This is a genomic window from Actinomadura pelletieri DSM 43383, from assembly GCF_003634705.1.
Classification (GTDB): domain Bacteria; phylum Actinomycetota; class Actinomycetes; order Streptosporangiales; family Streptosporangiaceae; genus Spirillospora; species Spirillospora pelletieri.
Window position 1 is genome coordinate 282863 of the sequence record NZ_RBWU01000002.1, and the last position, 230221, is coordinate 513083.

218 protein-coding genes and 1 other RNA gene (2 of these 219 cut by a window edge) are annotated in these 230221 nt (G+C 69.8%); 124 read left to right on the forward strand and 95 right to left on the reverse strand.

The features are described from left to right. From BZB76_RS08080 to BZB76_RS08090, 3 genes are all read left to right on the forward strand, one after another. Positions 1-1419 carry the 3' portion of a permease gene (locus BZB76_RS08080; protein ID WP_121433686.1) on the forward strand. The gene continues 741 nt to the left of window position 1, outside the view, so 1419 of the gene's 2160 nt are visible here — the last part of the coding sequence; the start codon falls outside the window, past its left edge; its stop codon occupies positions 1417-1419. Between the two features lie 681 nt (positions 1420-2100). Then, on the forward strand, positions 2101-2961 hold the full coding sequence (locus tag BZB76_RS08085) for a biotin--[acetyl-CoA-carboxylase] ligase (protein ID WP_211342901.1): 861 nt from the start codon (positions 2101-2103) through the stop codon (positions 2959-2961). Positions 2962-3082: 121 nt separating this feature from the next. Continuing rightward, positions 3083-4090 carry an adenylate/guanylate cyclase domain-containing protein gene (locus BZB76_RS08090; RefSeq protein ID WP_121434558.1) on the forward strand — a complete coding sequence of 336 codons (1008 nt, stop codon included), beginning with the start codon at positions 3083-3085 and terminating at the stop codon, positions 4088-4090. Here the strand turns inward: BZB76_RS08090 and BZB76_RS08095 are convergent. From BZB76_RS08095 to BZB76_RS08110, 4 genes are all read right to left on the reverse strand, one after another. Continuing rightward, positions 4054-5514 carry an MFS transporter gene (locus BZB76_RS08095; protein WP_121433688.1) on the reverse strand — a complete coding sequence of 487 codons (1461 nt, stop codon included), beginning with the start codon at positions 5512-5514 and terminating at the stop codon, positions 4054-4056. The two genes, BZB76_RS08090 and BZB76_RS08095, sit on opposite strands and share 37 nt — an antisense overlap. 123 nt (positions 5515-5637) lie before the next feature. After that, the gene (locus BZB76_RS08100; protein ID WP_121434559.1) at positions 5638-6522 is read right to left on the reverse strand and encodes a helix-turn-helix domain-containing protein; all 885 of its coding nucleotides are present in this window, start codon (positions 6520-6522) and stop codon (positions 5638-5640) included. A gap of 442 nt (positions 6523-6964) precedes the next feature. Beyond that, the gene (bfr, locus tag BZB76_RS08105; RefSeq protein ID WP_117398641.1) at positions 6965-7462 is read right to left on the reverse strand and encodes a bacterioferritin; all 498 of its coding nucleotides are present in this window, start codon (positions 7460-7462) and stop codon (positions 6965-6967) included. Between the two features lie 99 nt (positions 7463-7561). Next, the gene (locus BZB76_RS08110; RefSeq protein WP_121433689.1) at positions 7562-7852 is read right to left on the reverse strand and encodes a (2Fe-2S)-binding protein; all 291 of its coding nucleotides are present in this window, start codon (positions 7850-7852) and stop codon (positions 7562-7564) included. Positions 7853-8018: 166 nt separating this feature from the next. Between BZB76_RS08110 and treY the strand changes: the two genes are divergently transcribed. The 4 genes from treY to BZB76_RS08130 all read left to right on the forward strand — a co-directional run bounded on the left by treY (position 8019) and on the right by BZB76_RS08130 (position 14383). After that, the gene (gene treY, locus BZB76_RS08115) at positions 8019-10364 is read left to right on the forward strand and encodes a malto-oligosyltrehalose synthase (RefSeq protein WP_121433690.1); all 2346 of its coding nucleotides are present in this window, start codon (positions 8019-8021) and stop codon (positions 10362-10364) included. Beyond that, entirely contained in the window at positions 10361-12178 is a 1818-nt protein-coding gene (gene treZ / locus BZB76_RS08120; RefSeq protein WP_121433691.1) for a malto-oligosyltrehalose trehalohydrolase, read from the forward strand. The genes treY and treZ overlap by 4 nt, the downstream gene beginning before the upstream one ends. Before the next feature lie 160 nt (positions 12179-12338). Continuing rightward, complete coding sequence (locus BZB76_RS08125; protein WP_019629095.1) at positions 12339-13010, forward strand: response regulator transcription factor; 672 nt, start codon at positions 12339-12341, stop codon at positions 13008-13010. A gap of 101 nt (positions 13011-13111) precedes the next feature. Continuing rightward, positions 13112-14383 (forward strand): ATP-binding protein, encoded by a 1272-nt coding sequence (locus BZB76_RS08130; RefSeq protein ID WP_121433692.1) that lies wholly within the window; start codon positions 13112-13114, stop codon positions 14381-14383. On the opposite strand, the gene BZB76_RS08135 is transcribed toward BZB76_RS08130, so the two are convergent. Next, the gene (locus BZB76_RS08135; RefSeq protein WP_170180547.1) at positions 14380-14958 is read right to left on the reverse strand and encodes a GtrA family protein; all 579 of its coding nucleotides are present in this window, start codon (positions 14956-14958) and stop codon (positions 14380-14382) included. The genes BZB76_RS08130 and BZB76_RS08135 overlap by 4 nt on opposite strands. Before the next feature lie 295 nt (positions 14959-15253). Between BZB76_RS08135 and BZB76_RS08140 the strand changes: the two genes are divergently transcribed. After that, entirely contained in the window at positions 15254-16426 is a 1173-nt protein-coding gene (locus BZB76_RS08140; RefSeq protein WP_121433693.1) for a 5-(carboxyamino)imidazole ribonucleotide synthase, read from the forward strand. After that, positions 16423-16923: a 5-(carboxyamino)imidazole ribonucleotide mutase gene (gene purE / locus BZB76_RS08145; RefSeq protein WP_121433694.1), complete on the forward strand. Its 501-nt coding sequence runs from the start codon at positions 16423-16425 to the stop codon at positions 16921-16923. The genes BZB76_RS08140 and purE overlap by 4 nt, the downstream gene beginning before the upstream one ends. Before the next feature lie 568 nt (positions 16924-17491). Here the strand turns inward: purE and BZB76_RS08150 are convergent. Next, positions 17492-17908, reverse strand: a complete 417-nt coding sequence (locus BZB76_RS08150; protein ID WP_121434561.1) for a CoA-binding protein — start codon at positions 17906-17908, stop codon at positions 17492-17494. Positions 17909-17950: 42 nt separating this feature from the next. Further along, positions 17951-19285 carry a UDP-glucose dehydrogenase family protein gene (locus BZB76_RS08155; RefSeq protein WP_121433695.1) on the reverse strand — a complete coding sequence of 445 codons (1335 nt, stop codon included), beginning with the start codon at positions 19283-19285 and terminating at the stop codon, positions 17951-17953. Positions 19286-19711: 426 nt separating this feature from the next. On the opposite strand from BZB76_RS08155, the gene BZB76_RS08160 reads away from it, so the two are divergent. From BZB76_RS08160 to BZB76_RS08170, 3 genes are all read left to right on the forward strand, one after another. Further along, complete coding sequence (locus BZB76_RS08160) at positions 19712-20071, forward strand: hypothetical protein (protein ID WP_121433696.1); 360 nt, start codon at positions 19712-19714, stop codon at positions 20069-20071. Between the two features lie 93 nt (positions 20072-20164). After that, positions 20165-20827, forward strand: coding sequence for an ABC transporter ATP-binding protein (locus tag BZB76_RS08165; RefSeq protein WP_211342902.1), 663 nt, complete (start codon positions 20165-20167; stop codon positions 20825-20827). Then, a complete protein-coding gene (locus tag BZB76_RS08170) occupies positions 20824-23025 on the forward strand; it encodes an FtsX-like permease family protein (RefSeq protein WP_121433698.1) in 2202 nt (733 codons plus the stop codon). The genes BZB76_RS08165 and BZB76_RS08170 overlap by 4 nt, the downstream gene beginning before the upstream one ends. A gap of 57 nt (positions 23026-23082) precedes the next feature. Here BZB76_RS08170 and BZB76_RS08175 read toward each other — a convergent pair whose 3' ends face one another. Both BZB76_RS08175 and BZB76_RS08180 read right to left on the reverse strand, forming a co-directional pair. Continuing rightward, entirely contained in the window at positions 23083-23661 is a 579-nt protein-coding gene (locus tag BZB76_RS08175; protein WP_147449370.1) for a hypothetical protein, read from the reverse strand. 107 nt (positions 23662-23768) lie between these two features. Next, positions 23769-25436 (reverse strand): LCP family protein, encoded by a 1668-nt coding sequence (locus tag BZB76_RS08180; RefSeq protein ID WP_121433700.1) that lies wholly within the window; start codon positions 25434-25436, stop codon positions 23769-23771. A gap of 237 nt (positions 25437-25673) precedes the next feature. On the opposite strand from BZB76_RS08180, the gene BZB76_RS08185 reads away from it, so the two are divergent. Together BZB76_RS08185 and BZB76_RS08190 are read left to right on the forward strand one after the other, a co-directional pair. Further along, a complete protein-coding gene (locus BZB76_RS08185) occupies positions 25674-26756 on the forward strand; it encodes a glycosyltransferase family 2 protein (protein ID WP_121433701.1) in 1083 nt (360 codons plus the stop codon). A gap of 125 nt (positions 26757-26881) precedes the next feature. Then, positions 26882-27634 (forward strand): hypothetical protein, encoded by a 753-nt coding sequence (locus BZB76_RS08190; protein ID WP_121433702.1) that lies wholly within the window; start codon positions 26882-26884, stop codon positions 27632-27634. Positions 27635-27638: 4 nt separating this feature from the next. Here the strand turns inward: BZB76_RS08190 and BZB76_RS08195 are convergent, their stop codons facing one another. Further along, entirely contained in the window at positions 27639-28388 is a 750-nt protein-coding gene (locus tag BZB76_RS08195) for a glycerophosphodiester phosphodiesterase (RefSeq protein WP_121433703.1), read from the reverse strand. Beyond that, positions 28385-29098: a 2-C-methyl-D-erythritol 4-phosphate cytidylyltransferase gene (ispD, locus tag BZB76_RS08200; RefSeq protein ID WP_121433704.1), complete on the reverse strand. Its 714-nt coding sequence runs from the start codon at positions 29096-29098 to the stop codon at positions 28385-28387. The genes BZB76_RS08195 and ispD overlap by 4 nt, the downstream gene beginning before the upstream one ends. Positions 29099-29509: 411 nt before the next feature. On the opposite strand from ispD, the gene BZB76_RS08205 reads away from it, so the two are divergent. The 4 genes from BZB76_RS08205 to BZB76_RS08220 are packed head-to-tail and all read left to right on the forward strand — an operon-like array spanning position 29510 to position 33074. Next, positions 29510-30253, forward strand: coding sequence for a phosphocholine cytidylyltransferase family protein (locus tag BZB76_RS08205; protein WP_121433705.1), 744 nt, complete (start codon positions 29510-29512; stop codon positions 30251-30253). 46 nt (positions 30254-30299) lie between these two features. Next, positions 30300-31355, forward strand: a complete 1056-nt coding sequence (locus BZB76_RS08210) for an iron-containing alcohol dehydrogenase family protein (RefSeq protein ID WP_170180619.1) — start codon at positions 30300-30302, stop codon at positions 31353-31355. Next, the gene (locus tag BZB76_RS08215; RefSeq protein WP_121433707.1) at positions 31345-32196 is read left to right on the forward strand and encodes a CDP-alcohol phosphatidyltransferase family protein; all 852 of its coding nucleotides are present in this window, start codon (positions 31345-31347) and stop codon (positions 32194-32196) included. Before BZB76_RS08210 ends, BZB76_RS08215 begins: the two co-directional genes overlap by 11 nt. Positions 32197-32198: 2 nt before the next feature. Next, the gene (locus tag BZB76_RS08220; RefSeq protein ID WP_121433708.1) at positions 32199-33074 is read left to right on the forward strand and encodes a glycosyltransferase family 2 protein; all 876 of its coding nucleotides are present in this window, start codon (positions 32199-32201) and stop codon (positions 33072-33074) included. A 432-nt stretch (positions 33075-33506) separates the two neighbouring features. Here BZB76_RS08220 and BZB76_RS08225 read toward each other — a convergent pair whose 3' ends face one another. From BZB76_RS08225 to BZB76_RS08240, 4 genes are all read right to left on the reverse strand, one after another. After that, a complete protein-coding gene (locus tag BZB76_RS08225) occupies positions 33507-34118 on the reverse strand; it encodes a TetR/AcrR family transcriptional regulator (RefSeq protein ID WP_121433709.1) in 612 nt (203 codons plus the stop codon). Positions 34119-34157: 39 nt separating this feature from the next. Then, a complete protein-coding gene (locus BZB76_RS08230) occupies positions 34158-36575 on the reverse strand; it encodes a HelD family protein (protein ID WP_246006822.1) in 2418 nt (805 codons plus the stop codon). A gap of 89 nt (positions 36576-36664) precedes the next feature. Beyond that, entirely contained in the window at positions 36665-37162 is a 498-nt protein-coding gene (locus BZB76_RS08235; protein WP_121433710.1) for an SRPBCC family protein, read from the reverse strand. Between the two features lie 16 nt (positions 37163-37178). Further along, on the reverse strand, positions 37179-37769 hold the full coding sequence (locus BZB76_RS08240) for an HD domain-containing protein (protein ID WP_121433711.1): 591 nt from the start codon (positions 37767-37769) through the stop codon (positions 37179-37181). Positions 37770-37861: 92 nt separating this feature from the next. Between BZB76_RS08240 and BZB76_RS08245 the strand changes: the two genes are divergently transcribed. Next, positions 37862-39787 (forward strand): outer membrane protein assembly factor BamB family protein, encoded by a 1926-nt coding sequence (locus BZB76_RS08245; RefSeq protein WP_121433712.1) that lies wholly within the window; start codon positions 37862-37864, stop codon positions 39785-39787. Between the two features lie 12 nt (positions 39788-39799). Here BZB76_RS08245 and BZB76_RS08250 read toward each other — a convergent pair whose 3' ends face one another. The 3 genes from BZB76_RS08250 to BZB76_RS08260 form a co-directional block, all read right to left on the reverse strand. Beyond that, positions 39800-40945 (reverse strand): glycosyltransferase family 4 protein, encoded by a 1146-nt coding sequence (locus tag BZB76_RS08250; RefSeq protein WP_121433713.1) that lies wholly within the window; start codon positions 40943-40945, stop codon positions 39800-39802. Between the two features lie 128 nt (positions 40946-41073). After that, positions 41074-42357 (reverse strand): nucleotide sugar dehydrogenase, encoded by a 1284-nt coding sequence (locus BZB76_RS08255; protein ID WP_121433714.1) that lies wholly within the window; start codon positions 42355-42357, stop codon positions 41074-41076. After that, positions 42358-43803, reverse strand: coding sequence for a glycosyltransferase family 4 protein (locus tag BZB76_RS08260; RefSeq protein WP_246006824.1), 1446 nt, complete (start codon positions 43801-43803; stop codon positions 42358-42360). Positions 43804-43827: 24 nt separating this feature from the next. Between BZB76_RS08260 and wecB the strand changes: the two genes are divergently transcribed. Genes wecB through BZB76_RS08275 form a run of 3 tightly spaced genes read left to right on the forward strand, consistent with a single transcriptional unit; the run spans position 43828 to position 47835 of the window. Then, complete coding sequence (gene wecB / locus BZB76_RS08265) at positions 43828-44928, forward strand: non-hydrolyzing UDP-N-acetylglucosamine 2-epimerase (RefSeq protein WP_121433715.1); 1101 nt, start codon at positions 43828-43830, stop codon at positions 44926-44928. Then, positions 44921-45619 carry a hypothetical protein gene (locus BZB76_RS08270; protein ID WP_121433716.1) on the forward strand — a complete coding sequence of 233 codons (699 nt, stop codon included), beginning with the start codon at positions 44921-44923 and terminating at the stop codon, positions 45617-45619. The genes wecB and BZB76_RS08270 overlap by 8 nt, the downstream gene beginning before the upstream one ends. A 56-nt stretch (positions 45620-45675) precedes the next feature. Continuing rightward, positions 45676-47835 carry a glycosyltransferase gene (locus BZB76_RS08275; protein WP_121434564.1) on the forward strand — a complete coding sequence of 720 codons (2160 nt, stop codon included), beginning with the start codon at positions 45676-45678 and terminating at the stop codon, positions 47833-47835. Here BZB76_RS08275 and BZB76_RS36650 read toward each other — a convergent pair. Next, complete coding sequence (locus BZB76_RS36650) at positions 47799-48041, reverse strand: excalibur calcium-binding domain-containing protein (RefSeq protein ID WP_420534775.1); 243 nt, start codon at positions 48039-48041, stop codon at positions 47799-47801. The two genes, BZB76_RS08275 and BZB76_RS36650, sit on opposite strands and share 37 nt — an antisense overlap. Here BZB76_RS36650 and BZB76_RS35220 point away from each other — a divergent pair. Next, a complete protein-coding gene (locus BZB76_RS35220; RefSeq protein ID WP_211342905.1) occupies positions 47953-48237 on the forward strand; it encodes a hypothetical protein in 285 nt (94 codons plus the stop codon). The genes BZB76_RS36650 and BZB76_RS35220 overlap by 89 nt on opposite strands. A gap of 105 nt (positions 48238-48342) precedes the next feature. On the opposite strand, the gene BZB76_RS08285 is transcribed toward BZB76_RS35220, so the two are convergent. Continuing rightward, on the reverse strand, positions 48343-49038 hold the full coding sequence (locus BZB76_RS08285) for a winged helix-turn-helix transcriptional regulator (protein WP_121433718.1): 696 nt from the start codon (positions 49036-49038) through the stop codon (positions 48343-48345). 102 nt (positions 49039-49140) lie between these two features. Here BZB76_RS08285 and BZB76_RS08290 point away from each other — a divergent pair, with 102 nt between their 5' ends. After that, positions 49141-49959, forward strand: coding sequence for a class I SAM-dependent methyltransferase (locus BZB76_RS08290; RefSeq protein WP_211342906.1), 819 nt, complete (start codon positions 49141-49143; stop codon positions 49957-49959). An 18-nt stretch (positions 49960-49977) separates the two neighbouring features. On the opposite strand, the gene BZB76_RS08295 is transcribed toward BZB76_RS08290, so the two are convergent. Continuing rightward, positions 49978-50991, reverse strand: a complete 1014-nt coding sequence (locus BZB76_RS08295; protein WP_337959742.1) for a CDP-alcohol phosphatidyltransferase family protein — start codon at positions 50989-50991, stop codon at positions 49978-49980. Between the two features lie 106 nt (positions 50992-51097). Between BZB76_RS08295 and BZB76_RS08300 the strand changes: the two genes are divergently transcribed. Next, positions 51098-52543, forward strand: coding sequence for a hypothetical protein (locus BZB76_RS08300; RefSeq protein ID WP_147449371.1), 1446 nt, complete (start codon positions 51098-51100; stop codon positions 52541-52543). Here the strand turns inward: BZB76_RS08300 and BZB76_RS08305 are convergent. The 6 genes from BZB76_RS08305 to BZB76_RS08330 all read right to left on the reverse strand — a co-directional run bounded on the left by BZB76_RS08305 (position 52453) and on the right by BZB76_RS08330 (position 62962). After that, positions 52453-55854, reverse strand: coding sequence for a bifunctional glycosyltransferase/CDP-glycerol:glycerophosphate glycerophosphotransferase (locus BZB76_RS08305; protein ID WP_170180548.1), 3402 nt, complete (start codon positions 55852-55854; stop codon positions 52453-52455). The genes BZB76_RS08300 and BZB76_RS08305 overlap by 91 nt on opposite strands. A 73-nt stretch (positions 55855-55927) precedes the next feature. Continuing rightward, positions 55928-58159 (reverse strand): bifunctional glycosyltransferase/CDP-glycerol:glycerophosphate glycerophosphotransferase, encoded by a 2232-nt coding sequence (locus BZB76_RS08310; protein WP_211342907.1) that lies wholly within the window; start codon positions 58157-58159, stop codon positions 55928-55930. Between the two features lie 59 nt (positions 58160-58218). Next, the gene (locus BZB76_RS08315) at positions 58219-59340 is read right to left on the reverse strand and encodes an acyltransferase family protein (RefSeq protein WP_121433722.1); all 1122 of its coding nucleotides are present in this window, start codon (positions 59338-59340) and stop codon (positions 58219-58221) included. Between the two features lie 57 nt (positions 59341-59397). Beyond that, positions 59398-60564, reverse strand: coding sequence for an acyltransferase family protein (locus BZB76_RS08320; protein ID WP_246006825.1), 1167 nt, complete (start codon positions 60562-60564; stop codon positions 59398-59400). Positions 60565-60602: 38 nt separating this feature from the next. Then, the gene (locus BZB76_RS08325) at positions 60603-62024 is read right to left on the reverse strand and encodes an LCP family protein (protein WP_121433724.1); all 1422 of its coding nucleotides are present in this window, start codon (positions 62022-62024) and stop codon (positions 60603-60605) included. A gap of 86 nt (positions 62025-62110) precedes the next feature. Further along, positions 62111-62962 (reverse strand): TIGR03089 family protein, encoded by an 852-nt coding sequence (locus tag BZB76_RS08330; protein ID WP_121433725.1) that lies wholly within the window; start codon positions 62960-62962, stop codon positions 62111-62113. A 103-nt stretch (positions 62963-63065) separates the two neighbouring features. Here BZB76_RS08330 and BZB76_RS08335 point away from each other — a divergent pair, with 103 nt between their 5' ends. From BZB76_RS08335 to BZB76_RS08345, 3 genes are read left to right on the forward strand one after another with little or no spacing between them, the layout of a single operon-like run. Continuing rightward, positions 63066-65087: a hypothetical protein gene (locus BZB76_RS08335; RefSeq protein ID WP_121433726.1), complete on the forward strand. Its 2022-nt coding sequence runs from the start codon at positions 63066-63068 to the stop codon at positions 65085-65087. Between the two features lie 39 nt (positions 65088-65126). Continuing rightward, positions 65127-66122 (forward strand): glycosyltransferase family 2 protein, encoded by a 996-nt coding sequence (locus BZB76_RS08340; RefSeq protein ID WP_121433727.1) that lies wholly within the window; start codon positions 65127-65129, stop codon positions 66120-66122. A gap of 4 nt (positions 66123-66126) precedes the next feature. Next, complete coding sequence (locus BZB76_RS08345; protein ID WP_121433728.1) at positions 66127-67239, forward strand: glycosyltransferase family 4 protein; 1113 nt, start codon at positions 66127-66129, stop codon at positions 67237-67239. Here BZB76_RS08345 and trxA read toward each other — a convergent pair. Both trxA and BZB76_RS08355 read right to left on the reverse strand, forming a co-directional pair. Then, positions 67214-67537 (reverse strand): thioredoxin, encoded by a 324-nt coding sequence (gene trxA, locus BZB76_RS08350; protein WP_121433729.1) that lies wholly within the window; start codon positions 67535-67537, stop codon positions 67214-67216. The genes BZB76_RS08345 and trxA overlap by 26 nt on opposite strands. Then, the gene (locus BZB76_RS08355) at positions 67534-68508 is read right to left on the reverse strand and encodes a lysylphosphatidylglycerol synthase transmembrane domain-containing protein (RefSeq protein WP_246006826.1); all 975 of its coding nucleotides are present in this window, start codon (positions 68506-68508) and stop codon (positions 67534-67536) included. The genes trxA and BZB76_RS08355 overlap by 4 nt, the downstream gene beginning before the upstream one ends. Before the next feature lie 72 nt (positions 68509-68580). Here BZB76_RS08355 and BZB76_RS08360 point away from each other — a divergent pair, with 72 nt between their 5' ends. From BZB76_RS08360 to manB, 3 genes are all read left to right on the forward strand, one after another. After that, positions 68581-69288 carry a class I SAM-dependent methyltransferase gene (locus BZB76_RS08360; RefSeq protein ID WP_121433730.1) on the forward strand — a complete coding sequence of 236 codons (708 nt, stop codon included), beginning with the start codon at positions 68581-68583 and terminating at the stop codon, positions 69286-69288. Positions 69289-69411: 123 nt separating this feature from the next. Continuing rightward, complete coding sequence (locus BZB76_RS08365; protein ID WP_121433731.1) at positions 69412-70551, forward strand: glycosyltransferase family 4 protein; 1140 nt, start codon at positions 69412-69414, stop codon at positions 70549-70551. A 28-nt stretch (positions 70552-70579) separates the two neighbouring features. Continuing rightward, positions 70580-71641, forward strand: coding sequence for a mannose-1-phosphate guanylyltransferase (gene manB / locus BZB76_RS08370; protein ID WP_121433732.1), 1062 nt, complete (start codon positions 70580-70582; stop codon positions 71639-71641). A gap of 380 nt (positions 71642-72021) precedes the next feature. Here manB and BZB76_RS08375 read toward each other — a convergent pair whose 3' ends face one another. Continuing rightward, entirely contained in the window at positions 72022-72339 is a 318-nt protein-coding gene (locus BZB76_RS08375; protein WP_147449372.1) for a hypothetical protein, read from the reverse strand. After that, the gene (locus BZB76_RS08380) at positions 72336-73376 is read right to left on the reverse strand and encodes a hypothetical protein (RefSeq protein WP_147449373.1); all 1041 of its coding nucleotides are present in this window, start codon (positions 73374-73376) and stop codon (positions 72336-72338) included. Before BZB76_RS08380 ends, BZB76_RS08375 begins: the two co-directional genes overlap by 4 nt. 374 nt (positions 73377-73750) lie before the next feature. Between BZB76_RS08380 and BZB76_RS08385 the strand changes: the two genes are divergently transcribed. Further along, positions 73751-74674, forward strand: coding sequence for a DNA-3-methyladenine glycosylase family protein (locus BZB76_RS08385; protein ID WP_246006827.1), 924 nt, complete (start codon positions 73751-73753; stop codon positions 74672-74674). 329 nt (positions 74675-75003) lie between these two features. Continuing rightward, the gene (locus tag BZB76_RS08390) at positions 75004-75948 is read left to right on the forward strand and encodes a LysR family transcriptional regulator (RefSeq protein WP_121433735.1); all 945 of its coding nucleotides are present in this window, start codon (positions 75004-75006) and stop codon (positions 75946-75948) included. A 16-nt stretch (positions 75949-75964) separates the two neighbouring features. Here BZB76_RS08390 and BZB76_RS08395 read toward each other — a convergent pair whose 3' ends face one another. Both BZB76_RS08395 and BZB76_RS08400 read right to left on the reverse strand, forming a co-directional pair. Beyond that, the gene (locus tag BZB76_RS08395) at positions 75965-76612 is read right to left on the reverse strand and encodes a response regulator (protein ID WP_121433736.1); all 648 of its coding nucleotides are present in this window, start codon (positions 76610-76612) and stop codon (positions 75965-75967) included. Continuing rightward, positions 76609-77763 (reverse strand): sensor histidine kinase, encoded by a 1155-nt coding sequence (locus tag BZB76_RS08400; protein ID WP_121433737.1) that lies wholly within the window; start codon positions 77761-77763, stop codon positions 76609-76611. The genes BZB76_RS08395 and BZB76_RS08400 overlap by 4 nt, the downstream gene beginning before the upstream one ends. A 161-nt stretch (positions 77764-77924) precedes the next feature. Between BZB76_RS08400 and BZB76_RS08405 the strand changes: the two genes are divergently transcribed. The 3 genes from BZB76_RS08405 to BZB76_RS08415 all read left to right on the forward strand — a co-directional run bounded on the left by BZB76_RS08405 (position 77925) and on the right by BZB76_RS08415 (position 79556). After that, positions 77925-78389 (forward strand): DUF6326 family protein, encoded by a 465-nt coding sequence (locus tag BZB76_RS08405; RefSeq protein ID WP_121433738.1) that lies wholly within the window; start codon positions 77925-77927, stop codon positions 78387-78389. Positions 78390-78814: 425 nt separating this feature from the next. After that, the gene (locus tag BZB76_RS08410; RefSeq protein WP_147449374.1) at positions 78815-79069 is read left to right on the forward strand and encodes a hypothetical protein; all 255 of its coding nucleotides are present in this window, start codon (positions 78815-78817) and stop codon (positions 79067-79069) included. After that, positions 79041-79556 carry a DUF6879 family protein gene (locus BZB76_RS08415; protein ID WP_121433740.1) on the forward strand — a complete coding sequence of 172 codons (516 nt, stop codon included), beginning with the start codon at positions 79041-79043 and terminating at the stop codon, positions 79554-79556. The genes BZB76_RS08410 and BZB76_RS08415 overlap by 29 nt, the downstream gene beginning before the upstream one ends. Before the next feature lie 374 nt (positions 79557-79930). Here the strand turns inward: BZB76_RS08415 and BZB76_RS08420 are convergent, their stop codons facing one another. Continuing rightward, the gene (locus BZB76_RS08420; RefSeq protein ID WP_121433741.1) at positions 79931-80146 is read right to left on the reverse strand and encodes an NUDIX domain-containing protein; all 216 of its coding nucleotides are present in this window, start codon (positions 80144-80146) and stop codon (positions 79931-79933) included. A gap of 26 nt (positions 80147-80172) precedes the next feature. Continuing rightward, positions 80173-80487 carry a hypothetical protein gene (locus tag BZB76_RS08425; protein ID WP_121433742.1) on the reverse strand — a complete coding sequence of 105 codons (315 nt, stop codon included), beginning with the start codon at positions 80485-80487 and terminating at the stop codon, positions 80173-80175. 216 nt (positions 80488-80703) lie between these two features. Here BZB76_RS08425 and BZB76_RS08430 point away from each other — a divergent pair, with 216 nt between their 5' ends. The 6 genes from BZB76_RS08430 to BZB76_RS08455 all read left to right on the forward strand — a co-directional run bounded on the left by BZB76_RS08430 (position 80704) and on the right by BZB76_RS08455 (position 84207). Continuing rightward, positions 80704-80910, forward strand: coding sequence for a hypothetical protein (locus BZB76_RS08430; protein ID WP_121434569.1), 207 nt, complete (start codon positions 80704-80706; stop codon positions 80908-80910). Then, positions 80910-81425 carry a DUF6879 family protein gene (locus tag BZB76_RS08435; RefSeq protein ID WP_121433743.1) on the forward strand — a complete coding sequence of 172 codons (516 nt, stop codon included), beginning with the start codon at positions 80910-80912 and terminating at the stop codon, positions 81423-81425. The genes BZB76_RS08430 and BZB76_RS08435 overlap by 1 nt, the downstream gene beginning before the upstream one ends. A gap of 3 nt (positions 81426-81428) precedes the next feature. Continuing rightward, on the forward strand, positions 81429-82283 hold the full coding sequence (locus BZB76_RS08440) for a helix-turn-helix domain-containing protein (RefSeq protein ID WP_121433744.1): 855 nt from the start codon (positions 81429-81431) through the stop codon (positions 82281-82283). Between the two features lie 34 nt (positions 82284-82317). Further along, entirely contained in the window at positions 82318-82803 is a 486-nt protein-coding gene (locus tag BZB76_RS08445) for a hypothetical protein (protein WP_147449375.1), read from the forward strand. 102 nt (positions 82804-82905) lie between these two features. Beyond that, a complete protein-coding gene (locus BZB76_RS08450) occupies positions 82906-83382 on the forward strand; it encodes a glycine-rich domain-containing protein (RefSeq protein ID WP_121433746.1) in 477 nt (158 codons plus the stop codon). Between the two features lie 12 nt (positions 83383-83394). Further along, the gene (locus BZB76_RS08455; protein WP_121433747.1) at positions 83395-84207 is read left to right on the forward strand and encodes a phosphotransferase; all 813 of its coding nucleotides are present in this window, start codon (positions 83395-83397) and stop codon (positions 84205-84207) included. 100 nt (positions 84208-84307) lie between these two features. Here BZB76_RS08455 and BZB76_RS08460 read toward each other — a convergent pair whose 3' ends face one another. From BZB76_RS08460 to BZB76_RS08485, 6 genes are read right to left on the reverse strand one after another with little or no spacing between them, the layout of a single operon-like run. Further along, the gene (locus BZB76_RS08460; protein ID WP_246006829.1) at positions 84308-84532 is read right to left on the reverse strand and encodes a DUF397 domain-containing protein; all 225 of its coding nucleotides are present in this window, start codon (positions 84530-84532) and stop codon (positions 84308-84310) included. A gap of 13 nt (positions 84533-84545) precedes the next feature. After that, a complete protein-coding gene (locus tag BZB76_RS08465; protein ID WP_337959743.1) occupies positions 84546-84749 on the reverse strand; it encodes a DUF397 domain-containing protein in 204 nt (67 codons plus the stop codon). 11 nt (positions 84750-84760) lie between these two features. Continuing rightward, positions 84761-84967 carry a DUF397 domain-containing protein gene (locus BZB76_RS08470; RefSeq protein WP_121433748.1) on the reverse strand — a complete coding sequence of 69 codons (207 nt, stop codon included), beginning with the start codon at positions 84965-84967 and terminating at the stop codon, positions 84761-84763. 13 nt (positions 84968-84980) lie between these two features. After that, on the reverse strand, positions 84981-85184 hold the full coding sequence (locus BZB76_RS08475; RefSeq protein WP_337959744.1) for a DUF397 domain-containing protein: 204 nt from the start codon (positions 85182-85184) through the stop codon (positions 84981-84983). Between the two features lie 11 nt (positions 85185-85195). Further along, positions 85196-85402, reverse strand: a complete 207-nt coding sequence (locus BZB76_RS08480; RefSeq protein WP_121433749.1) for a DUF397 domain-containing protein — start codon at positions 85400-85402, stop codon at positions 85196-85198. A gap of 14 nt (positions 85403-85416) precedes the next feature. After that, complete coding sequence (locus BZB76_RS08485; RefSeq protein ID WP_147449376.1) at positions 85417-86274, reverse strand: helix-turn-helix domain-containing protein; 858 nt, start codon at positions 86272-86274, stop codon at positions 85417-85419. 533 nt (positions 86275-86807) lie between these two features. On the opposite strand from BZB76_RS08485, the gene BZB76_RS35225 reads away from it, so the two are divergent. Genes BZB76_RS35225 through BZB76_RS08495 form a run of 4 tightly spaced genes read left to right on the forward strand, consistent with a single transcriptional unit; the run spans position 86808 to position 87602 of the window. Next, positions 86808-87101: an ATP-binding protein gene (locus tag BZB76_RS35225; RefSeq protein WP_211342909.1), complete on the forward strand. Its 294-nt coding sequence runs from the start codon at positions 86808-86810 to the stop codon at positions 87099-87101. Continuing rightward, positions 87098-87235 carry a hypothetical protein gene (locus tag BZB76_RS35230; protein WP_211342910.1) on the forward strand — a complete coding sequence of 46 codons (138 nt, stop codon included), beginning with the start codon at positions 87098-87100 and terminating at the stop codon, positions 87233-87235. The genes BZB76_RS35225 and BZB76_RS35230 overlap by 4 nt, the downstream gene beginning before the upstream one ends. Then, a complete protein-coding gene (locus BZB76_RS34645) occupies positions 87232-87375 on the forward strand; it encodes a hypothetical protein (RefSeq protein WP_170180550.1) in 144 nt (47 codons plus the stop codon). Before BZB76_RS35230 ends, BZB76_RS34645 begins: the two co-directional genes overlap by 4 nt. Positions 87376-87395: 20 nt before the next feature. After that, positions 87396-87602: a BldC family transcriptional regulator gene (locus BZB76_RS08495; protein ID WP_121433751.1), complete on the forward strand. Its 207-nt coding sequence runs from the start codon at positions 87396-87398 to the stop codon at positions 87600-87602. Here BZB76_RS08495 and BZB76_RS08500 read toward each other — a convergent pair whose 3' ends face one another. Then, positions 87603-90152 (reverse strand): bifunctional FO biosynthesis protein CofGH, encoded by a 2550-nt coding sequence (locus BZB76_RS08500; protein WP_121433752.1) that lies wholly within the window; start codon positions 90150-90152, stop codon positions 87603-87605. A gap of 330 nt (positions 90153-90482) precedes the next feature. On the opposite strand from BZB76_RS08500, the gene BZB76_RS08505 reads away from it, so the two are divergent. Continuing rightward, a complete protein-coding gene (locus BZB76_RS08505) occupies positions 90483-91631 on the forward strand; it encodes a methyltransferase domain-containing protein (protein WP_121433753.1) in 1149 nt (382 codons plus the stop codon). 10 nt (positions 91632-91641) lie between these two features. Here BZB76_RS08505 and BZB76_RS08510 read toward each other — a convergent pair whose 3' ends face one another. The 5 genes from BZB76_RS08510 to cofD all read right to left on the reverse strand — a co-directional run bounded on the left by BZB76_RS08510 (position 91642) and on the right by cofD (position 97310). Then, on the reverse strand, positions 91642-92136 hold the full coding sequence (locus BZB76_RS08510; RefSeq protein ID WP_147449377.1) for a hypothetical protein: 495 nt from the start codon (positions 92134-92136) through the stop codon (positions 91642-91644). 136 nt (positions 92137-92272) lie between these two features. Continuing rightward, positions 92273-93529, reverse strand: a complete 1257-nt coding sequence (locus BZB76_RS08515; RefSeq protein WP_121433755.1) for an ABC transporter permease — start codon at positions 93527-93529, stop codon at positions 92273-92275. Then, a complete protein-coding gene (locus tag BZB76_RS08520; RefSeq protein WP_121434573.1) occupies positions 93529-94263 on the reverse strand; it encodes an ATP-binding cassette domain-containing protein in 735 nt (244 codons plus the stop codon). Before BZB76_RS08520 ends, BZB76_RS08515 begins: the two co-directional genes overlap by 1 nt. A gap of 819 nt (positions 94264-95082) precedes the next feature. Further along, positions 95083-96369 (reverse strand): coenzyme F420-0:L-glutamate ligase, encoded by a 1287-nt coding sequence (locus BZB76_RS08525; RefSeq protein ID WP_121433756.1) that lies wholly within the window; start codon positions 96367-96369, stop codon positions 95083-95085. Then, on the reverse strand, positions 96366-97310 hold the full coding sequence (gene cofD, locus BZB76_RS08530) for a 2-phospho-L-lactate transferase (RefSeq protein ID WP_121433757.1): 945 nt from the start codon (positions 97308-97310) through the stop codon (positions 96366-96368). The genes BZB76_RS08525 and cofD overlap by 4 nt, the downstream gene beginning before the upstream one ends. A 140-nt stretch (positions 97311-97450) precedes the next feature. Between cofD and BZB76_RS08535 the strand changes: the two genes are divergently transcribed. The 4 genes from BZB76_RS08535 (at position 97451) to BZB76_RS08550 (ending at position 103692) form a co-directional block, all read left to right on the forward strand. Continuing rightward, positions 97451-98350 carry a hypothetical protein gene (locus BZB76_RS08535; protein WP_147449378.1) on the forward strand — a complete coding sequence of 300 codons (900 nt, stop codon included), beginning with the start codon at positions 97451-97453 and terminating at the stop codon, positions 98348-98350. A gap of 240 nt (positions 98351-98590) precedes the next feature. Further along, positions 98591-98806 carry a WhiB family transcriptional regulator gene (locus BZB76_RS08540; protein WP_171064042.1) on the forward strand — a complete coding sequence of 72 codons (216 nt, stop codon included), beginning with the start codon at positions 98591-98593 and terminating at the stop codon, positions 98804-98806. A 144-nt stretch (positions 98807-98950) separates the two neighbouring features. Continuing rightward, complete coding sequence (locus BZB76_RS08545; RefSeq protein WP_121433759.1) at positions 98951-102244, forward strand: glycosyltransferase family 2 protein; 3294 nt, start codon at positions 98951-98953, stop codon at positions 102242-102244. Next, entirely contained in the window at positions 102241-103692 is a 1452-nt protein-coding gene (locus tag BZB76_RS08550) for a DUF5719 family protein (protein ID WP_121433760.1), read from the forward strand. The genes BZB76_RS08545 and BZB76_RS08550 overlap by 4 nt, the downstream gene beginning before the upstream one ends. An 18-nt stretch (positions 103693-103710) precedes the next feature. Here the strand turns inward: BZB76_RS08550 and BZB76_RS08555 are convergent, their stop codons facing one another. After that, positions 103711-104127 (reverse strand): metallopeptidase family protein, encoded by a 417-nt coding sequence (locus tag BZB76_RS08555; RefSeq protein ID WP_121433761.1) that lies wholly within the window; start codon positions 104125-104127, stop codon positions 103711-103713. A gap of 180 nt (positions 104128-104307) precedes the next feature. Between BZB76_RS08555 and BZB76_RS08560 the strand changes: the two genes are divergently transcribed. From BZB76_RS08560 to BZB76_RS08590, 7 genes are all read left to right on the forward strand, one after another. Next, positions 104308-104688, forward strand: a complete 381-nt coding sequence (locus tag BZB76_RS08560) for a DUF3499 domain-containing protein (protein ID WP_117398712.1) — start codon at positions 104308-104310, stop codon at positions 104686-104688. A gap of 138 nt (positions 104689-104826) precedes the next feature. Beyond that, positions 104827-106182, forward strand: a complete 1356-nt coding sequence (locus BZB76_RS08565; protein ID WP_121433762.1) for a phosphomannomutase/phosphoglucomutase — start codon at positions 104827-104829, stop codon at positions 106180-106182. Between the two features lie 24 nt (positions 106183-106206). Next, entirely contained in the window at positions 106207-106389 is a 183-nt protein-coding gene (locus tag BZB76_RS08570) for a Trm112 family protein (RefSeq protein WP_121433763.1), read from the forward strand. Then, positions 106386-107534: a bifunctional phosphoglucose/phosphomannose isomerase gene (locus tag BZB76_RS08575; protein WP_121433764.1), complete on the forward strand. Its 1149-nt coding sequence runs from the start codon at positions 106386-106388 to the stop codon at positions 107532-107534. The genes BZB76_RS08570 and BZB76_RS08575 overlap by 4 nt, the downstream gene beginning before the upstream one ends. After that, on the forward strand, positions 107531-108499 hold the full coding sequence (locus tag BZB76_RS08580) for a cation diffusion facilitator family transporter (RefSeq protein ID WP_121433765.1): 969 nt from the start codon (positions 107531-107533) through the stop codon (positions 108497-108499). Before BZB76_RS08575 ends, BZB76_RS08580 begins: the two co-directional genes overlap by 4 nt. 432 nt (positions 108500-108931) lie before the next feature. Further along, a complete protein-coding gene (locus BZB76_RS35775; RefSeq protein ID WP_246006830.1) occupies positions 108932-110533 on the forward strand; it encodes a sensor histidine kinase in 1602 nt (533 codons plus the stop codon). A 42-nt stretch (positions 110534-110575) separates the two neighbouring features. Continuing rightward, a complete protein-coding gene (locus tag BZB76_RS08590) occupies positions 110576-111250 on the forward strand; it encodes a response regulator transcription factor (protein ID WP_121433766.1) in 675 nt (224 codons plus the stop codon). A gap of 5 nt (positions 111251-111255) precedes the next feature. Here the strand turns inward: BZB76_RS08590 and BZB76_RS08595 are convergent, their stop codons facing one another. Beyond that, positions 111256-111609, reverse strand: coding sequence for a MerR family transcriptional regulator (locus BZB76_RS08595; protein WP_121433767.1), 354 nt, complete (start codon positions 111607-111609; stop codon positions 111256-111258). Between the two features lie 159 nt (positions 111610-111768). Between BZB76_RS08595 and ahcY (BZB76_RS08600) the strand changes: the two genes are divergently transcribed. From ahcY (BZB76_RS08600) to BZB76_RS08610, 3 genes are all read left to right on the forward strand, one after another. Beyond that, positions 111769-113199, forward strand: coding sequence for an adenosylhomocysteinase (gene ahcY / locus BZB76_RS08600; protein WP_121433768.1), 1431 nt, complete (start codon positions 111769-111771; stop codon positions 113197-113199). Between the two features lie 384 nt (positions 113200-113583). Then, a complete protein-coding gene (ahcY, locus tag BZB76_RS08605) occupies positions 113584-114840 on the forward strand; it encodes an adenosylhomocysteinase (RefSeq protein WP_121433769.1) in 1257 nt (418 codons plus the stop codon). 3 nt (positions 114841-114843) lie between these two features. After that, the gene (locus tag BZB76_RS08610) at positions 114844-115422 is read left to right on the forward strand and encodes a hypothetical protein (protein ID WP_121433770.1); all 579 of its coding nucleotides are present in this window, start codon (positions 114844-114846) and stop codon (positions 115420-115422) included. Between the two features lie 25 nt (positions 115423-115447). On the opposite strand, the gene BZB76_RS08615 is transcribed toward BZB76_RS08610, so the two are convergent. The 4 genes from BZB76_RS08615 to BZB76_RS08630 all read right to left on the reverse strand — a co-directional run bounded on the left by BZB76_RS08615 (position 115448) and on the right by BZB76_RS08630 (position 118982). After that, the gene (locus BZB76_RS08615; RefSeq protein ID WP_121433771.1) at positions 115448-116077 is read right to left on the reverse strand and encodes a hypothetical protein; all 630 of its coding nucleotides are present in this window, start codon (positions 116075-116077) and stop codon (positions 115448-115450) included. Beyond that, positions 116074-116766 (reverse strand): putative 2OG-Fe(II) oxygenase, encoded by a 693-nt coding sequence (locus BZB76_RS08620; protein WP_170180551.1) that lies wholly within the window; start codon positions 116764-116766, stop codon positions 116074-116076. Before BZB76_RS08620 ends, BZB76_RS08615 begins: the two co-directional genes overlap by 4 nt. 185 nt (positions 116767-116951) lie before the next feature. Beyond that, positions 116952-117449, reverse strand: a complete 498-nt coding sequence (bfr, locus tag BZB76_RS08625) for a bacterioferritin (RefSeq protein WP_121433773.1) — start codon at positions 117447-117449, stop codon at positions 116952-116954. A gap of 534 nt (positions 117450-117983) precedes the next feature. Further along, entirely contained in the window at positions 117984-118982 is a 999-nt protein-coding gene (locus BZB76_RS08630) for an RDD family protein (protein WP_121433774.1), read from the reverse strand. Between the two features lie 72 nt (positions 118983-119054). On the opposite strand from BZB76_RS08630, the gene BZB76_RS08635 reads away from it, so the two are divergent. Further along, a complete protein-coding gene (locus tag BZB76_RS08635; protein ID WP_121433775.1) occupies positions 119055-120050 on the forward strand; it encodes a stage II sporulation protein M in 996 nt (331 codons plus the stop codon). 2 nt (positions 120051-120052) lie between these two features. Here the strand turns inward: BZB76_RS08635 and BZB76_RS08640 are convergent, their stop codons facing one another. The 6 genes from BZB76_RS08640 to BZB76_RS08665 form a co-directional block, all read right to left on the reverse strand. Beyond that, the gene (locus BZB76_RS08640) at positions 120053-120253 is read right to left on the reverse strand and encodes a hypothetical protein (protein ID WP_121433776.1); all 201 of its coding nucleotides are present in this window, start codon (positions 120251-120253) and stop codon (positions 120053-120055) included. 366 nt (positions 120254-120619) lie between these two features. Beyond that, positions 120620-121912, reverse strand: coding sequence for a DUF58 domain-containing protein (locus BZB76_RS08645; protein ID WP_121433777.1), 1293 nt, complete (start codon positions 121910-121912; stop codon positions 120620-120622). A gap of 13 nt (positions 121913-121925) precedes the next feature. Continuing rightward, positions 121926-122894: an AAA family ATPase gene (locus BZB76_RS08650; RefSeq protein WP_246006918.1), complete on the reverse strand. Its 969-nt coding sequence runs from the start codon at positions 122892-122894 to the stop codon at positions 121926-121928. A 74-nt stretch (positions 122895-122968) separates the two neighbouring features. Then, complete coding sequence (locus tag BZB76_RS08655) at positions 122969-124201, reverse strand: DUF4350 domain-containing protein (protein WP_121433779.1); 1233 nt, start codon at positions 124199-124201, stop codon at positions 122969-122971. Next, positions 124195-124902, reverse strand: coding sequence for a DUF4129 domain-containing protein (locus BZB76_RS08660; protein ID WP_121434575.1), 708 nt, complete (start codon positions 124900-124902; stop codon positions 124195-124197). The genes BZB76_RS08655 and BZB76_RS08660 overlap by 7 nt, the downstream gene beginning before the upstream one ends. Next, complete coding sequence (locus BZB76_RS08665; RefSeq protein WP_121433780.1) at positions 124899-125954, reverse strand: hypothetical protein; 1056 nt, start codon at positions 125952-125954, stop codon at positions 124899-124901. Before BZB76_RS08665 ends, BZB76_RS08660 begins: the two co-directional genes overlap by 4 nt. A 408-nt stretch (positions 125955-126362) precedes the next feature. On the opposite strand from BZB76_RS08665, the gene mtrA reads away from it, so the two are divergent. The 7 genes from mtrA (at position 126363) to BZB76_RS08700 (ending at position 136205) form a co-directional block, all read left to right on the forward strand. Beyond that, on the forward strand, positions 126363-127040 hold the full coding sequence (mtrA, locus tag BZB76_RS08670; protein WP_021598338.1) for an MtrAB system response regulator MtrA: 678 nt from the start codon (positions 126363-126365) through the stop codon (positions 127038-127040). Between the two features lie 240 nt (positions 127041-127280). Beyond that, entirely contained in the window at positions 127281-128918 is a 1638-nt protein-coding gene (gene mtrB / locus BZB76_RS08675; RefSeq protein ID WP_121433781.1) for an MtrAB system histidine kinase MtrB, read from the forward strand. Next, entirely contained in the window at positions 128915-130723 is a 1809-nt protein-coding gene (locus BZB76_RS08680) for an LpqB family beta-propeller domain-containing protein (protein WP_246006831.1), read from the forward strand. The genes mtrB and BZB76_RS08680 overlap by 4 nt, the downstream gene beginning before the upstream one ends. A 62-nt stretch (positions 130724-130785) precedes the next feature. Next, on the forward strand, positions 130786-131505 hold the full coding sequence (locus tag BZB76_RS08685) for a ComF family protein (protein ID WP_121433782.1): 720 nt from the start codon (positions 130786-130788) through the stop codon (positions 131503-131505). A gap of 1680 nt (positions 131506-133185) precedes the next feature. Further along, positions 133186-133830 (forward strand): ribosome hibernation-promoting factor, HPF/YfiA family, encoded by a 645-nt coding sequence (hpf, locus tag BZB76_RS08690; protein WP_121433783.1) that lies wholly within the window; start codon positions 133186-133188, stop codon positions 133828-133830. A 368-nt stretch (positions 133831-134198) separates the two neighbouring features. After that, a complete protein-coding gene (locus tag BZB76_RS08695) occupies positions 134199-134960 on the forward strand; it encodes a response regulator (RefSeq protein ID WP_121433784.1) in 762 nt (253 codons plus the stop codon). Between the two features lie 48 nt (positions 134961-135008). Then, positions 135009-136205, forward strand: a complete 1197-nt coding sequence (locus BZB76_RS08700; protein WP_246006832.1) for a winged helix-turn-helix domain-containing protein — start codon at positions 135009-135011, stop codon at positions 136203-136205. A 654-nt stretch (positions 136206-136859) separates the two neighbouring features. On the opposite strand, the gene BZB76_RS08705 is transcribed toward BZB76_RS08700, so the two are convergent. Beyond that, positions 136860-137213 (reverse strand): HGxxPAAW family protein, encoded by a 354-nt coding sequence (locus tag BZB76_RS08705; protein ID WP_281273856.1) that lies wholly within the window; start codon positions 137211-137213, stop codon positions 136860-136862. Between the two features lie 183 nt (positions 137214-137396). Here BZB76_RS08705 and secA point away from each other — a divergent pair, with 183 nt between their 5' ends. Continuing rightward, the gene (secA, locus tag BZB76_RS08710; protein WP_121433786.1) at positions 137397-140381 is read left to right on the forward strand and encodes a preprotein translocase subunit SecA; all 2985 of its coding nucleotides are present in this window, start codon (positions 137397-137399) and stop codon (positions 140379-140381) included. A gap of 56 nt (positions 140382-140437) precedes the next feature. Here the strand turns inward: secA and BZB76_RS08715 are convergent, their stop codons facing one another. The 3 genes from BZB76_RS08715 to BZB76_RS08725 form a co-directional block, all read right to left on the reverse strand. Continuing rightward, the gene (locus BZB76_RS08715) at positions 140438-140902 is read right to left on the reverse strand and encodes an Rv3235 family protein (RefSeq protein WP_121433787.1); all 465 of its coding nucleotides are present in this window, start codon (positions 140900-140902) and stop codon (positions 140438-140440) included. 626 nt (positions 140903-141528) lie between these two features. Continuing rightward, complete coding sequence (locus BZB76_RS08720) at positions 141529-142881, reverse strand: PTS transporter subunit EIIC (protein ID WP_121433788.1); 1353 nt, start codon at positions 142879-142881, stop codon at positions 141529-141531. A gap of 53 nt (positions 142882-142934) precedes the next feature. After that, positions 142935-143678, reverse strand: a complete 744-nt coding sequence (locus BZB76_RS08725; protein ID WP_117398739.1) for a GntR family transcriptional regulator — start codon at positions 143676-143678, stop codon at positions 142935-142937. A gap of 466 nt (positions 143679-144144) precedes the next feature. Here BZB76_RS08725 and nagA point away from each other — a divergent pair, with 466 nt between their 5' ends. Genes nagA through BZB76_RS34650 form a run of 8 tightly spaced genes read left to right on the forward strand, consistent with a single transcriptional unit; the run spans position 144145 to position 149995 of the window. Next, the gene (gene nagA / locus BZB76_RS08730; protein WP_121433789.1) at positions 144145-145305 is read left to right on the forward strand and encodes an N-acetylglucosamine-6-phosphate deacetylase; all 1161 of its coding nucleotides are present in this window, start codon (positions 144145-144147) and stop codon (positions 145303-145305) included. Further along, positions 145302-146360 (forward strand): SIS domain-containing protein, encoded by a 1059-nt coding sequence (locus tag BZB76_RS08735; protein ID WP_246006834.1) that lies wholly within the window; start codon positions 145302-145304, stop codon positions 146358-146360. The genes nagA and BZB76_RS08735 overlap by 4 nt, the downstream gene beginning before the upstream one ends. Positions 146361-146409: 49 nt before the next feature. Beyond that, entirely contained in the window at positions 146410-146643 is a 234-nt protein-coding gene (locus BZB76_RS08740; protein WP_117398742.1) for a PTS sugar transporter subunit IIB, read from the forward strand. 18 nt (positions 146644-146661) lie between these two features. Continuing rightward, positions 146662-147111: a PTS sugar transporter subunit IIA gene (locus tag BZB76_RS08745; RefSeq protein ID WP_121433791.1), complete on the forward strand. Its 450-nt coding sequence runs from the start codon at positions 146662-146664 to the stop codon at positions 147109-147111. Positions 147112-147115: 4 nt separating this feature from the next. Further along, entirely contained in the window at positions 147116-147796 is a 681-nt protein-coding gene (locus tag BZB76_RS08750; protein ID WP_121433792.1) for an HAD family hydrolase, read from the forward strand. Positions 147797-147846: 50 nt separating this feature from the next. Next, positions 147847-148119, forward strand: a complete 273-nt coding sequence (locus BZB76_RS08755; protein WP_121433793.1) for an HPr family phosphocarrier protein — start codon at positions 147847-147849, stop codon at positions 148117-148119. Further along, on the forward strand, positions 148116-149840 hold the full coding sequence (gene ptsP, locus BZB76_RS08760) for a phosphoenolpyruvate--protein phosphotransferase (RefSeq protein ID WP_420534776.1): 1725 nt from the start codon (positions 148116-148118) through the stop codon (positions 149838-149840). Before BZB76_RS08755 ends, ptsP begins: the two co-directional genes overlap by 4 nt. Then, complete coding sequence (locus tag BZB76_RS34650; protein ID WP_170180552.1) at positions 149837-149995, forward strand: hypothetical protein; 159 nt, start codon at positions 149837-149839, stop codon at positions 149993-149995. Before ptsP ends, BZB76_RS34650 begins: the two co-directional genes overlap by 4 nt. A gap of 5 nt (positions 149996-150000) precedes the next feature. On the opposite strand, the gene BZB76_RS08765 is transcribed toward BZB76_RS34650, so the two are convergent. Both BZB76_RS08765 and BZB76_RS36335 read right to left on the reverse strand, forming a co-directional pair. Then, complete coding sequence (locus BZB76_RS08765) at positions 150001-151638, reverse strand: glycoside hydrolase family 3 protein (protein WP_246006835.1); 1638 nt, start codon at positions 151636-151638, stop codon at positions 150001-150003. Positions 151639-151934: 296 nt separating this feature from the next. Next, positions 151935-153305 (reverse strand): BadF/BadG/BcrA/BcrD ATPase family protein, encoded by a 1371-nt coding sequence (locus tag BZB76_RS36335; RefSeq protein WP_281273857.1) that lies wholly within the window; start codon positions 153303-153305, stop codon positions 151935-151937. A 61-nt stretch (positions 153306-153366) separates the two neighbouring features. Between BZB76_RS36335 and BZB76_RS08780 the strand changes: the two genes are divergently transcribed. The 9 genes from BZB76_RS08780 to BZB76_RS08820 all read left to right on the forward strand — a co-directional run bounded on the left by BZB76_RS08780 (position 153367) and on the right by BZB76_RS08820 (position 168218). Next, a complete protein-coding gene (locus BZB76_RS08780) occupies positions 153367-154377 on the forward strand; it encodes a MurR/RpiR family transcriptional regulator (RefSeq protein WP_246006836.1) in 1011 nt (336 codons plus the stop codon). Further along, complete coding sequence (locus BZB76_RS08785; RefSeq protein WP_121433794.1) at positions 154374-155270, forward strand: N-acetylmuramic acid 6-phosphate etherase; 897 nt, start codon at positions 154374-154376, stop codon at positions 155268-155270. Before BZB76_RS08780 ends, BZB76_RS08785 begins: the two co-directional genes overlap by 4 nt. Positions 155271-155364: 94 nt before the next feature. Beyond that, positions 155365-156030: an HAD family hydrolase gene (locus BZB76_RS08790; RefSeq protein WP_121433795.1), complete on the forward strand. Its 666-nt coding sequence runs from the start codon at positions 155365-155367 to the stop codon at positions 156028-156030. Between the two features lie 23 nt (positions 156031-156053). Next, positions 156054-156560 carry a DUF6912 family protein gene (locus tag BZB76_RS08795; RefSeq protein ID WP_121433796.1) on the forward strand — a complete coding sequence of 169 codons (507 nt, stop codon included), beginning with the start codon at positions 156054-156056 and terminating at the stop codon, positions 156558-156560. A gap of 67 nt (positions 156561-156627) precedes the next feature. Continuing rightward, positions 156628-158259 (forward strand): L-glutamate gamma-semialdehyde dehydrogenase, encoded by a 1632-nt coding sequence (gene pruA, locus BZB76_RS08800; protein ID WP_121433797.1) that lies wholly within the window; start codon positions 156628-156630, stop codon positions 158257-158259. A gap of 135 nt (positions 158260-158394) precedes the next feature. Beyond that, positions 158395-159105: an HAD family hydrolase gene (locus BZB76_RS08805; RefSeq protein ID WP_121433798.1), complete on the forward strand. Its 711-nt coding sequence runs from the start codon at positions 158395-158397 to the stop codon at positions 159103-159105. Positions 159106-159517: 412 nt separating this feature from the next. Next, positions 159518-161476 carry an acetoacetate--CoA ligase gene (locus BZB76_RS08810; protein ID WP_121433799.1) on the forward strand — a complete coding sequence of 653 codons (1959 nt, stop codon included), beginning with the start codon at positions 159518-159520 and terminating at the stop codon, positions 161474-161476. 249 nt (positions 161477-161725) lie between these two features. Continuing rightward, positions 161726-163096: a serine/threonine-protein kinase gene (locus tag BZB76_RS08815; RefSeq protein WP_121433800.1), complete on the forward strand. Its 1371-nt coding sequence runs from the start codon at positions 161726-161728 to the stop codon at positions 163094-163096. A 286-nt stretch (positions 163097-163382) separates the two neighbouring features. Then, positions 163383-168218 (forward strand): NAD-glutamate dehydrogenase, encoded by a 4836-nt coding sequence (locus BZB76_RS08820; protein ID WP_121433801.1) that lies wholly within the window; start codon positions 163383-163385, stop codon positions 168216-168218. A 355-nt stretch (positions 168219-168573) separates the two neighbouring features. Here the strand turns inward: BZB76_RS08820 and BZB76_RS08825 are convergent, their stop codons facing one another. Next, entirely contained in the window at positions 168574-169569 is a 996-nt protein-coding gene (locus tag BZB76_RS08825; protein WP_121433802.1) for a DUF8094 domain-containing protein, read from the reverse strand. A gap of 108 nt (positions 169570-169677) precedes the next feature. Then, positions 169678-170793: a peptide chain release factor 2 gene (gene prfB, locus BZB76_RS08830; protein ID WP_121433803.1), complete on the reverse strand. Its 1116-nt coding sequence runs from the start codon at positions 170791-170793 to the stop codon at positions 169678-169680. A 233-nt stretch (positions 170794-171026) separates the two neighbouring features. On the opposite strand from prfB, the gene BZB76_RS08835 reads away from it, so the two are divergent. Beyond that, entirely contained in the window at positions 171027-172073 is a 1047-nt protein-coding gene (locus BZB76_RS08835; RefSeq protein WP_121433804.1) for a DUF8094 domain-containing protein, read from the forward strand. A 36-nt stretch (positions 172074-172109) separates the two neighbouring features. Here the strand turns inward: BZB76_RS08835 and BZB76_RS08840 are convergent, their stop codons facing one another. After that, positions 172110-172295: a hypothetical protein gene (locus BZB76_RS08840; RefSeq protein ID WP_121433805.1), complete on the reverse strand. Its 186-nt coding sequence runs from the start codon at positions 172293-172295 to the stop codon at positions 172110-172112. Positions 172296-172687: 392 nt separating this feature from the next. On the opposite strand from BZB76_RS08840, the gene ftsE reads away from it, so the two are divergent. The 6 genes from ftsE (at position 172688) to ssrA (ending at position 178914) form a co-directional block, all read left to right on the forward strand. Further along, complete coding sequence (gene ftsE, locus BZB76_RS08845; RefSeq protein ID WP_117398760.1) at positions 172688-173377, forward strand: cell division ATP-binding protein FtsE; 690 nt, start codon at positions 172688-172690, stop codon at positions 173375-173377. A 185-nt stretch (positions 173378-173562) separates the two neighbouring features. Next, positions 173563-174468, forward strand: coding sequence for a permease-like cell division protein FtsX (ftsX, locus tag BZB76_RS08850; protein ID WP_121433806.1), 906 nt, complete (start codon positions 173563-173565; stop codon positions 174466-174468). Between the two features lie 69 nt (positions 174469-174537). After that, on the forward strand, positions 174538-175761 hold the full coding sequence (locus BZB76_RS08855) for a S41 family peptidase (RefSeq protein WP_121433807.1): 1224 nt from the start codon (positions 174538-174540) through the stop codon (positions 175759-175761). Positions 175762-175797: 36 nt separating this feature from the next. Further along, positions 175798-176289, forward strand: coding sequence for an SsrA-binding protein SmpB (gene smpB, locus BZB76_RS08860; protein WP_121433808.1), 492 nt, complete (start codon positions 175798-175800; stop codon positions 176287-176289). Positions 176290-176298: 9 nt separating this feature from the next. Further along, positions 176299-178218 (forward strand): penicillin-binding transpeptidase domain-containing protein, encoded by a 1920-nt coding sequence (locus BZB76_RS08865; protein ID WP_121433809.1) that lies wholly within the window; start codon positions 176299-176301, stop codon positions 178216-178218. A 323-nt stretch (positions 178219-178541) separates the two neighbouring features. Further along, positions 178542-178914: a transfer-messenger RNA gene (gene ssrA, locus BZB76_RS08870) on the forward strand. 70 nt (positions 178915-178984) lie between these two features. On the opposite strand, the gene BZB76_RS08875 is transcribed toward ssrA, so the two are convergent. Then, a complete protein-coding gene (locus BZB76_RS08875; RefSeq protein ID WP_121433810.1) occupies positions 178985-180196 on the reverse strand; it encodes a tyrosine-type recombinase/integrase in 1212 nt (403 codons plus the stop codon). A gap of 2 nt (positions 180197-180198) precedes the next feature. Further along, positions 180199-180684, reverse strand: coding sequence for a helix-turn-helix domain-containing protein (locus BZB76_RS08880; protein ID WP_121433811.1), 486 nt, complete (start codon positions 180682-180684; stop codon positions 180199-180201). Between the two features lie 95 nt (positions 180685-180779). Here BZB76_RS08880 and BZB76_RS08885 point away from each other — a divergent pair, with 95 nt between their 5' ends. Together BZB76_RS08885 and BZB76_RS08890 are read left to right on the forward strand one after the other, a co-directional pair. After that, a complete protein-coding gene (locus BZB76_RS08885; RefSeq protein ID WP_121433812.1) occupies positions 180780-180995 on the forward strand; it encodes a helix-turn-helix transcriptional regulator in 216 nt (71 codons plus the stop codon). 503 nt (positions 180996-181498) lie between these two features. After that, complete coding sequence (locus tag BZB76_RS08890) at positions 181499-181783, forward strand: hypothetical protein (RefSeq protein WP_121433813.1); 285 nt, start codon at positions 181499-181501, stop codon at positions 181781-181783. A gap of 245 nt (positions 181784-182028) precedes the next feature. On the opposite strand, the gene BZB76_RS36340 is transcribed toward BZB76_RS08890, so the two are convergent. Next, entirely contained in the window at positions 182029-182157 is a 129-nt protein-coding gene (locus BZB76_RS36340) for a hypothetical protein (RefSeq protein WP_281273858.1), read from the reverse strand. Between the two features lie 156 nt (positions 182158-182313). Here BZB76_RS36340 and BZB76_RS08895 point away from each other — a divergent pair, with 156 nt between their 5' ends. The 7 genes from BZB76_RS08895 to BZB76_RS35780 all read left to right on the forward strand — a co-directional run bounded on the left by BZB76_RS08895 (position 182314) and on the right by BZB76_RS35780 (position 189707). Beyond that, complete coding sequence (locus BZB76_RS08895; RefSeq protein ID WP_121433814.1) at positions 182314-182682, forward strand: helix-turn-helix domain-containing protein; 369 nt, start codon at positions 182314-182316, stop codon at positions 182680-182682. Between the two features lie 12 nt (positions 182683-182694). Next, positions 182695-183384: a hypothetical protein gene (locus tag BZB76_RS08900; RefSeq protein ID WP_121433815.1), complete on the forward strand. Its 690-nt coding sequence runs from the start codon at positions 182695-182697 to the stop codon at positions 183382-183384. Between the two features lie 13 nt (positions 183385-183397). Then, positions 183398-183592: a hypothetical protein gene (locus tag BZB76_RS08905; RefSeq protein ID WP_121433816.1), complete on the forward strand. Its 195-nt coding sequence runs from the start codon at positions 183398-183400 to the stop codon at positions 183590-183592. 135 nt (positions 183593-183727) lie between these two features. Continuing rightward, the gene (locus tag BZB76_RS08910) at positions 183728-184111 is read left to right on the forward strand and encodes a hypothetical protein (protein WP_121433817.1); all 384 of its coding nucleotides are present in this window, start codon (positions 183728-183730) and stop codon (positions 184109-184111) included. Next, a complete protein-coding gene (locus BZB76_RS08915) occupies positions 184111-184488 on the forward strand; it encodes a DUF7715 family protein (RefSeq protein WP_121433818.1) in 378 nt (125 codons plus the stop codon). The genes BZB76_RS08910 and BZB76_RS08915 overlap by 1 nt, the downstream gene beginning before the upstream one ends. A 668-nt stretch (positions 184489-185156) precedes the next feature. Continuing rightward, the gene (locus BZB76_RS08925) at positions 185157-185615 is read left to right on the forward strand and encodes a bifunctional DNA primase/polymerase (RefSeq protein ID WP_211342912.1); all 459 of its coding nucleotides are present in this window, start codon (positions 185157-185159) and stop codon (positions 185613-185615) included. Positions 185616-185810: 195 nt separating this feature from the next. Next, complete coding sequence (locus tag BZB76_RS35780) at positions 185811-189707, forward strand: NlpC/P60 family protein (RefSeq protein ID WP_121433821.1); 3897 nt, start codon at positions 185811-185813, stop codon at positions 189705-189707. Here the strand turns inward: BZB76_RS35780 and BZB76_RS08935 are convergent. Further along, entirely contained in the window at positions 189652-189897 is a 246-nt protein-coding gene (locus BZB76_RS08935) for a hypothetical protein (protein ID WP_121433822.1), read from the reverse strand. The two genes, BZB76_RS35780 and BZB76_RS08935, sit on opposite strands and share 56 nt — an antisense overlap. Next, the gene (locus tag BZB76_RS08940) at positions 189890-190174 is read right to left on the reverse strand and encodes a hypothetical protein (RefSeq protein WP_121433823.1); all 285 of its coding nucleotides are present in this window, start codon (positions 190172-190174) and stop codon (positions 189890-189892) included. Before BZB76_RS08940 ends, BZB76_RS08935 begins: the two co-directional genes overlap by 8 nt. 83 nt (positions 190175-190257) lie before the next feature. On the opposite strand from BZB76_RS08940, the gene BZB76_RS08945 reads away from it, so the two are divergent. Then, complete coding sequence (locus tag BZB76_RS08945; RefSeq protein WP_121433824.1) at positions 190258-190560, forward strand: GntR family transcriptional regulator; 303 nt, start codon at positions 190258-190260, stop codon at positions 190558-190560. Between the two features lie 612 nt (positions 190561-191172). On the opposite strand, the gene BZB76_RS08950 is transcribed toward BZB76_RS08945, so the two are convergent. From BZB76_RS08950 to BZB76_RS34180, 8 genes are all read right to left on the reverse strand, one after another. Next, on the reverse strand, positions 191173-191400 hold the full coding sequence (locus BZB76_RS08950) for a hypothetical protein (protein ID WP_121433825.1): 228 nt from the start codon (positions 191398-191400) through the stop codon (positions 191173-191175). A 29-nt stretch (positions 191401-191429) separates the two neighbouring features. After that, on the reverse strand, positions 191430-192203 hold the full coding sequence (locus tag BZB76_RS08955; RefSeq protein ID WP_170180553.1) for a DUF2637 domain-containing protein: 774 nt from the start codon (positions 192201-192203) through the stop codon (positions 191430-191432). Continuing rightward, on the reverse strand, positions 192200-192556 hold the full coding sequence (locus BZB76_RS08960; RefSeq protein WP_121433827.1) for a DUF6907 domain-containing protein: 357 nt from the start codon (positions 192554-192556) through the stop codon (positions 192200-192202). Before BZB76_RS08960 ends, BZB76_RS08955 begins: the two co-directional genes overlap by 4 nt. Further along, the gene (locus BZB76_RS08965) at positions 192553-193029 is read right to left on the reverse strand and encodes a hypothetical protein (protein ID WP_121433828.1); all 477 of its coding nucleotides are present in this window, start codon (positions 193027-193029) and stop codon (positions 192553-192555) included. The genes BZB76_RS08960 and BZB76_RS08965 overlap by 4 nt, the downstream gene beginning before the upstream one ends. Beyond that, entirely contained in the window at positions 193026-193361 is a 336-nt protein-coding gene (locus tag BZB76_RS08970) for a hypothetical protein (protein ID WP_121433829.1), read from the reverse strand. The genes BZB76_RS08965 and BZB76_RS08970 overlap by 4 nt, the downstream gene beginning before the upstream one ends. Beyond that, positions 193358-193768 (reverse strand): hypothetical protein, encoded by a 411-nt coding sequence (locus BZB76_RS08975; RefSeq protein WP_121433830.1) that lies wholly within the window; start codon positions 193766-193768, stop codon positions 193358-193360. Before BZB76_RS08975 ends, BZB76_RS08970 begins: the two co-directional genes overlap by 4 nt. An 820-nt stretch (positions 193769-194588) precedes the next feature. Then, positions 194589-194903: a hypothetical protein gene (locus BZB76_RS34175; RefSeq protein ID WP_147449379.1), complete on the reverse strand. Its 315-nt coding sequence runs from the start codon at positions 194901-194903 to the stop codon at positions 194589-194591. Further along, positions 194873-196231 carry an NsdA family TPR-like regulatory protein gene (locus BZB76_RS34180; RefSeq protein ID WP_147449380.1) on the reverse strand — a complete coding sequence of 453 codons (1359 nt, stop codon included), beginning with the start codon at positions 196229-196231 and terminating at the stop codon, positions 194873-194875. Before BZB76_RS34180 ends, BZB76_RS34175 begins: the two co-directional genes overlap by 31 nt. A gap of 135 nt (positions 196232-196366) precedes the next feature. Between BZB76_RS34180 and BZB76_RS08995 the strand changes: the two genes are divergently transcribed. From BZB76_RS08995 to BZB76_RS09005, 3 genes are read left to right on the forward strand one after another with little or no spacing between them, the layout of a single operon-like run. After that, positions 196367-196570, forward strand: coding sequence for a hypothetical protein (locus BZB76_RS08995; protein ID WP_121434581.1), 204 nt, complete (start codon positions 196367-196369; stop codon positions 196568-196570). Then, entirely contained in the window at positions 196567-196791 is a 225-nt protein-coding gene (locus tag BZB76_RS09000) for a hypothetical protein (RefSeq protein ID WP_121433834.1), read from the forward strand. Before BZB76_RS08995 ends, BZB76_RS09000 begins: the two co-directional genes overlap by 4 nt. After that, positions 196788-196994: a hypothetical protein gene (locus tag BZB76_RS09005; protein ID WP_121433835.1), complete on the forward strand. Its 207-nt coding sequence runs from the start codon at positions 196788-196790 to the stop codon at positions 196992-196994. The genes BZB76_RS09000 and BZB76_RS09005 overlap by 4 nt, the downstream gene beginning before the upstream one ends. 167 nt (positions 196995-197161) lie before the next feature. On the opposite strand, the gene BZB76_RS34185 is transcribed toward BZB76_RS09005, so the two are convergent. Then, positions 197162-197686, reverse strand: a complete 525-nt coding sequence (locus BZB76_RS34185; protein WP_147449381.1) for a hypothetical protein — start codon at positions 197684-197686, stop codon at positions 197162-197164. Between the two features lie 843 nt (positions 197687-198529). On the opposite strand from BZB76_RS34185, the gene BZB76_RS09010 reads away from it, so the two are divergent. After that, entirely contained in the window at positions 198530-199522 is a 993-nt protein-coding gene (locus tag BZB76_RS09010) for a hypothetical protein (RefSeq protein ID WP_121433836.1), read from the forward strand. A 104-nt stretch (positions 199523-199626) separates the two neighbouring features. Here BZB76_RS09010 and BZB76_RS09015 read toward each other — a convergent pair whose 3' ends face one another. From BZB76_RS09015 to BZB76_RS09050, 8 genes are read right to left on the reverse strand one after another with little or no spacing between them, the layout of a single operon-like run. Continuing rightward, positions 199627-200736 (reverse strand): FAD-dependent monooxygenase, encoded by a 1110-nt coding sequence (locus BZB76_RS09015; protein WP_121433837.1) that lies wholly within the window; start codon positions 200734-200736, stop codon positions 199627-199629. Positions 200737-200752: 16 nt separating this feature from the next. Continuing rightward, the gene (locus tag BZB76_RS09020; RefSeq protein ID WP_121433838.1) at positions 200753-202246 is read right to left on the reverse strand and encodes an aldehyde dehydrogenase; all 1494 of its coding nucleotides are present in this window, start codon (positions 202244-202246) and stop codon (positions 200753-200755) included. Continuing rightward, positions 202243-203877, reverse strand: a complete 1635-nt coding sequence (locus BZB76_RS09025) for a thiamine pyrophosphate-binding protein (RefSeq protein WP_121433839.1) — start codon at positions 203875-203877, stop codon at positions 202243-202245. The genes BZB76_RS09020 and BZB76_RS09025 overlap by 4 nt, the downstream gene beginning before the upstream one ends. A 25-nt stretch (positions 203878-203902) precedes the next feature. Next, the gene (locus tag BZB76_RS09030) at positions 203903-204691 is read right to left on the reverse strand and encodes an SDR family oxidoreductase (protein WP_121433840.1); all 789 of its coding nucleotides are present in this window, start codon (positions 204689-204691) and stop codon (positions 203903-203905) included. Between the two features lie 8 nt (positions 204692-204699). Beyond that, positions 204700-205206 (reverse strand): cupin domain-containing protein, encoded by a 507-nt coding sequence (locus BZB76_RS09035; protein WP_121433841.1) that lies wholly within the window; start codon positions 205204-205206, stop codon positions 204700-204702. Continuing rightward, entirely contained in the window at positions 205203-206021 is an 819-nt protein-coding gene (locus BZB76_RS09040; RefSeq protein WP_121433842.1) for an alpha/beta fold hydrolase, read from the reverse strand. Before BZB76_RS09040 ends, BZB76_RS09035 begins: the two co-directional genes overlap by 4 nt. Before the next feature lies 1 nt (position 206022). Next, positions 206023-206832: an aspartate dehydrogenase domain-containing protein gene (locus BZB76_RS09045; protein ID WP_121433843.1), complete on the reverse strand. Its 810-nt coding sequence runs from the start codon at positions 206830-206832 to the stop codon at positions 206023-206025. Continuing rightward, positions 206829-207761: a VOC family protein gene (locus tag BZB76_RS09050; RefSeq protein ID WP_121433844.1), complete on the reverse strand. Its 933-nt coding sequence runs from the start codon at positions 207759-207761 to the stop codon at positions 206829-206831. The genes BZB76_RS09045 and BZB76_RS09050 overlap by 4 nt, the downstream gene beginning before the upstream one ends. 295 nt (positions 207762-208056) lie before the next feature. Here BZB76_RS09050 and BZB76_RS09055 point away from each other — a divergent pair, with 295 nt between their 5' ends. The 6 genes from BZB76_RS09055 to BZB76_RS09080 all read left to right on the forward strand — a co-directional run bounded on the left by BZB76_RS09055 (position 208057) and on the right by BZB76_RS09080 (position 215837). Further along, positions 208057-208659 carry a MarR family winged helix-turn-helix transcriptional regulator gene (locus tag BZB76_RS09055; protein WP_121433845.1) on the forward strand — a complete coding sequence of 201 codons (603 nt, stop codon included), beginning with the start codon at positions 208057-208059 and terminating at the stop codon, positions 208657-208659. A gap of 432 nt (positions 208660-209091) precedes the next feature. Next, positions 209092-210375: a M24 family metallopeptidase gene (locus BZB76_RS09060; protein ID WP_170180554.1), complete on the forward strand. Its 1284-nt coding sequence runs from the start codon at positions 209092-209094 to the stop codon at positions 210373-210375. Positions 210376-210531: 156 nt separating this feature from the next. Beyond that, positions 210532-211617 (forward strand): ABC transporter substrate-binding protein, encoded by a 1086-nt coding sequence (locus BZB76_RS09065; protein WP_121433847.1) that lies wholly within the window; start codon positions 210532-210534, stop codon positions 211615-211617. Between the two features lie 62 nt (positions 211618-211679). Further along, a complete protein-coding gene (locus BZB76_RS09070; RefSeq protein WP_121433848.1) occupies positions 211680-213452 on the forward strand; it encodes an ABC transporter permease in 1773 nt (590 codons plus the stop codon). 19 nt (positions 213453-213471) lie between these two features. Next, entirely contained in the window at positions 213472-214605 is a 1134-nt protein-coding gene (locus tag BZB76_RS09075) for an ABC transporter ATP-binding protein (RefSeq protein ID WP_121433849.1), read from the forward strand. Positions 214606-215285: 680 nt separating this feature from the next. Then, entirely contained in the window at positions 215286-215837 is a 552-nt protein-coding gene (locus BZB76_RS09080; protein ID WP_147449382.1) for a hypothetical protein, read from the forward strand. A gap of 271 nt (positions 215838-216108) precedes the next feature. Here the strand turns inward: BZB76_RS09080 and ligA are convergent, their stop codons facing one another. Then, positions 216109-218100 (reverse strand): NAD-dependent DNA ligase LigA, encoded by a 1992-nt coding sequence (gene ligA / locus BZB76_RS09085; protein ID WP_121433851.1) that lies wholly within the window; start codon positions 218098-218100, stop codon positions 216109-216111. Between the two features lie 146 nt (positions 218101-218246). Between ligA and BZB76_RS09090 the strand changes: the two genes are divergently transcribed. The 3 genes from BZB76_RS09090 to BZB76_RS09100 all read left to right on the forward strand — a co-directional run bounded on the left by BZB76_RS09090 (position 218247) and on the right by BZB76_RS09100 (position 220920). Beyond that, positions 218247-218576, forward strand: coding sequence for a helix-turn-helix transcriptional regulator (locus BZB76_RS09090; protein ID WP_246006837.1), 330 nt, complete (start codon positions 218247-218249; stop codon positions 218574-218576). 17 nt (positions 218577-218593) lie between these two features. After that, on the forward strand, positions 218594-218983 hold the full coding sequence (locus BZB76_RS09095; RefSeq protein WP_121433852.1) for an STAS domain-containing protein: 390 nt from the start codon (positions 218594-218596) through the stop codon (positions 218981-218983). 896 nt (positions 218984-219879) lie between these two features. Then, positions 219880-220920, forward strand: a complete 1041-nt coding sequence (locus BZB76_RS09100; protein ID WP_121433853.1) for a Ppx/GppA phosphatase family protein — start codon at positions 219880-219882, stop codon at positions 220918-220920. 12 nt (positions 220921-220932) lie between these two features. Here the strand turns inward: BZB76_RS09100 and BZB76_RS09105 are convergent, their stop codons facing one another. Genes BZB76_RS09105 through BZB76_RS09115 form a run of 3 tightly spaced genes read right to left on the reverse strand, consistent with a single transcriptional unit; the run spans position 220933 to position 223224 of the window. Then, entirely contained in the window at positions 220933-221199 is a 267-nt protein-coding gene (locus tag BZB76_RS09105; RefSeq protein ID WP_121433854.1) for a hypothetical protein, read from the reverse strand. Next, on the reverse strand, positions 221196-222215 hold the full coding sequence (locus BZB76_RS09110) for a hypothetical protein (RefSeq protein ID WP_121433855.1): 1020 nt from the start codon (positions 222213-222215) through the stop codon (positions 221196-221198). The genes BZB76_RS09105 and BZB76_RS09110 overlap by 4 nt, the downstream gene beginning before the upstream one ends. A gap of 58 nt (positions 222216-222273) precedes the next feature. Then, positions 222274-223224, reverse strand: a complete 951-nt coding sequence (locus tag BZB76_RS09115; protein WP_211342913.1) for an SRPBCC family protein — start codon at positions 223222-223224, stop codon at positions 222274-222276. A 224-nt stretch (positions 223225-223448) separates the two neighbouring features. Between BZB76_RS09115 and BZB76_RS09120 the strand changes: the two genes are divergently transcribed. The 7 genes from BZB76_RS09120 to BZB76_RS09150 all read left to right on the forward strand — a co-directional run bounded on the left by BZB76_RS09120 (position 223449) and on the right by BZB76_RS09150 (position 229338). Then, a complete protein-coding gene (locus tag BZB76_RS09120) occupies positions 223449-224054 on the forward strand; it encodes a flavodoxin family protein (protein WP_121433857.1) in 606 nt (201 codons plus the stop codon). A 109-nt stretch (positions 224055-224163) separates the two neighbouring features. Next, entirely contained in the window at positions 224164-225318 is a 1155-nt protein-coding gene (locus BZB76_RS09125; RefSeq protein WP_246006838.1) for a carboxylate-amine ligase, read from the forward strand. A 72-nt stretch (positions 225319-225390) separates the two neighbouring features. Then, entirely contained in the window at positions 225391-226506 is a 1116-nt protein-coding gene (locus tag BZB76_RS09130; RefSeq protein ID WP_121433859.1) for an iron-containing redox enzyme family protein, read from the forward strand. Beyond that, positions 226503-227192, forward strand: coding sequence for a HemK2/MTQ2 family protein methyltransferase (locus tag BZB76_RS09135; protein WP_121433860.1), 690 nt, complete (start codon positions 226503-226505; stop codon positions 227190-227192). The genes BZB76_RS09130 and BZB76_RS09135 overlap by 4 nt, the downstream gene beginning before the upstream one ends. 61 nt (positions 227193-227253) lie before the next feature. Next, positions 227254-227445 (forward strand): CDGSH iron-sulfur domain-containing protein, encoded by a 192-nt coding sequence (locus tag BZB76_RS09140; RefSeq protein WP_246006839.1) that lies wholly within the window; start codon positions 227254-227256, stop codon positions 227443-227445. A gap of 65 nt (positions 227446-227510) precedes the next feature. Then, positions 227511-228038 carry a GNAT family N-acetyltransferase gene (locus BZB76_RS09145; protein ID WP_246006840.1) on the forward strand — a complete coding sequence of 176 codons (528 nt, stop codon included), beginning with the start codon at positions 227511-227513 and terminating at the stop codon, positions 228036-228038. Between the two features lie 67 nt (positions 228039-228105). Next, complete coding sequence (locus BZB76_RS09150) at positions 228106-229338, forward strand: FxsB family cyclophane-forming radical SAM/SPASM peptide maturase (protein WP_246006841.1); 1233 nt, start codon at positions 228106-228108, stop codon at positions 229336-229338. 34 nt (positions 229339-229372) lie between these two features. Here BZB76_RS09150 and fxsT read toward each other — a convergent pair whose 3' ends face one another. After that, positions 229373-230221 carry the 3' portion of an FxSxx-COOH system tetratricopeptide repeat protein gene (gene fxsT, locus BZB76_RS09155; protein ID WP_121433862.1) on the reverse strand. Its footprint extends 1680 nt past the window's final position, so 849 of the gene's 2529 nt are visible here — the last part of the coding sequence; its start codon lies beyond the right edge, outside the window; its stop codon occupies positions 229373-229375.

Sequence of the window (230221 nt, forward strand, 5' to 3'; positions counted from 1 at the left end):
CCCGCGACGGCCGGCGCCTGCCTGGGAGCCGTCCCGATTCTCACAGCGATGATCGTCGACATCCGCATACCGGGGACCGGCTACCTGATCGGCTCCACCGACCTGCGCGCCGTGTGGTGGACGATCCCCGCCGTGGTGCTCGCGACGGTCCTCATCACGCTCACCGCCGTCGTCATGCTGGACCGCGTCGACCGTGCCGGGAAGACCACCAGACCCCGCTCGTTCTCCGGTCCGGTGCCCCGGTGGCGCCTTGTCCTGTGCGCGGTCATGTTCGCCGTCGAGGCCGTCAGCGGCTTCGTGGACGGAGACGTCGGCTTCTACCTCTACCTGACCGGCGCGCTCGGCGTGTTGGCGACCCTGCCCTCCGTCGCCGCCGCTTTGAGCCGCGGGCTCGGCGAGCGCATCGCCGCGTTCGGCCGACGGCGAGGACGCCCCGCTCCCTTGACGGCGGGCCGGTGGATCGTCGCCCACCCCGGTGTGGTGACACGCCTCGCGGTCGCCGTCATCATCGGACTCGGCCTGATCACCCAGGTCCAGGTGTGGCACAGCAGACTGAGCGAACCCGAGAAGGAGGCCGTCGCCACCGAAAAGCGCGTCGGCGGCGGAGTCCTGCTCGTGAGCGCCGAAACGGACCTCACCCCCGCCCAGATCAGCGCATTCGCCGGCCACCTCCCACCCGCCTACACGATCTTGGGCCTGCACACTCCGGAGAACAGCCCAACGACCGCGGTCGCCCCCTGCCCGGCCCTCAGGAGCGTCCACCTCACCTGTCCCACCACGTCCACAGCGCTCAGAACCGGCGAGGGGGACACGAGAGTGCAGGAACTGCACCGCTGGCAGGGCAAACAAAACGGACAGATGATCGTCCGCACCGGATCGATCACCGGCTCGAAGCTGGACGCCCTCGCCGTCCTGTCCGCCCCGGAGACCGGATCCCAGACGACACCGGTGAAGCAGGCCGCCTACGCCACACTCCCGCTACCGAAAGTCGACCAGCTGGGTGCGGACTCGCTCATCTCGGCGAAATCAGACTCCCAGATGGCGAGATGGCTCGTCCTGTTCGGCGTCTGCGGCATGCTGATCCTCATGCTGGCGGCTGCGGTGAGCGCCGCCGCCGAGTTCCTACGCTTCAGCCCGGCCCTCATGCCCCTGACGATCCAGACGGACGGCCACCGCATCTTCATCTCGATCGCCCTGTGGAACCTCGCCGTCCCCCTGACCCTGGCAACGCTCATCGGCACGGCCGTCACAGCCTGGCAGGGCCTCCATTTCATAGCCGTAGTGGACGAAGGCACCTTCTCCTGGGAGACCTTGGCCATCGCCACCACCACCGGCACGCTCCTCGCCTTCGCCATAGCCCTAGCCGGAGGCCTGTCCGCCACCCGCGCCGCCCCCCGCTGGCGACCAACAGGAGACTGACCACCCCTCCGCTGATCACTCAGACCACGACACGCCCGTCCCGCCCTCCCCGGCAACCAGCCGGGGAGGTCAAAGCGCTACCAGCGAACGCACGCCCCCAGCCCACCACCGCCACCGCCACCGCGCAGCGATCTCAGGGTTCGCGATCACGTCCAAAGGCAGGTTCAAGCGAAGCGAGACCCTGATCGCGCAGCGAGCCGCCAGGTGAGTCGAAGCGATGCCGGGTGCACGGCCGCGACCACCTGGACCATCCGTACGAGCTGACCTCAGCCCGCCTCCGCAACCCCGCGACAACCTGGGCCACTGCGATCGCGTCCGAAGGCAGGTTCAAGCGAAGCGAGACCCTGATCGCGCAGCGAGCCGCCAGGTGAGTCGAAGCGATGCCGGGTGCACGGCCGCGACCACCTGGACCATCCGTACGAGCTGACCTCAGCCCGCCTCCGCAACCCCGCGACAACCTGGGCCACTGCGATCGCGTCCGAAGGCAGGTTCAAGCGAAGCGAGACCCTGATCGCGCAGCGAGCCTCTAGGCGAGCCGGAGCGATGCCAGCGATCGCACCGCAGTTCACGACGATGGAGGGCCCCCAGGGCCCGAAGGAGGAGTGCACTGCAATAAACACAGCAGGGCGCGCAGCGCCCGAAGGAGGAGAGAAATACAAAACAACGCGCTTGGATGGGGTGATGAGTGAGTCACCCTTTAGTGATCTTGGTCGGCCGCCGTTGCGGGAGGCGGCGTTGGAGCGGGCGCTTGTGCGGGACGGGGGGTTGTGGCGGGAGGTGCGGGTGGTGGATGAGACGGGGTCCACCAATGCCGATCTCGCCGTGCGGGCCCGGGAGGGGGCGGTGGAGGGCACCGTGCTCGTCGCCGAGTCGCAGACGGCGGGGCGGGGGCGGTTGGGGAGGGCCTGGGCGGCGCCGCCGCGGTCGGGGTTGATGTTCTCGATGTTGGTGCGGCCGCGGGTGCCGGTGCCGATGCTGGGGTGGGCGTCGTTGCTTACGGGTGTCGCCGTGGCGTCCGCGGTGCGGCGGATGACGGCGTGGTCGGAGGCGGGGGAGGGGTTTCTCGGGGACGGCGGGGACGTGGCCGTGGACGTGCGGCTGAAGTGGCCGAACGACCTGCTGGTGGGGGACCGGAAGCTCGCCGGGATACTGGTGGAGAAGGTCGAGGACGGGCTCGTCGTCGGTGTGGGTCTGAACGTCGGGCTGCGGGAGGAGGAGTTGCCCGTGGCGACGGCGACGTCCCTCGCGATCGAGGGGGCGCCGTTGACCGATCGGGCGCCGCTGCTGCGGGCGATCCTGCGCGAGTTCGCGACCTGGTATCAGGAGTGGACGGCGCTGGACGGCGACCCGGAGAGCAGCGGGCTGCGTACGGCCTATAAGAATCTGTGTGTGACGCTCGGCCGGGAGGTCAGGGTGGAGTTGCCCGGCGAGATGCGGGTCGCGGGGACGGCGCGGGACGTGGACGGTGCGGGGCGGCTGGTGGTGTCCGGTCCGGGAGGGGACACCGCGATCAGCGCCGGTGATGTCGTGCATGTCCGATGAAGAGGGAATAGTCGAGGGGGTCGCGAGCCGACAGTGCGGCTGATCTGCACCGATATGTCCGAGAACAGGGTTAGGATGCCGAGGCCACGGCCCATGGCGGCGGCCGACTGAGGGGCGGATGATGGCGGCCGGAATTCCGGATCCCAAGGAGATCGAAGAGCTCCTGCTCGGAGGCGAGCTGCGGTACAACCGCGTCGACGCCGTCCGTCTGGCGGGCGTCTCCCGGGAGTTCTCCGGTCGGGTGTGGCGCGCGTTCGGCTACCCGTCGATGCCGGACGAGGCCGTCGCCTACACCGAGGGCGACATCGCCGCGCTGGACCGCATCCGCCGTCTGATGGACGACGGCGTCCTCGACGAGGAGGGCGTGATCCGGCTGGTCCGGGCGTTCGGGCAGACGATGACGCGGCTCGCGGAGTGGCAGGTCAGCCTGCTGCGCAGCATGCTCACCCAGGAGCCGCACGACTCGCCGTCGGCGGAGGCCGTGCAGACGATCGTGGACGTCGCGGAGAAGCACATCGGCGAGTTCGAGCCGCTGGTCGTGCACGCCTGGCGGCGGCAGCTGGCCGCGGCGGGCACCCGTGCGCTGGCGGCCGCGGCGACGGGCGACAACGGCGACCCGGCGGGACGCACGCCCGTCACGGTCGGGTTCGCGGACATGGTGTCGTTCACGCAGGTCAGCCGTGAGCTTGAGGAGATCGAGCTGGCCCGGATCGTGGAGTGGTTCGAGGAGACCGCCGCCGACATCATCGCCTCCTGCGGCGGCCGCCTGGTGAAGACGCTCGGGGACGAGGTGCTGTTCAGCGCGGAGCAGCCGGAGGTCGGCGCGGAGATCGCGTTGACCGTGGCGGCCGCGATCCAGGACGAGACGGAGGTCCCGGACGTGCGGGTCGGCGTCGCGCACGGGCCCGTCCTGCCGCTGATGGGCGATCTGTTCGGCACGACGGTGAACCTCGCGGCCCGGTTGACGTCGCTGGCCCGGCCCGGGTCCGTCGTGATCGACGGGGAGCTGGCCGCGGCGCTGGAGCCGAACACGGCCTACGAGGTCACCCAGATCGTGCGCCGCCCGGTCCGCGGCCTCGGCATCATCCAGCCCTACGTGCTGCGCCGACGGCCGCCCGGCAAGGCCTGACGGTCCGTCCGCGCGGTCCCGCGCAGCATGACGAGGGCCACCAGCGCCCCCATGAAGGTGATCAGCGCCCCGACGGCCATACCGTCATGGAGCGCGTCCAGCACGTCCGACCTGGCCGGGCCGCGCGTCCTGGTGGAGATGACCGCCGCGAGCGCGGCGACGCCGACGGTCGTGCCGAGGAACTGGGCGGTCTGCGCCAGGCCTCCGGCGACGCCCTGTTCGTCGCCCCGGAGCCCGGAGGTCATCGTGTCGATGAACGAGACGACCGCGATCACATGCCCGAAGCCGAGGCAGCCGGACGTGAGCAGCAGCAGCCCCAGACCACCGCCGAGGGGGAGCGGCACCATCGCCGCCGTGCCGGTGCCCTGGACGACGAGGCCGGCGATCAGGGCGTTGACGGCACCGACCTTCCGGATCAGCCGGGGGGCGAGAACGCCCGCGACGATCGCCGCCGCGCCCTCGGCGACGAATCCGAATCCCGCGGCCAGCGGCGAGTAGGCGAGAACGTCCTGCATGTACAGGCTCAGCAGCATGGTGGTGCCGCCGCACATCCCGAACGTGACGAAACCGGTCAACCCCGCCCAAGCGACCGTACGGCGCTTCAACAGACTCGGTTCGATCAGAGGAACCCGCCGCCTGCGCTCCACGGGGAGGAACACCGCGATGAGGACCGCGCCGACGCCGAGCGCCGTCACCGTCCGCGCGCTGGTCCACCCGTTGGCGCCGCCCGTCGAGAAGCCGTAGACCAGCGCCAGCAGGCCCATGGTGATCAGCACCGCGCCGGGGACGTCCAGCCGGGACGCGCCGCGGTCTTCGGCCGTCGGCGGCAGCGTCACGGCGCCGACCAGGGAGACCGCGCCGATGGCGAACAGGATCAGCATGGTCCAGCGCCAGTTCAGCCCGCTGGTGATCAGCCCGCCTCCGATCGTGCCGAGCACGAAGCCCAGCGACAGCAGCGCCCCGCTGACACCCAGCGCCCTGGTGCGCCGCGGCCCCTCCGGGAACGACGAGGTGAGCAGGGCGAGCGCGGTCGGCCCGACCATCGCGGCGCCGACCCCCTGCCCGGCGCGGGCCGCGATCAGCGTCCAGGGCGCGGTGGCCAGCCCGGCGAGGAGGCAGCACACCGTGAGGACGGCGAGTCCGGCGACGAACAGGCGACGGCGGCCGACCATGTCCGCGACCCGGCCGAACAGCAGCAGCAGGCTCGCGGTCGGCAGCACGCAGGCGGTCATCACCCACTGCAGGTCGCTGGTGGTGGCGAAGTCCAGGTCACGCCCGATCTCGGGCAACGCGACGGTGACGATCGAGAAGTCGAGGCCGACCATGGCCTGTGCGCTGCACAGCGTGATCAGGATCAGCCCGTCCTGGAGGCCGAGCCGGTCCGGCTTCTCCACCGGCCTCCGGATGTCGTCGACGATCTTCATTCTTGCCTTTCCTCGGGGTGGTGCTTCCGGGAAAAGGCTCATCGGCCGGGCCGGGCGTAGCCAGCCACCCGTTGTGTGTACACCCGGGAGGTACAGGCTGGGTGGGGAGCCTCCGCGCGCTGGTCAGCGGGACGCCGGTGGCTTCGTCTCCCGGCGGAGATCCTCGGCGGCCATGTCGGCGAGCAGGCGGAGCGCCTCGGCGGAGGGAGAGCCCTCCTCGGCGTGATAGATCACCACTCGCTGGCCCTGGTCGTCGGGGAGGTGCAGCATCTCGTCGGTGAGCGTCAGCCGTCCCACGAGCGGATGACGGTACTCGCGGGTGTTGTGCGAGCATTCGCGCACCGCGTGCGAGGACCACAGGGCGGCGAAGTCGGGACTCTTGACGGTCAGCTCGCCGATCAGCTCGGTGAGTTCCCGGTCGTCGGGGAACCGTCCGGCGGACCTGCGGAGGAACCCGACGGCGTCCCTCGACTTGCGGTCCCAGTCGGCGTACAACTCGCGCGTTTGGGGGTCGAGGAAGACCAGCCTCGCCAGGTTGGGCCGTCCGTCCGGACGTTCGGGGGCCCGCAGGTCCAAGTGTCCGGCGAGCAGCGCGTGGGCCAGGGGGTTCCAGGCCAGCACGTCGGCCCGGCGTCCGACCGCGAGCGCGGGCACCCCCGAGATCGTTCGGATCATGGAGCGGACTCCGGGACGGAGGCGTTCGGCATGGGCCCGCCGCCGGGCCTTCGGCGCCGGCTTGGCCAGACTGTACAGGTGGGCCCGTTCGCCGTGGTCGAGTCGCAGGACCCGTGCGATGGCGTCGAGGACGGCGTCGGAGGCGTTCTGGCTCAGCCCCTGTTCGAGCCGGGCGTAGTATCCGGCGCTGATCCCCGCGATCTGGGCCAGCTCCTCCCGCCGCAGCCCGGGAACGCGGCGTCTACCGCCGTAGTCGGCGAGCCCGACGTCCCGCGGTTGGAGTCGGGCCCGCCGCGACCGGAGAAACTCCCCAAGATCAGACCGCTGCTCCATGACGCCATTGTCGCCGTTCCCGAACCACCGTTCCTGCACCTGCCAGATACAGGAACCGCACGACCCCGAACGCCCCTGCCGGCTCGCCCGCGATCGGGCCTCCGTGGCGGCATGGCCGAGCCCTCCTGAGACTGCGCCCGGAGGGCGTCAGGCCCGGGACGTACGCGGCCGTGGAACGCCAGGGGACAGGCCGGCATGGTCGTGCCCTCGCCGAGTTGCCCGCGTTCGGACGTTCATGGCGCCGTGGCCGAGCTTTCCGGGGTGCGACCGGAAACGGCGTCCCGAGGCGGCGCGGCCGTGGAGCGCCGGGAGGAGCGCGGTCAGACCGGCTCGGTCGTGTCCTCGTCGGGTTGTCCGCGAGTGGGCGGCCGTGGCGTTGTGGGCGAGGTTCCCCGGGGCTGCGCCCGAAAGGGGCGGCAGGCCCGGGGTGGAGTGGCCGGGGTCAGACCGGTTTGGTCGTGTCCTCGCCGGGGGATTCGGTGAGGCGTTGGAGGTAGTTCTGCTCGCCGAGGGCTTGGACGAGACTGAGTTCGGTCTCCAGGTAGTCGATGTGCTCTTCCTCGTCGGCGAGGATGTCCTCGAAGATCCGGGCGGACGTGACGTCGCCGCGGGAGCGCATCAGGTCGATGCCGGGACGGAGCCGGGCCACGGCCTCCAGCTCGACGGCGAGGTCCGCCTCGAGTTGCTCGACGATGTTCTGCCCGATCCTGAGGGTGCCGATCTTCTGGTAGTTCGGCAGACCCTCCAGGAACAGGATCCGGTCGGTCAGCCGCTCCGCGTGCCGCATCTCGTCGAAGGACTCGTCGCGGGTGTGTTTGGCGATGCGGGTGAAGCCCCAGTTCTGCTGCATCTTGGCGTGCAGGAAGTACTGGTTGATCGCCGTGAGTTCCGCGGTGAGCTGTTCGTTCAGCAGCGCGATGATGTCCTTGTCGCCTTCCATGCCCCCATGCTTGCATGACAGGGGGTTTCTGGACAGCACTGACCCCCGCAAGGTGCTCGTCCTCTCTGCGTGGAGGTCCTTGCGGGGCCCGGGGAAGGCTCAGGCGGCGGTCTGCGGAGCGGTGCCTCCTTCGGCGGCGTCGGGAATGATCTGGTCGGGAACGTCCTGGTCGGGGACCGCCGTCAGCGTGGCCGGTCCGCCGGTGAGCGCGTCCGCGAGTTCGCTGGCCGTGCGGTATTCGCTGACCATCGCGTGGATGCGCCTGGTGCACGTGCCGCACCCGGGTTTGAAGCCGCAGGCGGCCTTGACCTCTTTGGCGGTCCGGCAACCGCTCGCCATACAGCCGTGAACGTCGTCCTCCGTGACGGCGTTGCAGATGCAGACGTACATGCGGGGTGACGGACCTTTCGTGCGGCTGACGTACTGCCTGACCGGGGAGCTTAGGGCACCCTCATTAAGGTTAGGCTCCCCTAAAGTAACCCAGGATCTTCCGATCTGGCCAGCGGGCGCCGGACCGGTGTGATCCACCCCTCACGGGGAAGGGCTCTCCTCTGACATGTACGCCGCCGAACCCGCTCCCGAGGAACCGCTTCCCGGCGACGAACCCCCTGGTGAGGAGACCGTGTCCGAGGACCATCTGGCCGAAGAGGCCCTGACCGAAGTCAGCAGAGGCGTTCCGGCGGACGACGCGGTCGCCCCGCCGTCCGGTACCTACCGGCTCCAGCTCCGTGGCACGCCGCACGAGCGCTTCGGGTTCGCCGAGGCCGCCGCGCTGGCCCCCTACCTGGCGTCGCTCGGCGTCTCGCACGTCTACCTGTCGCCGATCCTGCGGGCCGCGCCCGGCTCGACGCACGGTTATGACGTGATCGACCATTCCCGGCTGGCGGACGAGTTGGGCGGCGCGGAGGCGTTCGGCGCGATGGCCACCCGGTTCCGGGCGCACGGGCTGCGGCTGCTGGTGGACGTCGTCCCGAACCACATGGCGATCCCGGCCCCGCACGAGCTGAACATGCCGTTCGCGGCCGTCGTCGCGGACGGTCCCGAGTCGCCGTACGCGTCGTGGTTCGACATCGACTGGAAGGCGGGCGGCGGCCGGGTCGTCCTGCCCGGGGAGGGCGAGGTCAACTATCGGCGGTTCTTCGACATCGACGGCCTGATCGGGCTGCGCCAGGAAGACCCGGAGGTGTTCGGGCGCACGCACGCGTTGTTGCTCGGGCTCGTCGAGGAGGGCCTGGTGCACGGGCTGCGCATCGACCATCCGGACGGCCTCGCCGACCCGCGCGGATACCTGCGGCGGCTGGCGGAGGCGGCCCCGGGCGCCTGGTTACTGGTCGAGAAGATCACGACGGGGGAGGAGCGGCTGCCGTCCGACTGGCCGTGCGCGGGCACCACCGGCTACGACTCGCTCGGCATGGTCGGCGGGCTGTTCGTCGATCCCGCCGGTGAGAAGCCGCTCACCGACTACTACGTGTCGTTGACGGGCGGGCCGCGCGACTTCGCGGAGGTCGAACGGGAAGCCCGCCTGCACGCGGCGTCGTCCTGCCTCAAGCCGGAGATCGAGCGTCTTGCCCGCGTTCTGCGGCGGGTCGTGGGCGAGCGGCGGCCCGGCATGGAGCGGGCGCTGGTCGAACTGCTCGTAGCCATGCCGGTGTATCGCGCGTACGTGGTGCCGGGTGAGGACGCGCCGCAGCGGGCCGTGGACGTCCTGAACGAGGCCGCTCGCCGTGCACGCGCGCATCTCCCCGAGGACGCGCACGCCGACCTGGAGACGGTCGTCGATCTGGCCCTGGGACGTGGTGAGCGCACCGACGCCGAGTTCATCGTGCGTTTCCAGCAGACGTCGGCACCGCTGGCGGCCAAGGGCGTCGAGGACACGGCGTTCTACCGGTGGAACCGGATGGCCGCGCTGAACGAGGTCGGCGGCGTCCCGGAGCGGTTCTCCGTCGGTAGCGAGGATTTCCACTCGCACTGCATCAGGCTCGCCCGCGACTGGCCGTTGACGATGACGACGCTGTCCACGCACGACACCAAGAGGGAGGAGGACGTGCGGGCGTGGCTGTCCGTGCTGTCGGAGCTGCCCGGCGAGTGGGTGGAGGCCGTGGAACGGTGGCGGAACTGGGGGCCCGGCACCTCGCCGCTTGAACCGGACCTCGAATACCTGCTTTGGCAGACCCTCGTCGGTGCGTGGCCGCTCACCACCGGGCGTCTGGAGGAGTTCCTCACCAAGGCGATGCGGGAGGCGAAGACCCGGACGTCGTGGCTCGACCAGGATCAGGTGTACGAGGAGGCGGTCCTGGAGTACGCGCGGGGCGTCCTCGCCGACCCTGACCTGGTGACCGACATGACCTCGTTCGTCGCGAGGCTGGCCCCCTACGCGCGGGTGAACACGCTCGGGCAGAAGCTCGTCCAACTGGCCATGCCGGGCGTTCCGGACGTTTATCAGGGGTGTGAGATGACCGGGTTGGCGCTGGTCGATCCCGACAACCGGCGGCCGGTCGACTACGGGCGGCGCCGCGAGCATCTCTTCCGGCTCGACACCGGACGGCTGCCGAAGGAGGTCGATGACGAGAAGCTGCTCGTGACGGCCCGAACGCTGCGGCTGCGCCGGTCGCATCCCGAATGGTTCGGCCCGACCGCCGGATACGAGCCGATCGCCGCGCACGGGCCCGCCGCCGAACACGTCCTCGGTTTCGCGCGTGGGGACGCCGTCGCGCTCGCCACCCGGTTGCCGGTGGGGCTGGAACGCCGGGGCGGCTGGCAGGGGACGAGGGTGGACGTCCGTCGCCAGGGTTGGCGGGACGTCCTGACGGGCTGCACGCACATGGGCCCGATCCTCGACGCCGCCCGCGTGTTCGAGCATCTGCCCGTCGCGTTGCTCGTCCCCAGGGAGATCGATCGTTGAGCACCCGGTTCGAGGTGTGGGCACCGTTCGCCGACCGCGTCGACGTCGTCACCGGTGACATTCGGCGTCACCCGATGAACGCGTCGGATTCCGGCTGGTGGCGGGCCGACGTCCAGGACGCCGCGCACGGCACTGACTACGGCTTCATCCTGAACGGCGCGGACGAGGTACTACCCGACCCTCGCTCGCCCTGGCAGCCGAACGGCGTCCACGGGCAGAGCCGCGTCTACGACCACGAACGGTTCTCCTGGACCGACCGGCAGTGGCATGGACGCCCCCTCCCCGGAAGCGTCCTGTACGAGATGCACGTCGGCACGTTCACACCGGAAGGGACGTTCGACGCGGCGGTGGAGCGTCTCGACCATCTGGTGTCCCTTGGAGTCGACGCCGTGGAGCTTCTGCCCGTCGCCGCGTTCCCCGGCCGCCGAGGATGGGGTTACGACGGTGTCCACCTGTGGGCGCCGCACGAACCGTACGGCGGCCCTGACGGCCTGAAGCGTTTCGTGGACGCCGCTCATGCGCGGGGCCTCGCCGTCGTCCTGGACGTCGTCTACAACCATCTGGGCCCCGACGGTAACCGTCTCGCCGGTTACGGCCCATACTTCACCGACTCCCACACCACTCCCTGGGGTGAGGCGGTGAACTTCGACCAGGAGGGCTCGGACGAGGTTCGTGCGTTCGTGGTGCAGAACGCGCTGATGTGGCTGCGCGACTACCACTTCGACGGGCTCCGCCTCGACGCCGTCCACGCCATCACCGACCACAGCGCCGTCCACATCCTGGAGGAACTGGCACGCGCGGTGGCGGGCCTGTCGGCGCACCTTGGACGCGAACTGTTCCTCATCGCCGAATCCGACCTGAACGATCCACGGCTGGTGACGTCCAGGGAAGCGGGCGGACACGGGATGGACGCCCAATGGAGCGACGACTTCCATCACGCCCTGCACGCCGCGCTCACCGGCGAACGGCAGGGCTACTACTGCGACTTCGGCTCCCTGGAGACGCTCAAGAAGGCGCTCACGAACGTTTTCGTCCACGACGGCACGATGTCGACGTACAGGGGACGGCACCATGGTCGTCCGGTCGACGTCCAGAAGACGCCCGCGCACCGTTTCATCGGTTTCCTGCAGAACCACGACCAGATCGGCAACAGGGCGGCGGGCGACCGTATCGGCACCGTCCTGGAGTCCGCGCGGATCGCGCCGTCGATGCTGAAGGTCGGCGCGGCGCTGTTCCTGCTCGCGCCGTTCACGCCCATGCTGTTCATGGGTGAGGAGTGGGGAGCGTCCACCCCGTGGTGCTACTTCACCGACCACCAGACCCCGGAACTGGCGCGTGCGGTCACCGAGGGACGCCGCCGGGAGTTCGCGCGGCACGGCTGGACGGACGACGTCCCCGATCCACAGGCTGTGGAAACCTTCCGGCGCTCCGTCCTCGACTGGACGGAGCCGGACCGGCCGCACCACCGCGACCTGCTGGAATGGCACCGATCCCTGCTGGCGCTGCGCCGATCCCGCCCCGAGCTGAACGATCCTCGCCTGACCGGGACGACCGTCGAGACGACCCCCGAGACACCCGAAGGTTCCACCGACCGCTGGCTGATCATGTGGCGCGGCGGGGTGTGCGTCGCCGCGAACCTCGGCGAGACCCCCGTCGATCTTCCGATCTCGCCTCCGGCGAGGGCCCCCGAAGCGGCCCGGCCGCGCCTGCTGCTCGCCTCGAATCCGGCGATCCACCTGCACGGGGACATGACTGGAGATACCGGAACAGACCGCATCCAACTGCCCGGCACCTCGGTCGCGGTCCTCGGCTGAGACCCGGGCCCGCGACCCTCAGACACCCGCCCGAGATGACGCCTAAATCCGGATTTCGTCGGATCTGAGGGTATTCGTGGATGTACTATGAGTGGCAAACCGCAGGTCAAGAGCGCGGCGGCAGCCGGGCAATGTTCAAGAATGGTCATACGATCGGTTCATGACCTCAGTACTGCTCGCCGAGGACGACACGTCCATCTCCGAGCCTCTCGCCCGCGCGCTGCGGCGCGAGGGGTACACCGTCGAAGTCAGCCCGGACGGCCCGCAGGCCCTGGAGCGGGCGCTCGGCGGCGGCGTCGACCTGATCGTCCTTGATCTCGGCCTTCCCGAGTTGGACGGCCTTGAGGTGGCCCGCAGGGTGCGGGCCGAGGGGCATGGCGTGCCCATTCTGATCCTGACCGCCCGTGCCGACGAGGTCGACACCGTCGTCGGGCTGGACGCGGGCGCCGACGACTATGTCACCAAACCGTTCCGGCTGGCCGAGCTCCTCGCCCGGGTGCGGGCGCTGCTGCGCCGGGGCAGCACCGAGACGCCGATCGTCCAGGGGGTGCGGATCGACGCCGAGTCGCGCCGCGCCTGGATGGGCGACCAGGAGCTCCAGCTCACCACCAAGGAGTTCGACCTGCTGCGCGTCCTCGTCCGCGACGCGGGCAAGGTCGTGACCCGCGAACAGATCATGCGCGAGGTGTGGGACACCAACTGGTGGGGTTCCACGAAGACGCTCGACATGCACATTTCCTGGCTGCGCCGCAAACTCGGCGACGACGCCGGCAGCCCCCGCTACATCACCACGGTGCGGGGCGTCGGCTTCCGGTTCGAGCGCGGCGACTAGCACCGGCCGCCACGGTCGTGCGGGACGTCCGGGGGCCTTCCCGAGAGGCCCCCGGGGCGACGTGCCGTGCGTTCCGTGGCCCCACCCTCGAAGGAGCCCTGATGAGGCGCCGACTCCTCCTGTCGACGCTCGCGGTGGCGGTGGTCGCGATCCTGTCGCTCGGCATACCCCTCGCCTACGCCTCCCACAAGCTCGTCTACGAGGAGGCCGGTCGGTCGCTGGACCGCGAGGCGTCCTCCATCGCCGGCGGCGTCGGCTTCAGCCTGGAGACGCGGCGGCCCCTCACCGGCGCGATGATCGCGCGGGAGTTCCCGGGCCGGCACATCACGGTCGTCCTGCCGGACGGCCGGACGCTCACCGCGGGCCCGCCGCGGCGCGGGGACGTCCTCACCGCGACCCGGACGCACGACGCGATCCGGGTCCGGGTGTCCCGGCCGGAGGCGGAGGTCCGTGACGAGGCGCTGCGGCTGATGCTGTTCATCGGCAGCCTCGCGCTGCTCGGCGTCGCCCTCACCGTCGCGCTGGCGATGGTGCAGGCGCGCAAGCTGACACTGCCGCTGATCGACCTCGCCGAGACCGCCGACCGGCTCGGCAGCGGCAACGCCAGACCGCGCCGCCGCCGCTACGGCATCCCGGAGGTCGACCGGGTCGCCGAGGTGCTGGACCGCAGCGCCGTCCGCATCGCCGACCTGGTCGCCGCGAGCCGCGAGTTCGCCTCCGACGCCAGCCACCAGCTCCGCACGCCGCTGACCGCGCTGTCGATGCGGCTGGAGGAGATGATCGAGGCCGCCGACTACCCGGACGTCGTCCGGGAGGAGGGCGCGGCGGCCGTCACGCAGGCCGAACGGCTCGTCGCGGTCGTCGAGCAGCTGCTCGCCCGCGCCCGCCACGACCGCACCGGCGGCGCGGTCGCCTCGCCCATCGACGAGATCATCGCGCAGCAGGTGGAGGAGTGGCGGCCGATCTTCCGCCGGGACGGCCGGGACGTGCGGATCATCGGCGAGCAGGGCCTCGTCGGAATGACCAATCCGGAGGGCCTCTCCCAGATCGTCGCCACGCTCCTGGACAACTCACTGATGCACGGCGCCGGAACCGTGACCATCCACACCAAACCCGGCGCGAGTTCGGTGGTCGTCGAGATCGGCGACGAGGGCAACGGCATCCCGCCCGAACTGGAGCCGCGGATCTTCGAGCGAAGCGTCAGCGGCGGTCGCGGCACCGGCCTCGGTCTCTACCTGGCCCGTTCGCTCGCCATGGTGGACGGCGGACGGCTGGAGCTGATCCAGTCCCGTCCCGCCGTGTTCGGGATCTTCCTCCGCCCGGCCGCCGAGGCCCGGCTCGCGGCCGAACGGGTCGTCATGGGCCCCGCCTAGATCTCGGCGTAGTCCTCGGCGGCGTGCGCGTCGAGGGGACGGCCGACCTTCGGCGGGTGCACCGGGTGGCCGTTCACGCGGTGCGCGCCCGCCCCCTCGGCGGCCGGCTCGGGCAGCCCGGACGCCGGGTCGACGGGCGGCGCGGACGCGGGCAGGAACACCCACTTCTTGTACGACCAGAAGCGGAACAGCGTCGCCACACCCGTACCGACGACCAGCGAGGCGTTGTAGTAGACCGCGCCGGACAGGCCGAGGACGTAGTGCGAGAACCCGATGAACAACTCCGTGATCACGAGCCCGACGCCGTTCAACGCGAAGAACAGCATGTACTCGCGGCCGAGACCGGTGCGGTCGCGGTGCCGGAACGTCCAGAACCGGTTCGCCAGGTACGAGAACGTCGTGGCGATCACCGTGGCGATGCCGTTGGAGGTCAGCGGCCCCACTCCCAGGCCGGTGTGCAGGCCGTTGCCGATCGCGACGGTGATGCCGAACGCGATGGCGCCCACGCTGCCGAACTTGGCGAGTTCCCGCACGAGGTGCGCGAACTGCCGATGGAGACTGGCGACCAGGTTCACGAAGGGGAACCGTCCTTCCGGACTTCGTCGATGCGCCACGTCCGGCGCGCGGCTACTACGGAGGCATCACGAGAATAGACGCACGCGCCCCCTGGAACGTCGGAACATGAACGTTTCACGTTGTCCGAGCGTTCCATGCCCATATCCGAGACCCCCACACCCAGGTCCGACGCACGGCGCGGCCGGTTCGTTCGGTTCCACCGGCCGATAACCTTTTGACGTGACGATTCCAGCCCGATCCCCTGCGTGGGGGGACGACACCCCACACCCCCCCGACCGGCTCCGCCGGAATGGTGTGCCCGTTGTCGGGATGGCGGGCGGGGGCCAGCTGGCCCGAATGACGCAGCAGGCCGCGATCGCGCTCGGCGTGTCGCTGCGCGTGCTCGCCGGCACGCCGGACGACTCGGCGGCCAAGGTCGTCTCGGGGGTGCGGGTCGGTGACGACCGGTCCCTGGACGACCTTCTGGCGTTCGGCCGGGGCTGTGACGTCGTGACGTTCGACCACGAACACGTCCCCGGAGCGCACATCCGGAAGCTGGAGTCGACGGGCGTGCCGTGCCGTCCAGGCCCGGCCGCGCTGGCGCACGCGCAGGACAAGCTGGTGATGCGCGAGCGGCTCAGCGGCATGGGCGTCCCCTGCCCGGCCTACGCGCCCGTCCCGAGGACGGAACCGCTGAAGACGCTGGAGGACTTCGCCGCCGACCACGGCCTTCCGCTCGTGGTCAAGGCCGTCCGCGGCGGCTACGACGGCAAGGGCGTCTGGGTGCTGGGCGCCCTCGACGAGGCGGCCGGGAACCTGGTCCGTGACCTGCTGTCCAAGGACGTCGACCTGATGGTCGAGGAACATGTGGCGTTCACCCGGGAGCTGGCCGCGCTCGTCGCCCGATCCCCGTACGGGCAGGGCGCCGCGTACCCGATCGTGGAGACCGTCCAGGAGGGCGGGATCTGCACCGAGGTGATCTCGCCCGCGCCGGGCCTGCCGAAGGACGTGGCCGCCGAGGCGCAGCGCCTCGCCCTGACGATCGCCGGGGAACTCGGCGTCGTCGGCCTCCTCGCGGTCGAGCTGTTCGAGACCGACCGCGGGCTGATCGTGAACGAGCTGGCGATGCGCCCGCACAACTCCGGCCACTGGACGATCGAGGGCGCCCGGACGTCGCAGTTCGAACAGCACCTGCGGGCCGTCCTCGACCTGCCGCTCGGGTCCACCGAGCCCACCGCCGCGTACACGGTGATGGCCAACGTGCTCGGCGGCGACGACCCGGACGTCTACCCCCGCTACATCCACGTGATGGCGCACGATCCGGCCGTCAAGGTGCACATGTACGCCAAGGAGTCGCGTCCCGGACGCAAGATCGGCCATGTGACCGCGCTGGGCGACGACCTCGACGACGTCCTGGAACGCGCCCGGCACGCGGCCGCCTACCTGCGGTGGGGGACCAAGATGAAGGAGCGGGAGGGACGGCGATGACCGAGCGAAAGCCACTGGTCGGCGTGGTGATGGGCAGCGACTCCGACTGGCCGGTCATGAAGGACGCGGCCGACGCGCTCACCGAGTTCGACGTCCCCTTCGAGGCCGATGTCGTGTCCGCGCACCGGATGCCGCACGACATGATCGCCTACGGGCGGCAGGCCGCCGACCGCGGCCTCCGAGTGATCATCGCGGGGGCGGGCGGCGCGGCGCACCTGCCCGGCATGCTGGCCTCCGTCACCCCGCTGCCGGTGATCGGCGTGCCGGTCCCACTGAAGTACCTGGACGGCATGGACTCGCTGCTGTCGATCGTCCAGATGCCCGCCGGAGTCCCCGTAGCGACGGTCGCGGTCGGCGCCGCCCGCAACGCCGGCCTGCTGGCCGTCCGCATCCTGGCCGCCTCCGACGAGACCCTCCAGGCTCGTATGCGGGACTTCCAGCGAGACCTCTACGACCAGGCCAAGGCAAAGGGCACCCGCCTACGAGAGACCCTCTGAGCCCCCCTCAACGAACCGGCCCGCCGGGCCAAGGCCAGCACCCTTCCAACGTGGCCTAAGCCCGCACGCGAACGCGTTACCCGCCCGGCGCAGCGAAGCCGAAGGCGAGCGAAACCGGGCGGATCGCGAAGCGATGCGCGTTCGCCCAGGAACGGTCACGTAGCAAGCCGCCAGGCGAGCAAAGTGGGCCGGTCCTGCTACCAACACAGCGACCTCAGCCCGCGCGCGAACGCGTTACCCGCCCGGCGCAGCGACGCCGGAGGCGAGCGAAACCGGGCGGATCGCGAAGCGATGCGCGTTCGCCCAGGCACGGTCACGCAGCAAGCCGCCAGGCGAGCAAAGTGGGCCGGTCCTGCAATCAACACAGCGACCTCAGCCCGCGCGCGAACGCGTGACCCGGCCGGTGTAGCGATGCCGGAGGCGAGCGAAATCGGGCGGGTCGCGAAGCGATGTCGCGTTCGCCCCAGGAACGGTCACGTAGCGAGCCGCCAGGCGAGCGCAGTGGGCCGGTCCTACAATCAACACAGCGAGCCGCCAGGCGAGCGAAGTGGGCCGGGCCTGCAAAAAACTAGCGGCGTAGGGCCCATTCCACGGCGGGGCAGCGGTTCATGACGACGTCGAGGCCGGCGTCTCGGGCGCGCCGTGCCGCCGGCTCGTCGATCACCTGGAGTGGTAGCCACACCGCCTTGGCGCCCGCCGCGATCGCCTCGTCCACGGCCTGTCCCGCGTACTCGGAGCGGCGGTAGACGCCCACGACGTCGATTTCGTCCGGTACGTCGGCCAGGGACGCGTAGCCCTTCGCGCCGAGCACCTCCCGCGCCTCCGGATGGACGGGAATGATCTGTTTCCCGCGGTCGCGCAGCAACCGGGCCTGCGTGTACACCTCGCGCTCCGGGTTGTCGCCGAGCCCGACGAACGCCCACGTCCTGGACTCGTTCAGCAGCCGCCGGATCACGTCCTGGTCGGCGTAGGGATCAACAACCATGTCCACGACAACAGCGTGCGCGAACCGTTCCTTCCCTCTGGTTCAGGGACGTCCGAGGGCCCGGTAGTTCCATCCGGCCGCGCGCCACCGCTCCGGGTCGAGGGTGTTGCGGCCGTCCACGATGTTGCGTTCGGCGACGACCTCGGCGAGCGCGGACGGGTCCATGTCCCGGAACTCCGGCCACTCGGTCAGCAGCAGCACAACATGGGCGTTCTCGGCGGCGGTCAGGGCCGACTCCCCGTACTCCAGGCTCGGCTGCGCGCGGCGCGCGTTGGGCATGGCCTTCGGGTCGTACACCGTCACCGTGGCCCCCTGGGCGCGGATGGACGCGGCCACGTCCAGTGCGGGCGAGTCGCGCACGTCGTCGGAGTTCGGTTTGAACGCGGCGCCGAGCACCCCGACGGTCCGTCCGACGAACGAGCCGCCGAGCAGTTCCCGGGCGAGGTCCACCATCCGGATCCGGCGGCGAATGTTGATCTCGTCGACCTCGCGCAGGAACGTCAGCGCCTGGTCGGCGCCCAGTTCGCCGGCGCGGGCCATGAACGCGCGGATGTCCTTCGGTAGGCAGCCGCCGCCGAAGCCGAGCCCCGGGCCGAGGAACCTGCCGCCGATCCGGTCGTCGTGGGCGAGCGCCTGCGACAGCTTCGTCACGTCCGCGCGCGCCGCCTCGCAGACCTCCGCCATCGCGTTGATGAAGGAGATCTTGGTGGCGAGGAACGCGTTGGCCGCCACCTTCACCAGCTCCGCGGTCGGATAGTCGCAGGTGATGAACGGCGTACCGGCCGCGATCATCGTTAGGTAGATCTCCCGCAGCGCCTTCTCGGCACGGTCGGCCGCGCCCTGGTCGGCGGGCAGCCCGGCGACGATCCGGTCCGGTCGCAACGTGTCGTGGACGGCGAACCCCTCCCGCAGGAACTCGGGGTTCCACGCCAGGACGGCGTCACCGCCGACGGGCGCCTCCCGGGCGAGCGTCTCCGCCAGCCGCTCCGCCGTCCCGACCGGAACGGTCGACTTGCCGACGACGAGGCAGGGCCGTTGCAGCAGCGGCGCGAGCGTCCCGATCGCACCGTCCACGGCGGACATGTCGGCCGCGTACTCACCGGCCTTCTGTGGCGTCCCGACGCACAGGAAGTGGACGTCGCCGAACTCCGCGGCCTCCGCGTACGACGTGGTGAACCGCAGCCGTCGGCCCTGCACGCCCCTGCGCAGCACCGGCTCCAGCCCCGGCTCGTAGAACGGAAGGTCACCGGCGGCGAGACGGGCGACCCGCTCCCCGTCCACGTCGACGCCCAACACCTCGAAGCCCAGGTCGGCCATGCACGCCGCATGGGTGGCACCGAGATAACCGGTCCCGATGACCGTCAGCCGGTGGGACAAGGGCCCGCTCCTCTCACTCCGCCGCCGACGAGCGGCCTCTCCCCACAGTTGCCCACCACGGCCGGGTTCGTGAACCGTCCGTGGCACCGCACATGCCGGTTACACTTCCCCGCCCGACCCCGTCATATTGTTCCGGCTCGGACGTCGGCGTTCACAGCCGAGGAGCGGCGGGGGCACCCCCGGTGGCAGCCGCCATCGACCGTGTGGACGGTTTTGACTCATGGCCGCGGCGAATAGTAGATCGCTCGGGAGGGTCGGACATCGTGGGAAACGCGTAGCTCTTGCGGTTGTGTAACTGTGGAGACCGCGTAAAAGCCTGGAGTCGCTCAGGGTGACTTGACCCGCTCTATTGTGCGCTGTCAGCATCTATCCTGAAAATCACCCCGCGAATGATGCATCGAAGATGCCGACCGAAGGGGACAGTTCATGTCACGACCACTCAAGGTGCTCGTCGGGGTGCTGGTGGCGACCGCCGCACTTCCCTCCACCAGCGCGTTAGCCACGGATGCCTACGCGGCTCAGGGCGGCAGGGTCCTCGCCCAGGGTTGGGCGCCGGCCGGCGGAAAGGCGGGCATGGCCGGAGTGAGGGACACCTACAAGAAGAACTGGGTGAAGAACGAGTACAATCGCGCAGGCACGGGCAAGCGCAAGTACACGCTCTGGAACAAGCGCGGCAAGGGAAAGACGACCTACACCAAGAATGGTCGCAAGGTGACCAAGATCCACGTCTGTGAGGATCGGGACAAGGCGCCGGACATCTGCTCGAAGTGGACGCCGGTCAAGTAGGAACTCCAGGGGACCGGTCGATCAAGGCCGGTCCCTGCCCTCTGTTCAAGGGCACGAAGGTCGGAAGTATATATGAATGATTCTGCGAGTACCATGCTCAAAGTGGATGGACTGTCCTACTCGATAGCTGAACGCGCGATCCTGAGAGATGTGAGCTTTGGTGTCCGCACGGGTGAGTCCGTTGCCATAACGGGCCCGAGCGGAAGCGGAAAGTCCACATTATTGATGTGCGTCCTCGGACTTGTCGAGTCGCATGGCGGCTCCGTCGTCATCGATGGAGAAGAGCTCACCGGAATGTCTGCGCGCGGGCGGGCGGAGCTGCGTCGCCGAAAAGTGAGCATGGTGTTTCAGTTCGGTGAACTACTGCCCGAGCTCAGTCCACTGGAGAACGTCGCCCTCCCCGGGTTGCTGGCCGGCAAAGGCAGGAAGGACGCTTACCGGCGAGCGAGCACCCTGCTCAGGCAGCTCGGCATCCCCATGGAAGAGACTCCGACCAGTCTGCTCTCCGGAGGCGAGCGGCAGCGGACCGCCGTGGCGCGGGCGTTGGTGACGGAGCCGAGTGTGATCCTCGCCGACGAACCGACGGGTGCGTTGGACGCGAAATCAAGAGAGGGCGTGGCCGATCTGCTCTTCGGTCTGGCGAAGCAGCACAGTTGCGCCATTGTCGTCGTCACCCACGATCCCGCCGTGGCGCGCCGGGCCGACCGTCAGTTCAAACTGGAAGCCGCTGAATTGATGGAGATGGCACCCCGATGAGTGCCGAGCACCGGTCAGGCCGGTTACTGTGGCTTCAGTTGCTCAAGATCGGATGGATGAGCGGCCACGGGATACGTGGGAGCCGGCTGCGGTTCGCCGGACTCGTGCTCGCGTCCGCGGCCCTGACGATGACCTTTCTCTCCGTGGTCGCCGCCTTCGCCGTCTACGATGGTCGCGAGCAGCGCGAACAGCACCGTGGACCGATCGTCTCCGAGCACAGCGGTGACACGATCGCATTTCGATGGGCCGAGAGCACCGATTCGCTCCACGGACGACAGCATTGGGTGATCTCTCTTGAACCCGCATCGGCGACGGCCGAGCCACCGCCGGGCCTGCCGCGTTGGCCCGCGCCCGGCGAAGCGTTCCTCTCGCCGGGGTTGATCGCCGCCGCGACCGCCGACGACCACATCGAGCAGCGCTATGGCAGATTCGCCGGAGAGATCGGGGAATCAGGACTGGCCTCACCTGGCGAGCGGCTCGTTTACCTGAGACCGCAGGCTCCGCCGGAAGGCGGAAACGCCGATGAACTCTGGTATCGAGCGACTGGATTCGGACAGGCATGGGGAATCGGCGAGGCCGTTGATCCACGCCCGTTGACGCAGGTCGTCCTCGCGATCGCGGCGCTGGCCGGTCTACCCGCCGTCGCCTTGCTGGTCGTTGCCGCCCGCTGCGGGTCGGCCACCAGAGATCGCCGTATCCGGCTCCTGGCCGCCCTCGGAGCCAGGTGGAAGGACAACGCCCTGGTCACGATAGGCGAGGCCGCAACTCCGGCCGCGCTCGGGACCATACTGGGCGCCATACCGCTGACCATCGCGATGAGCACGAACATACGCCTTCCGGTCACGGGCTACACCATGAGCGCGGTGGACGTTCGTGCACACCCTTTCCTCGTTGTGGCCGCGGCTCTTCTGTCGTTTCTCGCGGTGCTGCTCGTTGTCGTGGCGTTGCACCGCGCAAGAACAACCGGTGATTCGACGCGTCCGCGCGGATTCAGCGAGCGCGTACCACGCTATCGCCTGGCGTTGTTCGCCGTCGCCCTGTCCACCGTCATCATCAGCCAGTACATCCGCGGCCAGGTCGGCCTTTTCCTCTTTGTCGTCGGGACCGTCGGCCTATGGGCCACTCTTCCCTCCGTCGGCGCAAAGGCCGGCGGCTGGTTGGGATGCGGGATGGCAGGCCTCGGGAACCGGCTGGGGAACCCGGGACTCATCATCGGCGGCAGGTGGACCGCCCTGCATCCCGGCGTGATCGTGCGACTGGCGACCGCGATGATCATTTCACTTGGACTGATCAGTCAGTTGCAGGTCTGGCAGAGCCGTCTCGGAGCTCCCGCCGAGGCCGCCCATGCCACGCAGGCGCGTGTCGGTGATCAAGTCCTGATCGTCGAGTCCCGCGATATCACGGGAGAACGCATGAACGCCTTCGCCGGAGCACTCCCCGCGGGGGCCGAGGTGCTGACTGTGCGAAAGCACGAAGACGAGAGTTCTTCCGTGCGCCTTCATGCGACCTGCGCGGCGCTCGGTCGCCTTCATCTCGAATGCGGCGCGAAGAATCCGACTGCGATCGACGATGTGAGCGACATTCGCATGAAGGAGTTGCTCGGCTGGTATGGAGGGGAGAAGTTCAGCATTGAGGCCGGTGCGCTCCCTCCTCCTTTGCCGGACGGTCCGGAAACCGTCGCGGTCGTGTCCGACCCCGCCACGATGGGGCGTGACTACCGAAGTAATGTGGAGATGGCCGCCTACAGGAGTCTGAACACGCCGCATATCAGCAGGCTCGGAGACGACTGGGTACTCGGTAACAATGATCGGGCCAGGCTCGGTGAATGGATGCTGCTCTTTGGCATTGTGGGCATGGTCCTGCTTGTCTTCGCTACGGTGATCAGTGTTGCCGGAGAATTCATGAGGTTCGGAGCGGCGCTGGCGCCGATGGCCGTGCTCGTGAGCAGGCCTGGACTATTCAGCCGAATCGCTCTGTGGCATCTGACGATCCCCATGATCCTGTCCGCGGCGACCGCGGCGGCCATCACGGTCTGGCACAGCCTCTTCTTCATCTCGGTGATCCAGGAAGGCCGGTTCTCCGTCACCGTGCTGATCGGATCGGTGACCGGTTCGGTGGTCTTCGCCATCGGAGTCGGGATCCTTGGCGGCTGGAGCGCGCGACAAGAGGCGTATCGCTGGCGACCTACGGCCGACTGAACCGTCCCCCACCTACGAGCGGGGGACGGACCGCCGTCCGTCCCCCGAAACTCGTCATTAGGCGTGGGAGATGTTGAGGATGACCGTGTCGTGGGCGACCTGGTAGGCGCTGATGCGCACGCCGTTGATGGCGGTGGCCGGGCCGGGCCGGGTCGTGGTCATCGACGCGATCGCCGTGGAGCCGTTGCCCCGGACGAACAGGGTCGCCTGACCGCCGTGCAGCTCGACCTCGATCTCCTCGACCCCGTACCTGCCATCGAGCTGGATCTCCTGGCCGCTGCGGACCTCGACCTCGCACCTGGCGTCCAGGCACGCGTGGAGGTCGGTGCCGTCCTTGGCGACCGGCTTGGACTCGCCCTTCGGCGGGGACTTGGGCTTGCTCTTGGGCTTGGCGGGCGGCTTGCCGGCCTCGGCCGGGGACGGGTTGGACGACGGGCCGGCAGGCATCGCGTTCGTCTTGGGCGAGCCCACCAGATCCGCGTGCTGCGGGTCGGGCTTCGGATTGCCGTCGGCCGTGCTCTTGGTGTCCGCCGGGGACGGCGGCGGCACGGCGAGCGCGGCGTTCGCGGTGCCGAGGGACGCGGTGAGCGCCAGCGCGGCGGTCATGGTGAGCAGGCTGAGCCTTCTTGCCGACATGCTGTGACCTCCCGATACGAGTGACTACTCTCTGTCACTCGACCTGTTACCCACAGTGATCATCTGTGAATCCGGAGTTCACGACGGCGTGTCGTGGGTCGGCCGGCTCAGCCGCAAAGCTTCTGGGTGGCGGTGTCGGTCTCGATGCCCCTGGTCGGCCCCGCCGTCGGGGCGGCGCCCTCGACCTTCACGTCCTTCACGTCGTCCCAGTTCGCGCCGACCATGACCTGCACCTTCGACCCGAGGCCGCCGACCTTCTTCAGCTTGGCGTCCGGAATCGCGGCGGCCAGGGTCTTCGCCTTGTCCGCGGCGTCCGGGCCGTACTGGATCTGGGTCGTCTGGAGGCCGCGGCGCGCCACGCCCGGGACGACCGTGACGTCGAAGCCCACTCCCCGCAGCTGCTTGCCCGCCTTCGTCGCGAGGCCCGGCGTGCCGATCGCGTTCAGGACGCGGACGGAGATGTCGTCCGGTGGAACGGTCAGGCGGTCCTCGGGCTTGGTCGTCGGGGACGGGCTCGGCTTCTTGGTGTGCTCGTCGAGCGGCTGGTCGCGCCGGATCCTGTTGAACAGGTCGCGCGCCTTGCCCTGGTCCCACAGGACGACCGACTGCGTCGAGGGCGAGTTCCACAGGACGGCGTTGTGGCCCGGGTTGGCGAGCGGCACCTTCGCGAACGTCAGCTTGTCGGTCGACAGGTTCTTCATCTGGTCGGTGAGCTTCGGCAGGTCGTCGGCGAGTTCCGGGTCGACGCGCAGCGACGACAGCGCCGCCTTCAGGAACTTCGTCGACTTCACCGGGTCGCTCAGCGTCTTCGTCGACAGCGCCTGCTTCATCATCGACGCCATGAACTGCTGCTGCCGGTCGATGCGGCCGAGGTCGCTGCCGCCGGTCAGCGTGTAGCGGGCGCGGGCGAACGACAGGGCCTGGAGGCCGTCCACGTGCGACTTGCCGGGGGGCAGCTTCAGCCCGCTCTTCGGGTCGTTAATCGCCTGCTCGGTGCACACGTCCACGCCGCCGAGCGCGTCCACCATGCGCACGAAGCCGTAGAAGTTCACCTCGACGTAGTGATCGATGGACACGCCCGTCGCGCGCTTGATCGTGTCGACCGTGAGGTCGGGCCCGCCGAACTGGTACGCCCAGGTCAGCTTGCCCGGACGGGACGGAACCCGCGCCCCCTTCGGCCCCTCCGCGCCGTTCGACCTGTGCGCCGGGATCGTCACGTACGAGTCGCGCGGCAGGTTCACGACCGACACCCGGTCGTGGTCGCGGGACACGTGCAGCAGCATCATCGTGTCGGACCGCTCGCCCGGCTGGTGGCCGAGTTTGGCCGCCTTCTGCTGCTCCTTCGTCAGCCCGTCCCGGCGGTCGACCCCGGCGACCAGGATCGTCATCGCGCCCTTCGGCGCGTCCTTGCCGCGGCCGAGACCGCCGACCGACACCTCGTCGATGAGGCCGGTGACATAGTTCTGGAACGCCCACGCGCCGCCGGAGGTCAGCAGCACGAACACCGACATCGCGCCGGTCAGCGTGAGAAAGCGCTTCTGCCGACGCGCGCTCATCGCCGCCCGTGGACTCAGCGTCCGGCCAGGGCGGCGAGGGCCGCGCGGGCTCTCCACCGACACCCGTGGCGCGGGCATCCCTTCGACGGTGACGCCCTCGATGTCACCGTCGTCGCCCACCGCCGCGTGCCCGCCCGGACGCGGCCGGAAATAGCGCTCCAGCGGATCGTCGTCCGGCGGGTCGCCGGCGCCGCGACCTGAGTCGTGCCCGTCTGCCATAACGGCCGCCGCCTCCCGAAGACGTCTTCCTGACGCGAGTCCCCACCACTCTAAAGTGGGGGACACCCGTCCGTTCGCTACCTCGACCTCGTGTCCGTGCAGTAACGTGGCGCCGTCTCGACCACACCCGGCGGCCCGCACGCATATCTGGGCGGCGTGGGCCGCGTCAGGCAAGCGAGCCAGAGAGAGGAAGAGGCGCAACTCCGTCGTCTCGGACGGGGGGCGTCCGCGAGCCACATGAATTCGTCTCCCCATGCCCAGAGCGTCCCGCAGCAGGAAGTCCAGCAAGCCGTGAAGCCCCGCTCCGACTCCGGTGAACGCACCTGGCCCGCGGTGTCGGTGGTGATGCCGGTCCTCAACGAGGAGCGGCACCTGGCCGAGGCCGTCCGCGGCATCCTCACCCAGGACTATCCCGGCGAACTCGAACTCGTGCTCGCGGTGGGACCGTGCCGGGACCGCACCGAGAAGATCGCGCGGGCGCTCGCCGCCGACGACCAGCGGGTCCTGGTGGTCGCCAATCCGACCGGACGCACCCCGCAGGGCCTCAACATCGCGATCAAGGCGTCGCAGTACTCGATCGTCGTCCGGGTGGACGGGCATTCGCTGCTGCCGTCCGACTACGTCCGCGCCGCCGTCGAGACGATGGAGGAGACCGGCGCCGACAACGTGGGCGGGATCATGGCGGCGGAGGGCGTCACCCCGTTCGAGAAGGCCGTGGCGCGGGCGATGACGTCCAAGATCGGCGTCGGCAACGCCCGCTTCCACACCGGCGGGGAGCCCGGGGAGGTCGAGACCGTCTACCTCGGCACGTTCCGGCGCAGCGCGCTCGAACGCGTCGGCGGCTACGACGAGACGTTCGCCCGCGCGCAGGACTGGGAGATGAACCACCGCATCCGGCAGACCGGCGGCCGGGTCTTCTTCACGCCGCGGATGCGCGTCACGTACCGTCCGCGTCCCAACCTGCGGGCCCTCGCCAAGCAGTACTTCCACACCGGACGCTGGCGGCGCGTCGTCGGCCGCGAGCACCAGGGCACCCTCAACTTCCGCTACCTCGCGCCGCCGATCGCCGTGGTCGCCATGACGGTCGGCGCGGTCGCCGGGGTGTTCGGGTTCTGGCCCGGCTGGCTGGTGCCGGGCGGGTACGCCGCCGCGTTGATCGTGGGCGCCGCGGTGGAAGGACGCGGGCTGCCGTTGACCGCGTGGCTGCGCCTCCCGCTCGTCTACGCCACCATGCACGTGACCTGGGGTGTCGGGTTCCTGACCAGCCCGCCGCGACTCGGCCAGCCCAGTCCGGTCAAACCCGGCGAATCCATTCAATAGCGGGCAAGAGAGAGCAAGTCCACCCTCGAACCCCCGTGCCCGGCGGCGCGTCTCAGGGTTAGGTTTGGCGGGAGCCTGCCGCCGACCCGGTCTGGAGGGTGGCCATGTCCAACGGAGCACGTCACATGATCGGCGTGATGATCGGGCTGATCGTCACGCCCCTCGTCGCGCTCGGTCTGACCTACGGCACGGACCGGATACGGCTGTCCACCCGGGTGGTGGTGGCGACCCTGGGCAGATCCAACGGGTCGAGTGACAAATGGGTCGGCGCGCTGCTCCTTCTGGCGGTGGCCGTCGTACTCGGCCTGCTCGTGGCGTCCCGGGTCTCGCCGCTCGCCTCGCTCGTCCCGGGAGTCGCCTTCACCGGACTCGGCCTGCTCTGGCTCCTGGACCCGGGCTGGGCCGTCAGACATCCCTCGGGCGACACGCTTCCCAATGAGCTGGTCATCCCGTACATGACGCTCGGGATGTACGGGCTCTACCTGGTGATCGGCGTGCTGCTCGTCGCGGCGTCGGTGGTCCCGTCCCGGTGGCAGGCCCGAGCCGTCGGCGCGGCGCCGCGTTACGGGGGTCCGCCGCCCGCGCCGATGGGTCCGCCGCCCCTGCACGGTGCTCCGGCGCCGCTGGGCGCGCCCCGGCCGCCGCAGGCCCCGCAGGCGCCGCCTCCGGCGGGGCAGGGTGCGCCGCACTGGCAGGGGCCGCCCCAGTTCGGGCAGGGGCCCGGCGCGTCGAACCCGCCTCCGCTGCCGCCCGCGTCGTCTCCGTCCCCCGCGGCGTCCCCGCCGCCCGCGGCCGAGCCGCCCAAGCGGTCCACGGACAGCGGGCCGGACGACGACGAGCCCGGCGAGTGGACGCGCGTGTACGGCGGGAACAGCTGACCGTTCAGAGCGCCGCGAGCACACCTCGGACGTCGTTGACGACCATCGCGTCGAACCCGGCCGCCGCGTAGGTCGGTGCGGTCTCGGCGGTCGGGCACCACACGACGGTCTCCAGGCCCGCCTTGTGCGCGACGTCCACGCAGTGCTCCAGCGGACGCAGGCGCGTGTCGGGATGGTCGAGACCGCACGATCCGGTGTGCACGGCGACGGCGTCCAGCCCGAGCCCGGTCGCGGCGGGGACGGCGTGCCAGAACGGGAACCGCAGCCACGTCAGCAGCCCCAGCGGGACGCCGGGCAGCTCGTCCCGCAGGAACGTCAGCAACGACGGATCGAACGACGTGACGAGCAGCCTGCGCCGCTTCGCCTCCCGCTTCAGCACCGGCAGGAGCAGCGCGCCGGTGCGGCGGGACGGGTCGTCCACCGCGTCCTCCAGGACGGTCTTGACGTCGACGTCCACGGCGACGTCCGCTGGAAGCGCGTCGAAGACGTCCGTGAGGCGGGGCAGGCCGCTCGCCGCGACCGGCAGCTCGACGACGTGGTCACCGCCGGGAATGGTCGGGTCGTGCCGCAGGACCAGATCGTCGTCGGCCGTGCGGGTCACGTCGATCTCGACCCACGACAGGCCCGCGTCGACGGCGGCGAGCAGCGAGGGCAGCGTGTTCTCGGCGACGGGCCCCGCCGCGCCGGGCGGTGTCGGCTCCCCGGACCCGTAGCCGCGGTGGCCGATCACCGTGGGAGTGCTCTCGAAGATCAACGGATTTCTCCCGTGGGGTGCTCGGTGGCGAGGTGTTCGGCGACGACGGCGTCGAGCGGTCGGGTGACCTTGAGGTTGCGGTCGCTGCCCGCGACGACGCGGACGGGGACGTCCGGCAGGTAGCGGTGCACGATCCCGCAGTCGTCGGTGGCGCGCAGCTCCGGGTCGGCCAGCGCCAGTTCGTACGCCCGGCGGATCGTACCGAGCCGGAAGCCCTGCGGGGTCTGGAACAGGCTCATCGAGTCACGGGGCGGCATGGACACGACCAGGCCGTCCTCGACCACCACGACCGTGTCGGACGCGGGCACGCCGACCGCGACGGCTTCGTGGCCGTCCAGCGCGTCCAGGACGCGGTCGATGACCGGGGCGTCCACGAACGGGCGGGCCGCGTCGTGGAACAGGACCCGGGCGTCGTCCGGACGGTCGTCCAGCACGCGCAACGCCGCGACCGTGGACGCGGTCCGCGTGTCGCCGCCCTCGATCACCGCCGCCGTCTTCCGGAACGGCGCGGCGATCGCGGCGGCGTCCCGCAGATGCCCGGCCGCCATCACGACGACCACCTCGTCGATGCCGGGATGCGCGTCGAACGCGCCGATCGCGTGCGCCAGGATCGGCCGTCCGCCCACCTCGACGAGCTGCTTGGGGCGCCCGGCGCCCATTCGCGCGCCGACCCCGCCGGCCAGCACCACCGCCACCGTCCGCGTCGCCATCTCACCCCGGTTTCCGCGACATTCGGTCATCGGACCGCTACGCTGTGCACCTGCCCCGTGACGTCCCGAACCGGCCGGAGGCCCGAATGGACCCGCAGGCCCCTTGGGGTGGACGTCCTCGGGCGATCGGCCGGTCGGGCCAAACGTACCGGACCGGATCATGATCATCGGAAGGTTCGTGCGGTGGGACCGGCCCGCCCACCGCCCGTTCCCTGCGGAATCGAGTATGGTTACCTGGCCGTGCCGGAGTTCGCGCAGCCCGTGTCGGTGCCGGGCGGGGCTCGGCCGGGAAGGCCGGATAACAGAAACTTGCGAACCTTGTCCGGATTACTCCCGTTCGCATCCATGGCGTCGGCCGCCTAGGTTGGCCGAACGGCCCGGCGTGATCGTCGACCTGGAGAGAGGGAAATCATGATCGGCATGGTGCTGGCGGCGGGCGCGGGCCGGAGGCTGCGACCGTACACCGACACCCTCCCCAAGGCCCTCGTCCCCGTGCGGGAGACCCCCGACGGGACGACGAGCATCCTCGACATCGCGCTCGGCAATCTCGCCGAGGTCGGGCTGACCGACGTCGTCATCGTCGTCGGCTACCGCGCGGACGCGGTCGAGGAGCGCAGGGCCGCGCTCCAGGAGCGGTACGGCGTGTCCATCACGCTCGTCCACAACGACAAGGCCGAGGAGTGGAACAACGCCTACTCCCTCTGGCTGGCCCGGGAACACTTCGCCAAGGGCGTCCTCCTGGTCAACGGCGACACGGTCCACCCGGTGAGCGTCGAGAAGACGCTACTGGCCAACCGTGGGCCGGACATCCTCCTCGCCGTGGACGATGTGAAAACTCTGGCCGACGAGGAGATGAAGGTCATCCTCGACGGCGAGGGCCGACTGAAGACCATCACCAAGCTCATGGACCCGTCCACCGCGAACGGCGAGTACATCGGCGCCACCCTCATCGAGCCCGCCGCCGCCGGGCCCCTCGCCGACGCCCTCAAGGCCACCTGGGAACGCGACCCCGACCTCTACTACGAGGACGGCTACCAGGAGTACGTCGACCGGGGCGGCCGCATCGGTGTGGCCCCCATCGGCGACGTCCCCTGGGTCGAGGTCGACGACCACGCCGACCTGGAGAAGGCCCGCCGGATCGCCAAGGGACACTGACCGCGAACGCGACCGAGCGAGGAGGCTCATGCCCCTGCTGACGCGAATGCTGAACGCCCCACTGTCCATCGACGTGCGTCGCGGCGCCGTCGCGGGCCTCGGTGAACTGCTCGCCGACAAGCAGATCGCCACCGAGGGACGCGTCGCCATCGCCGTCGGACCCGGCCAGGGCGACCAGATCGCCGAGCACGTCCGGCCGTCGCTGTCGTCCTGCGACGTGTTCCACGTCGAGGGCGGCACCGTCGACGCGGCCGTCGAACTCACCGGCAAACTCCGTGCGGGATCGTACGAGGCCGTCGTCGGGATCGGCGGCGGCCGGACGATCGACGCCACCAAGTACGCGGCGACGCTGTCCGGCATCCCGATGGTGTCGGTCGCGACGAACCTCTCCCACGACGGGATCTGCTCGCCGGTCGCCTCCCTCGTCCACGACAAGGGCAAGGGCTCGTTCGGCGTGGTGATGCCGCTCGCGATGATCGTCGACCTGGACTATGTGCACGCCGCGCCCGCCCGGCTCGTCCGCGCCGGCATCGGCGACGTCGTCAGCAACCTGTCCGCCGTGGAGGACTGGCTGCTCGCCGCCGACGAATGCGGCGAACGCGTCGACCGGATGGCGCTCACCGTCGCCCGCACCGCCGCGGAGGCGCTGCTGCACCAGCCCGAGTCGATCGAGTCGGACCGGTTCCTCACCGTCCTCGCCGAAGGGCTCGTGCTGTCCGGAATGGCGATGGCGTTCGCGGGTGACTCCCGACCCGCGAGCGGCGGCGACCACGAGATCCTGCACGCCATCGACCACCTGTTCCCCGGCACCGCCAACCATGGCGAACTCGCCGGAATCGGCGCCGCGTTCTGCTTCCACCTGCGCGCCACCCACCTCGGCTCCGGCAAGGACCGGCTGGACGACGTCCTCGCGTGTCTCGCCCGGCACGGCCTGCCGCGCCTGCCCGGCGACGTCGGCCTGACCGTCGAACAGTTCGCCGAAGCCGTGGAGTACGCCCCCCGCACCCGACCAGGCCGCTACACGATCTTGGAATTTCTCGGTCTCGACCAGGGCGCGACCCTCAAGGCGGTGGAAGAGTATGTCCAGGCCCATGGAGGCTGAGATCCCCGTGGGGAACCGAACCCCCGAACCCCCCGGCGACGACCGGCCGCCCCGCAAGGGCGCCAGGGTCGCCGACATCCGCCGGTACGGGCAGCCCCCCGGGCTGAAGGACCGGCGCAACGAAGAGCACTGGGCGGGCCGCCTCTACATGCGCGACCTGTCCCCGTACGTCGCGTGGGCGGCGCTGCGCCTCGGCCTCAGCCCCAACCAGCTCACGTACCTGATGATGCTCAGCGGCGTCGTCGCGGGCGCCGTGGTGTCGCTGCCCGCGTCCCCGCTGTGGACGGCGCTCGGCGGCGCCGTGCTCGTCCAGATCTACCTCCTCCTCGACTGCGTGGACGGCGAGGTCGCCCGCTACCTGCGCCGCACCTCGGTCGCCGGGGTGTTCCTCGACCGCATCGGGCACTACCTGTCCGAGGTGTCGCTGCTCATCGGGCTCGGCTTCATGGCCCAGGGCGGCTGGCAGAACGGCGGCTGGGTCGAACTCGGCCTCGTCGCCGCCCTCGGCGCCGCGCTGATCAAGGCGGAGACCGACAACGTCGTCGTCGCGCGCGCCAAGTCGGGACTGCCCGCCGACCCCACCGGCGGCGACAGCGCCCTGCGCCCCCGCTCCACCCGCATCGCCCTCGCCCGGCAGGCCGCGTCCATGCTGCGCCTGCACCGCATCATCGGCGCCGTCGAGCTGTCGCTGCTGATCCTCGCCGCCGCCGTGATCGACGTCGTGTTCGGCGCCGACGACCCCACCGCGGTCCGCGTCCTCATGGTCGCCGTCGCCGCCGTCGCCGCCGTCCAGACACTGCTGCACCTGGTCAGCATCCTGGCCTCCCGGAGACTGAAGTGAAAATGTCCGTCGTCGTACTGACCATGGGCAACCGCCCGGACGAACTGTCCCGCGCCGTCCGCAGCGCCCTGGAACAGGAGCACGTGGACGTCGAGGTCGTCCTCGTCGGCAACGGCGTCGACCCCGTCGGCGACCGCGGCGACGTCCCCCCGTTCGACGACGAGCGCGTCAAAACCGTCGCCCTCCCGAAGAACGTCGGCATCCCCGCGGGCCGCAACCGCGGCGTCGAGGCGTCCAGCGGCGACGTGATCCTCTTCCTCGACGATGACGGCTGGTACCGCTCCACCCGCCTCGGCGCCCACCTGCGCGACCGGTTCTCCGCCGAACCCGACCTCGGCATCGTCTCGTTCCGCGTCCGCGACCCCGAAGGCGGACGCGGCGAACGCCGCCACGTCCCCCGACTCCGCGCCGGCGACCCCGAACGGTCCTCCGCCGTCACCACCTTCCTCGGCGGCGCCTGCGCCGTCCGCCGCGCCGCCTTCGACGCCGGCGGCGGCCTCCCCGAGGACTTCTTCTACGCCCACGAGGAAACCGACCTGGCCTGGCAGGTCCTCAACGCCGGCTACCGCATCGTCTACGACGCGTCGGCCGTCATGTTCCACCCCGCCGTCCTGCCGACCCGCCACGACATGTTCTACCGCTACAACGCCCGCAACCGCGTCTGGCTCGCCCGCCGCAACCTCCCCTGGCCCCTCGCCCTCACCTACATCGCCGTATGGGTCGGCATGACCGTCCTCCGCGAACGCAAACCCAAGGCCCTCAAGCCCTGGTTCAAAGGCTTCATCGAAGGCTGGCGCAAACCCGCGGGCCCCCGCCGCCCCATCACCTACCGCACCGCCTGGAAAATGACCCGAACCGGCAGGCCTCCTGTTATTTAGTATTTTTCTCCTCCTTCGGCCCTGGCGGGCCTCCATCGTCGAAAAATACGGTGCGATCGCTGGCATCGCTTGGGCTCGCTGTGTTTATGGCAGTGCACTCCTCCTTCGGGCCTGGCGGCCCTCCATCGTCGTGAACTGCGTGCGATCGCTGGCATCGCTTCGGCTCGCCTTGAGGCTCGCTGCGCGATCAGGTTCTCGCAGGCTCGAACCTGCCTTCGGACGCGATCGCAAACCTTGAGGTTATTGGGTGGTTGCTGTGGCGGGCTGGGGTTTGTGCGGCCCGTCAGCGGCTGGGGTGAATGCGCAGCCTCGCTTCGGCTCGCCTGGCGGCTCGCTGCGCGATCGGGTTCTTGCTTCGCTTGAACTGCCGTAGAGCGCGCAACCGTTGGGGTAGTTGCGGGGCCCGTGGTGGGCTGGGGGTTGTGAGAAGGGTTAGGGGGTTAGGGATTTGATGATTAGGGTTGTTAGCTCTGTGGTTATTTGGTCTGTTGGGGTGTGTTGGTTATTGGTGGATCGGTGGTGGATTAGGGCGGTCAGGGCGCCGGTTAGGGCGATTATGGTGAGGGTGTAGTCGCGGGGTGGGGCCTCGTTGCGGGTTATGGCGTCCTGGATCAGGGTCTCGATCGCGTGCTTCCACTGGGGGTATCGGTTCAGGGTGGGGGTGACCTCTGCGAACGCTATGCGGGCCCAGCGGGGGTCGGTGGCGGTCACGGTGACGAACGCTTGGACGGCCTTGTGGACGCGGGTTGGTAGGTCGGCGTCGCTGGTCTCGGAGTATGCGGTGGTGAGGGCTAGGGCGGCGCGGTCGTGGATGGTGCGGTGCAGGGTGTTGAGGAGTTCCTCGCGTCCGGTGAACTCCTCGTAGAAGTTGCGGGTGGAGACGCTCGCCGTCGCGCAGAGACGTTCGATGGACGTTGCTGTGTAGCCGCGTGTTCCGAAGAGTTCGAGACCGGCCGTCAGCAGCCGTTCCCGCCGTTCGGCCCGGCGTTCCTCGGCCGAACGGCCACCGTAACTTCGCCTGGGTGCGGGATTCCGGCCGCTCATCGATCTCCGTTCACCCGTGCTGAGGGGGCCAGCGCCAGCCTAACCCGATCCGTTGGGCGGGTTCCCGGTAAGGGAATTCAGGAAGGCTTCGTCCGTGGTGAGGATGGTCAGGTGTTGGGTGGCGCGGCTGACCGCTACGTAGAGGACGCGTAGGCCGCGGGGGGATTGGGCGGCGACCGTTTCGGGGGCGACGATCACTGCGGCGTCGAATTCGAGGCCCTTGGCTTCCAGGACGTTCAGGACTTGGACGCGGTCGGGGAGGCCATCGGCCAGGTGGGAGTGGTCCGTCCACGGGGTGGGTTCTGGGGGGTCGTCGAAGAGTGTTGTTTGGGTCGGCTCGTCGTCGGGGGGCATGGGGACGATGATGCCGATGGTGCCCTCTACCTGGGTGAGGAGTTCTTCGGCGGCGGCTCGGGCGGTGGTGGCGAGGTCGGGGGGAGGGATCAGGCGGATTTGCGGGGCTATGCCTGAGGTGCGGACGGCGCGGGCGGGGGAGGCGTCGGGGAGGGCCATGGCCAGGACGCGGGCGGAGACGGCGGCGATCTCGGTGGAGTTGCGGTAGTTGGTGGTGAGTTCGTATTCGTGGCGGGGGCGTTGGGGGGTGGGCTTGCGGCGGCGGGAGCGGGGGCGTGGGCCGCCGAGGGCCGTTTCCATGGCGTGGCGGGCGGCGTCCAGGTCCTCCCAGGCGCTCTGGGCCGGGTCCTCCACGATGGTCCAGCTGGCGTGGCGGCCGCGGCGGCCGAGCATCCGCCACTGCATGGGGGAGAGGTCCTGCGCCTCGTCGACGACGATGTGGGCGTACTCGGGGCGTTCCTCGACCACGCCGTCGTCCACGCGGCGTGAGCGTTCCAGGCGTTCGATGGACGTGGTGAGTTCCCGCATCTCGGGTTCCCACGTCTCGTCCACGACCTCCTCGCCGGTGAGGATGTTGACGCCGTCCACGACGAAGGGGTCGTCTTCGGCGGGGGCCTTGGTTCGGGGGCGGGGTGGGGAGCCCAGGAGTGAGTCGAGCTCGTCCAGTAGGGCGATGTCCTGGTAGGTGAGGGTGTTGGTGGACCAGGACGCGGCCAGGGGTTCGATGGCCGTGGGTTCGAGGTCGCGGGCGGCGGCGCGGCGTAGGCGGGACGGGTCGGCGAGGGAGCGGAGGACGTCCAGGGGGCGGCGGATCGGCCACCAGGCGACGAGGAAGTCGGTGAACGTGCGCTGTTCGCGGACGCGTGCCTCGAACTGGCCGCGTTTGGGGTCGCCGTTCTCGCGGGCCGGTTCCTCGTCCAGGGAGGCCAGGCCGTCCTCGGCGAGGATGGCGTTCCACAGGGCCGTTTCGGCGCCCTCGGCTGATTCGGCCGCGTCCGGGCCGCCGACGTCGGTGAAGCGGCGCCAGAGGGCGTCCAGGAGGAGTTCCGCGGCCCGGCCCCGGGCGGCGTTGACGCTGCCTCGGCTGCGGCGGTGGACCTCGTTCCTGATCCGGTCGAGGCGAGGGCGGTCGAGGGTCACGACGACGCCCTTGAAGACGACGCGCAACTGGTCAGGGGCGCCGGGCGGGTGGTCGGTGACGGCGCGGCGCAGGACCGTCGCCATGGCCTCGGAACCCTTGAGGCGGGCGAGGCGGGGCGGGTCGTGGACGGTGGCGGTCGCTCCCTCGACCAGGTCGCCGAGGGAGCGGAGCGTCGCCGAGCCCTCGCCGAGGGAGGGGAGGACGCGTTCGATGTAGGCGGTGAACCGGCGGTTCGGGCCGACGACAAGTACGCCCCGGGAGCCGAACCGGCGCCGGTGGCGGAACAACAGGTAGGCGACGCGGTGCAGCGCGACGGCGGTCTTGCCGGTGCCGGGGGCGCCGCGGACGAGGATCGTGCCGTCGGCGGGGGCGCGGATCACCTCGTCCTGTTCACGTTGAATCGTCGCGACGATGTCGCGCATCGCGCCCTCGCGGGTGCGGGCCAGGGAGGCCAGGAACGCGCCGTCGCCGACCACGGTCATGCCGTCGGCGGCGTCCGGGTCGAGGAGGTCGTCCTCCAGGTCGACGACCGTGTGGCCGCGCGAGTGCAGGACGCGGCGCCGGACGACGCCGCGCGGGTCCTCGGGGGTGGCGCGGTAGAAGTCCTCGGCGGCGGGCGCCCGCCAGTCGATGACGAGGGAGTCGTGTTCGCTGGTCCGGACGCCGATACGGCCGATGTAGCGGACCTCACGGGTGCCGAGGTCGAGGCGGCCGAAGACCAGGCCGTCGTCGGCGACGTCCAGTGCCCGGGCGCGCAGGGCCGCCTGGTGGACCATGGCGTCCCGGTCCACGAGCGAGCCCTTGGTGCCCGCCAGCGACTGCCGGTAGCCCTCGCGGATCATGGCCTGGGCGTCCGCGCGCATCTCTTCCAGCCGCGCGTAGGCCGCGTCCACATAGCGCTGCTCGGCGGCGATCTCCCGATCCTTCGTCGTACCGCCGGGGCCGGTCGGCCGCGTGTCCAATGCGGTGCATTCCTCCGTGGGAGCGATCGCGTTCGTGAGATTGGTCAGGGTACCCCGGCGGGCGTCCTGATGCGGACGGCCGCGCCGTCTCAGCCCTTCTCCACGGCCTCCGCGATGCGGCGGAGGGTCTCCCGCATGGACGCCCGGTTGACCCCGGCGCGGCCCTCGCCGGTGACGCCGGTGAAGATCCTGCCGACCAGGGTGACGAACCCGGCCCCGCGATGGTCGCGTCGCAGGTCCTCCCAGTATTCGGTGAGTCTTGTGCGGGGCTTGGACGGGTCGTCGGAGACATCCTCGACCCGGTAGCCCCACAGCGCGCCCGGCATCCCGAGGACCGTCACGCGGAACGCGAACGCCTCACCCGGCACGGCCAGCGTCACCTGGCAGGTGGTGCACCAGAGCCGCCATCCGAGCCGGTTGAACCCGATGAATCTCGTGCCCGCCTTGACGGACCAGCCGAGCACTAACGTGGCGAAGACCTCGGGGCTCCACTCGCGCATCCGGCGCGGATCGGCGACCGCGGCGTACACGGTCCGGGCGTCCGCCTTGACGGACACGCTCTCCTCGACAACCCATTCCCGTTCCATGACCGGATTCTTCCACTCATGTCAGATGGGCGAAATGCCGTTGCCAGGACGCGTACCAGTCCCGGAACCAGGGGTCTGACTCGGCGAGCGGGACGATGTAAGTGACGGTCTCGGCGTAGTAGCGGCGCTGGAAGTCGAGCGGCATCCGGTCGAGGGTCTGGACGTTGCTGGCGCGGTCGGCGAGCTTCACCAGGACGGCCTCGTGCGGCGCGTCGCGGAGGCGGCGCAGGTACGCGGTCTTGGCGGCCCGTTTGTCCCGGCGGCTCGTGCCCACGGCCGGTGGCTTGGTCACCCAGTCGACCAGTTCGGCCACGTCGGGGCCGAACGCGTCCTCCACGTCGGCGAGGGTGGTCGGGGTGTCCTCGACGACGTCGTGCAGCAGCGCGGCGGACAGCATCGTCGTGTCGGTCACGCCCGCCCCGCGGACGAGCACCTCCAGGGCCTCCAGCAGGTGCTCGACGTAGGGGCCGCCGGTCGGGCGGAGCTGGTCGCCGTGCCAGCGTTCGGCCGCCTCGGCCGCCCTGGCGACGGCCTCCACGTCGACGTCGCCGCCGGTGAGGGCCGCGCGGGCCTCGTCCCAGGTTCGCCAGCGGGTGAAGCGTTCCACGTTTACCTCTCCGTTCTGTCGCGCCGACGCCCGGCACAGGGCATGGTGGGTGTCGTCCTGCAAGACGGTACGCGGAGAAAGGCGGCGCGGTCGTGGTCGGGAGCCGGCAGCGGCGCGGTGGTCGGCCCGAGTCGGTGGGCGGGGTGCGGATCGCGCTCGGCCTGGTCTCCGGCGCGCTGGCCATCGCGTTGTGCGCCGTCCTCGTCGACCGGTTCGTCCTCGGCGCGGAGTGGTGGCAGGTCCGGCACACCGTGACAGCGGAGCCCGTCACGCCGCAGAGCGAGGCGGGGCCGCCGCCCGGTCCGCTCACCGTGAGCTGGGACCGGACGACCCGCGCGCACCACGGTTCCGTCGCCGGATACGACGGTGTCGCCCACGCGGTCGGGCAGGGCCAGGTCGTGACCGCGTCGGGCAGCGGCCTTGAGGTGTGGGACGCGCGGACCGGCGCGAGCCGCTGGAGTTACCGCCGGGCCGGGTGGACGCTGCTCGGCTGGGCGTCGACCCGGACCCGGATCGTCGGCTACTTCGAGCGGGACGGCGACCGCGGCGCCCGGCTGTTCGTCGCGTTCGACGCGCTGTCGGGCGGGCTGCTGTGGCGGCGGGAGGGGGAGCGTCCCGCGGCGGTCTCCCGCGCGACGCTGCGCTGGCCCGCCGGGTCGGACGTGCTGCTCACCACCGACGACGCACGCCGGACGCTGTACGGGGTCTCGGCGGTGACGGGGAACCGGGTGTGGCGGCTGCCGCTGCCGCGCGGCTGCCGGTTGTCCGAGGGCGGCGCGCGACCGTCCGACGGCCGTGAGACGCTGGCCGCGCTGGCGCTCGACTGTGCCGGGAACGACCGCCGCAGCAGGCTCCTCGCGGTCGATCCGGCCAAAGGCACGGCGCGGTGGAACCGGCCGCTCGGCTCCCGGGAGTCGCCCGAGGTGGCGATGCTGGACGGGGTGACGCTGGTGTCGGACGGCACGGCGCTGCGCGCGTTCGACGACGCGGGCGAGCCGGTCGCCGACTGGGACGGCGACGGCGTGTGCGGCGAGGCCATGTGTCCGGCCGTGCTGACGTCCGGCCGGCTCGTGATCGTCTACCACCCGAAGGGGACCAGGGGCCGGGTGACCCGTATGGAGGCGAGGCGGGTGCCGTCCGGCGAGGTCGAATGGCGGCGGGACGTGCCCGAGTACGCGGCGCTGGCGGAGGCGGGCGGCCGGGTGTTCGCGCTGCGTCCCCGGCTGTCGGAGCGGCTGTTGCCCGCCGGTGTCGACATCGTCGACCCCGGCGACGGGAGCACCACGACGGCGCCCGCGCCGTTCTCGGTGAACCCCGACCTGCCGAGCGGGCGGCCGTGGCTGGCGGCGGCGGGTGGGCTGCTGTACGCGGGTGTTCCGCAGGCGGCGCCGCGTCCGGAGGGCGCCGTCCGGCTGTTCGCGCTGCGCGGCGGGCTCACCGGCACCGGCCCCGCCGAACTCGGCGGGGTGCCGGAGGGCGACTGGCCGGACGCCTGCTCCGTGCTGAAGGAGATCGATCTGGCCGCCGCGCGCGTGGTGGAGCACACCGCCGAACCCGTCCGCGCGTCCGCCGGGTCGGTGCGGCTGCCGCGCCCGGTCGCCTGCGCGTACCGGCCGCCGAAGGAGGACGGCAAGGCGAAGTCCCGGAAACGGAAACGCTCCGAACCGGTCGAATCCGGATCGGCGACGCCGAGTCCCATGTCACCGTCGCCCACGCCCGGCCGGACGGGGGCCGGCGGCCGGGACGTCGCCGTGGGAACCGTCAGCGTGAGCGTCCGCTGGGTCGCGCGGACCGGCGAGATCGCCTCGCGGATGCTGGAGGCGTTGCAGGCCGCGCAGGCGCAGGCCCGGCCGCGCCGGGACATCGGCGCCGACGAGGCGTACGAGATCGGCCCCGCCGCGGGGACGATCGCGTTGCGGGTCGGCCGGTACGTCGTGGTGGTGGAGGCCGACCGTCCGGCGGGCGCGGCGGCCCGGCTCGCCCGGTCCGTCGCGTTCCGGCTGCACCACTCGCCCTGAGCAGGGGCGGTCTCAGTACTCGGGGACGGGTTCGGGCCCGGGTTCCGGTTCCCTCTCGTGGACGCGGACGGCTGAGCGGCCCGCCCACGATTCCAGTTGGGCGACGAAGCGCGCGGCGTGGACGGGCCAGTGGTACCGCGTGCGGGCCGCCCGGTGGCCGCGTTCACCGAGGGCGGTGCGCAGCTCCGGGTCGTCGCGCAGCCGCAGGACGGCCTTGGCGGCGGCGTCCGGCGCGTCGAACGGGACGATCAGTCCGCAGTCGGCGGGTTCGACGATGTGCACGGCGGGCGGGTTCGGCGTGGTGATCACCGGGACGCCCCGGGCCATGTACTCCACGATCTTGGTCGGCATCGAGTGCCGGTAGTTCGGCTCGTCGTGCAGCAGCGCCAGCCCGGCCATCGCGCCCTCCGCGATGCGCAGCGCCCGGTCGTTGGGGACGAACCCGTACCAGCGCAGGATCCCGTCGCGCTGCGCCGCCCGCAGCGGTTCCCGGACGTCGACGTCGGCCGCGCCGATCAGCTCGACCAGCACGCCCTCGGCGGCCAGCTGTCGGGACATCTCGATCATGTCGAGGGCGCCGCGTGCCCGGGACAGCTGCCCCACGTAGACGGCGCGGCGGTCGTCCGGCGGCGGAGGACGCCGGTCGGAGACGTAGGTGGTGTTCGGCACGACGGGATGGTCGTCGCGGAACCGGGACCGGTAGCCGTCCTCGGCGAGCAGCAGCCGGTGCCGCCGCTCGCTGCGCCGCTCCAGGTGCCGGACTGCGGGCCGCAGCACCGGACGCGCCGGGCCGGGCACCCAGCCCTTGGCGCCGAGCGCGGCGGCGGTGTCCTCGTGGACGTCCCACACGACCGTCCGTTCCCGCACGGGACGGGGCAGCGACACCAGCAGTTCCGGATCGTGCAGGAGGATCACGTCGGCGTACGCGGCGTGCTCGGTGAGGGCGCGGTGGGCGGCGCGCAGGGCCCGGATCCGGCGGCGCCCGGTGGCGCGCGGAACGTCCACCGGGCTGATCTCCCGCCATGGCGTCGCATTACAAGCCCGGAATGGGGCGATATATGTGACCTCATGTCCGGCGTCGAGCAGCGCGCGTATCTGCCGGTGCAGAATGCGCGCGTCCTCGGGATGGTGCACGATCGTGCAAACACAGACCCGCATGTCTTCACTCACTCCACCGGACGCCGAAATTTCTGATCTTGATGCCGAGTCTTCGGTGTCGAGGGAAATTGCCGATGAATTCCCGTTGTCCACGGTGTGGACGATGCCGGGCGATTCCGTCCCGTGTGCTAGAGCAGTTCGACGGTCCCCGCCGGGGCGCCGCGCGTCCGGCCGCGCGTGTCGAACAGCAGCCGCGCGTGCCGGGTCAGCGTCGCCGCGTCGTAGGCGGCGTGGTCGGCGAGGACGATCGCCAGATCGGCCGACTCCAGCGCCGCCCGTAGATCGTTCCCGGCGTGCGGGACGGCCGTTCCGTCGACGTCCCAGGACGCGATGAACGGGTCGTGGAACACCAGGTCGGCGCCGAGCCGGGCCAGCCGCCGCGCCACCGGACGGGCCGGCGACTCGCGCTGGTCGGCGATGTCGGCCTTGTACGTGACGCCGAGAAGCAGGACCTTCGCGCCCTTCAGCGCCCGTCCCTCCCGGTTGAGGAGCTGTTGCGCGCGTTCGGCGACGTACCGCGGCATCCGGTCGTTGATCTCCTGGGCCAGCTCCACGAACCGGAACGGGTAGCCCAGCGAGCGGACCTTGTACGACAGGTAGTTCGGGTCGATCGGGATGCAGTGGCCGCCGACGCCGGGCCCCGGCCGGAACGCCTGGAACCCGAACGGCTTGGTGGCCGCGCAGTCGATCGCGTCCCACAGGTCGATGCCGAGTTCGTTGCAGAACACCGCCATCTCGTTGACCAGCGCGATGTTGACGTGCCGGTAGGTGTTCTCCAGCAGCTTCGCCATCTCCGCCTCGCGGGTGCCCCTGGCCTCCACGACCCGCTCGACGAACTTGCCGTAGAACGCCGACGCCGCCGACGCGCACGCCGCGGTGAGCCCGCCGACGATCTTCGGCGTGTTGCGGACGCCGTAGACCGGGTTGCCCGGGTCGATCCGCTCCGGCGAGAACGCCAGATGGAACTCCTCCCCGGCGACCAGCCCGGACGTCTCCAGCAGCGGCCGGACGACCTCCTCCGTCGTGCCCGGGTAGGTGGTCGACTCCAGCACCACCAGCGTCCCGGGTTCCAGGTGCCGCGCGACCGTCTCGGCCGCGCCGCGCACCGCCGTGAGGTCCGGGCCGCCCTCCGGGGACAGCGGCGTCGGCACGCAGATCACGACGGCGCGGGCGCCGTCCAGGATCTCCTCCTGCAGGCTCGGGACGAACCCGTCCTCCAGCATCTCCTCGACCTCGGCGGGCGAGACGTCGTCGATGTGCGACAGCCCGGCCCTGAGCCCCGCGACCACCCGCGCGTCGCGGTCGAGACCGCCGACCCGCAGGCCGGCCCGGCAGGCCTCCCGCACGAGCGGCAGTCCCACGTAGCCGAGTCCGATGACCACCAGATCCACGCCGGTGGCTCCCTTCGACATCTATGTGATGGCGTATGCGGCCCGATATCCGTTCGCGACGGCCCGCCAGGTGCGTTCCGCGCGGACCCATTCCCGGGCCGCCCGCCCGATTTTTTGCCTCTTTTCGGAACTGTAAGCCAGGTCTTCCAGGCAATTCGCCCATGCTTCCGGGTTTTCCGGAAGTGTTAACGCCCCAGTAACCCCCGATTCCACAATTTCGCGAAGTGCCCTGACATCACTGGCTATGACGGGGATTCCCCCGGCCATCGCCTCGATCGGTTTCAGGGGCGTCACCAACTGGCAGACCCGGTCCGCCCGGCGCGGAACCGCGAAGACATCGAGGACGGCGTGGTAGCGGCGAACGGACCCCATCGGCACCCGGCCGGTGAACACGGCGTGAACGCCCCGCTCCGCGGCGCGCCGTTCGAGCGCGCCCCGCTCGGGCCCGTCGCCGACCAGCAGGAGCGTGACGGGCGAGCGCCGGTCGCGGAGCAGCGCCGCCGCGTCGATCAGCGTGTCGATGCCCTCGTAGCCGTAGAACGACGACGTCAGCCCGACGACCGTGGCCCCCTTCTCGATGCCGAGGCGTTCGCGCAGGTCACTGGGGTCGGGCAGCGGTTCGAGGAACGCCTCGTCCACCGCGTTCGGCACCGTGAAGATCTTCTCCTCGGGCACGCCACGGGACGCGATCTCCGCCCGCATCGCCGCGCCGAGCGTCACCACCGCGTCCGCCTCGCGCATCCGGCGGGTCTCCAGCTCGCGCGTCAGCCGGTAGAAGTCGTCCGACTCGCTGTGCGCCGGGTCGCGCGACAGCCACGAGTCCTCCAGGAAGCCGCGCACCTCGTACACGACCGGCAACCCGTGGCGCCGCCCCAGCTCCAGCGCGACGGCCGCGTTCAGATGGTTGCTGACCGCGTGCAGGACGGCCGGACGCACCTCGTCCACCAGCGGCCGGGCCAGATCGGCGCTCTTCTCGACCGCCCGCACCGGATCGGCCGGGGGCAGCCACGGCAGCAGCCGGTGGTAGGGGACGCCGTCCACGTCGACCCGCGCCCGCGCGTCCCCGAACCCCTGGCTGAGCGGATAACCGAGCCGCGTCACCACGTGCGTGTCGAACCCCATGTCCCGCTGCGCGAGCGCGAGCCGGTGCGTCCGGACGGTGTATCCCGCGTTCGTGCACGGCAACGCGTTCGTCACGAACTTCAGCACGCCCGGCCGGACGGGCGCGCCGGACGGGCGTCGAGCACGCTCGCGGGACGGCGGCGCATGGGCCAGCAGACGGCGCAGATCCGCCGTCTCGCGGCGCACGTCCCGCGGTTTCGGCACGACGAGCCGGGAACGCCTCAGCCGGGCGCCCGCGGGCGTTCGGGCGGCCAGCCGGACCGCCAGCCGAGGCGCCCTTCCGGGGTCGTCGCGGAGCTGGCGCCAGGCGAGTCCGGCCAGGTAGACGGGCTTCTTTGTGGGCACGGCGGGCGAGCGTAGGCAACCCCGATGAACAGAAGGGAAATTGTGTTGGGACCCATCGTGCACGTCCTCGGGGCGCGGCCGAACTTCGTCAAGGCCGCGCCGGTGATCGGCGCGCTGCGCGCCGCCGGCGCCGAACAGGCCGTGGTCCACACCGGCCAGCACTACGACACCCGGATGTCGGAGATCTTCTTCCACGAGCTCGGTCTGCCCGAACCCGACGTCAACCTCGGCGTCGGCTCCGGCGGGCACGCCGCGCAGACCGCCGCGCTGATGATCGGGCTTGAGAGGGAGTTCACGAGCCGTTCACCCGCCCTCGTCATCGTGTACGGCGACGTGAACTCGACGATCGCCGCCGCCCTCGTCGCGGCCAAGCTGCACATCCCCGTCGCCCATGTGGAGGCCGGGCTGCGCAGCTTCGACATGTCCATGCCGGAGGAGGTCAACCGGCGGCTCACCGACCAGCTCTCCGACCTGTGCCTGGTCACCAGCCCGGAGGCGGTCGGGCATCTGGCGGACGAGGGCGTCGCGGTGTCCCGGATCCATCTCGTCGGCAACCCGATGATCGACACGCTGCTGGCCAACCTCGACGCGTTCGACACCGACGCCGTCCGCAAGGACCACGACCTGCCGGAACGGTACGTCCTGGCGACCGTGCACCGGCCCGCGAACGTGGACGACCCGGACACGGCGGCGGCGCTCGTCCGGCACCTGCACGGCGTCGCCGACCTCGCCGACCTGGTCATTCCCGTGCATCCGCGCGGCCGGGAGACCCTGCTGGCCGCCGGGCTCGCCGAGCACGACGGCGTGCACGTGCTGGAACCCCTGGGGTACATCGACTTCATCGCCGCCGTCCGGGGAGCGGCGGCGGTCGTCACCGACTCCGGTGGCCTTCAGGAGGAGACGACGATCCTCGGGGTGCCGTGCCTGACCGTCCGGCCGAACACCGAACGGCCCGTCACCATCAGCCACGGCACGAACCGCCTCGTCACGTTCGAGGAACTCGTCCCCGAAGCGCGCAAGGCCCTGGAGTCGGACGCGCGGACGGCCGACCGGCGCCCGCCGCTGTGGGACGGCGCCGCGGGCCCCCGCATCGCAGAAGTGATCATGGAGTATCTGGGTGAGTAGCGACGACACCGGGAACCGGCGCAACGCCAAGGCGTACCAGCAGCTCGGACGGCTGAAGGCCACCCTGCGCGAACGCGAGGCGCGGGTCGCGGAGCTGGAGAAGCGGATCACCGCGCTGGAGAGCTCGACGGCCATGCGGTTCGGCCGGCTCGTCGCGGACGCCGCCCGCGACCCGAAGAGCGGCAGACGGCTGCCGAGGGAGCTGTACCGGCTGTGGCGCCGGCGGCACGCGCCCGTGCCGGCCTCCGGGACGTCCGGCGGCGGGGTCCGGCCCGAGCGGGTCGACCGTCCCGAGGACCGGCTGCTGGTCGCCGGCCCCTGCGACACCATGATCGTCGCGGGGGTGTTCGGGCCGGGCACGGCGGACCGGCTCGCCGGGTACGCCAAGGTCGTCCCGCTGTATCCGCATGACGCCGCGCCCGTGCTCCGGTCGGCGGACGTGGACGCGGTCGTCGTCGACACCACGGCCGGTGAACCCGGCGGCCCCTGGGCGTATCTGGGCGTTCCCGGCATGTACGACCGTGAGGCCGCGCTGGACGAGATCCGCCGGATCGCCGCCTCCCGCTCGCTTCCGCTCGTCCTGTACGGCGCCGCGCCTCCCGCCACCCTCGCCCGCCTGAGCTGGGACGTCACGCTCCAGGACACGGCCGCGCCCGGCAGGCTCGCGGAGATCCTGGAACCGGCCCGTTGAAAGGAACCACCACCGTGCGACCACGCGCCCTCGTCTACGGCGACGTCGATCTCAACATGATCGACGGATCGGCGATCTGGGCCCAGGGCATGGTCCAGGCGCTCGCCCGCGCCGACTGCGAGGTGACCCTGGTCCTCAAGGCCGCCGTCCGGACCGGACGGCTCGTCGATCCGCTGCGCGCCCTGTCCGGCGTCACCGTGCGCGGCCCGCACGCCGAACGGCTGCTCGACGGGTCCCGCGCCATGTCACCGAAACAGGCCGCCGCCGTCCTCGCCCGGATCGACGCCGAGGCCCCCCACGACCTGGTGGTCGTCCGGGGCCGCGACGTCGCCGCCAAACTCGCCGCGGGCCCGCTCGCCGGACGACTCTGGACGTACCTGACCGACGTCCCGCAGTCCGCCGCCGAACTCACCGCCGCCGACCGGGCCGAGCTGCGCCGGATCGCCGACGCGTCCCGGATGCTGCTCTGCCAGACCGAGGAACTTCGCGGGTTCCTGGAGAGCGCCGTCCCCGCCACGGCGGGCAAGAGCGTGCCGTTCCCGCCCGTCGTCGTCCTCCCCGACGGTCTGGAGCCCCGCGCGCCGGAGGCGCCCGACGGCCGTGCGCTCCGCCTCGTCTACACGGGCAAGTTCGCGCCGCGCTGGAACACCTACGAGATGACGTCCCTGCCGCGCCAGCTCGCCATCCGCGGCGTGGACGCCGAACTCCACATGGTCGGCGACAAGATCCACGACGATCCGGCCGACCCCGCGTTCGCGACCCGGATGCGGACCGCGCTGGAGTCGGGCGAGGGCGTCATCTGGCACGGCGGCCATGCCCGCGCCGAGGCGATGCGGCTGACGGCGGCCTGCGACATCGGCCTGTCCTGGCGGCACCCCGACATGGACGCCAGCCTCGAACTGTCCACGAAGGTCCTGGAATGCGGCGCGCTGGGCGTCCCGGTCGTCCTGAACCGCACGCCCATGCACGAACGCCTCCTCGGCGCCGACTACCCGCTGTTCGCCGCCACCGAGGCCGACGTCCTGGACGCGCTCACCCTCATCGGCAAGAACCCCGACATCCTCCCCCTCGCCGCCGACCGCTGCCGCTCCGCCGCCGCCGACTTCACCCTCGACGCCGCCGCCGACCGCCTCCGCGCCTACCTGACGCGGGCGTTCCCGGAACCGTCCGAGCGGGTTCTCGCCGTCAGGGGACGGCGCCTCCGCGTGGGCGTCGCGGGCCATGACCTGAAGTTCTTCACCCGCCTCCTCGACTATCTGCGTTCCCGCTCCGACATGGCGATCCGCGTCGACCACTGGCCCGCGCTGAAGGCCCACGACGAGCAACGCAGCCAGGACCTGGTCGACTGGGCGGACGTCGTCATCTGCGAATGGTGCGGCCCGAACGCCCTCTGGTACGCCGAACACAAACGTCCGGGGCAGCGGCTGGTCGTCCGCCTGCACCGCTTCGAGCTGTACGCGCCCTGGCCGAGGCAACTCGACATCGACGCCGTCGACCGGGTCATCTGCGTCAGCCCGCACTACACCGACCTGACCCGCGAGATCACCGGCTGGCCCGCGGGCAAGGTCGTCACCATTCCCAACTGGGTGGACGACGCGCAACTCGACCGTCCCAAGCTGCCGGGCGCCGAACACCATCTCGGCATGATCGGCATAGCACCGTCCCGCAAACGCCTCGACCTCGGCCTCGACGTCGTCGAGGAACTCCGCCGGGACGACCCGCGCTTCACCCTCTTCGTCAAGTCCAAGCTCCCCTGGGAGTACTGGTGGATCTGGCAGAAGGACGACGAACGCGCCCACTACGAGCAGGTCTTCCGCCGCATCCGCCGCTCGAAGCTGCTGTCCGGCGGTGTCGTGTTCGACTCCTACGGCCGTGATGTGGCGTCCTGGCTGCGGCGTATCGGGTTCGTCCTGTCCACCAGCGACGACGAGAGCTTCCACCTCGCCCCCGCCGAGGGCATGGCGTCCGGCGCCGTCCCCGCCCTGCTCCCGTGGCCGGGCGCCGAGACCATCTACGACGACCGCTGGATACACGAAACGCCCCAGGCGATGGCCGCCTCGATCTCGGCGACGGTCTCCGAGAACCGCTGGGAGACCGAGGGAGCCCTGGCCCGCACCCAGGTCCGCAACGCCTACGCCCTGGACGAGGTCTGCCGCCAGTGGACGGACCTCCTCAGCGGTCACTCACAGACGACCCCGTCCCCATCCCGATCCTGATACCACGAATACTCGGTCTGACCGGCCCGATACGGCCCGTATCCCGCGCGCCTGGCCGCCGCACAGGTCGAGAACCGCGGATCCGTCCGCGGCCGGGCCCGCACCGTCTTCGTCGGCTTGGGCCTGGGCTTCGGCCGGGTCCGCCGCGGCGCCGGAGTACTGCTCGGCGTCGGGCTAGTGGTCGGCGCCGCCTCCACAGGACGCACGGTCGCCGTCTCCGTCGTCGTCGCCGTGACGGTCACCGTGCCCGGGGCAGGGCTCGGCGCCGAAGCGCGCTGTGCCGAGTCCGTGCTGGCCATCCCGGCGCCCACGGCGCACCCGACCAGCAGACACGCGACGGCGATGAGCACGATCCCCGCCGCCGGCACACGATGCGGCAGCCGCCGGGGCAAGGGCGGCTGAGGAGGTGGCGGTGGATACATGAGGGCAGACTCCCGTCGTCGTCGAATTCGACACGGCGGGGGACGTGAGTTGGACGGCCAAGCCCCACCCACCGTTCACCCAAAGTCATCTTCTTGTCACCATCCGGCCACCGTGGTGGACCGTGGGAAAGAGCGTCTGGGTGAACCAGCCCGGGACCGCGCGACGGAGTTCCTCGGGCCCCCGGACCTGGACGGCCCCGGTGCGCAGGGCGTCCGACCACGGCAGGTCACGCCGCCACACGCGGGTCAGCTGCCGCAGGTCCGCGGTGATGGTCACCGACACGTCGAAGCCGGGATCGGCGTCGCACACGTCCGCCTCACCCGGCGTCACCACCAGCCACCAGCACCGCTCGCGGGCGGGGACGTCCGGGAAGACGAACTCGATGACCGTCCGCCCGTCCGGCACGGCCTCGTGATCGACCTTGCGTCTCATGTCCCACATCAGCAGCCGGGGATCGAGGTCCTGGTCACCGAGTTCCCCGATCCACCGGACGCCCCACACGGCGAGCGCCTCGACGACCGGCCGCAGCTCCTCGCCCGCCGGGGTCAGAACGTACCGGGCGTCGTTCCCCTCGGCCCGCCGCTCCACGACACCCGCCCGGACGAGCTGGTTCAGCCGCTTCGACAGCAGCGTCGGCGACATGCGCGGAACGCCCCGGCGCAGCTCGTTGAACCGCTCGCTGCCGGAGAGCAGCTCCCGGACGATCAGCAGCGTCCACCGCTCGTCGAGCAGTTCCATCGCCTTGGCGACGGGACAGAACTGGTAATAAGAGGCCCCCATGCCCGCAGGCTAAACCGCCGCCGACCCCCCAGTACAGATCCTGTACTAGAGACGCGTCCGACCGCTCCATAGCGTGGCCGACATGACACGAGAGGAGCCGTCATGACGACGACCGACACCGTCAAAGCGAAACATCGGAAGATGTGGGCGCTGGGCGACTACCCGACCCTGGCCGCCGAGATCATCCCGGATCTCGGTCGCACCCTGGTCGAGGCGACCGGCGTGAAACCCGGCGACCGGGTCCTGGACATCGCCGCGGGCTCGGGCAACGCCGCGATCGCCGCCGCACTGGCCGGGGCGAAGGTCGTGGCGAGCGACCTGACACCGGAACTGCTGGACGCCGGCCGTGCGGACGCCGCCCGGCGCGGCGCCGAACTGGAATGGCGGGAGGCCGACGCCGAGGCGCTGCCGTTCGCCGACGCCGAGTTCGACGCCGCCCTGTCCTGCGTGGGCATCATGTTCGCGCCGCACCACCGGCCCGCCGCGGACGAACTGCTGCGCGTCTGCCGTCCGGGCGGCGCGATCGGTCTGCTCAACTGGACGCCGGAGGGCTTCATCGGCCAGATGTTCGCCGTGATGCGCCCCTACGCCCCGCCGCCGCCCCCGGGCGCCCAGCCCCCACCCCTGTGGGGCGACCCCGAACACGTCCGCTCACTCCTCGGCGACGAGGTCACCGACATCACCACCGACCGCCGCACGGTACGCGTGGACGCCTTCGACGGCCCCGAGGACTTCCGCGACTACTTCAAGACCCGCTACGGCCCCACCATCGCCGTCTACCAGCACATCGCCGACGACCCCGACAAGGTCGCCGCCCTGGACCAGGCCCTCGCCGACCTGGCCCGCGACCACGACCACGGCACCTCCACCCTGGCCATGAACTGGGAGTACCTCCTGGTGACCGCTCGCCGCCGGGGCTGACCGGACGGGCCGCGCGGGTCAGCCGGTGCTGGTCGTGGCGCCGGTGTGGTCGTACTGGGCGGGCACGCTCGCGCGGTAGGTGTCGATCTTGGTGTTGAGGGTTTTGAGGGTGCGGGTGTAGTCGCGGGCGGCCAGCCAGAACTTGTAGATGATGATGAGTTCGAAGGCGAGCAGGCCGGCGGCGCTCACGGCCACTACGGGGATGATGGCGCCGGAGACGACGGTGGCGATGAGGGGGGCGACGATGAAGACGCCCATCTGGAACTCGATGCCGCTGAACAGGTGCGGGCGGATGCGGCCGCTCCTCAACACGTTGCGGACCCGGATGTACCAGGGGAAGCGCTGGTAGAAGCCCTGCTGGAGGGCCGCGTTGGCGGGGTCGTCGCCGAGGACGCGGTCCTCCATGTCGGCGTCGCCGGCCAGGTCCTCGGCGCGGTCGAAGTCGTCGTCGAGGACCTCGCCGTTGGCGCGGCGGGCGGCGAGTTCGAGGGTGCGGGCCTCCTCGCGGGCGGCGAGGAGGTTGCGCCGCATCTCGGCGCGGACCTTGTAGATCTCCAGCGCGTCCATGTAGCGGAGCATGTCGAGGAAGACGACCGCTAGAGCGGTCCAGAGATAGGCCGTGTCGCCGGTCGCGTGGTACTGGCCGCCCATCAGGGCGATCGCGCAGGCGAGGACGCGGACGCGGTCGAAGATGTAGTCCAGCCAGGCGCCGAACACCGAGCCCGTGCCCTTCAACCGGGCGATCTTGCCGTCCATGCAGTCGAGGGTGAACGACAGGTGGTAGAGCAGGGCGCCGGCGAGCAGCCAGGGCCAGGACGCCTGGGTGAAGCAGGCGCCGGCGGCCAGGCCGAGGACGAGCGCGCCGACGGTGAGCTGGTTCGGGGTGACGCGCGTCCGGTTAGCGGTGATCTTGACCAGTCGGGACGCGAGCGGATCGACCAGGAGTACCGTCCACCAGGCGTCACGCGCCTTGTACGTCCGTTGCCGAACGTCGTCGAGCGTGAAGTTCGCCATGGAGTGCCCTTTCGTCATCGGAAGCCGTCCGATGGTATCGCTGTCCGGTTGCGGCCTGAGGGATTGTCGTCGAGTCGTGGCGGTGCGCCGGTTGTTCATCATCACGGCGGGTAGCGGTTTGGGGATGCGTTCCCGGTCCATCCTGATTCATCTGCCGTTCGCCTGCGTGGTGGCGGTGGCGGTGGTCGTGCGTGTCGTCGCGGTCAAGGGCTATCCCTCGCCGCTGTGGTTCGGTGACTCGCCGGGATACCTGACGGCGGCGATCGAGCTGCGGCCCAGCAAAACGCGGCCGTCCGGGTACTCCCTGCTGCTGTGGGCGCTCAAGCCGTTCCACAGTTTCACGGTGCTGGTGTCGGTGCAGCACGTCATCGGGCTGCTCACGGGCGTGCTCGTGTATCTGATGGTGTGGCGTGTCGCGCGGGTGGCGTGGCTCGGGGCGTTGTTGGCGGTTCCGGTGCTTCTGCCGGTTCATCAGGTCGCGCTCGAGCACATGCTCATGTCGGATTCGCTGTTCGCCTTTCTGCTGCTCGCGGCCGTGGCGGCGGTGCTGTGGCGGCGCCGGACGACCTGGTGGCTGGGCGCCCTGGCCGGGCTGTGCACGGGATTCGCGGCGATCACCAGGGCGGCGGGCCTGCCGTTGATCGCGGTGATCCTCGTGGCGATGGTGGTGCGGGGCGCGGGGTGGCGGGTCGCGGTCGCGGCGGTGGCGTTCGCGGTGCCGGTCGGCTGCTATGTGGTCTGGTTCCATTCCGCTCACGGTGAGTTCAAGATGGCCAAGGCCGAACAGGTCTGGCTGTACGGACGGACCGCCACGTTCGCGGACTGTCGCGTCATCAAGCCGCGTCCCGAACTGGAGATCATGTGTCCGGAGCGCAGCAACCCGCGGGTGTCGCGGCCGTTCGCCGCCCTGTGGACGGGTGATTCCCCGTTCCGCGACCTTCCCGGCTGGATCTACGGGGAGCGGGGCAACGCGCTCGCGGGCGAGTTCGCGCGGGAGGCGATCAAGGCGCAGCCCGGCGACTACGCGAAGGTCGTCGTCCACGACACCCTGCGGGCCTTCGAGTGGCGGCGGGTGGCCTACCCGACGCCGTGGACGTGGCGGCAGTACGAGTTCCCCGAGGGGGAGGCCTGGAGCTACGAGCAGGCGGAGATCGCGGGGAGGTACGGGCCCGGAGGCAGGACGAAGGTCGTCGATCCGTGGTCGGCATGGATGCTGAAGTACCAGGAACGTGTCGTTCTGCCGGGCACCATTCTCGGCGTTCTGCTGCTCGGGGGGCTTGGTGGCGTGTTGCTGCATGTTCGGTCTGAGGGGCGGTGGCGGGTGAAGGGCGCCGTCCGGGACTGGACGACGGGTGCCCTGCTGCCGTGGGGGACATGTCTGGCGTTGCTGGTCATTCCGGCGGCGACCGCCGACTTCGACTACCGGTACGTACAACCCGCGGTTCCGTTCGCGTGCGTGGCGCTCGCCTTCGCGCTGTTTCAGCGGGACGTCCCGAAGACCCGGTCGACGGTGCGGGACGCGGCCCTGCCGTCGTCGAGCGGGCAGAACCGGGCGGCGAAGTCGCGGTAACGGTCACGGTGACCCGCGGTCGCCGCGTCGATGTCGCGGATCGCGTCGATCAGGTCGTCGGACGTCTCCACCAGCGGGCCCGGTGACTCGGCCTCGAAGTCGAAGTAGAAGCCGCGGAGCCGGTCGCGGTAGTCGGCCAGGTCGTAGGTGAAGAACAGCATCGGGCGGCCGGTGTTGGCGTAGTCGAACATCACCGACGAGTAGTCGCTGACCAGCATGTCGGAGATCAGGTACAGCTCCGTGATGTCGGGGTACAGCGACACGTCCCGGACGAAACCGTGCTCGTCCTCGGTGACGCCGTCGACCACGTTGGTGTGCAACCGGACGAGGAGAACGTGGTCGTCGCCGAGGGCGGCACGGGCGCGTTCCAGGTCGAGACGCAGGTCGAACCTGTACCGGCCACGGCTGTAGTACTGGTCGTCACGCCATGTCGGCGCGTAGAGGACGACGCGTTTCCCCTCGGGGACGCCGAGGCGTGCCTTCACCTTCGCGGCGACGGCGGCGGCGTCGGGGCTGTGCAGCAGGTCGTTGCGCGGGTAGCCGACCTCCAGCATCTCGCCGTCGAACCCGAACGCCCGGCGGAAGATGGCCGTGCTGAACGGGTTCGGAGACAGGAGATGCGACCACTCGGGGACGGTCGGCCCGGTCGACTTCGCCTGGAGCGCCTTCTTCATCCCGGGCGTGTAGGCGAAGTGCACCTCCTTGATGTCCTTGCCGATCTTCTTCAGCGGGGTGCCGTGCCAGGTCTGGAGGACGACCTGGTCGGGGTGGCGCTGGAACGCGTCGCCGAGCCTGTGGTTCGTCACGATGTAGCGGGACGTGGCCAGCGCCTCGTTCCACTCCCTGCCGTTCAGCCGGACGGCCCGCAGGCTGTTCGGCAACTCCACCTGCGCGTCGTTGACCACCCACAGTTGTTCGAGGCCGGTGCCCCGGCGGAGCAGCTCCCGATGGATCGCCTTGGGGCTGTCGGAGTACTGGCGTCCGCTGAAGCAGGAGAACACAACGGCGTCCCGCAACCCGGTGCGGGCCACGCGGCGGCGGGCCTCCTCCCGGTACCTCGGCCCGGCGCTCTTCTCCTCCGGCGACACGTCGCCGGTCACCGACAGGGTGAGGCGCCCGTCACGTCCCTCCAGCGCGTAGCCGCGCCGTGCCGCCTCCAGCGGCTCCGGCAGGTGCCGTTGCGCATGCGGCGACAGCCGGACGGTCAGCGCCCGGCCGCCGGGCGGGCGGAACAGCACGTCCCACCGGCCCGGACGCAACGGAAGGACACCCGCGACACCCGGCACGGCCGCCACCGGCACCTGCGCCCTCAGCACGCCCGACGACGCGTCGGCGACGAGGTCGAACGCGTGCTCCCTGCGGCGGCCCCGGCCGCGCAGCACGAGCCGCCCGCCGTCGTGGGCGGTGTGCGTCGCGGTCACCAGGAGCGTCCCGTCGGGACGCCAGGTGCAGTCGCCGACGACGAGCCGCGTCGTGGTGCGGCGGACCCGCAGGTAGCCGCTGGGGCCGCGACCCGCCATGATCTCCAGCGCGCCGAACGTCCGCTCGGCGTCCTCGACCCCTTCGGCGAGGACCAGCGGCCGCCCGCCGACCGAGACCGCCCAGTCGCGCGTGTCGTCGATCCGGTCGGGAGAGACGTCGACGCCTTCGAGGACCGCCGGGACGATCCGTGCCGTGAACCCGCTCTCGGTCGCGGTCACCGGGACATGGACGAGGTCGTCGCCGAGCGTCAGTTCCAGGTCGGCGGGCGCCTTCCCCGGCGCCGTCACCTCGACGACCAGCGCGTCGCCGTCCCAGCGCAGCGCGGTCGCCTTCGTATGAACCTTCTCGACCATCACGACGAGACGGTCGTCCTCGATCAGCGGAACGACACGCACGTCGTCCGCGACATACCGGTACGGCGGGTGCGCGCCGCTGCCGGAGCCGCCGCCGCGCAGCGGGCCGCGCCGGAGCACGCCCGCGTTGAACACCGACGCCTGGACGTCCCAGGTGCCCTCGACCCATCGGCCGTGGTCGCGGAGCCGGGCGACGTCCAACCCGAACTCGAACCCGGCGTAACCGGAGGTCTTCCCGGGCCTCGGGGTCTGCCGGGCCCGTAGCACGATCCTTCTCCGGCCCGACCGGAGCGTCATCGTCTTCACCGACGTCCAGCGTCGGCGCATGCTGACGGCGTTGATGTAGGCCTCACCGGTGACGGTGAGCCGGTCGCCCTCCCAGGTCACCGCATGGACACGGCCCCGCAGCTTGACCTCCCTGCGGGCCCGGTACACCTCGCGGGGCACGCCGAGCGAGGAGTCCTTCCAGTACGGGTACACGACGTACCGGCGCACCGGGTCGCGGACGATCGACGGCGACGCCTTCCCCCGCTCGTACCGGACGACCTTCACCAGTTCGGTCGTGTGGCCCGTGGCCGCGAGATGCCACTTCAGCCGGGTCAGGGCGGACGCGCCCGCGAGCACTTTCGCGGGAACCTCGGACGCGAACGCGGCGGCCTGCGCGACGACCTGGTCGCGTTCCTCGGCGGGCACGTCCGGCAGCGCGTCCAGGAACACGCGCAGTTCCTCGGCGACGGCGAGGCCCTGGAGCCGCCGCAGTGACCTGGTGTGGCCCGTGCCGTCCAGCCAGGCCGTGGCGAGCGCGACGGCGCCGAACCCGTCCGCGATCTCCTGCGCCTCCGTCGTCGCGGGGAACCGGCGGCGCCGGCGGTGCAGCACGACGTCCGGCAGCACGTCGATCGCCGTGGCCAGATGCATCGCCTGGACGGTCACGGGCAGGTCCTCGTACCGGCCGACGTCGGGGAACCGCAGCTCGTGCGCCGTCCAGAACGACCGCCGGAACAGCTTGCCGGACACGGCCCGGGCACGGACCAGCTCCGGACTGCACCGCAGGTCGGTGCCGGTCACGGGGGCGACGGCGCCCTGCCGTGGCCGCCACTGCGACACCTGGCCCGTCCATCTGCGCACGGCGTCACGCCCGACCGCGATGTCCGACCCCGACCGGCTCAGCGTTGCCAGGAGGGCCGCGGCGGCGTCCACCGGAAGCTCGTCGCCGCCGTCGACGAACATCAGGAACGCGCCGGTGCTCGCGGCGACGCCGAGGTCGCGTGCCGCGCCCCGGCTCGGCGCGCCGTTCCGGACGATCCGGAACCGGTCGTCGGGAAGGACGGCCATGGCGGTGGCGCCGGTGCCGTCGTCGAGGACGAGCACCTCCAACGCCTTATGCGACTGGGCCGCGAGCGACTCCAGGGTGGCGGGCAGGGAGTCCCCGGCTCCATGCGAGAGCACGATGACGCTGATCCTGCTGGCGGACAAGGGGGCCACTCCTTCGCTCCGTGCGCCGGGCCGTCGACCCGGGGATGTCTTGCCGGACGCCGAGCGCCGCGCGTCATCGCGGCGGGTTCGGCACCTTCTCGCCGAGGAACATCCGCCGTACGGCGCGTTCGGCGGCGTGCCCGTCGTCCCACGGGCAGAAACGCGCCCGGAAGTCGGCGCGGTCCTTCACGGCGGCGTCGCTCCACGCGGCGCGGGAGGCGAACGCGTCGACGAGCTCGTCCTCCGTGGTGGTGACGACGCCGGGCGGTGTGGCCGTCAGATCGAAGTTGACGCCGCGGGTGAGCCGGTAGGTCTCCCAGTCGTTGGCGTAGATCACGATCGGCCGGTCGTCGAGATTGGCGTAGTCGAACATGACCGACGAGTAGTCGGTGAGCAGCGCGTCCGAGACGATCATGAGGTCCTCGACGGAGCGGTGCCCGGACACGTCCACCACCCGGTCCTGCGGCCAGCCGAGATCCTCCGCCAAGTTCTTGATCTTGTAGTAGTAGTGCGCCCGCAGCAGCAGCACATGCCCCTCGCCGAGCCGCTCCATGACCCGGCCGATGTCGAACATGGGGCTGTACCGGCGCTGGTAGTCGCGGTGGGTCGGCGCGTACAGGATCGCGGTGACGTCGTCGGGAAGGCCGAGTTCGGCGCGCAGCCGGGCGCGCTCGGCCGGGTCGCCGCCCGCCGTCACCAGGCGGTCGTTGCGGGGATAGCCGATCTCCAGCATCTCGTAGCCGCAGGGGAAGCCGCGTTCCCACGCCTCCGTCGACAGCGGGTTGGACGAGATGAGGAAGTCCCAGCGGTCGGACCGGGTGATGAGGGCCTCGAAGTCCATGTCTCCGGCGCCGACCGGATACTCCATCTGGTCGAGGCCCATCTTCTTCAGCGGCGTCCCGTGCTGGGTCATCAGATGCACCTGCTCGGGCCGCTTCACGTAGAAGTCGGGGAAGTTGACGTTGTTGACGAAGTACTTCGCGCGGGCGAGCGTCCGGTAGTAGTCGGGGGACCCGGCGACCACGTGGTCGACGCCGTCCGGCATGGACGAGCGCGCCCCCGGCTTCACCACCCACACCGGCCGGACGTCCGGGGCCAGTTCCCGGACCTTCTCGTAGATCGCCGCCGGGTTGCAGGCGTAGCCGCGGTACCAGTAGGCGGCGAACACGGCGAGGTCCTCCTCGACCGGGAGCCGCGTCTGCATCCGGTAGTAGCGGTCCTTGGCGAGTTCCTTGGACATCCGCACGCCGCGCCGACCGAGGCGGCCGACCTTGCGGTGCCTGCGCCGGGTGGCCTGGGCCTTGGCCTCGGCGGCCCGGACCCTCTCGAACCCCCGGTGGTCGTTCGCCTTGATCATCCGGTGTTTGTCGGCGAGGAACGGCTTGTCGTCGGGGTCGGGTGGAACGTGCCCGGGGGGCTCGTGCCGGTGGTAGGTCTTGGACATCTCGGCGAAGAAGCGTGCCTTGTCCGACTCGTGGACGCGGTCCTCGCGCTCGATGATGACGAGCAGGTGCCAGATCGTCCGGTCGAACATCAGATGCCGGAACGGGTCGGCCTTCTCGCCCATCCCGTCCATGAACGCGAAGATGCGGTCGTACTGCGCGAACGCGTCGAAGTGCTTGGCGCCGGTGGTCTTGGTGATCGCGCCGTGACGGCGCTGCCGGTAGATGTAGCAGACCCGGTCGAGCAGGCTGAGCCGCTCCGCCGCCATCAGGATCGGGTAGGTGACGTTGACGTCCTCGTAGTAGCCGCCGCTGAACCGCAGCCCGAGGTCGAGCAGGAACTCCCGGCGGATGGCCTTGTTCCAGGCCGTCATCATCATCTCCAGGACGCTCGGTCGCTCCTGGAGGGTGAACACGTCGGGGGCGGGCGGCTCGCGGAACAGGTCGTTGATGACGCTGCGCTTGACCTTGCCGCTCCAGTACGAGCGCGCGTAGTCGAAGACGAGCACGTCGGGACGGGTCTCGGCGAGCCGCTCGCAGATCGCGCGGACGGCGCCCTCGGTGGCGTGGTCGTCGCTGTCGAAGAACCAGACGTAGTCGCCGGTCGCCATGTCGAGGCCGATGTTGCGGGCGTGTCCGAGCCCCACGTTCTCGGTGAGATGCCGGACCCGGACGCGCGGGTCGCGTTCGGCGAACTCGTCGAGAATCTCTCCACAGCCGTCCGGAGAATGATCGTCGACCGCTATAACCTCTAGGTTGGAAATGTCGGAATCAAGGATCGAATCAAGACATTGCCGGATATACCCCTGCACTTTGTGCACGGGTACGATGACGCTCAACGAGACGCTCTGGTCACTGCTCACGCGCTGGCCAATCGACTACTCGGTGAACCTGAACTATACCCGCAAGAGGCCGTTGAATCTTATGCGGCGCGTTGCTTTTGCTTGAGAATCCCGTGACCTTTGGGCTCAACGAACGGGCGCGCCAGGCGCACCACGGGAGTCGTGGCGAGCAGCAGACCGAAGGCGAGCGCGCCGACGGTGACGAGGACGAGGCCGGGCGGGCTCCCGATGAAGCGCCCCTCGAAGGCCCCCAGGTTGTACAGGGCCTTCACCGCGAGGCCGTGCAGTAGGTAGACGTACATCGTCCGCGTGCCGAGCCTGCTGTACCAGGCGCGTCCGCGCGGCACGGCGGCGAGGAACGCGGCGCCGAGCAGGGCGGCGAACACCATCGCGAGCAGCCGGTACGCCATGCCCTCCGGCATGGTGAAGTCCATGTACTCGTAGCCCCGGTTCCACAGCCGGACGCCGTGCTCGATCGGCGGTACGACGGTCCCGCGCTGCCAGACGTAGGCGACGGGCAGCGCCGCCAGCAGCACGAACAGGCCCGCCCAGCGCGTCCAGCCCCGGTTCCGCAGCGCGTGGACGTGTTCGGGTCGGATCGTCAGACCGAGGACGAAGAACGGAAGCAGGCCCGCGGCCCGGCACAGAGTCGTGTCGGAATTGAAACTCCAACTGCCGGCGATCAAACTCAACACGACCGCCACCACGACCGGATAACGCAGATGCGACCACAGTGGAGCGCTCAGCCGCCAGAACACCAGCGCCACGAGGAACCACATCAGGAACTGTGGACGGAAGAACGTGTGCAGCGGAAGCGAGTCGCTCTTGAGGTAACCCAGTGAGGCGTACAGGGCGTTGAAAATCGCGAACGGGAGGACCAGCGTCGGGAAGATGGAGCGGAATTTGTCCGTGGACCGCATGAAGCCCCGGGAGAAATAGCCGGAGACGAACACGAACAACGGCATGTGGAATCCGTAGACCACCGAGTAGGCCGCGTCCACCGCGTAACTGTCCTTCTTGAACACCTCCCAGAAGTGGCCGACCACGACCAGGAGGATCAGGAAGAACTTGACGTTGTCGAAGTACGCATCGCGCTGCCGCGGGGCCGCGTCGGGAACCGTGTCGGACGGCGCCGTCCGCTCGGGCGGCTGCTGCGGTGGCTGCTGGGGTGGCTGCTGGGGTGGGTGGAGGATGCCGGTCATGTCTCCGAAAGCCTCATCAGGGGGTGCGGGCGTGCGGGAGGTGGAGCCAGGGCGACTCTAGTCACTCACCGTGGGGATCCGTGGTCCGTTCGGTGAGGGGACCTGGTCGCGCGTCCGCCCGCCCGGCCTGCGCAGGGGAGTGAACACCCAGGTCATCTTGGGTTCCAGGGCCCAGCTCATGCACCGGACGACGGGTTTTGTGCACAGCGCCGTCCCGACCGCGAGCGCGGCGCCGGTCACGACGACCACGCCGGGCGGGGTGTGCATCCAGGCGGCGTCCCACCAGCCGGTGAAGTCCAGCAGCCGGATGACGAACCCGTGCAGCAGGTAGGCGTACAACGTCGCCGCGCCGAGGCCCGTGAACCAGTACCGGCCGCGCGGGATCAGGGTGAGGAACGCCGCCACCAGCGCGACCGCGCAGACGAACATGGCGAGCCGCATCAGCGTGCCGGCGACGTTGCCGACGCCGAGTTCGGCGTGGGGGTGCTTCCAGTAGATCCAACCCCGCGACATGTGGTTCATCGCGATGTAGGTGAAGCCCAGCCCACCGGCGAGCACCACCGCTCCGACGGGCCGCGCCGCCGGTCGCTTCAGCAGCTCGAAATGGTGCGGCCGTAGCGTGAGACCGAGCACGTAGAACGGCAGCAACCCGATCACCCGATGGATGTCGAACGTTCCACCGAGGTCGCTCATGTACGCCAGCAGCGAGAACGCCACCGCCACGGCGAGCGGCCACCGGATCTGCTGCCACACCGGCGTGGACAACCGCCACATGAACAGCGCGCACAGGAACCACGTCAGGTAATACGGGTTCAGCAGGCTGATCTCCAGGACGTTGCGTCCCGCGAGCCAGTCGTACAGTGAGTAGGCGAATTCGAACACAACGTAGGGGACGCCGACGTTGGTGATGAGTTTGCGGGCCTTGCCTCCGGAGAACGTCCAGTTCCGGGAGAAGTAGCCGGTGATCACGATGAACAGCGGCATGTGGAACATGTAGACGAAGATGTACAGGCCCTTCGCCAGCGGGACGCTCAGCAGGTTCGCCAGGGCGTGCCCCGCCACCACCAGCAGGATCGCGAAGTACTTGGCGTTGTCGAAGAACGGGTCGCGCTGCTTGCCCGGACGAGCCTTCGGGACCGTGCCCGCCGCCCCGGCCGCGGGGTTCGCGGTCTCCGTCGCGTCCGCGGGAGGCCGCCGATCGGCTCCCGCTTCCGTCTCGGCCACAGAGGGCCCGGTGGTGTGGCTCATACAGACTGCCCGGGTCAGGTCTCCTTGCAGATGTCCTCGCTGGCGCTGATCTCACCCTGCTGCTTGGGGATGCCGCCGCCCGCGTTGTTGAGCTTCGTCCAGTCGCGTCCGACCACCAGGTCGACGACGCCGGGCGTGGCGCCGCGGTTGCGCGCCGTCGGCTGCGGCTTGCTCGGGATCAGCGCGGCGAGCGACAGGGCCTGCTGGTCGGCACCGGAACCGTACAGCACCCTGGTGGCGGACGTCACGGACGGCGCGTTCCCGCCCACCTCCACGTGGAAGCCCTGCGACTCCAGGTCGGCGGCGACACGTCCGGCCTGGCCGTCGATGCCGCTGCCGTTGTAGACCCGCACCCGGATCTGGCTCGGCGGGATGGTGGAGGCGCCCGGCTTCTGCTGCTTCGGAATGGTCCTGTCGTTGCGGACGGCGGCGAAGAACGGCTGGGCGGCGGAGCTGAGCGCCACCCGGTTGCGGTCCAGCGGGTCGGGCCCGGACGGCACGGTCACGAACCGCAGCTTGCCGGACGTCATGCCCTGCATCTCCCGGGCGATGTCCATCATGACCTGCGGCGTCAGTTCCTTGTCGGTGGTGAGCGACTTGGTGACCGCGTTCATCAGGTCGAGGGCCTTCTTGGGGTTGCTCAGCACGCCCGCGCTCATCGCCTTGTTGGCGAGGGCGCCCATGAACTTCTGCTGGCGCTTGATGCGGTCGAGGTCGGAGCCGTCGCCGAGACCGTGCCGGACGCGCACGTACGCCAGTGCCGTCTCACCCTTGATGTTGTGCCGGCCCCTGCCGAGCTTCAGCTTCGACTGCGGGTCGTTGACGGCCTTCGGCAGGCACACCGGAACGCCGCCGACCGCGTTCGTGATGGCCTTGAAGCCGTTGAAGTCGACCTGCATGAAGTGGTCGACGCGGATGTTGGAGATGCTCTCGATCGTCTTGATGACGCAGGCCGCGCCGCCGTTGGTGAACGCCGAGTTGATCTGGGCCCGGGACTGCGCCGGCACGACCCGGCCGTCGCGGCCCTTGCAGGACGGCATCCGGACCATCAGGTCGCGGGGGAAGCTGATGCCCATCGCCTGGCCGCCGCCGGGGGACAGGTGCAGCAGGATCATCGTGTCCGAGCGGGGCGGCTCGTTCTTCAGCCGCCGCCCGTACTTGGCGTTGGCGCCCTCACGAGTGTCGGACCCGAGCAGCAGGATGTTCATCGCGCTGTTCAGCTTCTTCGGCCGGTTGGGGCCGAGCTGGGCGTTGACGTCCTCGTGCGAGATGTTCCCGAACGCCCTGCGGTACAGGCCGTAGGCGGTGAGGGAGCCGGCCACCATGACCGCCGACAGCCCGATGCACACCCATCCGAGGATGCGCCAGCCGCGTCGCGGCGCCTGCTGCGGATCGGCGTCGTCGACGTACTCCATGTACATCGGGTTGCTGTTCATCGGCTCCGGGTCCGGGTGTGCTCGGTGGGTTCCGGGATCGGTGGTTCCGGGTGGGACGAGGTGGCGTCGGGCAAGGGCAGCGTAGGTCAGGCGAGCCGACGCGGGGACCCGGATGCGCCATTACGTCCGGGCGGACCTGCCACCACCGTCACATGTTCCATGGTCAGGCGTCGTTCTAGTACGGCATTGTCAATGTTTCGTTGGATTATGACGGAAGCACCCGAGGCTAGTGGTGCGAGAAGGCCGGTCAGTACCCCGTCGAGTGTGGCGAACGACATGTCAACCAACAGACGGTCGCGTGCGTCAAGTTCCCAATTTTCGGCGGCCGTGCGGGCCGCCTCGACCAGCTCCGCGGCGCTCATTGTGCTCTTTGTCACATTCAGCGCGGGGGTCTCGGGGGTCACTTCTGAATTCTGGACAAATCGGTCGCCATAGGCACGAACCTCCATGGCGTAGTCGGTGACGCCGGACGGGTGGTTCGTGAGCGGGCCGCCGAGCGCGTGCAGCGACAGACCGACGATCTCCTCCGCCTCGCCCGCCAGCGCGTCGTCCGCGATCACGTCGTCCAGCACCTCCTGTGCCACCGCCAGGATGTACGGGTCGGACGAGCCGGACGGTTCGAAGGACGCCGACCCGACGGACGCGGGATCGACGGGCTCGACGACCAGTCCGGCCGACCAGCAGGCCATCAGCCACACTGCCGTCTGCCAGTGCGGCGGCAGGACGAGCACGGCACGGGTTCCGGGTTCGGCGGCGAGACCGTCCACCAGGAAATTGGCCGTCTTGGCGACCCAGTTGTCGAACGTGCGGGCCGACAGTTCGACGCGTTCGCCCGTGGCGTCGTCGTAGAAGGTCACCAGCGGGCTCGACGGGTCGTCCGCCACCCGCCGCCGCAGCAGCTCGGCGGGCCCGACACGCTTCCCGGCATGTGCGCTCATGCCACCAGAGCGTATGCCCGCGTGATCGTCCCCGCCCGGCGCCGGGCCGGGACCGCTACGCTCCGCACGGAACACAGGATCGACGAGCACGGGGCGGGAATTCATGGACGCGGGTCGGCTGCTCGTGCGGGTCACGGTGGCTCCCGCGCTGCTCGTCGTGGCGTGGCTGGCCGTTTCGTTGCCGCTGCTGATGGCGGACGTCTTCCGTCCGCTCCCGGCGGTCGCGTTGTTCGTGCCCGTCGCGGCCGTGGCGTTGTGGTTCGGGCTGCGGACCCGCGCGGACGGCGAGTCGACGGACGTGCCGTGGTGGCCGGTCGTCGCCGTCCTCGGGATCACGGTGGCGTTCCTGGTGCTCCAGATCGTCATGAGCGCGGAGCAGATCGTCGTCCGCCGCGACCCGGCGTCCTATGTCCAGTTCACGACGTGGCTGAAGAACGAGGGGTCGCTGCCCATCCCGCTGATGGACGGCGCCTTCGGCGGCTCCGACCCGGCGCTCCGCTTCGAGAGCCCCGCCTTCTACGAACGGGACGGCGCGGTCGTCCCGCAGTTCATGGCCGGGCTGCCGCTCGTGCTGACGCTCGGCGGCTGGATCGGCGGCACCCACGGCATCCTGCTGATGGCGCCGCTGCTCGGCGCGTGCTGCGTGCTCGCGTTCGCCGGGCTGGTCGCGCGGCTCGTCTCGCCCCGCTGGGCGCCCGCCGGGGCGCTGCTGCTGGCGCTGACGCTGCCGATGCTCTACGTCTCTCGAAGCGCCTTCAGCGAGCTGCCCGCGATCGTGCTGCTCCTCGGCGGGCTGTCGCTGATGTACGACGTCCGCGCGGAGACGGGACGGCTCGCCGACGCGAAGGCGTTCCTGGCGGGCCTGGCGCTCGGGCTGATCGTCCTCGTCCGCATCGACGGGCTTCGGGACGTCCTCCCGGTTCTCGTCTTCGCGGGCCTCTACGTGGCGTTCCGGCGGCGCGTCGGTTACTGGACGGCCGGAGGGCTGCTGCTCGGCGCGGGTGCGGGGCTCCTTGAGGGCTACACGCTGTCGCGGCCGTACCTGACGTATCTGGGGGCGTCCCTCGATCCGCTGCTCGCCATCGCGGCGGTGGTCGTCGCCGCGACGCTGATCATGGTGGTGCTACTGCGCTGGGATCGCACCGGCTCGCGTCTTCGCCGCCTCGGGGCGACCGTCGCCCGTGGGCGGCTGCCGGGCGTCGCCGCCGTCCTGACCGTGCTGGTGATGGTGGGGTTCGCGGTCCGGCCGTGGGTGCAGACCGTGCGACGTGAGCCCGCGACGCGCGACGACGAGATGAACGTCCGCTTCATCGAGACGATCCAGCGCATCCAACGACTGCCGGTGGACGGCACCCGCCAGTACTCGGAGGACTCGCTGCACTGGGTCTCCTGGTACATCGGCCCGCCCGCGCTGCTGTTCGCGACGGTCGGCGCGGCGCTGCTGGTGCGGCGGCTCCTGCGCGGCCGGTCCACGGAATGGCTGCTGCCCTACGCGATGATCGTCTGGACGACCACGCAGGTGCTGATCAGGCCCGGGATCACGCCCGACCATCCGTGGGCGTCCCGGCGGTTGATCGGCCTCGTCATCCCCGGCCTGCTGCTGTTCACCGTCTTCGCGGCGGCGTGGGCGGCGCGGCGCGTCCGCCTCCTCGGCTACGGGCGGCGGCTCGTGCGGGCGGGCGCGGTCGTCGGTGTCGCGCTGATGCTGGTGCCGATCGTGCTGGTGTCCGGCGGTCTGCTCGTGACCCGGACGGAACAGCACGAGGTGGCCGCCGTCGACGGCATGTGCGACGCGCTGGACCCGCGCGGTTCCGTCGTGGTCGTCGAGCAGTCGACCGCCGACCGGTTCCTCCAGGTCGTCCGTGGCATGTGCGGGGTGCCCAGCGCGCGCACGACCGGGAGCGCCACCATCGCCGACGTGCGGCGCGTCATCGCCGGCATCACCGAGGCCGGACGCCACCCGGTGATCATGGCGGCGCGGCCGGAACAGGTCGCGCCGTACGGGACGCCGCGCCGGGTCCTGTCGCTGCGGACACGGCAGGACGGGCGCACCCTCACCGGGCCGCCGGGCGGGACGTGGGGCCTGTCCATGGAGGTCTGGATCGCCGAGCCGCCACGGCGTTGAGGCGCCTCGGCACCGGTCGGGCGAGTATCCTCGCGCTGCGTGAGCACCCAGTCCGCCGAGCCGACGCGCCCGCCCGTCTCCGCGCCCGTCTCCGCGCCCGTCCCCGCCCCCGCGCCCGTCTCCGCCGGGGCGGAGCCGTCGTCCGACCGCGTGCACGTCACGATCGTCCTGCCCTGCTACAACGAGCAGGACCATGTGATCGACGAGGTCGAACGCATCTGCAAGGCCATGGACAACAGCGGCAAGACCTACGAGCTGCTCGCCGTGGACGACTGCTCGACCGACGGCACGCTCGCCCGGCTGGAGGAGGCCGCGCCGCGCTTCCCGCACATGCGGATCATGGCGTTCCAGCACAACAGCGGCTCGGGCACCGTGCGGCGCATCGGCTCGCAGCAGGCCCGCGGCGAGATCGTCGTGTGGACGGACGCCGACATGTCCTATCCCAACGAGCGGATCCCCGAACTCGTGGACGTTCTGGACACCGACCCGTCCGTCGACCAGGTCGTCGGTGCCCGCACGACCGAGGAGGGCTCCCACAAGGCGCTGCGGGTGCCCGCCAAGTGGTTCATCCGCAAGGTCGCCGAACGGCTCACCAACACCAGGATCCCCGACCTCAACTCGGGGCTGCGGGCGTTCCGCCGTGAGGTGTCGCTGCCGTACCTGCGGCTGCTGCCGCCCGGCTTCTCCTGCGTCACGACGATCACGATCGCGTTCCTGTCGAACCAGCATCCGGTCCGGTACGTGCCGATCGACTACGCCAAGCGGGCCGGGAAGTCGAAGTTCCACTTCACCAAGGACGCCTACCGGTACATCCTCCAGGTGCTGCGGATGGTGATGTACTTCAACCCGCTCAAGGTGCTGATGCCGCCCGCGCTGTGGCTGATCGTGATCGGGCTGCTCAAGGGCGTGTTCGACATGGTGGTGCACTTCGGCTACTTCGCCAACAACACCATCATGATCTTCGTGACGGGGTTGATCATCGCGTCGTTGGCGCTGCTCGCGGACCTCATCGTCCGATCGCGCGGCGACGTCTAGCGCCATGGGAAAACCGAGCATCGCGATCGTGGGTCCCGCCTTCCCCTACAAGGGCGGCGGCGCGCACCACACCACCGAACTGGCGCACCGGCTGGCCGCCGCCGGGCACGACGTCGTCATCGAGTCGTGGCGCGCCCAGTATCCGGCGTTCCTGTATCCGGGGCAGCAGACGATCTCCGAGCCGGAGGGCGAGCCGTTCCCCGGCACCCGGCGGCGGCTCGACTGGCGCCGCCCGGACGGCTGGTGGCGCGCCGGCCGTGCGCTGCGCCGGTACGACCTGGCCGTTTTGGCGGTGCTGACGCCGGTGCAGGTCCCGTCCTACTTGGGGATCCTCGCGGGGCTGCGGCGACGGACGCCCGTGGTCGCGCTGTGCCACAACGTCCTGCCACACGAACGCAAACCGTACGACGAGCCGCTCATGAAGCGGTTGCTGCGCAAGGTCGACGGCGTTCTCGTCCACTCCGAGGCGCAGGCCGAACTGGCGCGCGGGCTCACTCGGCGTCCCGTGCGGGTCGCCGAGATGCCCGCCCACCTGCCGACGTCCACGCCCCCGGCACGAAACGACGAGAAGGTCCGGCGCCGGTTGCTGTTCTTCGGAATCGTCCGCCCCTACAAGGGCCTGGACGTGCTGCTCCGCGCCCTCGCCGAGGGCCCGGACGACGTGGCGCTCACCGTCGCCGGTGAGTTCTGGGGTGGTCTGGACGACACGCGCGAACTCGTCCGGTCGCTCGGTCTGGAGTCTCGCGTGGAGCTGCGCCCGGGATACGTTCCGGCCGCCGACGTGCCGGGCCTGTTCGCCGCCGCCGACGCCCTCGTCCTGCCGTACCGGACGGCCACCGCGTCACAGAACGTCTGGATGGCCTACGAACACGGCGTCCCGGTGATCGCCACCGATGTCGGCGGGTTCGCCGACCAGATCCGCGACGGCGTGGACGGCCTGGTCTGCACACCGGACGACGTCCCGTCCCTGGCCGCCGCCCTGCGTCGCTTCTACACGCCGGGGGAGCCGGAGCGCCTCCGCTCCGGCGTCCACCCGGTCGATCACGGCCCGCTGTGGGCCGCCTACCTCGACACGCTCACCGGCGCCGCACTCACAGGTGCGGTTCGAGGACCTTGAGCAGGGCGCGCTTCGGCTTGGCGCCGACGACCTGCTCCACGACCTCGCCCTTCTTGAAGAGCAGCAGCGTGGGCAGGCCCATCACCCCGAACTTGTTCGGCGTGTCGGGGTTCGCGTCATAGTCCATCTTCGCGATCTTGATCTTGCCGTCCTGCTCGGTGGCGATCTGCTCCAGCACCGGAGCGATCATGCGGCAGGGCCCGCACCAGTCGGCCCAGAAGTCGACCAGTACCGGGGTGTCGCTGTTGAGGACCTCGTCCGCGAACGTCGCGTCGGTCACGGTGATCGGGGCCGTCACGGTCCCTCCTTCGTTGGCTGCGTATCCCTCACAAGCTCTTTGGTCGGCCGTTCATTCCCGGTGGCGGGCGCGGTCCGGCCGAGGAGGAAGGCTACGCCCGCGTTCAAGAGGTCGGCGACCGTCAGCAGCACCCGGGACGCGATCGCGACCACGACCGGCGCGCCCGCGGGCAGCACCGGCGTCAGCACCACCGTCAGCACCGCCTCCCGCGCCCCGATGCCGCCGGGCGCGATGAACACGAGGAACCCCGCGACGAACGCCAGCGCGTAGGCGCCCGTCACGACGAACGGCAGGCCCGCCCCGTCGCCGCCCACCGCCATGCTCAACAGCCAGGTGTGCACGCCGAACAGGGCCCAGCCGAGGACCGTCCAGCCGATCGCCCGCAGCGTCACGCCGAGGCTCACCGGACGCTCCAGCGCCGGACGCCGGATGAGCCGCAGCATCAGCCCCAGGCACCAGGTCACGATCTTCGGATGCAGCAGCGCCAGCAGCACGGGCGCCAGCAGGAACAGCGGCCAGTAGGTGTCGCGGGCCGCCGTGGACGTGAGCGGCAGCGTCACCGCCGCGACGGCCAGCCCGCACGCCACCGACGTCGCCACGGCCAGCAGCGTCGACCCGAAGCTGCGCTCCGGCGGCACCTTGTGCTCGCGCGTCATCTCGATCTGCGTGACCAGCGCCCACACCTTGCCCGGCACGTACTTGCCGAGCTGGGAGATCCCGTAGATCCGGTAGACGGCCCTGATCGGCAGCGGCGACCCGAGCCCGCCGAGGAACTCCCGCCAGCCCAGCATCCAGGCGAAGATCCCCACCAGGCCCACGGCCAGCGCGCCGACGAGCGTCGCCCACGACATCTGCCGGAACGCCTCGACCGTCGCGTCCCACTGGGACGCCACGCTGTACCCGCAGAAGGCCAGGGCCAGCAGCACCAGCAGCACCCGCAGCACACGCACGGCGACGACCTTCGGCTTCACGCGCCCAGCGTAGGTGAACGAGCCGGGTAAACGTGGTCTCCCGACCGTCCGCGCGTCCTATGGTGGGGGACGATGAAGATTTCGGATGTGGTCGCCTTCATGGGCCACCAGGTGCACGTGTGCCGGTACCGCGAGGCGGGGACTCTCCTCGACTGGATGGGCCGGGAGCTGCGCGGTCGGCGCGTCCTCGACGTCGCGGGCGGTGACGGGTACTGGGCCGGTCAGGCGCGCAGGCGCGGCGCCGACGCCGTCTCGATCGACCTGGCCCGCCGCAAGATGGTGTACGGGCGGACGCTCGCGCACGCGCCCGCGCTGATCGAATGCGACGCGCTGCGTCTCCCGTTCGGCGACGGTTCGTTCGACGCGATCCTGTCGGTCTGCGCGATCGAGCATTTCGACGACGGCGGCAAATCGCTGGACGAGATGGCGCGCGTCCTCAAGCCCGGCGGTGAGATCTTCATGTCCGCCGACGTGCTGAGCCGCGCCGACACGTGGCCGAAGCTCCGTGACGCGCACAAGTCCAAGTACCACGTGCAGCACACCTACACCCACGACAGCCTGCGAAAACTGATGGACGAGCGCGGTCTCGACCTCGTCCGGCACAGCTACCAGTTCCGCACGGCCGCCGCCGAACGCCTCTACCTGTCGCTGTCCGCGTACGGCGGCAAGGTCGGCTTCAACGCGGCGGCGCCCCTGGCACCACTGGTCGCCCTCGCCGACCGCCGCGCGCCGAACGAGCGCGGGAGCATCGTGCTGGTGCAGGCGCGCAAACGGCACTAGCCGGAGTTCGGGTCGACCCCGCGACGAGTTCGTGAATGAGGTCCCGCGAAGCGGGCATCGGCGGGCGTAGGCTCGAAACGTAAAGAGTGATCTACGCCACCACGCTGGATGGGGGAGTGGACAGTGGCGCCTCGCATTCTGCTGGACGCGACCGCCGTGCCGGCCGACCGCGGCGGCCTCGGCCGGTACGTCGACGGGTTGCTCGAAGCCCTGTACGCGCAGGGCGCCGACCTCGCGGTCGTCTGCCAGCGCGCCGACGAGGAACGGTACGCCGAACTCGTCCCCGGCGCGCGCGTCGTCGCGGGCCCGGCGACGCTGGCGCACCGCGCGACCCGCCTCGCCTGGGAACAGTCGGGGCTTCCGCACATCGCGGCACGCGTCGCCGCGGACGTCATCCACCTGCCGACCTACACGATGCCGGTGAGCGTGTCGCTGCCGACGGTGGTGACCCTCCACGACGTCACGTCGTTCGCCGAGCCCGAGACGCACGATCCCGTCCGGGCCGGCTATGTCAGGTCGGCGACCCGGACGGCCGCGCGGCGCGCCACGCGGCTGATCGCACCGTCCCGCGCGACCCGCGACGAGCTGGTCCGCGTCCTCGACGCCGACCCGAGCCACATCGACGTCGCGTACCACGGTGTCGACCACCAGGTGTTCCACCGGCCGTCCGAGGCGGAGATCAAGCACGTCTCCGACCGTCTCGGCCTGCACGGCCACCCGTATGTGGCCTACCTGGGCGCGCTGGAGCCCCGCAAGAACGTGCCAAATCTGATCCGCGGCTGGGTCGAGGCGTGCAAGGGCCGTCCGGGCGCCCCTGCCCTCGTCCTGGCGGGCGGCGGAGGCTGGGACGACGACGTCGACGCGGCCCTGTCGACCGTCCCGCTCGACCTCCGCGTCGTGCGACCCGGCTACCTGCTCTGGTCGGCGCTGCCCGGCTTCTTCGGCGGCGCGCTGGTCGTCGCGCACCCGAGCCGCGGGGAGGGCTTCGGCCTGCCCGTGCTGGAGGCCATGTCGTGCGGCGCGCCGGTCCTCACCACGCGCCGCGGCCCGCTTCCCGAGGTCGGCGGGGACGCGGTCGCCTACACCGAGCCCGACCCGTCCGACATCGCGACCGCCCTCGCCGCGCTCATCGACGACCCGGCGCGCCGCGCCGACCTCGCCGAGGCCGCGCACGCCCGTGCGCAGCGATTCTCCTGGGCGGAGTCCGCGACGGCGCATCTCGCCTCCTACGAGCGGGCCGTCGAGCAGTATGGGGCGCGTTAGGCTCGCTCACACGCGAGAAAGGAACCGTGTGGAAGCGATCCTCCTGGTGGGTGGCCAGGGCACCCGCCTGCGCCCGCTGACCATCTCCACCCCGAAGCCCCTGCTCCCGGCCGCGGGCGTGCCGCTGCTGGAGCATCAGCTCACCCGGGCCCGCGACGCGGGCGTGACCCGCATCGTGTTCGCGACGTCCTACCGCGCCGAGATGTTCACCGACGCGTTCGGCGACGGAACGCGCCTCGGCCTGGAGATCGTCTACGTGACCGAGGACGAGCCGCTCGGCACGGCCGGCGCCATCCGCAACGCGTCCGCCGCACTGACCGGCGACGGCCCCGTCCTGGTCCTCAACGGCGACATCCTCTCCGGCCACGACATCTCCGCCCAGGTCGCCGCGCACCGGAAGAGCGACGCGGCCGTCACCCTGCACCTGACCCTGGTGGACGACGCCCGCCGGTACGGGTCGGTGCCGACCTCACCGGACGGGCGCGTCCTCGACTTCGTGGAGAAGTCCGCGAACCCGCCGACGAACCAGGTCAACGCCGGCTGCTACGTTTTCCGCCGTTCGGTCATCGACAGCATTCCCCCCGGACGGGTCGTCTCCGCGGAGTACGAGACCTTCCCCGAACTGCTGGCCAAGGGCGAGACGATCGTCGGCTATGTCGAGGCGGCCTACTGGCTGGACGTGGGCACACCGGCCGCGTTCGTCCGCGGCGTCACCGACCTCGTCCTCGGCGCCCTGACCTCTCCCGTCGTCCGAGCGAACGAACACGGAGTACTGCTCCAGGACGATGCCTCGGTGGCCCCCAGCGCCCGAGTCGGCGGCGGCACCGCCGTAGGCACCGGCGCCAGCGTAGGCGCGGACGCCCTGGTGGAGTCCAGCGTCCTGTTCGACGGCGCCGTCATCGAGCCCGGCGCCCGCGTCGTCCGCTCGGTCGTTGGCCAAGGCGCCCGCATCTGCTCGGGCGCCGTCCTCGAAGACTGCGTGGTAGGCGACGCCGCCACCGTGGGCCCCGGCAACGAACTACTCGCCGGGACCCGAATCTGGCCCGGCATCGAGTTGCCAGCAACCGCCATCCGCTTCTCCCCCGAGTAGCGCCCGGGGTCGGTCCGGGCATACGCGTTGTCCGGTTCCTCCCCGGTCCCGGCGCCCGAGTCTGCTCGGACGCCGCGCTCGAAGACTGCGTGGTCGGCGACGCCACCACCGGAAACGAGCTGCTCGGCGGCGCCCGGGTCGGGCCCGGCATCGAGTTGCCCGCGAACACGGTCCGGTGCCCCCGAGTAGCGCTTACGGGTCCCGCTTGCTCTGTCCGTACGGAAGCCGGGTCGGGTGGCGTTGAAGAGGTGCCGTGCCGGGTCTCGTGGACGGTGAGCGGGTTCGTCGCCGGCTTCGGCGGGCGGCCCCTTGGTCGCGGGGTTCGGGCTGGAGGGCGGTGCCGGGTCCACGGCGTGGTCGCCGTGGACCCGGTCAGGGCGTCAGGCTCCTTCGCCCTGGTCCTGCTCCGGGCCCTCGACTTCGAGGGCCACGGGGCCGATCTTCTTGCCCTTCACGATCTGCTTGATGTGCCCGGTCTTCACCGGCTTGTTCCCGACCTTCGGGGAGGCGTAGGGCGAGCTGATGACCTGGCTGAGGTTGAGATCGCCCGGTCCCTCCTCGGAGACGCTGTGCAGCTGCACCAGCGTGACGTTGGCGATGGCCGGGTCCCCGGCGCCGGCGGACGCGGCGGGAAGCGCGAGGAGGCCGACTCCGACGGTCAGTCCGGCCACCGTCGCCGCACGAGCGATACTTTTCATTGTATTCCCCCTTTTGGGCGAATCGCGTTTTGCGCGACCGCGTTGAACACGCCGATGATACCGGGCGGGGAATGGTTTTCCTCGGACTTCGTTTGATGCGAGCGCCCGCGTGGCGAATTCGGTGACCTCGGGGTCCGTGCGCCAGATGTGCCGCGTCGTTGTATGAACCGCCTCATCATGACTCCGCGGCTCGCGTGGACGGCACGGAACTCCTTCGGTGCGCAGAACCGGTCCGCGACCGCGGCCCGGAACTCGGCCCCTTGGTGGCGAACAGAGAATGGCGGCCGCACGTTGGCGCCGCCGAGAGCCACCGCGTAGACCGGAAGCCCGAGGGACGTGGCCGGCGGTGCCCGCGAGCCGCGGCCCCCGAGCGGGGTGTCGAACATCCCCCGTACCAGGTCGAGGACCCCGGACCAGGAGAACCACATCGTTCGGGCGGCGGCGAGCTTGAATTCCGTGCCGAGACTCCAGGAGCGGCGGGTCTCGGGTGCCTTGGTCTCCAGGTCGCTGCCTTCTCCGTAGACATGGACCGGCTTGGAACGAAAGCGGGTGCGGAAATTTCCCGTTTTGGCGTCCATATATGCTTGAAGTCGGCCGTCCTGGGCCAGTGTGGCGCCGAAGTCGGGAAGTCTGACATGTCCGAAGCCGCTTTTCATCGAGGCGCGTCCCTCGAAGGAAAGGCCCGCGTCCGGCCGTCCCGTGCTCGTGCCGGCGGAGAACGAGCCGCCGACCCCGACCCCGGTCTCGAAGGTGAGCCCGAATCCGTCCCGTGAATAGGAACTCGTCACCCCGGCGCCGATTCCCCGATAAAAGCTGATTTTCAGAACGACCCCTTCGGCCCCGAGCATCGACGAGGCGTGCGGCGAATGGGCCGGGTCCCCCGCGGAGGGAACCATGCGGGCGGCCGGGCCGCCCCGAGCGCCCGGTTCGCCATGGACGTACGCCTGCGGGCATTGCGCCGCGGCGGCGCAGGTGCATCCGCGCGCGGCCCGAACGGCGACGGTCGGAATGATCGCGAACGCGGCCAGCAGGACCACGGACACCGTGATGACCCGGAGGCGTCTGTTGCTTTCTGCACGTTTCATGATGTGTCTCGGCCGATGGCCCCCGCGGCACCACTTCCGGGTCACGGCGTGGTGGCTGTCTCCGGCCGTGTTGATGTACGCGGCCGGTCCTGATCAGGCGGGCATGACCGGTCTCCCCCTTCCGGCTGGAGTCCCGCACAGAACGTCGATCACGATAGCATATCGTAGTCATTCAACTACATAACGTAGTTTTCGCTGAGACGCGGCGGCACCGGGGCGTCCCACACCGATCGCCCCCGAATAGGGGCGTTGCACCGCATGCACGGACGGGACGGAACGGGTCCGATGGCAGACTTGTGCCTCGTGCGACAACGAGGGCGGAACACGTGACGACCGATGCGGTGGGGGAGACGACCGCTGGGCGCCTCCCCCACCGGGTTCGGGAGTGGCGGCCGGGTCGCCCGCTCGACCTGCTCGGAACCCTGTCGCCGCACATGCGGGGAAGGCATGACCCGGCGTTCCGCGTCGAGCGGGACGGATCGATCTGGCGCGCTTCACATACACCCGAGGGACCGGGAACACTACGGCTCGCGCTCACCGGAGACGCGGTGCGGGCGGTCGCATGGGGCGCTGGAGCGGAGTGGTTGCTGGACGGGGTGCCCGACCTACTCGGGGCCGCGGACGTCCCGGAGGGTCTCGTCGCGCGGCATGACGTCGTCCGGGAGCAGGCGCGGCGTCGGCCCGGTCTGCGGATCGGGCGGACGCGGCGGGTCTTCGAGGCGCTCGTCCCCGCGGTGATGGAACAGAAGGTCCTGGCCGAGGAGGCTTGGCGGGCCTGGGGTTACCTGCTGCGCAGGTTCGGGGAGCCCGCGCCCGGCGCCCCCCATATGCGAGTTCCGCCCCCGCCGGAGGTGTGGATCCGGATTGCCTCGTGGGAGTGGCACCGGTCGGGGCTGGAGGCCGTCCGGGCGCGGACGATCATCGGTGCGGCCCGTGTCGCGGGACGCCTGGAGGAGGACGCCGGGGAGGCGCGACTGCGCTCGCTGCCCGGCATCGGGGTCTGGACGGCCGCCGAGATCCGGCAGCGGGCCGTCGGCGATCCCGACGCCGTCTCCGTCGGCGACTACCACCTGTCGGGCCTGGTGGGCTGGGCGCTGGTGGGTCGCAAGGTCGACGACGCCGGGATGCTCGAACTTCTGGAGCCCTATGCCGGTCATCGTTACCGGGTCATCCGGCTGCTGGAATCGTCCGGCAGGCGTCCGCCGAGGCGCGGCCCCCGCCTGCCCGTACGGGACTATCGCTCGTTCTGACCGGCGGCTGCTCGGGGCTGCGGCGCCGCCAGAAGTGGTTCGGGGTCCAGTCGAGCCCGTCGCGGCTGTCGGCGCCGAACAGCGGGCCGAGCACCGCGAGGGCGGCGATGAGGGCGAACACGTACAACATGGCACTTCCTTCTCTCTGAGGGAGGACCCCTCAGACCCCCGGTCACTGCCGGGGCTGGGATCGCGTCTGGGCGTTCCCGCGCGGGGCGATCGGCCGGGCCGGGGTGACCGTCCCTTCCGTTCGCACCTTCAGTCTGACCCAGCCCATAGTTGAGGTCCAGCGACTGTTTCTGGAGTGATTGTGTAAGAATCTCTTCACTATGTTGGATCTCGGCAGGCTGCGCGTGCTGCGTGAACTGAAGCTGCGCGGGACGCTCGGCGCCGTCGCCGAGGCCCTCGGCTACACGCCGTCCGCGGTGTCACAACAGCTCGCCCAGCTGCAGAAAGACGTGGGTGTCCCGCTGGTCGAACGAGTGGGACGACGCCTGCGCCTGACCGAGCCGGGCGAGGTACTGGCCGAACACGCCGAAGCCCTCCTGGCCCGAGCGGAACGTGCGGAAGAGGCGGCTCTAGCCGCAAGCGGCCGCGTCGCCGGAGTGGTACGAATCGTCGGCTTCCAAACGGCCCTCCTCCACGTCCTGGGCCCCGCCCTCCCTCGCCTGGCGGAGGCCTACCCCGACCTGACCCTGGAAGTGGTCGATGAGGAGTTCCACAGAGTCCTTCACGCGCTGGTACTCCAGGAAATCGACGTCGTCCTCACCGACGAGTACGCGCAGCTACCACGCCCCCGGCGTCCCGAACTGTCATCAGAGGTCCTCATCACCGAGGTGATGCGGGTCGTCCTGCCGGAGGGCCACCCGCTCGCCCGCGACGGCGCCCCGGTACGAATGGCCGACCTGGCCGGATGCGCGTGGGCGTCCACCCATATCGGCACCAACCACGCCGACCTGATCGACCGCGCCTGCGTGGAGTACGGCGGCTTCCGCCCCAACGTCCGCTTCCGCTCCAACGACCTTCTGGTCGTCTTCCAGATGGTCGCCCGAGGAGGCGCCGTCTGCCTCGTCCCCGACCTGGCCTTCGCCGAACGCCAGGACGGCGTCGTCGTCCGCGAACTGGCCGACGCCCGCCTCCACCGCCGCATGGTCCTCTGGACGAGAGCGGGCGCCGACGCCCGCCCCTCGGTCAGAGTCCTCCTGAAAGAACTCCGCCACTCAGCGGACGCCCTGGTGAAAGCCCGCCCCACCTGCCTACGCGGCACCCCCTGACCATCCGGCCACGGCGTCAGATGCGGCCGGTCTCGTGGGCCCACATGGCGACCTCGACACGGTTCCGGGCGCCGAGCTTCCGCATGAGGCTGGCGATGTGGGCTTTGACGGTGCTCGGGGTGATGAAGAGCTTGCCGGCGATCTCATTGTTGGTGAGGCCTTGAGCCACGGTCACGAGGACTTCCTCCTCGCGGGCGGTGAGCGGTTCTGTCGGCTGCCTCGGTGACGGAGCCTGCGCGTGAGCGAACGCCGCGAGCAGCCGGACGGTCACGCTGGGCATGATCAACGCGTCTCCGTCGGCGGCGGCATGGATGGCCTGGGTCAGCAGGGCGGGCCCGGCGTCCTTGAGTATGAACCCGCGGGCGCCGGCCTTGAGCGCCCCATGAACGTACTCGTCGAGGTCGAAGGTGGTGATGATCACGATAGGCAGGGGATCGGCGACATCGGGACCGGCGAGACGTCGGGTGGCTTCGATACCGTCCATCACCGGCATCCGGATGTCGAACAGACCGACGTCGGGGCGCAGCTTGAGCGCCAGCCGGACCGCCTCACGCCCATCGGCGGCCGCACCGACCACTTCGATGTCGGGTTGGGCGTCGAGCAGCATGGTCAGCCCGGTGCGCACGATGGGCTGGTCGTCGGCGACGAGGACCCTGATGCTCATGATGACGTCCCGGTCCGAGGCAGGACCGCCTCCACCCGCCAGCCCCGCCCTGCTGTGGGCCCCGCGTGGAAGGTGCCGCCGAGCAGTGAGGCGCGTTCCCGCATGCCCACCAGACCGTAGCCTCCTTCCGGTGCCCGGCCACCCGCAGCGGAGCCGTCGTCGTCAACGATCAGCCGTATCTGGTCGACGTCACCCGTGACCGCGACATTGACCTGTGTCGCGTGACGGGCGTGCCGTCGAGCGTTGGTGACGGACTCCTGGGCCAGACGGTAGATCGCGGCCCCGACCGCCGGGCTGAGGTCGTCGAACTCGCCGGACAGCGTCACCTTGACGCAGGGACGCGTCCCACCATCGGTGGCGAGCTGCTCGACCTCGGCCACACCGGGCTGCGGCGCGAACTCGGTGTCCTGCGTGGCGCGAAGCACGCCGACGATGGAGCGCAGCTCGGTGAGAGTGCGGGACGCCGCGTCCTCGATGACGGCCAGAGCCTCGACGGCACGCTCGGGGTGGGAGGCCGCGACGGCACGTCCCGCCTGGGCCTGGATGGCGATGCCCGAGACGCGATGGGCGACGGTGTCGTGGAGTTCACGAGCGAGCTGCTCACGCTCACGGGCCTTGGCGTGGTCGATGTCGCGGAGGCGGATCTTCGTGCGATAACGGATCGCGGTGCCGAGCGCGGCGGCGAACAGGAAGAACGCGTATCCCGCCGCCACCTCCGTCACGGTGGCGGAGTCGGCGCCAAGGGCGGTGATCAGAGTCGGCCAGACCAGGATGACGCCCAAGCCGATCGCGGCTTCCCGACCCGAACCCCACCGGAACAAGGCGTAGACCAAGATCAACACCGCAACGCTGCTGTTCAGCAGTGCGCCCTGCGTCTCGGTAAGGACTCTGAAGACGTCAATGATCGTCAACATGCCAAAGGAGACCACAACCGCGACAAACGGGTGCGTGCGTCGCCACAGCAGCGGGCCGAGAACCGCGAGCACCGCGACTAGCAGCAGTGGGCTTGGCGCCAGGTCCTGGCGAACCACCGCTTCCACCACCGACCAGCACACGAGTACTGCGACCAAGACCCAGTCCCACGGCCCCAGGCCAGGGGCGTTCGCGGGTCGAGGTTCGGCCCACAGCGAGCGGAGTGCGTTGGTCGCCATCCGGTCAGCCTAGGCAGCCCGCACGCTCGGTGTATCCGCCAAAAGTACAAGAGCCCGGCTGTGCATAAGGCCAGGTCAAACCAGCCTCCGCGGCCGATGTGCCCGCCGCCGGCATCCGTGAAGGTGGAAGCACCCACCCGATCAAGCCAGGGAGCATAGTCATGAGAACACTTCGAGCCCACACCGCGAATACGCCGTCCCAGAACACGCTGGAAGACCTGCGCATGCCCGTGCAGGTCAAGATCGCATCGGCATGGTCCAGCTTCATGTTCCTCTACATCTACGTCGACTACCTCGCCCTGTACAAGCCCGGCTTCCTCGACGACCTCCTGGCCGGCAGGGTCCACGACTTCGACACCGGCCCGACCTTCGTCGGCCTGGCGCTCACGCTCATGGCCGTCCCGATCCTCATGATCCTGCTCTCCGCGACACTGCCCGCCCGCGCCAACCGCATCACCAACCTCGTCGTCGCAGCGCTCTACATCCCCGTCACGGTGTACAACGCGGCAGGGGAGACCTGGAGCTACTCCTACTTCTACGCCCTCTCCATCGGACTCGAAGTACTACTCCTCGCCTTCATCCTTCGCTCCGCCTGGACCTGGCCCCGCCAACCCGCCACCGCCTAAGCCCACCGCGGACCAGCAGAAGACCCACACCCCAAGCAGGCCGAGCAGCGGCCGCCCGGCCTGGAAGGTCGCCGACTCTCAAGTGATCGACGCGTCCATGTACAGGACGCTCGCTGACCGACGTCCCGACGAACCGTGGCTCAGCGCAATGGCCACAGCCACCCGCACAGGGGCACACCACCGAGCAGTGCCCGCCCCCGAAGCACGCTTACAGCCCCTTCGTACAAAGGCTCCCGCCGTGAAAGCGACGGGAGCCTTGTCCATGCGCGCAAGGGTCAAGCGTCCGAGCGAAGCCCGTCGTTCTTGATCTTGATGTCGAAGGACGTCCAGGCGGTGGAGCTGAGCTACGGATTTCCCTTGACCGTGGCGGGCTCCCGAGGGAGGTTCGAACTGCCTGTCATCCTGGGTGCATCGTGGAGGGCGCAATGGCACTAGTGTGCATCGGCATAGACCCCGAGACGAATGAGGACAAATGCCCTGCCGTGTTCGTGGACACCGACACCGGCGACTTCGTTCTCGTGGGGTGGACGGTGACCGATCCCGAAACGCTCGCCGGGGTGGCCGAACACACCCCCGTCGCGGACTACGAGACCGTGGTGAGGCTCCCGGCGCGAATGCGGGAGATCGTCTTGCAGGCACTGGAGGTACCTGATGTCGGGGAACATCCCGAGCTTCCCTGAGTTGCTCGCCGCCACGAAGCGTTCCGCGATTCATCTGGAGATGCGGGACATTTACACTCCGGACGATCCCAAATTTCTGGCATGGCAGGAAACCGGCAGGCTTGAGGGGTTCGGTGCGGGCTCTGCGTGGTTCGGCCTCATCCGTTCGGCGGTCGCTCGTGGTGTGGCCGTGCACAGGGCCAGACTCGTGTCGGAGCCGGTCACCGACTACATCCGTTTCGAGCATGCCGTGTCTGGTCTGCACAACGTTCCGGCAGGTGAGCAGGTCCGATGGCTGTCCCGGCGTCGTGCGTCGAATCTGGCGCTGCCGGGGAACGACTTCTGGGTGTTCGATGACCGGCTCGTGCGGTTCCACCATTTCTCGGGAGACGGGCATCCCCTTTATGACGAGTTCAGTGAGGATCCGTCCGTGATCGATCTGTGCGTCACCGCGTTCGAAGCGGTCTGGTCGCGGGCGGTCGATCAGGCTGAGTTCGAGCCGCGGTAATGATGGTTGTTTGTTCGAGCGATGTCCTTCTCAACCAGGGCCTCTCCAGTCAGTTCGGCATCGAGTCGCAGCTGACCCGGTCCGCATCCGGCCGTGGAGCGAACCATTGGACCGAACCTCTCCGAGATTATGAGGCGGCCCAGTCCCGGACTGCTTGAGCGGTCTCGTCAGTAACATCGGAGTCGTGCAGGTCGGCGGGGTGGAGCCATCGGTGGGCGGTATGTTCGGTGCTCAAAACGATGGGCCGACCGTGGTGGGCGAGGCCGAATGTGTATTGGCGAGCTTTGTGGCCGGACCCGGAGATGTAGTCGAAATGAGTGACAAAGCCCCGATCAAGGGTGAGTGGTCCGGTCCAGCCGATTTCTTCGGCGAGTTCACGTTCCAAAGCGGTGAGCAGGTTTTTCGCCTGGCTCGACGCCGCCTGAGGGCAACTCTTCGATACCGGCCATGAACGCGTCCTCGGTGGAGCGGCGCAGGATGAGCACTTGGCCATCGGTGTGGACGATGGCGCCGACCACGAGTTTGGTGATGCCGTCGCGGTCGGCGTCGGCTTGCAACTGCTGGATGTTGAGGCCCGATGCGGTGGTCACGTTGGCAGGGTAGTGCGGCCGGACGATCAGACGAGGGCATTGAGGGCCTGGCGGAGGTTGTTCATCGCAGTGTCAATGTAGGCGCGTTCGTCAGGTCCGTCGTCGGCGGGAACGCTGACTCGCAGCGATGTGGCGGCCAGACGTTCGGCCACATGTGGTTTGCACCGAATACACGATGCCTTGTAGACGGTCACCGGTGATCGGGGTGCAGCGAAGATGGGGTAGGCGTGCAGCGGTCGCATCGAGTCGCAGGTGGTGATCTCGCCGTATCCGCGCTGCCGGAGGACGCGGAGAAGATCGTCGCGGGAGAACCCGGCGGCGTGCGGGTCGATGGTGAACACGAAGGCGTAAAGGTGGCGATTCGGTCAGGGTCGGTCGGGGTGAGCACGCTGATGCCGGCTCGTCCGGCCAGCAGGTTCTCCAGTCGGGCGGCATGGCGCTGGCGGGACAGTAGTCAATCGTCCAGGTGTTGCAGGCCACACCTTGACACCCATGACAGCCGTGTCGGAGGCTCGCAGGGGCGCAACATCGCGCACCTCTGCGGATGAGGAGTGTCCATGCGTATTACCTTCGTCGCCAAGGATCCGGACTCGCAGCCCCAAGGCTCTCCGACGCTCTACAAAACCGATCGGGGTAGCTGGGTCGTGCAAGGCTGGGTCATTACTGACCCGGATGTCCTGGCGGAGATGGGCATCCCGGAAGGGGAGATCGCTTGCGAGATCCCTGACCGACTCGTGCCATTCTTCTTCCAGAAAGGTGATTAATGGGCCTCTCCTACGAGGAGTTCAACGCGCTATTCACTCGGTTCGACCGGGAAGCCATCCATCTAGAGATGCGTGATTCGTACGGAACTGAGATCGAATTGCCCCACATGGCGAAGTGGGCAGCGGGGGAGCCGGACGATCTTGAGTGGTTGCGGGATTGGTGCGACCTCGTACGCGAAGGTGTTCGAGACGGGAAGTCATTCCGCCGGGTCCATATTGTCTCCGAGCCTCTCTCGAACTATCAGCGTTGGTCGCATAGTGTCATGCAACCTCACCTCGATGCTGGCGCGGAAGTCCGATGGATGCCACGACGCCGAGTCTCGTCCGTGGCCTTCCCCGGCAACGATTTTTGGATGTTTGACAGCCGTCTTGTGGTGTTCCATCACTATGACGGAAACGGGCGGAATATCGACTTCACCACGTCCACCGATCCCGTCGACATCAAGCTCTGCCATTCGGCCTTTAATGCAGTGTGGGATGAGGCTATTCCCCACAGCGAGTACAAGCCAGCTTGAGCAGTGACCAGTCCGGCCCAGCAGGCCAAGGAGGCGTTTGGCGCCCGCCTGCGAGACATCCGCAAAGACGCTGGTCTGTCCGGCCGCAGGCTGGCAGAAATAACGGGGTGGCACTACACCAAGGTTTCACGTGTCGAGCATGGCAAACAGGGGTTGTCCGATGCTGACATACATGCTTGGTGTTCTGCTTGCGATGCAATGGATCAGATCACGGAACTGGTCGTTCAAGCAAGAGCAGTCGAAACCATGTATCGCGAGTGGCGCAAGCAGGCCCGGAACGGCTTGCGGCGGCTTCAAGAGGAAATCGAACCGCTCTATGCCAAGACAAGCCTTTTTCGCGTGCATGAGCATTGGAGTATTCCGGGACTGCTACAGACTTCTGCCTACTCAGAAGTGAGTATGGCGTACTGGGCGCGATTGCTGAATCTCCCCGACGACCGTGAAGCGGCAACGCGGGCGCGCATTGAACGCCAAAGAGTGCTCAGGGAAGGTGGGCGCCGCTTTGTCTTCTTGCTCGCCGAGCAGACATTGCGAAGTCGTGTCGGATCCATCGAGACGATGCTAGAACAACTCGATCGAGTGATCGCCTCCATGTCTCTACCTAATGTCTCGCTTGGCATCATTCCCGCAAGTGCTGGGATGGGAGCACACACGCAAACTTCTTTTTGGATCTTCGATAATGATCTCGTCAAAGTCGAAACATTGACGGCAGCCTTGGATATCACCTGGGTTGAAGAGATCGAAGTATATATAACCGTATTCAATGAGATGCGAGAGTCGGCTTTGTTCGGCCAGGCCGCTCGAGATCTTGTGCTGAGTGTCCGAGACGAGTTGCTGCAACATTCTGCAACTTTCTAGCTCCCGCCCGACCGGGGCTCATACCGTCCTGAGCATGAGCTTTGACGGATCGCGACACGCGAGAGTCTTCGCTGATCAGGCGATGCCAACCGGTCAGCGACGGGCGTTTCCAACCGTTCTTGACGGGGCTGGGCGCAAGCGTGACGGGATGTCGAGCGGCGTGGTTCCGCACGGCGGCGTGCCGGTGCTGCATGCCATCAACTCAGAGTTGCCGCGTCGGTCCGTTGAGATCGGGGTGGACTTCTCTGACGGCTGGCGGTGGTTCGCCTGGGCGGAGTCGGGCGCCACGATCGGGACAGTAGATGACGCAGACGGTGTTGCCGATGTCGTCGGTCGTGCAGTTGGTGCTCAGACGGCCGGTGAGGCCGCCGTCGCACTGGAGATCACCAAGGCGGCCTACCAGGAAACGCTGGCCCGTGCGGGGATGCTCGCACGGAAGACCGTCGAGGTTCACACTTACGCCGAGTCGCAGCTGGTCGAGGTGGCTGAACAGGACGACGGAGGCGAACCCGGCGCCTAGACCCCTCGAAGCGGTTGTGGTGGGTCCGTTCGACCCCGACCTCGCCGCACAGGGGACAGGGCCCGGTAATCGGCCGGGCTTACACCTACAGGAGGTAAGGGAATGACCATCGCTCCCGAGATTACGGCGAAGGCCGTCAAGGACCCCCGCGAACTGGTGAAGCCCGAGATCTTCGGGCTGCTCGTCGAGGACATCGTGCGTTACAACCACGTTACTCGCGCCTACGCTGAGCGCCTGATGGGTCAGGCGCTGGTGTTCCTCAAGGCCCACGCTGATCTCATCCAGGCCGCCGCCAAGGACCCGGCGAACTGGGTCAGGATCGTTCCCTCGATCCCCGTCGATGAAGGCTGGCACGCCTTCCTCAAGCGCACCAAGCCCTACTACGAGTTCGGCATGGAGCATGCTGGGGCCTACCTTCACCACGTGCCAGTGGTGGACGCGGACATCCTGTCTGGGGCCGCGCTGGAGCGTACGGTGCCGATACTGCGCGCGACGGGGTACTTCGTGGACATGGAGTTCTGGGAGGCTGGCGCCGGGGCGGGGTGCTGCCCACCGGAGTGCAGCACCATCGCGGATTGACGAAGGGCGCAGATGCGCGGCGAGTGGGCGCGGCTTCCGGAGCACATCCGGATCGGCATCGCAGAGCGGGTAGGCCAGGTTCGCAGCGTTCAGGCCGCGTCCGGCGGGAGTAACGCGGCCTTCGCCGCTTCGGTGACCGGAACGGTAGGGCGGGCCTTCGTCAAGGCCGCCCCCAAGGCCGCACCGGACGACGACGGCGCCCAGGTTCGCGCGCTGCGAAGAGAAGCCCTGATCAACCCGTGCGTACCGGAGTTCGCCCCCCGGCTTCTGTGGACCGTGGAAGCCGGGGGATGGCTCGCCGTAGGGTTCGAACACATCGACGGCCGCCATGCCGACTACTCCCCGGGCTCCCCGGACTTGAACACTCTGGTCAAGACGATCCGCCGACTTCAAAGCACCCCATGCCCTGACGCGGTCGTGATGCGTGTTGAACGCCGTTGGGAACCTTTTGTGCCCGACGTGTCCGCGATGGCGGGTGACGCTCTCCTCCACACCGACCTCAACCCGCGCAACTTGCTCATCACACCACACCACCGCACCTATGTGGTGGACTGGGGATTCGCATCACGCGGCGCACCTTGGATCGAGATAGGCCAGGTCATCCCCTGGTTGATCCACGCCGGGCACCCGCCCGCCGATGCCGAACGATGGGCCGCCCTGTTCCCGAGTTGGGTGGACGCCGTGCCCAGCGTGATCAACAGCTACGCGCACGCATCAGCCGAGCGGTGGAGACAGCGCGCCACCACCAACCCAGCCGCACCGCCCCCCGCCAATTTGGCTGTAGCTCAGCGGTGGGCAGGTCACCGCGTTGTCCGCGCTCTGTAGGAAGCCGACAAAGCCCGCTGCAGGAGCTTGTGAACCACTTGGCGCAGAACAAGTCGATCTAACACATATGGACCGGACCTCTGCTGATCGAGTGCGGTCGTCAGGTGGTGGAGTGAAGTTCGTCGTTCCTGAGCTTGTTGGTGAACCTCTTCCAGGCAGACAGGCTGAACACCAAGGCCGGACCGGTCGGGTCGGTGGGGTCGGTGCTGTCGCGGACGGCCACGACGGCGGGGAGATTGGTGGCGACCTCAACGGAGCCGCCGTTCTCGCCGCTGTAGTTGCTCTTGCGCCAGGCGGCGCCAGACAGGTCGATGGGGCTCCGCATGTGGACTGGACCTTTACTGCTCGCTGCTCTTGAGCCTGTCTATGAACGTCCTCCAAGTGGCTGAGCTGAACAAGAGGGCCGGGCCGGTGGGGTTGGTGCTGTCGCGGACGGCGACGACGGCGGGAAGGTTGGTGGCGACTTCGACGCACGTGTTGCTGATTTCGCCGCTGTGGCTGCTCTTGCGCCAGTCGGCGTGTGTCAGGTCGATCTGGGTCATGTGGACGACCTCTATAGTTCGTCGCGCTTGAGTTTGTCGGTGAACGTTCTCCAGGTGGCAGGGGTGAAGAGGAGGGCGGGTCCGGTGGGGTTGGTGCTGTCGCGGACGGCGACGACGGCGGGGAGGTTGGTGGCAACCTCGACACAGGTGTTGTTGGCGTCGCCGCTGTAGCTGCTCTTGCGCCAGGAGGCGCCGATTAGGTTTAGCGCACTGTTCATTTGGGCTGGACCTTTACTGTCCGCTGCTCTTGAGCCTGTCTATGAACGTTTTCCAAGTGGCTGAGCTGAACAAGAGGGTCGGCCCGGTGGGGTTGGTGCTGTCGCGGACGGCCACGATGTGGGGGAGAACGGTGGCGATCTCTACGCAGGCGGTGTTAGCGTCCCCGCTCTGGCTGCTCTTGAACCAGTCGGCGTGTGATAGGTCGATCTGGGTCATGTGGACGACCTCTACAGTTCGTCGCGCTTGAGCTTGTCGGTGAACGTTCTCCAGGTGGCAGGGGTGAAGAGGAGGGCGGGTCCGGTGGGGTCGGTGCTGTCGCGGACGGCGACGACGGCGGGGAGGTTGGTGGCGACCTCTACGCAGGTGCTGGCGTCGCCGGTGCTGTGGCTGCTCTTGCGCCAGGAGGCGCCGATTAGGTTTAGCGCACTGTGCATCTGGACTGGACCTTTTACTGTTCGGCAGTGGCCCTGATGAGCGCCACTGACTCCTGCGGGTTAAGCGCCAACTCGTGAAGGCGCCTAAACGCGACACTACAACGTGTCACTAGGCGTTGATCTTCGAGGTAGACGACCCCGTGGAGCCCCTCCACGCAGGCAACGTTGGGGTCCTCTTCTTCCTCGAATTCTAGGACGATGAAACTGCCATCGAGGCCGGGATGTTCACCGACCGAGGTGGAGAGCACTTGAATCGTGACGTTCGGGCGGTTGGTGTCGCTGACGAGCCGTCGGAGTTGCTCTCGCATGGTCTCCGGACCGCCGATCCGCTTATAGATGGCCGACTCGTCGAGGATGACGTGGAGACGCGGTGCTCCTTCGGAGCGGGTGAGGATCGTCTGCCTGGCCATACGAGCCCGTACTCGCCGTTCGATCTCCTTCCCACTGGTCTGCTCGAGATTTCCCGCCCGCATGATGGCGCGCGTGTAGTCCGGGGTCTGAAGCAGGCCTGGCACGATCTGGGGAGCCCACTCACCGATGAATGCAGCCTCGTCCTCCAGAGCCACATAAGGGCTGCTAAAGACGTCGGCGTAGGCGGTCCACCAGCCACGCTGGTCGGCCTTCTCGGCGAGGTCGATGACGGCTTCGCGTTCGGGGGTCACGACGCCGTAAAGGTCGAGGAGGAGCGCGACGTCCGCTGGCGCCGCCTTGTTGCGACCCCGTTCGATGTGGCTGAGCTTCGATTGCGACCAGCCGAGCCGGGCGGTGACGGAGTCTTGGCTCAGACCGGCCTGGAGGCGGAAGTCGCTCAGCCAGCGTGCCAGACGACGGGCTCGGACTGACGGGATGTATGTGGGCTGTTTTGGCGACATGTCCAATCACCAAGATCGGTTACGTGACGGCAGGTCGGCCTAGTTCGGCCAAGATCTTCGAATGATTGCTTGTGATCAGTAATTATTGCATCCATACTAACAGCGTCACGTTCGCCTCACCGAGAGTGATCGGATGTCGGCTACCTCACACAGAGACACCGTCCCATACGGGTTGGGTTACCGGCAGCCGCATCGTTCCTTTTGGTGCGGCTCGGGTGTCCACGCTCGGTTGATACGGATCCAGATGCCTAGGCGAGGTTCCGGGCGGACGTTGCGGCGGTGCTTTCGCTCGAATCGGGAGGCGCCGTTAACCACAAGAAGTGCTCGTTGATCAGAGCGCTTGGCCGAAAGCAGGATCGAAGAGAGGGAGGGGCCGACGCAAGACCGTGTTGCCCGTTCGTCCGCCTCTTGCCCAGGTGGACGAGGCCCTGACGTGGTCAGGGTGGGCGGCTGGCGCGGCCCCGGAATGGACGAAGATGCCCATACTCACGGGAACCGTATCGGAACCCGACGGCAGTCTAATGCTCCTGGACGTGTCCTGGCCCGCCGAGAACTCGGCGGCGGGACGGGCCCGGCGCTGTGTGCGCGGGTGGCTCGCCGACGTCCAGGGACTCGACGTCGGTGACGTCGAACTGATGGTCTCGGAACTCGTCACGAACGCGTGCCACCACTCCGGCGCGGCCACTCGTCCGGACGGACGGGTGCGCCTGGTCGCGCTCTGCTGGCCGAACCTGCTCCGGCTCGAAGTCACCACGACGGGCGCGGGAGCACTGTCCCGGTGGCGCGGCGCCCGAGCGGCGACGACGTCTGCGGTCGCGGGCTCATGATCCTGGAGGCCCTCGCGGACTGCTGGGGTCACGTCGTCGACCCCCACACCTCGGCCCGGACCGTCTGGGCCGAGGTGTCGAAAACGCCTCGCCCCGCGCTGGACGGCGGCGTGCCCTGCGAGGTCGTCCGGTGAACGTCGCGATCGTGCTGGCATTCGCCCTGGGGACGGTGACGGGCCTGGTGACCGTCGTCCTCCTGGTCGGGTGCCAGCGGCGGGGCGGACGCCACATCGCCGGGTCGCCTCGCCGTACCCCCGGACGCCATACCTACTGAAACAGGAGACAACCCCCCAAATGTCGAAACAGCACGTCACCTTCGAGGAGCTACTGACCCCCGCCGAGGTGGCGACCATGTTCCGCGTCGACCCCAAGACCGTGACCCGCTGGGCCAGGGAGGGCAAGCTGAACTCGGTCCGCACGCTCGGCGGGCACCGTCGCTACCGCAGGGCGGAGGTCACGGCGCTGCTCCAGAACTCCGAGCACGGCGGCCCGGTGTCCTGATCAGGTGCCGACGAGGGGCAGCCGCCGTCCGAAGTGCCCGATGCCGTCGGTGCGGCGGGACGCCTCCAGCCGTTCGGCTGGAACCTCGCCGTAGAGGGTGGTGCGTTGTTTGGCCGGACGGCCCGCGCGTGCGGCGATCGCCTCCAGGTCGCTGATTGGCTTGAACGAGCCGTTCTCCGACCCGGCCATCCGGCTGATGGTTTCCTCCATCAGCGTCCCACCCAGGTCGTTCACGCCTCCCTGCAAGACCTGTGTGCACAGCTCGTCGCCCAGCTTCACCCAGGACGTCTGGATGTTTGGGATTGCGCCGTGCAACAGGATCCGCGCCAGGGCGTGCACGGCCACGTTCTCGCGGACGGTCGGCCCCGGCCGCGCCAGTCCGGCGAGATAGATGGGCGAGTTGTGATGGACGAACGGCAGCAACACGAACTCGCTGAACCCACCCGTCCGTTCCTGGATGGAGCGGAGCAATTTGATGTGGGCGACCCAGTGGGCGGGCGTGTCCACATGCCCGTACATCATCGTGGACGTCGTCGGAATCCCAAGTTCGTGTGCCGTGGTGACGACCTCGATCCACTGGTCGGCGGGCAGCTTCCCCTTGGTCAGGACCCAGCGGACGTCATCGTCCAGAATCTCGGCGGCCGTCCCGGGCAGCGAGTCGACCCCGGCCTCCCGCGCCGCCTCCAACCATTCACGAATCGACAGATCCGTGCGGGACGCGCCGTTCACGACCTCCATCGGGCTGTAGGAGTGCAGATGAATCTCTGGCGCGCGGCGCTTCACCTCGCGAGCCAGGTCGAAGTAGGCGGTTCCGGGTAGGTCGGGGTGAATGCCACCCTGCATGCAGACCTCGGTGGCGCCCGCCTCCCACGCCTCGTCCACCCGATCGCCGACCTGGGACAGGGACAGCGTGTAGGCGTCGGCGTCCGTGCGGCGCTGCGCGAACGCGCAGAACCGGCAGCCCGTGTAACACACGTTCGTGAAGTTGATGTTCCGGGTGACGACATAGGTGACCTCGTCGCCGACCGCCTCGCGGCGCAGGTCGTCGGCCAGGGAGGTCAGCGCGTCGAGTTCCGGGCCGTCCGCGTGGAGAAGGGCCAGCGCCTCGTCGTCCGAAAGCCCTGCGGGGTTTCGTTCCGCAGCCGCCAAGGCCGCCTTCACATCCGCGTCGAACCGCTGCGGCGCGGACATGCGTTCCCGCAGCGCGTCCCAGTCGCCGTACACCTCGTCGAAGTCGTCGCGCCGGTCACTGGTGCGGCCAATCGTGTCGATCTCGGTGTGCAACTCCGTCCGCCCGGACGCCTCGAAACCACCGTCGGGCTCCTGCCACGGACGCCCTTCCAACACGGCGTCCTCCCGCGCGAGTCCCGTCTCCGGGTCGGCAAGGGCCGCGACGTGCCCGATCAGCCGCGGGTCGAGCCACGGCTCGCCGCGCAGTATGTACTCGGGGTAGATCGTCAACCGTTCGCGCAGCTCGAAGCCCGACTCGGCCGTCCGGGCGGCCAGCTCGTCGATCTGCGGCCACGGCCGTTCCGGATTCACATGGTCGGGCGTCAGCGGGGACACGCCGCCCCAGTCGTCGATCCCGGCACGCACCATCAACTCGTACTGGTCGGCGACCAGGTTCGGCGGCGCCTGCACCCGGGCCTTCGGACCGAGGATGAGCCGCGTCACCGCGATCGTCGCGGCCAGCTCCTCCAGCTCGGCGTCGGGGACGTCGCGCATCTTGGTGTCGGGTTTGGCGCGGAAGTTCTGCACGATCACCTCCTGGATCGCGCCGTACTCCCGCATCGTCCGCCGAATCTCGAAGATCGCGTCAGCGCGCTCCTCGACCGTCTCACCGATCCCGATGAGGATGCCCGTCGTGAACGGCACGTTCGTCCGTCCGGCGTCCTCCAAAACCCGCAACCGGACGGCCGGATCCTTGTCCGGCGACCCGAAGTGCGGCCCGCCGCGCTCACTGAACAGCCGCGTCGCCGTCGTTTCCAACATCATCCCCATGGACGGCGAAACCGGCTTCAACCGCTGGAAGTCACGCCACGTCAGCACGCCCGGGTTCAGATGCGGCAGCAGCCCGGTCTCCTCCAACACCCGGATCGCCATCGCGCGCACATAGGAAAGCGTGTCGTCGTAGCCATGCGCGTCAAGCCATTCGCGGGCCTGCTTCCACCGGTCCTCGGGACGGTCCCCGAGCGTGAACAGAGCCTCCTTGCACCCCATGGCCGCGCCCTGCCGCGCGATCTCCAGCACCTCGTCCGGGCTGAGATACGGCGCGTCCAACTTGTGCGGGACGGTCGCAAACGTGCAGTACCCGCAGCGGTCTCTGCACAGCCGCGTCAGCGGGATGAACACCTTGCGGCTGTAGGTGATGACGCCCGGACGCCCCACGGCCTCGAGACCGGCGTCCCGGATCCGGCCCGCGTGGGCGAGCAGTTCGTCGAGCTGCGCCCCACGGGCGCCCAACAGTGTCGTGGCCTCGGATCGGTCCAGTGTCTTGCCGTCACGCGCACGGGCGAGGGCCCGACGGAGCGCGGAGCTCATGCCGTCCATACAGGCACTCTATGCCAATCGTCATATTCCGCGACCAGCCGCACCCATAGAAATTCCAGCCGCCCAGATCAGCCCACAGAGCCCCACACCTATTCCCGGCCTGTCCCACCCGGCAACCGTCAACCCCATCCGGACGCTCGCGCGGCGACGAACCCCCCACGGCGTCGCCGCCTAGACGATATGAGTTGCCAGTGCTGCTTCGCAGTGTTCCCCTCACGCATAGACAACTCACCTCGCTCGCCTGCGCGCTGGCGGCTCGCCGTCCCACAAAGACGGCCGATGATGGACGATCCCAAGGGCGGCGGCAAGCACGGGAAGGGGGGCACGTAGGTGCCTGAGGCGGCGAAGCTGTCGGCACGGCTCGTCATCGAGCTGACCGACGCCGGCGACCTGACAGCGGACTGGCGACCCGCGTTCGAGGCGGTGCCTCGCCATCGGTTCATTCCCGAAACCGTGTGGGTGGAGGACGGCGACCGGTTGGTGCCGGTGGACCGGGCCGACGACAAAGCAGCGTGGTTGGAGTTGTGTTACGCCAACGATGCGGTGATCACGCAGGTGGACGACGGCGTTCCATTTCTGCCGGGGCGGGTCGGCCGGGAAATCACCAGCTCGGTTAGCCGTCCGGACGTGGTCGCCCTGATGCTGGCGGCGTTGGACGTCGAGCGCGGTATGAACGTGCTGGAGATCGGGACCGGAACCGGGTGGAACGCGGCACTGCTGGCCGAGCGGCTCGGCTCCGACAAGGTGACCTCGGTCGAGGTCGATCCGGCGGTCGCCGATCGGGCGCGTCGTTCTCTCAGCGATGCGGGATACCCGGTCACGGTCGCGATCGGGGACGGCGCGGTCGGCTGTCGGTCGTCCGCACCCTTCGACCGGGTGATCGCCACCGTCGCCGCCGATCGTGTGCCTCGGGCGTGGGCGGTTCAGACCCGTCCGGGTGGTCGGGTGCTGGTGCCGTGGGCCACCGACTTTCATAACGGTGCCCTGGTGTCCTTTCTGGTGGCCCGGGACGGCACCATGCGGGGCCGGATCGTGGGGAACGTGGCGTTCATGCGGCTGCGAGCCCAGCGCGGCAAGCGCGCCTCATTGCACCGAGACGTGCGTGAGTTGGACGGCGCGCGAAAGTCGTTCACGCGGACACACCCCTATTCCGTGCTGGGCGAGTATGACGCGTCCCTCGCGATCGGGCTGAAGGTGCCGCGCTGCAAGCTAATCGTCACCCACCACGACGGTGGGGCGTACACGGCATGGCTGGTCGATCCGTGGTCGGGATCGTGGGCCTGCCTTGACCACGAGCCAGGGGCCGAACGGTTCCCGGTCCGGCAGTTCGGCGACCGGAACCTCTGGCAGGAGGTGGAGGACGCCTACCACTGGTGGCTCGGCCTTGACCGGCCCGCCGCCGACCGCTGGGGCCTGACCTTCACCTGCGAGGGCCAATACGTCTGGCTTGACGCCGAAGAACACCGGATCGACCGGTAGGGGCGACTCCTCAATTCGGTCGGAAGTGGACCGTCAGGCGGGGGAAACGCCACGGCGTGAGGGTGAATGCGGTGGCTCCGACTGCGAGGCTGGTCGCCGCTATCAGCCAGGACGCGGCGTCGCTCGACGGCTGGCCCGTCCAATTCCACCATTGCACATTGCCGACGGCGTTCAAGCCGTAATAGACGAGGGGAAACACCGTTAGGACGGGCAGGAGCCAGTTCGTGAGCCAACCGAGGAGCCGTCCGGACAGGAGAGCCAGGCCCATCCAGACCACGAAACCCCGAATGACGAGAAGAGCCGACGCGGTGGACGTCGCCAAAGCCTCCGCAATGCCGAGGAGGACGATCGCGACCGTTGCGGCGCACACCAGATAGCCGACCTCGTAGCGGCGAAGGACGAAGGTCGCGGTCGACTGGACCTCGCTCATCGAGCTGTGCAGGCCGCCGACGACGATCGCCGCCAGGACGATGGGAATGAAGTGCCGGAAGGGCACCACCGTCATCCCATCGGCGTAGGCGGAGGGCATCCACAAGTTCCACGACCCCGCGACGCCATCCGCGGCCGCAACGGCCGGAATCCCGATGAGGGTGCCGTAGGGGTGGTGCGCTCGCAGAAAGCGCCAGACGGTTCGCCCCTTTCTAAGCACAGGGCGTCCCATTGATTTGGTCGATCCGTTGTTTCGCCCACTGGAACTGGGTCGTCTCGGGCTGCTTGACGAGGGCGCCGATCTGCCGCAGGTCGACACCGGGTGGGCCGCCGCCGACACTCGCGGGCTGACCGGCGTTGTTGGCCCACGCCTCAAGCCAGATAGTCAACTCGAAGGTGGCGCGCATGTGACGGTCCTCGGCCGCCTGGTTCGCGGCGGGACAATACGGTTTCACGGTCTCTTGGAGGACGGAACTCGCCATGTTCGGAGAGACCGACCACATGCTTCCCTCGATAATCTGAAATCCCGCGTACTTGTCTTCCCCGAGCCCCGCCTCCATGAAGGTAGAGGGCACCTTGAACCTGTCCGAGGGGAGGGAGGCCAGCCTATTCGCCATCTTCTCCAGTTCAGGCAGGTACTTCCGATCCTCCGGCCAGACGCAAACCCTGGGTGTTCCTTTGGAGCACAGAGGTTCAGCTGGTGCGGCCCTCTCTGTCTGGAGTGATGCGCCCAACGCTATTTCATAGGTCACGACGACAAGACCCACGCAGATCCCGGCCGCCGTCAAGCGAGGCATGAGGCCGGAGCGCCAACGTTGCGTTCCCTTCGCTGCGGCCAGGGGAATGAGCAGGGCCAAACCCGTGATCGCCGCCGCGAGTACGAGTCGTGTCGTGAGAGCGGAATCGACGACCTCGACCTGTGGGTGGCCGGAGAGGACGAACAGTCCGAGCGACTGCCCGAACAGACCGAGCAGGACGAAGACACCAATCCCGCAGCAGACCGGCGCCATGAACGCCGAACGTGCCCAACGGCCGATCGCATGCCCCACGGCCGCGCAGCCGACCACGTTCCCCATTCCCAGCAATACATATCCTGGCCAAAGGAACCCGGAACCCGCGTCGGGCAGGCTCACCACCGTCGCCGCGGCCACTCCAACGCCGTAGGCGAGCATTCCGTAGGCCAACGTGCACGCCAGGAGCGCGATCTCCGGCCGCCAGCTCGGCAGCGCGGAGGCCCGCAACTGTTCGGCGAAACCGTGGCGGTGCGCTCGCCCGGCGGCCCAGGTCGCCGATGCCGCGAGGGCCGGTCCGAAGAACAGCGACGGGATCTGTGCCGCCGCGCTCGCCTGCGGCCATACGCCTATCCAGTACGTGTCCCGGCCGAACAACGCCGCGAGATCGATGCAGACGAGAACCGGGAACAACCAACGAAGGGGCGAGCGCCGCACCTCTGTCCAGAACATGCGCATCAGGCGGGCACCTCATTGCCCGCGAGCACCGTCATGTAGCCCTTTTCAAGAGGGTTGTCGCCAGGGGCGTCCGGTGACGCGATCTCAGCCAGTTCACGAGGTGGGCCGTAATAAAGAAACCGTCCCTCGCTCATCACGATGACGTTGTCGCAGATGGCGGAGACGTCCTCGACCAGATGTGTGCTCAACACGATGGCGGTGTTCTCCAACGACCGGAGAAGCCCGCGGAACTCCAGCCGTTGCGCCGGGTCCAGCCCCACGGTCGGCTCATCGAGCAGAAGCAACTTGGGCGAGCCGACGATGGCCGAGGCGATTCCGGCGCGCCGCAGCATCCCGCCGGAGAGGGCTTTCATCTTCGTTTTCTGCCTGCCCGCGAGCCCCACCGCCTCGATGGCGTTGACCGTGGCCTCGTGGGCCCGCCGTCCTGGAACCCCACGTAACCAGGAGCAATAGCGAACGAAGTCGTACACGGTGAAGGCGGGCAGGTAGCCGAACTCCTGCGGCAGGTAGCCGATACCCCGCCGCGCCTTCCTGGCCGTCCGTTCCGAGGCCACCCGGGTGCCGCAGATCTCCACCGTTCCGCTCCGCGGCGGAGTCGTGGTCGCCAGCGTCCGCAGCAGAGTCGTCTTTCCCGCCCCGTTGGGGCCGAGCAGGCCGAGCACACCCGGACCGATTTCCAGATCGACCCCGGCAAGGACATTGGTACGCCCGTAACCCTGCACCAGCCCCGACACCCGCACAATAGCGTCCACTTCGTCCCCAAATCCGAGGACCGGTGCCCTTGGATCAGGATATGGGCACCGGCCACCTCATTCGATGATCAAGCGCGAGACCATTGAGGGATGATACATGCCTCGCGGTGACCTCTTGGCTAATCTACGCGGGCCAGGTCGAGGCTTTCCTTACCTTGATGGTGCACTCACCGCTGCCGAATCCGGAGTAGTGGCGCCCTGTGGTCAGGGCATAGGGGCCACGGGTACTCCACCCCGTTCCCGGCATGCAGTAACCCTGGGTGCCGACCGAGCCCCTTCCTGTGTACGGCGTGCAGTAGCCAGACCAGGAGGTATTCCACCACTTGGCGTAACAGCCGTAGGAGGTTTTGGGGCTGGTCCCTCCCGCGTTCGCCGTGGATGCCAGGACTAAGCCCGCTCCGGATAGAGTGATCCCGAGAATTGCACCTTGGATGATCACTTTGATAGGAGTCATCCAGCCTCCGTTCGTCGTGGGACATCATGATCTGGTCGATGTGTGGGCATTTGGTCAGATCGTCCACCATCTGTTGTCTTGATGACCACGTCAATCTTAAGCGATGTCGATTGAGAGGGCGTGCGCAAGTCACATAAGTGTGCACTTGTGGTGATTGGCGAGTTCCGGGTGGCCGTAGGCGGACGGCGCGCTGTCGCTTGTTCGACGAAAGGGCGGCAAGTGGGTGCCCGACCGTGCGGCTCTGTCCGCTCGCAGAGGCGGGATGCCCGACCCGCTGTCGAGCATCAGGAATCGACCGTCACTGGTGAGGGCCAGTACGTCGACTATGGATGCGGGGGTGGGTGTGGTTAGCGGGTTTCTATGAAGGCGTCTGGGTTGCGTGGGGGACGGTTGCGTGGGGGTGCGGCGGGGTGGCCTATGCCTACGGCGCCCATGGGGTCCCAGGTGGACGAGAGGTCTAGGGTCTCGCGGACGACTTCGCGGCAGAACATCGTGCTGGAGACCCAGCAGGAGCCGAGGCCCTCTACTGCCAGGGCTACCAGGAGGTTTTCCACGCCTGCTCCGGTGGCTACGACGAACATTTCGCGTTCGGCCCGGGAGCGGCGTTCGTCCGGGTAGTCGTGGGAGCCGTCCATGACCAGGCACGGGACGACCAGGTAGGGGGCGCGGCGCAGGACCTCGCCGCGGCGTAGGCGTTTGGTGATCGACTCCTTGGAGAAGCCGTCGCGGCGCAGGTCGGCCTCCCAGGCGTCGCGCATCGCGTCCAGGAGGCGGGTGCGGGACTCCGGCGACTCCAGCAGGACGAAGCGCCACGGGGTGGTGTGGTGGGGGGCGGGGGCCGTGATGGCGGCGGCGACGGCGCGGCGTACCGCCGCGGGGTCGACCGGGTCGGGAGTGAACTCGCGGATGGTGCGGCGGGCCGCCAGGACTTCCGAGGGGCCGTAGCGGAACATGTCCTCGGCGGGTGGACGGATCAGTGCGCGGGCGCCGGGGCCGTCCTCCTTCGTGACCAGGTCGGAGAGGCCGCGTACGACGGCTATGGGAACACCGTCCAGCTTGCCCTTGACCAGTTCGGCCGCCGCGGCGATCTCGTCGGCGACCGCGGTGATGGTCGCGTCGAGGCGGTTTCCGTGTGGGTCGGCCTGGCCGCGCAGGTCGTGCAGGGGTTCCAGGCCTGCGGCGCCGATCGCGGCGTCGGTGAGGCCGTTGCGCCAGGGGCGGCCCAGCGTGTCGGAGACGATCACGGCGACGTTCGCGCCGGTGCGGTCGCGGACGCCCGCGCGGATGCGGCGGGCCGAGGCGTCCGGGTCTTCGGGGAGGAGCAGGACGGTGCCCGGTTCGGTGTTGGAGGCGTCCACTCCGGCGGCGGCCAGGACCAGGCCGTGACGGGTCTCGACGATCCGGGTCTCGCCGTGGGCGTGGGTGCGGCGCGCGATGACTCTGACCGTTTCGGCCTCGATGGCCGCCTCACGGTCGGCGGCGAACCGGATCCGGCCCTCCGCCTTGCTGACGATCTTGGACGTGACGACCAGTACATCGCCGTCCGCGACGGTCTCGGCGGGGATCAGCGCGGCGATGTCGTCGCCCTCGGTGACCTCGGGCAGGCCCGGAATTCCGAAGACCTCCAGGTTCATCGGGCCTCCTTCAGTTCGACGGCGAGGTCGACGGCCGCGCGGGCGAGGGCGGCCGTGGCGTCCGGGTCGGTCATCAGGAGCGGGCGGGAGCGGACCTCGATGTCCTTGACGTGGACGTTCGTGTCGGTCTCCGCGACGAGCCAGCCGTCCAGGAGGTCGGGGCCGTACAGTTCGGCGACTGCTTGGGCGGAGGTGTCCACGCCGATGGCGGTCAGGCAGGCGTCCGCCATGCCGCGTACGGGGGCGGTGCCGATGATCGGTGAGACGCCGACCACGGTCTTCGCCGCGACCGCGTCCCGGATGCCGGGCACGGACAGGATCGTCCCGATACTGACGACCGGGTTGGACGGCGGCAGGACCACGACATCGGCGGCCTCGATCGCCTCCAGCACGCCCGGGGCCGGTGCCGAATCCTCTGCGCCGACCGCCGCGATCGACAGTGCCGGAACCGATGCCCGCAGCCGCACCCACCATTCCTGGAAATGGATCGCGCGGCGCCCCTGCTCGTCCTCGATCACCACATGGGTCTCGACCTGATCGTCGGTCATCGGGATGAGCCGCACGCCCGGCTTCCACCGGTCGCACAGCGCCTCCGTCACCGCGGAGAGTTCGTATCCCGCGGCGAGCATCTGCGTCCGGACGATATGCGTCGCGAAATCGCGGTCGCCGAGCCCGAACCAGTTCGGGCCGACGCCGTACGCGCCGAGTTCCTCCTTGACGGTGAACGTCTCGTCCGTCCGGCCCCAGCCCTGCTCCTCGTTGATGCCGCCGCCGAGGGTGTACATCACGGTGTCCAGGTCAGGGCACACACGCAGGCCGAACAAGGAGATGTCGTCCCCCGTGTTGCCGATCACGGTGATCTCCGCCTCGGGGAGGGCCGACCGGAGCCCGCGCAGGAAGCGGGCGCCCCCGATACCGCCCGCCAGCGCCACGATCTTCATGGGAGCACCCTATTCATCACGCGACCCGGCGCCCCGTCCAGCCCGGTGGTGACGGGCGGTTCCGGTGGGGTCACGCCACCGGGTCGAAGTATGCAAAGCTTTGCCGTGTAATCGGGTTGCCTCGGTCTGGAGAATTCACCGTGAACAAGGAAGCCGTCCAGCGCATGCGCGAACCGGCCGCCTGGGTACTGGTCGTCTCGGCGGGTCTGCAATTGCTCGCGGGCATCATCAACCTTCTCGGCAACGACGGTGACTTCTCGTTCCGCGCCCTGAACGAGACCAGGGACGGGTTGTTCCTCTACGTCGGGGCCGTCGCTCTCCTCGTCCTGGCCGTCGTGCTGGTGACGTCCGGCGAGGCGACGCCCACCCCGCAGGCCCGGACGATCGCCACGGGAGCGCTCGGGGTCCTCGGCGGCATCGCCCTGTTCGGGGTGCTGTGCTGGCTGGGCGGGATGCTCGCCGACGGTGACGCCGTGCGGGCCGTCACGAAGCTGACGACGTTCCTGGTCGGCGCGAGCAAACTCGCGATCGTCGGTGTCGGTGGCTGGTACGTCTACACCGTCTTTCAGGGGTTGCAGCCGGCGCGTCCGCAGATGCAGCAGGGTTACGGCTACCAGCCCGGACAGCCGGGGCAGCCGGGCTACGGGCAGCAGGCCTACGGCCAGCAGCAGGCCTACGGTCAGCCCGGTCAGCAGTACCAGCAGTACGGCCAGCAGCCGGGCGCTGAGGGCCAGCAGGCGGCGCAGCAGTACGGGCAGCAGCAGTACGGTCAGCCCCAGCAGTACGGTCAGCAGGACTACCAGCAGTACCAGCAGTACGCCCAGCAGGCGGACCAATCGGCCCAGCCCGCCCAGCCCGCTCAGCAGCAGCCCACCGAGCAGGAAGAGATGGGCGAGTGGACGCGCGCCTACGGCGGCGGTGCCCAGGAACAGGGCCCGCAGGGCACGCAACCCGCGCCGCCGCAGCCGGGCGCGGGCGAGCAGCGCGCCGAAGAGGGCGGCGACTGGTACCGCGACAACCGGCCTCCGCCGCCGCAGTAACCGGTTTCTTCGCTCAAAGGGTGATGACGGTCATCCCGGCATAACCCTCTATGTCGCCCGGAAAGCCTTCCGGCTTGACGGGACAGGCACTACACGCGTGTAATTTCAACGGTGTAGTTTCAACGTCTTCTCGGGGGAAGGAACCGGAGGGAAGGCGTTGACCAGGGGGTTTCACGGGCAGGGAGGTGCGCTGTGAGCGAGGTCGTCATCCCGCTGGCGCACGGCACAGACGGCGAAGAGATGGGCTGGCAGGAGCGCGCGCTGTGCGCGCAGACGGACCCGGAGGCGTTCTTTCCGGAGAAGGGCGGCTCCACTCGCGAGGCCAAGAAGGTGTGCCGGGCATGCGAGGTGCGTACGGAATGCCTGGAGTACGCGCTACAGCACGATGAACGTTTCGGTATCTGGGGAGGACTCTCCGAGAGGGAACGGCGCAAACTGAAGCGCCAGGCCGTCTAAGCGCGGCCAACCGGATCTTTGCGATCCGAGGCGTGTCCCATGCGGCCGCGCGTACAGTAATCAGCCGTGTCGGCCCCCTGGGGCCGGCACGGCTGCTGAACTTTCAGCCAAGACCACCCCGTCGCCCCACAGATCGAGCGATCCTTGTCCCCCACTCTCGATCGCCATGTCGTCACGGCCGTCCTCGTCGCGCATGACGGTGCGCGCTGGCTGCCGGAGACGCTGAAGGCACTCCTGACCCAGGCGCGGCCCGTCCAGCGCCTCGTGACCGTCGACACCGGCAGCCGCGATCGCGGGCCGGCCGTGCTCGCCGAGGTCGTCGGCGAAGCGAAGATCCTCACCCTGCCCCGCACCACCGGATACGGGGAGGCCGTCGCGGAGGCGCTGCGGCAGGACGCCGCGTCCGCGCCCGTCCCCGACGACGAACCCGGTACGCCCCGCACGGAGTGGCTCTGGCTGCTTCACGACGACTGCGCGCCCGCCCACGACGCCCTCGCCCAGCTTTTGCGGACCGCCGAGACCGACCCGAGCATCGCGGTCCTCGGCCCGAAGGTCCGCGACTGGGACGACCGGCGCGTCCTGCGGGAGGTCGGCGTCACCGTCGACGCCGCCGGACGTCGCGTGACGGGCCTGGACGGACGCGAGTTCGACCAGGGCCAGCACGACGGCGTCCGGGACGTGCTGTCGGTCGGCAGCGCCGGGATGCTCGTCCGCCGCGACGTGTGGGACGCGCTCGGCGGCTTCGACGCCGACTACGGCGTCTTCCGCGACGACCTCGACTTCTGCTGGCGGGTCCACGCCGCCGACCATCGCGTCGTCACCGCGACCGACGCCGTCGTGTACCACGTGGAGGCGGCCCGGCGCGGGCTCCGCGAGACCGGAGTGACCGCCGAGCATCCGGACCGCCGCGACCGCCGCAACGCCCTCGCCACGCTGCTCGCCAACCAGCCGTTCGGCGCGATGCTGCGGGCGCTCGTCCGCAACGTGTGGGCGTCGCTCGTGCACGCCCTCTGGCTCACGGTCAGCAAACGTCCGGCCGCCGCCCGCGACGAGCTGCGCGCCCTCGGCGACGTGCTGCGCGACCCGGGGCGGCTGCGGCAGGCGCGGGCCGCCCGCGCGGACGGACGCAAACGCGTCCACCGCACCGTCCGGCGCTTCCAGGCCCGCCGGGTCGTGGCCCGCCGCACGGTCGAGGCGATCTCGGAGTTCCTCGCCGCCCACGAACGCGACCGTGAGGACGGCGACGAGACCGCCCCGGCGCCCGAGGAGCCGGGCACGATCCGGCGGCTCCTCACCCACCCCGGCGTGCTGGTCGTGCTGGCGCTGGTCGCCGTCGCGGTGGCGGCGGAACGCTCGCTCCTCACCGCGACCGGGACGCTCGGCGGCGGCGCGCTCGTCCCCGCGTGGGGCGGCGCGAGCGACCTGTGGGCGCAGTACCTGTCCGGCTGGCATCCGGTCGGGGTCGGCGGCGACGCGGGCAGCCCCCCGTACGTGGGGGTTCTGGCCGCCGTGTCGACGGTGACGCTCGGCAAACCGTGGCTGGCCGTGACGATCCTGCTGCTCGGCAGCGTGCCGCTCGCGGGCCTCACCGCCTACCGCGCGTCCCGGCTGCTGGTGACGAAGCCGCCGCAGGTGACGGACTCGCCGCGCGCCGGGCACCGGGCCAACGGCCGCGGTCTGCCCGTGGCCGCCGTCCGCGCCTGGTTCGCGGCCGTGTACGCGCTGCTGCCCGCCGCCACCGGTGCCATCGCGGGCGGACGGCTCGGCACCGCCGTCGTCCTCGTCCTGCTCCCGCTGATCGCCGTGCAACTCGCCCGCGTGTACGGGCTGCCGCGCTCGGAGGCCGCCGCGTTCGACGTCCGGACGCGCCGGGCACGCGCCGGGCGGGCGGCGTGGGCGACCGCGCTGCTGCTCGCCGTCGCGATGGCGTTCGTCCCGCTCACCTGGCTGGTCGCCGCGCTCGCCGCCGGGACGGTGCAGGTGCTGTTCGACCGGCCGGGACGGCGGGTGCGCCGCGGCGTCGTCATCGCGCTCGGCGTCCCGCCGCTGCTGCTGTTCCCGTGGACGGTCGGCCTGCTGTTGCACCCGTCCCGGTTCCTGACGGAGTCGGGTCTGCACCGCCGGTTCGCGACCGCCGACGCGACCGACCTGCTCACGCTCGACCCCGGCGGGCCCGGCACGCCCGCGTGGTGGGCCATGGCCGGGCTGCTCGCGGTCGGCGTGTGCGCGCTGCGGTTGCGGCGCCGCCGTCACACCGTCCTCGCGGGCTGGCTGATCGCCGTCTACGGACTGCTGATCGCGGTCCTGACCGGCTTCGGCACCGTCACCAAGGGCGTGGACACGGCACCCGTCTGGCCCGGCGTCGCGCTGATCTTCGCGGGCGGGGGAATGCTGGTCGCCGCGACGGCCGCCGTCCAGCGGGCCGGCGAGGTCATGGCGGGCACCCGGCTGCTTCCCAAGGTCGGCGGGGCCGTCGTCGTGCTCGCCGCGTTCACGGCCCCCTTGATGGCCGCCGGATCCTGGGTGGTGGACGGCGTGGACGGGCCGCTGCGCCGGGTCGACCCCGACACCGTTCCCGCGTTCGTCCACGGGCCGGGCGGGACGAGAACCCTCGTCCTGCACCGGGAGCCGTCCGGCCGCGTCGCCTACACCCTCCTGCGGGGCGCGCGGCCACGGATCGGTGAATCCGAGGTCGCGGGCGGCGGCAAGGCGCGGGGCCGCCTGGACGATCTCGTCGCCGGGCTCGCGGCGAACCGTGAGGGCGACGACGGGCCCGCGCTGACCCGGATGGGCGTCCAGTACATCCTCGTGCCGAACCCCCGGAGAGACCCGCTCACGGACGTCCTCGACACCGCACCCGAACTGACGCGCCTCAGCCGCACCGACACGTTCGCCGTGTGGCGGCTCCACTCACCGACCGGCCGGATGATGCTGCTGCAGGGCTCCACCGTCACCCCCTTGCCCTCGGGACGGATCGACGCCCGCCTCAGGCTCCCGGCCGGAACGGGCCCGCGCACCCTGCTGCTCGCGGAACCGTCCGACGGTGGTTGGCGGGCCACCCTGAACGGACGCGACCTCAAGGAACGGACGGTCGACGGCTGGGCGCAGGGCTACGACATCCCCACAGCCGGAGGCGAGTTCCAACTGACCAGGTCGATGACGGCGCGGCATGTCTGGGTCGTCCTGCAAGGGGTCGCCGTGCTGTTCGTCGCCGTTCTGGCCCTGCCGGGCGCGCGCGTCGACACTCTCCGTTCCGACGGCGGACGTGAACGTCGCCGCGAGAAGCCGCGTGAGATGCCGCGTGAGAAGGCTCGCGAGAAGCGTTCGGATCGGCGTCGTGGACGACGAGGGCGCCGTAGGGGAACCCGCGTCCGTGCCCAACAGGAGGAACCGCCTCCCACGAAGGAACACAGCCCGGAAAGGGAGGAGGTGTCGTGAACACCGACAAGGTTCTGCGCCTCCTCGGTATGCGCTACGCCACGGCCGCGCTCATCCTCGTCGCCGTCGCCGCCCTGTACGGGGCTGCCACGTTCGCCCACCCGGGGGAGGCCACCGCTAAGGGCAGGCGTGCCCCGGTCACGTCCGCCGTGGCGGTCTGTCCCGGCCACGAGGGCGGACGGCTCGCCGTGCAGTCCCTCGCCCACGAGAAGGGCGGGCGCGTGGACATGACGCCCACCAAGGGCGGCTCCGCCGTCGCGTCCATGACGACGCCCGGCCAGACCTGGGAGAAGGACACCGACTCCGGCGACGACTCCTACACGCTCCGCGCGACGGGTGCCATGGCCGCCGGGTTGGCGGCCGAGCAGACGACATACCGCGACGACGGCGACGATCGGGGCCTGGCCGGGGCGCGCTGCGCCGCGCCCGGCACCGACCTGTGGTTCCTCGGCCCGGGGCCGGTCGCGGCCGATGAGATCGACCTCTACCTCACCAACGTCGAGTCCCGGCCCGCGTTCGTGGACCTCACCGCCCTGTCCGGCGAAGGCCCCCTCGACACCGTGGAGGGGCGCGGCACCCGCGTCGACCCCTACACCACCAGGGTCGTGAAGATCGGCGAGTCGCCGGAGGGGCTCGGTGACGTCGTGAAGCCCGCCGCCGTCGTCGCGTTGCGCGTCCGGGCGGCCGGTGGACGCGTCGCCGCGTCCCTGCGCGTCCGCGCCGGAGAGGGGAAGGGCATCGAGTGGCTGCCGCGTTCGCCCGCGCCCGCGACGTCCGTGCTCGTGCCGGGCGTGCCGGGCGGGTCAGGGGAGCGCGGGCTGCTGATCGCCGTGCCCGGCGAGGCCGACGCCCGGGTGCGCGTCCAGGTGATCACGAAGGACGGCGCGTTCGTCCCGCGTGGCCAGGACGTCGTCGACGCGCCCGCGAAGACCGTGACGTTCGTCGCGCTCGACGACGTGCTGTCGGGCCGGGCCGCCGCCGTGCGGCTCGTCGCCGACCGGCCCATCCTGGCCGGAATCGCCGCCGAACGCGGCGCCGACATCGCCTACGGGACGTCCACGCCGCCGCTCACCGCGTCCGGGCCGGGCGTCGCCGCCGACAACCGGTTCGACTCGTCCCTGATCCTGACCGCACCGGCCGGGGCGGCGACCGTCCAGGTCACGACCATGAACGCCACGGGCAGGGGAGCATCGCAGGAGATCAAGGTTCCGGCCGGACGAACCGTCGAGACCGCGCTGGCCGCGCCGAACGCGAACGCCGACGACGAGGTCGCCTACGGGGTCGTGATCAAGCCGAAGCCCGGCTCGGGGCCCGTGCACGCGGCGCGCGTCCTCGGGAAGGGCAAGGGTGACGAGTACCTGTTCACCGTCCTGCCGATCGTGCCCGCCGCGCTGACCGTCCACCTTCCGGACACCGCCGACTCCCAAGGCGCCCTGATCCCCGGCTGATCCCCGGCTGATCATCGGCTAGTCGTCGGGGGAGTCGTAGCTGGGGTCGACGGACTCGGGGGAGAGGCCGAGCAGGTCGGCGACCTCCTCGACCAGCAGGTCGCGGATCAGGCGGGAGAGTTCCGCCTCGCCCTTAGCGCGGGCCTCGATGGGACGACGGTAGACGACGATGCGGACGGAACGTCCACCCCGCTGGGGGAAGGTCCGGCCGAGCGGGACGGGCCCGGCGAACCCCGGTTCGATCGGCGGGACCTCCTCGACGTCGAACCGCACCCGGGCCAGCTCGCGTTCCCACCGATCGCCGAGCCGTCGCACCTCGTCGTCGACGAGATCCTCGAACTGCTCGGCACGGGTGCGTGAGACCGGCGCCTGCGGGGGTGTCAAGGGACCACGTACACCGCGACCGTGGCGATCGCGGCGCCGTACGCCTGCCACACGGGATCGCACGTCCCAAGCGTACCTCTCCACCCCGTCGGACACCCCTGTGCAGTGTCCGAACGGTAAGAGTTCAGGGTCACACGCTATGTAGTTATTACCCCGGAAATCGCCCGGTAACGGCGACACGTTGCCACAGGTGGTGGCGGAGCCGGTGGGAGGGGGGTACGGTCAGCCAACGTGAGCCCCGTCCGCACCTGCTCTCGTACCGCCTGCAAGGCGCCCGCAGTGTTCACGCTCACGTACGTCTACCGCGACTCCACCGCGGTCCTGGGGCCGCTCGCGACGTACGCGGAGCCGCACTGCTATGACCTGTGCGCGGAGCATTCGGAGCGGCTCACCGCCCCGATGGGATGGGAACTGGTGCGGCTCCCCGTCGAGGAGGAGACCGAGCCGAGCGCCGACGACCTGGAGGCCCTCGCCGACGCCGTCCGGGAGGCCGCCAGACCCGCGCCCGGATCGCCCCACGAGCCCGTCGGCCAGGGCACCGAGGTCGGACGTCGCGGCCATCTGCGGGTGCTCCGCTCCGAACCCGCCGGAACCCAACCCGCCCAGGACTGAACGTCCCGGAGCGGCCGACAGCGGTCGGCGTCGCCGTGTCGTGGCGTCGCGACCGGTCGTGCCCTCCCTTCCCGGTAGGCTCGTGAACCCCCGTTTCTCGGGGTTTCAAGGGCCAGGTTCAGCGGACAGGGAGCAGGAGTGGGCGACCTCGCCAAGATCTTCAAGGCGTACGACATCCGCGGTGTCGTACCGGACGAACTCGACACCGCGACCGCCGAGGCCGCGGGCGCCGCGTTCGTCCGGGTGACCGGGGCGACCGCGATCGTCACCGCCCACGACATGCGGGAGTCGTCGGTGCCGCTGGCCGAGGCGTTCGCCCGGGGCGCGACGTCCCAGGGCGCGGACGTGATCGAGGCCGGGCTCGGCTCCACCGACCTGCTGTACTACGCCAGCGGCAGCCTCGACCTGCCCGGCGCGATGTTCACCGCGAGCCACAACCCCGCCAAGTACAACGGGCTGAAGCTGTGCCGCTCCGGCGCCCGTCCGGTCGGCCGCGACACCGGCCTCACCGAGATCCGCGACCTGATCGAGAAGGGCGTTCCGGCCTACGACGGCAAGCCGGGCACGATCTCGCGGCGCGACGTCCTCAAGGGCTACGCCGACCATCTGAAGACGCTGGTCGACCTGTCGTCGATCCGTCCGCTCAAGGTCGTCGTGGACGCGGGCAACGGCATGGGCGGGCACACCGTCCCGTCCGTCATGGAGGGCCTGCCGATCGACCTGGTGCCGCTGTACTTCGAGCTGGACGGCACCTTCCCCAACCACGAGGCCAACCCGATCGAGCCGGAGAACCTGCGCGACCTCCAGGCGAAGGTCCGTGAGACGGGCGCCGACATCGGGCTCGCCTTCGACGGTGACGCCGACCGCTGCTTCGTCGTCGACGAGCGCGGCGAGATCGTCCCGCCGTCCGCGATCACCGCGCTGGTCGCGACGCGGGAGCTGGCCAAGCATCCCGGGGCCTCGATCGTGCACAACCTGATCACGTCCCGGTCCGTGCCGGAGATCATCGCCGAGCACGGCGGCACGCCGGTCCGCACCCGTGTCGGGCACTCGTTCATCAAGCAGACGATGGCGGAGACGGGCGCGGTGTTCGGCGGCGAGCACTCCGCGCACTTCTACTTCCGCGACTTCTGGTTCGCCGACTCCGGGATGCTCGCCGCCCTGCACGTTCTCGCCGCGCTCGGGCAGCAGGACGGGCCGCTGTCCCGGCTGCTCGGCGAGTACACCCGGTACGTCGCGTCCGGGGAGATCAACAGCGAGGTCGCCGACCAGGCCGCCGCGACCGCCAACGTCCGGGACGCGTTCGCCGGACGCCCCGGGGTCACGATCGACGAGCTGGACGGGCTGACCGTCGGCGACGACGCCGGCGGGTGGTGGTTCAACCTGCGGCCGTCCAACACCGAGCCGCTGCTGCGCCTCAACGCGGAGGCGGGCGACGAGAGCACCATGGCGGCCATCCGCGACGAGGTCCTGGCCCTGGTGCGGGACAAGTGACCGAGAGGGAGAAGTGACGCTGCCATGACCTTGAAGCTCGACTCCTGGCTGCTGGAGATCCTCGCCTGCCCCAACTGCGGCGGCGACCTCCGCGCCGACGACGAGGCCGCCGAGCTGGTGTGCACCGGTTCGTGCCGCTACGCCTACCCGGTCCGCGACGACATTCCCGTCCTGCTGGTCGACGAGGCCAGGACACCCGCTCCGTGAACGGAGGGCTCGACCCTTCACGGCTGGACGGCGCGGCGACGACCGAGGAGGCCGACCCCGGGGGGATGCTGCGGCAGGTCGCGTCGTCGGCGGCACAGGTACGGGAGGCGCAGCGGGCCGCCGCGGAGGCGGGCATCGCCGGTCTCGCCGAGGACGGCAGACCCCGCGCGATCGTCGTCGTCGGCATGGGCGGCTCGGGCATCTCCGGTGACGTCCTCGCCGCCGTTTGCGGGGTGGGCTGCGCCGTCCCGATCACGACCGTGCGCGGCTACCGGCTGCCCGGCTGGGTCGGCGCCGCGGACCTCGTCATCGCCGTGTCCTGCTCCGGGACGACGGAGGAGACCCTGGAGGTCGCCGCGGAGGCGGCCCGCCGGGGATGCAGGCTGCTGTTCGTCGGCGGGTCCGACTCGCCGCTCGCCGACCTGGCCGCCAGAAGCCGCGGCGTCTTCGTGCCGGCGCGTTCGGTGGGGCAGCCGCGTTCGACGCTGTGGGGTCTCACGATCCCGCTGCTCCTCGCGGCGCGGACGCTGGGCCTGGTGGACGTGCCCGACGCCGTCCTGGAGACCACGGCCGAACGGTTGGAGGACGTCGCGTACCGGTGCCGTCCGTCCAGCGAACCGTTCGTCAACCCCGCCAAGCGGATCGCGCTGGACCTCGCCGGTGACGTACCGCTGGTGTGGGGGTCGTCCGCGCTGGCGGCGACGGCCGCGTACCGGATGTGCTGCCAGCTCAACGAGAACGCCAAATACCCGGGCGTGTTCGGTGAGGTCCCCGAGGCCCACCACAACCAGGTGATGGCGTTCGACGGGCATTTCACGGGCCGTGCCGCCGCGCCGTCCGACCCGGACGACTTCTTCCGCGACCGGGTGGACGACCCCGAGCACGGCCTGCATCTCGTCCTCCTGCGTGACGTGGACGAGCATCCGCAGGTGCGCAAGCGGTGCGAGGCGTCCACCGAGGTGGCGCGGGACAGGGGAGTGGCGGTCACCGAACTCGGGGCGGAGGGTGCGCATCCGCTGGAGAGAATCGCGACGCTGATCGCGCTTGCGGACTACGTCACGGTTTACTTGGCTATCGCGCTGGGCGTGGACCCCACCCCGGTGCCTGCCATTCAAGAGCTAAAAGCGAGGATTGCTGAAAGATGAGTGCTGAGGGCGGAACGAAGGCCATCGTCGCCGCGCTGGCCGCCAACCTCGGGATCGCGGTGTCGAAGTTCGTGGCGTTCGTGTTCACGGGTTCGTCGTCGATGCTCGCCGAGTCGATCCACTCGGTGGCGGACTCGGGGAACCAGGGCCTGCTGCTGGTCGGTGGAAAGCGTTCCAGGCGCGCGCGGACGCAGCAGCACCAGTTCGGGTACGGCCGCGAACGCTACTTCTACGCGTTCGTCGTCGCGGTCGTGCTGTTCACCGTCGGTGCGGTGTTCTCGCTGTACGAGGGTTACCACAAGATCTCCCACCCGGAGGAGGTCAAGTCGCCGGCCTGGGCGTTCGGGGTGTTGATCGCCGCGATCCTGATGGAGACGTTCTCGTTCCGCACGGCGATCAAGGAGTCGAACGCGGTCCGCGGAAACCAGTCGTGGTGGGCGTTCATCCGCCGGGCCAAGGCCCCGGAACTGCCGGTCGTGCTGCTGGAGGACCTCGCCGCCCTCGTCGGTCTGTTCCTCGCGTTGTTCGGCGTGACGATGGCCGTCGTCACCGGCGACGGAGTGTGGGACGGCATCGGCACCGTGGCGATCGGTGTGCTGCTCGCCGTGGTCGCGACGATCCTGGCGATCGAGACCAAGAGCCTGCTGATCGGGGAGGGCGTCGCCCCCGAGCACGAGCAGGCGATCGTGGACGCGCTGGAGTCGGTGGACCAGGTCGACCGGCTCATCCACATGCGCACCGAGTACCTCGGTCCGGAGGAACTGCTGATCGCCGCGAAGATCGCCGTGAAGCACGACCACACGGCGGCGGATGTGGCGCGCGGTATCGACGCGGCCGAGGCCAAGATCCGGGCTCAGTTCCCGGAGGCGAAGTTGATCTACCTGGAGCCGGCGCTGGACGAGACGTCCCGGCCGAGCGTTCCCGAGGCGGAGTCGACGAGCCCGGAGGCTCCCGCCTCGTCCTGATCGGACTCGCTCGAACCGGACGCGTTCGAACGGACAGGACGCGTTCGGACCGGATCGGCGAGGGGACCATGGCGTCCATGGGACCCCTCGCCGGGCGACCGCCGTCCGTGCGCCGGCCGACCCCAGCCCAGGCAGGACCGGCGAGTGCCTCCGTAGAGGCGCGTACCACGGCCGTCCGGCGAGGTGCTTCCCATGCCTCCCCGCCCGGACCCCTGAAAACCGGACGGTTCTGGTGTGACCGCGGCAGCGGGCCGAAACCCCTACGCCGGCGCCGCTGCCGTTCGCGGTCACAGGTAAAACACTACGGTCGCGGGGGTCCTTCGCACGTCCCTCTCAAGGAGGGAAAGCGCGTGGTACTCCAGGCGGAGCCGCGCCGTCGTCATACATCCGCACGGGGAGGTGGGCACCCGACTTTGAGGTCAGTATGGAAGGGTGACCTTCGATGACAGGCCTCGGCCAGGACCCGATCCCGCGGGGTTCGGCCCGGCTCTCGCGCGTCACGCGTGGCGGCTGTCCGGCCGGATCGTGGCGGGCGTGGGGCAGCTCCTGCTGTGGATCCTCACCGGCATCGGGACGCTGCTGCGTCCCGTGGCGGCTCGGCTCGTCAGGCGCCTGAACGGCGGCGCGGGCCAGCGCCCCGCCCCCGGTGCGCCGGGAGCCGGTGCGCCCGGGGCCACGGCGCCGCTGCCCCGGTGGCTCAACACCTGGCGCGAGGTCGTCGGCTCCTGGTACTTCGCGCCGCTGACCGGGCTCGCCCTGACCGTCGCCGCCCTCGCCGAGCTGGCACCGCGCGCCGACTCGCCGCTCAGCCTCGCGGGGGGCTTCGCGGTCGCGTCCACGCTTCCGCTCGTGTGGCGCCGGGAGTACCTGCGCCCCGTCGCGGCGATTGTGCTCGGCGCGGTCGCCGCGAACCTCCTCACCGGGCAGTCCCTCCTCGTCACGACCGGGTTCGCGGCGCTGTACACGCTGTACACGCTCGGACGGCACCTGCCGCGCCAGTCGACGGGCGTCCTGGCGTTCGGCAGCGTCGTCACGGTCGCGGTCGTCTACCTGGCGACCTCGTCGCTGGAGGGCGTCCCGTCCCCGGCGTCGTTCATCGCCGTCCTGGGCGCCATCGGCCTCGGTGACGCCCGCCGCGTCGCGGAGTCCGCGAGCCAGACCGAGGCGGCGGCGGCCGAACGCACCAACGAGACCCTCACGCGGCTCACCGCCGTCCAGCGGGAACAGGCGGTCATGCGGGAACGGGCCCGTATCGCCCGCGAGCTCCACGACGTCGTCGCCCACTCCGTCTCCATGATCGCCGTGCAGGCGGAGACCGCGCCGTACACGATGGAGAACCTGTCGCCCGAGGCCCGCGCCGGATACACCGAGATCGCGAAGACGGCCCGGGAGGCGCTGGTGGAGATGCGGCGGCTGCTCAGCGTGCTGCGCGCCGACGCGCAGCCGGAGCCGGACGCGGCCAATTCCCCGCAGCCGCGCCTCGACCGGCTGCCCGACCTGATCGAGCAGCACCGCGGCGCCGGTGGCCGCGTCGACCTCGCCGTCCACGGCGACCCGCGGATCCTGTCCACGACGGTGGAGCTGTCGGCGTACCGGATCGTGCAGGAGGCGCTGACGAACGCGCGGCGGCACGCGCCCGGCGCCGGAGTCCGTGTCGACCTGATGTTCCTGCCGGACCGGTTGGCGGTCCGTGTGCACGACGACGGTGCGTCCGATCCGACGATGGTTCTGAACCGTGAGGACATCGGTTCCCGTACCGCGGTACTGGATCCGGCGGGGCCGACCTCCGTGGACGCCGGACGCACCCGCCTGGAACCGGCGCCCGGTGAGGGGCCGAGTGGTGGTCCGAGTGGTGGGCCGAGTGGGGGACACGGCCTCGTCGGGATGCGGGAACGTGCGACCATGCTGGGCGGGCGGTTCACCGCCGGCCCGGCCGTCCAGGGAGGGTTCCTGGTGGAGGCCGAGCTTCCGCTGACGAGGGAAGGGGATTCCACCCGTGGACACGGTTCCGAGGCGCCTCCCGGCCGCGGCTGACCCCGATGTCTCCGTTTCCGACCGGCCCCGCGGGCGGCAACGGTGATCAACGTGCTGGTCGTCGACGATCAGACGATCGTCCGGGCGGGGTTCGCGGCGCTGCTCGCCGCGCAGGACGACATCACCGTCATCGGCGAGGCCGGGGACGGGCGGGAGGCGGTCCAGATCGCCGAGCGGCGCCGTCCCGACGTCGTCGTCATGGACATCCGGATGCCCGGCATGGACGGCATCGAGGCGACCCGCCGCATCCTGGCGCTGCCCGGCTCGGACAACGTCCGGGTGCTGGTCCTGACGACGTTCGACGTGGACGAGTACGTCTACGAGGCGCTCGCCGTGGGCGCCAGCGGTTTCCTGTTGAAGGACGCGACCGCCGACGAGCTCGTGTCCGCCGTCCGGGTGGTGGCGCGCGGCGACTCGCTTCTCGCCCCGCAGGTCACCGGACGCCTCATCCGCGAGTTCACCAAGCAGCGCCGCACCCGGCCGCGGGCGCCGTCGGAGTTGTCCACGTTGACGGCCCGGGAGACGGAGGTGCTCGTCCTCATCGCGGGCGGGCTGTCCAACGGCGAGATCGCGGCACGTCTCGTCGTCAGCGAGCACACGGTGAAGACGCATGTGGCCAGGGTCTTCACCAAGCTCGGCGTGCGTGACCGCGCGCAGGCCGTGATGCTGGCCTACGAGTCGGGCGTCGTGGTCCCGGGGGAGAACGCCACCGGCTGAGGCGGTCACCGGCGACGGAGGAGGCGCATGGCCTTCTCCTTCTCGAAGTCGAGCGCGCGGGTGGGCGGCGCGGACAGCCGTCCGATACGTTCGCCCAGCTCACGCACGTGCGCTTGGACCTGGGGTTCGGCGAGGACCCGCAGCCCGAACGCCAGCTCGGCCGGGCCGATGTCGTAGCGCTTCTCCAACGCCAGCGCGAGCGCGACGGCCCGCAACTCGGCGTCGCCGAACCGCCGGTGGCCGCCGCCGCGCCGGTTCACGGTCGCCTCCCTGGTGACGGGCAGCAGCCCGAGGGCCTCGCGGTAGCGGAGCATGCGGGGCGAGGTGCCGAGCCGCCGGGCGGCCTCCGTGATGCGCATAGGACGATTCTGACAAATCTGTGGCAGGAAGTCGCTTCCGACCGTGCCCGGACACGGCCTTCGCCCGTAGACTCACGGCGTTGACGCAGGCGCCCACAGGGCGTGAACCCCTGAGATCGACTCTCGCGTACCGACCGCGGACCAAGGAGCAACGAAAGCATGGACTACAAGGTCGCCGACCTTTCGCTCGCCGACTTCGGGCGCCGGGAGATCCGGCTCGCCGAGCACGAGATGCCCGGACTGATGGCGGTACGCGAGGAGTACTCCGCCACCAAGCCCCTGCGCGGCGCCAAGATCATGGGCTCGCTGCACATGACGATCCAGACGGCCGTGCTGATCGAGACGCTGGTCGACCTCGGCGCCGACGTCCGCTGGGTGTCCTGCAACATCTTCTCCACCCAGGACCACGCGGCCGCGGCGGTCGTCGTCGGCAGGGACGGCACGCAGGACGACCCGAAGGGCGTCCCGGTGTTCGCGTGGAAGGGCGAGACCCTCGAAGAGTACTGGTGGTGCACGGACCAGGCCCTCCAGTGGCCGGACGGCACCGGCCCGAACATGATCCTGGACGACGGCGGCGACGCGACCCTCCTCGTCCACAAGGGCGCCGAGTACGAGAAGGCGGGCGCCGTCCCGACCGCGTCCGAGGACGACCCGCACGAGTGGAGCATCATTCTCGACACGCTCCGCCGCACCATCGCCGACAGGCCGGGCCGCTGGACGGAGACCGCCGCCGGGATCAAGGGCGTCACCGAGGAGACCACGACCGGCGTCCACCGCCTGTACGAGATGGCGAAGGAGGGCACCCTCCAGTTCCCGGCCATCAACGTCAACGACTCGGTCACCAAGTCGAAGTTCGACAACAAGTACGGCTGCCGCCACAGCGTCATCGACGGCCTGAACCGCGCCACCGACGTCCTCATCGGCGGCAAGGTCGCGGTCGTCTGCGGCTACGGCGACGTCGGCAAGGGCTGCGCGGACGCCCTGCGCGGCCAGGGCGCACGCGTGATCGTCACCGAGATCGACCCGATCTGCGCGCTCCAGGCGGCGATGGACGGCTTCCAGGTCACCACCCTGGAGGACGTCGTGGAGACCGCCGACATCTTCGTCACCACGACCGGCAACTTCAACATCATCACGGCCGACCACATGAGCCGGATGAAGCACCAGGCGATCGTGTCCAACATCGGGCACTTCGACAACGAGATCGACATGGCCGGGCTCGCCAAGCTCCCCGGCATCGAGAAGATCGAGATCAAGCCGCAGGTGCACGAGTGGCGGTTCGCCGACGGCCACTCCATCATCGTCCTCGCCGAGGGCCGCCTCATGAACCTGGGCTGCGCCACCGGCCACCCGTCGTTCGTGATGTCCAACTCCTTCACCAACCAGGTCATCGCGCAGATCGAGCTGTACACCAAGACCGAGGAGTACCCGCTCGGCGTGTACGTCCTGCCGAAGCACCTGGACGAGAAGGTCGCCCGCCTCCACCTCGACGCCCTCGGCGTCAAGCTCACCGAACTCACCAAGGAGCAGGCCGCCTACATCGGCGTAGACGTCGAAGGCCCCTACAAGCCAGACCACTATCGGTATTGAGTTCATTGCGTTTCTCTCCTTCCTCGAACGCTGAGCGTTCGAGGAAGGAGAGAAACGCGGTGCCGTGGGGCACGAGGGCGGCTCGGTGCGCAAGCGCCCGTGGAGACCGTCGCCCGAGGGCTCCGAGTGATCTACCGGTGCCCGGGAATGCCATACGCGCGATTGCCGTCCTCAACCACCGCCGCAACCACGCGACTACCTTGACCACTGCGATCGCGTCCGGAGGCTTGGCCGGGGGCTGAGGCACGAGCGAAGCGAGAACCTGATCGCGCAGCGAGCCGCCAGGCGAGTCGGAGCGATGCCGGCGATCGCCCGCAGTTCACGACGATGGAGGGCCCACCGGGCCCGAAGGAGGAGTGCACTGCAATAAATACCTAGGGAACCATGAGCGATATCGCGGACGTTTCGTTGGCGTATGAGGGTGTCAAGCGGATCGAGTGGGCCGATCGGAGCATGCCCGTACTGCGGCAGATCCGGGAGCGGTTCGCGGAGGAGCGTCCGCTGGACGGTCTGAAGGTGGCGGCGTGCATGCATGTCACGACCGAGACGGCCGGGCTCATCCGTACGCTTCAGGCGGGCGGGGCGAGTGTCGCGCTCGCGGCGTCCAATCCGCTCTCCACGCAGGACGACACGGCGGCGGCGCTCGTCCAGGAGTACGGCGCGGAGGTGTTCGCCCGTGCCGGTACCGACCGTGAGGGGTACTACGCCCATATTCACCGGGCGTTGGAGACCGGGCCCGACATCGTCCTGGACGACGGGTGCGACCTGGTCAACACGCTGCACATCGACCGCAAGGACCTCCTGGACACGGTCAAGGCGGGGTGCGAGCAGACGACGACGGGTGTCATCCGGCTGCATCAGATGGCGCTTGAGGGGGCGTTGCGCTTTCCGGTGGTCGCGGTGAACGACACCGATACGAAGCACATGTTCGACAACCGCTACGGCACGGGCCAGTCGACATTGGACGGGATCGTCCGCGCGACCAACACGCTTCTGGCGGGGAAGACGGTCGTCATCGCGGGCTTCGGTTACTGCGGCCGGGGTCTCGCCGAACGGGCCCGTGGGCTTGGGGCGCGTGTCGTCATCACCGAGATCGACCCCGTGAAGGCCCTGGACGCGGCGTTGCAGGGGTTCGCGGTTCGGCCCATGGCGGAGGCGGCCGTGGAAGGTGACGTGTTCATCACGGTCACCGGTAATCGCGATGTCGTGAACGGTGAGCATCTCGCCGTCATGAAGGACGGCGCGATTCTCGCGAACTCGGGGCATTTCGATGTCGAGATCGATGTCCGGGCGTTGAGCGAGATGGCCGTCGAGGTCCATCACGGGGTTCGTCCGCAGGCGGACGAGTATGTCATGGCCGACGGCCGCCGGCTCGTGCTGCTCGCCGAGGGGCGGCTGGTCAACCTGGCCGCGGCGGAGGGGCACCCGGCCGCGGTCATGGACATGTCGTTCGCCGACCAGGCCCTGACGTGCGCGTGGCTGGCGACCGCGCACGAGACCCTGGCCCCGGCCGTCCACGACGTGCCGAAGGAGATCGACACGGAGGTGGCGCGGCTGAAGCTGGCGTCGATGTCGATCTCCATCGACCGGCTCACCGCGGGCCAGGAGGACTACCTGCACTCCTGGCGGATCGGGTCCTGAACCGTGCCGTCCGGGACGTACCTGCACGTGGACGAGGGGCTGGAGGAGCGGTTCCAGTGCGCGCCCGGTCCCGGAGGGTGGCGTTACACGTCCAACCGTCCGGACGAGGTTCGGGTCGATCTGGTCGTGGACGCGCGCTGGCGCCAGATCCGCGTCGAGGTGGTCACCTCGACCTGGTGGGTGCGGGGCGGTGTCACCGGCGTGGAGGTCGCGTGGGTGCGCGCCGCCGGAGAGACCGGCACCGAACACGCGGAACGGGCGTCCGGCTTTCTAGTTGATTCGCCCGGGTTCCTCGTCGCCGTGGCCCGCTCTCTGGGGCTGGACGACGGCGCGCAGACCGATGTTCGTCTCGTCCGGTTGAGTGGTCCTTCTTTGGCGCCGCTCACCACGCTCTGGCGGTGGCGGCGGGCTGGAACGTCCACCTACGAGACGGAGACCGAGCCGCTGCCCGTCGCGCAGTACGAGGTCACGGATCTGTCGACGGGTGAGGTCGAGACCGTGCACCTCGCGGGGGACGTCGTCCTGGCGGCCCCCGGAATCGAGTTGGTCGCCCTGGAGTCCCCACCGAACCTGCCCGGCTAGCAACCTCGGTGGGGACTCCGGGTGGTCAGCGACGGGCCGCGGCGAACGCCACCACGACGTGCTGGCCTTGGGCGACGGGGACGACCGACGAGGTGAGCCAACCCGGGACGGCGACATGCGTGCCGGGCACGGGCCGGACCATCAGATGGCGTCCCCACGGCCGTCCGGGCAGGGGCGTCAACGGTGACCCGGTTCGCGGGTCGGCGAAGGTGAGGGCGCCCGCCTCGGTGCGCGCCGGGGCCGGATGGGCGCCCAGCACCCACCACGCGACCATGTCGGCGGGATGGCCGGTGGCGGGCAGGGCGTAGCCGTGCCGCCAGATCTGCACGTCGATGTCGATGTGGTCGATCGTGGGCGCGACGTCGGGGTCCAGGGCGGCGGCCAGTTCCTCGAACGACACCCGGAAGTGCGCGGTCGCGGCGTCCAGATCGGTGATGATCTCGTCGGACGGCACGGTTCGCAGCGCGGGCCCCTCGGCGCCGATGTCGGCGACTGACGGGGACAGCAGCCCGGCCGGGTCGAGGGTGGCGAACGCGACGGGCGTCCCCCAGTGCTGCCGTACGGCCGGGCAGGCGTTGCCGCAGCTCTGCCGGGCACGGCTGGAGGACGGGACCGGGGTGGGGGCCGGGGCTGGGGCGGGGGTGGTGAGCGTCATGACGTCCGGCTCCAGTGTCCGTGGTAGGTGATGTTCCAGGCGATCGCGATCCGCAGCCGGGAGTCGGCGGCGGTCGCCTTCATCCAGTGGGCCTGCCAGCCCGGGAAGGCGATCATCCGGCCGGGGACCGGGGAGAACCGGACCGCTCCAGACGAGGTGGGCCGGTCCAGTGCGGCCGGGCGCGGGTCGAGCAGGTACAGATGACCCGCGTCGGTGTCGTCGACGGGGTCCGCGGCGATGGAGAGCAGCCCCGACCAGGCCGAGTCGTGGCGGGTGTGCGGGCGCGGGAACTCCCCGGGGCCGCAGACCACCGCCCACGCCTCAGTGTGGACGTCCCGGTCGTCGATCTCGTCGGCGGTCTCGCCGAGCACCGCGTGGGCCAGCGCGTCTCCCGCGATGCCGATCTGCTGCCGCAGCCAGTCGACCGAGGGGTGGTCCCAGGACAGCAGGCTCTGGGACGACCTGATCACGGTGGCGCGGCCGGACTCCGCCGCGGCCCGCCGGTCGGCCTCGTCCGCGGTCCGCACGAGCCTCCGCAGATGCGGGAGATGCTCGGCGGCGCCGCTGCAGTCGGCCTGGTACACGGGTGTTCGCCACATTTCCAGGACGAGGCGTTCCGGTGGGGGCGTGATGTCGGCGTCGGCCGGTCCGACCGTGTCGTCGGTGGTGCGGGTCTGGGTCTTGGTCACGAGCGCGCTCCTTCTCGGTGGGTTTCTGCCGCCGGACTCGACGTCCGGCGCTCGGGCGGCCGAAGATGTGCTCCGCCCCCTGTCCGAAGGGCTGCGACAGCCCCCCATGCGTACGCGCTGTGCCGCAGGCCCGGTCGGGCGGGTCCGGGGACGGGCGTCCCCGGACCCGCCGGTCGGTTGGGGGATTACACGGGCTCGGTGAAGTCCTCACCGGGCGCGGCGGTGAGACGTTGCAGGTAGTTGTGCTCGCCCAGGGAGTCGATGAGGCTGAGTTCGGTCTCCAGGTAGTCGACGTGCTCTTCCTCGTCCGCGAGAATGTCCTCGAAGATCCGGGCGGAGGTGACGTCGCCGCGCGAGCGCATCAGCTCGATGCCGGGCCGCAGCCGGGCCACGGTCTCCAACTCCAGGGCGAGGTCGGCCCGGAGCTGCTCGGGCACGTTCTGCCCGATCCGCAGGGCGTTGAGTTTCTGGTAGTTCGGCATTCCCTCCAGGAAAAGGATCCGTTCGGTGAGCCGCTCGGCGTGCTTCATCTCGTCGATGGATTCCGAGCGGGTGTGCTTGGCGAGCCGCACATAGCCCCAGTCCTGCTGCATCTTGGCGTGCAGGAAGAACTGGTTGATCGCCGTCAGTTCCGCGGTGAGCTGCTCGTTGAGCAGCCCGATGATCTCTCTGTCACCGTCCATGCGCACATGCTTACATCTCTGGCACGGACCGGACAGACTAGAAAATTCGAGTTGAACATTCCCATCGCGGCGAACCCGTGCCCGGGGCTGCGGCGACGTCGCGGCGAGCGCCCCGCCGGGACGACGAGAATGATGTCGGCTGAGATTCTCAATTAATGGATCCCTCGCCATTGTAAAGCCGCTGTAGAGGGCATGTTCCCAGGTCAGAGGATCTGTGTTGAGGCGTGCTCTGGTCGATAAGTAAGCGCGTCTTCTGTGTGGAAGGCAGTTCGGTCTGTAAGTGAACGCCAATCCGAGAGCAATTATTAAGGCTAGGCTCGCCTAATTAAGGATAGGCTATCCTAATGCGCGAAAAACTGTTCTTGTGGCCGCTGGGTCAGGGGTGTCGGGAGCGCATCCGGCCGGTCGTCGACGGCTTCTAAGAAGATCGCAATTAATATGATCGAATACTTGACTTGGTGACGGCGCGCATGATCCGAACGTCCGTCGGGAGAAGGAAAGGAGCCGCGGCCGGACCCGTCGGCCCGTAAACCGTCAGTGGGCGGGCGGATAGGGGCCCTGGGCGGGCGGCGGAGGCGTGTTCAGCACATGCTGATACGGCCCAGCGCCATAGTTGGACGGCGGCAGGAACTGCGGACGCCCCGGCCCGGCCGGGCTGAACGGCGGCGGCGCCGGAGGGCCCTGGCGGGGCGGTCCGGACGGCGCGGCCCCGGCCATCGCCGGAGCCGCGGCCGTGGCCGGCGCCCAGGACGTCCAGCCGAGGCGCTGCATACGGCGGGCGCGGCGCTGGGCGAGCCGCCACTCCTCACGGTGGCGCCGCTCGGCGAGGACCGCCGACAGCAGGATCTCCGGACGCACCCCCGGCGGCGGAGGCGGGCTCACCACCGCCACGACCTGCGACGCGATCCGCTGCCCGAGCGAGTCACGGACCTCCGGCAGCAGCTCCCAGAAACGCGACAGGTACTGCCGGGCCGTCATCGCCAGCTCGTCCGACAGCATCGACAGCTCCAGCGAACGCGCCCACCAGGCGAGCTGCGGCGGCATCACGGCGACCGGACCGTGGAACGCCGACGCCGGAACCCGCTCCTGGATGACGATCGTCCCGGCGAACAGGTCGCCGAGCCGCTTGCCGCGCCGGTTGCAGAACGAGGTGATCAGCGCGGGGGAGCCGTAGAACGTCCAGAACTCGATGAAGCCCGCCAGCGCGCGCACCAGCGCCTGCCGGAACCTGACGGGCCCGCCGTCGTCGGCGACGACCCGCAGCCCCAGGGCCATCTTGCCGAGCGTCCGTCCCCGCGTCAGCGTCTCCATCAGGCACGGATACCCGACCAGGACGGTGACGACGGCGAGAAGCGACAACCCGATCGTCCACGCCTCGTCGGCGACGAGCGACGTCATCGCCGTGAAGTAGATCGCGATGTTGAGCAGCACCATCTGGAGGAGCAGGTCGAGAAGGATGGCACAGCCACGGCTGGCCAGGCGCGCGACCCTGATGTCGAGCGCGACGGCCTCGCCGGTGACGAGTTCGGCCATGGCCTGATCCTCCAAGTGGTCGGGTGCGGTCCATTTTGCCGGTTCGGCGGGCCGAGGCGTTAGTCTCCCTGGGTGGACGTCGACGCCTATGTGGCCGCGCACAACGCCGACTGGCAGCGCCTCGAGTGGCTCATCAACCGCGGCCGCAGGCTGACCGGCGCGGAAGCCGACGAACTGGTCGAGCTTTACCAGCGGACGGCCACGCATCTGTCGGTCGTCCGGTCCAGCTCACCCGACCCCCAGCTGGTGGGTCGGCTGTCGTCGCTCGTGGCACGCGCCAGGGCGAAGGTGGCCGGTGCGCAGGCGCCGTTGTGGCGGGACGTCACCCGCTTCGCGACCGTGTCCTTCCCGGCCGCCGCGTACCGGATGCGATGGTGGTGGCTCGGCAGCGCCGTCCTCGGCAACCTGCTGTCGATCGCGCTGGCGATCTGGATCGTGCAGAGCCCCGAGGTGCAGGCGAGCATCGCCCCACCGGACGAGATCCGTGAACTCGTCGAACACGACTTCGCGAACTACTACACCGAGCACTCGGCGTCGTCGTTCGCGTTCCAGGTGTGGGTGAACAACGCCTGGGTGTCGGCGGTCGCGCTGATGTTCGGCATCATGCTCGGCATCCCCACCATCTACGTGCTGCTGCTCAACCAGGTCAACCTCGGCCTGATCGGCGGGCTGATGTTCGCCTACGGCAAGGGCGACGTGTTCTTCGGGCTGATCCTGCCGCACGGGCTGCTGGAACTCACCGCCGTCTACCTGGCGTGCGCGGGCGGCCTCAAACTCGGCTGGACGATCGTCGACCCCGGCCGGCGCCGCCGCGGCCAGGCCCTCGCCGAGGAGGGCCGTGCCGCCGTCAGCATCGCCATCGGCCTCATCGCCGTCCTGCTGGTGTCCGGCCTCATCGAGGGCTTCGTCACCGGCTGGGTGCACACCACCTGGCTGCGCATCGGCATCGGTGTCGTCGCCGAGGTCGCGTTCCTCGCCTACGTGATCGTCCTCGGTCGCCGCGCCACCCGGCAGGGCGAGACCGGCGACGCCGACCTCCGCCCCGACCTCGCCCCCGTCTCCGGCTGAATTCATTGAATCCCGGCCCTGACCGGGATTGTGCGAGCGCTGCATCGCTTCGCGATCTGGTCGAGGCGGCTCGCCTTCGGCGTCACCTCCTCGACCAGGTGACGCGCTCGCGCGGTGGGCTGCTGCACCCCGAGGCCCAGGAACGAGATCGCGGCGACCAGAAGGATCTCCTCGCCGACATCGAATGTCGCCATCACCAGCATCGGCCCGCTCCGTGGATCGGAGTTCGTGCTGATGGCCCTGCTGCGGGGGCGTCCGCGCCGCGAACGCTGCTGCGCGGCCTCGCACGTGGCCGAGCTTCCGTCCGGGTGGCCGCGGTCGCCGCCGTCACGGGCACCACCGGGGAGGACGCCGGGATCGGCTCGGCAGTGTTCACGTCCGTCCAGCAGATCGGCGGTGCGTGCGGAGTGGCGGTCCTTGTCGGACTCGTCACCCGCCGCCGCGACGCCCTGACCGGGCTCGACGGACCCGCCCGCGCGCCGCGACGGAGGGATGCTCCCTGGCCCTCGTCGCCGCCGCCCTCATCCTGCCTCTGGGCCCGGTGCTCATCACCCTCGTCCTGCCGGGGGCTACAGGCGGCCGGCGGCCTTGAGGGAGAGGTAGGCGTCGGCGAGGGCGGGGGCGATCTCGTCGGGGGGCGCGTCCACGACCTCGACGCCGTGTCCGCGGAGTTCTGCGGTGAGGCGGCGGCGTTCGGCGCGGGCGCGTTCGGCGGCGGCGGCGTCGTAGACGGAGGCGAGGTCGCCGCGGGCGGCGGCCATCTCGCCGACGCGTGGGTCGGACACCGCGGCGATCATGACGAGGTGGCGGGCGGTGAGCTGCGGCAGCAGCGGCAGCAGGCCCTCCTCGATCGCGGCCGTGTTCAGCTCGGTGAGCAGGACGACCAGGCACCGCTGCCGGACGCGGGCCATCAGCGTCGACACCATCCCCGCGGCGTCGCACTCGATCAGCTCGGGTTCCAGCGGCGCCATGGCGTGGACCATCGCGGGCAGCAGGTCCGTCCGGGACGCGCCCTCGACCCGGGCGCGGACGCGCCGGTCGTAGGCGAGTAGGTCGACACGGTCACCGGCGCGGGACGCGAGGGCGCCGAGGAGCATCGCCGCGTCCATCGAGCAGTCCAGCCTGGGGATGTCGCCGACGCGGCCCGCGGATGTGCGGCCCGTGTCGAGGACGAGGTAGATGCGCCGGTCGCGTTCGGGGCGCCAGGTACGGACGACGATGTCGTTACGGCGGGCGGTGGCCCGCCAGTCGATGGAACGGACGTCGTCGCCGTCCACGTATTCGCGCAGCGAGTCGAACTCGGTGCCCTGCCCGCGGATGAGGGCGACGTGGGCGCCGGTGAGTTCGCGGAGGCGCGCCAGCTTGGCGGGAAGGTGGCGGCGGGACGGGAACGCCGGGAGCGCGCGCACCGTCCAGGGCGCGGCCCGCGAGAGTTGCCGCGCGGCGAGCCCCAGCGGCCCCACGGAGCGGACGACGACGGTGACGGCCGTCCGGTCGCCCCGGCGGGTCGGTGTGAGCGTCATCTCCACGCGGCGGCGCTCACCGGCGGGGACGTCCACCCGGACGGTGCGCGGGGTCGCTCCGGCGCTCGGCGGCCACACGTCCCGCAGCCGGGCCTTGAGCCGGCGGCGGCCGAGGTTCTCCACGATCAGCGTCACGTTCGCCGTCTCGCCGAGCCGGACGTTCGTGTCGCCGGAACGGTGGAAACGCAGGGCGCGCACGTTCCCGGCGAGGGCGAGATCGGCGAGGACGCCGAGCAGCAGGACCCCCCAGACGGCGAACAGCGTCCACCAGCTCGGCGCGAACAGCGGGATCACCGCGCCGAGCAGCGCCAGCAGGCCGAGACGTCCCGTCAGTGCCATGTCGCGGGGCCGTTCAGCGCGGAGCCGGGACGTGGGCGAGGATGCCCTCCAGCACGCCGTCGGCCGTCGCGCCCTCCAACTCCGCCTCCGGGCGGAGCTGGACGCGGTGCCGCAGCGTCGGGCGGGCCAGCGCCTTCACATCGTCCGGTGTGACGTAGTCGCGGCCCGACAGCCACGCCCACGCGCGGGACGTCGCCAGCAGCGCCGTCGCGCCTCGGGGTGACACGCCGAGCTGGAGGGACGGCGACTGACGCGTCGCCCGGCACAGGTCCACGACGTAGGCGGCGACCTTCGGGTCGAGATGGACGGCCCTGACCGCGGCGCGTCCGGCGGCCAGTTCGTCGGCGCCCGCGACCGGCTGCACCGCCGACAGGTCACGCGGGTCGAACCCGGCCGCGTGCCGCTGCAACATGGAGATCTCCTCGTCCCGTGTGGGGACGGGCACGGTCAGCTTGACCAGGAACCGGTCGAGCTGGGCCTCCGGCAGGGGATAGGTGCCCTCGTACTCGATCGGGTTCTGCGTCGCGCACACCACGAACGGGTCGGGCAGCGGACGCGCGGAGCCCTCCACGGAGACCTGCCGTTCCTCCATGGCCTCCAGCAGGGACGCCTGCGTCTTCGGCGGTGTCCGGTTGATCTCGTCGGCGAGGAGGAGGTTGGTGAAGACGGGACCCTCGCGGAAGTCGAACTCCGACGTCCGGTTGTCGTACACGAGCGACCCGGTCACGTCGCCGGGCATCAGGTCGGGGGTGAACTGGACGCGTTTGAAGTCGAGGTCGAGGGCCCGCGACAGCGTCTTGATGAGCAGCGTCTTCGCTGTACCTGGGACGCCTTCCAGCAGCACATGACCACGGCAGAGCAACGCGATGACCAGACCGGTGACCACGGAGTCCTGACCGACGACGGTCTTGGCGACCTCGCCGCGCAGCGCCGTCAGCGCCGCGCGGGCGGTGTCGGCCTGCCGCCGCGCCTCCTCGGACAGCGCGCCCGGCGGAGTGTCGCTCCGCGCTTGGTAGCCGCCGGGCACGTCGTCCTTCCCGAGCTCTACTGGTTGGTTCAAGACTCGCGTACCTGCCTTTCCAGGTCGTCGAGGACGTCGCTGAGGGCGATGAGCCCGGCGTCGTCCACGGGTTCAGGACCGTACAGGGCCGCGCCGACGTACGTCTCGTCGTAGGCGGTGCGGCGGGCGACCGCCGTGACGATCTCCTGTGCGGCCGAGGGGTCCTGCGCGCGGCCGCGGGGCAGGCCGAGCAGCGGGACGAGACGTTCACGGGCGCCGGAGCGCAACGCGTCCGAGGCGCGGTCGCGGGCGTGTCCGGCGCGGTAGAGGCGGGCGCGTCCCTCGACCGTCTCCGCGGAGCGGACGACGACGGGCAGCGCCTCCGCCACCACCGGGCCGAGGCGGCGCCCCCGCCACAGCGCCACCAGGAGCACCGCGACCAGCAGTTCGAGGAAGAACAACTTCACCCCGAACGGGAGGAGGTCGCCGAGCGACTGCTGCCCGGCGCCGGATCCCGACTTCGGCAGGTCGGGCACCAGCCACACGATCGACGCGCCCGTACCGGCGGCCAGGTTCAGTGCCAGTGCCGCGTTGCCCTCCTCGGTCAGCCGACCGTTGGTCAACGGTTCGGCTGAACCCAGCACGGTGACGGTGTTGGAACCGCGCTGTACCTGGACGACCCTGGAACCGCCGGAGTCGGACCGGTAACACTGTGTCGCGGATCCCGTCGCCTCGTAGGTGTCGGACTGACGGAACGCGACCGTTCCCGCGCGCGTCGCGGCTTCCAGGGAGCAGCCCGGATCGGCGTTCCCGTACACGGCGTCGCGCCTGCGCACCTGCGGGGCGAGTTCCGCCAGCGCGAACGATGTGGGCCGGACGAGCAGCAAGTCGACCTGCCAGGTGCTCAGTTGGCGCAGGTCGTAGTCGGTGAGCCGCTCGGTTCGGGTCACCAGGATGAGCGAGCCGGGGTCGGCCGCGTCGATGGCGTCCCCCGCGTTTCGCGCCACCGTCACGCCCGTCCCCCGCTGCTTGAGGAGTTCGGCGAGGGCGCGTCCGCCGTCCTGCTTCGGCGACGTCGGATCGAGCGCCTGCGGCGACGTCGCGGGACGCAGCGCGGCCAGGATCACCGCGACCACCACCATGACGAGGATCACCGCGACCACACCGCGCGCGGACCGCCAGCGGCGCCCCGCGACCTGCCGCGCGGACGGTTCGGCCCCCGGTGCGCCCTGCGCGCCGCCCTGGGTGCCGCCCTGTGCGCCGCCGGGCGGGGCGGTCTGCGTCACCATCGCGGTCCTCCGTCCTCACCGGCTCCGGCGGGCGTGAGGTCGTCGGCCTCCAGCGGCTTCGGCTTCGCCGCATGGAGCCGGTCGTCCACGTCCTTGACCCGCGCGTACCCCTCCGGGGTGCCCGGACGGTCGCCGTACCAGACGTCGTCGAAGATCCGGACGGCCTCGCGCAGGTCGTCGGCGAGCTGCGGCACGGCCTGGCCGGTCTCCTCCGCCAGCTCGTCGGCGGTGCGTCCGGGCCGTGCCGGCAACACCGCCCGTTCCTCCAGGTCGCGGGCCATCGCGCGGAGCCGTTCCCGGATCGCCTCCGCCCACTGCCCGGCCGCCGCGTGTTGCTCCGCCGCTGTTCTGTGGTCGAGCGCCGTGGACGTCGTGTCGTCCAGGAGGGGATCGTTCCTGGACCGCGGGTTGCGGCGGCCCCGCATCAGCCACGCGACGATCGCGATGGCGACGAGCGCGACTAGGATGACGACGACGATCGACGTCCAGCCCCCGCCGCGACCCTGCGATTCTGGAGCGGGCGCCTTGAAGAACAGTTCCTGGAGCCATTCGGCGAAGTCGTCCCAGGTGCGTTGCAGCCAGGACGGTTCGTCGCGCTGGTAGATCTGCTTGTCGAGTTCGCGTCGGGCCAACTCGCGGGCCTCGTCCCGGCCGATCGGGTCGGGAGCCGCCGTAAGGAGCGGCGCGTTCAAGCGCGTCATGGATTCGCCCCCGTCCTCGGGTGCGCCGGTGTCGGGCCGGTCCGCCACAGGTCGACGAAGTCTTCCACGTGGTCACCGCGTCTTTCGATCCGCAACTCCAGGTCGAATCCTTCACGGCGCATCCGACGGTCCATGTAGAGCAGCGCGATCACCCCGGCGTCGAACGGGAGGACGACCGACCAACTGACGATCCGGCCGAGCGTGTCCACGGCGAGCGCCGCCATCGTCGCGTCGCTACCTGTGGCATCACCGAAGAAGGCCAGTTGCACGAACAGGAACGGGATCCGCAAGGCGAAGAAGCCCATGAACACGGTCACGAGCATCGCCAGTAGCAGGGTTCCGAACGTCCGGAACCAGCGTCCCTTGGACAGGGCCACCGCCCGGCGGAGCGCACCGCCCACTGTCTGCCGTTCCAGGACGACCGCAGGAACGGCCAAGACGAACAGTAGGTAGAGCCACACCATCAGCCCTATGCCGATGGGAAACCCGAGAAGCCCCGCGAGCACGCTCAGCCCGGGATGCGCCTCGACCGCGATCAGCAGGGCGAACGGAAGGGTCGGTAGTACCAGCGCGACCAGTGAGACGCCGATGACGGCCGCGGAGGTCGCCAACAGCCGGCCCAGACGCGGCCGGGTGTCCCGCCACGCCTGGCGCGGCGCGATCGGCGCGCCCACCAGTTCGCGACCGAGGATCGGTGCGAGGAGACCGGCCAGCACCAGAATCGCGTACGCCGACAGCACCAGCCCCATCACCGTCAACGTGAGCTGCGCGCCGAGCGACTCCAGCAGAAGGTCGGGGGTGACCTCGTTGCGGGCCTCGTCCCCGATGAAGAAGTACGCGGCGATCGAACTCGCCACCTGGATCACCGTGGTCATCCCCACGGCCAGGCCCAGTGACGTGCGCGGGCGCCGCCGGATCCCGGCGATGGCGCCGTCCAGCATCTCCGAGACGGACATGGGACGGAACGGGACGTCCTGCACGCCGGACGCGTCGCTGTCGGCGTCGGCGCCGTCTCGGCCGACTCGGCCGTCTCGGCCGTCCGGTCCCGGCATCTCCTGGCTCCCTGCGGTCTCTGGCGAGGGTCTTCCGGCGGCCGCGCCCGGTCGTGGTCCGGGCCGTCACGTCCGCCGTCACGCCCGCCCGTCACGTCCGCCGGTCAGGTCATCCTGTCACGGGCGAGGCGCCGCGAATGCCGTGCCCGACCCCGATGGCGGTGATCTGCGCACTCCGTAGCGCGTCGAACACCGAATCACGCCGATGCCGGTCGGCGTCCCGCGTGTTTCGGTGGCCCCATCTACAATTCCGTGCCGCGCACTTGATCGTGGGGGAGCCATGGACGACATGAACGCGGGTAACCTGGCACGCCAAGGCAGATCTCTCCCTGGCGAGGTGGGGCCGCCGGAGCCAAGCGCCACCGAGTACTCACTCCACCGAACCCCGACTTTGTGACGATGAGGGCCATGAGAGGACGTGTACTGGTCGTCGACGACGACCTCGCGCTCGCCGAGATGCTCGGCATCGTGCTGAGGGGCGAGGGCTTCGAACCATCGTTCGTCCACGACGGAGACAAGGCGCTCGAGGCCTTCCGGGAGACCCGGCCCGACCTCGTGCTGCTCGACCTGATGCTTCCGGGGGCGGACGGCATCGACGTGTGCCGCCAGATCCGCGCCGAGTCCGGCGTGCCGATCGTCATGCTCACGGCGAAGAGCGACACCGTGGACGTCGTGCTCGGGCTGGAGTCCGGCGCCGACGACTACATCGTCAAACCGTTCAAACCGAAGGAACTGGTGGCGCGCGTCCGCGCCCGGCTGCGGCGCACGGACGAGCCCGCGCCGGAGACCCTGCAGATCGGCGACATCACCATCGACGTCGCCGGGCACTCGGTCAAGCGCGGCGACCGGCACATCCCGCTGACGCCGCTGGAGTTCGACTTGCTGGTGGCGCTGGCCCGTAAGCCCCGCCAGGTGTTCACCCGCGAAGTCCTGCTTGAGCAGGTGTGGGGGTACCGGCACGCCGCCGACACCCGCCTGGTGAACGTCCATGTGCAGCGACTGCGCGCCAAGATAGAGAAAGACCCCGAGCGGCCCGAGATCGTCGTCACCGTGCGCGGTGTCGGCTACAAGGCCGGGCCTGCTTGACCGGGCCCGCTTGACGGGCCCGCCTGACCGGGCCCGCCTGACCGGTACCGGCCCCCAGACCGTCCACCAGACCGTTCGAACTCAGCCATCCGACGTCCGCGCGACCTTTCGAACATTCATGACGTCGCCGTAACCTGCCGGAGTCGCATTCCTTCGTGATTCCCCTCGTGACACACCGATGACCGTCCAGCACTTTCCCGGAGCCCCGTCACCCAGGCCACGCCGTATCGCGGTTCCCTCATGAGCGCCGACATGAGGAGGGCGAAGCGGTTCGTCCGGCGTGCCCTGCGGGCGGCCCGGCGCCTTCTGCGCCGCACCGTGAAGAGCGGATACACGCGGTGGCACCGGTCGATCCAGGTGCGCATCGTCACGTCCACCCTGTTCATTTCGGCGATCGTCGTCGCGATCCTGGGCATGTTCCTGATGCAGCAGATGTCGTCGGCGCTCATGGACGGCAAGGTCAAGGCGGCCCGCCTCCAACTGGACGACGGTCTGGCGCAGGTACAGCGCGACCTGGGCAACTCGGCCGGGGACGGCAGCAGGCTCAACTCGACGATCGAACGGCTGAAGGCTCGAAGCGGCCCGTCCGGGCTGTACGAGGTCTACATTCGCGACACGACCGAGCAGTACTTCGACGGGTACTCGACCAACGAACTGCGTCCGGAGAGCGTCCCGCGGCGGCTTCGGAAGGAGCTGAAGAACGCGCCCGCTGGTTCGCGCGCCTACACCTACGGCGAGCTGTCCTATATCGATGACCGTCCGTCCGAGCGGGGGCTCATCGTCGGCGGCAAGACCGGTCAGTTCGAGCTGTACTACCTGTTCCGGCTCGTGGAGGAACAGCGGACCCTGACCAATGTGGGACGGTCCCTAGCGGGAGTGGGCATCGTCCTGGTGCTGCTTCTGGCGGCGATCGCCTCACTGGTGACGCGGCAGGTCGTCATCCCGGTGCGGCTGGCCGCGCAGGGTGCCCAGCGGCTCGCCGCCGGACGGCTCGAAGAGCGCATGAGGGTCCGAGGTGAGGACGACCTGGCGCGCTTGGCCAGATCCTTCAACGACATGGCCGCGAACCTGCAGGAGAAAATCGGGGAACTGGAGGACCTGTCACAGGTTCAACGCCAGTTCGTGTCCGACGTGTCGCATGAGCTGCGCACGCCCCTGACCACCATCAGGATCGCCGCGGACATGCTCTACGAGAACCGTGACACCTTCGACGATCCCGCGGTGGGACGGTCCGCGGAGTTGTTGCAGAGCCAGCTTGAACGGTTCGAGTCACTGCTGGCCGACCTCCTGGAGATCAGTCGGCACGACGCGGGCGCCGCGACGCTGGACGTGGAGTCCCTCGACATGCGCGACCTCGTCCTGCGCGTCGTCGGCGACATCCAAGGACTGTCCGAACGCAAGGGCAGCAAGGTCGTCCTGCAACTGCCGGGCGAACCGTGCATGGCGGAGGTCGACCGTCGCAGGGTCGAACGCATCCTGCGGAACCTGCTCGTCAACGCCGTCGAACACGGCGAGGGCGAGGACATCGTGGTGTCCGTCGCCGCCGACCGGGACGCCGTCGCCGTCGCCGTCCGCGACCACGGCGTCGGCCTCAAACCGGGCGAGGGCCAGATGGTCTTCGACCGGTTCTGGCGCGCCGACCCCGCCCGCGCCCGCACCACCGGCGGCACCGGACTCGGCCTGTCGATCTCCCGGGAGGACGCGCAGTTGCACGGTGGATGGCTGCAGGCGTGGGGAGAGCCCGGTGCGGGCTCCCAGTTCCGTCTCTCGCTGCCTCGCGTGGCCGGGGCCGAACTACGGGGCTCCCCGCTTCCGCTGGTGCCTCCTGGGGCCGGTGACGCGCGTCCGCTGTTCGCGGAACTGGAGGCGGGCGAGTGACCGCGGGCCGCACCACCGGCTGCACCCTGGGACGGCACGGGACGATCTGCTTCCTCGCGGTCGCCGTCCTCGTCCTCGGCGGCTGCGCGACCGTGCCGAGCGGCGGTCAGGTCGTCACCGGCAGACCCGCCGAACGGGCCGAACGCGTCGATGACCCGTACGTCCGGTTGATCCCGGTGAAGCCGCGTCCCGAGTGGGGACCGGCCCAGATCGTCTCCGGATTCCTGGCCGCGTCCGCGAGCTTCGACGACGACCACAAGGTCGCCAAGCTGTATCTCGGCGCGCGGACCACCTGGAACCCGGGGCTGCGTCCGTCCGTGACGGTCCTGGCGAGCCGTGTCACCGAACCCCAGGTGGTCCGGGCGACCGCCACCCACGCGACCGTCAAGGTCACCGGCCAGGAGGTCGGCACCATCACCTCCGACGGCCAGTACACCGCCTCCCCGAGAGCGCTCGACACCTCGTTCCAACTCGCGAAGACGTCCCAGGGGGTGTGGCGCATCACCGGGCTCCCCGGCGACGACAAGACCGGGCTGCTCCTCTCCCAGGACGACGTCGAACGCGCCATGCGCACCGTCAACCTGTTCTTCTTCGCACCCGACCACCAGACCCTCGTCCCGAACGGCATCTTCCTGCCGGTCGTGAACCGGCAGACCCTGCCGACCCAACTCGCCCAGGCGCTCCTGGACGGCCCCACGTCCTGGCTGAACGGCGCCGTCCACACCGCCTTCCCGACCGGAACCAGGCTGAGGCGCGGGGTCCACGTCGACAAGGACGTCGCCACCGTCGACCTCACCAAGGAGGCCCGCGCCGGAAACGTCGAACAGATGTCGGCGCAACTCGGCTGGACGATGCGGCAACTGTCCGAGATCAAACGTTGGCGACTCCAGATCGAGGGGCAGCCCGTCGCGCCCGACGGCCTGGAGTACACCCAGCCCGTCCACGCCTGGGACGCCAACTCCCCCGACGGACAGGTGCCGAAGGGTGAACACCATCCGAACGCCTACGTCGTCAGCCCGTCCGGCTTCATCGGCACCCTGGAGGGCGACCGCGCCCAGCCCCGGGTGATCGGCGCCGCGGGCCGTCTCTCCCGTCCGGCCGTCGCCCCCGACAACCAGGAACTCGCCGGTCTCAGCGCCGAAGCCGACCAGGTCTTCGTCGCCGCGCCCCTGACCGGTTCGCCCCCGCCCCGCGTCCTGCTCACCGCGCAGAAGGACGCCCGCTTCACCGCCCCGACCTGGAGCCGCGACGGCACCCTCTGGGTGGTGGAGAGCAAGAAGGACGAGTCCTGGCTGTGGGTGCGTCCACGCGGCCGACCACCCGTCCGCGCCGCCCACTGGGGCCTCGGCGGCCGCGAGGTCCGCGCCTTCCGCATCGCCCGCGACGGCGTCCGCGCCGCCGTCATCGCGCACATCGACGGCCGCCCCCAAGTCCAGGTCGGCCGAATCGCCTATGCCCCCGGCGGCACCCTGGACGTCGGCTCCTTCCTGCCGGTGAGCTCCGAACTCCAGGACGCCGTCGACCTAGCCTGGCGCGACTACAGCACCCTCGCCGTCCTCGGCCGCGCCCAACGCGACTCGCAGACGCTCCCGTTCCTGATGCCGATCAGCGGCAGCGCCATCACCTCCCTGGGCGTCGGCTCCCTGGGCGAACCCCGCACGATCGCCGCCGCCCCCGGCGCCCCGATCCTCATCGGGACCCGGTCGTCCGGCAAGGACCAGGTCTGCCGCCAGCGGGCCCCCAGCAACTCCTACAGCCCCTGGATCTGCCCCACCCCGGCCAAGGACCCCGACTACCCGGGCTGAGAGTTATCCACAATTCCCGAACCCATTACCCCCGACCACCCCCGACGAGCATCGTCGATGCCATGAGATGGCTCCCCGACCTGCTCGAACTGCTCTTCCCCGAAACCTGCGTCGGCTGTGGCACGCCCCGCCTCCTCCTCTGCGACACCTGCGCGACCCCCCTCCAGGGCCCCGCAAGACCCGCCAGGACGGCCCCGTACGGCCTCCCCCCACCCTGGACCGTCGCCACCTACGAGGGCCCCTTGAAAGCGATCCTGTCCGCTTACAAGGAGCACGGCCGCACCGCCCTGGCCGTCCCCTTGGGCGAGGCCCTGGCCACATCCCTCCACGCCGCCATAGCGAACCAAAGACCACCCCACACGGTCGTATGGATCCCGTCCCGCCGCACCTCCCTCAAACGCCGCGGCCACGACCCCCTCCGCCAAACCCTCGCCATAGCCCTGGACCGCCTACGCGAGAAGGACGTCCCCATCACCACCTGCAACGCTTTGAAACCAACCAAACGCACAGCCGACCAAGCAGGCCTAACCGCCCCCCAACGCGCCAAAAACCTCCAAGGCGCCTTCCAAGCAACCCACCCCGCCAAACCCACCACCGATCACATGACCGACCACGCGACCGAACCCATCACCGATCGCATCGCGGACTGTTCGGTGATCCTGGTGGACGACGTCATCACCACGGGCGCCACCCTCGCCGAGGCAGCCCGCGCCCTCCGAGCCGCAGGCATCGAGGTAACCGCCGCCGCCACCATCGCAGCAACCCCCCGCCACCACCCGTGACCCCACCCCTCCCAACCAAGCCCGACCGCGGCAGCCACCGCTTGTGCGGCGGGATCAACGGCGGGCCAGCGCGCGTGACGGCCCCCGGCGCGAGGCGGGACCGGTGCTGAGGGACACCGATCGTGATGGCCATGGCTTGTGAGGTGAGACGGTCGTGACGGGTACCAGTGATGCGTGCCGGCTGCGGCGGCAGCCACCGCTTGTGCGGCGGGATCAACGGCGGGCCAGCGCGTGACGGCCCCCGGCGTGAGGTGGGACTGGTGCTGAGGGACACCGATCGTGATGGCCATGGCTTGTGAGGTGAGACGGTCGTGACGGGTACCAGTGATGCGTGCCGGCTGCGGCGGCAGCCACCGCTTGTGCGGCGGGATCAACGGTGGGGCAGTGCGTGACGGCTCCCGGTGTGAGGTGGGACTGGTGCTGAGGGACACCGATCGTGATGGCCATGGCTTGTGAGGTGAGACGGTCGTGACGGGTACCAGTGATGCGTGCCGGCTGCGGCGGCAGCCACCGCTTGTGCGGCGGGATCAACGGTGGGGCAGTGCGTGTGACCGCCCCCGGCGTGAGGTGGGACCGGTGCTGAGGGACACCGATCGTGATGGCCATCGCTTGTGAGGTGAGACGTAGTAGTGGTTGGCGCCTGGGGGGCGGGCAGCGCTTGTGAGGTCGAGCCGGGTGGTGACGGCCGCCGGTCGTGATTGCGGCCGCGCTGAGGGTGACGGCCAGTGTTCGTGGTGATGACCGGTGGTGGCGATTACCTCTGGCGGAAGCAGCGCTTGCGAGGTCGAGACCGGTGGTGACGGCCGCCGGGTCGTCCGCGAACCGCTCCGAAGGTGGTGGTCGTGCTCGTGGCGGCTACTGGGCGTGGGGTGGGAGCGGGGATGGCGGGTGAGTGGTGGTGACGGGCCGTGGTTGGAAAGGGAGACGCGGTGGGACGGGCGGTGGTTGTGGTGTGTGGGGGGGTGGTGACTTTCTTCGGGGTGGGGGGTGGGGTTGTAGGTAGTTACCTGGTGTAGTCGGTAGGGAGGGATTCGGGTGGGTGGGTTGGGTTCTGTCGCGGTCGGGGTGGGGAAACTCACCGCCGGGCCAGGGTGCTCTGACCTGCGGGGTCGTGATGGGCGGATCCGGTGTGCGGGTGGGGTTCGGGGGCGGTGGTGGGGCGGTGGGGAGGGGGTGAGGCGGGCGTCCGGGAGGGTTCCGATGACGGTCAGTGAGTATTTCCTCGGCCCACCCCCCTGACATTCGTGGCGTAAGGGGTTAGCGTTCCTGACATGGCACCCGCCCGGGTCCGTGGTTGCGTCGGATCGCAGTGCTCGTGCGGAGCACGAGAGGCGGTCCGGCAAGCCGATGCCAGGCGCAGGCGAAACGGCCCACGTAAGGCGACTTCTCGTCGACCGATCACGGTGCGCCTTAGAGGTAAGTCCTGCCCCGTCGGGGGATCCGACATCCCCCGAACCGGGAGAAGGGCAGTAGTGGCGAAAGCGCCGCGAGCCCCTCAGCAGGCGGATGTGGGGACGAAGACCAGGTCGGCCGGGCGGGTGCGACCCACCGTCCTGTGGTGCGCGTCCGGGGCGGTGAGCACTTTTCGTCCACGATCTTCACGAATCGTCGGGGATGAGAGGTGTTCAGCCGGGGACCCCGGGCAAAGCCTGAGTACAACCGGGAGAAGGGGGGTCCCACGTGAACATCACCGTGAGGGGCCGGCACACCGATGTCAACGATAGGTTCCGGCGGCACGTCGACAACAAACTCGCCAAGATCGAACGGCTCAACCAGAAGGTCATCCGCGTGGATGTGGAGGTGTCCGAGGAACGTAATCCACGGTTGGCCGACCAGCGCGAGAGGGTGGAGCTGACGATCCGCTCCCGCGGTCCGGTGATCAGAGCCGAGGCCGCCGCCGACGATCGTTACGGCGCCCTCGACCTGGCGCTGGACAAGCTGGAGTCACGGTTGCGCCGCAACGCCGAGCGGCGCAAAGGGCATGGCGGCAAGGGGCGCGCCAAGCTCGCGACGATGGAGCCCCTGCCCGAGACGCTCCCCGAACCCCCGGAGGCCGTCACCGAGCCCGCCGCTGACGAGCCCGAACCCGTGAAGGTCTCCCCGGAGGAGAATCTCGTCCCCATCCCGATGGACGGCGACGGCCCCGTCATCGTCCGCGAGAAGTTCCACAAGGCCGAGCCGATGGGCATCGAGCAGGCGCTCTTCGAGATGGAGCTCGTCGGCCATGACTTCTTCCTGTACCGCGACAAGGAGACCGGGCACCCCTCGGTCGTCTACCGAAGGAGAGGCTGGGACTACGGAGTCATCAGGCTCGTCGAAGAGTGAACGTTCTCCATCCGAACGGGCGTACCGATCGAAGATGGAGTGTGTTCAGTGATGCGGTACTCGCATCACGTCACCGTCCGAACCATGCCATGATCTGAAAAGGCGTACCAGTCGATCCGCGAAGGTCCGGGAGGCTCCGGTGCGGCTCCCCGCCGTACCGGTTCCTTTCCGGACGGACGCGGGCCGCCGGGAACCTCCCGGTACGCACAGCAGTTCACCGGGGGACACCCCGGCCCGAAATCCCCCGGGTTCGCCCCGGGAACCCGTATGTTCCCGAGGACGACCCGTCGGAGAACAACCCTCCGGTGGTTCCAGATCGCTGAATAGTGAAGGGGGGAAGCGGCGTCTCCTCCACGCCGCGAACTCTGGTGAGCGAGAATCCCGAGGCTCGCGACGCCGCGGCGGTACCCCGTCAGCCCGGCGCCGTCCCCGCCGGGCGGGAGGCGGCCCAGCCGGCCGGGACGGCCGATCCGATCCGCGTGCTCATCGTCGACGACCATGCGCTGTTCCGCAGGGGTCTGGAGATGGTCCTGCAGGGCGAGGACGACATCGAGGTCATCGGTGAGGGCGGCGATGGGCACGAGGCCGTCGAGATGGCCGGTGACCTGCTGCCCGACGTCGTCCTGATGGACATCCGGATGCCCCGCCGCAGCGGTATCGAGGCGTGCACGGCCATCAAGGACGCCGCGCCCAGCGCCAAGATCGTCATGCTGACCATCAGCGACGAGGAGGAGGATCTCTTCGAGGCGATCAAGGCCGGGGCCAGCGGCTACCTGCTCAAGGAGATCTCGATCGACGAGGTGCCGCAGGCCGTCCGGGCCGTGCACGGCGGCCAGTCGTTGATCAGCCCGTCGATGGCGTCCAAGCTCATCACCGAGTTCGCGGCGCTGGCCAAGCGCAGCGAGGAGCGGACGCAGCAGGTCCCGGCGCCGCGCCTCACCGACCGGGAGATGGAGGTGCTGCGCCTCGTCGCGCGCGGTCTCGGCAACCGGGAGATCGCCCGGGAGTTGTTCATCTCCGAGAACACCGTGAAGAACCACGTCCGCAACATCCTGGAGAAGCTCCAGTTGCACTCGCGGATGGAGGCCGTCGTGTACGCCGTCCGGGAGAAGCTCCTGGAGATCACCTGAGTCACCACCAATCCGGTTTTGTCGGTGTCGTGACGTAGCATCGCGGACGTGGTCGACACGGTGGAACTCAGCGCGGACGAGGCACGACGGCTTCAGCTGCGCGCCCAGGGTTTCCTGGGCGCGTGGCGTAAGGGCGGCGTCGCGGCGATGCTGGGACGGCTCGGCGCCGTCCAGCTCGACACGATCTCCGTCCTCGCCCGGTCCCACGAACTGGTTTCGTATGCCCGCCTGGGGCCGGTCGGGCGCGACACGATCGAAACCGCCTACTGGGGCAACGGCGCCGCCGGAAACGGGACGTTCGAGTACTGGGCGCACGCCGCGTCCATCCTGCCCATCGCCGACTGGCCGCTGTTCGCGTTCCGCCGCCGCGCCTACCGAAGCCGCGGGTGGCGCTGGCACAAGGTCCCGGAGGGCGTCTGCGCCGAGATCCGCGCGAAGCTGGCGGCGGACGGCCCGCTGACCACCAAGGAACTCGGCGGCGCCAAGGCGAGCGCCGAATGGTGGGACTGGAGCGACCACAAGATCGGCATCGAGTGGCTGCTGGACATCGGCGAGGTCGTCTGCGTGCAACGCGTCGGCTGGCGCCGCGTCTACGACCTGGCCGAACGGGCCGTCCCCGCCGAGTACTTCGCGCTCGACCCGGACGACGACGCCTGCCTGACCGCCCTCGTCGCCCGCGCCGGACGGGCCCTCGCCGTCGCCACCCGCGCCGACCTCGCCGACTACTACCGCATCAAGCGCGACCAGGTCGACCAGGTGATCGAGGCGACCGGGCTCGTCCCGGCCCGCGTCGCCGGCTGGTCCCAGCCCGCGTGGGCCGACCCCGACGCCGTGGCGACCCCGCCCCGCGGCCGCCACGCGACGACCCTGCTGTCCCCGTTCGACTCCCTCGTCTGGGACCGGGCCCGCGCCTCCCGGGTCTTCGGGTTCGACCATCGCCTGGAGGCGTACGTGCCGAAGGCCAAGCGCGTCCACGGCTACTTCGCGATGCCGCTCCTCGCCGGAGGCAGGCTGATCGGACGCGTCGACCCGGCCCGGGAGGGCCGCACCCTCGTCGCCCGGCAGGTCTCCCTGGAACCGTGGGCCGTCAGCACCCCCGCCAGAACGGAGACCTCGACCACCGCCCTCGCCACGGCCCTCTGGCGCGCCGCCACCTGGGTCGGCTGCGACGACGTCCGCGTCGAGAGAACCGACCTCCCCCCAACCGCCATCGAACACGCCCTGAAAACCACCACCCCCACCTAACCAACCGCCCCCGCCATCGCCGACACCACCGGCATCCACCCAGGACTGATCGATGGTTCCCGGACGCGGCGGACGATCGCCTCACAGATGACCCCGGCGGCGCCCATGGCCAGAGCGCACAACGACGCCGACGCGCTCCTTACCCACAGGCGCCATGCCGGGGCCACGCGCGGGCCACAGAAAAAGTTGCGCCCGAACCGCGTCCCCGCCTGGCCGTTCACCACGACGAAGGCGGACGACCCGCCCCGACCGGACGCCCCAGCCGGGCGTGCCGTTCGCGCCCTGACTGGGCGCGCCCATCGAGCGTGGCGTCCGGGTGTCCTAACCAAGGTGCGGGCCAGGTGGCTGATCCAGGGTGTTGGCCGGGCCTGTCGACTGGGCGTGCCGTTCGAGCGTGGCGCCGCGGACCACCGGCCGGGGGCGTTGACTGGGCGGGCTGGTTGGGCGTGTGGACTGGGTTGCTGGCCGTCGGCATTGGACGGGGGCGCTTGTCGGCGCAGCGGTCGGGTGCGTCTGGGCAAGCGTTCCGAGCGGGCGCCCCGGCCGAGTGCCCTCGGCCGGGGTGGGATGGGTTTCGGGCTTGTTCTTTTCGGGGGTTGGGGCTACCGAATCCGGGTTTTTCTGGGCGGGGTGATCTTGGTGGGGTGAGGGGGGTCAGCCGTGGGGGGTCTGTTGGGGGTCGGTGGCCACCGGGCGGTCGAGGGACTCGCCCGCGGGGCCGCCGCGGCGCTTGTCGGAGCGGGAGCCGAACAGTGAGTAGTCGACTATTTCCGGAATGACGCGGGGCGCGTCCACGACCACATCGGCGAACAGATGGACGAAACCGCTGATGATCATGCCGAGAACGATGATCCCGGCGCCCACCCAGAACAGGATCCACAGTGGCCCCATACAGAGCGCCACGCCGCCGACGACGAACCCGGCGAAGATGACCGAGACGGCCATCCATGAACTCGGTCGCCCGGCGTGCGATCCGTGCGACCCTTCGGACTGCGACTGTTCGGACACTGCGCGTCTCCCTCCGCTTCGTCGGAAACATCCTCTCCGGGAGCCCGAGGGTCAAACGAGGCGTGCTATGGATTGCGCTGCGGAGTGACGTAGACCATTCTGGGTCTCGCCTACGATGGCATCGTACGTGTGGTGTGCGCGCCGCTGGAGCGGTGACCCACGATCTGCAAGGAGCCTCTGAGAGTGCCGCCAGTCATCGACAAAATCCTTCGTGCGGGCGAGGGCAAAGTTCTGCGCAAGCTCAAAAAGCTCGCGGATCAGGTCAACTCGATCGAGGAGGACTACCTCGAGATGAGCGACGCCGAGTTGCGCGAGCAGACCGACAAGTTCAAGGAGGAGATCACCGAGGAGGTGGCCAAGCTCGTCGCCAAGGGCAAGTCCGAGCGGGACGCCGAGCGCCAGGTCCTTGACGAGCTCCTGCCCTACGCGTTCGCGACCGCCCGTGAGGCCGCGAAACGAGTGCTGGGCCAGCGTCACTTCGACGTGCAGATCATGGGCGGCGCGGCGCTGCACATGAGCACGCAGAAGGCCTCCGACGACGAGAAGCGCAACTCCGACGAGACCGGTCAGCGCAGCAGCCGCCATGTCGGTTACATCGCCGAGATGAGGACCGGTGAGGGCAAGACCCTGACCTGTGTCCTCCCCGCCTATCTCAACGCGCTGACCGGCAAGGGCGTCCACGTCGTCACCGTCAACGACTACCTCGCCAAGCGTGACGCCGAGTGGATGGGCCGCGTCCACCAGTTCCTCGGGCTCGAGGTCGGTGTCGTCCTCCCGCAGATGACGCCGGAGGAGCGCCGCGCGGCCTACAACGCCGACATCACCTACGGGACGAACAACGAGTTCGGCTTCGACTACCTGCGCGACAACATGGCGTGGAGCCTGGAAGAGTGCGTGCAGCGCGGCCACAACTTCGCGATCGTGGACGAGGTCGACTCCATCCTGATCGACGAGGCCCGTACCCCGCTGATCATCTCAGGGCCGGCCGAGCAGAACTCCAAGTGGTACCCCGAGTTCGCCAAGATCGCGCCGCGGCTGAAGCGGGCGGAGCTGATCAGCACCGCCGGGCAGGTCGACGAGTACGGCCCGGGTGACTACGAGGTCAACGAGAAGAAGCGCACGGTCGGCATCACCGAGTCCGGCGTCGAGAAGGTCGAGGACTGGCTCGGCATCGACAACCTGTACGACTCGGTCAACACGCCCCTCGTCAGCTTCCTCAACAACGCCCTCAAGGCGAAGGAGCTGTACAAGCGCGACAAGGACTACGTCGTCATGAACGGCGAGGTCCTGATCGTGGACGAGTTCACCGGCCGTATCCTGCACGGCCGCCGCTACAACGAGGGCATGCACCAGGCCATCGAGGCCAAGGAGGGCGTGCCGATCAAGGACGAGAACCAGACCCTCGCCACGATCACCCTCCAGAACTACTTCCGCCTCTACAACAAGCTGTCCGGCATGACCGGTACGGCCGTGACCGAGGCCGCCGAGTTCAACAAGACCTACAAGCTCGGCGTCGTGCCGATCCCGACGAACAAGCCGATGGTCCGCGAGGACGTGTCGGACGTCGTCTACAAGACCGAGCAGGCCAAGTTCGAGGCCGTCGTCGACGACATCGCCGAGCGGCACGAGAAGGGCCAGCCGGTCCTGGTCGGTACGACCTCTGTGGAGAAGTCCGAGAAGCTGAGCAAGATGCTCAAGCGGCGCGGCATCCCGCACCAGGTGCTGAACGCCAAGAACCACGAGCAGGAGTCGGCGATCGTCGCGGAGGCGGGTCGCAAGGGCGCCGTCACCGTCGCGACGAACATGGCGGGACGCGGTACCGACATCATGCTCGGCGGCAACCCCGACTTCCGTGCCGACCTGGAGCTGCACCAGCGGGGCCTGTCGCCGCTGGAGACGCCGGACGAGTACGAGGCGGCCTGGCCGGAGGCGCTGAAGAAGGCCAAGCTGGACGTGGAGGGCGAGCACGAGGAGGTCGTCGAACTCGGCGGCCTGTACGTCCTCGGCACCGAGCGGCACGAGTCGCGGCGCATCGACAACCAGCTCCGCGGACGGTCCGGCCGTCAGGGCGACCCGGGCGAGTCCCGGTTCTACCTCTCCCTCGAGGACGACCTGATGCGGCTGTTCAACTCCGCCCGCGTCGAGTCGATCATGACGCGGCTGAACATCCCGGACGATGTGCCGATCGAGTCCAGGATCGTCACCAACGCGATCAGGTCGGCGCAGAGCCAGGTCGAGCAGCAGAACTTCGAGGTTCGCAAGAACGTCCTGAAGTACGACGAGGTCCTGAACCGGCAGCGCAAGGTCATCTACGCCGAGCGCCGCAAGGTCCTCGAGGGCGAGGACCTGCACGAGCAGGTGCGCAGCATGATCGACGAGGTCGTCGCGGGCTATGTCGCGGGCGCCACCGCCGAGGGCTTCGCCGAGGAGTGGGATCTCGCCAAGCTGTGGAAGGCGTTCGAGCAGCTCTACCCGATCTCGATCACGGTGGACGAGCTGGTCGAGGAGGTGGCCGGCGGCGACATCTCCGGCCTGGACGCCGAGACCCTCGCCGAGCGGATCCGCGAGGACGCCCAGGCGGCCTACGACAAGCGCGACGAGGAACTCGGTTCCGAGGTGATGCGCGAACTCGAACGCCGCGTCGTGCTGAACGTCCTCGACCGCAAGTGGCGCGAGCACCTCTACGAGATGGACTACCTCCAGGAGGGCATCGGTCTGCGGGCCATGGCGCAGCGCGACCCGCTGGTGGAGTACCAGCGTGAGGGCTACGACATGTTCAACGCGATGCTCGACGGCATCAAGGAGGAGTCGGTCGGTTACCTGTTCCACCTGGAGGTCGAGGTGGAGGAGCAGCCGTCGGTCCCGACCGTCGGCGCCGCGCCCGTCTCGGTCGCCAAGTCCGCCGGCGACACCGACGCCGCCCCCGCCGACGAGCTGGAGGAGGCGGAGGAGACCCCGGCGATCAAGGCGAAGGGCTTGGAGAAGCCGAAGCGCCCGTCCAAGCTGGAGTACTCGGCCCCGACCGTCGACGGTGACGGCGGCGTCGAGCACCACAGCGAGGAGACGCCGGACGAGTACGCGGGCGTGAACCGCAACGACCCGTGCCCCTGCGGTTCGGGCAAGAAGTTCAAGCGCTGCCACGGCGACCCGCGTAACAAGGCCAAGTAGGTAGTAGAAGTCACGAAAGCGGCCCCCGGTGCACACCGGGGGCCGCTTCCGTTCGTTCACGGCGCGGTCGTCTCCAGCGCGGTACAACGCCACCGTCCCCGCATGTGTTGGAGCCGCAGGGCCAGCGCGTGGACACGTCCGGCGACGACGACCACCGCGACCACCTCCGCCACCGCCGGGACAGGCCGCTGAAGACGACTGGACAGCACCTTCGGCGGGACGACCCGTCTCCCTCGCCCGACCGCCTCACCGCGCCGGGACACCTTCCTGCACACTTCGGGAACGGCCACGAGCGACAGCTGATGAGGCGGCCGCGTCCCCGCCAGGACCTCCACGACCAGCCGCACGGCGGTGTCGGCGACGGCCCGGACCTCCGCGTCCACCCCGTCCGCGGGCCGCACCACCCGCAACTCCGGCACCCGCGCCGCGGGAACCGCCGGCCTCAACGCCAGCGCCCCACGCGTCACCGGCTGATACCGAACGAACCGCACCACCACGGCCTTCTCCGAACGACGCCCCATACGAAAACCTCCTGTCTCTTTCAGAGACAGGAGTCACGAGAGCCGCGAAAAATACATCCTGACCGCATCAGGCCGATCCCACCCACCGAGGACGAGCCTGAGGTAAAGGCCGTCGCCGGGCTCCCCCATCTCGTCGACGGACAGGAGCCGCTGAAGCCGCGAGGCAAGAACGTCTGGACGCGAGCGAGCCGCTTCGTACGCCTGAGCAGGGGAGCGCAGCAGGACGTGTGGCGTCCGCCCCTCCGAGCCCCCTTGCCTTGTTGGACGCCAGGGGTGCTGGAGTGGCGCGGTGAGGAAGTCGGGGCGGCCCGTAAGTCTGGGGAGGGGGTGTTCTGGCGTTCTGTCGTTTGGAGTCTGGTTTGTTGGACGACCGGGGGCGCTGGCGGCGCGGTGAGGGCCTTGGGGCGGCCCGTAGGTCTGGGGAGGGGGCGGGGTGTTGGGGCCGCGAGGGTGGCGGGCCGGGAAAGGAGGGGCGGCGGGACGCCGTTGGCGTCCCGCCGCCTGGGAGCGAGTCCCGGGTGAGGCGCGGGAATCCCGGGACTCTCCTGGGGGCCGGGCCAGGGGGCTGGACCGGCCCGGCGGGGCGCCGCTCGGATGAGGGGAACGCGGCGCCCCTTGGGGGAAGGTCAGCCGCCGGCGGGAGCTCCCTGCGCGCCGCCTTCCTTCTTGTTACCGGCCATTTCCGGGTCGACCGCCGGGTCGGCGGCCACCGTTTCCTCGCCTTCGGGTTCCCGCCCGGGGGTCGCGAAGTTGAACTTCTTGATCAGGAAACTGAAGACGAAGAAGTAGATGAAGAAGTACAGGACGCCCATTCCGATGATGAGCGCGAGTTGCTCGGTATTGTCCTTCCTCGCGTTGAGCAGTAGGTCGATCAACCCGGCGGAGAAGCTGAACCCGAGCTGGGCTCCGGCGGCCTCCAGGACCGCCATCGAGATGCCGGTGAGGACGACGTGCACGCCGTAGAGGACGGGCGCGACGAACATGAACGAGAACTCGATGGGTTCGGTGACGCCGGTGACGAACGCGGTGAGCGCGGCGGACAGCATGATGCCGCCGACCGCGGGACGCCGGTGGGCGGGAGCGGCGCGCCAGATGGCGAACGCCGCGCCGGGGAGGCCGAACATCAGGACGGGGAAGTAGCCGGCGAGGAAGCCGCCCGCGTCGGGGTCGCCCGCCAGGTAGCGGTTGACCTCACCCTTGACGACGCCTTCGCCGGTCTGGAAGTCACCGAACACGAACCAGATGAGCGAGTTCGGGATGTGGTGGAGGCCGAAGGGCAGCAGCAGACGGTTGACGACGCCGTACACACCGGCGCCGAGGGCGCCCGCGCCCGTGACCCAGTCACCGAAGTCGGTGAGGATGTTGCCGAACAGGGGCCAGATGAGGCCGATGAGCACACCGAGGATCAGCGCGGCGAACGCGGTGACGATCGGGACGAACCGGCGGCCACCGAAGAACGCCAGGTAGGCCGGCAGCTTCACACGGTAGAACCGCTGGTAGAGGAGTGCCGCGGTGAGGCCAATGAGGATGCCGCCGAGGACGTCGGTGGGGTTCTTCAGGCCCCAGTCGATCACCGGCGTGGGTGCGTCGCCCTGCATTTTGGTGACGACGACCGTGTCCTTGAGCTCATCGGTGTGCGAGAACATGATCTTGGAGACCCGGTCGTAGACCAGGTAGCCGACCACGGCCGCGAGCGCGGTGGAGCCGTCGGACTTCTTGGCGAAACCGATCGCCACGCCGACCGCGAACAGCAGCGGGAGGGCGACGAACAGCGCGTTTCCGGCCTCACCGACGATCTCGGCGACGCGGTTCCATTCGAGACCGTCCTTACCGAGCATGTCGGCCTGGCCGAGCCGCAGCAGGATGCCGGCGGCGGGCAGGACGGCGATCGGCAGCATGAGGCTGCGGCCGATTCGCTGCAATATCGCGAGGGCGCTCGACCCTCGGCGTGGCGCTGAGTCCACTGTCGTGGCTGTCATCGCGAGGTTCCTCCTCAGGGGATTTCAGGAGTTCTCAGGGACTGGCTGGGTTTTCAGGCCTGCGGGGGCGGTGGATTTCCGAGAGCCGTGTGGATCTGGTAACGGTCCGCCCTGTAGGTCGACACGCCCAGCTCGGCGCATACGCCTCCGGTGTACGAGCGGCGTTGTAGGAGCAGCACGGCACTGCCCCTGGGTATGTGCAGGTGCCTGGCGTCGGCGGCGTCCGCCAGACTCGCGTCGATGGTCTGGTCGCCCGCGTCGAAGACCAGGCCGTACACCGCCTCCAGAACTCCGTAAAGGGATCGGTCGGCGAGTCGCCGGTCCAGCAGGTCAGGGGCGAGCGAGGCGAGGATGTGGGCACGTTCCAGCGCCATCGGCTCACCGTCGGCGGTGCGAAGCCGTTCGATGACGTGTATCGCTGTGCCCGGTTCGACCTCGAAGATCCGGGCGAGGCGGGCGTCCGCGGGGACGGTCCGCCGGTCCAGATCGATCGCGCCGGGATGGAGGCCGCGGCTCAGCATGTCCTCGGTGAACGAGACCAGCCGCAGCGGCATCTCGATCTTGGGCCGGGCAACGAAGGTGCCCTTGCCCGGGACGCGGTAGAGCCGGCCCTCGGAGACGAGCTGGTCGACCCCTTGCCGCACGGTCATGCGTGACAGTCCGTACCGGACGCACAACTCGCGCTCCGAGGGTATCGGGGCGTCGACGGGCAGTTCCGCGCTCTCGATCAGGTCGAGCAGGATCGCGCGGAGCTGGAAGTACTTCGGTACCGGACTGTGCGGGTCGATTGTCGTCACGGGGGTGTCCTCGATGGCCGGGGGCCGGATCGATGGGATTCGCCGGGTTTCGACGGATGAAGTGGGCTTCGAAGGTGTTCGATTTGGTTCGTACTGGTCTAGGCCGGACTAGACCACAGGACCGAAAGGCATGTCAATGCACGAATTCGTAACGACCGGGTCACGGGCCACGGACACCAAGATCGACGATTTTCCAGGTCACGGGCCCCTTCTGGGCGGTATGTCCGGGCAAGGGCTCCCCGGCGTGTCCTCTTCCGGCTCCCGGCCCGGTGCCGGACGGCCGAATCTCCCGGTCATGGACGGGTCGGCACCTTCCCTGTGGAGGACGGTTCCCTGACGAGTTCGAGCCCGCATCTTCATCTTCATCCGATTCGTGGAGTATGGTGCGTACTGGTCTAGTCCGGACTAGACCAGTTGTTCGGGTCATATCAACCCGAGACCGTCGTGTCACGGAGAGTGTTCGGCCATGGCATCACTGCTGATCACAGCGCACAGCTTGATCATTACCCCCACGGGTACTTCTACCCGTGTCGTCTCTCCGGGATACGTCCGTGTGACGGACGGTGTGATCGTGGAGGCCGGAGAGGGCCGTCCGGCCGATCCGCCCGATGTCGACCTGCCGGACGGGCTGCTCGCCCCCGGCCTCGTCGACCTCCAGGTCAACGGGTTCTACGGCCACGACATGGTGGACGCCGACGAGGCCGCCTGGCACACCGTCGTCTCCCGTCTCCCCGAGACCGGCGTGACCGCGTTCCTGCCCACGTTCATCACCGCCCCGGTCGAGACGCAGGCCGCGGCACTCCGCCGCGCCCGCGACATCCTCCCGAACCTTCCCGCTGGAACCCGTGTCCTCGGCGTCCATCTGGAAGGACCGTTCCTGTCCGACAAGCGGAAGGGCGCGCACAACGCCGCCCACCTCACCGACCCGGCGCCCGAGGCCGTCGCGACCCTGCTGGAGACGGGCCTGGTCAAGCTCGTCACCCTCGCGCCCGAACGCAACGGCGCGCTCGACGCCGTCCGCGCCCTCACCGAGGCGGGGGTGCTGGTCAGCGTCGGGCACAGCGACGCCACCGCCGAGGAGACCGCCGCCGCGGCCGACGCCGGGGCCCGCATGGTCACCCACATCTTCAACGCGCAGTCCGGTGTCCACCACCGCGATCCCGGCGTCGCCGTGCAGGCGCTGATCGACGACCGGCTCAGCCCCGGTCTGATCCTCGACCTGCACCATGTCGCGCCGAAGGTCGCCGAGCTGGTGTTCCGGGCCGCGCCGGGACGGGTCGTGCTCGTCACCGACGCGGCCGCGTCCGCCGGGATGCCGCCCGGCACCTACGAGCTGGGCGGTGAGCCCATCACGATGCCCGAACAGGGCCCGCCGCTGCGCGCCGACGGCACGCTCGCCGGGTCGGGCCTCCGCCTGGACGAGGCCGTCGGCAACGCCGTGGGCATCGGCATCGACACGGTCACGGCGGTGGACGCCGCGACCCGGGTACCGGCCGACCTCATCGGCCGTCCCGACCTCGGCCGGATCGCGCCCGGCGCCGCCGCGGACCTGGTCTGGCTCGGGCCGGACCTCCGCGCGCGTACGACCTGGGCGGGCGGGCAGAAAGTCTTCGAAGGGGGATCATGACCAGTGTGATGCGCGCCGAGATCGGCGAGCAGCCGGACGCGCTGCGCCGGACGATCGACGCGCTCCTGCCGCGTACGCCCGACCTCGCGGCCCTGGGCCGGGAGACGCGGCAGGTGCTGTTCATCGCCCGCGGCTCGTCCGACAACGCCGCCGTGTACGGGCGCTACCTGGTGGAATCGCACACCGGACGGCTGGCGACGCTCGCCGCGCCGTCCATCGCGACCACCTACAAGCGCAAGCTCGACCTGTCCGGTGTGCTGGCCGTCGCGATCAGCCAGTCCGGCAAGACCGAGGAGATCGTCGAGACGCTCGACTGGGCCCGTGACTGCGGCGCCCGGACCGTCGCCGTCACCAACGGCGCCGGGTCGCCGCTCGCCGAGGCGGCGGAGGTCGCGCTGGTCACCGAGGCCGGCGACGAGATCGCCGTCCCGGCCACCAAGACCTACACCACCCAGCTCGCCGCGCTGTCGGTGCTCGGCCTCGGTCTCGGCGCGGACGTGGAAGGCGGCGTGGAAGGCGGCGGCGACGCTTTGCGCCGCGTCCCCGACGAGGTCGCCCGGCTGATCGCGCTGACCGAGGAGTCCCCGGCGCTGCCGGAGATCGTCGAGGAGCTGGCCAAGGTCCCGGGCGCGGTCGTGTCCGGACGCGGCATCGCGTTCGGCACCGCGCTGGAGCTGGCGCTGAAGATCAAGGAGGCGTGCTACCTGCACGCGATGGGCCTGTCCTACGCCGACCTCCAGCACGGCCCGATCGCCGTCGTGGACGCGCAGACCCCCGCGCTGCTGGTCGCCGCCGACTCCGGCCCGACGCTCGCCGGGACCGTCGCGCTGGCCCGCCGGGTGGCGGGCGCGGGCGCCCGCGCGTACGGGCTCGGCGGCGGCCCCGACCTGGCGGCCGCGTGCTCGGCGACGCTGCCCGGACCGGTCCTGCCCGAGTGGACGGCGCCGCTCGGCCTCATCGTCCCGGGCCAGATTCTCGTGGAGAACCTGGCCCGGCGGCTCGGTATCGACCCGGACGTTCCCCGCGGCCTGAACAAGGTCACCCAGACGGACTGACCCACGGACCCCGGCGGAACCGGGCCCCACCCCAACGAGGAGGACAAGCATGGACAAGGCCGAGGCCATCATCGCCGCGCTGGGCGGCGCCGACAACATCGTGGACATCGAGCCCTGCGCGACCCGGTTGCGCACCGAGGTCTCGGACGCCGGCAAGGTCGACGAGGCCGCGCTGAAGAAGGCGGGCGCGTTCGGTGTCATGCGCAGCGGCACCGTCGTGCAGGTCGTCGTGGGCACCGAGGCCGACACCCTCGCCAGCGACATCGAGGACATCCTCGACTGACCCAGAAGGACCCCTCACATGACCCGAGTACTGTCACCGGTCGCGGGCCGGGTCGTCGGCCTCGCCGGCGTGCCCGACCCCGTGTTCGCCCAGGCCATGGTCGGTCCGGGCACCGCGGTCGACCCCGAGCGCGGCCCCGGCGAGGCCCTCGCGCCCGTCACCGGCAAGCTCGTCAAACTGCACCCGCACGCCTATGTCGTCGTGGACGAAGAAGGACACGGGGTGCTGGTTCATCTTGGAATCGACACAGTCAAACTGAAGGGGCAGGGTTTCGAGCTCCTCGTGTCCGAGGGCGACCAGGTCACGTCCGGCCAGCCGGTCGTCGCCTGGGATCCGTCCGTCATCGAGGCGGGCGGACGATCGCCGGTCTGCGCGGTCGTCGCGCTCGACGCGGGCGCCGACGCCCTGTCGGACGTGGTGGAGTCGGGCGAGGTGACACGGGGGGCAGAGCTGTTCACATGGAACTGAACGGATGACGGTGATCGGGCTGGGCGCCGCCGTGTTCGATCTCGACGGCACCCTCATCGACACCGAACCGAGAAGCCGGGCGCAGTGGTCGCGGTTGTTCGACGCGCACGGCGTCCCCTACGACGACTCGTTGATCTCCTCGTTCGCGGGACGCCGTGGGATGGAGGTGCTCCGGGATCTGGCGCACCTGTTCCCCGGCCGGACGGTCGAGGAACTGTTCGAGCAGGTGGTGTCCTACCAGTCGTTGCCGGGGATGCCGGCCGTCGCGCCCGTCCCCGGCGCGGTCGGACTGATCCGGTCGCTCGCGGACGCGGGCGTCCCGCTGGCGGTGGTGACGTCGGCGGAACGCTCGTACGCCGAGGGCCTGCTCGACGAGCTCGGCGTCCGTGACCTGCTGGACATCGTGGTGACGGCCGGGGACGTCGTCACCGGCAAACCCCACCCGGAGGGGTACCTGGCCGCCGCCCGCGACCTGGACGTCCCCGTGCAGGAGACGGTCGGGTTCGAGGACACCCCCGCGGGCGTCGCGGCCGTGAAGTCCGCGGGCATGACCTGCGTGGGCGTCGTCACCACGCAACCGGTGGGCGCGCTCGCCGGGGCCGACCATGTGGTCCCCGACCTGGAGGACGTCCACGTCGTGCCGGGCCCCGCGTTGCGGGTGCGCGGCCTGAACCACAGCCAATAGCGACACAGCTGAACGCCATCGAGCTGCAACACACCATGGAGGAGTGTGCCGTGACCGAGCGCAATGTCAAGATCCAGTCGAGGGTGGGGCTGCACGCGCGGCCGGCCGCGCTGTTCGTCCAGACGGCGGCCAAGGCCCCGATGGACGTGACCGTGGGCAAGCCCGGCGGCACCCCGGTGAACGCCAAGAGCATTCTCGCCGTCCTCGGGTTGGACGCACGGCACGGGGAAGAGGTCGTGCTGTCGGCGGAGGGGGCGGGCGCGGACGAACTGCTCGACAGCCTGGAGACCCTGCTGTCGACGCCGGAGCCCGAGGAGTCCTGACGGTGTCGGACGCAACGAACGGCGCGTCGGGCGACACGTCGGGGGACGTGCTGCGCGGCGCCGGAGTCAGCCCGGGGGTCGGGGTCGGCCCGGTGCGGGGCATCGCGGGCGCCGTCCCCGAGCCGCCCGCCGGTGACCGGCACGGCGGGGACGCCGCCGCCGAACGCGCCACGGCGCTCGCCGCGCTGGAGGCCGTCGCCGCCGACCTGGAGGAACGCGGTGCCCGCGCCGCCGAGATCGGCAACACCGACGGTCGTGACGTGCTGAACGCGCAGGCGCTGATGGCCCGCGACCCCGGCCTCGCCGACGACGTCGGCACCCGGATCGACGGCGGCACCGCCGCGGCCCGCGCCGTGTTCGAGGCGTTCGGCGTCTACCGGGACATGCTCGCCGGAGCCGGGGAGTACATGGCCGCCCGGGTCACCGACCTGGACGACATCCGCGACCGGGCCGTCGCCCGGCTGCTCGGCCTGCCGATGCCCGGCGTCCCCGAGTCCGACGAGCCGTTCGTGCTGGTCGCCCGGGACCTCGCCCCGGCCGACACGGCCGTGCTCGACCCGGCGCAGGTCGTCGCGTTCGTCACCGAGGAGGGCGGCCCGACCAGCCACACCGCGATCATCGCCCGGACGATGGGCGTGCCCGCCGTCGTGGCGCTGCCCGGCGCGACGGCGCTCGCGGACGGTACCCGCGTCCTCGTCGACGGCTCCGCCGGGACGGTGCGTCCGAACCCGTCCGAGGCCGAGGTGACCGCGGCCCGATCCGCGGCCGCCGCCCGCGCCGCCGCGCTGGAAGGCTCCACCGGGCCCGGCGCCACCAAGGACGGGCACCGGGTGCCGCTGCTGGCGAACATCGGCGGCCCGAAGGACCTCGACGCCGCGCTGGCGAACGGCGCCGAGGGCGTCGGGCTGTACCGCACCGAGTTCCTCTTCCTCGACCGCGCGACCCCGCCGTCCGACGCGGAACAGGAGGACGCGTACCGCAAGGTGCTGGAGGCGTTCCCCGAGGGCCGTGTCGTCGTCCGGACCCTCGACGCGGGCGCCGACAAGCCCCTGGCGTTCCTGCCGCCGCCCGGCGAGGAACCGAACCCGGCGCTCGGCGAACGCGGGCTGCGGATGATGCGCCGCCACCCGGACGTCCAGGCCGCCCAACTCGCCGCGCTCGCCCGCGCCGCCACCGGCCTGACCGTGAAACTCCAGGTCATGGCGCCGATGGTGACGGACGCCGACGAGGCCGCCTTCTTCGCCGCCGCCTGCCGGGAGGCGGGCATCGAACATCCCGGCGTGATGATCGAGGTGCCCGCCGCGGCGCTCCGCGCCCGGGACCTCGCGCCCGAGGTGGAGTTCTTCAGCCTCGGCACCAACGACCTCACCCAGTACGCGTGCGCGGCGGACCGCCAGGTCGGCGGGCTCGCGCACCTCCAGGACCCGTGGCAGCCCGCCGTCCTCGACCTGGTCGCCCCGGCGGCCTCGGCGGGCGTCCCCTGCGGCGTCTGCGGGGAGGCCGCGGCCGACCCGGCACTCGCCTGCGTGCTGGTCGGCCTCGGCGTGACGTCGCTGTCGATGAGCGCGCCGTCGCTGCCGCTGGTCCGGGCCGCCCTCGCCCGCCACACGCTGGACGAATGTCGCAAGGCCGCGTCGGCCGCCCGCGCGGCGCGCACCGCGGAACAGGCCCGCGACGCCGCCCGCGCCCACCTGCCCGGCCTCACCGAACTGGGGGTGTGACCGGGCCCCGGCGAGGGGTCGGCGTCGCGCTGCCCTGGCCGGCGGTCGGGGACGTGTTCGCCGTCTGCGTCGTGATCGCCGTTTCGGCGTCGCCACCGCCCGTCTGCGCCGGGTTGCGTGTCCCCGCCATCGACGCCGCGGGGGCCGGGGAGTGACCGACCTACCGGTAGCTCAGCCCGTGGCCGACCCGCTTCCCGGCCGCGGGGACGGGCAGCTTGCCCGTCGGTCGCACCGCGCCGCTCAGCACCTTCGCGAGCGCGGTGACCGACACCGTGCTGTCGGAGTACGTGGCGAGCGCCGCGTCCGCGCCCCCGGCGAAGTTGAGGTCGTAGGGGCGGCCGAGCGCGGCGACCACCACCGGTTTCGGGCCGAGCGCCCGGATCCGGGCGGCGGTGGCCGCGCCCGCGTTCTCGGTGGTCAGGACGGTGACGTCCGCGGCGGCCGGGGACGTCACCGTGACGCCCTGGCGGCGCAGCGCCGCGCCGAGTGTTCCGCTTCCCGGCCCGGTGACGGCGACCTTCCGGCCCTTCAACGGCAGCAGGTTCCGGTCGTTGCGGACGAGGGTGACGGCGTGTTCGGCGACCCGGCGGGCGACGGCCTGGTTCGCGGCCGTGCGGATCACGGCCCCGGTTCTGGCCGGGTCGACGGTCGCCCGCTGGAACAGGCCGCGCTGTTGCTTGAGCCGCAGGATGCGCGTGACCGACGCGTCCAGGCGTTGTGCCGGGATCCTTCCGGATCGGACGGCCGCCAGGACCGCCCGGTAGGCGCGCGGCAGGCTCGGCGGCATCAGCAGTTGGTCGGCGCCCGCCTCGATCGCGCGGACCGCCACCGCCGCGTCGCCGTACTTCTTCCGCACGCCCGCCATCTCCAGCGAGTCCGTCGTGATCACGCCCTGGTAGCCGAGGGCGCCGCGCAGCAGCCCGGTGAGGACGGTCTTCGACAGCGTGGCCGGGTCGCCCGACCGGTCGAGTTCCGGCACCTCGATATGCGCGGTCATGATCATGTCCACCCCGGCGGCGATCGCGGCCCGGAACGGGGGCGCGTCCAGCCGCTCCCACATCGGCCGCGAATGTCTGATCACCGGCAGGCCGGTGTGGCTGTCGGTGGCGGTGTCGCCGTGCCCGGGGAAGTGCTTGGCCGCCGCGGCGACCCCGGCGTCCTGGTAGCCGTCGACCGCGCCGGCCGTCAGCTTCGACACGAGCCCGGGGTCGGCGCCGAACGAGCGCAGCCCGATCACGGGGTTGCGCGGGTTCACGTTCACGTCGGCGTCGGGCGCGTAGTCGAGATTGATGCCGACCGCGCGCAGTTCGGTGCCGGTCACGCGCGCGGCGGCCTGGGCGTCCGCGGGGCTGCCGGTCGCGCCGAGCGCCATGTTGCCGGGAAAGACGGTGACGAACGGCGTGCGGGAGACGATGCCCTGTTCCTCGTCCACGCCGAGCAGCAACGGGATCTTGGACGCCTTCTGCAGCGCGTTCGACTCCGCGGCGGTCCGCTTCGGGGAGCCGAAGTTCTCGGGGAAGTAGATCAGGCCGCCGACATGGTATTTCCTGATCTTTTCAAGGGCGTCGGCGCGGCCGGAGAACCGCGGTACGAACAGCTGGCCGACCTTCTCCGCCACGCTCATCTTCGCGACATGGCCGGGGATCCACGCGTCCGGCGGTGGCGCGGCACTGGCCGTCGGTGAGGGCGAGCCGTTCTTGGCGGGCGGCGCCGGCCCGTCGTCGCAGCCCGCGGCCAGCGCCATGGCGGGCGCCACGGTCAGCGTCGCCGCGAGCGCGAGCGGTCGTGAAACACGCACTGACCAGGCCCCCCGACATGGTCTCGGTTCCTCTTCGGATCGAACGCGGCGACGTTAACACGGCTTCGCGAAGGGACGCTCACGGACACCCACACGGGCACCCGCAGGGGCATCATGGTCCACGGCCGTCCCTCTGGTACCACTCCGATCACGATGGACCCCAGGACCACTGGTGTGGATCTTGTGGGGTCCATCGCGATGAACCCGGACGGTCTGGTTACCGTCTGAAATTTCGGGAATTTTCGGCCGGGGCTGGAACCTGACGGCCGAGGCCGGATCCGGCGGGGCGCGGTGGCTCAGCCGGGGAGCGGGTGGCCGAGGCGGCGCAGCGCCAGCCCGGCCGCGCCGACGGCTCCGTCGCCCGCACAGCGCGGCGCCGCGGCGAAACGATCGCGCAGCCCGGTGCGGACGGCCTCGGCGACGGGACCTTCACGCAGCACCGAGCCGTGCATGACGACCGGTGCGCAGGGATCGGACAGGGCCGGGCGCACCGCGTCCACGTCGCGGAGCAGCCACTGCGCGGCCTCTTCGGTGATGCGCCGGGCCACCGGATCTCCGGCGGCCGCGGCGGCGGCGACCACGGGGCCGAGCCGGCCCAGGGCCGCGGGCGGGCGGCCGTACACCTCCTTGATGATGGCCTGGGCGAGACGGGGATTGGGCGGGGTGCCGGGAATCTCGGGATGGCCCGGTGGTCCGGGATCACCGCGCGGGCCATGCGACCCCGGACGGCCCGGCGGCCCGAGCGAGCCCGGTGGTCCGAGCGAGCCCGGTGGTCCGTGCGAGCCCGGACGGCCCGGTGGCCCGGTCGAGCCGTTCCCGGACGCCGGATACGGAACGCTTCCGGGCGGCGGACAGGGCCCGTTCCCGGACGGAGCGCCGGACCCTTCGCCGGGCGGTGGACAGGGGGACTCGGGGAGGAGCACGGCGGTGCCCGTGCCACTCCCGATGGGGGTGCCTGCTCCGGAGGCGAGCGCCGCGGTCTGCGACAGCATGGGACCGCCCGGTGATGACGAAGGGGCGCCGGCCATGGCCAGCGCCCTCGGTCGGCGAGGTCTTCGCCGTTCCGCGTCGAACTCCGCGACCACGGTCGCGCCGAGCAGTGCGCGGGGGACCGAATCGGTGAGCAGCGTCGGGGAGCCGCGGCCGTCGTAGGCGGCGAGCGCAGCCCGGACGGCCTCCTTCCCGAGCCAGACCGCCGAACCCTCGTCCCCGACGAGCCAGCCGTAGCCGTCCGCGCGCTGCACGATCGTCCCGTCGTTGATGACCGCCGCGCCGGCGCCCGTGCCGGAGAACACCACGATGCCCTTGGGCTCGCTGGTCCCCGCGGCGAACGCCACCGCGATATCGGTCACCACCGCGGGTGATCCGCGCAGGCCGACGGCCTGCCAGGCCTGCCGCGCCGCAGCCACGGCGGCGGGCCGGCCGGCGGAGCCGGCACCGGCGATGCCGAACACGCCGGTGAGGATATGGGTACGGTCGAGGTCCCCGAGCGCCTCCCGCAGGGCTGTGGTCAGCGCCCCTGCGGTGTCGCCTCCGGAGTTGGGGTTGGCCCCGGGGCCGGTGCCGGAACCGGCCAGAGCACCCCCCAGCGTCAGTACGACGCAGCGGGTCTTCGTGCCACCCGCGTCGATACCGACCACGTAAGGACCGGCCAAATGGGTCAACACATGGCGACCGTAGCCTTTTCTACCGTTGACGTGACATCTCGCACGTAAGAAAATTTCCATCATGAGGAAACCCATCGGCTCCGAGCGGAGCCTTGAGCAGGGCCCCGAGCGGGGGATCACGGGGGAGCCCGGTTCACCACGGGACCAGGCGGCGTCCCAACGCCCACCCACCGAAGGAGAGAAGGACAGCACGCCGCTGAGCACCGTGGTGCGGGTCCGCTCGCTGCTGCCCTCGCTGCCTCCCGCGGAGCGGCGAGTCGCACAACGCGTCATCGACGACCCCGAAGGGGTCGCCAACTCCACCATCACCGAACTCGCGCAGACCTGCGGCACGTCGGAGACCACGGTCATCCGGTTCTGCCGGGCGATCGGGTTCCACGGCTATCCCGAACTGCGACTGACCCTCGCCACGGAGGCGGGACGGGCGCAGAGCGCCGCGGGCGGCCGGATCATCGGCAGCGACATCAGCCCCGACGACTCGCTCGAGCAGATCGTCGAGAAGGTGACGTTCGCCGACGCGCGGGCCGTAGAGGAGACCGCGTCGCAGCTCGACATCAAGATGTTGGAACAGGTCGTGGACGCGCTCGTCGGCGCCGACCGCGTCGACGTCTACGGCGTCGGCGCCAGCGCGTTCGTCGCGGCCGACTTCCAGCAGAAGCTGCACCGGATCGGCCGGATCTGTTCGGCGTGGTCGGACGCCCACATCATGCTCACCAGCGCCGCCGTGCTGGGCGGCACGAGCGTGGCCATCGGGATCTCCCACACGGGCGCCACGGTGGAGACCATCGACGCCATGGCGGTCGCCCGGAGCAGGGGCGCCACCACCGTGGCCATCACCAACTTTCCCAAGTCCCCGATCGCGGAGGTGGCGGATCTGATTCTGACGACGGCGGCGCGGGAGACGACGTTCCGTTCCGGCGCCACCGCGAGCCGGCTGGCTCAGCTCACGGTGGTCGACTGCGTCTTCGTCGGAGTGGCGCAGCGCACCTACGGGCCGACCCGCAAGGCTCTGGAGGCCACATTCGAGGCGGTCCGCGGCCGGACCGTGCGACCCGACCGGAGGCGTCGGTGATCGATTGCGAGCTCCCCACCGAGGGCCGGAACCCCCGGACCCTCGACGTCGACACGCTGCCGACCCTGGAGGTGCTGCGCCTGATCAATTCCGAGGACGCGACCGTTCCGACGGTCGTGGCCTCCGTCCTGCCCGAGGTCGCCCGGCTGGTCGACCTCGCCGTCGTGTCCCTGCGCGCGGGTGGGCGCGTCCACTATTTCGGCGCCGGCACGTCCGGGCGGCTGGCGGTCCTGGACGCCGCCGAACTGCCCCCGACGTTCGGCATCTGGGGACGGGTGGTCGCCCACCAGGCCGGGGGGCCGGGCGCGCTGTCCCAGGCGGTCTCCGACGTCGAGGACGACGTGGAACTCGGCCGCCGGGACGCCCGTGACGTCCGGTCCGGTGACATCGCCATCGGCATCGCGGCGAGCGGACGCACCCCCTACGTGGTCGGCGCGCTGCGCGCCGCCGCCGCGGTCGGCGCCCGTACCGCGCTGATCAGCTGCAACCCGCACACCCCGTACGGGGACGAGGTCGAGGTGCACATCGGGCTCGCCACCGGGCCCGAGGTGATCAGCGGGTCCACCCGGATGAAGGCGGGCACGGCGACCAAGCTCGTGCTCAACTCCTTCTCCACCACACTGATGATCAGGATGGGCCGTACGTACTCCAACCTGATGGTCAGCGTGAACGCGCTGAACGCGAAATTGCGCGCCAGGCTGGTGCGCATCCTCACCGAGGCGACGGGCATGGACGCGCAGATCTGCGAGAACGCGCTGGCCGAGGCGGGGGGGAACACGCGCGTCGCGCTGGTCTCGCTCCTCGGCGAGGTTCCCGCGTCGCGCGCGACGGTACTGCTGGAAGAGACCGACGGGGGCGTACGAGAGGCTCTTCAACGACTCAGATCAGCCTGAGATTTCGGGGTCCGAGGCGGCCGGTAGTTGGGGCCGGCGGCCTGCGGACGAACGGAGTCTCCCGGGCAGAACGGGGTTCGGTACGATCAAGGCCATGCACGCCGGACAGCAGCACACCGGACAGGTCCGGGTGAAGGCCGTGGTCACCGACTGGGGTGGCGTCCTCACCACGCCTCTACAGGAGGCGGTCAACGCCTGGCTCACCGCGGAACGCATCGACGCCGAACGCTATATGACCGTGATGCGCGCCTGGGTGGAGCAGGCCTACGACGGTGCCGGCACCAACCCGATCCACGGGCTGGAGGACGGCACCCTGCCCACCGAGGAGTTCGAGCGCCTCCTCGCGGCCGAACTGCGCACGGCCGACGGCGGTCCGGTGGAGGCCGCCGGGCTCGTCCCGCGCATGTTCCGCGGGTTCGCGCCCGTCCAGCCGATGTACGACGCGCTCCGCGCGGCCCGCACCGCCGGAGCCCGTACCGCTCTGCTGTCCAATTCGTGGGGCGACCACTACCCCCGTGACCTGTTCGCCGAGCACTTCGACGCCATCGTCATCTCCGCCGAGGTGGGCGCTCGCAAGCCCGACGAGCGCATCTTCCGGCACGCCCTCACCCTCCTCGGCCTGGACGCGTCGGAGTGCGTCTTCATCGACGACATCGATCACAACGTCCGCGCCGCCGAGGAACTCGGCTTCCACGGCATCCACCACACCGATTCCGACACCACCATCGCCGAACTGCGCGCGTTGAACGTCCTGCCCTGACCGTCTGGCAGACTGGCGCCGTCATGCGCGTCTATCTGCCGTCCACGCTCACCCTCCTCGCCGGAATTCACGCCGCCCGCGAGATCGGTCCCGCGCCGCTCACCGCCCACGCGGTCACGCCCGCGCTGCGCGAGTGGTACGCGGGCGGCGACCTAGAGGAACTGGAGTACGCGGCGATGTCCGCCGCCGCCCGCGCGTCCCTGCGCCTGCTCGCCGCCGACCCGTCGGTGCCGCGCCGCCGTGTCGTGCTGGCCGTCGAGGTGCCCGACCAGGCGGTCTCCTGGGCGGGGAACGCCGAACTCGGCAACGACGACCGCGCCCTGGTCGAGGTGTCCGCGGCCGTTCCGTGGGGCAGGATCGCGTCCGGTCATGTGGACGACCCCGCCGCCGTCGCCGACATCGCCGCGGCGGCCGAGGCCCTGCCCGCCGCCGACGCGGGCGACGACGACGCCCGCTTCACCGTCGACGGCGCCGAGGGCCACGAACTCCTCTGGTACGCGACCCAGGAACTCCCGCACCTCCTCGACTGATCGGGGTGCCGGCGGGTAGGGCCCCTGACACGTCGACAAAGCCGTCGAATGTGCAGGGAGTCGTCAGATGGACGCCGTCACCACCGTGCCGACACCGGTGAACGAGCCGGTGCGAAGCCATGCGCCGGGCAGCCCCGAACGGGTCGCGCTGGAGGCGAGGATCAAGGAGCTTCGCGGCGAGCAGACCGAGCTGACCATGACGATCGGCGGCGAGCGGCGCATGGGCGCGGGCACCCCCATCGACGTCGTCGAGCCGCACGACCACGCGCACGTCCTCGGCCGGATGGGCGACGCCACCGAACCGGACGTGGCCGAGGCGATCGCCGCGGCCCGGGAGGCGGCCCCCGGCTGGCGGGCCATGGCGTTCGAGGACCGGGCCGCGATCTTTCTGCGCGCCGCCGACCTGCTCGCCGGGCCCTGGCGGTCCACACTGAACGCCGCGACGATCCTCGGACAGTCCAAGTCCGTGCAGCAGGCCGAGATCGACGCGGCCTGCGAGCTGATCGACTTCTGGCGGTTCAACGTCCGCTTCGCGGAGCGGATCCACGAGATCCAGCCGCTGTCGTCGCCGGGCGTGTGGAACCGCCTCGAGTACCGGCCGCTGGAGGGCTTCGTCCTCGCGATCACCCCGTTCAACTTCAGCGCGATCGCCGGGAACCTGCCGACCGCGCCCGCGCTGATGGGCAATGTCGTCGTCTGGAAGCCGTCCCCGACCCAGCAGCTCGCCGCCCACTTCACGATGCGGCTGCTGGAGGCCGCGGGGCTGCCGCCCGGCGTGATCAACCTCGTCACGGGGAACGGACGGGCGGTCTCCAACGTCGCCCTGCGCCACCCCGACCTGGCGGGCCTCCACTTCACCGGCTCGGTCGCCACCTTCCAGAACCTCTGGCGGACGATCGGCGAGAACATCTCCGCCTACAAGGGCTACCCCCGCGTCGTCGGCGAGACCGGCGGCAAGGACTTCGTCGTCGCGCACCCGTCCGCCGACCCGGCGGTGCTGAAGACCGCCCTCGTCCGCGGCGCCTTCGAATACCAGGGACAGAAGTGCTCCGCCGCGTCCCGCGCCTACATCCCGCGCTCGGTCTGGGACAGGATGCGGGACGACTTCATCGCCGAAACCGAGTCCCTGACCATGGGCAACGTCGCCGAGAACCTTTCCCTGTTCATGGGCGCGGTCATCGACGACCGGGCGTTCGACAAGCACCGCCGCGCCATCGAACGGGCCCGCGGCATCGCGTCCATGAAGATTCTCACGGGCGGCGAGCTGGACGACTCGCGCGGCTACTTCGTCACACCGACCGTGCTGGAGTCGTCCGACCCCACCGACGAGATCTTCACCACCGAGTACTTCGGCCCGATCATCGGCGTGCACGTCTACGACGACGGGCAGTACGACGCCGTCCTGCACCAGATGGAGAGCGTCTCCGAGTACGGCCTGACCGGCTCGATCATCGCCGAGGACCGTGCCGCGATCGCCGCCGCCACCGACACGCTCCGCTTCGCCGCCGGGAACTTCTACATCAACGACAAACCGACCGGCTCGATCGTCGGCCAGCAGCCCTTCGGCGGCGCCCGCGCCTCCGGCACCAACGACAAGGCGGGCTCGATCTTCAACCTCACCCGCTGGACCAGCGTCCGCTCCATCAAGGAGACGCTCGTCCCGCCGACCGACCACCGCTACCCGCACATGAACTCCTGACCGGCCGCCACCGGGGCGGTTGCGGACGGCGCCCGTGAGGCCGGACGATAAGCTCGCCCCGCCCCCCGCGGCGGGGGCGGGCCGGTGCCGGCGCGCCGCCCGTCCAACGCTCCACCGACCTCGCATGGGAACGGGATGTCGACGCTGAACCGGCTGGTGCTGTGGAACATCGACCAGACCCTGGTCGACGTCGGACGGGTCACCCGGGACGCCTATGCCGAGGCGTTCCAGCGGACCGTCGGACGGCCCCTCGTCCGGCTCGCGCCCACCCCAGGCCGCACCGAGTCCGAGATCATCTTCGAGACGCTCGCGTTCAACGACGTCATCACCACCGATGACCATCTGGCGGCCTTCATCACCGCCCTCACCGCCGCCCTCGCGGTACGACGCGCCGACCTGCGCGCCCACGGCCGGGTCCTGTCCGGAGCCCGTGAGGCCGTCGAGGCCCTGGCGCACGTGCCGGGCGTCGTCCAGTCGGTGCTGACCGGATCGGTGCGGCCGAACGCCGTCCTGAAGGTGACCGAGCTGGGGCTCGCCGACCATCTCGACCTCGACTCGGGCGGCTACGAGGACGGCGTCTACAGCAAGGCCGCCCTGCTGGAACTCGCCCGGACCCGCGCGGGCGAACGGCACGGCGCCCGCTACGACGAGGCCGCGACCGTCTACATCGCCGACTCACCCCGCGACGTCCAGGCCGCCCGCATCGCCGGGTCGCCGATCATCGCCGTCGCCACCGGCAGCGCCACCGAGGCCGAACTACGCGCCGCCGGCGCCGAACGCGTCCTCGCCACCCTCACCGACACCAACGCCGTGGTAAGCGCCGTAGCAGACCTGACCCGCCTTTAATTGCAGGAACGGCCCACTGCGCTCGCCTGGCGGCTCGCTGCGTGACCGTTCCTGGGCGAACGCGCATCGCTTCGCGATCCGCCCGGCTTCGCTTGCCTTCGGCTTCGCTGCGCCGGGCGGGTCACGCGTTCGGGTGCGGGCTGAGGTCGCTGTGTTGGTTGCAGTACCGGCCCAATGCGCTCGCCTGGCCGTTCGCTACGTGACCGTTCCTGGGCGAACGCGGCATCGCTTCGCGATCCGCCGGTTCCGCTTGCCTTCGGCGTCGTTGCGCCGGGCGGGGCACGCGTTCGCGTGCGGGCTGAGGCCCGCTCGAACACGTCTTAGACGTTCGGATCGGGGAAGTTGCGCCTTGTGCGGGCGAGGTTGATATTGGGGAGGGCCGCGCGCCGGTGCGTGGCGTGGAGGGAGAGAGATGGCCGGTGAGGTCTCCGAGGGGTCGAAGTTGTGGGAGCCGTCGCCGGAGGTCGTCGCGAACGCGCGGGTGACCCGCTTCTCGCAGTGGCTCCGGGATCGGCACGGTGTCAAGGCCGAGGCCTATGACGACCTGTGGCGCTGGTCGGTCACCGAGGTCGACGCGTTCTGGGACGCGATCTGGTCGTACTTCGAGGTCGTCGGCGAGCGCGGGGACGGACCCGTCCGCGCCGGCGGGCCCATGCCGGTGGACGGCCTGACCTGGTTCCCCGGCGCGACCCTCAACTACGCGGCGAACGCGTTGCGGCGGGCCGCGGACACCCCCGACGAGACGGCGGTGATCTTCCGGTCGGAGGCGGGCGGGCATCGCGTGCTGTCCTACCGGGAACTGGCCCTGCACGTGGCCGAGGTCCGCGCGGGCCTCGCCGACCTGGGCGTGGGCAAGGGCGACCGGGTCGCCGCCTATATCCCGAACATCCCCGAGGCGCTCGTCTGCTTCCTGGCCACGGCGTCGCTCGGCGCGATCTGGTCGTCGTGCTCCCCGGACTTCGGCTCCTCCTCGGTCATCGACCGGTTCGCGCAGATCGAACCGAAGGTCCTGATCGCCGTGGACGGCTACGCCTACAACGGCAAGCGGTTCGACCGGCGGGACGCGGTCCGCGAGATCGAGGCCGCGCTGCCCGGCCTCGCCGCGACCGTCCTGATCCCGTATCTGGACCCGGCCGCGACCCCCGCCGGCCTGCGCGCCGGCATGCACTACGGCGACCTGCCCCGGCCCGGACGCGGCGCCCTGGAGTTCGAGGACGTCCCGTTCGACCATCCGCTGTGGGTGGTCTACTCGTCCGGGACGACCGGGCTGCCGAAACCGATCGTCCACGGCCATGGCGGGGTCGTGCTGGAGCACCTCAAGGCCCTGTCGTTCCACCAGGACCTCGGCGCCGGCGACGTGTTCTTCTGGTACACCACCACCGGCTGGATGATGTGGAACTACCTCGTCGGCGGCCTGCTGGTGGGTTCGACCGTCGTCATGTACGACGGCGCCCCCCTCGACCTGTGGTCGCTCGTCGCCGACAGCGGCATCACCTACATGGGCGTCGGCGCGCCGTACATCATGGCGTCCGCCAAGGACGGGCGACGGCCGGGGGAGGAGCACGACCTGTCGGGGCTGCGCGGTATCGGCTCGACCGGTTCGCCGTTGCCGCCCGAAGGGTTCGCCTGGGTCTACGACGCGGTCGGCCGCGACCTGCTGCTGGGCTCGTTCTCCGGCGGCACCGACCTGTGCACCGGGTTCGTCGGCCCGTCGCCGCTGCTGCCGCTGCGCGCCGGCGTCATCCAGTGCCGCGGGCTCGGCGCGAAGGTGGAGGCGTACGGCGACGACGGTCGACCGGTCGTGGACGAGGTCGGCGAACTGGTCATCACCGAGCCGATGCCGTCCATGCCCGTGTACTTCTGGAACGACGAGGGCGGCGAACGGTACCGCGACTCCTATTTCGGCATGTTCCCGGGCGTGTGGCGGCACGGCGACTGGCTGAAGATCCTCCCGGACGGCGGCTGCGTCATCTACGGGCGCTCCGACTCCACGCTGAACCGCGGCGGCATCCGCATGGGGACGTCCGACTTCTACCGCGTCGTCGAGGCGTTCGAGGAGATCGCCGACAGCCTCGTCATCGACACCGGACGGCTCGGCCAGGAGGGCCGGTTGCTGCTCTACGTCCAGCTCGCCGAGGGCGCCTCCCTCACCGACGACCTGGTCGCCGAGCTCAGGCGGCGAATCAGGTCGGCGCTGTCGCCACGGCACGTCCCGGACGAGATCCACGCCGTCCCCGGCATCCCGCGCACGCTGTCGGGGAAGAAGCTGGAGGTCCCCGTCCGGAGGATTCTCCAGGGCACACCGGTTGATCAGGCGGCCAACCGCGATTCCATGGCCAATCCGGAAGTCCTCCACCACTTCACGCCGTAACGGTACGTGCGTTCGAACATTCCGTTTCGCTTGTGTGACACCGCACTCGTCGCTGTCGCCGGAAGAATGGCACGGGCATTAGGGTGGTGGACGGCCAAACGTGTCCGATCGGGTGCGGCGGGTCAGAACGCGCCGTATGGTCGCATGTCCGGGTGAACTTCATCTGGTGCCCGCGCGTCACACTGTCAGAGGGGTGATCCGGGCCTTTGACGGGCCCCGCGGTCATAGTCAGAGGGGACGGTTGCACGCATGGAGGTTGGGGCGCTGCGGCCCGGGGATCCGGACCGGCTGGGATCGTACGCCCTGACCGGACGGGTGGGCGAGGGCGGCCAGGGCACCGTCTTCCTCGGCGAGGACGAGAACGGTCGCCAGGTCGCGATCAAGCTGCTGCACGCGGAGTTGACGTCCGACGACAAGGCCCGCGCCCGTTTCCTGCGTGAACTCGAGGTCGCCAAGCAGGTCGCGCCGTTCTGCACGGCCCAGGTCATCGACGCGGACGCCAACGGAGAACGCCCCTACATCGTCAGCGAGTACGTGCGGGGACCGTCCCTGAACCAGCAGGTCCAGGACGACGGCCCGCTCGACGGCGCCGCGCTGGACCGGCTCGCCGTCGGCACCGCGACGGCCCTCGCGGCGATCCACCAGGCCGATGTCGTGCACCGCGACTTCAAACCGCACAACGTGCTGATCGGCCCGGACGGCCCCCGCGTCATCGACTTCGGAGTGGCACGTGCCATCAGCGGCAGCACCACTTTGACCAGCCGGGTCATCGGCACCCCGTCCTACATGGCGCCCGAGCAGATCAGCGGCGACGAGGTCGGCACACCGGCCGACGTGTTCTGCTGGGCGGCGACGATCGTGTACGCGGCCACCGGCGAGCCGCCGTTCGGCCAGGACACCATTCCCGCCGTCATCAACCGGATCCTGCACGAGGAACCCGACCTCGGCGGCCTCGAAGGACCGCTCCGCGACCTGGTGCTCGACTGCCTGGAGAAGGACCCGGCGCAGCGGCCGAGCGCGCGGCAGCTGCTGATGCGGCTGCTCGGACACGAGGAGACCTCGCGGGTGGGAACGCCCGCCGCCGTCGTCCCCCCGTCCGGCGAGACCGACGAGACCGCGATGCTCGCCGCGGGATCGTTCCGCGCCGCCGCGGAGGTCGGCGACGAGACGATGCCCCGCGACCTCGCCGCCGCCCGGGAGACCCGCGGAGTCGGCCGCGGGCCACGGCGCGTGCTCGCCGGTTCGGGCCGGTCGGCCCTGCTGGCCGGGGCCGCCGCGCTGTTCGTGGCGATCGTGGTGGCCTCGTCCGTCCTCGCGCTCAGGCCCGACGACAAGGGCAAGGCCGGGCAGACGGTCGGCGACCCCACCGGGCAGCCCGCGTCGATCGACATCGTTCCGACCACGTCGGAGCCCACGAGCTCCGAACCCGTCGAGCGCAAGACCCCGACCCGGATCTACCGGCCGCCGCCGTCGAGCTGGAGGCCGACCATGACCCCGTCGGAGACCCCGACCGACAGCGGCAGCCCGCCACCGACCAGCGCGCCGCCGACCACGGCGACGCCCACGACGCCGACGACGTCGCCCTCGACGCCCACCCCGCCGGTCGAGGAACCCAAATAGCGCGGGCGGAACCACAGGGGTCCGGCCCGCGAGGCGGGAACGGCGGCGGTGCCGCGTTCCCGCCATCGCCGCGTGCGTTCCGCGGCGTCGGCCGCACGGGGTTCGGCGATCCTCGTGAACGGTGTCATGCGAGCTGACAGGGTTGCTCGCATGGTGGGCCCGAGGGTGGGCAAAGCCACGTTGACGTTGCGGCTGTGCGGGTCGGCTTTGCGGCGTTTTTCTGGCAACCTGGCGCAGTGAGCGGTCGCCACAACGGGGTGGCGAAAGGTCTCTAGGGGAGTTGTCGATGAGCGGCATGCTCGATCAGGCGAAGGACGACCTGCTCCGGCGGGCGGCCGAGACGTGCGCGCAGCGTCCGGGGTCGCGCGGCGGGGACGTGGAGGAGACGTTCGCCTACCTTCGGTTGTACTACCGGCACGTCGCCCGCGAGGATCTCCTCGCCCGGGACCCCGCCGACATCTGCGGGCCCGCGATGGCGCACCGCGCGCTCGGCGAGGAGCGGCCCCAGGGGCGCGCGAAGGTGCGCGTCTTCACGCCCACGCTGGAGGAGTACGGCTGGGACCCGGGGCACACGGTCGTCCAGGTCGTCACCGACGACATGCCCTACCTGGTCGACTCGGTGACGATGGAGCTGACCCGACACCAGCTCACCACCCACCTGATCGTCCACCCGCTGCTCGGCGTGGACCGCGACGTGGCGGGCCACCTCAAGGCGTTCCGCGGCAAGCTCGACAGCGACGGCGACGTCGACGAGTCGTGGATGCACATCGAGGTGGACCGTACCAGCGACCGGGCCGTCCTGGACGAGCTGGAGAAGGACCTGCTGCGCGTCCTCCAGGACGTCCGGGTCGCCGTCGAGGACGAGCCGAAGATGCGGGCCCGGGCCGGTGAGATCGCCACCGCCATCCAGGAGGCCGCGCCGCCGCTGCCCGGCAAGGAGCTCGCCGAGGGCGTCGAGCTGCTCGACTGGCTCGCCGACGGCCACTTCACCTTCCTCGGCTACCGCGACTACACGCTCACCGAGGGCGGGACGGTGCTGCGTCCCGAACCGGGCACCGGCCTCGGCATCCTCCGCAGCGACAAGCGCGAGTCCGACAGCTTCGCCGCGCTGCCGCCGGAGGTCCGCGAGAAGGCGACCGAGAAGCGCCTGCTGGTGGTGACCAAGGCGAACTCGCGTTCCACCGTCCATCGGCCCTGGTACCTCGACTACATCGGGGTGAAGAAGTTCGACGCGTCCGGCGAGGTCATCGGCGAGCGCCGCTTCCTCGGCCTGTTCACCCACGTGGCCTACAGCGAGTCGATCGCGCACATCCCCGTCCTCAAGCGCAAGCTGGAGGAGGTGCTGGAACTCGCCGGGTTCACGGCCGACAGCTACGACGGCCAGGACCTCATCGAGATCATGGAGGGCTACCCGCGCGACGAGCTGTTCCAGATCTCCGTCGACGACCTGCTGAAGATCGCGCTGGGCGTGCTGCGGCTGCGCGAACGCCGCCAGCTCAAGCTGTTCCTGCGCAAGGACATGTACGGCCGCTACATGTCCTGCATGGTGTACCTGCCGCGCGACCGGTACACCACCAAGATTCGGCTCCGCATCCAGGACCTGCTGAAAGAGGCGTTCGACGGCGTCAGCGTCGACTACCGCGCGAACGTGTCCGAGTCGCTGCTGGCCCGGCTGCACGTGGTGGTCCGCGGCGAGCGCGGCCGTCCGCTGCCCGACGTGGACGTCCAGGAACTGGAGGGACGCCTCGCCGCCGCCATCCGCTCCTGGGAGGACGACCTCGGCGATGCGATCGTCGAACAGTGCGGCGAGGAACGCGCCGGAACGCTCGGACGCCGCTACGGCGACGCGTTCCCCGAGGGCTACAAGGCCGACTTCCCCGCCCGCACCGCCGTGGCCGACCTGCGCCGCCTCGACGAGCTGAGCGGCGACGACGACACCTCCATCAACCTGTACGAGCCGTACAGCGCCGAACCCGGCGAACGCCGCCTGAAGATCTACCGGCTGGGCGAGCCGATCTCGCTGTCGCGGATGCTGCCGCTGCTGCAGAACATGGGCGTCGAAGTCGTCGACGAGCGCCCCTACGAGATCAACACCTCCGACGGGCAGCGGTTCTGGATCTACGACCTCGGCCTGCGGTACAACCCGCCCGCCGACGTTCCCGAGGAGGCCGTGAAGGGCCTCTTCCAGGACGCCTTCACCCGGCTGTGGCGCGGCGAGATCGAGAACGACGGCTTCAACGCGCTCGTCCTGCACGTCGGGCTGAACTGGTGGCAGGCGATGCTGCTGCGCGCCTACGCCATGTACCTGCGGCAGATCGGCACCACGTTCTCCAAGCGCTATGTCGAACAGGTGCTGCTGCGCAACGCGTCCATCACCCGGCTGATCGTCCGGCTGTGGGAGAGCCGACTCGACCCGACCCTCCAGGGCGGCGAGGAGGAACGCAGCGCCGGGATCACCGAGGAGATCCAGGGCGCGCTGGACGATGTCGCCAGCCTCGACGAGGACCGCATTCTGCGCGCCTACCTGGCGCTCGTCCAGGCGACCCTGCGCACCAACCACTACCAGGGCAAGCCGTACCTGGCGATGAAGTTCGACCCGCAGGCCATCCCCGACCTGCCCGAACCCCGCCCCGTGTACGAGATCTTCGTGTACTCGCCGCGGGTCGAGGGCGTCCACCTGCGGTTCGGTTCGGTGGCGCGCGGCGGGCTGCGCTGGTCCGACCGCCGCGAGGACTTCCGCACCGAGATCCTCGGCCTGGTCAAGGCGCAGGCGGTGAAGAACACCGTGATCGTCCCGGCGGGCGCGAAGGGCGGTTTCGTCGGCAAACAGCTGCCCGACCCGTCCGTCGACCGGGAGGCGTGGCAGAAGGCCGGAATCGCCTGCTACAAGGACTTCATCTCCGGCCTGCTCGATCTCACCGACAACCTCGTGGACGGCAAGGTCGTCCCGCCGTCGAACGTCGTCCGCCACGACGGTGACGACACCTACCTGGTCGTCGCGGCCGACAAGGGCACCGCCACGTTCTCCGACCTCGCCAACGGCGTCGCCGCCGAGTACGGCTTCTGGCTCGGCGACGCGTTCGCGTCCGGCGGATCCGTCGGCTACGACCACAAGGGCATGGGCATCACCGCCCGCGGCGCCTGGGAATCGGTCAAGTACCACTTCCGCTCGCTCGGCACGGACGTCCAGAACGAGGACTTCACCGTCGTCGGCATCGGCGACATGTCCGGGGACGTCTTCGGCAACGGAATGCTGCTCTCCGAGCACATCCGGCTCGTCGCCGCGTTCGACCACCGGCACATCTTCGTCGACCCCGACCCGGACCCGGCGACCTCGTTCGCCGAACGCCGCCGCCTGTTCGACCTGCCGCGCAGCAGCTGGGCCGACTACGACACCTCGCTGATCTCCAAGGGCGGCGGCGTGTTCCCCCGCACCGCCAAGTCGATCGCGCTGACCCCGCAGATGCGGGCCGCGCTCGGCATCGAGGACGGTGTCGCGGCCCTCACCCCCTACGAGCTGATCAAGGCCGCCCTCAGGGCACCGGTCGACCTGCTGTGGAACGGCGGCATCGGCACCTATGTCAAGTCGTCCATGGAGAACAACGCCGACGTCGGCGACAAGGCCAACGACCCCGTCCGGATCAACGGCGCCGACCTGCGCTGCCGCGTCGTCGGCGAGGGCGGCAACCTCGGCGTCACCCAGCTCGGCCGTATCGAGTACGCCCGCACCGGCGGGCTCATCAACACCGACTTCATCGACAACTCCGCCGGGGTCGACACCTCCGACCACGAGGTCAACATCAAGATCCTGCTCGACCAGGTCGTCCGGGACGGCGAACTCACCGGCAAACAACGCGACAACCTGCTGTACGAGATGACCGACGAGGTCGGCCGGCTCGTCCTGCGCGACAACTACGCGCAGAACGTGGTGCTCGCCGCGGGCCGCGCGCAGGCCCCCGCGATGCTGCACATCCACGGCCGCTACCTGCGCAAACTCGAACGCGACGGTCGTCTCCAGCGGCGCCTTGAGTTCCTTCCGGACGACAAGGCCCTCGCCGAACGGCGCCAGTCCGGACTGGGGCTCACCAGCCCCGAGTTCTCCGTCCTGCTCGCCTACTCAAAACTCGCCCTCGACCACGACCTCGTCGCCTCCGACCTGGCCGACGACCCGTACCTGGCGTCCTGGCTGGTCGACTACTTCCCGACACCGCTGCGCGAACGGTTCCGCCCCTACATGGACCGGCACCCGCTGCGCCGCGAGATCATCACCACGGCCGTGGTGAACGACCTGGTCAACGCGAGCGGCTCCACGTTCGTGTTCCGGATGAACGAGGAGACCGGCGCGTCCTCGCCCGATATCGCCCGCGCCTACCTCGTCGTCCGGGACGTGTTCGACATGCCCCGGTTCTGGCGGTCGGTGGAGGCCCTCGCCCACCAGGTGGACGAGTCCACCCAGATCGCGATGCTGCTGGAGGCCCGCAAACTCACCGAACGCGGCGCCCGCTGGCTGCTCCACAACCGGCGGCCCCCCTTCGACATCCGCGAGACCATCGACTTCTTCGCCGGAGGCGCGGCCACCCTCAAGACCCACCTGTCGAAGCTCCTCGTCGGCCTGGACCTCGCCGCGTTCGAACAACGCCGCGACGGCTTCGCGCAGCGGGGCGTCCCGGACGAACTGGCCGAACTGTGCGCCACGTTCGTCCCCGCCTTCTCCACCTTCGACCTGGTCGGCATCGCCCACGAGACCGGCCGCCCGGTGGAGGAGGCCGCCGAGGTCTACTTCGACCTCGCCGACCGCCTGCAACTGTCCCGCCTGCGCGAACGCATCATCGCCCTGCCCCGCGACGACAAATGGCGTTCGATGGCCCGCTCCGCGCTCCGCGACGACCTGTACACCGCACACGCCGCCCTCACCCGGGACGTCCTCGTCACCAGCGAACCCGGCTGCCAGCCGGACGAACGCATGATCCACTGGGCGGACAAGAACAAGCCCGCCGTCCAACGCGCCCAACAGACCCTCAGCGAAATCTGGGAAAGCGACAGCTTCGACCTGGCGACCCTCTCCGTGGCCCTGGGCTCCATCCGCACCTTGGTAACCGCCAGTTCACTCCCGTCGCAATAACTCCCAGGGGGGCGACCCCCTGGAACACCCCGTTGCGACGCAGGCGATCCTCACGCCGCCCGTGCGGTCTGTCGTGCCTGTCACGGACGTGCGTGGCGTCGCTGCGGTCGCCCGCGTCGACGGTTCGCGCGGCCTCCGGCGCCGGAGCGCCTCCGGCCGCGCGAACCGTACCGTCGGCCGAGGTCCGAACCCGTCGCGATCTTCCAGGGCTCGTCGGAATCCCCGACGTGGTGGTTCTGCCCTTACGGTTTGTGCCGCGCGGGCCATGGGGTGGCTGTGTTCGCCCAGGGCGCGATCCCTTGGGATCCCCATTGCGGCGCGGGCGCTCTCACGCTGTCGGTGCGGCTCGGCTGCGTTAGGAGCCGTGGGCCGTGACCGCCTTGCGGTAGATGCCGGTCACCGTGGTGCGGCCCTTGGGCGGGACGGTCGCCAGGTACTGGACGAGGACGGTCGTGTCCATGCGGGTTCGGGCGACCTTGGCGGGGGCCAGGCCCAGGAGGTCGCCGCCCACGGTCAGGACGCCCGGCTTGGTGGCGGAGTACGCCTCGTGTTGCTTCAGCACGTACCAGACGACGGCGCCGCGGTCTTTGGTACGGAGCGCGTACACCGAGTACTGGGCGCTGCTGAAGCGGGACGACAGGGTGACACCCCGTCCGGCCAGGGTTTTCTCGCCCCGCTTCAGGGCCTTGTACGTTTCGGTGGTCTGGAGCCCGTCCGCGAGCACGGACGTCCCGGCGGCGCCCGGCCCGGTGGTCAGGAGCGCGGCGTGCGCGTCGGGGACCTTGCGGGGCGCGACGGCGAGCCCCTTGGTGGTCTCCGGCCGGACGGGTGTGGCGAAGCCGTTCGGGTCGAGCGCGACGCGGCTCAGCGTGTCGTCCGCCAGGTAGGGGTCGGCGGTCAGCAGCCACGGTGCGCCCGGCTTGGCCTGGGTGAACAGCATGGCGTGCCGCGTCATGTGCTTGCCCTTGCCGGAGACGGCGCCGACCGCGAACCAGTGCGGATGGGAGCGCAGGCGCGGGATGTAGAACGCCGTGTTCGTGAACCGCAGCTTCGGCGGCCGTCGTTTGATGATGCGGCGGAGCCGGAGGGACGCGTCGTCCATCGATAGTTGCGGGTCTGTTTCGACGGTTCGCAGGGCCTTGCCGTTGAAGTGGCGGCCCGCGCGGTTGGCCGCGTCGGTGTAGGAAAGGAGCACCCGTTGGGCCTCGGTCTTGGCGAGCGCCGGTCTCGCCGGCTTCCCGGGGCGCTCCGCTCCGGCGGACGAGGTGGCGCCCGAGCAGGCGGCGGTCAGCGCGCCGGAGAGCAGGCAGAACGTGGACAGCGAGGCGACGGCGACGGTGCGTGCGGGCATAGCGAGGCCCCCCGAAGTGGCGACGGCGATCTGAATCGCACGCCATCTTCGCAGAGTGACGACATGGTCACTCTGTGAACACGAAACCTCGCCGCGGAAATTCGGCGGTCAGGCGGTCTCCTGCTCCTGCCGCCGCATCCAGCGGATCTCCGCCTCGATGAACTCGTCGAGGTCGCCGTCCAGGACGGCCGTGGGGTTGCCGACCTCGACACCGGTCCGCAGGTCCTTCACGACCTGGTACGGGTGCAGCACGTAGTTGCGGATCTGCGTGCCCCAGCTGCTGGTGCCCTCGCCGCGCAGCGCGGACATCTTCTCCGCCTCTTCCTGGCGCTTGCGCTCCAGCAGCTTCGCCTGGAGCACGTTCATCGCCGTGGCGCGGTTCTGGATCTGGCTCCGCTCGTTCTGGCAGGACACGACGATTCCGGTGGGGATGTGGGTGATCCGTACCGCCGAGTCGGTGGTGTTGACGCCCTGGCCGCCCGGACCGGACGACCGGTACACGTCGATGCGCAGGTCGCCCTCATCGATGTCGACATGGTCGCTCTGCTCCACGACCGGGACGACGTCCAGCCCCGCGAACGAGGTCTGGCGGCGGCCCTGGTTGTCGAACGGGGAGATCCGGACGAGCCGGTGCGTGCCGTGCTCGCCGCGCAGCGTCCCGTACGCGTAGGGGACCTTCACCGTGAACGTCGTCGACTTGATGCCCGCCTCTTCGGCGTAGGACGTCTCGTAGATCTCGGTCGGATAGTTGTGCCGCTCGGCCCAGCGCAGGTACATGCGCTGGAGCTGCTGGGCCCAGTCGGCGGCGTCGACCCCGCCGGCCTGCGCGTTGATGGTGACGAGCGCTTCCCGCTCGTCGTACTCGCCCGACATGAGCGTGCGCACCTCGAGCTGCTGGATCGCCTTGTGGAGCGCCGCCAGCTCTCCTTCGACCTCGGTGCGCGTGTCGGCGTCGTCCATCTCCTGGGCGAGTTCGTACAGCGTCGCGGTGTCGTCGAGCCGCTGCCGCAGGCCCTCGACCTTGCCCATCTCGCTCTCCAGGTGCGAGAGGCGGCGCGTCACCGCCTGCGCGTGCTCCTGGTCGTTCCACAGGTCAGGGTCGGCCGACTGCTCGCGCAGCTCGGCGATGTCGCGCCGCATGGCGTCGAGGTCCAGCACCTGCTCGATGCCGGTCAGAGCCGAGCCGAGCTCCTTGAGCTGCTCTTCGGGTTCGATGCCTGCCACGCCTTGAGCTTATCGCCGTCCCGGCACTGCTCACCGCCGTCCGGGACGCCGCGACTCTCCGCACGCACCCGAACACATGTGCTAACTTGACTCTTGCTCGGACGGGTCTCCCGCCGGGCCGGCGGGGTGTCAGGCGTGTTCTTCGGGCGGTGTGCGAAGGGCCGACCCCCGCGAAGGTCGCAATCCCATGCTTCAGCCAGGGACGGACGGGAGTCGTGCACAGGGTCTCGCGGATGGCCGTTGCCGGGCTGCTGCTCGCCCTCATGACGATGCTCGCGGGCTGTGCGACGGGCGGGACGAAGGCGCGGCCCACGACCGCCACGCCGACGATGTCGCCCCCGGAGCCGGAGCCGGTGGCGCTGACCCCCCAGGTGGCGGAGCGCGCCTTCCGCACCTATGTCACCGACGAGGACGTGGCCCGCGCCGCGGGCGACGAGCGGCTCGCGCTGACCTGGACGTCGGACGGGCAGTCGCAGCTCACCGCGGCCGAGTTCCGTAAGGCCGCCTACGACGGTGACCCGGTGCGGCGCTTCGTCTACGGCGAGCCGAAACTGTACGTGCCGAAGCTGAAGGACGCCGCCTACCCGCAGTGGTTCATGGTGTCGGTCGACCGTTCCGTCCTGGGCAAGTCGAAGAGCAAGCGCAGGGCGTTGATGGGGTTCATCCTGCGCGGCCCGTCCGACCACTGGAAGCTGGCGATCGCGTCGCTGCTCCAGCCGAAGGCCGACGAGCCGAAGGTCGTGACGGACAAGGACGGCTACGCCACCGCGCTGGGCAGCGACGACACATCGGTGCTGATCCGTCCCCGGGACGTCGGCGGCATCCAGGCGACGATCGCGGCGGAGGGCGGTCGCAGCGTCGCCGCGAAGGTGATGCGCTCCGGTGACGTCACCACCGGTTACTACCGTGCGGCAAAGCGCGCCAAGAAGCAGGCGAAGGGGAAGGACCTCACGCTCCAGATCGTCTACACCGCGACCCCGTTCCCCTACTTCGGGGTGCGCACGGAGGGCGGCGGCGGTCTGATCATCTACTCGCTGTTCCGCAACACCTCGCTCGTCGCCGAAGATCCGGGCACGCCGAAGCCGGAGATTCCGGAGGAGGCGGAGCATCTGCTCGACGGCACCGTCGAGGGGAACCGGGTCGACACCGCGTCGACCCTGCATTTCGTGGCCTTCGACCCGCCACGGGTCGAGAAGGGCAAGAGCCAGCCGAAGGCGCGCGTGATCGGCGACGACGGGGCGATGACCGACGCCAACACCCCGCCGCTCAAGAAGCCCTAGCGGCCCGGGGCGCGGCTGACAGCGGCCGATCGTGGCCTATCCGTAGACGCTCTGCAGGACGAGCGCGGCGAACAGCAGCGCGACCAGCGCCGCGAGGACGAGCGCGGGCGGAATCGACGGTCCGTGCCGGTGCAGTTCGGACCGGGCCGCACGGCAGGTGGGGCAGCGCCCGTCCACCACCGGGTTCGAGCACCGAGCACAGATCAGATGTTCGCAGCTCATGTCGTGGCCCCAATCTCCGAGAACGGCACGTGGCCCCGTGGCGGGGAAACGTCGACCTGTCTGGTGTCCATCGACCTAATAGGTATCTTTCGCCATCATCCAGCGTAGCCGGACTGTATGGTCGTTCCGGCAAGTCCGGGAGCTTGACGGTACGAAACGGCCGGGCGTCGGGAGACGGTTCGCATGGTATTGGTCGAGCGATGTGCGGCCCCGGACGCCCGTGCCACGTCGAGTGGGACGAGACAGTTGACTCTCCCCTCTACACTGCTCGAAGGCTTCGCGCCCCACCTGGTCGCGAAACCGGGCGGCGGACCGGAGGCCGTGGACGAGGAGTTCGCGACCGCGGGTCGGGCCGCTCCCCAACCCCTAGACTGAACCGCCGTGATGCAGCCGTGATCCATTTCGACAACGTCACCAAGGTCTACCCGAGCCAGAACCGCCCCGCCCTGGCCCATGTGAACGTCGCCATCGAGAAGGGCGAGTTCCTGTTCCTGGTGGGGCCGTCGGGCTCCGGCAAGTCGACCTTCCTGCGCCTCATCCTGAAGGAGGAGCGTCCTTCCCAGGGTCACGTGCACGTGGCGGGCAAGGACCTGAGCAGGCTGAGCAACTGGAAGGTGCCGCACCTGCGCCGCAGGATCGGCTGTGTCTTCCAGGACTTCCGCCTCCTCCCCAACAAGAACGTCTTCGAGAACGTCGCGTTCGCCCTCGAGGTGATCGGCAAGCCGAGGCGTTTCATCGGCAAGGTCGTCCCCGAGGTCATCGACCTCGTCGGCCTGGAGGGCAAGGCCCACCGGATGCCGGACGAGCTGTCCGGCGGCGAGCAGCAACGCGTCGCGATCGCGCGGGCGTTCGTCAACCGGCCGATGATCCTGCTGGCGGACGAGCCGACGGGGAACATCGACCCCGCGACCTCGATCGGCATCATGAAGGTGCTGGACCGTATCAACCGGACCGGCACCACCGTCGTCATGGCCACCCACGACGCCGCGATCGTCGACGCGTTCCGCAAGCGCGTCGTCGAGCTGGAGGACGGACGGGTCGTCCGCGACCAGTCGCGCGGCGTGTACGGGCAGGCCTACTGATCATGACACCGGCCGTGGCGACGTCCCCGGCACATCCATCTGAACCATCGATTCCCGCCGGGGCGTACAACTCCCGTACGGCCCACCTGTACGACCCCCGGTAGGAACCGCCCCGCACCGGGCCGCGTTCCGCGCGGAACGGCCCCGGCTTCCGGCGGAACCCAGGCGATCAAGGACAGCGAGGCATGCGCGTACAGTTCGTTCTCCAGGAGATCTGGATCGGTCTCCGTCGGAACATGACGATGACGATCTCCCTCATCCTCACCGTCGCCATCGCCATGGCGCTCTTCGGCACCGGGCTGCTCCTGCGGGAACAGGTCCGGGCCTCCAAGAGCTTTTGGTACGACAAGATCGAGGTCTCGATCTTCCTGTGCGCCAAGACGAGTTCCAACGACGCCTGTCAGAAGCGCGACATCACCGAGCAGGAGCGCCAGGCGCTCAAGGCGCAGCTCGACAAGATGCCGCAGGTGTCGAAGGTCGACTACGAGAGCAAGCAGCAGGCGTACACCCGGTTCAAGGACAACTTCTCCGGTGCGCCCGGATTCGTGGAGAGCACCCGTGAGGGCGACATCCCCGACTCCTTCCGGGTGAAGCTGAAGAACCCCGAGGAGTACAAGGCGGTCGCGCAGGCGATGCTCGGGCAACCCGGCGTCGACACCGTCATCAACGAACAGGAGATCCTGAAACGGTTCTTCCGGATCCTGAACGGTCTCCAGGTGGCAGCGCTCACGATCGCGTTGATCCAGGTGATCGCGGCGGTGATGCTCGTCGGCAACACCGTCCGGTTGTCGGCGTTCAACCGGCGCCGCGAGACGGGCATCATGCGGCTGGTCGGCGCGTCCAACACCTACATCCAGATGCCGTTCATCCTGGAGGGCGCCATCGCGGGCCTGATCGGCGGCCTGTTCGCGTCGATCCTGCTGATATTCAGCAAGAAACTCCTCGTGGACCGGCTCGCGGGTGACGTTCAACTCGTCAGCCAACTCGGCTGGAGCACGGTGATGCTCGTCATCATCGTGTCGATCTGTTTCGGTGTGCTGCTGTGCGCCGTCGCGTCCTTCCTCACGTTGCGCAGATACCTGAGAATCTGACGGGCGACCGGATCCGGCGGAAGGTGTGAGCGCCGGATCCGGTGCCGTCCGCCGCCCTACACTTGCCGCATGCTCCGGTCCTCCCTCTCGCGCGGAGACGACCGTCGGCGGACCTCCGATGCCAGGACGCCCGGTCGGCTGCTGCGCGGTGCCGCCATCGCCGCCGCGATCGTCTGCGCGTACGGGGTGGGCGTCGTGAGCGGCTCGGGCTCGGAGCGGCACACCGCCGCCGCGGAGGGATCCGTTCTCGACGAGGCCGCCGCGAAGATCAACAGCCGGACGGCGCAGCCGATCGACCGCGGCGAACTCGACCGCGCCGCCATCGAGGGCATGCTGCGCGGCCTCGACGACAGATGGGCGCGCTACTACTCCGCCCGGGAGTACGACGACGTCGAAGGGCGCCTGACCGGCAAGTACAGCGGAGTCGGCCTGTGGTTGGGCGGCAGCGAGGAGGACGGCGCGCGGGTGCTGGTCGCCAGCGTCCAGCCCGGCACCGCCGCCGCGCGTGCCGGTGTGCTCGCCGGAGACGTCGTCACCGCCGTCGGGAAGGTGTCCGTGGACGGCTGGAGCGTCGAGCGGGTCGCGAAGGCGCTTCGCGGACGTCCGGACGAATCCGTCGAACTCACCGTCGAACGCGACCGTCGTATCAGACGGTTCCAACTCGTCCGCACCCCGGTCCCCGCAGGAGACGTCACCGTGACCGACCTCCCCGAGCAGGCCCGAATGATCCGCGTCGGCGCCTTCACCCGCGGCACGGGACAGCAGGTCCGCGCCGCGGTCACCGGGCGGCAGCAGTCGCGACGCCCGCCGGGCGGTGTCCTGCTCGACCTGCGCGGCAACCCGGGCGGGCTGCTGGACGAGGCCGTCGAGACGGCGTCGGCGTTCCTGCCCGGCGGGCCCGTCGTGACGTACGAGCCGCGCGGACGACCCGTCCAGAAACGCGCGGTCACCAGGCCCGGCGACGGGAAGACGCCGCTCGTCGTGCTCGTCGACGCGGGCACCGCCAGCGCCGCCGAGATCGTCGCGGGGTCCCTGCGCGACCGCGACCGCGCCGTGATCATAGGATCACGTACGTACGGGAAGGGCTCGGTGCAGGAGCCCGTCCATCTCAGCGACGGGTCGGTGATCGAGTTGACCGTCGGTCGCTACCGCACCCCCGGCGGCCGTAACCTCGACGGGGTCGGGATCGAACCCGACGTGGCGGTCTCCGCCGAACGTCCCCCCAAGGAGGCCGAGCGGCGCGCCCGGACGGTGCTGCGCGGCCTGCACGCGACGCTCCCGGACGAAGACTGAGACCGCCTGGCGAGAATCCGGACAAGGACTGAGGACGTGGCACGGGACACCGGGCGCAAGAAGGACACCGGGCAGAGGCTCATCGCCCAGAACAAACGAGCCCGCTACGACTACCACGTCGACGACACGTGGGAGGCGGGCATGGTGCTCACCGGCACCGAGGTGAAGGCGCTGCGCGCCGGCCGCGCCTCCCTCGTCGACGGCTACGCCCACGTGATGGACGGGGAGGTGTGGCTGGAGAACGTGCACATCCCCGAGTACACGCAGGGCACCTGGACGAACCACGCCCCCCGGCGGCGCCGCAAACTGCTGCTGCACCGCCGCGAGATACAGAAGATCATCGCCAAGTCGTCCGAGCCCGGCTGGACGCTGATTCCGCTGGCCCTGTACTTCAAGGACGGCAAGGCGAAGGTCGAGATCGGACTGGCCCGTGGTAAGAAGGCGTACGACAAACGCCAGGCCATCGCCAAGCGGGAAGCCGACCGGGAGATGCAGAAGGCCGCGGCGGCCCGGTTCAGGAGACGGTGAAAGGTGCCGATGACCAACCGGAGGCGGGTCCCCAGAGGGACGTGGACGCGCTGGCGCCGGACGGTGTCCCTGGCGGCCTGCGGTGCCCTGGTCGCGTCCCTGACGACGGGTTGCTGGGCCGAACCGTCCGCGATGCCCGCCGTCCGTGACTTCCTCATCGCCTGGCAGGTCGGCAACTACGAGGCCGCCGCGAACCGCACCGTCGGCGTCGACAAGAGCCAGGTCGAGGACGCGCTCAGCCGCGTCCGGCAGCAGCTCGACGCCGCGTCCCTGCGGCTGTCCCTCGGCACCGGGGTCCCCGGCAGCGACGTCGACCAGATCGTCAAGAAGGACGACGAGGCCGACGCCCGGTTCACCGTGAAGATCGACCTCGGTGAGAACGGCCAGCCGTGGGAGTATCCCGGGCTGATGCACCTCAAGCGCGTCGGTGGCAGGTGGAAGGTGATCTGGAGCCCGTCCATCATCCACACCAAACTCAAACCCGGACAGCGGCTCGCCGTCGTCACCGAGGTCCCGGAGCGCGCCCCCATCACCGACACCCGGGGCCGCGCCATCCTCAACCAGGTCAACGCCTACATGGTCGGCGTGTACCCCGGCCAGCTGGCCGACCCGCAGAAGACCCTCGGCCTCCTCGCCGAACAGGCCAAGATCGACGGTGGTCGCCGGTTGGACGCCGAACGTCTGCTCGGTCGTGTCCGCTCCGCCCCACCGCAGGACTTCCTGCCGCTACTGACCCTCCAGGTCCCCGAGAACCACCAGCTCATCCAGCGGCTCAAACGCGTCCCCGGCATCCAGTTCCAGGGCGTCAGATCCCCCATCGCCCCCGCCTACGCGCCCGAACTCGTCGGCAACCTCGGCCCCGCCACCGCCGACCGCCTCCAGCAGGTCGGCGCCCCCTATCAGCCGGGCGACACCATCGGCGTCAGCGGCATCCAACTCCTCCAGCAGCGGCGCCTCGCCGGCACGCCCACGGTCCGCGTCGTCGCGCAGGACGAGACGGGCAAGAACACCGAGGAACTGCGTTCCTGGCCGGGCCAGAAACCGCAGGAGGTCCAGACCACCCTCGACCAAGGCCTCCAGCGCCTCGCCGACCTGGCGCTCAAGGGCGTGCCGTACCCGGCGTCCATGGTCGTGGTGCGTCCCAGCACCGGTGAGATCCGCGCCGTCTCCAACCACGGGACCGAAGGCCGCAACCTCGCGTTCGAGGGCAGCTACCCACCCGGACTGACCTTCGGGATCGTGTCCGCCGAGGCCCTGTTCTCCAAGGCGGGACTGAACCAGGCCACCGAGACGACATGCCCCGCCACCGCCACCGTCGGCAACATGACCTTCACCAACAAGGCCCGCCGCGACGGCACCTTCGCCACCCACTTCGCCGCGTCCTGCAAGACCACCCTCGCCCAACTCAGCACCCGGCTCGACGCCCAGACCCTCCTCAAGGAGGCGGCCCTGTTCGGTGTCGGCCAGAACTGGGGCCTGACCGTCCCCGCCTTCACCGGCTCCGTCCCCGTCCCCGCCAACGACGCCGAGAAGGCCGCCGCCATGATCGGCGAGGGGAACGTCCGGGTCAGCCCCCTCACCATGGCCCTCGTCGCCGCCGCCGCCCAGATCGGCACCTGGAAGCCCCCCTACGTCCTCAAGGACATCTCCAACACCGTCCAGGCGCCCCCACCCCAGAACCTCCCGCCCCCATCCATCGCCGACCTCAAGACAGTCCTGGGCCGCACCGCCAAACATGGCAACGCCCGCGGCGCTCGCGTCAACGGAGAGGTCGTCGGCGTCGCCGCCCCCGTCACCTACAAGGACGGCGACCGCGCCAAGACCATCTCCTGGTTCGTCGGCTCCAGCGGCGACCGCGCCTTCGCCATCGCCGTCGAAGGCCTCGTCTACACCCCCGAAATCGCCGCCACATTCCTCCGCGGACGCTAGCCTGACCAGCCCTGTTACGGCTTTGTGATCTCTTTACCCAAGGTGCGCAACCCCCCGCCGTCCGCACGCGTCTTTACGGGTGACTGAGACTCCGCTAGGGGGGTTGCGGACTCAGTCGCCGTGATGAGACCAGAGCCTCGTCTCGGGGGAGGCTCTGCCGTCCGGACCGGCCCGACCCTGCCGGTCGACCCCGGTGGGCGCGCCACCGCGCACGCCCACCGGGGTTCACGTGTCTCCACGGGAATTCCGTTGCCCCCTCACCCGTTATCCTTGTAACGTCATCGTGCGGACGTCCCCGGACGCCCGCTTTGACAACTGAACATGGGGGTGACCGGCTTCGACTTCGGTCGTTCGAGCCAGGGGAAGCGGGTCGAGGGTTGCTGTCGTGACCTCGTAAATCCTGTGACAGCAAACCAATAACTGCCAACAAGAAGCAGTCCGAGTTCGCCCTCGCCGCCTGAGCGAGGAGCGAACTCTGTCAGCCCGGGAGCGTCTCCGACCCGGGGCCTGGCATCGTAAGGAGACTCCACCTGTGAGCCCGGTCGCGGGGCCCGCAGGAACATCAAACAGCGACTGAGCCCGTCGGCGACACGCCTGCGTGAGCGCCGGGACTGAGAAAACGCCAAGCAGGCTGCACCCGGAGAAGCCCTGACCCATCACCGAAGGACGCGGGTTCGATTCCCGCCACCTCCACGGCACATGAAGCCGCTGATCAGACATGTTCTGGTCGGCGGCTTCTTCGCTGCGCGCCCACTTTACGCCCACTTTAGACCGACCTCTTCCCAAGAACCTCGGCCGCTTCGGCGGACGCGACGTTGCGCCCCATGTAGACGTCCTGCGTCATCGACGGCTTCGCGTGGCCGAGGTGATCAGCGATCGCACGGGCGCTTAGGCCCGCCTCGTCGAGCCGGGTCGCGACCGTCTTGCGGAAGGTGTGGCTGGTGACCCACCCAAACCGCTCGGTGTCCACCCGGGCAAGCACCTTCTTGACGTCGCGGTTGGCGTTGGACGGGTTCCGGACCCCACCGAACAGGCCCGGGAACAGGAGTCCCACGTCCCCGGCCGGGGACTGGACCTCTTCGCCGTCCTCGCAGATGACCGTGATCTTCCGGTCACCGTATGGCCACGAAGTCGCCGCGCGCCGCCGACACAGCTCCACGACATGCGGCGGTAGAGCGATCACCCGCCAACCGGCCTCTGTCTTCGGGCGCAACTGGAGACACGTGCCCTTGCCCTTCAGGCGCACGCTCGTCGCGTTGACCTCCAGCACTCCGGCCTCCAGGTCGATGACCTCCGCGCGTACGCCGAGGGCCTCGCCGACGCGCATTCCGGTGCCGTCGAGGAACTCGATCAGGTCCGCCGCGTCCAGCTCGGCGGCGCACTCGTCACTGGCGACCTTCGCCAGCATCACGGCCTCGTCCTCCCGGCTCAGCGCCTTCGGCCTGGTCTTGCGGCCCGTTGAGATCTTCGCGATCTCGCGCACCGGGTTCGTGTCGAGGGCGCCATGGCGCACCACCATTCCGAGTAGGAGCGAAAGCACGTCCCGGGTCGTCTTGGCCGCACTAGGGCCGTGGTTCTTGCGTACGGCCTTGATGAACCGATCGCACACCGGAACGTCGATCTCTCGAATCAGTAGACCGCCGAGACCCTTGGTGATCCTTTCCAGGGTGCGCTCGTAGATCTCCTGCGTCTGCGGGGTCAGCGTGTCCGACTCGGCAATCTCGGCCTGCCACAGCGTCGCCGCGGCGCGTAGCCGTGTCTCTGTCGTGATCTCACCGCTCGTCGGCGGGCCGACGCGGTCGCGCAGCGCCTCTTTCAGCGCCCGCTCGGCCGCGGGTTGGCTGTGCCCAAAACGGGTGACCTCGCGTGTCTCACCGTCGTAATCCCGAACGTTTACCCGCGCACGGATGCGCCGCGGGCCCAGCTTCTGGAAGCGGATCTTCCCAGCTGTACCTACAGGCAGAGGGGGGCGTCCCATGGCTACCCCTCTGGGCTCTCGTGATCGTCAGCCTTGCTCTTCCCAAGCGAGACACGTCGAACGGTCGCCTCATGTAGGGCGGCCTGAGCCCTCTGCACGTCCCTCTCTGCGCGTTCAGTCTCCTGACGAGCGGCCTCAAGCGAGGCTTTCGCGCGCATGAGTTCTATACGGCGGGTCCGAACCTCGGCCATCGCTTCGGCCGTGCTGGCATCGCCCGAACTCTGCACCTCAGAGATCAGCACAGCAGGGTCTACGCCTAGAACGGAGCAGAGTGCAACGAACTCGTTGACGCGAAAAGGGCGCTGACCAGCTTCCGTCTTTGCTGTGGTGGTCTGTAGCCACGAGAAGCCGCGAGCAACCATGGCCTGTGCAACTTCCTGTTGCGCCATGCCCCGGCCTTCTCTGATGCTCCGCAACGCTTTGCCAAGCGTCACCTCGGGGGACGGTTCGCCCTCTGTGAGGTGCGTTGGTTGCGTTGGACCCTTCATGGGGTTGAACGGTACACCCTTAGTCGGGTTGACGGCCAGACTTCGCCCATGCTTTCCTTCCAGAGGTTGATTCCATCACCCCCAGGGAGGTTGAGATGGAAGCTCAAACACCCCTAGCTGGGGACGACGTGTTCCTGACCACGGAAGAGGTTGCCTCGCGTTACCGCACCGTGCCGTCCACCGTGCGCTATTGGCGTCACATCGGAACTGGCCCGAAGGGAACCGTCTACGGCCGCCGCGTCCTCTACCGCGAGAGCGACCTTCGTGCGTGGGAGCGCGAGCAGGAAAATGACGGGGGAGCGGCTGCCTGATGTCCCCTGACGCGCAGAGCGGCGCGTCCCCCGGCAAGGAACCGCGCCGCTCCAACGAACAGGTCACCACGACCACGCCCAAGCGTAGCCGCCGCAGGCGTTTGCGTCGCTGTTCGCGCCGGACGGCCGCCGCAAGCTGTGGCTGATCACCTTCGTCTGCCCGAGGTGCAAGTTCGGGCATCGTGCGCTCGCCCCCACGGAGGAAGCGGCCCGGGGGCGTCGTGTCCGTGGGGCGTGTGGTCGCCTTGTCTATATCCGCGTCGCCCGCACCTACCGCGGGGGCAGCGGTGCGCAGATGTGATCTTGAGGTTGAGGACTGCATCGCGGACCACATCGCGCCGCGGCTTGACGGTCGCATGGCACGCGACGAAAGGCACTGGAACGCTCGGTGTCCGGCTCACGATGACGTCAAGCGGTCGCTGACGATCACGCGCGGCACCCGTGGGCAGCGTGTCGTGTGGCGGTGCCACAAGGGATGCATCGGCCAAGAAGTCAAGCGCGCAATGCTCGCCCGCGGGATCGACCCGGCGTGCATCCCCTGGCACCCGGACGGCCCGGAGGACCAGGCCGCGGAACTCGGCGCCGAAGTGCAGGAACTCCGCGCGAAGCTCGCCGAGATCGAGAAGGTGATCACGGGCCCGGACGCGAAGAACGTCCAGCGGATGCGGCTGTTGATCGGCATGTTGCTCTGGCCCTCCTACGACGCCCACGCCACCGCGGAACGACTCGGTATCGGGTGGCGGACCGCGTACCGCGTCATGGAGCAAATCCGCAGGGAGAAGCAATGAGCCCGATTTGTCCGTTTGTCACCCGTGACAAAACCGCAGGTCAGACGATTGTCACGGGTGACAAGACGATCAAGACGATTGTCACCCGTGACAAGACCGGACCCCGTTCGACCTGCACTGCTTGACACCAAAATCGCAGAGAGGTAGACCACATGTCGTCAGACCACCCCCACCGCCCGCCTTCTGCGTCTGCGGGGTTCTTGGGGGGCTCTTCCCGCCGTTTCAGGCCGGATCTGCAGCAGATTTCAGCGCGCGGGCCTCGCGGCGGCGAAGATCATCCGAGCGGTAGCCGCGCGCAGCGTCTCCAGGCGATCGACCTCGTTGAGCGGCTGCTGTGCAAGGACCGGGCCCGGTATCTGGGGATCATCGGTCACGCGAACGCCCTGGACCTAGCACATGAACTCGCGTACGTGGCTGCTGTGCTGGTCGCGCAGGTCTCCGGTGACGAGGACGGTGACGAGGACGGTCTCGCGCGGGACCGTGAGGTGTTGGAGCGGCTGCGGGAACGTGTCCGCCGGGACGGGTGACCGGTGACCGATGACCGGCCGGGTCTGTCGCCGCGGGTCCTCGCAGCGGTCGACCGGTTCGCCGGGGAGCGGCTCCGCCGCGCCTACGTCCACGACCCCGAGATTTCGGCCGGCCTCCGCGTGATCGAGCGGGTTGCGCTCGCCTACCGGCTGTCTGGTGACGCGAACGTCACCGAACTGGCCTCTCCGGTCGACTTGGCGGCATCGTTGCTGACGACAGACGAGGTCGCTGGGCTGCTCGGCGTGAAACCCGGCGCGGTGCGGCGGGCGTGCCGGGAGAAGCGGCTGACGGCGACCAAACGGGGCCGGGAGTGGTTCATCACTCCGGACGCTGCCGCGGCGTACGCGGTGGAGGTTCGGCACCGCCGATAGGGAGGGGCACGGGTGGCCAGAGCGAACACGGCCGATCCGGTCGGGCAGGCCCGGGAGGCGCTCGACAAGGCGCAGCAGGCCCGGGACCAGGCCGCGGCGAAGATGGACGAGTTCAAGACGCGGATCTTGGACGGTTCCGGGGGCGTCTCGGCGCGCGACTACGGCGACGCCGCACACGAACTGGAGCGTGCCGAACTGGTCGTTGAGGCCGCTGCCCGCGCTCTGCACGACGCCGAACGCGCCCGCCGCCGTGCCGAACTGGCCCGCTGGCGGGATGAGGAGTTCCTCGCCGCCGCCGGGACCGCACGCGCCGCTGAGGTCGCCGGGCTGGTCGAGCAGGTCCGCCGTTCGGCCGCCGCGCTGTTGGAGGCGTGTGCGCCTCGCAGCCGCGAAGCAATGATCAAACACTGTCGTTACCTGGTCGGGCAGGGCATCCAGGACGGGGATCCGACCAGCGACGACAACGCCGGTCTGTCGTGGCGCCGTAAGGAATGGGGCGGCGAGCGGTTCATGGTGAGCGTGGACGGCCGGGAGTATCAGGCGATCGCACCGGGCGAGCTCCTCGCCGCCGCACTGAACCTGGCGTGTGACGACTCCGGCACTGCGCCGCGCCTACTGGAACCCGCCGTTCACGTGCTCCGTGACGGGCATGTCAGGCGGGTCGTCGCCGACCCGGCCGCGTGGCTCGCCGCCAACTTCTGAGAGAGGACCCGTCATGGCCGATCCCACCGGCGATCCCGTACGTGATGCGTGGAAGCGGCTGCGAGCCCGCAACGCCATGCAGTTCATGGTTCCGCGTTCAGTGGACGAGCCGCCGCCGGTGGAGCGCCCGGACGGCACCGTGTACGACGGGACCGGGCAGAAGCCGACCGTCCGGGACGTCATCGACCAGGTCGACCGCTCGGCGTAGGCACCCGAGATGCGACGGACACGGCCGGGGGGTTTCTCGCTTTCACCCGGACGTGTCGCGGTCGCCGCAGGTGGGGACGGTCGGGCGCCGAAGTAGAGCCCGGTGCCCGACCGTCCCGCAGGAAGGGATGAGCCCGTGAGACCCAAGCCTGACGACTATCCCGCCGCGGTCGAGTGGCGGGAAGCGAACCAGGAGCTGGACGCGCTCTGCGAACTGATCCGCAAGACCGGCGACGTCGACCCCGACGACTACGCCGCGGCCCGCCGCCGAGTCGACGACGCAGCCGCCGCGATCACCATCCCCGCGCGGCTGATGACCTTCGACCCCGACGACTGGCCAGGCCGGACCGCCGACAACGTCGGGTTCACCCAGGACCCGCTACGCCGCCGCGAGCAGTTCCGGCAGGCACAAGACGAATGGGCCACCGACCGGGGCCTGTGGCGCGGCGACTTCGAGGAACTCCAACGCCGCCAGGCCGAACGGACGACCCGCCGCACCCGCAAGACGAAGGTGAAGTGATGCGCGTCCTCACCGCACCCAACACCCAAGACCCCAGAGACGGCGGGTTCGTGGCCACCCTGCCCGGTGAACTGCTGTACCGCCCGTTCGTGTGCGCCTCCGGGCAGGACGGCCGATGCGGCTGCGAACGGTCCCTCGCCGGGATGACCACACGGAAGGGCACCACCCTCGCCGAGGTCACCGACAAGGACATGACCCTCGCCGACTACATCGACGCGCACGCCTCGTTCCTCGTCGACGTGTGGGGCTGGGACCGCGCAGGCGCAGAGGACGAGGCCCGCGCTCTCGCTGACGTCGCCTCCGACTTCCCCGCCGGGACACTCGTGACCGTCCAACTCCAGGACGAGGCGCACGTGTTCGACGCACTGGAGGCGTGATGGCCCGCAAGATTCAGCGTGACCCGCGACCGCGGATCGAGTCCGGCAACTGGCGCACCGAGCCACGGCCGGTCGATTGGCCGGCCCGGGTCGAACACGTCCGTCGCCGTGACCAGTCCTGCCGATGGGTCGACGGCGACACCGTGTGCGGCAGCGTCGACCGGCTTGAGGTCCACCACCGCGGCGCACCCGGCGACCACCGGCTAGAGATGCTGGTACTGCTGTGCCACCGACACCATGCGAAGATCACCGGACAGCAGGCCGCAACCGCTCGCCGAGCCAACCGCAAGCCACGCAACCGGCCACCCGAACGGCACCCTGGCCTGCTATGACGCCCCGTCACGAGCACCCTGGGGGGCGACCCCTTGATCATCCGGACACGAGCCCGCAAGCGTATTGCGCCTGCCCCTCTGTACGGGTCTGGGCTAGTGGCCTGACCTGGGCTTGTACGGGTCACTACGCATCGTGAGCGCAACGTCTGTCCTCATCTTGCCAGGTCAATCCGCCTGTACCCGTTACACAGGGGGTAGGATGGGGGCATGGCGAACCCGAAGTGTGAGCACTGCGACGGACCGATGCCACTGTTGTCGCGTCCGTCGTTGGCGCGGTTCTGCTCGGGTCGTTGTCGGGTCGCTGCGCACCGGGCGCGGCGACGCATCCCCGCGGAGATGACCGGCCGTGACCGGTGGGTGCGGCGCACGGCCCGCAAGGTGCCTGTGACGGTCGACGGCCGCGCGGCGAGCTCGACGAACCCGGCGACGTGGGCGTCGTATCGGCAGGCTCTAGCGAGTGGAACGGGCGCCGGGCTGGGGTTCGTCCTGAACGGCGACGGGATTGTGTGCGTCGACCTGGACCACTGCCTTGAGGCCGGTGAAGTGGCGCCGTGGGCGCGGAGACTGCTCGACCGGTTCCCGGCGACGTACGTGGAGGTGTCCCCGTCGGGGGATGGCCTGCATGTGTTCGGGTTCGCCGACGTCGTACGGGGCCGTCACGTGCGTTTGGACGGTGGTAGGGCCGAGGTGTACGGGACGGGTCGGTTCATCTGTGTGACGGGGGACCGGTTCGAGGGCGCACCGGCCAGGTTGGCGGACATGACCGCCGCCGTCGCCGCCCTCTGCGCCGCCTAGCGTCGCCTGTGGTGGCGTAGACGTCACCGAATTCGTCAGGCCTGACCAGCTCTAGGACGCTGATCACGTCCCGATAGTGCCCGCCAGCACTCCCGAAGGGTGCTCGGCGTGGCGGTCGAAGTTGGCGCTGCATTCATCACTGTCCGGCCTTCGCTGGTCGGCTTCCATCGGGCCGTTGAACGTGACCTGCGGGGCATGGCACCGCGGTTGGTCCGGATCGGTGAGGAGTGGGGCCGGTCGCTGCAACGCGGCATCAACGCCGGGTTGGAACCGGTCCCGGTGCGGCTCGACACGGGCCAAACGGCGCGGCAACTGGTCACCCTGAACCGGTCGTTGGATCGGCTGGACGGCCGCGCGGTCAAGGTCGAGGTGAAGGTCGACGTCGCCGGTTCGATGGCGGAATTGGCGCAACTCGTCCAGGTCCTGGATCGGCTGGACGGCCGCCGGATCAACATCAACATCAACGCGGACGCTGCTGCGGCGTTGGCGTCGCTGCTGCTGGTCGACCGTGAACTGTCGCGGGTCGACGGGCAGCGGGCGCACGCCGGGGTTGATGTGGACGTGGGCGGGGCGTTGGCGTCGCTGTTCACGCTGCGGACGGCGATGCTCGCGGTGGGGACGCTGGGCGGTCCACAACTGGCGGCGGTCGGCGCCGGGATCGTCGGCCTCGCCGGGCCGCTCGCGGGCGCAGCCGCCGGGTTCGGGGGCCTGGCCGCCGTGGCGGTACCGGCGATCTCGCATGTGCGGGAGTCGCTGGAACAGGAAGCGCAGGCGTCCAAGGCGTCCGGGGCCGCGTCGCAGCAGGCGTCGCAGCAGGCGTTCGCGGCTGCGTCTGCGCGTCAGCAGCTCTCCGCCGCCGTGCGGAACGCGGCGTTCGCGCACCGGCAGGCCCTGGAACAGGTCCGCTCGGCGGAGCTTCAAGTCGCCGACGCGCAGCGGCAGGCGCAGCGGGCGCAGGACGACCTGAACCGGGCGCGTGGCGAGGCACGCAGACAGTTGCAGGACCTGGCGAACAACCTCGCTGATGCCCGCCTGGACGAGCGGCAGGCCGCGTTCGACGTCGCCGACGCCGAGAAGGAACTCGCGCGGCTTCGCGCCGATCCGAAGGCCACCAAAGACCAGCTCGCCCGGCAGCAACTCGCCGTCGACCGGGCCAAGCAGCAGCAGAAGGAGCAGCATCTCACCCTTGTCCGGTTGGTTCAGGACGAGAGAGCCGCGCGGAAGGCCGGCGTCGAAGGCTCAGACCAGGTCCGGGCCGCGCGGGACCGCCTTCACGAGGCGAACCGCAGGATCGGCGAGTCCGAACGTGCCCTGTCGAATGCGCGGGCGAATGTCGCGCGGGTCGACCAGCAGTCCGCCGACCAGATCGCGTCAGCTCGTCGGGCGTTGGCGCAGGCGTCGCAGCGGGCGTCCACGGCGACCGGTGGCCTGACCGGACAGTTGGTGAAGCTGACGCCGTTGGAGCGGCAACTCGCGGTCGCGTGGAAGGGCCTGACGGGCGCGTTCAACGAGTGGGCGCGGGCGTTGCAGCCTGCCGTGCTGCCGCTGCTGATCAAGGGTATTGGGCTCCTGCGCGGACTGCTGCCGACGCTGACACCGATCGTGTTGTCGGCTGCGAAGGCGGTTGATGGGCTCCTCGATAGCCTCGCCGCCGGACTCAAGTCACCGTTCTTCCAGCAGTTCGCCGCCGACCTTGCCCGGTGGGCGGGACCGGCGATCACGCTGTTCGGTCAGATCACCGGGAACCTGATCATCGCGGTTGCGGGCATCGCGCGTGCGTTCGCGCCGATCGGTTTCGCGTTCCTCAACCTGATCAACCGGATGACGGCCGCGTTCGCCTCGTTCGCGGTCGGGTTGACCAGCAACCCGGCGTTCCAACGGTTCTCGGCGGTGATGATCCAGGCCCTGGACAACATCGTCCGCGGCTGGTCGCAACTCGGTCCGCTGGTCGCGCCGATCCTCGGCGGGCTCCTAACGTTGTTGTTCAAGGTCGGAGTCGCGATCCAGGACACCTTCCGGCCGTTGTTCGCCGCGCTGCTCCCGGTCCTGGGCGTGGTGGTCGGGGCCGTGTCCCGGGTCGTGGTGGCGTTGGTGCCTGCGATCACCGCTATCGGCCGGTTCCTGGCCTCGCTGGTGTCGGGGCTGCTGCCGCTGGTCGGGCCCATCATCGACGCCGTTGGTACCGCGCTCGCCGAGCTTGCCGGGCAGCTCACGCAGGCGTTGCAGCAGGCGATGCCGTCGCTGCAGCAGCTGGTGATGGCGGTCGGGTCGCTGTTGCCCGCGCTCAAGCCGTTGATCCCGCTGATCCCGCAACTGTTGGGCGCGCTGCTGCCGCTGCTGCCGTTGGTGGCGCAACTGTCGGCGACCATGGCGACCTCTTTGGTCCCGGTGTTGCGGCTCATGGCGAACATCACCTCCAAGGTCATCGTGGCGGCGTTCAGCGCCTTGATCTTCGCGGTGAAAGGCGTCGTCGCCTATCTGAAGATCCTCGGCGGCGCGCTGAACCTGTACTTCAAGGCGTGGGGCGTGATCATCCAGGCCGCCGGTGCAGTTGCGTTGTGGTTGTGGGAACACGCGGTCAGGCCCGCGTTCAGGTTCATCGCCACCTTGGCCAAGTGGTTGTACTCGATCGTCGCGTTCGTGGTGATCGCGCCGCTGATCATCCAGTTCAAGGTCCTCGCCGCGATCGTGACGTGGCTGTGGAAGAACGTGTTCGGTCCCGGACTCCGCCGGATCGTGGCCGATTTCCGGGACATGTGGGCCAAGGCCAAACCCATCATCAACGCCCTGGGAACCGGGATCAGGTGGGTGTGGAGGACGTTCGTCCAACCCGCCTTCGACGCCATGGGATTGGCGGTCCGGAAGCTGTCCCCGCATTTCCGGAATGCCGTGGACGCGATCCGCCGCGAATGGGACAAGCTGCGCGCCGCCGCGAAAGGCCCCGTGTCGTTCGTGGTGAACACGATCTTCAACTCCGGGCTCGTGAAGATCTGGGATGCGGTCGCCAAGCTGGTCCCGGGGATGAAGCGGCTGGAACCGATCCGCGGGTTCGCCGCCGGTGGTGTCCTGCCCGGGTACGCGCCTGGCCGTGACCGGCTCCTCGCCGCAGTGTCGCCGGGCGAGTCGATCTTCCGGCCGGAGTTCACCAAAGCGGTCGGGGAGAAGTTCGTGACCGGCGCGAACGCCGCCGCCCGCTCCGGTGGCGTGTCCGGTGTTGTCCGTTACCTGGGCATGGCCGGTGACCCCGGTATGCCGCCCGGGTTCGCCGGGCACTTCAAGTTCGGCGGAATCGTCGGCGGGTTCCTCAAAGCGGCCAAGGGCTGGTTCGCCGGTGGGCTGGTGAAGGTCGCGACCAAGGCGTTCAACCCGCTGGTCGCGTCCGCGCAGAAAGCGATCGGCGGAACCGGGTTCGGTGACCTCGCCGTCAACGCCGTCCGCGGACTCACCGCCCGCATCCTCGGCTACTTCAAGCCGCTGGAGTCGAAGATCGGGGGCGGTTCCAACGCCGTGGTGCGAGCCGCGCGAACACAGCTCGGCGTGCCGTACGTGTGGGGCGGAACATCGTGGAACCACGGCCTGGACTGCTCCGGTCTCACCTCACAGGCGTGGCTGCGCGGGGCCCGCAAATGGATCGGGCGGACCACCTACGCGCAGTACCCGGCATCGCGGCATATCGAGGGGCCACGCCCGGCCGCTCTCGGGTTTCCGCACATGGGGCACGTGGTGTTGGCGTCCAAACCCGGGCACATCATCGAGGCCCCGTACACCGGCGCGCGGGTTCGTGAGGTTCCGATCAGCCGACACTACGAATGGCGGTGGCCGAACGCTGCCGCCGGGTTGAAGTTCGACACCGGCGGGTGGCTGCCCACCGGTACCTCGCTGGTCTACAACGGCACCGGCGCACCCGAACCAGTCTTGACGAACGCGCAACTCGCCGCACTCGGAAACGGGTCCTCGGGCGGGACAGTGACCGAGTACCACGCCCACCTGGACGGCATGACGAGGGCCGCGTACGAGCAGCAGGTACGGGCGGCGTTCACCGCGATGCAGGTTCAGGCCGCACAACGAGACAGGACGGGTCGGCGTCGATGAAGCGCCGGGCGACGTCCACGGGGTCAGGGTCGCCCGGTACGAACGTCCGCTTGACGCGCCCGAACGCGTGGCCACGCCACCAACCCGGGTGCCCGTCGACGGAGTAGAACGCGGCGACGACCGGGCCGCCGGTCTCGGCGATGATCCATATGCCGTTCTTGCCGTACAGCTCGTAGCGGCCGTCAGACATGGGGGCCGCCGTCCGGGTCGCCGCAGCGCCAGGCCCGGCCCGGTTCGGCCATGCGGGAGGCGAGTTCCTCGGCCGCCTCCCGCAGCGTCGCCGTGATCCTCGCGGCGGTGCACGCCCAGAACAGGTCTCGCCAGTCGGCGGCTGCAAGCCGTAGGTCGGGGTCGCGTTTGTGGACGGCGACCCAACTCCCGTCCTCCTCCAAGTAGAGGGTGAACTCGGGTATCTGACGTTCGGGCGCGTGGACGAGCCGCGGTTCCCGTGCCGGGGAAGTATTCACGCCGTCACCGTATGCTGCTATGTAAGGCCATGCATAGCCTTCTATGAGTTTGTGCAGGTGGGGATAGCCCTACGTTCCGGGTCATGGCCGATCCACCGCCGCCGTTCGACCCCGACCAGGACGGACCCACGTACACCTATGTGCGGGTCGCCGACCACATCGCCGCGCGTATCGCCGCTGGTGAGCTGCGACCGGGTGCGCGGCTGCCCGCGGAACGGGACCTCGCCACCGAGTACGGCGTCGCCTATCTCACGATCCGCCGGGCCGCGCAGGAACTCCGTGAGCGTGGCTTGGTCATGACGGTCGTCGGTCGTGGAACGTACATCGCCGAGAACGCCCTGGAGGCCCTCGCCGGCGACGACGGCCAGGACGACGCCGAGGAGTAGCGGCCTCACGCGCGTGTACGTGTGCGCGTGTACGTGCGTACGTGTCCGTGTGCACTCGCGCGTTGGGCCGCCCCCAGGCCGGACACATGCCAGAGCGGCGACGCTTAGCCCCGGCACGGGTTCGCGTCGCCGCTCTGGTCGCCCACGATGCCACACCCACCGCGACCGGAACCCTCTCAGCGGCCCGCACAGGCCCGTTCCAGCCCTCCCTAGACACGTGAGTCCAACCCCGCCCTACTGTGCAGTCACGCGGGCGCTGACGGTCGGGAAAGTGCACAATCCTCGCGCGTGCACACGCGTGGGCGCGTCTTGGGGGCCGCATCGGGGTCTCGCCGCCGAACTGTGCACTGTGCAGTGCACAGTTAGCCCAACCGGATTCCGGATGCGACCGGCCGCACTCTTGGGCCTTGACTGTGCGGACTTTCGGGCTACTCTCGCGCGCACGTGCGCGCGGCTGCGCGTTGGGACTCGACAACCGTGGCCTCTCGACTGTGCGGTCCGCACAGTGCGGACTATGCGGTCCCCCGGCCGACCAGGAATTCGGGCCTCCCCACACATGTGGAAGCCCCGCCCGGTCAGGCGACCGGGCAGGGCCTCTTAACACTCCGGCGCTCAGGTCGGGTAAGTGAGGATCACCTCATCCGAGCCGTGTCGCCAGACCTGCAGCCGGTAGTCCTCCGGGCGCGGCGACTTGGTGTCCCAGTCCCGGTGGATCACCTCGCCGAAGAATGTGGCGATGTCGTCCGGGTTGCTCGTGTCGAGGCTTGTCGAGATCCGCTCACCTACGGCGACGCCGTTCTTGCGGTAGAGCTGGAAGTCGACCAGTTCTCGTTTGGCCATGCCTTGCCTCTCTTTCGTGGTTGGTTGTGTCAGGTTCCGCTGAGGGCCTCGTGGACCTGGACGGCGCGCGGGTACCCGACCTTGCACTGTCGGCGGATCGCCCGGATGGAGGGGACGCGACCGGCCGCGAGGTCATCGGCGAACCGTTCCCGAGCGGTCGCGACCGCCGCCGCCACCTCGGGATCGGTGGTCACGGCCTCACGCTCCGTCGACTCGGACTGTCGCAGATCTGCGACAGTCGTCGGCTCGGTGCCGTCGAACCAGCGATCGAGCGCGGTACCGGTCGCGACCGGGTCGGCGGGTGCCGGGGGAGCGGTCGCGAGGTCGTCCCACAGTTCGATCCCGACCGGCCGGTCATCCGACCACGGCTCGTCGAGATCGCTGAAAGCCATGTCGTCCTTAACATCGCTTTCAGCCCCGCGACCGCGTTTGATCTCACCGATCACCAAATGGAAGCAACCGGCCGCGACCACCGCGGGCCACCCCGCGACCACCGACCCCGCCCAGCCATGCTCGATCCCGTGCGCCACGTTCCCGGCGAGCGTCGCGCCGATCCCCGCGAGCAGCATCAGCCACGCCAGGACCGGCGGTCGCGACCGGTGCCGCGCCGCGTTCACGATCACGAGACTGGTCGCGAGGATCAGCCCGTCGACCGTGACCGGCAGGACTACAGCGGTCGCGCCGCTCTCGCCCTTGGAGTCGGCGAGGTCGTACAGATGCTTGTAGGACACACCGATCGCGATCAGGGTCACGACGCCGAGCGAGACCACCAGGCCCGCCCGGATCACCCGATCCCCGTTCACGACCGGGCCGCCTTCACCGCGTCCAGGATCCCGTTTGCGAACGATTCCGCCTCGCCGAGCGTCATGGTCCGGCTCTGGGTGTTCCCCTCCGTGTCGACGTACCAGAGCAGCAGACGCGGTTCGGTTTCCCGGTACCCCTGCTGCACACTGATGTCGAGCCGGATCGGCACTCCGTAGGCTTCGCGGGTCTGCGGGTGCTCGACGTACCGCGCTTCCTCCAGCGACAGTGTGACCGTCCCGGACGTGCCCTCATGCACACGATCCTCGACGGGGTCGACGTCAAGGTGCTCCACCACGCACCAGGCCGGGCACGGCTCGGTCAGCCAGAACGGGCGCTCGTCGTTGATCGTCATCGCTTGCTCCCCTCGCCGATCGTGCGCGCGAACTTCACCGCGTTGTCGAGCGCATCGGCGAACCGGTCGTGACCGACCGCACGCAGACCCGACGCGACCGCCGCAGCGTCACCGACCTTGAGGAACACCCGCGTGGACCGCTCAAGGTCGCTGGGGGAGACGTCGAGGATCACCCGCGGTTCCCGGTCCCGGTTGTCGTAGGCGCCCGCGCACCCACCGAGGTACCACGGCTGCGCGGGGTCGGCCTTCCACTGCCCCACGGCCACCTCCACAAGGTCGCCGCTCGACTCCCGCAGCGCCGACGCGATGTAGCGGCCATGGGCATCACCGAGCGCACCCGGCGCCAACGGGCCGCACGGACCGCCGCACCACTCGAACCGGTCACACCCGCCCGGCACATCGAGGTTGGCGAACTCCCAGGAGACGTCGCCCTGCGTGGACCGGGTGAACCGGTCAAGCGGAGTCGCGGTCATGACCGGTCCTCCCCCACGCCGGGCCGGTAGTCCAGGGACACGGCCTCCGCCCACGTGGCGCCCGCCGCGCAACGCCGCCGGGCCTCCTTGTTGGTGACGTAGCCGATCGGCGGGTGTTCGGCGAGCTTCTCCTCCAAGGTCTGTGCGGCGTCGTGGACGTCCGGGCACGCCGAACCGAGCAGCGTCTCCAGCGTGAACTGCAGGTGCGCGACCCGGGACAGCAGGATCCGGGTACGGGTCTGGTCGTGCGCGGCGGTCGCCGCGTGCGGGATGACGATCGCGTTGAGGACCGCGAGGACCAGCTCGTTGGTTTCGTGGCTGAGTTCGGTCACGCCGGGGCCTCCGCCCTGACGGCGACCGCGTCGGCGATCTCGTCCAGGTCGACCTCGGACTTTATCCAGGCGTCGTACTGCTCACGCGTCCAGGCCGGTGCCGAGGCGACCTCCGCCCGCTTGATCGCGGCGACCAACGGGTCACCGTCCGTCCGCGTGCACTCGGACGCGGGGGGCAGCTGCTCGGGACGCTGGTAGGCCATGCCGGAGATCGCCACCCCGGCGAACTCGCCGCCCTGCATGATGTTGCTGACGTTCATCGTGACCGACTCGGAACCGCCGATCAGGCCGTGCGCGACCAGGACACCAATCAGGTCCTCGCGCAGATCGTTCCGCTGGTCTCGGGTGAGTCCGTTCGTGGTGTTGCTCGTCTCGGCCATCAGGCCGTTCGTGGGAAGATCTCCCATGGGTCGGAAGCTCCGTTTCCGATCAAGGGTCCGGCCGGTGCTTTGATCACCGCGTCCGGGCCCGCCTTATGTTTGGGATGGCTGCGGGCGTTCGAGATGGATCACGAACGCTGCGCCTTGATCGGGGGAGCGCGGGCGGGCGCGTCCGACACGCCTCTTTTACACCCGGAATATGGCTTAGGACAGCCAATGATATTCAGCGTCACCCAACGGTTGTGGGGTGCCGAAATACAGGTCAGGGCAACCTTGGCCAACGACGGCCAACGACGGCCAACAGCAGCGTTGGAAGGACGCGGGTTCGATTCCCGCCACCTCCACTCGGACCTGGGGCCAGCGTGGTCAGCGACTTCGTCGCTTTCCCCGCCGGCCCTTCGTCATTTCATCCGGGGGGCGCCCCCCGGACCCCCGATGCGGGGGCTCCGCCCCCACACCCCCAGCCGGTGCGGGTTGTCGGTTGGGTACCTGCAGTGCCCACCGCGGCCTTGGACGTCAGCGACTTCGTCGCTTTCCGCATTGGACATGCCCATCCGGGGCGACCCTGGCCCCCCGATGTGGGAACTCGGCCCCCACGCCCCCTGCCGGTGCGGGTTGTCGGTTGGGTACCTGCAGTGCCCACCGCGGCACAGAGCGTCAGCGACTCCTACGCCGGTCGACCCCTGGGGAAGGACTGGCGCCCTGTCTCCCTCGTCGTGAGGGTGGCGGGGCACCGGTGCATCGCAGGGTTCAGCCTACGCCTAGCCCGGACGGTCCGCAGGGAGAACCTCGACGCCGATCGCGAGGACGCCAAGCCCCTCCCTTTCCGGCTGGTGGATGCCGCGGATCACGCGGAGGAGTTCCGTTCGGAGGCCCGCGACTCGACGTATTGACGCTGTGCCTCCGCAGCCGCTGCCACACACTCGGCGGGATCGAGACCCAGGTCCGATGCCCAGCGCACGCCAGAGAGGATCAGGTTGCCGAGTTCCCGGCCGAGATCCGCCCGGTCTCCGCCGCCTTCAAGCTCGTCGCGGGCGACGCGGGCAATGTCACCGGTGACGGTGCACGCCGCAACGGCAACGTGCGGCAACTCCATGGAGGGCTGATCGGCCCAGATTCGCCGACCCAACGTCAGCAGGTCTGAGATGCGCGGGTCTTCCAACGATGCTCCTTGTTGATCAGATCGATCAGATCAGCTATGTCGGGATTGCGGCTATGACGCCGGAGGCGGCCCGAGGTGGCCAGAAGGCGCTCTGAGACCAGGCGCGACGAGCCGACCTCGCTCAGCCGCAATGCCGTGGAGGTTGCCTCCACGGCCGGGCGCAGCTCGTGCGCGTTCAAGTACGCGTCGGCCAGCGAGAGGTGATCGAGGATCGTGTTTCGGGAGAAGCCGCCCCCTCTGAGCTCCAGAGCTCGGGTCAGCCGTGAGATCGCCTCGGGAGCGGCACTGGCCTTGAGAACGGACAAGGTCGCGAATCCCGCACCGGTCAGGCTGAACAGTTCAGACTCCTGTCCGTGCCGCGACTCCCATCTCGCTGCGCCTTGAAGCGGTGAGGGCGCGGAGAACGCGTCCTCCGCTTCGCCGACCAGTCGTCTCACTCGCGAGGCATCACCCCTCATTGCGTGCGCCCAGGCCGCCAGGGCGTGTTGGTTGCTGACCTGGCGGGGCGTAAAGCGGCCGATGGCGGCGGCGGCCTGCAGATGCGCGAGGATCTGGTCCGCATCTGCACGCTCCACCTGATGACCCGCCATACGGACGACCAGGTGACCCGCGAGGTTCCGATCGCCCGCCGCCATTGCGGCTTGGACGGCCACGACGTAGTGCTGGCCAGCCACGTCGTGGAGCCCGAGGTCGCGGCATGTGTAGGCGGCTACACCGGAGACATCGGAGATGACGCCGAGCAGATCCCGGCGCATGACGTCGTTCCGCGCGTGCGGCAGCAGGCTGCTGCTGCGTTTGAGGAGCCTGGCGACGCCATGCTGAACCTCAACGGACGCACCATGCTCATAGAGCCAGTCTCGATGCAGGTCAACGAGCCGACGTAACTCGGCCACGACTGCGGCATTTGGGCACTCATCAGGGTCGAGGGTGACGACGGGTAGGCCAACGATCGCGGCGCCCGCCGTAACGGCACTACTCAGCAACAGGTCCCGCCGGTCTGTATCGCCACGCACCTTGTCCCCCGAGGGCGGCACCGGTTGCGTGCGAGTGCGGTGCTCACCAGGCGCCGCCGCCTCCGCGAACAGTTCGGCCTCGGTCCTGCCGAGGGCCCGGGCGTAGAGACGGCGGTATCGGGGGCCAGGTGTCGAGCGGCCCGCCTCCCACTGCTTGATCATGTCGGTGAGGCTTGGGACATGCGCGATCAAACGCCGCTCGTCGTCGGTCGCAGCCGCGCGCAGTAACCGCGCCAGGTCGCCGCGCGACCAGTACGGATCTTCTTCGCGGGCCGCCCGTAGGCGCGCGCCGATGATCTTTTTCTCGGCGGACATGTTGCGATGCACCTCTCGCCTGGAGCGACTCCCCATCGCTCCCTTTCTTCTCTCAGAGTCTCCCCTGGATGTGTGGCGCCCGCCACAGATTCACTAAGGGTGACCGCTTAAACGTGCATCGTAAGGGTGATCTCGATGACCTCGACCCCAACAAGCGCAGCCGACGCTCAAGCCCGGCTCAAGGCGGAGTTTCCCGGCTGGTCCATCATTCACTCCGACCGTGGCCGGTGGTGGGCGACCCGCGGGCCACTCCTTCGGGAGGACCTCAATCGAGAGGCGAGCGTCGACGCGGACACCCCCGAGCAGCTTGCCGAGCAGATCCGGGCGGTGACCCGGTGATCGGTGGTCGGCTGTCCGACGACACGGCCCGCATTGACCCCGTACCGATCCGTGTCGCCGAGGCCCGTCGTATCCAGGCCCGATACGGCGCCAGGACGGTGTGGTTCGGGTACTTCACCCGCGAATGGTGGGCCCTCGTCGACGACGCCCGCCTCGTCGAGGGCGCGACGCCCGACCGGCTCGGCGAAGCCATCATGGCGGCGAGGCGGAGAGCATCATGACCCGCGATTCCGGCTATGAGGTCGATGGCGAGGACGGGACGTACGTCATCACCGACCCCGACGTCGGCCGGACCGTGGGCGTCTACTACCGGCTCGACGACGAGCCGGGATGGTGGCGCGGCACCGTCCACGGCCGAGTTCGACGTCTGTTCCTGCCCGCCGTCGAACCGCTGGAGGTCGCCACGCGGTTCCTGTTCTCCTGATTCCCGCGGCCCTGGTGGCAAGGCGGCGGCCGGGGTTGCGGGTAAAAGGTGGCGTGCCCGGCAAATGTCCCGAGGTACGGGCACGCCACCCCGTTCCAAACCGTGCCAGTCGCGGACGTACTGTCCCCCCACAGCTCACCCTGCGACCGGCACGCCCAGGGCACCATCTAGAACCCTTGACGCTGTCGTTCCGCCTCGAACCAGCGGGCCGCAGCGTCGAGTGTCTCTGCGGCCGGTTGTCCGGCTAGGTGCTGAACGTACTCCGCCTCAAGTGCCTTGTCGTTGACGCTCGAAGGTGGGGACGGTAGTTCGGCGACCGGCCTCCAACGGAACGTCCATGCTGGAAACGCCTTCGGGAGACTCCTCGGGTAACTGATCCCGCCGCCATAGTCGGCGGCGAGCGCTCGCTGATGCCCGCACCGGTTTCGGACCCACCGCAGTCCCCGCACCGTCTTTCCGTCCGTATCGGCATTGCGTGCCTGCCTGAATGCTCCGAGGTTCGCGACTCTGGCCTCGAAGCCGTCGTCGACGGTCACCGTCCACCACAATGCTTCGGTTAACGGGACGAACACCTTTACCGCCAGCGCATTCCGTATGGTCGACGCGGCGAGGAACCGGTCACGCGCGGCCCCGAACCCGTCGAGTGCGGCGGCAAGCATGAAATCCGCGTCATGCGGTGAGGCGGTGGTCATACTCGGATGGTGCCAGATGGCTATCGGGTGGCGCCGCCGTTCGTGGCGGCACCGACGCGGGCCCCGATTCTGGGTTCCGGCCCGCGTATGCGCTGGCGATCAACTGCGGACCGGAACCCGACTTGTGACTCTCGGAACTACGCGATCAAGTACAGGCAGCTTGATCGTGTCCTGCCTGGGAGGACGACGATGAGCAGCGGCTTGCTTGAGGGTGGGTATCACCTGAGTGCGAGCATGATCCCGATGGACGTTCAGCAGTAACGGCCCATCGCGGGCCGGCTCACCGCGGTGCCGTGATGTCTGGAGAGAGTTGAGGTCTGCCGCTGGATGCTCAGATGGTCATGGCTCACAACGACATGTCGGCGCTGTTCGACTTCTCTACCTCCAGGTGGGTTGTGGGACTTAAGAATCACTTTCAAGACGGCCGACCTGCCGAACTTCAGTAACCGAGATGCCTGGAAATTGCGGCGTGGGCTGAGCATCCGTCGGTGAGGGGTTCTCGCATAGGAGCGGGGGTCTGAAGTCGGATCTGTTCTGTTCAACGTCTTTCAGTGCTCTGACCTGCACTTTGAGGTTCGGGTGGAGGTCTGTCAAGTCCACTGACGGTTACGGTCTTGCTGTCCCCGTGGGGTGGGGGCTGTTGGCTTTGTGAGTGAAGGGGTTGTGGTGGGGGTGGGCGTGGGTTAGCTTTGAAGCTGGCAAGGAGCTTGGGATCGTGCCTGAGCCACCGCCGAGTCTCTTGAGGCATGGAGCGTCGGAAAGCACCTTCGCCACCGCCTTTCTCCGGTTAAACACTCTGGCGTCGGCGTGCCCTGATGAGGGCACGTCGGCTGAGGGGATCTCATGACGATTTACTCGCAGCACCCCAACCGTGGAAAAGTGCAGGTTCTGGCGACCTATCGGGGGCAGGCCGGTGTCACTTCGTCGACCGTGACGAGCCTCGCCGACGCGGCTCTCGCGGCGCCGATCGTCGATGCGCTCAACCGAGTTTCCGCGCTCGTCACCGTTCCCGTAAGCGTCCATGACAAGCGCGATGGCCGTTTTCGGCGCTACCCCGGCGGTCATATCGCAGCCCTGACAGACCGCAACGCTCGTCCCGGGCTGCTCGAGGGCGTGCACAGCCTGTGGTACGAACTCGTCAAGCTGCTTCTGTGGCAGGCGCTGACGGACCTGGATACCGCGATGGCGGCAGTGCCCGGTCCGGTCCGTACAGCGATCGAGGCGGAGTTGGCGGCCGAAGCCCGCGAGTTGAGATACGCGCTGGCCGAATTCTCTGAGGGGATCGAAGCGCCGGAGACGGATGAACGACGGTACTGGGATTTCGATTCTCCCTTCGTGACCTTCGAAGGCGACGTTCCAGAGCTAGGTCAGTGGACCCGAGAGTCTTTGAACCGTTTGGAGACCGGGATCACCCAGGAGCAGCGCGAGGAAGCGGTGGCCGACCTGAGAGTGCTCGCCGACGCCTTCGCGCGGTACCGAGGTGGTACGGCCGAGTTCGAGGCGGCAAATCTTGCGATCCTCGATGAGCCGGACGGCCCTGAGGGGTACTACCTGGCAATCGACGCATCGCAGCTTCATCGTCCCCGCCAAGACGCGTGGACTGTCGAAGTCTGCCTCTGGGTACCCGACGATCCAGAGGAAGAAGAGCCGACCAGTGCGACCGGAGAGCCCATCGTGAGATGCGTCCTCGCGACCCGGCCGGCCGCCTCCGAGATCGCCGAACTGTTGGACCTCAGCGCCGAGAAGCCCGAAAGACTCGCGGCGTGGGCTGACACACCCGTCGGTGAGGTGCTCGCCGGTACGAGCTTCGTGGTCACGGAGCGGCCCGAAGTGTGACCCGTCGCAAGTGACGAGCCTGCAAAGCGGGATCGAGTAGGTCCTGATAGGTGTGGAGCCGCTGGTCAGGGGCTCTGGTCAGGGGCTCTGGCCAGCGGCTTTGGTTAGGGGAGGGGGGTGGTCCAGGCGTTGTAGGCGTAGACCCAGTCGGCGTCGGCGGTGGATTTCAGCCAGGTGTTGCCGCGTGAGCCTAGTTGGACTCGGCTGGTTCGGGGGAGGCGGGCGGCCTCGTAGGTTTTGAGGGCCTGTTCGATGTCGTGGGGGTGGGCGGCGAATGCGCGGGCCAGGACGACGCCGTCTTCGATGGCCATTGCGGCGCCTTGGGCCATGAACGGCATCATCGGGTGGGCCGCGTCACCGAGGAGGGTGGCTCGGCCTTCCGACCAGCGGGGCAGCGGGTCGCGTACGTAGAGGGCGGATTTGAGGACTGTGTCGCAGGCGTCGAGTAGGGCGCGGGCCTCCGGGTGGAATTCTTTGTAGATCGTTCGTAGTTCTTCGACGTCGCCCGGTGCGGTCCATGATTCTTCCGTCCAGCTTTCTTGGGGTGTCGTTGCGAAGATGAAGGTGTCCTTTCCTTGGTTGAGGGGGAAGGTCACGATTTGTGTTGACGGGTCCGGGCCCCACCACTTGGTGAAGGCGCCGAGGTTCGGGACGTCGAGTTTTTCGGTGGGGACGACGGCGCGGTAGGCCACGACTCCGGTGAATTCGGGGTTCTCCTTGCCGAAGAGTGCGGTGCGGACGCTGGAGTGGATTCCGTCCGCGCCGATCGTGGCGTCGACGTTGGTTTCCGTGTGCTCGAAGGTCAGTTGGGTGGCTTCGCGGAGTTTTGTCAGGCGGTGGCCGTGGTGGATCACGTGCGGGGGGAGTGTCTGTTCGAGGGCGGAGAGTAGGTCGGCGCGGTGGATGGTCAGTTGGGGGGCGCCGTATTTCCGTTCGGCCGTGTCGCCCATCTCCAGCCGTGAGGTCTCCTCGCCGGTGTCCCAGGTGCGGCTGATGCGGTGTGTGGGGCGTGCGGCGGTCTCGCGGACGGCGTCGCCGACGCCCAGTCCGTCGAGGGCGCGGACGGCGTTGGGGGTGAGGTTGATGTCCGCCCCCACCTGGCCGAACTCGGGGGCCTGCTCGAACACCGTGATCTCGTGGCCCAGGTCCCGCAGGGCGATGGCGGCCGCGAGGCCGCCGATGCCGCCGCCGACGATGCCGATGTGCTGGCTCAACTGTTCGCTCCTCGGTTCAGTCCGCCCAGGCGATCGGGCCGGACATGCCCATGTAGATGCTCTTCTGCCGCTGGTAGGCGCGGATCGCGCCGAGGCCCTTCTCCCGCGACGAGCCGCTGTCCTTCACGCCGCCGAACGGGGTGGCGATGGACAGTTGCTTGTAGGTGTTGATCCAGACCGTCCCGGCCTCGATCGCGCGCGCCAGCCGCCAGGCCCGTGGGAAGTCCCGGGTCCAGATGCCGCAGGCCAGGCCGTATGCGGTGTTGTTGGCCGCGGCGATCAGGTCTTCCTCGTCGCGGAAGGGCATGGCGACCAGGACCGGGCCGAAGATCTCCTCGCGTACCGCGCGTGCGTCGGGAGCGAGGCCCTCGATGACCGTCGGGCGCAGGTAGTTGCCCGTTTTGAGGGACGGGTCGGACGGACGTGTCCCGCCTGCCCGGATGGTGCCGCCCGCGGTGATGGCGTCGGTGATATGGGACTCGACGGTGTCTCGATGTGATGCGGTGATGAGCGGGCCCAGTTGGGTGTTCTCGGCGCGGGGGTGGCCTACGCGCAACCGGTCGGCTTTTTGTGAGATGCGTGAGACCACTTCGTCGTACACGGTTTCGTGGACGAACAGGCGCGAGCCCGCGATGCAGGACTGTCCTTGTGAGCTGAAGATGCCGAACAGGACGCCGTTCACTGCGGTGTCCAGATCGGCGTCGGGTAGGACGATCGTGGGAGACTTGCCGCCCAGTTCAAGTGAGGTTGTCTTTAGGCGAGTGGCTGCTGTTGCTGCCAGTGTCCGGCCGGTCTTCGTGCCGCCGGTGAAGGAGATGTGTCCCACGCCCGGGTGTTCCACGAGGGCTTGGCCGACCGTGTTGCCGGGGCCGGGGAGGACGCTCACCAGTCCTTCGGGCACGCCGGCTTCGAGGAGCAGGGCCCCGAGTTCGAGCGCGAGGAGCGGTGTCCACAGGGCGGGCTTGACCACGACGGCGTTGCCTGCGGCCAAGGCGGGGGCGATTTTCTGTGCTTCGGACGCGATCGGGCTGTTCCAGGGGGTGATCGCACCGACCACGCCGATCGGCTCGTGCACCGAGAAGGCGAGGTGGTCGCCCCGGGACGGCGGGATCGCCCCCTCCTGGGATTCCAGGACGGCGGCCACGTAACGGAACGTCCCGGCGGCGCTGGCGACGAGGAGACGGGTCTCGGTGAGGGGCTTTCCGTTGTCGCGGCTTTGTAGCGTCGCGAGGTATTCGGTTCGTTCTTCGATCAGGTCCGCGGTGCGGGTCAGGTAGCGGGCCCGTTGGTGGGGCAGGAGGTTCCGCCAGGCGCGTGCCGAACGGGCCTGGTCGCCGCGGCGTACGGCGGTGTCGACGTCGGTGGCGTCTGCTGCGGGCAGGACGGCGATGGCTGTTCCGTCGGCGGGATCGTGGGAGATCAGTTCGGCGCCGTGGCCTTCGACCCACTCACCTCCGACGAGGATGTGGCCCGGTGGGGCGAGGGATCCGGTGGAAAACTGGTCGGTCACGACGGGTCTCCAGGGACGTGCACGGGCGGGGTGAAGGGGTTCGGCATGGGCGGGTACGACGTGAGGTCGATCTCGACCAGCACCGGGCCTCGGTGCCCTACGGCCTGTTCCAGTGCGGGTGCGACGGAACCGGGGTCGGCGACGCGGAGGTGGGGGAGGCCCAGGCCCGCGCACACCGTGTTGTAGTCGGGGGTCGTGAGGTCGACGCCGGCGTGTGGGCGGCGCATCGCGTCCTGCATGTTGCGCAGGACGCCGTAGCCGCGGTCGTTGAAGACCAGCAGGACGAGCCAGGGCGCCTCCTGCACCAGCGTCATCAGCTCGCCGAAGTGGACCGCGAGCCCGCCGTCGCCGACGATACCGACGGTGGGGAGGTCCGGGCGGGCGAGGGCGGCGCCGATCGCCATGCCGAGGCCCTGTCCGATTCCGCCGCCCCGGGGGAAGATGTTGGTGCGCGGGTCGTGGATTTCCAGGAGGCGGTTGCCCCACGAGCTCGACGCGATCGTGACGTCGCGTGCGATCACGGCGTTCCGGGGCAGTGTCTTGCGCAGTGCGTCGGGGAAGAGGGTGTGGTCGCCGAGGGCGGTCCGGTGGTTCTCGCGCACGGCGGCCCTTGTTTCGCGTACGCGTTTCGTCCAGGAGGGGTGTGACTCGGTGTCCAGCCGGGTGAGTAGGGCGTCCAGGAAGGCGGTGGCGTCGGCGGTGAGGCCCAGGGTGACGGGGTAGACCCGGCCGATGGCCGCCGGGTCTAGGTCCACCTGCACGTGCTGGGCCGGGACGGGCAGGGTGTAGGTGGCCGTCTCGTTGGAGCGGAAGTGCGTGCCGATGCTCAGCAGCAGGTCCGCTTCGGCCAGCAGGGCCCGACCCGCGGGGGCGGTGGCGTAGTTTCCGATGCAGAGTTCGTGGTCTTCCGGCACCGCGCCGCGTCCGGAGTTGCTGGTGAACAGGGCCGCCCCGAGCGTTTCTGTGAGGCGTCGTAGTTGGTCGCCGGCTCGGGCGGCCCCGCCGCCGGCCCAGATCGCGGGACGCTTTGCCCTGGTCAGGAGGTTGGCGATCTCCGTGATGGTGCTTGGATCGGGTGCTTCTGACTCGCGGGTGTGGGGTGGTGGGGGGAGTGGGCCGGGCTCGGCGTACTGGAGGTCGATCGGCCATTCGATGCTCACCGGTCCGCCGGGAGCCGTGAGGGCGGTTCGCGCGGCGTGCTGGAGGATCTCGCCGGCGGTCGTCGCGCTGTCGATCGTGGCCGCGGCCTTGGAGACCGCGGCCAGCATTCCCGGCTGGTCCTTGGTCTCGTGGATGAATCCGCGTCCCGAACCGAGGTAGGGCGTGTCGATCTGGCCGGTCACGTGCAGCACCGAGGTGCCGGAGCTGAGCGACTCGACCAGTGAACCGGCCGCGTTGCCCGCGCCCGTCCCGGTGCTGGTGAGCGCGCAGCCGAGTCCGGCGCGGGCGCGGGCGTACCCGTCGGCCGCGTTGACCGCGGTCGCCTCGTGCCGCACAGGGACGAACCGCAGCTCCCGGTCGACGGCGTCGACCAGCGGCAGATTGTGCACGCTCACCAAGCCGAAGACCGTGTCGACGTCGAATCGTCGCAGCACGTCGACCAGCAGGTCGCCGCCGTTCCTCGGGGTCATGGGGTCTCTCCTGTCGGGGGTCGCATCAGTACAGGCCGCGGGCGACGCCTCCGCAGACGTCGAGCGCGGCGCCGGTGACATAGGACGAGCGCGGTGACAGCAGGAAGCCGATGGCCGAGGCCACCTCGTCGGCGGTGCCGAAGCGGCCGAGCGCGATGCCCCGGTCGCGGGCCAGTCGGCGCTCCCACGACTCGTACGTCTCGTCCGTGCCGAGCGCGTCATGGCGGCGGCGCCACTGCCCGGTGTCGACCAGGCCCAGGCAGACCGAGTTGACGCGGACGCCGCGCGCGGCGTACTCGATCGCCATCGACTTGGTCAGGTTGAGCAGGCCGGCGCGGGCCGCCGAGGTCGTGACGAGTCGCGGCTCCGGCTGCTTGGCCAGGACCGCGTTGACGTTGACGACCGCGGCGACCGGCGACCTCTCCAACCAGGGCAGCGCGTTCCCGAGGACGTTCAGAACGCTGCCGAACTTCAGGTCGAACTCGTCGTGGAAGTCGTCGAGGCCGACGTCGTCGAGCCCGGCCATGCGTGACTGGCCGGCGTTGTTGACCACACCGTCGAGCCCACCGAAGACGTCCACGGCCTCTCCCACCATCGCCTCCACGGCCTCGGGGTCGCGGACGTCGCACGTGACGGCGAGGATCCGTCCCGCGGGGCCGTCCAGGCGTTCCACGGCCGAGTGGAGTTCGCGGGTCCGGCGTCCGCAGGTGACGACCCGGGCGCCCTCGGCGAGGAGGAGGGCGACGGTCGCGAACCCGACCCCCGAGCTGCCGCCCGTCACGAGGTAGGTACGGTCACGCAACAGCAGGTCCATGGGACGGGTCAGTCCCGCGAGACGCCGTGCATGGCGGACGTCTCGGGATATGTCGGCACCTGCGGCTTCCGCGTGCCGATGATCACGCAGAAGAGGGCGTCGGTGCCACCGTTGTTCTTCAGACTGCGCGGCGTGCCCGCCGGGACCACGATCATGTCGCGGTAGCCGAGCGTGCGCTTCTCCACCTGACCGTCCCGGTGGATGCCCACCTCGATCTCGCCCTCGAGGACGAAGAAGGCCTCCTCGGCGTCGTGGTGGGTGTGCTCCGGGCCCTCCGCGCCCGGCGGCAGCAGCATGTTGGAGAAGGTGAAGCCCCGCGAGGGGATCGTGCGCCGGTCTCCCTCATGGTCGCCGGTGGCGCCGGAACCGACGTAGCGGATCTGCGCGCGGCGGAACTGGTCGCCGGCCTTGGCCTGGAAGCCGAGGGTGTCCCAGTCCTCCTGGCGTGTGGCCCTGGTGAGGATGAGGGAGTCGGTGAAGGCGGCGAGGTCGGAGTCCTCGTAGCGCAGGGTCATGACGCTTCCTTTCGTTCGGTGGTGACGTCCGGGGTTCCACGGCCGAGCCGGTCGGCCATCCCGGTGAAGGCGAGCAGCCAGGCGTTGACGATCGCGGGTTGCTCCTGGTTGGCGAGATGACCGGCGCCGGGCACCGTCACCAGCGCGGCGCCGGGAATACCGGCCGCGATCTCGCGGGCCCGTTCGGGTCCGGTGACGGTGTCCTCGGCACCCGCCAGGACGAGGGTCGGCGCCGAGATACGGGCCAGGTCGCGGCGCAGGTCCGCCGATGCCATCGCCTCGGCGGCGGCGGTGTAACCCGGGAGGCGCACCGCTTCCGCCATGGTGGTGACGACGGTCTCGACCAGTTCGCGGTCGGCGTTCGGCGACAGGAGCCGGGGGCCGCGCTCGCGCGCGAACTCCGCGGGACCGAGGCGGGCCAGGCGGGTCGGACGCTCCCGCATCCGTGCGGTCCGTTCGGGGTCGGTACCGGAGCCGAGGCTGGCGCCGATGACGATGAGGCCGCGTACCAGGTCGGGTCTGGTCGCCGCCATGCGCAGGGCGATGACGCCTCCCCACGACACGCCGACCAGGTGGGCCGGGTCCGGGCCGAGTTCGGCGCGCAGCAGGTCGGCGGCCTCGTCGACGTACCCGTCGAGGCCGGGGGGACGTGTGGGGTCCGGTGATCCGGCGTAGCCCGGCGCGTCCCACGCGACCATGGTCAGGGCGTCGCCGAGAGCGTCCAGTTGCGGCGCGAAGGAGGCGGCCGACGATCCGATCCCGTGCAGCAGGAGGGCTCCCGGGCCGCGACCGGAGCGGCGGAACGACACGGTCATCTCAGATCACCCCGCTGGGCCGTCCGACGAGCGCGGCGAGCGAGCGCAGGACGGCGTAGGGCACCACGCCGCTCGTGCGCGGGTTCTCCGGGGACGGAACGTTCTGGATCTCGAAGCGGTAGACGCCGCCGGGCCCTCCGGCCTCGATGACATGCCGGGTCAGCGAGGCCGCGGGATCGGCCACCAGCCGTACCTCGACCAGGTCGAGGTCGCCCACCGCCCAGCCGACCGTCGCGGCGAGGTTGAGCGAGCGGGGGAACAGGCGTGCCGCCTCGCGGGCGCCGCCGGCGAACACCTCGAGGGGCCGGTCGGTTCCGTGGAGGCGGGCGGCGGACGGCTCGTCCATCCATGGCTGGACGAGCGTGGCGGGCAGTTTGGCGGTGGTCACCGCGACGCGGGTCAGCGGTGCCTGGGCGGCGGCCGCGGCGAGGATGTCCAGGCCACCGGCCGCCCCGGAGGTGAGCAGGAGGCGACCGGGCCCGGCGGCCGCGACGGCGTCCGCCACCTCCGGATCGCAGAGCGCGCCGACCGAGGTGACGAGCAGGTCCACCCCGTGGTCGAGGATGTCGGCCGCGCTCCGCGCCACGACCGCCTGCCCGGCGCACTCGACGACCACGTCGGCGCGGTCGAGCGCCGTGGCCAGGTCGACCTGCGGAACTCCGGCTTCCGGAAACGAGCGGCCGTCGACCACCGCGACGGGCTCGGCGCCGGGAAGACGTCCCTCGCGCAGGGCCGCGAGCACGGCGCTTCCGATGGCGCCCCCGCCGATCACCGCGACCCGCGCGGGGGCGTCGTGCCGGGTGGTGCTCACGGCGCGGTCACCCGCTCCGGCGCGTCGGCGAACGCGCCACGGTCCTCGATGCCCGCCATGTGCGCGCGGACCTCCCGCGACGGCGGGCCCGCCGTCCCCCACAGGTCGGCCAGCTCGGGCACGCGCCGCCAGACGCGGCACAGCCACTGGTCCTCGACGACCTGCGCGACGTCGGAGGTGTACTCGCACACCAGCCCGGCAGGGTCGGCGAAGTAGGAGAAGGTGTTGTTACCGGGACCGTGCCGTCCCGGCCCCCACAGCGGCGTGATGCCGTGGTGCTTGAGCGAGCCGATGCCGCGCATGAAGTGGTCCATCGACGCCATCTCGTAGGCGACATGGTTGACCGAGGTCCAGGCCGCCTGGTTGAAGGCGATGCTGTGGTGGTCGCTGTTGCAGCGCAGGAATGCCATCTGGTGCTCCGACCAGTCGGAGACCCGCATCCCGAGCACCTCGGTGTAGAAGGCGACGGCGGCGTCGATGTCGACGGTGTTGAGCACCACGTGCGTGACGCCCACCGGCACCGCCCGGTCACGGCTCATCGGGGTGACGGCGTGGACGTCGCAGCTGAGTTCGACGCGGCGGCCCTCGGGGTCCACCAACTGGAGTCCGTAGCCGCCGCCCGCGTCGTCGAGCGGGCCGGGTTCGCGCAGCAGCGGCACGCCGCGTGCGCGAAGACGGCGCGCGGCTTCGTCGATCTCGGCGGCGGTGCGGACCGCGAAGCTGATCCGGCCGAGCGCGTTGCGCTCCGAGCGGGAGAGCTGGAGTACGTGGTGGTCGGGGCCGGTGCCGCGCAGCCACACGTCGTCGGTGTCGTGTTCGACGACCGAGAGCCCCCAGACCTCGCTGTAGAAGTCCGTGCAGGCGTGCACGTCCGGCACGCTCAGCTGCACCGAGCGCAGCGAGTGGAGTCGTACGACGGGCTGGTCCATGTCACCTCCGGTTGCCTTAGGGCTGAATCATTAAGCACTAAGACATATTGGGTCAAGTCCTCTGGAGGGCGACGTCGGAGTTCGGACGTGGTCTGGTGGGCTTGTCCTGGCCCGTCTGGGACGGTGTTGTGGGCGGCGCTGTCGTGCGCTCGTCGTGCCGTGGGTGGGGCGCCTGGCCGACCGACCAAGAACGTTCAGGACCGTAAAGCTTCTATCTAAGCTTTGTTTCGCGAGCCCGGACTGTTATCGTTGGCGCCCGATCCTTCCCGGCCCAGACACCTAGACAGGCACGCGCGTGACCCGAAGTTCCGGCAAGCGTTCCGCGGACGAGACGTCCCGTGAGACGGCGGGCGCGTCCGACTCCGACGTCCCGGTCGATTCCGCGCCGGAGGCGGTCGTCGACGAGCCGGACGAGGTCGAGCGCATCGTCGCCGAATGGCGGGCCGAACGGCCGGGCCTCGACCCGGGCAGCATCGCCGTGCTCGGCCGTGTCAACCGCTGCGGCCTGCTGGTCCGCAACCTGTCCAACCGGCTGTACGACGAGTACTCGATCAACCAGTCGATCTTCGACGTGCTGGCCGCGCTGCGCCGGATGGGGCCGCCCTACCGCAAGACCGCGCGGGAGTTGGCGGCCTCGTCGCTGCTCACCTCGGGCGGCATGACCATGCGGCTCGACCGTATGGAGCGCGACGGGCTGATCCGCCGCGTCCGGTCGACCGACGACCGCAGAAGCGTCTTCGCCGAGCTGACGCCCGCAGGGTTCGCGCTCATCGACCGGATCATCGACGTCCATCTCGAGCGCGAGCGTCAGATGCTCGACACCCTCACCGCCGAGGAACAGGACGAACTCGCCCGGCTGCTCCGCAAGCTCGAACACCGGCTCCGCGAACTGAGCTGATCCGCCCGCGACCGGTGTGGCCGGGGCCGAGGGTGGGAGGCGTCCGCCATGAAGGTGGGGCGGCGGTGCGAGGTCAGGACGCCGACGTCGGTCCCGTGGGTGGTGGACGGGATCGCGCCGCCGACCTCCGCGCCGGAAGGGAACGCCTCGCCGCCACGGCGCGCTCGGGCGCGGCCCGTGGACCCGGCGGCGCGAGCGCGACCCAGGACACATATCCTGAACACCCCTCTGAACTGGGCATACTTCCCAGCTGTGGCCTTCGGTGCCGGATGCGGTTCCTGTCTCCGTTAATAACTCAGATCAAAGCTTTAATGCCCTAAGTCTTGCGGATCTGAGATATCGCGGTCTATGGTCACGGCAACGTTCGGCCGACCGGCAGGTCACAGCCTCGTCGCAGGCTCGGCCGCACGGAGGACCACGAAAGGAGCATTCGTGCCGACCCAGACCATCGCCGGGACCGCCTCGAAGGACACCGCGGCGGACGGCCCCGGACGCCCGCACGACGAGCGCGCGTTCCGGATGCGCCGCACCCGCGAGTTCATGGACGAACAGGGCCTCGACGCCCTGCTGGTCTTCGGTGCCGACCGCAGCGACCGCTACGACGCGGGCCAGTACCTGTTCCGCGACCGCCGCTACCAGCACTTCGTCGTCCCCCGCGAGGGCGAGCCCACGATGGTCGCGTTCGCCGCCCAGGTCGCGGCGCAGCACATGCTCTCCCGCGAGCGCGGGCTGGACACCTGGATCGACGACATCCGCGTCGGCTCCGGACCCGAACTGCTGCCCGCGATCGTCCGGGAGAAGGGACTCGCGACCGGCCGGATCGGCGTGATCGGCGCCGGCTACGGATCGCCCTTCTACCCGGGCGGGTGGGTGTCCAAGCCGATCTGGGACGCCGTCGGCGAACGCCTCCCCGACGCCGAACTCGTCGACGTCACCCGCGACTACGGCCTGGTCATGGCGCGGCGCAGCGACCAGGACCTGGAGCATCTCGCCACCGCGGCCGCCGCCGGGGACGCGGCGATCGAGGCGATGATGGCGGTGGCGCGGCCCGGCGTGGACGAGACCGCCGTGTACTCCGAGGGCGTCGCGGCGATGCTCCGCCGTGGGATGCGCGTGACGTGGATGCTCTTCCAGACCGGGCTGGACAACTACGCCTGGGGTGAGCCGACGTGGCTGACCCGTCCCGAGTCCGCCCGCGTCCTCGGCTCCAACGACATGGTGTGGGCGGAGATCTTTCCGAACTACGCCGAGCTGAACACCCACGTCAACATGAGCTTCACGGTCGGCGCCCCGCCCGCGGAGACGCTGCGCTGCGCCGAGGTCGCCCGCGCCTCCTACGAGGCCGGTCTGGCGGCGCTGCGGCCGGGCGCCACGTTCGGCGACGTCTGCGCGGCCATGGAGGTGCCCCTCACCGAGGCGGGGATGTGGCATCTGACGCCGCAGTTCGCGTCACTCAACCCGCTGCTGTCCGGGGGCGGCTCGGCCCTCGGCATCCGCGAGCACGTCCCGTCGTTCGCCGACACGTACCCCCACGCGGACGGGCACGCGAACCCGTTCTTCGACTTCGAGATCCAGCCCGGTATGACCTTCTCGCTCCAGCCCGACGCCCGGATCGGCCGGCACGGCGCGGTCGTCGGCGGTGTCGTCGCGGCGACCGAGACCGGCTGCCGCGAGTTCAACACCGTCTCCACGCGCCTCAACTCGGTCGACGTCTGAGACGCGGCACTCCACCGCCCGCACCGGGGGCCGCGCCGCCGCGCGCGCCGCGCGCGTCGCGCCGGCCCCGGCCTCCGGTCTCCTCCCGCCGCCCCCCGTCCTTCCAGCCCCACGGCCCCGGAACGCCCGGGCACTCTTCGGCAAGGTGGTCCCGACATGACCCTCCACTCCTCAGCGCTCACCCGCCGCACCTTCCTGTCCGGTGTGGCGGCCGTCGGGGCGAGCGGCCTCCTCGTCGCCTGCGGCGGCGGCGACGGCCCGTCCGGCGCCCGCGGCGGCGCCCTGCCCGCGTCCCTCAAGGGACTGGCCGACAAGGCCGCCAAGGAGGGCACCGTACGGCTGTTCGTCAGCACGGACGCCCGCACGCCCGCGCACGCCCGCAAGCTGTCCCGCGCGTTGCGCGCCGACACCGGCGCGGAAATCGACATCAAGTTCGTCAGCGGGGAACCGGACCCCGCGTTCGCCAACAAGCTCGTCCAGGAGTCGAAGGCGCAGGTCGCGCCGTCCATCGACGTCTTCGTGACGACGCCGCTGGTGGTCAAGCAGCTCAGCGGCGCCGGACTCGTCCAGTCCGTGGACTGGGGGTCCATGGAGGGCGTGGACCCGAAGAACGTGTGGGCGTCCTACAACGGCATCACCATCGCCGAGATCGCCCGCACCATCCTCTACAACACCGGGGCGGTCGGGGACGGCCCGCCCAAGACGCTGGACGAGCTGCTCGACGACCGGTGGCGGGGCAAGATCGTCACCGCCGGCCTGCCCGACGTGTTCAGCCCGCTCGCCGCCGGGATGGGCATCGACGGGATGATGTCGTTCGTCACCCGGCTCCTGGAGCGCGGGCGTGTCTCGCTCGCCTCGGTGCCGACCGCGATCCGCACCCAGGTCGCCAGCGGCGAGTTCCCCGTCGGCTACGGCATCAGGATCGGGGAGAGCCAGCGCCGGTCCCAGGCGCCGGTGGACTACGCGCCGGTCAAGGTGCCGGTCGTCCCGCGCGCCGGGCTGATCGTCAAGGGGGCGAAGACCCCGTCCGCCGCGCAGCTTCTCCTCTACTGGCTCAGCGCCACCGACCAGGGCCGCAAGCTCGCGTACGAGGTCCTCGACTGGCCCCTGCACACCACGCCCGGGACCGACCTGCACCAGCTCGCGCAGAAGGCCGGCGGCGTGATGACCGCCGACGCCGACTGGTGGATGAACGACTACGAGAAGGCCAACCGGCAGGTCGCCGGGCTGCTGCGCAAGTGACGGGCCGTCCGCGGCGAACCCCCGAACCCCCGGAGCCGGAATGAGAGAAGAGGTCGGTAACCGTGTCGGCTGAGCTGTCCACCGAGCGTCCGGCCGCGCCCGAGCGGGACCGGCCCGGACGGCGCCGATCCCGCCCGGGACGCGTCCGCCGGCGCGATGTCGACCTCCCGCTCGTCGCCGTCGGAACGCTGATCGTGCTGCTGTGCGTGATCCTGGTCGTGCCGCTGGCCGGGCTGGTGTGGGCCGCGTTCGGCCCGCAGGAGGGGTTCGGCGGCGGAAGCCTGTCGCTGGACAACTTCCGGACGGTGCTCGACTCCGCCGGGCTGTCCGCCACCCTGCTGCGCACGCTCGCGCTCGGCGTGGGCACCGTCGCGGTGATGCTGGTCGTCGCCGTCCCGCTCGCCTGGCTCTACACCCGGACGGACCTGCGCGGTAAGTCGGTCATCCTGGTCCTGGCGGCGATGAAGATGGCGATCCCCGGCTTCCTGGTCGCGCTCGGCTACATCTTCATGCTCAACCCCAGCAACGGGATCATCAACACCTGGTGGAGCGACCTGACCGGCGGCCCGCTGACGAACATCTACACGCTGAAGTGGATCATCGTCCTGCAGGGGCTGGACTTCGCCGGACCCGCCTTCTTCATGCTCGTCCCCACGCTACGGGTGATCGACGTGAACGTGGAGGAGGCCGCCGCGGTGCACGGCATCCCGCGGTGGCGGGCCGCCGTGCAACTCCTCCTCCCGGTCGCGGCCCCGGCGATCGCGGGAGTGTCCATCTTCTTCTTCATCGCGGCCGTCGAGGTGTTCGACTACGCGGGCATGCTCGGGATGCCGGCGCGCATCACCGTCCTGTCCACGCTGATCTACCAGTACTCGCAGGGCGCCACCGGCACCCCGGAGTACGGCAACGCCGCGGCGGTGGGCCTCGGCATGGCGCTCGCCATCGGCCTGATCATGATCGGGTACCAGCGGGCGGTGCGCCGCGCGGACCAGATGGCCACCGTCACCGGTCGGCGCGCCTCCCGCGAGCCGATGCGGCTCACCCGGGGCGGCCGGTGGGCGGGCCACGGCTTCGTCCTCGGGTACGCGCTGCTCGGCGTGGCGCTGCCGGTGCTGACCCTGGTGTGGGCCTCGATGACCCCCTACCTGCGGCCGCCGTCGGCGGCCGCGTTCGGCGACCTGTCGTTCAGCGCGTACGGCGACGCCATGTACGACCTGTCCGAGGTGCTGCCGACGACCCTGCTGCTCGTCGCGGCGGTGCCCACCGTGGCCGTGATACTCGCCGCCTGCGGGAGCTGGCTGGTCACCCGCACCCGGGTGCCCGGACGGCGTGGGCTCGACGCGCTCATCATGATGACTTTGGCCGTCCCGTCGATCGTCCTCGCGGTCTCGTTCCTCTACGTGGGGTTGTCGGTCTACCGCTGGCTGCCCCTCTACGGCACGGCCGCCTTCCTCGCGCTGGCGGTGGCGGCCCGGTTCGTCGCGACGGCGTACCGCACGCTCCACGGCACGATGCTCCAGGTCCACAGGGAACTGGAGGAGTCGGCCGCGGCCTCCGGGATCCGCCGGGGACGGACGTTCATGTCGGTCGTCCTCCCCACCGTCCGCGGCGGCCTCGTCTACGCGTGGTTCTGGATCGCGCTGCTCACCGTCCGGGAGCTGACCATCACGGTGATCCTGTCCGGCGACGGCACGGACGTGATGTCGACGCGGATCTTCGGCTACAGCTCCGCAGGCGAGACCGGGCTGTCCGCCGCCCTCGGGGTCATGCAGCTCGGCCTCATCGCGGTGTTGCTGGCCGCGTTCTACCGGGCGGCCCGCCGCCAGTCCCTCTGAAGCACCCGGGAGTCTGAACATGATCGTGCTCGACGGCGTCTCGAAGTCCTTCGACCAGGGCCGCGGACGCGTCCCCGCGCTACGCGGAGTGTCCCTTTCGGTCGGCAGCGGGGAGTTCTACGTCCTGCTCGGGGCGTCGGGCTGCGGCAAGACGACGACGCTGCGCATCGTCGCCGGGCTGGAGCGTCCCGACGGCGGCGACGTGTGGATCGACGGCGACCAGGTCTTCGGCCGCGACGCCTGGATCGGCCCGGAGGAACGTCCGCAGGCGATGGTGTTCCAGTCGTACGCGCTCTGGCCGCACATGACCATCCGGCAGAACATCGCCTTCCCGCTCCGCCGCGGCGTACGGCGCCTGCCGAAAGGCCAGGTGGCCGAGCGGGTCGAGGAGATGCTGGAGCTCTTCCGGCTGACCGAGCAGGCCGACCGGAAGGTCACCCGGCTGTCCGGCGGCCAGCAGCAGCGCGTCGCGCTCGCCCGCGCGCTCGCACTGCGCCCGAAGGTCCTGCTCATGGACGAACCGCTGTCCAACCTCGACGCCCGCCTGCGCATGGACCTGCGGATGGAGCTGAAGGACCTCGCCGCCCGCACCGGCATCACCTGCCTGCTGGTCACGCACGACCAGGAGGAGGCGATGATGCTCGCGAGCCGGGTCGGAGTCATGGACGGCGGCAGGATCGTCCAGGAGGGCACACCGGACCAGCTCTACTCCGCCCCCGACTCGGAGTTCGTGGCCACCTTCCTCGACCGCATGAACCTCATCCGCCCCTGCGCGGTCACCGCCCGCACCCGCACGGACATCGAGGTCACCGCCGCCGGCGCGGCACTGCGAGTCGAGCACGGCGACCACGCGGTCGGCACGGAACTGACACTCGGCATCCGCCCGGACGACATCGTCATCCACCCCGACGCCTCCACCCCCGAGACCAACCTCGTGAACGGCCACCCCGTCGCCCACCACTACCTGGGAGGCCTCTTCCTCCACCAAGTGGACACCCCACTCGGCCTCTTGAGCGTCCGCTCCCGCATCACCCCCGACGACCTCGGAACCAACGGCGTCCGCCTACAACTCCCCGCCAACCGCCTCATCGCCATCCCCCCACCCGAGACCGCTGAAGACCCAGCAGACCAGGCCCGCACTCGCGCTGACTAAAGCGATCGGAGCCGGACCACCCGAACTGACCGACCGTCCACCGCCGGTCCGGCTGCGGTCCGGCGCGCCGCAGTGGGTGAGGATCGCCGTGTCGCCCTGCCGACCTGCGCCCGAACGGAGCCGAACTCCTCTGAATCACCGACGTGTACGGGTCCATGACAGCCGGATTCCTGTTGTGAGGATCCGCGCTCTACCTGCTGGTGGAGTTCCTGATGCTGACGGCCGCGGAGGCGCGAAGCCCGACGCTGCTCATGGGTTCACGCTCCATGTTCGATATCACCGCAGGGACGTTCTAAGCCGCCCGTAGACAACCCCATAACGCCAGGTAGGTCATGAGCACGGATGCAAGGATCGGAATGCGTTCTTGCCGGCGACCTTCACCCCGTCGACGTGGGCAAAACAGATTGAGCACACTCTCCACTGATCCACCTCGCTGACGGTGCACGACTCCGCCTCCACCACCACGAGTCAGGTGGCGCGCATGTCTGTGACCAGGGAGATTTCGGGCTACCTATGTGTCACTCCGGCGGCATTGGCGTTGTGTAATTGCATGAATACTCTCCGTATTTGAGGTTGGGGTGTAGGGCTCCGATCGCAATGCGGCCCGCGTGGCTATGGAGGGGGAGGCGCCGATGGCGAGGAACGTGCGGAAGGTCGCGCTGGGGTGGGCGGGAGTCGTGATGGTCGCCGTGGGGCTGTGCGCCGTCGTGGTGGCGCCGGCGAGCGCGGTGGCCGTCGCGTCGGAACGTCACTGTGTGGTGTCCGTGGCCGATCGTGAGATGCGGTGTTTCGCCGGTTTTCGGGAGGCGCTCGCCGTAGCCACCGCCGGGCGGATCGCCGATGCTCCCGATGATGCCGCTGCCGCAGCGGCTGATCGTGTGCTCGAGCGTCGCATCAATGCGTTGGCCGCCGGGCGGCGCGACGGTGCTCTCATGGAGGGGTACGTCCTGTCGATCGAGTACCAGCACGAGAACTTCGGCGGCTCCTCGATCATCTTCACGGGATACAGGGGATGCGACGGGATCGACGACGGCATCGTCGAGTTCGAATACGCCGATCTGGCTCCGATCGGGTGGAACGACACGATCTCCTCGTTCAGGACGTACAGCGACTGCCGGGTAAGGCACTTCGAGCACCCGCACTTCGTCACCCCGCGGACCGTGTTCCAGACGACTCTCAGCTACATCGGCAGCCTGATGAACGACAGGGCCTCGTCCCTCCAATGGACCTGACCGGACGCGATCGCGTGCACGCACGTTGACGCCTCGTCATCGTGGGGCTGCGCAGAGGTGCGTTGGAGGATTTGGAGTTCTTCGTGGGCGGCGGGGTGGTGGACGTCGAACCCCATCGAATCCGGAGGCGTCTACCCCCCTCCCCGAAGCCCAACGCGACCGCTTCGAGTACTGCCGCCTATCTGCGACCGGTGGCGGGCAGGCGAATCCGGTAGTCGCCGGTCGCCCCGGGCAGGGCGAGGCCGAGGTGGCCGTCCGGACGACATGGACTTCAGATGATGTTGGCTTCGGATAGCCAGCGCCAGAGTTGGTCTTGGTGGACGACCGTGACGCCGAGTTTTTCGGCCTTGTTGGTCTTGGCGGCGCCGACATTGTCGCCCGCGAGGAGGTAGTCGGTGTTGGCCGAGACCGAGGAGGCGGTTGTCGCCGCTGCCTGTTCGACCAGGCGGGTGACGTCCGGGCGGCTGATCTTGGCGCCCGAGCGTGGATCGGTGAAGGCGCCGGTGATCACTACCGAGCTGCCCTTCAGGGGGGAGTCGCCCGCGGCCGCCGTGTCGACCGGACGGTCCTCGTCCAGGACGTCGAGGTTCACGCCGCGTTCGCGAAGGGCCGCGATCTCCTGTTGGACCTCTGGGCGGGTGAAGAAGGCCGCGATGCTCTCGGCGGCCTTCGGGCCGATGTCGCGGATCGCCACCAAGTCGTCGACAGTCGCCGCCGCGACGTCCTCGATGCGTTCGTAGCCGGCGAGGCACAGGCGTTTGGCCGTGCCTTCGGAGGCCATCGGGATCGCCAAGCCGATCAGTGCCCGGCGCAGTCCCATGTTCTTGGAGGACGCGATCGAGTCGACCATGTTCTTGGCGCTGACCTCGCCCATCCGTTCGTAGTCGAGCAGCTGGTCGGTCGTGAGGTCGTAGAAGTCGCTGCGGCGTTTCAGTACGCCGTCCTCGGCGAGCTTCTCGGTCCAGGTGTTGCCGACGCCCTCCATGTCGGCCGCCGGGCGTGACGCCCAGTGCATCAACCGGCGCGTCGCCTGCGCCGGGCACTGCAGGTTCAGGCACCAGCGCTCCTCGCCCGTGCCGCGGACCTCCAGTTCGGAACCGCACGACGGACAGTGCGTCGGCGGGACGATCTCGACCTCGGTCCCGTCGCGCCGCTCGGGCAGCGAGCGACCCGCGAACGGGATCACATCGCCGCGGCGCACGACCGCGACCGTGTCACCGATCCGCAGGTCGCGCTCCCGGATCAGCCGGGGGTTGTGCAGGGTGATGTTCTCCACCGTCACACCGCCGACGAACACCGGCGCGACCTTCGCGCGCGGTGGAACGCGGCCGATCTTGCCGACCGGCCACTCCACCGACAGCAGCGTCGTCAGCTTCTCCTCCGGCGGATACTTGAACGCGATGGCCCCGCGCGGCTCGGCGCTGTTGAAGCCCGCCGCGTCGAAAGCCGCGGGTTCGTGCAGCCGGACGACCGCGCCGTCGATCTCGTAGTCGAGCCCGTCACGGCGGCCGCCGATCTCGGCGATCGCGTCCATCACCTCGTCGGCGGTGGCGCACACGTACTGGGCGACCGGCTCGAAACCCGCCGGGATCTCCACGGCGGCGCCGTCGCGGTCGGCGCCGAACGCGAAGAACCGCAGCAGGCGCTTGGCCTGCGCGGCGGCCTCGGGGTCCTTCAGGACGAGCGTCCCGGCGGCGCCTGAGCGGGGGTTGGTCAGCGTCTTGTCCGGGTGCGCCTCGTTGTAGGCGGACCACACCGAACGCAGCATCACCGCCTCGCCGCGGACCTCGACGCGTCCAGGCGCGTCGATCGTGGTCGGCAGGCCCGGGATCACGTGCCGGACCTTCTCGGTGACCAGTTCACCGACCGCGCCGGTGCCGCGGGTGGCGACGTAGTCGAGCCTTCCGTCGGTGTAGACGATGCTGAGCGACAGCCCGTCGAGCTTCTCCGACACCCGGAAGACCTGGCCGCCGAAACGGTCACAGAAGGTGCGGATCTGCTCGTCGGTCGTCGCCTTCGCCAGCGACAGCATCGGACGCGCGTGGCGGACGGTCGGGCCGGTGAGTTCCGCCGGCGCGTTGACCTTGCCGAGCGGGCTGTCGCCGGGTTCCAGCTCCGGATGCTCCGCGACGAGCGCCGCCAGCTCGTCCTTCAGGGCGTCGAAATCCGCGTCCGGGACGGGACTCTCACCCTTGCCGTAGTAGAGGTCGTTCAGCCGTTTGACCTCGGCGACCAGCTCCGCGATGCGCTCTTTCACGTCCACGTCTCGATTAAACGCGATGCCACCGACAACCAGACCGTCCACGGAGTTCAACCTGCGGGAAGGCTGGGGTACTATGCTGACTGCTGTAGTTCGTTACCTGAAAAGCTGTTCGGTTGAACGGATGGCACCCCCTGGAGGTGACGCATGTGGATACCCCTGCTGGCAAGGGCTGGACCTTCCTCACCAACCACGCCCGGGTCCTGATCGCGATCACCCGTGATCCGGAGCTTCGCATCCGTGACATCTCCGATGGCATCGGCATCACGGAGCGCGCCGCCCAGCTGATCGTCAATGATCTGGTCGAGGCGGGGTACCTGGTTCGGCATCGCGTCGGCCGCCGCAACACCTACACGATCGACTCCGGCCGACCGTTCCGGCACCCCACCGAAGCCGACCAGCGCATCGACGCGCTTCTCGGCCTGTTCACCCGGCACGACGAAGCGCCGTCGGGCGCACGACGCCCTGCCAGCCCGTAGACCTCAGGTAGCCTCTCGTGAAAGCTGAGCCCTCCCTCACTGTCCAGGCGTCGGACCTGGCCGGCTATGCCCTGGTGGCCGTGTCCGGGTCGATCGACGCCCACACCCATCCCCTGCTGGCCGAGCAGCTGGAGCAGGCGGTCACCGCGACCCGCCTAGCGGTGATCGTGGACATGACCGATGTGCGCTTCTGCGACTCCAGCGGCCTGAACACCTTCGCCCGCGCGTATCTCCGTGCCGACGCACGCGGCGTCAGCCTGGTCGCCGCCGGACTACAGGACCGTGTCCACCGGGTCTTCACCATCACCGGTCTGGACTACGGCGTCCACCTGCAGCCCGACGTGGAGACCGCCGTGCGGTGGCTCGAGAACGGCACCGGGGACCGTCTGCCCGAACGATCCCCATGACGTTGTGTCAATTACAGGCTCGGCCCACTGTGCTCGCCTTACGGCTCGCTACGTGACCGTTCCTGAGGCGAACGCGACATCACATCGCGATCCGCCCGGCTCCGCTGGCCTTCGGCGTTGCTGGTCGGGTGGGTTACGCGTTCGCGTGTGGGCTGGGGTTGCTGTGTTGGTTGCGGGGCCCGGCCCATTGCGCTCGCCTTGCGGTTCGTTGCTCGGGCGAGCGCGGGAACGCTTTGTGATCCGCCCGGTGCCGCTGGCCTTCGGTGTTGCTGTGCCGGGGGGCTACGTGTTCGCGTGTGGGCTGAGGTCGCTGTGTCTTTTGCAGGCTCGGCGCACTTCGCTCGCCTTGCGGCTCGCTGCGTGGCCGGCCTGGGGCGAACGCGGCATCGCTTGGTGATCCGCCCGGCTGCGCTCGCCTTTGGCGTTGCTGGCCGGGTGGGTTGCGCGTTGGCGTGCGGGCTGAGGCCACGACCCTCGTGTCCGCTTCTTGTTGCCGGATTGGGTGAGTTGGACGTGTTCGAGTGGCGTCGAGCGCCTGTCTGAGGGTTCACGTTGCGGCCGGGGCGCTGGGCGAGGTCGGTGCGCTGCATGGACTGTTTCGTATGCCGCTTCGTGTTGCCCGTTGGGTGGTGGTGCGCGGCTGAAGTGGGCCTTCGTGTTTGCTTTTGGATGTCGGTTCGGGTGAGGCGGGCGTGTTCGAGTGCTTGCCTGAGGGGGCGCGTTGCGGTCGGGCGTTGGTGAGGTCGGTGCACTTTGCAGGCTGTTTCGTATGCCCGCTTCCTGTTGGCCGGTTGGGCGCCGGTGTGTGGCTGGAGGTTGCTCGGAGGCGCGGTCGGGCGGGGGTGTTTCGCTGTCGGGTCGTTAATAAAGCGGTGTTGGGCGGGTAAAGCGTCGCCATGCGGATCGGTGTGTTGGACGTGGGGTCGAACTCGGCCCATCTGAAGGTCGTGGATCTGATCGCGGGCGGGGCGCCGCGGCCCGTCGCGGCGGTCAAGCGCCCGACTCGGCTGGCCGAGGCGATCGACGCCGACGGTGTGGTCGGGGAGGACGCGGTGTGCCGTCTGGTCGGGTCGGTCGGTGAGGCGGTGCGGGCGGCGGCCGCGTACGGGGCCGAGGAGCTGATCGCGTTCGCGACATCGGCGGTGCGGGACGCGGCCAACCAGCAGCAGATCGTGGCGCAGGTCGACGCGGTGACCGGGGTCCGGCTCGGTTTCCTGTCCGGACGGGACGAGGCGCGGCTGACGTTCCTGGCCGCCCGTGCCTGGTACGGCTGGTCGGCCGGACGGCTGCTGCTGGCCGACATCGGCGGCGGGTCACTGGAGATCGCGCATGGCGCGGGGCAGGAACCGGCGCTGGCGGTGTCGCTGCCGCTGGGCGCGGGTCGGCTGACCCGCGCGCACCTGCCGGGCGACCCGCCCGCCCGCAAGGACGTGCACCGGCTCCGCGGCCATGTGTACGAGCGGCTCGCCGAGGTCGGCGCGCAGGTCAAGGAGGACCTGAAGGGCCGGTCTTCGGTGCGGCCGGTGGCGACGTCCAAGACCTTCACCCAGCTGGCCCGCCTGACCGGGGCGCCCAAACGTAAGGCCGGGCCGTACGCGCGGCGGCAGTTGAAGCTGGCGCGGCTCCGCGAGCAGATCCCCGTCCTGGCCGACCGGTGCGCCGAACACCGGGCGCAGCTGCGCGGCGTGTCACGGCCCCGGGCGCCGCAGATCCTGGCCGGTGCGATCGTCGCCGAGGCGCTCATGACCACGTTGGGGCTCGACCGAGTCGACATCTGCCCGTGGGCCATCCGCGAGGGCCTGATGATCCGGCGGCTCCAGGCGATGACCGACCCCGCGGCCGCCGACGAGGAGACCGCGTACCTCACCCAGGCCGTGCCGGCGTTTCCCGCGCCGGGCCGGCCGTCTCTTCGGCCGGTGCCCTCGCTCAGTGCCTGAGACCGTCCGGCGTCACTGTGCTTCGCGACGGAGCCTTGCTGCGATGGCATAGTCGATCTGGACGTCGCGGTAGACGGTGCCTTCCTTCACGTTGTCCGGCAGGTTGGTGCGGTCGCTCCCGGACGTGGACTCGTCGTCGGTGTCCCCGGTGAACTCCACGGAGGTGCCCGACGCCACGTCGAAGCGGATCTCGTCGGCCTTCACCCGGGCGGTGAAGAGAATGTCCGCCGTGCGCCGGAGTTCGGCGTCGGGACGCTTCCCCCGGTCGCGATCGCTCATTTCGAAACCGATCGCTGAGAGAACGTCCGGAGCAGTGCCTGTCCCAAGTCGCGCACGGACGCCCCGGTCTCGTGGAGAGCGGCCTTGAGGGCCGTGATGTCCTCGTCGCCGTTGGATGTTCCGGTGTCTTCCGGCTCCTGGTCAGCGTCGGGTGCCTCGTCGTCCTTGGTCGTGGTGCCGGTCGCGTCCTCGGCGGCCTGGCCCGTGTCGGGTTCGGCGGTCGCCTCTGCTGCTTCGCTCACACCTTCAGCGGCGTCGCCGCCGACGTTCCGAACGGTGTCGCCCGCGCCTTCTCCGACGTTCTCGGCTGCTTGGCCCGTGCCCGCTCCGACGTCTCCGGCTGCCTGTTCAGCGCCCTTCCCGACGTTCTCGGCCGCCTGTCCGGTGCCCTTGCCGACGTCCTTGGTCGCTTGGGCGGTGCCCTCTCCGACGTCTTCGACGGCTTGGCCGGTGCCTTCTCCGACCTCCTCGACGGCCTGGCCCGTGCCCGTCCCGACTTCCTCGACGGCTTGGCCGGTGCCTTCTCCGACGTCTTCGACGGCGCTTCTCGCGCCCCGGCCGACTTCGCCCACCGCGGTGCGGGTTCCGGCGCCCAGGTCACGTGCCGCCGCCTCCACGCCGCGTCCGACATGCCGGAGGAGGTCGGGGTTGCGGTCGAGGGTCGTCAGGACGCGGTTCACGATCACGGCGACGTTGTCGAGCCGGACCTCCAGTTGCGCCTGCGCCTCGACGCCCTTGATCTCCAGCTTGACGTTGCCGAGGAACACGTCCGCGCCGACGTTCAGCCTGAGCAGGTCGAGGACCGCGGCGGCGAGCGAGACGTGCGCCTCCAGGTCCCGGACCTCGATGGAGATCTCCTCCACCTTGAGCTGCGGAACGTCGAGATAGACGTCCGGGCCTTCGCCGGAGCGCGGTCGTTCGTCGGCCTTCAGGGTCGTGCCGGAGAGGTTCTCGTCATCCCCGGCCCCGTTCCGCTGCTCTTCCGGGTCCGTGTTGCCGGACGTGCTGTCGCCCATCGTTTCCCCCGATGCTCGGCCTGCCCGTCGAGTCTCGGTACCCTCACCAGCGAGAACGTCACCTCTTGGCGCTCGCGGCGTCCGCGTGTTCCCGGTCGTCCTCGCGGGACTCGGCCTCCTTCTTCTCCTCTTCGACGGCCTCCTCGTGGGTCTTGACCACCTCGCCGTCGCGGATCTCGCCGCGCCAGCCCTCGACCTCATCCTGCTGCAGGATCGTCTGCGTCATCATGTGCCGCTTGATGTTCTTGAAGTCCAGGCGTAGGCGGCGTCCCTGGGCGCGCCACAGGTTCGCGGTCTTCTCCATGAAGCCGTCCGGGTGGTACTCGGCCACCAGGAGGATCCGTGTCATGGAGGGCGCCAGTTCGTGGAAGGTCACGGCGCCGTCCACGTACCCCTTGGGGCCCTTGGACTTCCAGACGATCCGCTCGTCCGGAACCTGCTCGATGATGTTGGACTCCCAGTTGCGGTGCGACCAGAAGATCTGCGCCCGCCAGTTGAGCTTCTCGTCGGACTCCTGTTCGACGCTCTCCACCTTCTTGGTGAAGCTCGGGTAGTCGGAGAACCGCGTCCACTGGTCGTAGGCGACGCGTCGTGGCAGCCCCACATCGACCTGTTCGACGATGTTGGTGGACTTCACCTTGCCGGCGTCCCCGCCGTTCCCGCCGTTCCCGCCGTTGCCACCGTCCTTGTCGCCGCCGAGGCCCGCGGCGTTCTTCAGCTTCTCCGCGCCGGTCTTGACGGCGCCCTGGCCGGACGAGTCGTCCGGGGAGACCTGCTCCGCGAGCTTCTCCGCGCCGATGGCGGCGGCCTTCTTACCGGCGGCTTTCGCGCGGCCGTCCGCGGCGTCGTTCAGCCGCCGGCTCAGACCTCCGATCCCTCCGCTGGTCTTCTGCAACGCCCGTATCATCAGCGCCCGGACGAACTCCCGGCCCGCCTCCTTGAGCTGCTCCGTCGGTAGGACCTGGACGGTCTTGTCGTCGCCGCGGTCTCCGGCGCCTGCCTCCGTCATGATCAACACTTCGCTCGGTCGACGTTTCTCTCCTGGCTCTCTCCTGGCCGCCATAACCGAAAATCCCGGACCAAAACGACAAATGGCCTGCCGACCAGCGCAAACTCAAGATCAACCAAGGTGCGCGCGGGCGAGCGGAGCCCGAAGCCGTGTCGGCGCCGTTTGGAGAGGGCGGCCCGGGTATCGCCTCTGGACGGAGTCGTCTGATCAGGGAGGAGGCGCGGATGCGCGCCGTGGTGATCAACTGCACGTTGAAACGCTCGCCGGAGACGTCCAACACCGAGGCGCTCGCCGCGGTCGTGGAGGAGGCGCTGCGGGGCCGGGGCGTCGAGGTGGAGAACATCCGGGCCGTGGACCTGGACATTCCACCGGGTGTGGAGACCGACCTCGGCGAGGGCGATCCATGGCCCGCCGTGCACCGGTCGCTGCTGGAGTCGGAGATCCTCATCCTGGCGTCGCCGACCTGGGCGGGCCAGCCGTCCTCGATCGCCCAGCGGGTGATCGAGCGGATGGACGCGATGTTGTCGGAGACCGATGACGAGGGCCGTCCGGTGGCTTTCAACCGTGTCGCCGGGGTGATCGTGACCGGCAACGAGGACGGCGCCCATCACGTGATCAACAACCTGAGCGGGGCGCTCAACGAGTTCGGCTACACGATTCCCGGGCAGGCGTGGACGTACTGGAACCGCGGCCCCGGTCCGGGGCCGAGCTATCTGGAGAGCGAGGAGGGCCGGGACTGGTCGGAGAGCACCGGCCGGGCGATGGCGTCCAACCTGGTCGCCGCCGCCTCGGCGCTTGCGGCGAACCCGATCCCTCCTCCGCCGTCCTGAGAGTTTCGGGGGAATTCGTCGGCGTCCGGACGCGGGCCAGAGGGCCTGTCGCGTCCGACCTCATCGTGGAGAGGGTGGCTTGGAGGCATCCGACGTCCGGGAACCGGGCTTGAGCATTGGGGTGGAAGAGGAGTTCCTACTGGTCGACGCGGAGTCGCGGCGGTGCGTTCCGCGTGCGGAACAGGTTCTGGCGGGGTCGGGACGGCATCGGTGGCACGAGTCCGGCGGCGGGTTCCATGCCGAGTTGTCGACCGCGCAGGTGGAGGCGGCGACGGGAGTGTGCGAGGACCTGGCCGATCTGCGGCCGCAGTTGCGGTACGGGCGGGCGCGCCTCACGAGAGTGGCGCGGACGTGTGGTGCGCGTCCGGTGTCGGTGGGGACGCCGGTACTGGACGCTCCGTCACCGCCGATCACCCGGGGTGAACGCTTCGCCGCGATCGAGGCGCTGTACGGGGACATCGTGGCGGACTACCAGGCGTCCGGCTGTCACGTCCATGTCGGCGTCCCCGACCGGGAGACGGCCGTGGCGGTGGTGAACCATCTCCGCCCGTGGCTGCCCACACTGCTGGCGCTGTCGGTGAACTCTCCGTTCGACCACGGTCGCCTCACGGGGTACGCGAGCCGCCGCATGACGCAGATCGTCCGGTTTCCGGGTGCGGGCGTCCCGCCGTTCGCGGCGTCGGCGGCCGAGTACGACACACGGGTCGCGGCGTTGGTGGAGGCGGGTGTGCTGGCGGACGAGGCGATGACGTTCTGGCTGGCACGGCCGTCGCCGCGGTGGCCGACCGTGGAGGTGCGGGTGGCGGACGCGGCGGCGACCGCCGACGAGACGGTGCTCCATGCCGCGCTGGTCCGGGGCCTGGTCCGCACGGCCCTGGTCGATCTGGCGGCCGGGCGGGAGGCCCGGGACGTCGACGCCCAGGTGTGCGCGGCGGGGCTGTGGAACGCGGCCCGGCACGGGATGGACGGCCCCGGTCTGGACCCGTTCACGCATCGGGCCGTCCCGGCCTGGCGGTTGCTGGACGACCTGGTCGCCCACGTCCGCCCGGCCCTGGCCGATCTCGGTGACCTGGACGCGGTCCGCGCCCTGGTGGAGGGCGTGCGCCGGGAGGGGACGGGCGCGGCCCGGCAACGCCGCACCGCCGGGCGGTACGGCGCCCGCGCCGTGGTGGACATGCTCGCCGACCAGACCGAGTTGGGCGGTCTCATCGTGGCCGCCGCGGACTCTTTCACCCGTGATCCGGGCCACTCAGAGCAGGTATAGGGACGAAAAGGGCGTATGGGACGCGCCTGAACGGGTACCGGATCGCGGAAACCGAGGCGACGGAGGACACCGATGACCGTTCGAGAGGCTCCACCCCCGCTCAGGGAGCGGACGAGGGCGGCGACGCCAAGACTTCCCGCCGCGCGCGGACCGCTGTCCAGGGCGGTGGTGGAGACGCTCGCGGCGGGTCCGCGCCCACCGGACGTCCCCGCCCGCTCGCCCGCCGTCCGCGAAGCCGTCGCCTCGGCCGACCCCTACGGCGAGGACCTGCAACTGGCGCTCCACACCTGTTTCGAGTTGCACTACCGCGGGTTCGTAGGGGTCGACCCGGACTGGGAGTGGGAGCCCGGACTGTTGCGGTTGCGCGGCGCGATGGAGGCGGTGTTCCTGGACGCGCTGCGCCGCGACACGGCAAGTGTTCCCGGTGCGAACGAGTCCGACGCCGACGTGGACGCCGACGTGGACGCCGCGCTCCGGGACCTGCTGACCGAGCCGATCGACGGGCACGGCGTCACGCACCATCTGCAGGACCGTGGAGAGTGGTGGCAACTGCGGGAACACGCGGCACACCGGTCGGTGTACCACCTGAAGGAGGCCGACCCGCACGCCTGGGTGGTGCCCCGGCTGCGCGGACGCGCCAAGACGGCACTGGTGGCCGTGGAACACGACGAGTTCGGCGGCGGCCGCCCGGAGATGATCCACCAGGGGCTGTACGCCGACCTGCTCGATGACCTCGGCCTGGACTCCTCCTACGGCGCCTATGTGGACGCGGCGCCCGCGGTGATGCTGGCGACGGTAAACATGATGTCGCTGTTCGGCCTGCGACGGTCGCTGCGGGGCGCGATGGTCGGACACTTCGCGGCTGCGGAGATCACCACCGCGCCGTCGGCCCGGCGGATGGCACGGGCCCTGGAACGCCTCGGCGGCGGTCCCCGGGCCCGCCTGTTCTACACCGAGCACATCGAGGCCGACGCCGTCCACGAGCAGGTGCTGCGCCACGACGTGATCGGCGGGCTGCTCGCCGACGAACCGGAGCTGGCGCCCGACGTGGTGCTGGGCGTGCGGGCCACCGTCCTGCTGGAGGACCGCCTCGCCGCCCACATCCTCGAACGCTGGCGGACGGGACGTTCGTCGCTGCGCCGCCCGCTGCCCGCGACCCCGGCCCCCGAGGGGACGGTGGGGCGATGATGCTGCTTCGCCCACCGGGGGTGTACCGGCCGCAGGCCGACACGCGGCTGCTGGCGGAGGCGCTGTGCGGCGTCGGCGTCCCGGCCGGAGCGCGGCTGCTGGAACTCGGCACCGGAACCGGCGCCGTGGCGGTGACCGCGGCCCGCGTGGGCTGCGACGTCGTGGCGGTGGACAAGTCGACGCGGGCGGTGCTGGCCGCCCAGTTCAACGCGCGGGTCCGGGGGCTCAGCGTCCGGGTCCTGCGCGGCGACCTGTTCACGCCGGTGGCGGGAGAGAAGTTCGACGTGATCGTCGCCAACCCGCCCTACGTGCCCGGCGACACCGATCCGGCCGCGGCCCGGGGCCGGGCCCGCGCCTGGGAGGCAGGGCCGAGCGGCCGGGCGATCCTGGACCAGATCTGCCGCGCCGCCCCCGACCATCTGACCTCCTCGGGGACGCTGCTGGTGGTGCACTCGGCCCTGAACGGGGTCGCGGCGACGCTCGTCGCGCTGCGCGGGGCGGGCATGCGGGCCCGGGTGGTGGCCCGGCGCCGGGAGCCGTTCGGGCCGGTGATGCGGGGGCGCGCCGGAATGCTACGGGCGCGGGGAGTGCTGCGTCCCGGACAACGACACGAGGACCTGGTGGTGATCCGCGCCGACCGGGTCGCGACGGGGTGGGAACATGGACATCGACGCCAGGCGGCCTGAGTCCGCCCCCCGACCGGTGAACGGAACGCCGGGCGGGGGCCGGGAACCGCGACGAGTACGGATGATTCCGGGCGGACCGATCCTGGTGGAGGGGCCGGTCGAGGTCGTCCTGGACGACGGCGCCACCGTGACGTCGGACCGTTTCCTGGTGGCGCTGTGCGCGTGCCGCCGCAGCCGCGCCTTCCCGTTCTGCGACACCAGCCACCGCCGCCGTGTCCGCACCGAACGGCGGGACGGCGAAACACCTCGGTGACCGGTCACGCGGGGTCGCCGCGTGGGCGCGCACGGTCGATGGCCGTCCTGATGTAGATTCCGCGCGTGGACGGGGTCGTTGGCGTGGGCGCACAGGTCGTCGTCCGTACCGTGAGGGCGGACGACGAGGCGCGGTTCCTCGAACTGGCGAAGGTTAGTGCGGGATTCCATCGACCCTGGGTCGTCCTGCCCCGGACGGGACGCGAGTTCGCGGCGTACCTCGCGCGGTTCGACCAGGTCAACGCGGTCGGCATGGTGGTGTGCCTGCGTGCGGGCAGCGACCTCGTCGGCATGGTCAATCTCAACGAGATCGTCCGTGGGTCCTACCAGCGGAGTGTGCTGGGCTACGCGGTCTTCCAGCCGTACGCGGGCCAGGGGTACATGGGCGAGGGCGTCGGGCTCGCCGTCCGGTACGCGTTCGACCGGCTGGAGTTGCACCGGGTCGAGGCGAACATCCAGCCGGGCAACACCGCGTCCGTCAGGCTGGTCGAGCGGCTCGGATTCCGGAAGGAAGGCTTCTCACCCGCGTTCATCAAGATCGGTGGCATATGGCGGGACCACGAACGCTGGGCCCTCATCAACGACGTTTATTGATCTTGGTTTTCCGATATATCTGAACATAACGCAGCGCCGCGTCGTGATCCATCTAGGGGGTCGGCACGTGGGCGTTGACAGGGACGAACCCGACCGGGCGGCGGAGTGGCCGGACGGCCTCGATGTGCGGGCCCTGCTGGAACGCGGGTGGCGACCGACCCCGATCCGTGACTTCATCCTCAAGGTGCACAGCCGGTGCAACCTGGCCTGCGACTACTGCTACATGTACGAAATGGCCGACCAGGGCTGGCGCAGGCAACCGCGTCGCATGTCGCGGCATGTCGTCGACAGGGTCGCCCAGCGCATCGCCGAGCACGCCCGGACGAACCTGCTGTCCGAGGTGGACATCGTCCTGCACGGTGGAGAACCGCTGCTGGCGGGCGCCGAACACCTGCGGTACGTGATCGAGACGATTCTCGCCGCCACCGGGCCGGCCGTGCGTGTCGGCTTCAGCGTGCAGACCAACGGCGTCTTACTCGACGACCTGTTCCTCGACCTGTTCGCCGAGTACGGCGTCACCGTCGGCGTGAGCGTGGACGGCGACGAGGAGGGCCACGACCGCCACAGACGGCGCGCCGACGGTCAGGGCAGCTACCAGGCGGTCCGGGCCGGGCTGCAACGGCTCACCAACGGGTACCGGCCCCTCTTCGGCGGCCTTCTCAGCACCATCGAACTGCGCAACGACCCGGTCGCGACCTATGAGTCGCTGCTGGAATTCGGCCCGCCCGGAATGGACTTCCTGCTGCCGCACGGGAACTGGGACGTCCCGCCACCCGGGCGTCCACCCGACGAGTCGACGCCCTACGGTGACTGGCTCATCGCCATCTTCGACCGCTGGTACGGCACGGACGCCGGCGAGACGCGCATCCGGCTGTTCAGCGAGATCATCAGGTTGCTGTTCGGTCGGATGTCCGCCAGCGAGGCCGTGGGCCTCTCCCCGGTGGCCGTGGTCGTCGTCGAGAGCAACGGAGAGATCGAGCAGGTCGACTCTTTGAAATCCGCCTTCGACGGCGCCGCGGGCACCCGGCTGCACGTCTCCCGTGACCCGTTCGACGCCGTCCTGACACTGCCGTCCGTCGCCGCCCGCCAGATCGGACGGCGTGCGCTGTCACCGGAATGCCTCGCCTGCCAGGCCCACGAGGTCTGCGGCGGCGGGCTCTACCCGCACCGCTACCGGTCGGGCACCGGCTTCCGCAACCCGTCGGTCTACTGCCAGGACCTGCTCAAACTGATCACCCACATCCGGGACGTCCTCAGCCGGGACCTGGCCGACCTCGACTCGGCGGTCGCCGTCGGCTGAACCGGATCGGACGGGTTGGAACGGACGGGACGGTTCAAATCGGCAGCGGGTCGAAGTCTGCGTCGAGTCGCCGTCCCTCCAGGAACACCAGCGCGTCCGGATGCTCAAGACCGAGCGTCCGCCGGTACCGTTCCTCGGTGTCGCCGTACAGCTCGTCGGCCTCCGCGTCCTGGCCGAGGGCACGAAGATTCACCAGGGTGTTCGCGGCCGCCGACAGCGTCACCGGGTGATCCTGGCCGAGGACGGTGCGGAGCCGCCGCAGCGTCCCCGAGCAGAGCCGGTACGCCGCTTCCACCTCTCCCAGTTCGGCCAGGTCACTGGCCAGGTTGAGGGCCACCGTGAGAGTGAAGTGATGATCGCGCTGCAGCTTCAGCTCCAGGCCTTCAAGAGCATCTTCGTTGAGCTTCCGCGCGATCCGCGGATCGCCCGTGACCCTCCGCAGGATCGCCAGGTTCCCGGCGCAGGCGTGGTTGTAGGGGTGCTCGATGGGATAGACACGCGGGTAGCGGCGGACGGTGTCGTCCGCGAGCGTCAGAGCCTCCTGGAACTGCCCCAGGGTGCGGTGGATGTTCGCGAGGCAGGTGGCGGCGGCCAGGGTGTCGGGATGGTCCAGGCCGAAGGCGCGAACGTAGCGCTGGTGGACGTTGTCAGCGAGTTCCAGCGCCCTCTCGTAGTCGCCCGCCCGCCGCCGGGCGATCGAGAGGTCCTTGCCGGTGCGCAGCGTCCAGGGATGGTCGGGACCCAGTTGCTCGACGGCGGAGGCGTAGACGTCGTCACCGAGGTCACATGCCTCGTAGAAGTCTCCGCTGAGCCGAACCGCACGTGCCAGCCCGCTGTAGATGTTGAGGTAGGACGCCGGGGCGTCCGACCCCTGTTCGGTCAC

Coding starts and splice junctions, on each gene's coding strand:
- BZB76_RS08085 (WP_211342901.1), top strand. CDS start 2,101: ATGAGTGAGTCACCCTTTAGTGATCTTGGTCGGCCGCCGTTGCGGGAG.
- BZB76_RS08090 (WP_121434558.1), top strand. CDS start 3,083: ATGGCGGCCGGAATTCCGGATCCCAAGGAGATCGAAGAGCTCCTGCTC.
- BZB76_RS08095 (WP_121433688.1), bottom strand. CDS start 5,514: ATGAAGATCGTCGACGACATCCGGAGGCCGGTGGAGAAGCCGGACCGG.
- BZB76_RS08100 (WP_121434559.1), bottom strand. CDS start 6,522: ATGGAGCAGCGGTCTGATCTTGGGGAGTTTCTCCGGTCGCGGCGGGCC.
- bfr (WP_117398641.1), bottom strand. CDS start 7,462: ATGGAAGGCGACAAGGACATCATCGCGCTGCTGAACGAACAGCTCACC.
- BZB76_RS08110 (WP_121433689.1), bottom strand. CDS start 7,852: ATGTACGTCTGCATCTGCAACGCCGTCACGGAGGACGACGTTCACGGC.
- treY (WP_121433690.1), top strand. CDS start 8,019: ATGTACGCCGCCGAACCCGCTCCCGAGGAACCGCTTCCCGGCGACGAA.
- BZB76_RS08125 (WP_019629095.1), top strand. CDS start 12,339: ATGACCTCAGTACTGCTCGCCGAGGACGACACGTCCATCTCCGAGCCT.
- BZB76_RS08130 (WP_121433692.1), top strand. CDS start 13,112: ATGAGGCGCCGACTCCTCCTGTCGACGCTCGCGGTGGCGGTGGTCGCG.
- purE (WP_121433694.1), top strand. CDS start 16,423: ATGACCGAGCGAAAGCCACTGGTCGGCGTGGTGATGGGCAGCGACTCC.
- BZB76_RS08150 (WP_121434561.1), bottom strand. CDS start 17,908: ATGGTTGTTGATCCCTACGCCGACCAGGACGTGATCCGGCGGCTGCTG.
- BZB76_RS08160 (WP_121433696.1), top strand. CDS start 19,712: ATGTCACGACCACTCAAGGTGCTCGTCGGGGTGCTGGTGGCGACCGCC.
- BZB76_RS08165 (WP_211342902.1), top strand. CDS start 20,165: ATGCTCAAAGTGGATGGACTGTCCTACTCGATAGCTGAACGCGCGATC.
- BZB76_RS08170 (WP_121433698.1), top strand. CDS start 20,824: ATGAGTGCCGAGCACCGGTCAGGCCGGTTACTGTGGCTTCAGTTGCTC.
- BZB76_RS08175 (WP_147449370.1), bottom strand. CDS start 23,661: ATGTCGGCAAGAAGGCTCAGCCTGCTCACCATGACCGCCGCGCTGGCG.
- BZB76_RS08180 (WP_121433700.1), bottom strand. CDS start 25,436: ATGGCAGACGGGCACGACTCAGGTCGCGGCGCCGGCGACCCGCCGGAC.
- BZB76_RS08185 (WP_121433701.1), top strand. CDS start 25,674: ATGAATTCGTCTCCCCATGCCCAGAGCGTCCCGCAGCAGGAAGTCCAG.
- BZB76_RS08190 (WP_121433702.1), top strand. CDS start 26,882: ATGATCGGCGTGATGATCGGGCTGATCGTCACGCCCCTCGTCGCGCTC.
- ispD (WP_121433704.1), bottom strand. CDS start 29,098: ATGGCGACGCGGACGGTGGCGGTGGTGCTGGCCGGCGGGGTCGGCGCG.
- BZB76_RS08205 (WP_121433705.1), top strand. CDS start 29,510: ATGATCGGCATGGTGCTGGCGGCGGGCGCGGGCCGGAGGCTGCGACCG.
- BZB76_RS08210 (WP_170180619.1), top strand. CDS start 30,300: ATGCTGAACGCCCCACTGTCCATCGACGTGCGTCGCGGCGCCGTCGCG.
- BZB76_RS08215 (WP_121433707.1), top strand. CDS start 31,345: ATGGAGGCTGAGATCCCCGTGGGGAACCGAACCCCCGAACCCCCCGGC.
- BZB76_RS08220 (WP_121433708.1), top strand. CDS start 32,199: ATGTCCGTCGTCGTACTGACCATGGGCAACCGCCCGGACGAACTGTCC.
- BZB76_RS08225 (WP_121433709.1), bottom strand. CDS start 34,118: ATGAGCGGCCGGAATCCCGCACCCAGGCGAAGTTACGGTGGCCGTTCG.
- BZB76_RS08235 (WP_121433710.1), bottom strand. CDS start 37,162: ATGGAACGGGAATGGGTTGTCGAGGAGAGCGTGTCCGTCAAGGCGGAC.
- BZB76_RS08250 (WP_121433713.1), bottom strand. CDS start 40,945: ATGCGGGTCTGTGTTTGCACGATCGTGCACCATCCCGAGGACGCGCGC.
- BZB76_RS08255 (WP_121433714.1), bottom strand. CDS start 42,357: ATGTCGAAGGGAGCCACCGGCGTGGATCTGGTGGTCATCGGACTCGGC.
- wecB (WP_121433715.1), top strand. CDS start 43,828: ATGAACAGAAGGGAAATTGTGTTGGGACCCATCGTGCACGTCCTCGGG.
- BZB76_RS08275 (WP_121434564.1), top strand. CDS start 45,676: ATGATCGACGGATCGGCGATCTGGGCCCAGGGCATGGTCCAGGCGCTC.
- BZB76_RS08285 (WP_121433718.1), bottom strand. CDS start 49,038: ATGGGGGCCTCTTATTACCAGTTCTGTCCCGTCGCCAAGGCGATGGAA.
- BZB76_RS08290 (WP_211342906.1), top strand. CDS start 49,141: ATGACGACGACCGACACCGTCAAAGCGAAACATCGGAAGATGTGGGCG.
- BZB76_RS08295 (WP_337959742.1), bottom strand. CDS start 50,991: ATGACGAAAGGGCACTCCATGGCGAACTTCACGCTCGACGACGTTCGG.
- BZB76_RS08300 (WP_147449371.1), top strand. CDS start 51,098: ATGCGTTCCCGGTCCATCCTGATTCATCTGCCGTTCGCCTGCGTGGTG.
- BZB76_RS08315 (WP_121433722.1), bottom strand. CDS start 59,340: ATGACCGGCATCCTCCACCCACCCCAGCAGCCACCCCAGCAGCCACCG.
- BZB76_RS08325 (WP_121433724.1), bottom strand. CDS start 62,024: ATGAACAGCAACCCGATGTACATGGAGTACGTCGACGACGCCGATCCG.
- BZB76_RS08330 (WP_121433725.1), bottom strand. CDS start 62,962: ATGAGCGCACATGCCGGGAAGCGTGTCGGGCCCGCCGAGCTGCTGCGG.
- BZB76_RS08335 (WP_121433726.1), top strand. CDS start 63,066: ATGGACGCGGGTCGGCTGCTCGTGCGGGTCACGGTGGCTCCCGCGCTG.
- BZB76_RS08345 (WP_121433728.1), top strand. CDS start 66,127: ATGGGAAAACCGAGCATCGCGATCGTGGGTCCCGCCTTCCCCTACAAG.
- BZB76_RS08360 (WP_121433730.1), top strand. CDS start 68,581: ATGAAGATTTCGGATGTGGTCGCCTTCATGGGCCACCAGGTGCACGTG.
- BZB76_RS08375 (WP_147449372.1), bottom strand. CDS start 72,339: ATGAAAAGTATCGCTCGTGCGGCGACGGTGGCCGGACTGACCGTCGGA.
- BZB76_RS08390 (WP_121433735.1), top strand. CDS start 75,004: ATGTTGGATCTCGGCAGGCTGCGCGTGCTGCGTGAACTGAAGCTGCGC.
- BZB76_RS08395 (WP_121433736.1), bottom strand. CDS start 76,612: ATGAGCATCAGGGTCCTCGTCGCCGACGACCAGCCCATCGTGCGCACC.
- BZB76_RS08400 (WP_121433737.1), bottom strand. CDS start 77,763: ATGGCGACCAACGCACTCCGCTCGCTGTGGGCCGAACCTCGACCCGCG.
- BZB76_RS08405 (WP_121433738.1), top strand. CDS start 77,925: ATGAGAACACTTCGAGCCCACACCGCGAATACGCCGTCCCAGAACACG.
- BZB76_RS08410 (WP_147449374.1), top strand. CDS start 78,815: ATGGCACTAGTGTGCATCGGCATAGACCCCGAGACGAATGAGGACAAA.
- BZB76_RS08415 (WP_121433740.1), top strand. CDS start 79,041: ATGTCGGGGAACATCCCGAGCTTCCCTGAGTTGCTCGCCGCCACGAAG.
- BZB76_RS08430 (WP_121434569.1), top strand. CDS start 80,704: ATGCGTATTACCTTCGTCGCCAAGGATCCGGACTCGCAGCCCCAAGGC.
- BZB76_RS08435 (WP_121433743.1), top strand. CDS start 80,910: ATGGGCCTCTCCTACGAGGAGTTCAACGCGCTATTCACTCGGTTCGAC.
- BZB76_RS08445 (WP_147449375.1), top strand. CDS start 82,318: ATGAGCTTTGACGGATCGCGACACGCGAGAGTCTTCGCTGATCAGGCG.
- BZB76_RS08450 (WP_121433746.1), top strand. CDS start 82,906: ATGACCATCGCTCCCGAGATTACGGCGAAGGCCGTCAAGGACCCCCGC.
- BZB76_RS08455 (WP_121433747.1), top strand. CDS start 83,395: ATGCGCGGCGAGTGGGCGCGGCTTCCGGAGCACATCCGGATCGGCATC.
- BZB76_RS08460 (WP_246006829.1), bottom strand. CDS start 84,532: ATGCGGAGCCCCATCGACCTGTCTGGCGCCGCCTGGCGCAAGAGCAAC.
- BZB76_RS08465 (WP_337959743.1), bottom strand. CDS start 84,749: ATGACCCAGATCGACCTGACACACGCCGACTGGCGCAAGAGCAGCCAC.
- BZB76_RS08470 (WP_121433748.1), bottom strand. CDS start 84,967: ATGAACAGTGCGCTAAACCTAATCGGCGCCTCCTGGCGCAAGAGCAGC.
- BZB76_RS08475 (WP_337959744.1), bottom strand. CDS start 85,184: ATGACCCAGATCGACCTATCACACGCCGACTGGTTCAAGAGCAGCCAG.
- BZB76_RS08480 (WP_121433749.1), bottom strand. CDS start 85,402: ATGCACAGTGCGCTAAACCTAATCGGCGCCTCCTGGCGCAAGAGCAGC.
- BZB76_RS08485 (WP_147449376.1), bottom strand. CDS start 86,274: ATGTCGCCAAAACAGCCCACATACATCCCGTCAGTCCGAGCCCGTCGT.
- BZB76_RS35230 (WP_211342910.1), top strand. CDS start 87,098: ATGATCCTGGAGGCCCTCGCGGACTGCTGGGGTCACGTCGTCGACCCC.
- BZB76_RS08495 (WP_121433751.1), top strand. CDS start 87,396: ATGTCGAAACAGCACGTCACCTTCGAGGAGCTACTGACCCCCGCCGAG.
- BZB76_RS08500 (WP_121433752.1), bottom strand. CDS start 90,152: ATGGACGGCATGAGCTCCGCGCTCCGTCGGGCCCTCGCCCGTGCGCGT.
- BZB76_RS08510 (WP_147449377.1), bottom strand. CDS start 92,136: ATGACGGTGGTGCCCTTCCGGCACTTCATTCCCATCGTCCTGGCGGCG.
- BZB76_RS08515 (WP_121433755.1), bottom strand. CDS start 93,529: ATGCGCATGTTCTGGACAGAGGTGCGGCGCTCGCCCCTTCGTTGGTTG.
- BZB76_RS08525 (WP_121433756.1), bottom strand. CDS start 96,369: ATGAACCTGGAGGTCTTCGGAATTCCGGGCCTGCCCGAGGTCACCGAG.
- cofD (WP_121433757.1), bottom strand. CDS start 97,310: ATGAAGATCGTGGCGCTGGCGGGCGGTATCGGGGGCGCCCGCTTCCTG.
- BZB76_RS08540 (WP_171064042.1), top strand. CDS start 98,591: ATGGGCTGGCAGGAGCGCGCGCTGTGCGCGCAGACGGACCCGGAGGCG.
- BZB76_RS08570 (WP_121433763.1), top strand. CDS start 106,207: ATGACCTTGAAGCTCGACTCCTGGCTGCTGGAGATCCTCGCCTGCCCC.
- BZB76_RS08580 (WP_121433765.1), top strand. CDS start 107,531: ATGAGTGCTGAGGGCGGAACGAAGGCCATCGTCGCCGCGCTGGCCGCC.
- BZB76_RS08595 (WP_121433767.1), bottom strand. CDS start 111,609: ATGCGCATCACGGAGGCCGCCCGGCGGCTCGGCACCTCGCCCCGCATG.
- ahcY (WP_121433768.1), top strand. CDS start 111,769: ATGGACTACAAGGTCGCCGACCTTTCGCTCGCCGACTTCGGGCGCCGG.
- ahcY (WP_121433769.1), top strand. CDS start 113,584: ATGAGCGATATCGCGGACGTTTCGTTGGCGTATGAGGGTGTCAAGCGG.
- BZB76_RS08615 (WP_121433771.1), bottom strand. CDS start 116,077: ATGACGCTCACCACCCCCGCCCCAGCCCCGGCCCCCACCCCGGTCCCG.
- bfr (WP_121433773.1), bottom strand. CDS start 117,449: ATGGACGGTGACAGAGAGATCATCGGGCTGCTCAACGAGCAGCTCACC.
- BZB76_RS08630 (WP_121433774.1), bottom strand. CDS start 118,982: ATGGCCGAACTCGTCACCGGCGAGGCCGTCGCGCTCGACATCAGGGTC.
- BZB76_RS08640 (WP_121433776.1), bottom strand. CDS start 120,253: ATGCTGGTGATGGCGACATTCGATGTCGGCGAGGAGATCCTTCTGGTC.
- BZB76_RS08645 (WP_121433777.1), bottom strand. CDS start 121,912: ATGGCACTGACGGGACGTCTCGGCCTGCTGGCGCTGCTCGGCGCGGTG.
- BZB76_RS08655 (WP_121433779.1), bottom strand. CDS start 124,201: ATGGTGACGCAGACCGCCCCGCCCGGCGGCGCACAGGGCGGCACCCAG.
- BZB76_RS08660 (WP_121434575.1), bottom strand. CDS start 124,902: ATGACGCGCTTGAACGCGCCGCTCCTTACGGCGGCTCCCGACCCGATC.
- BZB76_RS08665 (WP_121433780.1), bottom strand. CDS start 125,954: ATGCCGGGACCGGACGGCCGAGACGGCCGAGTCGGCCGAGACGGCGCC.
- mtrA (WP_021598338.1), top strand. CDS start 126,363: ATGAGAGGACGTGTACTGGTCGTCGACGACGACCTCGCGCTCGCCGAG.
- mtrB (WP_121433781.1), top strand. CDS start 127,281: ATGAGCGCCGACATGAGGAGGGCGAAGCGGTTCGTCCGGCGTGCCCTG.
- BZB76_RS08685 (WP_121433782.1), top strand. CDS start 130,786: ATGAGATGGCTCCCCGACCTGCTCGAACTGCTCTTCCCCGAAACCTGC.
- BZB76_RS08715 (WP_121433787.1), bottom strand. CDS start 140,902: ATGGGGCGTCGTTCGGAGAAGGCCGTGGTGGTGCGGTTCGTTCGGTAT.
- BZB76_RS08720 (WP_121433788.1), bottom strand. CDS start 142,881: ATGACAGCCACGACAGTGGACTCAGCGCCACGCCGAGGGTCGAGCGCC.
- nagA (WP_121433789.1), top strand. CDS start 144,145: ATGGCATCACTGCTGATCACAGCGCACAGCTTGATCATTACCCCCACG.
- BZB76_RS08735 (WP_246006834.1), top strand. CDS start 145,302: ATGACCAGTGTGATGCGCGCCGAGATCGGCGAGCAGCCGGACGCGCTG.
- BZB76_RS08740 (WP_117398742.1), top strand. CDS start 146,410: ATGGACAAGGCCGAGGCCATCATCGCCGCGCTGGGCGGCGCCGACAAC.
- BZB76_RS08745 (WP_121433791.1), top strand. CDS start 146,662: ATGACCCGAGTACTGTCACCGGTCGCGGGCCGGGTCGTCGGCCTCGCC.
- BZB76_RS08750 (WP_121433792.1), top strand. CDS start 147,116: ATGACGGTGATCGGGCTGGGCGCCGCCGTGTTCGATCTCGACGGCACC.
- BZB76_RS08780 (WP_246006836.1), top strand. CDS start 153,367: ATGAGGAAACCCATCGGCTCCGAGCGGAGCCTTGAGCAGGGCCCCGAG.
- BZB76_RS08790 (WP_121433795.1), top strand. CDS start 155,365: ATGCACGCCGGACAGCAGCACACCGGACAGGTCCGGGTGAAGGCCGTG.
- BZB76_RS08795 (WP_121433796.1), top strand. CDS start 156,054: ATGCGCGTCTATCTGCCGTCCACGCTCACCCTCCTCGCCGGAATTCAC.
- pruA (WP_121433797.1), top strand. CDS start 156,628: ATGGACGCCGTCACCACCGTGCCGACACCGGTGAACGAGCCGGTGCGA.
- BZB76_RS08805 (WP_121433798.1), top strand. CDS start 158,395: ATGTCGACGCTGAACCGGCTGGTGCTGTGGAACATCGACCAGACCCTG.
- BZB76_RS08810 (WP_121433799.1), top strand. CDS start 159,518: ATGGCCGGTGAGGTCTCCGAGGGGTCGAAGTTGTGGGAGCCGTCGCCG.
- BZB76_RS08815 (WP_121433800.1), top strand. CDS start 161,726: ATGGAGGTTGGGGCGCTGCGGCCCGGGGATCCGGACCGGCTGGGATCG.
- BZB76_RS08820 (WP_121433801.1), top strand. CDS start 163,383: ATGAGCGGCATGCTCGATCAGGCGAAGGACGACCTGCTCCGGCGGGCG.
- BZB76_RS08825 (WP_121433802.1), bottom strand. CDS start 169,569: ATGCCCGCACGCACCGTCGCCGTCGCCTCGCTGTCCACGTTCTGCCTG.
- BZB76_RS08835 (WP_121433804.1), top strand. CDS start 171,027: ATGGCCGTTGCCGGGCTGCTGCTCGCCCTCATGACGATGCTCGCGGGC.
- BZB76_RS08840 (WP_121433805.1), bottom strand. CDS start 172,295: ATGAGCTGCGAACATCTGATCTGTGCTCGGTGCTCGAACCCGGTGGTG.
- ftsX (WP_121433806.1), top strand. CDS start 173,563: ATGCGCGTACAGTTCGTTCTCCAGGAGATCTGGATCGGTCTCCGTCGG.
- BZB76_RS08855 (WP_121433807.1), top strand. CDS start 174,538: ATGCTCCGGTCCTCCCTCTCGCGCGGAGACGACCGTCGGCGGACCTCC.
- BZB76_RS08865 (WP_121433809.1), top strand. CDS start 176,299: ATGACCAACCGGAGGCGGGTCCCCAGAGGGACGTGGACGCGCTGGCGC.
- BZB76_RS08875 (WP_121433810.1), bottom strand. CDS start 180,196: ATGGGACGCCCCCCTCTGCCTGTAGGTACAGCTGGGAAGATCCGCTTC.
- BZB76_RS08880 (WP_121433811.1), bottom strand. CDS start 180,684: ATGAAGGGTCCAACGCAACCAACGCACCTCACAGAGGGCGAACCGTCC.
- BZB76_RS08885 (WP_121433812.1), top strand. CDS start 180,780: ATGGAAGCTCAAACACCCCTAGCTGGGGACGACGTGTTCCTGACCACG.
- BZB76_RS08890 (WP_121433813.1), top strand. CDS start 181,499: ATGCTCGCCCGCGGGATCGACCCGGCGTGCATCCCCTGGCACCCGGAC.
- BZB76_RS08905 (WP_121433816.1), top strand. CDS start 183,398: ATGGCCGATCCCACCGGCGATCCCGTACGTGATGCGTGGAAGCGGCTG.
- BZB76_RS08915 (WP_121433818.1), top strand. CDS start 184,111: ATGCGCGTCCTCACCGCACCCAACACCCAAGACCCCAGAGACGGCGGG.
- BZB76_RS08925 (WP_211342912.1), top strand. CDS start 185,157: ATGACCGGCCGTGACCGGTGGGTGCGGCGCACGGCCCGCAAGGTGCCT.
- BZB76_RS35780 (WP_121433821.1), top strand. CDS start 185,811: ATGGCACCGCGGTTGGTCCGGATCGGTGAGGAGTGGGGCCGGTCGCTG.
- BZB76_RS08935 (WP_121433822.1), bottom strand. CDS start 189,897: ATGTCTGACGGCCGCTACGAGCTGTACGGCAAGAACGGCATATGGATC.
- BZB76_RS08945 (WP_121433824.1), top strand. CDS start 190,258: ATGGCCGATCCACCGCCGCCGTTCGACCCCGACCAGGACGGACCCACG.
- BZB76_RS08950 (WP_121433825.1), bottom strand. CDS start 191,400: ATGGCCAAACGAGAACTGGTCGACTTCCAGCTCTACCGCAAGAACGGC.
- BZB76_RS08960 (WP_121433827.1), bottom strand. CDS start 192,556: ATGACGATCAACGACGAGCGCCCGTTCTGGCTGACCGAGCCGTGCCCG.
- BZB76_RS08965 (WP_121433828.1), bottom strand. CDS start 193,029: ATGACCGCGACTCCGCTTGACCGGTTCACCCGGTCCACGCAGGGCGAC.
- BZB76_RS08975 (WP_121433830.1), bottom strand. CDS start 193,768: ATGGGAGATCTTCCCACGAACGGCCTGATGGCCGAGACGAGCAACACC.
- BZB76_RS34180 (WP_147449380.1), bottom strand. CDS start 196,231: ATGTCCGCCGAGAAAAAGATCATCGGCGCGCGCCTACGGGCGGCCCGC.
- BZB76_RS08995 (WP_121434581.1), top strand. CDS start 196,367: ATGACCTCGACCCCAACAAGCGCAGCCGACGCTCAAGCCCGGCTCAAG.
- BZB76_RS09005 (WP_121433835.1), top strand. CDS start 196,788: ATGACCCGCGATTCCGGCTATGAGGTCGATGGCGAGGACGGGACGTAC.
- BZB76_RS34185 (WP_147449381.1), bottom strand. CDS start 197,686: ATGACCACCGCCTCACCGCATGACGCGGATTTCATGCTTGCCGCCGCA.
- BZB76_RS09010 (WP_121433836.1), top strand. CDS start 198,530: ATGACGATTTACTCGCAGCACCCCAACCGTGGAAAAGTGCAGGTTCTG.
- BZB76_RS09025 (WP_121433839.1), bottom strand. CDS start 203,877: ATGACCCCGAGGAACGGCGGCGACCTGCTGGTCGACGTGCTGCGACGA.
- BZB76_RS09030 (WP_121433840.1), bottom strand. CDS start 204,691: ATGGACCTGCTGTTGCGTGACCGTACCTACCTCGTGACGGGCGGCAGC.
- BZB76_RS09035 (WP_121433841.1), bottom strand. CDS start 205,206: ATGACCCTGCGCTACGAGGACTCCGACCTCGCCGCCTTCACCGACTCC.
- BZB76_RS09040 (WP_121433842.1), bottom strand. CDS start 206,021: ATGACCGTGTCGTTCCGCCGCTCCGGTCGCGGCCCGGGAGCCCTCCTG.
- BZB76_RS09050 (WP_121433844.1), bottom strand. CDS start 207,761: ATGGACCAGCCCGTCGTACGACTCCACTCGCTGCGCTCGGTGCAGCTG.
- BZB76_RS09065 (WP_121433847.1), top strand. CDS start 210,532: ATGACCCTCCACTCCTCAGCGCTCACCCGCCGCACCTTCCTGTCCGGT.
- BZB76_RS09075 (WP_121433849.1), top strand. CDS start 213,472: ATGATCGTGCTCGACGGCGTCTCGAAGTCCTTCGACCAGGGCCGCGGA.
- BZB76_RS09080 (WP_147449382.1), top strand. CDS start 215,286: ATGGTCGCCGTGGGGCTGTGCGCCGTCGTGGTGGCGCCGGCGAGCGCG.
- BZB76_RS09100 (WP_121433853.1), top strand. CDS start 219,880: ATGCGGATCGGTGTGTTGGACGTGGGGTCGAACTCGGCCCATCTGAAG.
- BZB76_RS09105 (WP_121433854.1), bottom strand. CDS start 221,199: ATGAGCGATCGCGACCGGGGGAAGCGTCCCGACGCCGAACTCCGGCGC.
- BZB76_RS09110 (WP_121433855.1), bottom strand. CDS start 222,215: ATGGGCGACAGCACGTCCGGCAACACGGACCCGGAAGAGCAGCGGAAC.
- BZB76_RS09115 (WP_211342913.1), bottom strand. CDS start 223,224: ATGACGGAGGCAGGCGCCGGAGACCGCGGCGACGACAAGACCGTCCAG.
- BZB76_RS09120 (WP_121433857.1), top strand. CDS start 223,449: ATGCGCGCCGTGGTGATCAACTGCACGTTGAAACGCTCGCCGGAGACG.
- BZB76_RS09130 (WP_121433859.1), top strand. CDS start 225,391: ATGACCGTTCGAGAGGCTCCACCCCCGCTCAGGGAGCGGACGAGGGCG.
- BZB76_RS09135 (WP_121433860.1), top strand. CDS start 226,503: ATGATGCTGCTTCGCCCACCGGGGGTGTACCGGCCGCAGGCCGACACG.
- BZB76_RS09140 (WP_246006839.1), top strand. CDS start 227,254: ATGATTCCGGGCGGACCGATCCTGGTGGAGGGGCCGGTCGAGGTCGTC.